The organism is Pectobacterium aroidearum (assembly GCF_041228105.1).
GTDB classification, from domain to species: domain Bacteria; phylum Pseudomonadota; class Gammaproteobacteria; order Enterobacterales; family Enterobacteriaceae; genus Pectobacterium; species Pectobacterium aroidearum.
Genome location: NZ_CP166097.1, coordinates 3688798 through 3919483, shown reverse-complemented (window position 1 = coordinate 3919483; position 230686 = coordinate 3688798). Strand labels below are relative to the sequence as shown.

At 52.3% G+C, this 230686-nt stretch carries 183 protein-coding genes, 1 other RNA gene and 1 pseudogene (2 of these 185 running past the window's edge); 101 read left to right on the top strand and 84 right to left on the bottom strand.

The window, feature by feature from the left end; all coding sequences use genetic code 11:
• Together AB8809_RS17710 and AB8809_RS17705 are read right to left on the bottom strand one after the other, a co-directional pair.
• Positions 1 to 1359, bottom strand: the 5' portion of a protein-coding gene (locus tag AB8809_RS17710) for a TolC family outer membrane protein (RefSeq protein ID WP_012773678.1). Its footprint begins 69 nt before the window's first position; 1359 of the gene's 1428 nt are visible here — the first part of the coding sequence; its start codon is at positions 1357 to 1359; its stop codon lies off the left edge, out of view.
• A gap of 135 nt (positions 1360 to 1494) precedes the next feature.
• Positions 1495 to 16119, bottom strand: coding sequence for an Ig-like domain-containing protein (locus AB8809_RS17705; RefSeq protein ID WP_349855136.1), 14625 nt, complete (start codon positions 16117 to 16119; stop codon positions 1495 to 1497).
• Between the two features lie 690 nt (positions 16120 to 16809).
• Between AB8809_RS17705 and AB8809_RS17700 the strand changes: the two genes are divergently transcribed.
• The 7 genes from AB8809_RS17700 to AB8809_RS17670 all read left to right on the top strand — a co-directional run bounded on the left by AB8809_RS17700 (position 16810) and on the right by AB8809_RS17670 (position 24641).
• The gene (locus tag AB8809_RS17700; RefSeq protein WP_349855135.1) at positions 16810 to 18456 is read left to right on the top strand and encodes a multidrug ABC transporter permease/ATP-binding protein; all 1647 of its coding nucleotides are present in this window, start codon (positions 16810 to 16812) and stop codon (positions 18454 to 18456) included.
• A gap of 206 nt (positions 18457 to 18662) precedes the next feature.
• Positions 18663 to 19712 carry a type II asparaginase gene (locus AB8809_RS17695; RefSeq protein WP_043881724.1) on the top strand — a complete coding sequence of 350 codons (1050 nt, stop codon included), beginning with the start codon at positions 18663 to 18665 and terminating at the stop codon, positions 19710 to 19712.
• Positions 19713 to 20187: 475 nt separating this feature from the next.
• Positions 20188 to 20709, top strand: coding sequence for a shikimate kinase AroL (gene aroL / locus AB8809_RS17690; protein ID WP_012773682.1), 522 nt, complete (start codon positions 20188 to 20190; stop codon positions 20707 to 20709).
• Between the two features lie 137 nt (positions 20710 to 20846).
• The gene (gene ppnP / locus AB8809_RS17685) at positions 20847 to 21131 is read left to right on the top strand and encodes a pyrimidine/purine nucleoside phosphorylase (RefSeq protein WP_012773683.1); all 285 of its coding nucleotides are present in this window, start codon (positions 20847 to 20849) and stop codon (positions 21129 to 21131) included.
• 257 nt (positions 21132 to 21388) lie between these two features.
• Positions 21389 to 22666 carry a nucleoside permease gene (locus AB8809_RS17680; protein ID WP_012773684.1) on the top strand — a complete coding sequence of 426 codons (1278 nt, stop codon included), beginning with the start codon at positions 21389 to 21391 and terminating at the stop codon, positions 22664 to 22666.
• Positions 22663 to 23664, top strand: coding sequence for an ADP-ribosylglycohydrolase family protein (locus tag AB8809_RS17675; RefSeq protein WP_012773685.1), 1002 nt, complete (start codon positions 22663 to 22665; stop codon positions 23662 to 23664). The genes AB8809_RS17680 and AB8809_RS17675 overlap by 4 nt, the downstream gene beginning before the upstream one ends.
• Positions 23664 to 24641 (top strand): PfkB family carbohydrate kinase, encoded by a 978-nt coding sequence (locus tag AB8809_RS17670; RefSeq protein WP_349855134.1) that lies wholly within the window; start codon positions 23664 to 23666, stop codon positions 24639 to 24641. Before AB8809_RS17675 ends, AB8809_RS17670 begins: the two co-directional genes overlap by 1 nt.
• On the opposite strand, the gene AB8809_RS17665 is transcribed toward AB8809_RS17670, so the two are convergent.
• Positions 24615 to 25361, bottom strand: a complete 747-nt coding sequence (locus AB8809_RS17665; RefSeq protein ID WP_180778264.1) for a GntR family transcriptional regulator — start codon at positions 25359 to 25361, stop codon at positions 24615 to 24617. The two genes, AB8809_RS17670 and AB8809_RS17665, sit on opposite strands and share 27 nt — an antisense overlap.
• Before the next feature lie 535 nt (positions 25362 to 25896).
• On the opposite strand from AB8809_RS17665, the gene AB8809_RS17660 reads away from it, so the two are divergent.
• On the top strand, positions 25897 to 27687 hold the full coding sequence (locus AB8809_RS17660; protein WP_349855133.1) for a methyl-accepting chemotaxis protein: 1791 nt from the start codon (positions 25897 to 25899) through the stop codon (positions 27685 to 27687).
• Between the two features lie 143 nt (positions 27688 to 27830).
• Here AB8809_RS17660 and rdgC read toward each other — a convergent pair whose 3' ends face one another.
• Positions 27831 to 28760: a recombination-associated protein RdgC gene (rdgC, locus tag AB8809_RS17655; RefSeq protein WP_012773689.1), complete on the bottom strand. Its 930-nt coding sequence runs from the start codon at positions 28758 to 28760 to the stop codon at positions 27831 to 27833.
• A 288-nt stretch (positions 28761 to 29048) separates the two neighbouring features.
• Between rdgC and mak the strand changes: the two genes are divergently transcribed.
• Positions 29049 to 29960, top strand: a complete 912-nt coding sequence (gene mak / locus AB8809_RS17650; protein WP_182099299.1) for a fructokinase — start codon at positions 29049 to 29051, stop codon at positions 29958 to 29960.
• 18 nt (positions 29961 to 29978) lie between these two features.
• On the opposite strand, the gene AB8809_RS17645 is transcribed toward mak, so the two are convergent.
• A complete protein-coding gene (locus tag AB8809_RS17645; protein WP_349855132.1) occupies positions 29979 to 33662 on the bottom strand; it encodes an AAA family ATPase in 3684 nt (1227 codons plus the stop codon).
• Positions 33659 to 34897 (bottom strand): exonuclease subunit SbcD, encoded by a 1239-nt coding sequence (gene sbcD / locus AB8809_RS17640; RefSeq protein WP_349855488.1) that lies wholly within the window; start codon positions 34895 to 34897, stop codon positions 33659 to 33661. The genes AB8809_RS17645 and sbcD overlap by 4 nt, the downstream gene beginning before the upstream one ends.
• Positions 34898 to 35168: 271 nt before the next feature.
• Between sbcD and phoB the strand changes: the two genes are divergently transcribed.
• From phoB to proY, 6 genes are all read left to right on the top strand, one after another.
• Entirely contained in the window at positions 35169 to 35858 is a 690-nt protein-coding gene (gene phoB / locus AB8809_RS17635; protein ID WP_005975981.1) for a phosphate response regulator transcription factor PhoB, read from the top strand.
• 27 nt (positions 35859 to 35885) lie between these two features.
• Positions 35886 to 37208, top strand: coding sequence for a phosphate regulon sensor histidine kinase PhoR (gene phoR / locus AB8809_RS17630; protein ID WP_349855130.1), 1323 nt, complete (start codon positions 35886 to 35888; stop codon positions 37206 to 37208).
• A 15-nt stretch (positions 37209 to 37223) separates the two neighbouring features.
• The gene (locus AB8809_RS17625; protein ID WP_349855129.1) at positions 37224 to 38162 is read left to right on the top strand and encodes a phosphate ABC transporter substrate-binding protein; all 939 of its coding nucleotides are present in this window, start codon (positions 37224 to 37226) and stop codon (positions 38160 to 38162) included.
• Between the two features lie 239 nt (positions 38163 to 38401).
• Entirely contained in the window at positions 38402 to 39508 is a 1107-nt protein-coding gene (locus AB8809_RS17620; protein ID WP_342411370.1) for a cobalamin-independent methionine synthase II family protein, read from the top strand.
• 476 nt (positions 39509 to 39984) lie between these two features.
• Positions 39985 to 41304: a branched-chain amino acid transport system II carrier protein gene (gene brnQ / locus AB8809_RS17615; RefSeq protein WP_012773696.1), complete on the top strand. Its 1320-nt coding sequence runs from the start codon at positions 39985 to 39987 to the stop codon at positions 41302 to 41304.
• Between the two features lie 141 nt (positions 41305 to 41445).
• Positions 41446 to 42822 (top strand): proline-specific permease ProY, encoded by a 1377-nt coding sequence (gene proY / locus AB8809_RS17610; RefSeq protein ID WP_012773697.1) that lies wholly within the window; start codon positions 41446 to 41448, stop codon positions 42820 to 42822.
• Between the two features lie 208 nt (positions 42823 to 43030).
• Here proY and AB8809_RS17605 read toward each other — a convergent pair whose 3' ends face one another.
• The 3 genes from AB8809_RS17605 to AB8809_RS17595 form a co-directional block, all read right to left on the bottom strand.
• Positions 43031 to 44305: a mechanosensitive ion channel family protein gene (locus tag AB8809_RS17605; protein ID WP_180778272.1), complete on the bottom strand. Its 1275-nt coding sequence runs from the start codon at positions 44303 to 44305 to the stop codon at positions 43031 to 43033.
• 226 nt (positions 44306 to 44531) lie between these two features.
• Complete coding sequence (locus AB8809_RS17600; protein ID WP_010299049.1) at positions 44532 to 45134, bottom strand: peroxiredoxin C; 603 nt, start codon at positions 45132 to 45134, stop codon at positions 44532 to 44534.
• A 411-nt stretch (positions 45135 to 45545) separates the two neighbouring features.
• Positions 45546 to 46127 carry an ACP phosphodiesterase gene (locus AB8809_RS17595; protein ID WP_012773700.1) on the bottom strand — a complete coding sequence of 194 codons (582 nt, stop codon included), beginning with the start codon at positions 46125 to 46127 and terminating at the stop codon, positions 45546 to 45548.
• Between the two features lie 191 nt (positions 46128 to 46318).
• On the opposite strand from AB8809_RS17595, the gene queA reads away from it, so the two are divergent.
• The 5 genes from queA (at position 46319) to secF (ending at position 51930) form a co-directional block, all read left to right on the top strand.
• A complete protein-coding gene (gene queA, locus AB8809_RS17590; protein WP_180778273.1) occupies positions 46319 to 47386 on the top strand; it encodes a tRNA preQ1(34) S-adenosylmethionine ribosyltransferase-isomerase QueA in 1068 nt (355 codons plus the stop codon).
• A gap of 97 nt (positions 47387 to 47483) precedes the next feature.
• Entirely contained in the window at positions 47484 to 48629 is a 1146-nt protein-coding gene (gene tgt, locus AB8809_RS17585) for a tRNA guanosine(34) transglycosylase Tgt (protein WP_256553713.1), read from the top strand.
• A 108-nt stretch (positions 48630 to 48737) separates the two neighbouring features.
• Entirely contained in the window at positions 48738 to 49070 is a 333-nt protein-coding gene (gene yajC / locus AB8809_RS17580) for a preprotein translocase subunit YajC (protein ID WP_012773703.1), read from the top strand.
• A 27-nt stretch (positions 49071 to 49097) separates the two neighbouring features.
• On the top strand, positions 49098 to 50945 hold the full coding sequence (gene secD, locus AB8809_RS17575; RefSeq protein WP_180778274.1) for a protein translocase subunit SecD: 1848 nt from the start codon (positions 49098 to 49100) through the stop codon (positions 50943 to 50945).
• Between the two features lie 73 nt (positions 50946 to 51018).
• A complete protein-coding gene (gene secF / locus AB8809_RS17570; RefSeq protein ID WP_349855486.1) occupies positions 51019 to 51930 on the top strand; it encodes a protein translocase subunit SecF in 912 nt (303 codons plus the stop codon).
• Positions 51931 to 52134: 204 nt separating this feature from the next.
• Here secF and AB8809_RS17565 read toward each other — a convergent pair whose 3' ends face one another.
• Positions 52135 to 52704, bottom strand: a complete 570-nt coding sequence (locus tag AB8809_RS17565; protein ID WP_181830012.1) for a DUF3251 domain-containing protein — start codon at positions 52702 to 52704, stop codon at positions 52135 to 52137.
• Positions 52705 to 52921: 217 nt separating this feature from the next.
• On the opposite strand from AB8809_RS17565, the gene nrdR reads away from it, so the two are divergent.
• The 6 genes from nrdR (at position 52922) to pgpA (ending at position 57134) form a co-directional block, all read left to right on the top strand.
• On the top strand, positions 52922 to 53371 hold the full coding sequence (nrdR, locus tag AB8809_RS17560; RefSeq protein ID WP_010282042.1) for a transcriptional regulator NrdR: 450 nt from the start codon (positions 52922 to 52924) through the stop codon (positions 53369 to 53371).
• Positions 53372 to 53406: 35 nt separating this feature from the next.
• Positions 53407 to 54543 (top strand): bifunctional diaminohydroxyphosphoribosylaminopyrimidine deaminase/5-amino-6-(5-phosphoribosylamino)uracil reductase RibD, encoded by a 1137-nt coding sequence (ribD, locus tag AB8809_RS17555; protein WP_349855128.1) that lies wholly within the window; start codon positions 53407 to 53409, stop codon positions 54541 to 54543.
• 110 nt (positions 54544 to 54653) lie between these two features.
• Entirely contained in the window at positions 54654 to 55130 is a 477-nt protein-coding gene (gene ribE, locus AB8809_RS17550; RefSeq protein ID WP_012773708.1) for a 6,7-dimethyl-8-ribityllumazine synthase, read from the top strand.
• 24 nt (positions 55131 to 55154) lie between these two features.
• Positions 55155 to 55574: a transcription antitermination factor NusB gene (gene nusB, locus AB8809_RS17545; RefSeq protein ID WP_012773709.1), complete on the top strand. Its 420-nt coding sequence runs from the start codon at positions 55155 to 55157 to the stop codon at positions 55572 to 55574.
• Positions 55575 to 55642: 68 nt separating this feature from the next.
• Positions 55643 to 56623 carry a thiamine-phosphate kinase gene (thiL, locus tag AB8809_RS17540; protein WP_180778278.1) on the top strand — a complete coding sequence of 327 codons (981 nt, stop codon included), beginning with the start codon at positions 55643 to 55645 and terminating at the stop codon, positions 56621 to 56623.
• Positions 56598 to 57134, top strand: coding sequence for a phosphatidylglycerophosphatase A (pgpA, locus tag AB8809_RS17535; protein WP_349855127.1), 537 nt, complete (start codon positions 56598 to 56600; stop codon positions 57132 to 57134). Before thiL ends, pgpA begins: the two co-directional genes overlap by 26 nt.
• 101 nt (positions 57135 to 57235) lie before the next feature.
• Here the strand turns inward: pgpA and dxs are convergent, their stop codons facing one another.
• Genes dxs through xseB form a run of 3 tightly spaced genes read right to left on the bottom strand, consistent with a single transcriptional unit; the run spans position 57236 to position 60275 of the window.
• Positions 57236 to 59101, bottom strand: a complete 1866-nt coding sequence (gene dxs / locus AB8809_RS17530) for a 1-deoxy-D-xylulose-5-phosphate synthase (protein WP_349855126.1) — start codon at positions 59099 to 59101, stop codon at positions 57236 to 57238.
• 17 nt (positions 59102 to 59118) lie between these two features.
• Entirely contained in the window at positions 59119 to 60030 is a 912-nt protein-coding gene (gene ispA / locus AB8809_RS17525; protein WP_349855125.1) for a (2E,6E)-farnesyl diphosphate synthase, read from the bottom strand.
• Positions 60027 to 60275 (bottom strand): exodeoxyribonuclease VII small subunit, encoded by a 249-nt coding sequence (xseB, locus tag AB8809_RS17520; protein ID WP_012773714.1) that lies wholly within the window; start codon positions 60273 to 60275, stop codon positions 60027 to 60029. Before xseB ends, ispA begins: the two co-directional genes overlap by 4 nt.
• Positions 60276 to 60527: 252 nt before the next feature.
• Between xseB and thiI the strand changes: the two genes are divergently transcribed.
• On the top strand, positions 60528 to 61976 hold the full coding sequence (gene thiI, locus AB8809_RS17515) for a tRNA uracil 4-sulfurtransferase ThiI (RefSeq protein ID WP_181838250.1): 1449 nt from the start codon (positions 60528 to 60530) through the stop codon (positions 61974 to 61976).
• 67 nt (positions 61977 to 62043) lie between these two features.
• Here thiI and yajL read toward each other — a convergent pair whose 3' ends face one another.
• A complete protein-coding gene (gene yajL, locus AB8809_RS17510; protein ID WP_349855124.1) occupies positions 62044 to 62634 on the bottom strand; it encodes a protein deglycase YajL in 591 nt (196 codons plus the stop codon).
• Positions 62597 to 63505 carry a 2-dehydropantoate 2-reductase gene (panE, locus tag AB8809_RS17505; RefSeq protein ID WP_015839335.1) on the bottom strand — a complete coding sequence of 303 codons (909 nt, stop codon included), beginning with the start codon at positions 63503 to 63505 and terminating at the stop codon, positions 62597 to 62599. Before panE ends, yajL begins: the two co-directional genes overlap by 38 nt.
• Before the next feature lie 188 nt (positions 63506 to 63693).
• On the opposite strand from panE, the gene AB8809_RS17500 reads away from it, so the two are divergent.
• Positions 63694 to 64185 carry a YajQ family cyclic di-GMP-binding protein gene (locus tag AB8809_RS17500; protein ID WP_015839336.1) on the top strand — a complete coding sequence of 164 codons (492 nt, stop codon included), beginning with the start codon at positions 63694 to 63696 and terminating at the stop codon, positions 64183 to 64185.
• A gap of 59 nt (positions 64186 to 64244) precedes the next feature.
• Here AB8809_RS17500 and AB8809_RS17495 read toward each other — a convergent pair whose 3' ends face one another.
• The 8 genes from AB8809_RS17495 to AB8809_RS17460 all read right to left on the bottom strand — a co-directional run bounded on the left by AB8809_RS17495 (position 64245) and on the right by AB8809_RS17460 (position 73188).
• Positions 64245 to 65609 carry an MFS transporter gene (locus AB8809_RS17495; RefSeq protein ID WP_349855123.1) on the bottom strand — a complete coding sequence of 455 codons (1365 nt, stop codon included), beginning with the start codon at positions 65607 to 65609 and terminating at the stop codon, positions 64245 to 64247.
• Positions 65610 to 65837: 228 nt separating this feature from the next.
• Positions 65838 to 66728, bottom strand: a complete 891-nt coding sequence (gene cyoE / locus AB8809_RS17490; protein ID WP_005976015.1) for a heme o synthase — start codon at positions 66726 to 66728, stop codon at positions 65838 to 65840.
• 14 nt (positions 66729 to 66742) lie between these two features.
• Positions 66743 to 67075, bottom strand: a complete 333-nt coding sequence (locus AB8809_RS17485) for a cytochrome o ubiquinol oxidase subunit IV (protein ID WP_015839339.1) — start codon at positions 67073 to 67075, stop codon at positions 66743 to 66745.
• Positions 67075 to 67689, bottom strand: coding sequence for a cytochrome o ubiquinol oxidase subunit III (locus AB8809_RS17480; protein ID WP_015839340.1), 615 nt, complete (start codon positions 67687 to 67689; stop codon positions 67075 to 67077). The genes AB8809_RS17485 and AB8809_RS17480 overlap by 1 nt, the downstream gene beginning before the upstream one ends.
• Complete coding sequence (cyoB, locus tag AB8809_RS17475) at positions 67679 to 69670, bottom strand: cytochrome o ubiquinol oxidase subunit I (RefSeq protein WP_015839341.1); 1992 nt, start codon at positions 69668 to 69670, stop codon at positions 67679 to 67681. The genes AB8809_RS17480 and cyoB overlap by 11 nt, the downstream gene beginning before the upstream one ends.
• Positions 69671 to 69674: 4 nt before the next feature.
• Positions 69675 to 70637 (bottom strand): cytochrome o ubiquinol oxidase subunit II, encoded by a 963-nt coding sequence (gene cyoA, locus AB8809_RS17470; protein ID WP_015839342.1) that lies wholly within the window; start codon positions 70635 to 70637, stop codon positions 69675 to 69677.
• 425 nt (positions 70638 to 71062) lie between these two features.
• Positions 71063 to 72550, bottom strand: a complete 1488-nt coding sequence (gene ampG, locus AB8809_RS17465; RefSeq protein ID WP_349855122.1) for a muropeptide MFS transporter AmpG — start codon at positions 72548 to 72550, stop codon at positions 71063 to 71065.
• Between the two features lie 59 nt (positions 72551 to 72609).
• Complete coding sequence (locus AB8809_RS17460; RefSeq protein WP_015839344.1) at positions 72610 to 73188, bottom strand: lipoprotein; 579 nt, start codon at positions 73186 to 73188, stop codon at positions 72610 to 72612.
• Positions 73189 to 73524: 336 nt separating this feature from the next.
• On the opposite strand from AB8809_RS17460, the gene bolA reads away from it, so the two are divergent.
• From bolA to AB8809_RS17415, 9 genes are all read left to right on the top strand, one after another.
• Entirely contained in the window at positions 73525 to 73839 is a 315-nt protein-coding gene (gene bolA / locus AB8809_RS17455; RefSeq protein ID WP_015839345.1) for a transcriptional regulator BolA, read from the top strand.
• Between the two features lie 316 nt (positions 73840 to 74155).
• A complete protein-coding gene (gene tig, locus AB8809_RS17450; RefSeq protein WP_015839346.1) occupies positions 74156 to 75460 on the top strand; it encodes a trigger factor in 1305 nt (434 codons plus the stop codon).
• A 504-nt stretch (positions 75461 to 75964) separates the two neighbouring features.
• A complete protein-coding gene (gene clpP / locus AB8809_RS17445) occupies positions 75965 to 76588 on the top strand; it encodes an ATP-dependent Clp endopeptidase proteolytic subunit ClpP (protein WP_010282141.1) in 624 nt (207 codons plus the stop codon).
• A gap of 162 nt (positions 76589 to 76750) precedes the next feature.
• Complete coding sequence (clpX, locus tag AB8809_RS17440) at positions 76751 to 78025, top strand: ATP-dependent protease ATP-binding subunit ClpX (protein WP_015839347.1); 1275 nt, start codon at positions 76751 to 76753, stop codon at positions 78023 to 78025.
• 191 nt (positions 78026 to 78216) lie between these two features.
• Complete coding sequence (gene lon / locus AB8809_RS17435) at positions 78217 to 80598, top strand: endopeptidase La (RefSeq protein WP_181848121.1); 2382 nt, start codon at positions 78217 to 78219, stop codon at positions 80596 to 80598.
• A gap of 197 nt (positions 80599 to 80795) precedes the next feature.
• Positions 80796 to 81068, top strand: a complete 273-nt coding sequence (hupB, locus tag AB8809_RS17430; RefSeq protein WP_005976031.1) for a nucleoid-associated protein HU-beta — start codon at positions 80796 to 80798, stop codon at positions 81066 to 81068.
• Positions 81069 to 81423: 355 nt separating this feature from the next.
• Positions 81424 to 83304, top strand: a complete 1881-nt coding sequence (gene ppiD, locus AB8809_RS17425; protein ID WP_349855121.1) for a peptidylprolyl isomerase — start codon at positions 81424 to 81426, stop codon at positions 83302 to 83304.
• A gap of 138 nt (positions 83305 to 83442) precedes the next feature.
• Complete coding sequence (locus AB8809_RS17420; protein ID WP_194429746.1) at positions 83443 to 83808, top strand: helix-hairpin-helix domain-containing protein; 366 nt, start codon at positions 83443 to 83445, stop codon at positions 83806 to 83808.
• A gap of 105 nt (positions 83809 to 83913) precedes the next feature.
• A complete protein-coding gene (locus tag AB8809_RS17415) occupies positions 83914 to 84312 on the top strand; it encodes a thioesterase family protein (RefSeq protein WP_015839351.1) in 399 nt (132 codons plus the stop codon).
• Between the two features lie 76 nt (positions 84313 to 84388).
• On the opposite strand, the gene queC is transcribed toward AB8809_RS17415, so the two are convergent.
• Both queC and AB8809_RS17405 read right to left on the bottom strand, forming a co-directional pair.
• The gene (gene queC / locus AB8809_RS17410) at positions 84389 to 85084 is read right to left on the bottom strand and encodes a 7-cyano-7-deazaguanine synthase QueC (RefSeq protein WP_349855120.1); all 696 of its coding nucleotides are present in this window, start codon (positions 85082 to 85084) and stop codon (positions 84389 to 84391) included.
• Positions 85085 to 85209: 125 nt separating this feature from the next.
• Complete coding sequence (locus tag AB8809_RS17405) at positions 85210 to 86286, bottom strand: PLP-dependent cysteine synthase family protein (protein ID WP_320703079.1); 1077 nt, start codon at positions 86284 to 86286, stop codon at positions 85210 to 85212.
• A gap of 368 nt (positions 86287 to 86654) precedes the next feature.
• Here AB8809_RS17405 and AB8809_RS17400 point away from each other — a divergent pair, with 368 nt between their 5' ends.
• The 5 genes from AB8809_RS17400 (at position 86655) to amtB (ending at position 92755) form a co-directional block, all read left to right on the top strand.
• Entirely contained in the window at positions 86655 to 87116 is a 462-nt protein-coding gene (locus AB8809_RS17400; protein WP_015839354.1) for an Lrp/AsnC family transcriptional regulator, read from the top strand.
• Between the two features lie 78 nt (positions 87117 to 87194).
• A complete protein-coding gene (locus AB8809_RS17395; RefSeq protein WP_182099323.1) occupies positions 87195 to 88961 on the top strand; it encodes a SmdA family multidrug ABC transporter permease/ATP-binding protein in 1767 nt (588 codons plus the stop codon).
• The gene (locus AB8809_RS17390) at positions 88958 to 90733 is read left to right on the top strand and encodes a SmdB family multidrug efflux ABC transporter permease/ATP-binding protein (protein ID WP_349855119.1); all 1776 of its coding nucleotides are present in this window, start codon (positions 88958 to 88960) and stop codon (positions 90731 to 90733) included. The genes AB8809_RS17395 and AB8809_RS17390 overlap by 4 nt, the downstream gene beginning before the upstream one ends.
• A 359-nt stretch (positions 90734 to 91092) precedes the next feature.
• Positions 91093 to 91431 carry a P-II family nitrogen regulator gene (glnK, locus tag AB8809_RS17385; protein ID WP_002208627.1) on the top strand — a complete coding sequence of 113 codons (339 nt, stop codon included), beginning with the start codon at positions 91093 to 91095 and terminating at the stop codon, positions 91429 to 91431.
• A gap of 37 nt (positions 91432 to 91468) precedes the next feature.
• On the top strand, positions 91469 to 92755 hold the full coding sequence (amtB, locus tag AB8809_RS17380; protein WP_015839357.1) for an ammonium transporter AmtB: 1287 nt from the start codon (positions 91469 to 91471) through the stop codon (positions 92753 to 92755).
• Positions 92756 to 92907: 152 nt separating this feature from the next.
• Here the strand turns inward: amtB and tesB are convergent, their stop codons facing one another.
• Complete coding sequence (gene tesB, locus AB8809_RS17375) at positions 92908 to 93771, bottom strand: acyl-CoA thioesterase II (protein WP_015839358.1); 864 nt, start codon at positions 93769 to 93771, stop codon at positions 92908 to 92910.
• Positions 93772 to 93983: 212 nt separating this feature from the next.
• On the opposite strand from tesB, the gene AB8809_RS17370 reads away from it, so the two are divergent.
• Complete coding sequence (locus tag AB8809_RS17370; protein ID WP_349855118.1) at positions 93984 to 94565, top strand: YbaY family lipoprotein; 582 nt, start codon at positions 93984 to 93986, stop codon at positions 94563 to 94565.
• 19 nt (positions 94566 to 94584) lie between these two features.
• Here the strand turns inward: AB8809_RS17370 and AB8809_RS17365 are convergent, their stop codons facing one another.
• Positions 94585 to 94905 (bottom strand): MGMT family protein, encoded by a 321-nt coding sequence (locus tag AB8809_RS17365; RefSeq protein ID WP_015839360.1) that lies wholly within the window; start codon positions 94903 to 94905, stop codon positions 94585 to 94587.
• Positions 94906 to 95091: 186 nt separating this feature from the next.
• Here AB8809_RS17365 and ffs point away from each other — a divergent pair.
• Positions 95092 to 95188: signal recognition particle sRNA small type (ffs, locus tag AB8809_RS17360), an RNA gene on the top strand.
• A 463-nt stretch (positions 95189 to 95651) separates the two neighbouring features.
• On the opposite strand, the gene AB8809_RS17355 is transcribed toward ffs, so the two are convergent.
• The 6 genes from AB8809_RS17355 to AB8809_RS17330 all read right to left on the bottom strand — a co-directional run bounded on the left by AB8809_RS17355 (position 95652) and on the right by AB8809_RS17330 (position 101868).
• Entirely contained in the window at positions 95652 to 95855 is a 204-nt protein-coding gene (locus tag AB8809_RS17355; RefSeq protein WP_005976087.1) for an HHA domain-containing protein, read from the bottom strand.
• A gap of 53 nt (positions 95856 to 95908) precedes the next feature.
• The gene (gene tomB / locus AB8809_RS17350; protein WP_005976089.1) at positions 95909 to 96277 is read right to left on the bottom strand and encodes an Hha toxicity modulator TomB; all 369 of its coding nucleotides are present in this window, start codon (positions 96275 to 96277) and stop codon (positions 95909 to 95911) included.
• Positions 96278 to 96873: 596 nt separating this feature from the next.
• Positions 96874 to 97017: a type B 50S ribosomal protein L36 gene (gene ykgO / locus AB8809_RS17345; RefSeq protein WP_005976091.1), complete on the bottom strand. Its 144-nt coding sequence runs from the start codon at positions 97015 to 97017 to the stop codon at positions 96874 to 96876.
• A gap of 17 nt (positions 97018 to 97034) precedes the next feature.
• Entirely contained in the window at positions 97035 to 97283 is a 249-nt protein-coding gene (locus tag AB8809_RS17340) for a type B 50S ribosomal protein L31 (protein ID WP_015839361.1), read from the bottom strand.
• A 234-nt stretch (positions 97284 to 97517) separates the two neighbouring features.
• Entirely contained in the window at positions 97518 to 100646 is a 3129-nt protein-coding gene (locus tag AB8809_RS17335) for an efflux RND transporter permease subunit (protein WP_015839362.1), read from the bottom strand.
• Between the two features lie 28 nt (positions 100647 to 100674).
• The gene (locus AB8809_RS17330; RefSeq protein ID WP_015839363.1) at positions 100675 to 101868 is read right to left on the bottom strand and encodes an efflux RND transporter periplasmic adaptor subunit; all 1194 of its coding nucleotides are present in this window, start codon (positions 101866 to 101868) and stop codon (positions 100675 to 100677) included.
• A 165-nt stretch (positions 101869 to 102033) separates the two neighbouring features.
• Between AB8809_RS17330 and acrR the strand changes: the two genes are divergently transcribed.
• Positions 102034 to 102675, top strand: a complete 642-nt coding sequence (gene acrR, locus AB8809_RS17325; protein ID WP_015839364.1) for a multidrug efflux transporter transcriptional repressor AcrR — start codon at positions 102034 to 102036, stop codon at positions 102673 to 102675.
• A gap of 37 nt (positions 102676 to 102712) precedes the next feature.
• On the opposite strand, the gene rsmS is transcribed toward acrR, so the two are convergent.
• Both rsmS and priC read right to left on the bottom strand, forming a co-directional pair.
• A complete protein-coding gene (gene rsmS, locus AB8809_RS17320; protein WP_182099326.1) occupies positions 102713 to 102901 on the bottom strand; it encodes a pleiotropic regulatory protein RsmS in 189 nt (62 codons plus the stop codon).
• A 36-nt stretch (positions 102902 to 102937) separates the two neighbouring features.
• Positions 102938 to 103474 carry a primosomal replication protein PriC gene (priC, locus tag AB8809_RS17315; protein ID WP_182099327.1) on the bottom strand — a complete coding sequence of 179 codons (537 nt, stop codon included), beginning with the start codon at positions 103472 to 103474 and terminating at the stop codon, positions 102938 to 102940.
• A 199-nt stretch (positions 103475 to 103673) separates the two neighbouring features.
• Between priC and AB8809_RS17310 the strand changes: the two genes are divergently transcribed.
• From AB8809_RS17310 to hemH, 8 genes are all read left to right on the top strand, one after another.
• Positions 103674 to 104069 carry a DUF454 family protein gene (locus AB8809_RS17310; protein WP_015839367.1) on the top strand — a complete coding sequence of 132 codons (396 nt, stop codon included), beginning with the start codon at positions 103674 to 103676 and terminating at the stop codon, positions 104067 to 104069.
• A 216-nt stretch (positions 104070 to 104285) separates the two neighbouring features.
• A complete protein-coding gene (apt, locus tag AB8809_RS17305; RefSeq protein ID WP_043881893.1) occupies positions 104286 to 104840 on the top strand; it encodes an adenine phosphoribosyltransferase in 555 nt (184 codons plus the stop codon).
• Positions 104841 to 104914: 74 nt separating this feature from the next.
• The gene (gene dnaX, locus AB8809_RS17300) at positions 104915 to 106972 is read left to right on the top strand and encodes a DNA polymerase III subunit gamma/tau (RefSeq protein WP_349855116.1); all 2058 of its coding nucleotides are present in this window, start codon (positions 104915 to 104917) and stop codon (positions 106970 to 106972) included.
• A 40-nt stretch (positions 106973 to 107012) separates the two neighbouring features.
• On the top strand, positions 107013 to 107342 hold the full coding sequence (locus tag AB8809_RS17295) for a YbaB/EbfC family nucleoid-associated protein (protein WP_010286242.1): 330 nt from the start codon (positions 107013 to 107015) through the stop codon (positions 107340 to 107342).
• The gene (gene recR, locus AB8809_RS17290) at positions 107342 to 107947 is read left to right on the top strand and encodes a recombination mediator RecR (RefSeq protein WP_014914551.1); all 606 of its coding nucleotides are present in this window, start codon (positions 107342 to 107344) and stop codon (positions 107945 to 107947) included. Before AB8809_RS17295 ends, recR begins: the two co-directional genes overlap by 1 nt.
• 179 nt (positions 107948 to 108126) lie before the next feature.
• Complete coding sequence (gene htpG / locus AB8809_RS17285; RefSeq protein WP_180778434.1) at positions 108127 to 110010, top strand: molecular chaperone HtpG; 1884 nt, start codon at positions 108127 to 108129, stop codon at positions 110008 to 110010.
• A gap of 263 nt (positions 110011 to 110273) precedes the next feature.
• The gene (gene adk, locus AB8809_RS17280) at positions 110274 to 110918 is read left to right on the top strand and encodes an adenylate kinase (protein WP_180778298.1); all 645 of its coding nucleotides are present in this window, start codon (positions 110274 to 110276) and stop codon (positions 110916 to 110918) included.
• A gap of 419 nt (positions 110919 to 111337) precedes the next feature.
• Entirely contained in the window at positions 111338 to 112300 is a 963-nt protein-coding gene (gene hemH / locus AB8809_RS17275; protein ID WP_349855114.1) for a ferrochelatase, read from the top strand.
• Between the two features lie 103 nt (positions 112301 to 112403).
• On the opposite strand, the gene ybaL is transcribed toward hemH, so the two are convergent.
• Positions 112404 to 114089 (bottom strand): YbaL family putative K(+) efflux transporter, encoded by a 1686-nt coding sequence (gene ybaL, locus AB8809_RS17270; protein WP_015839373.1) that lies wholly within the window; start codon positions 114087 to 114089, stop codon positions 112404 to 112406.
• Between the two features lie 667 nt (positions 114090 to 114756).
• Between ybaL and ushA the strand changes: the two genes are divergently transcribed.
• From ushA to AB8809_RS17225, 9 genes are all read left to right on the top strand, one after another.
• Entirely contained in the window at positions 114757 to 116406 is a 1650-nt protein-coding gene (gene ushA, locus AB8809_RS17265) for a bifunctional UDP-sugar hydrolase/5'-nucleotidase UshA (protein ID WP_180778301.1), read from the top strand.
• Positions 116407 to 116642: 236 nt separating this feature from the next.
• Positions 116643 to 118670, top strand: coding sequence for a discoidin domain-containing protein (locus AB8809_RS17260; RefSeq protein ID WP_320703091.1), 2028 nt, complete (start codon positions 116643 to 116645; stop codon positions 118668 to 118670).
• A gap of 163 nt (positions 118671 to 118833) precedes the next feature.
• Positions 118834 to 120828 carry a discoidin domain-containing protein gene (locus AB8809_RS17255; protein ID WP_349855110.1) on the top strand — a complete coding sequence of 665 codons (1995 nt, stop codon included), beginning with the start codon at positions 118834 to 118836 and terminating at the stop codon, positions 120826 to 120828.
• A gap of 163 nt (positions 120829 to 120991) precedes the next feature.
• Positions 120992 to 123028, top strand: a complete 2037-nt coding sequence (locus AB8809_RS17250) for a discoidin domain-containing protein (protein ID WP_349855108.1) — start codon at positions 120992 to 120994, stop codon at positions 123026 to 123028.
• Positions 123029 to 123191: 163 nt separating this feature from the next.
• Positions 123192 to 125225: a discoidin domain-containing protein gene (locus tag AB8809_RS17245; protein ID WP_349855106.1), complete on the top strand. Its 2034-nt coding sequence runs from the start codon at positions 123192 to 123194 to the stop codon at positions 125223 to 125225.
• Positions 125226 to 125517: 292 nt separating this feature from the next.
• Entirely contained in the window at positions 125518 to 127671 is a 2154-nt protein-coding gene (locus AB8809_RS17240; RefSeq protein ID WP_015839379.1) for a carbon starvation CstA family protein, read from the top strand.
• Positions 127672 to 127814: 143 nt separating this feature from the next.
• Entirely contained in the window at positions 127815 to 128018 is a 204-nt protein-coding gene (locus AB8809_RS17235; protein ID WP_005976130.1) for a YbdD/YjiX family protein, read from the top strand.
• A gap of 16 nt (positions 128019 to 128034) precedes the next feature.
• On the top strand, positions 128035 to 129021 hold the full coding sequence (gene yjiA / locus AB8809_RS17230) for a GTPase (protein WP_349855104.1): 987 nt from the start codon (positions 128035 to 128037) through the stop codon (positions 129019 to 129021).
• Positions 129022 to 129297: 276 nt separating this feature from the next.
• Positions 129298 to 130680 carry a glycoside hydrolase family 28 protein gene (locus AB8809_RS17225; RefSeq protein WP_015839381.1) on the top strand — a complete coding sequence of 461 codons (1383 nt, stop codon included), beginning with the start codon at positions 129298 to 129300 and terminating at the stop codon, positions 130678 to 130680.
• 107 nt (positions 130681 to 130787) lie between these two features.
• Here AB8809_RS17225 and ybaK read toward each other — a convergent pair whose 3' ends face one another.
• The 3 genes from ybaK to copA all read right to left on the bottom strand — a co-directional run bounded on the left by ybaK (position 130788) and on the right by copA (position 135053).
• Positions 130788 to 131267: a Cys-tRNA(Pro)/Cys-tRNA(Cys) deacylase YbaK gene (gene ybaK / locus AB8809_RS17220; protein WP_015839382.1), complete on the bottom strand. Its 480-nt coding sequence runs from the start codon at positions 131265 to 131267 to the stop codon at positions 130788 to 130790.
• Positions 131268 to 131337: 70 nt separating this feature from the next.
• The gene (locus AB8809_RS17215) at positions 131338 to 132156 is read right to left on the bottom strand and encodes a TraB/GumN family protein (protein ID WP_349855101.1); all 819 of its coding nucleotides are present in this window, start codon (positions 132154 to 132156) and stop codon (positions 131338 to 131340) included.
• A gap of 173 nt (positions 132157 to 132329) precedes the next feature.
• Positions 132330 to 135053, bottom strand: a complete 2724-nt coding sequence (gene copA / locus AB8809_RS17210) for a copper-exporting P-type ATPase CopA (RefSeq protein WP_349855099.1) — start codon at positions 135051 to 135053, stop codon at positions 132330 to 132332.
• 116 nt (positions 135054 to 135169) lie between these two features.
• Between copA and cueR the strand changes: the two genes are divergently transcribed.
• Positions 135170 to 135574 (top strand): Cu(I)-responsive transcriptional regulator, encoded by a 405-nt coding sequence (cueR, locus tag AB8809_RS17205; RefSeq protein WP_015839387.1) that lies wholly within the window; start codon positions 135170 to 135172, stop codon positions 135572 to 135574.
• Positions 135575 to 135659: 85 nt separating this feature from the next.
• Here cueR and AB8809_RS17200 read toward each other — a convergent pair whose 3' ends face one another.
• The 6 genes from AB8809_RS17200 to ubiG all read right to left on the bottom strand — a co-directional run bounded on the left by AB8809_RS17200 (position 135660) and on the right by ubiG (position 142055).
• Positions 135660 to 136115, bottom strand: a complete 456-nt coding sequence (locus tag AB8809_RS17200) for an NfeD family protein (protein ID WP_015839388.1) — start codon at positions 136113 to 136115, stop codon at positions 135660 to 135662.
• Positions 136115 to 137029 carry an SPFH domain-containing protein gene (locus AB8809_RS17195; RefSeq protein WP_015839389.1) on the bottom strand — a complete coding sequence of 305 codons (915 nt, stop codon included), beginning with the start codon at positions 137027 to 137029 and terminating at the stop codon, positions 136115 to 136117. Before AB8809_RS17195 ends, AB8809_RS17200 begins: the two co-directional genes overlap by 1 nt.
• Before the next feature lie 141 nt (positions 137030 to 137170).
• Positions 137171 to 137431, bottom strand: a complete 261-nt coding sequence (gene yfaE / locus AB8809_RS17190) for a class I ribonucleotide reductase maintenance protein YfaE (RefSeq protein WP_010284079.1) — start codon at positions 137429 to 137431, stop codon at positions 137171 to 137173.
• Positions 137432 to 137434: 3 nt separating this feature from the next.
• Positions 137435 to 138565 carry a class Ia ribonucleoside-diphosphate reductase subunit beta gene (gene nrdB / locus AB8809_RS17185; RefSeq protein ID WP_015839390.1) on the bottom strand — a complete coding sequence of 377 codons (1131 nt, stop codon included), beginning with the start codon at positions 138563 to 138565 and terminating at the stop codon, positions 137435 to 137437.
• A gap of 125 nt (positions 138566 to 138690) precedes the next feature.
• Positions 138691 to 140976 carry a class 1a ribonucleoside-diphosphate reductase subunit alpha gene (nrdA, locus tag AB8809_RS17180; protein ID WP_349855097.1) on the bottom strand — a complete coding sequence of 762 codons (2286 nt, stop codon included), beginning with the start codon at positions 140974 to 140976 and terminating at the stop codon, positions 138691 to 138693.
• A 359-nt stretch (positions 140977 to 141335) separates the two neighbouring features.
• Complete coding sequence (gene ubiG / locus AB8809_RS17175; protein WP_349855096.1) at positions 141336 to 142055, bottom strand: bifunctional 2-polyprenyl-6-hydroxyphenol methylase/3-demethylubiquinol 3-O-methyltransferase UbiG; 720 nt, start codon at positions 142053 to 142055, stop codon at positions 141336 to 141338.
• A gap of 265 nt (positions 142056 to 142320) precedes the next feature.
• On the opposite strand from ubiG, the gene gyrA reads away from it, so the two are divergent.
• Together gyrA and rcsC are read left to right on the top strand one after the other, a co-directional pair.
• The gene (gene gyrA, locus AB8809_RS17170) at positions 142321 to 144960 is read left to right on the top strand and encodes a DNA topoisomerase (ATP-hydrolyzing) subunit A (RefSeq protein ID WP_015839393.1); all 2640 of its coding nucleotides are present in this window, start codon (positions 142321 to 142323) and stop codon (positions 144958 to 144960) included.
• A 115-nt stretch (positions 144961 to 145075) separates the two neighbouring features.
• On the top strand, positions 145076 to 147931 hold the full coding sequence (gene rcsC, locus AB8809_RS17165) for a two-component system sensor histidine kinase RcsC (RefSeq protein WP_180778310.1): 2856 nt from the start codon (positions 145076 to 145078) through the stop codon (positions 147929 to 147931).
• Positions 147932 to 147968: 37 nt separating this feature from the next.
• On the opposite strand, the gene rcsB is transcribed toward rcsC, so the two are convergent.
• The 3 genes from rcsB to AB8809_RS17150 are packed head-to-tail and all read right to left on the bottom strand — an operon-like array spanning position 147969 to position 152501.
• On the bottom strand, positions 147969 to 148619 hold the full coding sequence (rcsB, locus tag AB8809_RS17160) for a response regulator transcription factor RcsB (RefSeq protein ID WP_015839395.1): 651 nt from the start codon (positions 148617 to 148619) through the stop codon (positions 147969 to 147971).
• 8 nt (positions 148620 to 148627) lie between these two features.
• The gene (gene rcsD, locus AB8809_RS17155; RefSeq protein ID WP_349855094.1) at positions 148628 to 151315 is read right to left on the bottom strand and encodes a phosphotransferase RcsD; all 2688 of its coding nucleotides are present in this window, start codon (positions 151313 to 151315) and stop codon (positions 148628 to 148630) included.
• 16 nt (positions 151316 to 151331) lie between these two features.
• Positions 151332 to 152501 (bottom strand): MFS transporter, encoded by a 1170-nt coding sequence (locus AB8809_RS17150; protein WP_349855093.1) that lies wholly within the window; start codon positions 152499 to 152501, stop codon positions 151332 to 151334.
• Positions 152502 to 152960: 459 nt separating this feature from the next.
• On the opposite strand from AB8809_RS17150, the gene menF reads away from it, so the two are divergent.
• From menF to menE, 6 genes and pseudogenes are all read left to right on the top strand, one after another.
• Positions 152961 to 154283: an isochorismate synthase MenF gene (gene menF, locus AB8809_RS17145; RefSeq protein ID WP_349855091.1), complete on the top strand. Its 1323-nt coding sequence runs from the start codon at positions 152961 to 152963 to the stop codon at positions 154281 to 154283.
• Between the two features lie 220 nt (positions 154284 to 154503).
• Positions 154504 to 156186, top strand: a complete 1683-nt coding sequence (menD, locus tag AB8809_RS17140; RefSeq protein ID WP_349855089.1) for a 2-succinyl-5-enolpyruvyl-6-hydroxy-3-cyclohexene-1-carboxylic-acid synthase — start codon at positions 154504 to 154506, stop codon at positions 156184 to 156186.
• 56 nt (positions 156187 to 156242) lie between these two features.
• Positions 156243 to 157005 (top strand): annotated as a pseudogene (gene menH / locus AB8809_RS17135) (2-succinyl-6-hydroxy-2,4-cyclohexadiene-1-carboxylate synthase).
• 5 nt (positions 157006 to 157010) lie between these two features.
• On the top strand, positions 157011 to 157868 hold the full coding sequence (gene menB, locus AB8809_RS17130; RefSeq protein WP_015839401.1) for a 1,4-dihydroxy-2-naphthoyl-CoA synthase: 858 nt from the start codon (positions 157011 to 157013) through the stop codon (positions 157866 to 157868).
• The gene (menC, locus tag AB8809_RS17125; protein ID WP_349855088.1) at positions 157868 to 158839 is read left to right on the top strand and encodes an o-succinylbenzoate synthase; all 972 of its coding nucleotides are present in this window, start codon (positions 157868 to 157870) and stop codon (positions 158837 to 158839) included. The genes menB and menC overlap by 1 nt, the downstream gene beginning before the upstream one ends.
• Complete coding sequence (gene menE, locus AB8809_RS17120; RefSeq protein ID WP_349855087.1) at positions 158827 to 160290, top strand: o-succinylbenzoate--CoA ligase; 1464 nt, start codon at positions 158827 to 158829, stop codon at positions 160288 to 160290. The genes menC and menE overlap by 13 nt, the downstream gene beginning before the upstream one ends.
• On the opposite strand, the gene AB8809_RS17115 is transcribed toward menE, so the two are convergent.
• Positions 160287 to 160508: a catalase gene (locus AB8809_RS17115; RefSeq protein WP_180778435.1), complete on the bottom strand. Its 222-nt coding sequence runs from the start codon at positions 160506 to 160508 to the stop codon at positions 160287 to 160289. The genes menE and AB8809_RS17115 overlap by 4 nt on opposite strands.
• Positions 160509 to 160759: 251 nt before the next feature.
• Here AB8809_RS17115 and AB8809_RS17110 point away from each other — a divergent pair, with 251 nt between their 5' ends.
• Positions 160760 to 161299, top strand: coding sequence for a YfaZ family outer membrane protein (locus tag AB8809_RS17110; protein ID WP_015839405.1), 540 nt, complete (start codon positions 160760 to 160762; stop codon positions 161297 to 161299).
• 201 nt (positions 161300 to 161500) lie between these two features.
• Here AB8809_RS17110 and tyrP read toward each other — a convergent pair whose 3' ends face one another.
• Positions 161501 to 162709: a tyrosine transporter TyrP gene (gene tyrP, locus AB8809_RS17105; RefSeq protein ID WP_369986531.1), complete on the bottom strand. Its 1209-nt coding sequence runs from the start codon at positions 162707 to 162709 to the stop codon at positions 161501 to 161503.
• A gap of 220 nt (positions 162710 to 162929) precedes the next feature.
• Here tyrP and AB8809_RS17100 point away from each other — a divergent pair, with 220 nt between their 5' ends.
• A complete protein-coding gene (locus tag AB8809_RS17100; RefSeq protein WP_349855085.1) occupies positions 162930 to 164123 on the top strand; it encodes a nicotinamide mononucleotide deamidase-related protein YfaY in 1194 nt (397 codons plus the stop codon).
• 415 nt (positions 164124 to 164538) lie between these two features.
• Here AB8809_RS17100 and AB8809_RS17095 read toward each other — a convergent pair whose 3' ends face one another.
• From AB8809_RS17095 to tesA, 3 genes are all read right to left on the bottom strand, one after another.
• Positions 164539 to 165399: a co-chaperone YbbN gene (locus tag AB8809_RS17095; RefSeq protein WP_181830045.1), complete on the bottom strand. Its 861-nt coding sequence runs from the start codon at positions 165397 to 165399 to the stop codon at positions 164539 to 164541.
• A 109-nt stretch (positions 165400 to 165508) separates the two neighbouring features.
• Positions 165509 to 166279, bottom strand: coding sequence for an SDR family oxidoreductase (locus tag AB8809_RS17090; protein WP_015839409.1), 771 nt, complete (start codon positions 166277 to 166279; stop codon positions 165509 to 165511).
• Between the two features lie 28 nt (positions 166280 to 166307).
• Complete coding sequence (tesA, locus tag AB8809_RS17085) at positions 166308 to 166991, bottom strand: multifunctional acyl-CoA thioesterase I/protease I/lysophospholipase L1 (RefSeq protein WP_180778321.1); 684 nt, start codon at positions 166989 to 166991, stop codon at positions 166308 to 166310.
• Here tesA and ybbA point away from each other — a divergent pair.
• Both ybbA and ybbP read left to right on the top strand, forming a co-directional pair.
• Positions 166914 to 167645, top strand: a complete 732-nt coding sequence (gene ybbA, locus AB8809_RS17080) for a putative ABC transporter ATP-binding protein YbbA (protein WP_113632269.1) — start codon at positions 166914 to 166916, stop codon at positions 167643 to 167645. The genes tesA and ybbA overlap by 78 nt on opposite strands.
• Positions 167642 to 170071 carry a putative ABC transporter permease subunit YbbP gene (gene ybbP / locus AB8809_RS17075; RefSeq protein ID WP_349855084.1) on the top strand — a complete coding sequence of 810 codons (2430 nt, stop codon included), beginning with the start codon at positions 167642 to 167644 and terminating at the stop codon, positions 170069 to 170071. The genes ybbA and ybbP overlap by 4 nt, the downstream gene beginning before the upstream one ends.
• Before the next feature lie 333 nt (positions 170072 to 170404).
• Here ybbP and speG read toward each other — a convergent pair whose 3' ends face one another.
• From speG to purM, 5 genes are all read right to left on the bottom strand, one after another.
• Positions 170405 to 170980: a spermidine N1-acetyltransferase gene (gene speG, locus AB8809_RS17070; RefSeq protein ID WP_010284156.1), complete on the bottom strand. Its 576-nt coding sequence runs from the start codon at positions 170978 to 170980 to the stop codon at positions 170405 to 170407.
• A 167-nt stretch (positions 170981 to 171147) separates the two neighbouring features.
• The gene (locus tag AB8809_RS17065) at positions 171148 to 173274 is read right to left on the bottom strand and encodes a TonB-dependent siderophore receptor (RefSeq protein WP_349855080.1); all 2127 of its coding nucleotides are present in this window, start codon (positions 173272 to 173274) and stop codon (positions 171148 to 171150) included.
• On the bottom strand, positions 173267 to 174373 hold the full coding sequence (locus AB8809_RS17060; RefSeq protein ID WP_180778325.1) for an ABC transporter substrate-binding protein: 1107 nt from the start codon (positions 174371 to 174373) through the stop codon (positions 173267 to 173269). The genes AB8809_RS17065 and AB8809_RS17060 overlap by 8 nt, the downstream gene beginning before the upstream one ends.
• 294 nt (positions 174374 to 174667) lie before the next feature.
• On the bottom strand, positions 174668 to 175306 hold the full coding sequence (gene purN / locus AB8809_RS17055; RefSeq protein WP_015839416.1) for a phosphoribosylglycinamide formyltransferase: 639 nt from the start codon (positions 175304 to 175306) through the stop codon (positions 174668 to 174670).
• Positions 175306 to 176343 (bottom strand): phosphoribosylformylglycinamidine cyclo-ligase, encoded by a 1038-nt coding sequence (gene purM / locus AB8809_RS17050; protein WP_015839417.1) that lies wholly within the window; start codon positions 176341 to 176343, stop codon positions 175306 to 175308. Before purM ends, purN begins: the two co-directional genes overlap by 1 nt.
• Positions 176344 to 176680: 337 nt before the next feature.
• Between purM and upp the strand changes: the two genes are divergently transcribed.
• The 3 genes from upp to hda all read left to right on the top strand — a co-directional run bounded on the left by upp (position 176681) and on the right by hda (position 179632).
• Complete coding sequence (upp, locus tag AB8809_RS17045) at positions 176681 to 177307, top strand: uracil phosphoribosyltransferase (RefSeq protein WP_014914591.1); 627 nt, start codon at positions 176681 to 176683, stop codon at positions 177305 to 177307.
• 228 nt (positions 177308 to 177535) lie between these two features.
• A complete protein-coding gene (gene uraA / locus AB8809_RS17040; protein ID WP_014914592.1) occupies positions 177536 to 178825 on the top strand; it encodes a uracil permease in 1290 nt (429 codons plus the stop codon).
• Between the two features lie 99 nt (positions 178826 to 178924).
• Positions 178925 to 179632, top strand: coding sequence for a DnaA inactivator Hda (hda, locus tag AB8809_RS17035; RefSeq protein ID WP_015839419.1), 708 nt, complete (start codon positions 178925 to 178927; stop codon positions 179630 to 179632).
• A 76-nt stretch (positions 179633 to 179708) separates the two neighbouring features.
• Here hda and arsC read toward each other — a convergent pair whose 3' ends face one another.
• The 4 genes from arsC to AB8809_RS17015 form a co-directional block, all read right to left on the bottom strand.
• Entirely contained in the window at positions 179709 to 180086 is a 378-nt protein-coding gene (gene arsC / locus AB8809_RS17030) for an arsenate reductase (glutaredoxin) (protein WP_332408602.1), read from the bottom strand.
• Between the two features lie 14 nt (positions 180087 to 180100).
• Positions 180101 to 181537 (bottom strand): M48 family metalloprotease, encoded by a 1437-nt coding sequence (locus AB8809_RS17025; protein WP_369987606.1) that lies wholly within the window; start codon positions 181535 to 181537, stop codon positions 180101 to 180103.
• A 196-nt stretch (positions 181538 to 181733) separates the two neighbouring features.
• Positions 181734 to 182201: a thioredoxin-dependent thiol peroxidase gene (gene bcp / locus AB8809_RS17020; RefSeq protein WP_015839422.1), complete on the bottom strand. Its 468-nt coding sequence runs from the start codon at positions 182199 to 182201 to the stop codon at positions 181734 to 181736.
• Between the two features lie 108 nt (positions 182202 to 182309).
• On the bottom strand, positions 182310 to 182861 hold the full coding sequence (locus tag AB8809_RS17015; RefSeq protein ID WP_180778436.1) for a glycine cleavage system transcriptional repressor: 552 nt from the start codon (positions 182859 to 182861) through the stop codon (positions 182310 to 182312).
• Between the two features lie 300 nt (positions 182862 to 183161).
• On the opposite strand from AB8809_RS17015, the gene AB8809_RS17010 reads away from it, so the two are divergent.
• The 7 genes from AB8809_RS17010 (at position 183162) to AB8809_RS16980 (ending at position 190183) form a co-directional block, all read left to right on the top strand.
• Positions 183162 to 183974 (top strand): AraC family transcriptional regulator, encoded by an 813-nt coding sequence (locus AB8809_RS17010; RefSeq protein ID WP_180778327.1) that lies wholly within the window; start codon positions 183162 to 183164, stop codon positions 183972 to 183974.
• Between the two features lie 76 nt (positions 183975 to 184050).
• Positions 184051 to 184413 carry a cupin domain-containing protein gene (locus AB8809_RS17005; protein ID WP_256599641.1) on the top strand — a complete coding sequence of 121 codons (363 nt, stop codon included), beginning with the start codon at positions 184051 to 184053 and terminating at the stop codon, positions 184411 to 184413.
• A 214-nt stretch (positions 184414 to 184627) separates the two neighbouring features.
• On the top strand, positions 184628 to 185506 hold the full coding sequence (gene dapA / locus AB8809_RS17000; RefSeq protein WP_015839426.1) for a 4-hydroxy-tetrahydrodipicolinate synthase: 879 nt from the start codon (positions 184628 to 184630) through the stop codon (positions 185504 to 185506).
• A gap of 16 nt (positions 185507 to 185522) precedes the next feature.
• Positions 185523 to 186560, top strand: coding sequence for an outer membrane protein assembly factor BamC (gene bamC / locus AB8809_RS16995; protein ID WP_349855074.1), 1038 nt, complete (start codon positions 185523 to 185525; stop codon positions 186558 to 186560).
• Between the two features lie 143 nt (positions 186561 to 186703).
• A complete protein-coding gene (gene purC / locus AB8809_RS16990; RefSeq protein WP_015839428.1) occupies positions 186704 to 187417 on the top strand; it encodes a phosphoribosylaminoimidazolesuccinocarboxamide synthase in 714 nt (237 codons plus the stop codon).
• A gap of 220 nt (positions 187418 to 187637) precedes the next feature.
• Positions 187638 to 188090, top strand: coding sequence for a DUF441 domain-containing protein (locus AB8809_RS16985; protein ID WP_129703474.1), 453 nt, complete (start codon positions 187638 to 187640; stop codon positions 188088 to 188090).
• 17 nt (positions 188091 to 188107) lie between these two features.
• Complete coding sequence (locus AB8809_RS16980) at positions 188108 to 190183, top strand: GNAT family N-acetyltransferase (RefSeq protein WP_349855071.1); 2076 nt, start codon at positions 188108 to 188110, stop codon at positions 190181 to 190183.
• A gap of 33 nt (positions 190184 to 190216) precedes the next feature.
• Here AB8809_RS16980 and trxA read toward each other — a convergent pair whose 3' ends face one another.
• The 8 genes from trxA to AB8809_RS16940 form a co-directional block, all read right to left on the bottom strand.
• Positions 190217 to 191482, bottom strand: coding sequence for a thioredoxin (gene trxA / locus AB8809_RS16975; RefSeq protein WP_349855069.1), 1266 nt, complete (start codon positions 191480 to 191482; stop codon positions 190217 to 190219).
• A 67-nt stretch (positions 191483 to 191549) separates the two neighbouring features.
• Positions 191550 to 192995, bottom strand: a complete 1446-nt coding sequence (gene tldD, locus AB8809_RS16970) for a metalloprotease TldD (protein WP_349855067.1) — start codon at positions 192993 to 192995, stop codon at positions 191550 to 191552.
• 34 nt (positions 192996 to 193029) lie between these two features.
• Positions 193030 to 194394, bottom strand: coding sequence for a metallopeptidase TldD-related protein (locus AB8809_RS16965; protein WP_349855065.1), 1365 nt, complete (start codon positions 194392 to 194394; stop codon positions 193030 to 193032).
• Between the two features lie 157 nt (positions 194395 to 194551).
• Complete coding sequence (locus AB8809_RS16960; RefSeq protein ID WP_180778334.1) at positions 194552 to 194974, bottom strand: biopolymer transporter ExbD; 423 nt, start codon at positions 194972 to 194974, stop codon at positions 194552 to 194554.
• A 14-nt stretch (positions 194975 to 194988) separates the two neighbouring features.
• On the bottom strand, positions 194989 to 195729 hold the full coding sequence (locus tag AB8809_RS16955) for a MotA/TolQ/ExbB proton channel family protein (protein WP_180778335.1): 741 nt from the start codon (positions 195727 to 195729) through the stop codon (positions 194989 to 194991).
• Positions 195730 to 195807: 78 nt separating this feature from the next.
• Positions 195808 to 196689, bottom strand: a complete 882-nt coding sequence (locus tag AB8809_RS16950; RefSeq protein WP_300997480.1) for an energy transducer TonB — start codon at positions 196687 to 196689, stop codon at positions 195808 to 195810.
• A 142-nt stretch (positions 196690 to 196831) separates the two neighbouring features.
• Positions 196832 to 197800, bottom strand: a complete 969-nt coding sequence (locus tag AB8809_RS16945) for a FecR family protein (protein WP_015839437.1) — start codon at positions 197798 to 197800, stop codon at positions 196832 to 196834.
• A gap of 9 nt (positions 197801 to 197809) precedes the next feature.
• Entirely contained in the window at positions 197810 to 198331 is a 522-nt protein-coding gene (locus AB8809_RS16940; protein ID WP_015839438.1) for a sigma-70 family RNA polymerase sigma factor, read from the bottom strand.
• Positions 198332 to 198739: 408 nt separating this feature from the next.
• Between AB8809_RS16940 and AB8809_RS16935 the strand changes: the two genes are divergently transcribed.
• Genes AB8809_RS16935 through AB8809_RS16925 form a run of 3 tightly spaced genes read left to right on the top strand, consistent with a single transcriptional unit; the run spans position 198740 to position 205208 of the window.
• The gene (locus tag AB8809_RS16935) at positions 198740 to 201112 is read left to right on the top strand and encodes a TonB-dependent receptor (RefSeq protein ID WP_349855061.1); all 2373 of its coding nucleotides are present in this window, start codon (positions 198740 to 198742) and stop codon (positions 201110 to 201112) included.
• A 60-nt stretch (positions 201113 to 201172) separates the two neighbouring features.
• Positions 201173 to 202975, top strand: a complete 1803-nt coding sequence (locus tag AB8809_RS16930) for an ABC transporter ATP-binding protein/permease (protein ID WP_225181298.1) — start codon at positions 201173 to 201175, stop codon at positions 202973 to 202975.
• Entirely contained in the window at positions 202881 to 205208 is a 2328-nt protein-coding gene (locus AB8809_RS16925; RefSeq protein ID WP_349855058.1) for a DPP IV N-terminal domain-containing protein, read from the top strand. The genes AB8809_RS16930 and AB8809_RS16925 overlap by 95 nt, the downstream gene beginning before the upstream one ends.
• A 2-nt stretch (positions 205209 to 205210) precedes the next feature.
• Here the strand turns inward: AB8809_RS16925 and AB8809_RS16920 are convergent, their stop codons facing one another.
• Positions 205211 to 205972, bottom strand: a complete 762-nt coding sequence (locus AB8809_RS16920; RefSeq protein ID WP_349855056.1) for an AAA family ATPase — start codon at positions 205970 to 205972, stop codon at positions 205211 to 205213.
• Positions 205973 to 206968: 996 nt separating this feature from the next.
• Here AB8809_RS16920 and AB8809_RS16915 point away from each other — a divergent pair.
• From AB8809_RS16915 to AB8809_RS16885, 7 genes are all read left to right on the top strand, one after another.
• The gene (locus tag AB8809_RS16915; protein WP_349855054.1) at positions 206969 to 207235 is read left to right on the top strand and encodes a hypothetical protein; all 267 of its coding nucleotides are present in this window, start codon (positions 206969 to 206971) and stop codon (positions 207233 to 207235) included.
• A gap of 2 nt (positions 207236 to 207237) precedes the next feature.
• Entirely contained in the window at positions 207238 to 207438 is a 201-nt protein-coding gene (locus tag AB8809_RS16910; protein WP_349855052.1) for a hypothetical protein, read from the top strand.
• 296 nt (positions 207439 to 207734) lie between these two features.
• A complete protein-coding gene (locus tag AB8809_RS16905; RefSeq protein WP_349855050.1) occupies positions 207735 to 208466 on the top strand; it encodes a Mor transcription activator family protein in 732 nt (243 codons plus the stop codon).
• A complete protein-coding gene (locus AB8809_RS16900; protein WP_349855048.1) occupies positions 208463 to 208876 on the top strand; it encodes a hypothetical protein in 414 nt (137 codons plus the stop codon). The genes AB8809_RS16905 and AB8809_RS16900 overlap by 4 nt, the downstream gene beginning before the upstream one ends.
• A 111-nt stretch (positions 208877 to 208987) precedes the next feature.
• Entirely contained in the window at positions 208988 to 209800 is an 813-nt protein-coding gene (locus AB8809_RS16895) for a phage protease (RefSeq protein WP_349855046.1), read from the top strand.
• Complete coding sequence (locus AB8809_RS16890; RefSeq protein ID WP_349855044.1) at positions 209797 to 210687, top strand: Mu-like prophage major head subunit gpT family protein; 891 nt, start codon at positions 209797 to 209799, stop codon at positions 210685 to 210687. Before AB8809_RS16895 ends, AB8809_RS16890 begins: the two co-directional genes overlap by 4 nt.
• Positions 210688 to 210736: 49 nt before the next feature.
• Complete coding sequence (locus AB8809_RS16885; protein ID WP_349855042.1) at positions 210737 to 212608, top strand: phage tail protein; 1872 nt, start codon at positions 210737 to 210739, stop codon at positions 212606 to 212608.
• A gap of 143 nt (positions 212609 to 212751) precedes the next feature.
• On the opposite strand, the gene AB8809_RS16880 is transcribed toward AB8809_RS16885, so the two are convergent.
• Positions 212752 to 215715: an autotransporter domain-containing protein gene (locus AB8809_RS16880; RefSeq protein ID WP_349855040.1), complete on the bottom strand. Its 2964-nt coding sequence runs from the start codon at positions 215713 to 215715 to the stop codon at positions 212752 to 212754.
• Between the two features lie 228 nt (positions 215716 to 215943).
• Between AB8809_RS16880 and AB8809_RS16875 the strand changes: the two genes are divergently transcribed.
• From AB8809_RS16875 to AB8809_RS16865, 3 genes are all read left to right on the top strand, one after another.
• Positions 215944 to 216171 (top strand): DUF1272 domain-containing protein, encoded by a 228-nt coding sequence (locus AB8809_RS16875; protein ID WP_349855038.1) that lies wholly within the window; start codon positions 215944 to 215946, stop codon positions 216169 to 216171.
• A 169-nt stretch (positions 216172 to 216340) separates the two neighbouring features.
• Positions 216341 to 216958 carry an esterase gene (ypfH, locus tag AB8809_RS16870; protein ID WP_180778342.1) on the top strand — a complete coding sequence of 206 codons (618 nt, stop codon included), beginning with the start codon at positions 216341 to 216343 and terminating at the stop codon, positions 216956 to 216958.
• Between the two features lie 363 nt (positions 216959 to 217321).
• A complete protein-coding gene (locus AB8809_RS16865; protein WP_256542173.1) occupies positions 217322 to 218992 on the top strand; it encodes a methyl-accepting chemotaxis protein in 1671 nt (556 codons plus the stop codon).
• A 235-nt stretch (positions 218993 to 219227) separates the two neighbouring features.
• Here the strand turns inward: AB8809_RS16865 and AB8809_RS16860 are convergent, their stop codons facing one another.
• The 6 genes from AB8809_RS16860 to AB8809_RS16835 form a co-directional block, all read right to left on the bottom strand.
• A complete protein-coding gene (locus AB8809_RS16860) occupies positions 219228 to 220406 on the bottom strand; it encodes an acetyl-CoA C-acetyltransferase (RefSeq protein WP_349855035.1) in 1179 nt (392 codons plus the stop codon).
• An 11-nt stretch (positions 220407 to 220417) separates the two neighbouring features.
• Positions 220418 to 221065, bottom strand: coding sequence for a 3-oxoacid CoA-transferase subunit B (locus AB8809_RS16855; protein ID WP_180778345.1), 648 nt, complete (start codon positions 221063 to 221065; stop codon positions 220418 to 220420).
• The gene (gene atoD, locus AB8809_RS16850) at positions 221065 to 221721 is read right to left on the bottom strand and encodes an acetate CoA-transferase subunit alpha (protein ID WP_014700757.1); all 657 of its coding nucleotides are present in this window, start codon (positions 221719 to 221721) and stop codon (positions 221065 to 221067) included. The genes AB8809_RS16855 and atoD overlap by 1 nt, the downstream gene beginning before the upstream one ends.
• A gap of 162 nt (positions 221722 to 221883) precedes the next feature.
• Entirely contained in the window at positions 221884 to 222183 is a 300-nt protein-coding gene (locus tag AB8809_RS16845; protein WP_015839450.1) for a hypothetical protein, read from the bottom strand.
• Entirely contained in the window at positions 222183 to 223523 is a 1341-nt protein-coding gene (locus tag AB8809_RS16840) for an acyclic terpene utilization AtuA family protein (RefSeq protein ID WP_015839451.1), read from the bottom strand. Before AB8809_RS16840 ends, AB8809_RS16845 begins: the two co-directional genes overlap by 1 nt.
• Before the next feature lie 61 nt (positions 223524 to 223584).
• Entirely contained in the window at positions 223585 to 224907 is a 1323-nt protein-coding gene (locus AB8809_RS16835; RefSeq protein ID WP_180778346.1) for a CitMHS family transporter, read from the bottom strand.
• 483 nt (positions 224908 to 225390) lie between these two features.
• Between AB8809_RS16835 and AB8809_RS16830 the strand changes: the two genes are divergently transcribed.
• Positions 225391 to 226290 carry a LysR family transcriptional regulator gene (locus AB8809_RS16830; RefSeq protein ID WP_180778347.1) on the top strand — a complete coding sequence of 300 codons (900 nt, stop codon included), beginning with the start codon at positions 225391 to 225393 and terminating at the stop codon, positions 226288 to 226290.
• Positions 226291 to 226353: 63 nt separating this feature from the next.
• Here the strand turns inward: AB8809_RS16830 and AB8809_RS16825 are convergent, their stop codons facing one another.
• From AB8809_RS16825 to AB8809_RS16810, 4 genes are read right to left on the bottom strand one after another with little or no spacing between them, the layout of a single operon-like run.
• Complete coding sequence (locus tag AB8809_RS16825) at positions 226354 to 226545, bottom strand: YpfN family protein (protein WP_015839454.1); 192 nt, start codon at positions 226543 to 226545, stop codon at positions 226354 to 226356.
• 2 nt (positions 226546 to 226547) lie between these two features.
• Positions 226548 to 227222: a M15 family metallopeptidase gene (locus tag AB8809_RS16820; RefSeq protein ID WP_349855030.1), complete on the bottom strand. Its 675-nt coding sequence runs from the start codon at positions 227220 to 227222 to the stop codon at positions 226548 to 226550.
• Positions 227219 to 228346: a succinyl-diaminopimelate desuccinylase gene (gene dapE, locus AB8809_RS16815; RefSeq protein ID WP_180742333.1), complete on the bottom strand. Its 1128-nt coding sequence runs from the start codon at positions 228344 to 228346 to the stop codon at positions 227219 to 227221. The genes AB8809_RS16820 and dapE overlap by 4 nt, the downstream gene beginning before the upstream one ends.
• A 1-nt stretch (position 228347) precedes the next feature.
• Entirely contained in the window at positions 228348 to 228725 is a 378-nt protein-coding gene (locus tag AB8809_RS16810; RefSeq protein ID WP_181848075.1) for an ArsC family reductase, read from the bottom strand.
• A gap of 233 nt (positions 228726 to 228958) precedes the next feature.
• On the opposite strand from AB8809_RS16810, the gene ypfM reads away from it, so the two are divergent.
• The gene (gene ypfM, locus AB8809_RS16805; RefSeq protein ID WP_137739554.1) at positions 228959 to 229018 is read left to right on the top strand and encodes a protein YpfM; all 60 of its coding nucleotides are present in this window, start codon (positions 228959 to 228961) and stop codon (positions 229016 to 229018) included.
• Positions 229019 to 229186: 168 nt separating this feature from the next.
• Here ypfM and AB8809_RS16800 read toward each other — a convergent pair whose 3' ends face one another.
• Positions 229187 to 229894: an aspartate/glutamate racemase family protein gene (locus tag AB8809_RS16800; RefSeq protein ID WP_349855027.1), complete on the bottom strand. Its 708-nt coding sequence runs from the start codon at positions 229892 to 229894 to the stop codon at positions 229187 to 229189.
• A 218-nt stretch (positions 229895 to 230112) separates the two neighbouring features.
• On the opposite strand from AB8809_RS16800, the gene cspE reads away from it, so the two are divergent.
• Positions 230113 to 230322, top strand: coding sequence for a transcription antiterminator/RNA stability regulator CspE (gene cspE / locus AB8809_RS16795; RefSeq protein ID WP_005976270.1), 210 nt, complete (start codon positions 230113 to 230115; stop codon positions 230320 to 230322).
• 64 nt (positions 230323 to 230386) lie between these two features.
• Here the strand turns inward: cspE and crcB are convergent, their stop codons facing one another.
• On the bottom strand, positions 230387 to 230686 hold the 3' portion of the coding sequence (gene crcB, locus AB8809_RS16790; protein WP_349855025.1) for a fluoride efflux transporter CrcB. The gene runs 84 nt beyond the window's last position; only the last 300 of its 384 coding nucleotides appear in the window; its start codon lies off the right edge, out of view; its stop codon occupies positions 230387 to 230389.

Here is a 230686-nt window from a genome sequence, read left to right as displayed (position 1 = left end):
GACGGCCGCGGCATAGTTAACCGCTGCCTCCCAGCCGTCGTATAGCGCGCCGATGCGTGAGGTTTCGGCCTGCAATACGTCTTGTTCAACGCTGAGCAGGTCATTCAGGCTGCGTTTGCTGAGTTTGTATTCATCCTGATAAACGTTGCGGGTGTAGGTTGCGCTGGTGATTTGTTGCTGGCTGGCTTTTTCACGCTGCTGCGCGCCGATGAGGTCGGCATAGGCCGTTGAGGCTTTCTGGTTCATATCCAGCTTTGCCGCTTCGACTTCAGCCTGTGCGGCTTCGCGCGTGCCTGATGCGGCATCAACGCGTGCGCTAACGGCACCGCCCTGATACAGCGGGGCTTCTACAACCAGCTGTAGCTGGTCATCCCAGTAATTACGCCGGTTGGTTTCATAGCGGGTACGGCCTGCCTGCACGGCAATGGTAGGCCAGTGCTGGGCTTCCGCCTGACGAATGCGGTGGCGCGAGGCTTCCTGCTTGGACTGTGCGCTTAATACCGAATTACTCTGCTGGTAAGGGAGCGTCTTGAGCGTAATCTTTTGTTGCAGCAGCGCGCGGGGCAGATCGGGCAGGGTGGTGGGGAGAACGCCAGTCAACACGCTGAGTTGCGCCAGCGAGGAGCGCTCCAGCGCACGATATTGCTCCAGCGTCGCCTTCATGCCCGCGATGCGGGTTTCCGCCTGTAGGATGTCGGATTGCGTACTTAAGCCTGCTTCGGAACGGAGCGTCGCGATGTCTTTGACCTGACTGAGCGACGCGATATTGCGATCTGCTGCCTGACCCAATTCCTGATAGCGTTTGACTTTCAGGTAGGTCAGTAAGGTTTGCTGACCTACCGTGGTCATGACGCCGTAGAGCTGATAGCGATAGGCATCTGAAAGGCTGTGCTGCTCATCAATGCTGCCGCCTGTCTTACCGAAATCATACAGCAGCTGTTTCAGCGTGATGCCAGCGGTGGAGTTGTTGCTCATCGTGCCGCCGGTATCGCTTTGATCGGACTGGCCGACGTTGCCGCTGAGGCCGATTTGTGGGAACCAGGCGCTTTGTGCGACCCGGAGATCGGCGTCGCCGACGCGAATTTGTGCCGAAGCCTGTGCGATTTGTGGGTTGCGTGCAAACGCGCGAAGAATGGCCTGTTTGAGATCCAGGCTATCGACCTGCTGTTCTGTTGGTGCGGCGGACCAGTCAAACGCGACGGTCTGAGCGAGCGTCGGCGGGCTGTAGAGGCTTGCGAAGCTACTGCAGGCGAGCCCGAGGGCCAGTACATAACGCGGTGTGTGATGGCGTAATGTGTGAGTCAAAAAAGCGCGATTGTGTGGAAAAAACATGCCCCTGATAAAAAATGGTGTGTGCATCAATGACCCCTGTTTTCATCACTCTTTGTTTTAGTTCCTTTAAAAGGATGTTCAGCCTGTTGGTAACATGGGCTGTTTTCCCTAACTGGCACCGGCTCCCCCTTTGTAGGGGGAGCCGGTGCACTTAAAACATGGTTACACCATATTGACGAGCAGGCCTTGCTGCACCAGTACATCTCCCAGGTTGTTGGCGCTATCCAGCGATGAGTGGTGGTAGACATCAAAGCGTTGGCCATCAATATCGCGCTGTCCTACCGTGCTCCAGGCTCCTTCGCCCGGAATCAGGTTCACCTGATTGCCTTCGCCCCCGACGATCAGCAGATCATCTTCTGGTCGGTCGGTAACATTCAGGGCACGGTCGAGATCCAGCGTGATGCTGTTGGTGCCGTTTTGGCCTAAATCGAAGATCTCTACGTTATCGATTTTCAGCCCCAACGCCGTGAGGTCCAGATTGAGCTCGGTGCCATCCAGAACCAGCGTATCAATGCCGTCGCCACCGTCGATCTGGGTAAAGTCGAGCGTTGAAAGCGTAATGATGTCGTCGCCTTCTCCGCCTTCGACATCCGTGCCCGTTTGCACAGTGCCGTCGGCCAGGTTGACAACGATGCCACCGATGGCATAAACGCTGTCTTCCACTTCGGTGCTGGCGCTATTGTCGATGGTATGTGTCTCACTGAGCGTGGCAGCCGCCATTTTCGAGCTGACTTGAAGAGGCTGCACTACGGCGCTTTCCTCGCCATCAAGCTGTTCACTGGACAGCGAAGACACCTGCGCAAGACTGCTGTCGTCAACATCCAGCGCCATCATGCTCATCAGCGGTAACCCGAGCGAGATACCGGAGGTTAATCCAGCGGATACACCAGTGAAGTTACCCGCCTGATCGGTGACGGAGGCTTCAACCGCCGTTCCCAATAGCGCTGTCAAAATCGCGCCCACGTTGAAAGCGTTGATGCCCAGTAGCGAACTGCTGAAGTGAGCGCTCCACTTGCCATCGGCGCCGACGGTACCCTGTAGTGTCTGGCCGAGCAGCGTGACGGTGACTTTAGCGCCTTGCTGAACATAGCGCGATGCTCCGCTGATGGTGACGCCGTTCGTCAGCAGACCAATGGTATTCCCGATCAGTGACCCCACGGCATCAATACCCAACTGCGGCAACTGGTGCGTTTTCACGATCACATTGCTGCTGGTGTTGTTAGTGTTGCCATAGCGATCGGCGACGGTGACGCCGACGGTCAAATTGCCATCGGCAATGTTGAGCAGATTGGCGCTCGGCACGCTGATGCTCCAGGTGCCGTTACTGGCGACCGCAGCGGTGAGCACCAGTCCGCCCACCGTCAGTGTGACGCTACCGCCAGCCGCATTGGTCGTGGTGCCGCTGATGAGCTGGTTGATGCCTGCTTCGGCCAGATTCAGGTAGCCGTCCCCGCCAAACAGAGAGCCGAGGCTGACCGTTGGCAATGTGTGAACGCCCACGCCGATCGAAGCCCCCACGCTGGCACTTTTTCCTGCTGCGTTGGTCAGAGAGGCGCTAAGGGACAGTGTGCCGTCAGTCAGATTGTTGAGATCGAGCGAAGGCAGACTGACGGACCAGGAACCATTGCTTTGCACCACGGCAGAGTAGGTTTTGGTGCCTAGCGAGATCTGGATAGTGGAACCTATCGCATTGGTACTGGTTCCGCTGATGATCTGACCCGCAGCAGCCTCGACCGCATTGAGCAGGCCATCGCCGCCAAAGAGTGGGTTGAGGGTCAGCGTCGGCTGGCCGTTGATCGCCACACTGACGGTACCGGCTTGCTGACCAACGTTACCCGCTGCATCAACCAGACGAACGCCAATATTGGTGATGCCATCTGTGAGAGCTTTCAGGTCGAGGTTAGGAACCGGCAGGCTCCAGCTACCGTTTGCGCCGACCGTTGTGGTGTAGGTTTTGCTGCCCAGCGTGACGTTGATCGCTGTACCGGCTGCCACATTGGTCGTCGTCCCGCTGATGGTTTGTGCACTCAACAAGCTGGTGAGATCCAGTACGCCGTTGTTGAACAGAGGATTGAGCGTAATAGTCGGCGGCAATATGGAAACGTTGAGACCTGCACTGATGCTATTACTGTTGCCTGCCGGGTCGGTCACCGTCGCGCTGACGGTGAGGTTACCGTTGGCCAATCCGGACAGTTGCAGCGGCGTGACGCTGGCGCTCCAGGTGCCGTCACTGCCGACCGTCGCGTTTAGCGTCAACGTGCCAATGCGTATGACGATGGATGAGCCCGCGATGGCGTTGGTGGTGGTGCCGCTAATCGTTTGTGTCAGTGCCGCTTCCGCAGCATTGAGGAAGCCATCGCCGCCAAACAGTGAACCCAGGCTAATCGTCGGCAGGTTTTTGGCAATAATATTGATGGCGTTGTTGATCGTGCCGGTATTGCCGGAGGTGTTTGTGATCGATACATTCAGCGTGGTGTTGCCATCGACCAACGCGCTGAGATCGGACGGTTGCAGCGTCAGGCTGAACGCGCCCCCCGCCCCAACCGTAGACAGGAAGGTTTTACCGCCAAGGGTAACCGCAACCTGAGATCCGGCGCTGGCATTGGTCACCACGCCACTGATCGTTTGCGCCACCAGCGCTTCTGCCGCGTTGATGAAGCCATCGCCGCCAAATACCGGGTTTAGCGTAATCACCGGTTGGGCAAAATCGAACTTGATGCCTGCGTTGCCGCTGGCGGTATTGCCTACGCTGTCTGTCGCGGTAGCGGCTACGGTGAAATCGCCGCTGCCCAGCCCCTGCAGGATCCCCAGTACGCTTGGGGTGACGGCAACGCTCCATTTACCATCAGCGCCGACGGCGGCCGTTGCGATTTGTGAACCCGCAATGCTCAGCGTAATAGTTCTGCCTGCCAGGCCGGTGGCTGTACCGCTGAGGGTTTGATTGACCAGCAGGTCGCCCAGATTCAGCAGGCTATCGCCAAAGACCGGATTCAACGTAATACTTGGCAGGTTTCTGATCACTGTTGGCACGTTCACGATCTGGCTGGCCGTGTTGCCTGCGTGATCGGTGACCGCGATGCCCAATGCCAGCGTTCCATCCTGCAGGGCCTGCAAGTCGAGGGCAGGAACAGACAGGCTCCAGGCCCCACCTGCACCGACGCTAATTCCAGTGTAAATCTTGTTGCCCAACGTTACGGCGACCGTTGCGCCAGCAGCGATGTCCACATTGCTGACCACGCCGCTGATAATCTGGCTGGTCGCGACGTCCGCCGCATTCAATGCGCCATCCGTGAAGGCCACAACCGAATTGATGACCGGCAGGGACTTCAACACGTCGATGTTGACCAGTTGATTCTTCACGTTACCGTGCGAATCGATGATGTCGACGTTAACCGCCAGTAAGCCATTGCTCAGGCCTGTGAATAGATTTGGAGCAAGGGCGACGCTCCAGGCGCCGTTGGCGCCCACGGTGCCTTCCACCGTATTTCCCAGCACGGTGACCTGGACTTTCGCACCCAGATAGTCACCGGTCGCGTTACCGCTGATGACCTGCGTCACCAGGGATTCGGCCAGATTGAGGATGCCGTCGTTACCGAAGATATCGGTAATGCCTGCGCCGAGCGTCTTATTCAGCGCGACATCCAACGTGACATCAAGGTGTGTGGTGTTGCCGGAGGTATCGGTCAGTGTTACGCCAATAACCTGTGGCCCATCGATCAGGTTTTGCAGATTGGCGGACAGCACCGGAATGCTCCAGTTGCCGTTCGGGCCGACAGTGGTTGTGCCTGTCAGTGGGCCTGCGGTTAGCGTAACGGTGGCGCCCACTTCGCCTGTCCCGGTAATCGCTCCTCCCGCCAGCGCCTCTGCCAACGTCAGAATATTGTCATCAAACAGCGTAACACTAAGCAGTGGGATGGCGGTATCGACGGCAACCGTCTGTGTCGTGGTGGTGCTATTGCCCGCTTTATCGGCGAGGGTCGCTGTGATGGTGTAGTTGCCATCGGTTAGCTGTGCCAGATCGGCGGCGGGAACGTTGACACTCCAGGCTCCTGTTGCGGAAACCTGCGCGCTGTAGGTTTTTCCATTCAGGCTAATCGAAACGATTTGTCCTGCTTCTGTAATGGATGCCGTACCGGTAATCGCCTGTGCCGTACTCATTTCCGTGGCGCTGAGCACGTTGTCCGAGGCAAAGGAGACAATATCCAGCGTAGGGGCAATGGTGTCCACGGTGACGATGGTTGTCAGGGTCGCGTCCAGCGACGTGGCGGTAATGAACACCTCACCCTGCGAGGAGAATGTCGGCAGAGCCGGGATGGTGATGCTCCAGTTGCCGTTGACATCGGTGATAGGACTAGGCTGAAGTAGCACTCCGTTGGCCGAAACTTGTACCGAGGTCATCGCTGACGCTGGCCCGATCGAACGCCCGGAAATCGTGATATTGCCGTTGATCTCGACGGCGTTGATGATGTTGTCGGTCGAGATAGGGTTAATGGTCATCACCGTCGGAGGCGGCGTCAGGTTGACGTTAAAGTTAACGCTGGATGGCTGCGTTGGATTCCCGGCCCGGTCCTCTGCACTGACAGAAAGTGAATAGGTCGTGTTGGCCAGCACCAGCAACGCAGAGGAAGGAATGTTAACGCTCCATAAGCCACCGTTGAGAATTTGGGTTTGATAATCCAGGCCATTCAGCCTGATAGTCACGTTCTGGCCGACTTCCAGCCCGGTCGAGGTACCGCTGACTGACTGCGTAGTCCGGCTTTCGGCATAGTCAAGGCCGTCCAGACCCGCGAAGGTGGTAATGGAGACGGTGGGGGCGGCTTTCACGGCGAGAATGGCCTGAGAATTCAGCGTGGTGCTGTTACCTACGGCATCTGTCGCCGTGATGACGATACTCTGTGTACCATCAGCAAGCTGGCTGAGCTGGGTTGTCGTCAGTTCAGCCGTCCAGACTCCTCCGTTAATTTGCGTAACAAGCGTTTGCCCTCCCAGCGTGACGGTCATGCTGGCTGCATCCCCCGCGTTGCCGCTTAAGGTTATGCCTGTAGGCGAAGCGGCCTCAGCGATATTCAGATAACCATCGTCAAACGGCGTATTCAGCGTAATGGCTGGTGGGGTGAAATCGCTGGTAAAAGCAATCGGTGCGGAGCCCACGTTGCCTGCTGCATCGATGGCGGTCACCGTGATGGTATGCTGGCCGTCGGTTAGTGAATTCAACGCATTTGGAGGCAGCGTCACTGACCAGTTGCCCGCGCTGTCTACCGTCGCGGCGTAGCGGATGCCGTTGAGATCGATCTCCAGTTTAACGCTTTGCCCGCTGCCACCAATCTGCGTGCGGCCAGAGAAGGTGAGTGCGGATGCGGCTTCGGCGCTGCTCAGGATATTATCGAGACCAAAGGGGACGACGTCGATAAGCGGGGCAGGCAGCGTCAGCGCTACGCTAACATCGCGCGGGGTGCTGGTATTGGCGTTGCCGACCCAGTCGGTGACCTTGACGCTAATGCTGTAATTGCCTTCGGTAAAGATCGCCAAATCGGCAGGGGACAGCTCTCTTGACCAGCCGCCCAACCCGTCAGCGACGGCGGTAAAGGTGGTGTCTATCAGCGTGGTTTTATTGGTCACCGTGACGGTGACTTCCTGACCCGCGCTGGTAATACCGGTTTTACCGGTTAATGTCTGAATGGCCTGAATTTCAGTGGCGTTAAGGATGCCGTCGCCAAAAGGCAGATCCAATGTTGCCACGGGCAGGGTGGTGGTCAGCACACTCGCTGTGGCCGTTGCAGTACTGGTGTTGCCCGCAGAATCGGTCACGATAACGGTGAAATTCACTGTGCCATCCGGCAGGTCGATCAGCGTCTGGCTAGCCAGCGACAGTGTCCAACTGCCGTCGGCATTCACCGTGGCTGGGAAATTCGTGCCGTTGATACTAACCGACACGGTTTGTCCCACGTTGCTGGTGAGCCCCGTTTGCCCGGACAGCATAGCACCCGGCTGCGCATCAGCCAGACTCAGTTTGCCATCGCCAAAAGGGGTATCCAGCGAGGCGACGGGAACCCCGACAATGACGCTGGAGAACGTTCCGCTTCCTGCTCCTGTATTGCCAGCATGATCCGTGACGGTGACGTTGATGGTGTGTGTGCCGTCACCAAATGCAACGAGATCGGCGGCGGGCAGCGTCACACTCCACTGGCCGTTTGCTGCTACGGTAGCGCTGTAGGTGGTAGTGATCGTGCCGTTGGTTACCGAAACCGACACGCTCTGGCCTGGGTCAAGCAGCCCCGTTGTGCCCGTCAGTAACTGGTCCACCGTGCTTTCCGCCTGATTTAGCACGCCGTCGACAAACGGTGTGGCGATAGTGATGGCGAAATTGGTGTGGATGACAACGTCCAGCGCGCCGCTTGCACTGCCGGTATTGCCTGCGCTGTCTGTTACTGTCGCACTGACCTGCACGTTGCCATCTGCCAGAATGCTCAGCGCATTGGCGGGAATGGTGGCGCTCCACAGGCCGCCCGCGAGCGTTACGCCGGTTACGGTGTAGGCCCCGATCGTGACCTGAATCGCTGTTCCTACAGGGAGATTGGTGTAACTGCCGCCAATGGTGGTTTCCGTCGCCAGTTCTGCACTAGTGAGAACATTGTTGCCATAGAGAGAATCTAGCGTCAGCGTTGGAAGCGACTGTGTTTTTAGCGTGATATCGATACTGGCGGCACTGGCATTCCCAGCGCCGTCGGTCACGCTGGCTGCCAGTGTTTTCACACCGTCGCCCAATGCCAGCAGGTCGTTCGCCGCAATGGCGATTTGCCAGATGCCGTTGCCATCGGCGACCGCACTATAAACGACCGTACCGACTTTGATTGTGACCAACAATCCCGCTTCGGCCTTGCCGCTTAACGGTAGCCCGGCCAGCGCGTCCGCCAGACCGATATCGCTGGTGTCCACCAACATATCGATAGACAGCAAGGGTGGAACGGTATCGACGGTAACCGGATGGGTTGCCGTGGCCGGGTTCTGTGCGATGTCGCTGACCGTTGCGGTTACATTCTGGCTGCCCTGCGGCAGATTTTGCACATCGCTGGCGGGAACGGTTGTGCTCCAGCTTCCGTCAGCGCCAACGGTCGCCAGATAGGTTTTATTATTCAGCGTGACGGTGACTCGCTGTCCTGTCTGAACATTTGTTGTAGAACCCGAGATGATCAGATCGGATTGCGTATCTTGTGCACTAATGACGTCGTTGCCAGATAGGGTCGTAATGGTGATGCCGGGCAGGTTGGCGGCATCGGTAATGACGGTAATCGAGTGTGTGGCTGAACCGGGGTTGCCGCTTACGTCCGTCACGCTGGCGCTCACGGTTTGCTTGCCATCAGGCACATTGCCGACATCCGTTGCCGGAACCTGTACGCTCCAACTGCCATCTGCGCCCACGGTAGCAAAGTAGGTTTGGTTATTGAGCGTGACGGTGACCTGCTGGCCTTGTTCCACATTCTGGCTGCTGCCGTTGATGGTTAATGGCAGGTTCGATTCGGCCAGATTGAGATAATCGTCGGTCGACAGCGTCGCGATCGTCAGGGTTGGTGCTTTCGCGGGGTCGGTATCCAGAACAATCGAGTGGCTGACGGTGCCGGTATTGCCGGCGGCATCGGTCAAGGTAGCGGTGATTGCCGTAACGCCGTTCGGCATGTTTTGCAAGTCGCCAGCAGGTACGGTGACGCTCCATGTGCCATCGGCCTGTGCCAGTCCCTGATAGATCTGACCGTTGATGGTGACGTTGACAATAATAGGGCGACCGCTGTCATTAACAGGCGACGTACCGCTGATGACCACTGGCTGCAGGCTTTCCGCGATGTTGATGATATCGTCGATGCCAATTGGGTTGATGGTCAGCACTGGTGGGGTCAAGTCAACAAATACGCTACCCTGAACGGTAGAGGTATTGCCTGCCGTATCCGTAACAGTAACGGAAATATTCTGCACGCCGTCTGCTAGCGCCCCCAGAATGGCTGGCGAGAGTTGAAGACTCCAGTTGCCATTGCTGTCAACCGTGCCGGTATAGCTGATACCGCCGATGGTAACGCTGACGGTTTGACCCACGGCGTGAATCCCCGTGGTGCCGGAAAGTGTCTGCCCGGCTTGCGCATCACTAACGTTTAGGTAGCCGTTACCAAATGGGGTATTCAGCGAGGCAACGGGTGGATTATGGATGCTCACGCCCAGTTGTTGTGTGCTCGACAGAGCGTTACCCGCCTGATCGACCGCCGTGACATGCACCGCGATGATGCCATCCCCCAGCGCTTGCAGATCGCCAGGTTGAATGTTTGCGCTCCAGGTGCCGTCTGACTGCACCAGCACGGTATAGGTTTTCCCGTTGAGTATGACGTTAATATTCGTGCCTTGCGCGACGTTAACGGTATTGCCGTTAATCGTAATGCCGTTTGTTGCTTCCAGCACATTTAGCTGGTTATCCCCGGTGATTGGCGCAATAGACAGCCCGCTCGCATTGGTGTTCACCGTGACGGTGCTGCTGGATGTCGCGATATTGCCGGAGACATCGCTCACGCTGACGGTAATGGTCTGGCTGCCGTTAGTCAGCAGTGCCATATCCGCATCTGAGATCGTGGTGCTCCAACTCCCGTTCGACAGAACCTGTGCGGTATAGGCTTTGCCATTGAAGCTAATCGTCACCGTCTGGCCTTGCTCAACGTTTTTGCTGGTGCCGCTGAGCACCTGACTGACCCGGACTTCCGCGCCATCAATAATGTTGTTGCCAGCGAAGGTGCCAATCGTGACGACTGGTGCGTTTAGCGCGCTGGCATCGACGACAATAGCCTGTGTGGCGGTAGTGGTATTGCCAGCGGTATCCGTCAGACGTGTCACAATGCTGTAGTTGCCATCGGACAAATTGCTGAGATCGGCTGATGGAATCGTGATGCTCCAGGTGCCATCACTGCCGACGGTGCCGCTGTAGGTTTTGCCGTTCAGCGTGGCAGTAACGGTTTGCCCCGCGCTGGATGGCGAAGCGGTGCCGGTTAGCAACTGACTGCTTTGCACCTCGGTGCTATTCAGAATGTTGTCGGTCGCAAAACTTGCCGTCGTCAACGTAGGCGGCGTGCGAGCCACTGTAATATTGCTGGTCAGGGTACTGCTGTTTCCGGCTGCGTCGCTGACGCTAACCTGCAATGCCGTGGTGCCGTTCGGCAGATTTTGCAGACCATTCACAGGCAGAGAAATCGTCCAGTTACCTGCTGCATCAACAATCCCGGTGTACGTCACGCCGCCAAGTATGGCGGTGACGGTTTGCCCTGGTGAGGCGATACCGGTTGTGCCGCTGAGCGTCTGGATAACACCAGCCTCTGCGGCATTGAGTATGCCATCGCCGAATGGTGTGTTCAGCGTCAGCGTTGGGCTGCTGTGGGTGAACACATCGATCGTACGGCTGCCGCTCAACGCGTTTCCTGCGCTGTCTACCGTTGTCACGGTGAGGGTTGACGTGCCGTCTGCCAGTGCGCTGACGTCAGCCGCCGATACGATGATGCTCCAGGAACCGTCCGGCTGTACCACGCCATCGTAGCTTTTCCCGTTCAGCATGATGGTGACGGTGGTGCCTGCCGCCACGTTCTGGCTGCTGCCGTTGACGGTCAGATCTTGCGCCACCTCTGCTTGATTCAGTTTGTCGTCGCCAGCGATGGTATCGATGGCGATGCCGCTCAGTGAGGTATTCACCGTAATCGTCTGGCTGAGCGTTGCCGGATTACCGCTGACGTCATTGACGCCAATCGTGACGGTATGTGCGCCTTGCGCCAGATGAAGGAGATCGACAGACGGTACACTGACACGCCATTGGCCGTTGCTGTCAACCGTTGTGGTGTAGGTATTGTCGCCGAGCGTGACGGTAACGCGTTGTCCTGCCTCAACATTCAGACTGCCGCCGCTGATGATTTGCGCGACGTTGATTTCACCCCCGTCGATGATGTTATTGAGCGCGATGGCATTGATGGTGAGCAGGGGCAGGTTGGCCGGGCTGGCATCCAGCGTTAATGACCCGGTACTGGTGGCGCTGTTGCCTGATGCGCCGGTCAAGGTTGCCGTCACGGTGTAATTACCGTCAGCTAGAGCCTGAAGGTCGGCAGCGGGGATCGTGGCATTCCAGCTACCGTCAGCCTGAATCTGAGCCTGATAATTTTTGTTGTTGATCGTGACGGTGACGGTGCGTCCGGCATCGGATTGCAGCGCATTACCGGAGATGACCTGATCGTTCAGACTCTCGGCGGCGTTGATGATGCCGTCGCCAGTCAGCGGCTTCAAGGTCAGAATGGGGCTGGTCAGGTCGACGGTAACATCGCGCGTGCTCTCTATGCTGTTGCCCGCCGTGTCAGTGGCTTCGACACGGATAGTCTGTACGCCGGACGGGAGGGATTGCAGGTCGGCGGCGGGAAGCGCGACATTCCAGTTGCCCTGATTATCGACGATTGCCGTATAGGTTTTCCCGTTCAACGTGACGAGGACGCTTTGACCTCCACCGGCGATTCCCGTTTTGCCCGTCAGGTTCTGCCCGCTGGCGGCCTCGGTAATGTTCAGTATGCCGTCACCAAAAGGCTGGTTAATCGTTGGCTGCGGCAGGTTATTAATATGGATATCGATAGTGCGGCTGGCGGTAACAGGAACATCGCCGGGGTTGGCCACGCTGGCGATGATGGTCGTTGTGCCATCCGGTAAGGCGAGCATGTCACTGCTGTCGATGATCACGCTCCAACTGCCGTTGGCGGCAATGGTACCCGTGTAGGTCTTGCCATTGAGCGTAACGGTAACGCTTTCTCCTGGCGCAACGTTGACCGTCGAGCCTGAAATCGTTAGCGGCTGTGAGGCTTCAAGTCGATTAATCTGGTTATCCAGTGCGACAATACTGATGGAGATGCTGTCATTGTTGGTGTCGATCGAGGACCAGATTTCATGGCTACCCTCGTTACCGGCCATATCGGTAATGCTGGCAGAGATCGATACCGTTCCCTCGCTGAGTTCAGCCATATGCTCAGCGGGAATTTCTACGCTCCAGTTGCCGCCGCTCTGGATCGTGGCAAAGTAGAATTTTTTGTTGAGGAGAATGGTGGCGACCTGACCCGTTTCTACATTCGAACTGGTGCCTGTCAGCCACTGGCTGACTTTGAGATCGGCCGCGGTGATAACGTTGTTCTCATCAACAAAAGCGTTAACGAAGATCGTGGGCTGGAACGCAGGGTCTGCACTAAGCGTAACGGATTTCTCGACGCTGGCGGTGTTCCCGACAGCATCGGTTAGCGACGCAGACAGTGTGTAGCTGCCATCGGCCATGCCGCGCAGGGCCGCTGTGGGTAAGTTGATGCTCCAGTTGCCATCATTGCCAACAACGCCAGTGTAGAACTGTCCATCGAAGGTGATAACGACAGTACGACCCGCTTCGCTGATTGAGGCGGTGCCGTTGACGGTCTGGTTGCTTTGCGATTCGACCATATTGATAGTGTCATCGCCAGCAATGGTGCCGATAGTCAGGGTCGGGGCGGTGAAGTCGGTATGGCTGACAAACGTCTTACCAGCCTGATTGCCTGCGGCATCTTGTGCCGTGACCAACAGCGTATTGTTTCCTTCCGGCAACAGCTGGAGATCGGCCGCAGGGACGGTGACTTTCCAGTTACCTGCCGTATCAACGGTTCCTGTGTAAGACTTCCCGCCGAGGGACAAGATGACCGTCTGCCCGGCACCGCTAATGCCGGTATGGCCGGTAATCGTCTGGCTGACCAGCGCCTCTGCGCCGTTCAGTGAACCGTTACCAAATGGGGTATCAATCGTCGGCTGCGGCAGCGTATGGATGTGAACACCCAGCGTCTGCGCATCCGTTACGGTTCCGCCCGCTACATTGACGCTAGCGCTGATGGTGGCATTGCCGTCTGACAGCTGCTGGAGGTCTGCGCTGGGGATTTGCAGCGTCCAACTGCCATCCGCAGCAACGGTGGTGGTGTAATTTTTCCCGTTCAGCGTCACGGTAACCGTTTGTCCTGCGGGAACATTGGCGGTATTACCGCTGATAGCCAGCGGCTGGAGTGACTCTGCCTGATTTAGCAGGTTGTCGCTGGCGATGATATTGATGGCGATGCTGTCGCCAGATTTATCCACGCTGATATCGCGGCTTCCGCTCGCGGCATTGCCCGCTTTGTTGCTCACGTTGACGCTAATGCTGTGCGCACCGTCCGCGAGCAAGGCGATATCTGCGGTTGAAACGTTGACGCTCCAGACGCCGCCAGACTGCACGGTCGCGAGATAGATTTTCCCATTCAGGCTAATGGTGACAACTTGTCCCGCTTCAACGTTAGTGGTCGTCCCGCTCAGTTGCAGGCTGACTTTGGCTTCTGCGCCATCAATGACGTTATCGTCCGCGACGTTATTGATGGTAATGGTTGGGGCGGTGGTCGTGCCGCTGTCAATGGTCAGCGGACGGGTAACCGTTGTGGTGTTGCCCGCGGTATCGGTCAGCGTGACGGTCAAATTATGGTTACCGTCCGCGATAGCCACCAGATCGGCCGTCGGCAGCGTGATGCTCCAGTTTCCGTCGCTGCCGACGGTGGTGGTATAGGTTTTGTCATTGAGCGCAACGGTGACTACGCGGCCTGCTTCACTGAGTGACGCCGTTCCGCTGACTACCTGATTGACGGCCAACTCTGCGCCGTTGAGGACATCGTCCTGAGCGATAGCGGAGACGTTGAGCGTCGGCGGCGTGGTATCCACGCTGATATTCTGTGTCACGGTCGTTTCGTTGCCTGCGATATCGCGGACGACAATCTCCAGCACGCTGACGTTATCCGATGGCAGGCTTTGCAGGATGTCTTTGGGGATCGTCACCGTCCAGTTCCCATTGACATCGACTGTTCCGGTAACGTAATTCCCGCCGATCGTCAGGCTAACCGTTTGCCCTCTGCCATTAATTCCGGTTTCCCCTCTGATGACCTGATCCTGCGCGGCTTCGGCTGCATTTAATATGCCGTCGGTGAACGGCGGTGTCAGCGTGATGGAGGGGAGAGTATTGATGTGTACATCCAGCGTGTGGTCGACGGTGACGGTATTACCGCTTATTCCCTGAACGCTGGCCGTGAGAGTGTGGCTGCCGTCTGGCAGCAGAAGCAGATCGGCGCTGGGGATGTCTACAGACCATTTGCCGTCCGCCCCCGTTGTTGTGGTGTAGGTTTTTACTGCCCCCGCGACGGTGAGGCTGACGGTAACCGTTTGGCCTGCGGCAACGTTGGCGGTGGTTCCGCTGACCGTCAGCGGCTGTCCCGCTTCTAAGGCATTCAGGCGGTCATCCGTCGAGACGATGCTGATGTTGACCGCTTCGGCGTTAGTATCCACCGTGATGGTTTGCGGAGGCAGTGTCGTGGTGTTACCTGCTTTATCCGTTAATGACGCCACCAGATTGTAAGTGCCATTAGTCAACGACTGCATATCACCGGAAGGAATGAAAACGCTCCACGAGCCATCACTTCCTACCGTCGTTGTGTAGGTCGTGCCGTTAAACGTTACGGTTACGGTCTGGCCGACATCTGATAGGGAAGCGGTGCCGGAGACAAACTGCGAAGACTGCAGTTCGTCGGCGGTGAGCAGGTTGTTTCCGGTAAACGGCGACAGGGTCAGTTCCGGCGGTGTGGTATCAACAATAATGGTGCGGTTGACCACGGTGACATTGCCGGCATTATCGCCGATCGTAAACGACATCGTGTGTTCGCCTTCGCTCAGTACTTGCAGGTCAGTTGCTGGCACCGTCAGGGTCCAGTTACCCTCGGCATTAATGGTCGTGGTATAGGTTTTCCCATTGAGCGTGATGGTGACGTTCTGACCTGCTTCACCGGTTCCGTTCAGGACTTGACCGTTTGCCAGTTCTCCTACGGTGAGGTAATTGTCGCCCGTAAATTTATCCACGGTTAAATGCGGAGGCAGGGTATCAATGGTGAGATCGAGGGTTTTCTCATAGATCACGCCGTTCGCACCCGGCACGCTGACTTTCAATGCGTAAATGCCGTCTTCCAGACCGGTAAACGCATCCGCTGGCAGGGTAAAACGCCAGGTTCCATCGGCGGCAACGGTGGTAGTGTAAACCACGCCGTTCAACGTGATGGTGACGGTTTGCCCCGCGCTGACGCCTGTTGTTTTCCCGCTGAGGATATGAGGCTGGCCGATTTCCGTACGGTTCAGTCCGTTATTTCCGGCAAAGGGATCAATGGTTAAGGGTTCTGGCTGTGCCGATGGCGTAGTGTGGTTGTCATCACTCGATGAGGCCACGGCGACCGCCACCCCTGCAACAGCGGCTCCGCCGAGAGCGACCGCCCCCAGAATGCTGCCCAATGAGGCTGCAGATAGCGTGCTGGTGGTGGTGCTACCAATTAGTAATGACGTCATGTCGCCCAGCGCAGAATATTCTGGCGTCAGGGCAACCGCTTCTGTCGCGAGTGCTGCCCCTTCAGCCGCTGCTGCACCAGAGAATTGCGCATGGATGAGACGCGTACCATCGTCAAAAACCAGCTCGCTGTGGTAACCCGCGGCATCCAGCGTGAAGAAGCTTTCATAGCGGACGGTTGTACCGTCTTTCATGTGCAAGATAAGATCGTTGCCGACGCGCTCATAGCGAGACACCATATCTGGTGTGCCATGAATTCGAACCGTGCTGCTTTCCAGTAGTTCAACGTTCCTTGTACCTTGTGGAATGTTTTCTATGAACTGGCCATTCTGGCGCGACAGGATATTCACATTTCCAGCAATAACATTCATATCTGACATGAAATAGCCTCTTACTTATCATCTGAAACCATTGTCTGGATACATCCCCGTCAGTTCGATGCGGCAACGGGAGTGTATAGGTATATGCGCAACCAAAATGGTGCACAAAAACAGGCCTGGTTTAGAAAAAAGTAAAGTCTGGCTAAATTGAATGCTGAGTAGGCCCCTTTCCATAGGGAATCTTCACAGTATAAGATTTGTCCGATTCTTGATATTTATAGGTGTGGCTTAACCAAAAATCCAACTTTTTTGAAATGTTTTGAAAATAAAAAATATGACAATATTCTTACGTATTAAATGGCTTAGCCGTTTTAATTTCCCGATCACATCATTACCCCACTAATTATCATGTTTAATTACCATCACTTAGCGTTCTTTATCGTATGGAAATAGGCTTTTTGCGCGTGATAGCCCAGAGAACTCACTAGCGGGAGGGGGTTTATATCTATATTGATTGTATCAATTTGTGTTTATTGTTATTAGCGATGGAAGGTGAATGCTAACGATGCATGTCGTCGGTTAAATGATAACTCAGCGTGATCATTCATCATTTTTTTTAATGCGTTGTATTAGCGATACTGGATGGGGGGAGAACGCTGGCGCGGCGTTGGATATGAGAATTATTCTTGATATCACGGCCATCGCCATTAAACTGCGGGCGATTGTTTTCATTATAGAGACCAGGTTGTTATGGAGTTGCTCCGCATCGTTTACCAACAATACCGTTGGCCCTTTCTTGCCGTTATCCTGTTAAGTTTGTTGAGTGCCGCATTGGGCATCGGACTGATTGCCTTTATCAACCTGCAATTGATTGAAACGGTCAATCAATCGTTGAGTGTGTTGCCGCAATTTTTGGGCTTGCTGCTGCTCCTGATGGGGGTGACGTTGGTGTCGCAACTGGCGTTGACCACGCTGGGGCACCATTTCGTTTATCGTCTGCGTGGGCAATTTATCAAGCGTATTCTGGACACCAATATTGCGCGTATCGAGCAGATCGGCAGTGCGCAGCTGCTTGCCAGCCTGTCCAGCGATATCCGCAATATCACGATTGCGTTTGTGCGTCTGCCGGAACTGATTCAGGGCATCGTGCTCACCATCGGTTCAGCGGCTTATCTGGCCTGGCTCTCCCCGAAAATGCTGGTGGTGACGTCCGTTTGGATTGCGATAACGCTCTGGGGCGGGTTTATGCTGGTTTCCCGCGTGTATAGCCACCTTACTCAGGTGCGGGAAGCGGAAGATCGTCTCCAGAAAGATTACGAAACTGTGATTAACGGGCGTAAGGAACTGACGCTTAATCGTGAACGGGCGCAGAAGCTGTATGAAGAGGTTTATCAGGCCAATGCGCAGGATTACCGACAGAACGTGATTCGTGCCGATACCTTTCACCTCAGTGCGGTGAACTGGTCGAATATTATGATGCTGGGCGTGATTGGCGCGGTCTTTTTCATGGCAAACAATCTTGGCTGGGCGGATACCAATGTTGCCGCGACATACTCATTGACGCTGCTTTTTTTACGCACGCCGATGCTACAGGCCGTTGGCGCGCTACCGACGTTACTGAGTGCGCAAGTCGCTTTCAATAAGTTGAAACGTTTCGATTTAGCGGATTATCAGGAACCGTTTTCCGCTGCCATTGCCCCTGCGGATTGGCAGACGCTGGAACTGCGTAATGTGATGTTTCGTTATGACGACTCTGGGTTTGAAGTTGGGCCGATCAATCTGGTGATAAAGCGTGGCGAACTGGTGTTTTTGATTGGCGGTAACGGAAGCGGAAAATCGACGCTGGCGATGCTGTTGACAGGGCTTTATACCCCGCTTTCCGGCTCGTTACTGCTGGATAATCGTCCCGTTACGGCGGAAACACGAGCGGATTACCAAAAGCTATTCTCTGCCATTTTTACCGATTTCCACCTGTTTGGGCAGATGATGGGCCCGCAGGGAACAGCACCGGATACGGTGCTGGTCGACAGCTGGCTGGATCGTCTGAACATGCGGCATAAGCTGACGCTGGAGCATCATCAGGTGATGAATTTACAGCTTTCTCAGGGACAGCGTAAGCGTGTTGCGCTGCTGCTGGCTGTCGCCGAACAGCGGGACATCCTGCTGCTGGATGAATGGGCTGCCGATCAGGATCCGCAATTCCGCCGTGTGTTCTATCTTGAGCTGTTACCGCAACTACGCGCACTGGGGAAAACGATTGTGGCGATCAGCCATGACGATCACTACTTTGAACATGCCGATCGCCTGCTTGAAATGCATCAGGGGACGCTGTCTGAACTGACAGGCGATGCGCGTGAACAGGCTTCGCAGGATGCGGTGGCGCAGATTAGCCGGTAGCGCAAATTCGCGCAGCTGAATGCTGCGCTGTGAGTCATGGCACACCGTTAGCGTGAAGTCTGACAGGCATATATTAATTCGTTGAATTCTGGGGCATTATAAGCGCCAATGTTGGCAGGCTGCCAACAGAGTTGAGGTTTTTCACTTACAGATCAGGCACCTGACGTATCTGGTCTGCCACTTAACTCAATAAGTTGGTATATGTTATGAAAAGGATGTTTAACGCATTATTCGTTGTTGTTTTTGTTTGTTTTTCGTCTCTGGCAAATGCGGCAGAAAATCTACCTAACATTGTCATTCTGGCAACGGGCGGTACGATTGCTGGTTCCGCAGCAGCTAACACGCAAACCACGGGGTATAAAGCGGGTGCGTTGGGCGTAGAGACGCTGATTCAAGCGGTGCCAGAGCTGAAAACGCTTGCCAATATCTCCGGTGAGCAGGTTGCCAGCATTGGTAGTGAGAATATGACCAGCGATGTCTTGCTGAAGCTGAGCAAGCGTGTGAACGAGCTGCTGGCACGCAGCGATGTTGATGGCGTGGTCATTACGCACGGTACGGATACGCTCGACGAATCGCCTTACTTTCTGAACCTGACGGTGAAGAGTGACAAACCTGTGGTCTTTGCCGCAGCGATGCGTCCGGCAACGGCAATCAGCGCCGACGGTCCAATGAACCTGTACGGTGCGGTCAAAGTGGCTGCGGATAAAAACTCACGTGGTCGCGGTGTGCTGGTTGTATTGAACGACCGTATCGGTTCTGCACGTTTCATCAGCAAAACCAACGCCTCTACGCTGGATACCTTTAAAGCGCCGGAAGAAGGTTATCTGGGCGTGATTATCGGTGACAAAGTTTACTACCAGACCCGTCTGGACAAAATCCACACCACACGTTCCGTATTTGACGTGACCAACGTCGATAAACTGCCCGCCGTTGACATTATTTATGGTTATCAGGACGATCCAGAATACATGTATGACGCGGCCATCAAACATGGCGTAAAAGGCATTGTGTATGCGGGGATGGGCGCAGGTAGCGTATCCAAACGCGGCGATGCAGGCATCCGTAAAGCGGAAAGCAAAGGCGTTGTTGTCGTTCGTTCCAGCCGTACTGGTAGTGGCATCGTACCACCGGATGCAGGCCAGCCTGGTCTGGTTGCCGATTCTCTGAGCCCGGCTAAATCACGCATTCTGCTGATGCTGGCGCTGACGAAAACGACGAATCCTGCGGTGATTCAGGATTACTTCCACACGTATTAATCGCCTGAGCGGTTTTTTGTGTCATAGCCCCGCCTTTAAATGCGGGGCTTTTTATATCCGTCATACTTCAAGCTGCATGTGCGTTGGCGTCGTTCAGTCACCCGAATCACTTACTTCAGTAAGCTCATCGGGATGCCCTCGCTCGCCGCATTACGAGACTCATAAATGAGCCTCGCCCTTGCGGGTCAACGCTTTGCGTTGTTCAAAACGCTAACGTTTTGTCCTGCAACTCGAATTATTTAGGGTATATTTCCTGTCATCCCATTTTGACTTTTCGTTATTCAACTTTTCATTCCCAAAGAGAAGTCACTTCCCTCTATGCTGATTTTATCGGTATGATTCAGCCCACGACAAAGCAGGTAAACACCCCCATTTATCTTTGATACCCGAAATAGTTCGAGCTGCGGGACGCGCCGACGCGCGTGCTGCTTGAGGTATGACGGAGCGGGTGAGTAAAAAAAGGATACGTCATTACATGACACACCCCATTTTTATGGTTGGTGCCAGAGGCTGTGGGAAGACCACCGTTGGGCATCAGCTGGCGCAGGCGTTGGGATATGACTTTGTCGATACCGACCTGTTTATGCAGCAGACGACGAATATGACGGTGGCTGATGTGGTCGCGCAGGAAGGATGGCATGGGTTCCGCCAGCGTGAAAGCCTGGCACTTCAGCAGGTGACATCTAACCGCTGCATCATCGCGACGGGCGGCGGTATGGTGCTGGCGGAAGCCAATCGGCGTTTTATGCATGATAAAGGCACCGTGATTTATCTCCATGCGGATGCAGAGCTGCTGGCTCAGCGGCTGGAAGAAAACCCGCAGGATAACCAGCGGCCGACGCTGACTGGTCGTCCTATCGCGGAGGAGATGGCCGATGTGCTGGCCGCGCGCGAGGCACTTTATCGCGGCGTCGCGCACCACGTTATCGATGCCTCGCAGGCACCGGAAGCGATTGTGGCAAGCGTGTTGAAAGCGCTGCGTTTGTCGGCAGCGTAGGACGGTAAGCGGACACTGGCAAAATAATCACCAGTCAGTGTTACCGAACACTAACTTTCAATGAATAGATCGTGACAGTGGCGCGACTCTCCTTTTAAGATGAATTTTCTGAATTTTTCGACGATAGGTGCCGCGCTATGCTGAATGTAAATGAGTATTTTGCAGGGAAGGTCAAATCAATCGGTTTTGAAGGCGACGGCATTGGCCGCGCGAGTGTCGGCGTCATGGATGCGGGTGAATATACGTTTGGAACCGGGCAGCCGGAAGAAATGACGGTCATCACCGGCGCATTGAAAGTGCTGTTGCCAGGCGCACCGGATTGGCAGGTTTTCACTCCGGGAGAAACGTTCTTCGTTCCGGGAAAAAGTGAATTCAATTTACAGGTGGTTGAGCCAACCTCTTATTTGTGTAAATACCTGTAATATATATTCTATTTTATAAACTCCACCATTCTCGCCGCGTCGTGTGCTACATGACGCGGCGTTTTTTATACCGGTTCTGTGCCATCCCCGCTTTTCATCTCGTCCTACTCACGCTTTTCTGCCACGCTTCTTCTAATGGTTATAAAGAATGCTACAAAAATGTTAAGTAGCTCAAATAACGAACTCAAAGGTATTTAAAAGGTATTATTAATTGGTATTTTAAAGGTGTACCTTACTCTGTCATGAAGGATGTAAATATGAAAACTACAGCAAAGCTGTCGTTCATGATGTTCGTTGAATGGTTTATCTGGGGCGCCTGGTTTGTTCCACTCTGGCTGTATCTGAGCAAAAGCGGGTTTACGGCGGGGGAAATCGGCTGGTCGTATGCCTGTACGGCTATTGCCGCTATCTTGTCGCCGATTCTTGTGGGGTCACTCACCGACCGCTTTTTTGCCGCGCAAAAGGTGCTGGCCGTACTGATGTTCGCTGGCGCGATACTGATGTACCTGGCGGCGCAGCAAACAGAATTCATGTATTTCTTCCCGCTGTTATTGGCGTATTCGCTGACCTATATGCCTACGATCGCCTTGACTAACAGCATCGCTTTCTCGCATGTTGCCGACGTAGAACGAGATTTCCCACGCATTCGCGTATTAGGTACGATCGGTTGGATCGCCTCTGGTATCGTCTGCGGATTTCTACCGACGTGGCTTGGATTTAGCGATATCTCTCCCACTAATATTCCGTTACTGATTACGGCCGCCAGTTCTGCGCTGCTCGGTTGCTTTGCGCTTTTCCTGCCCAATACGCCACCGAAAAGCACCGGCAAGCTGGATGTTAAAGTCATGCTGGGGCTGGACGCCGTGGTGTTGCTGAAAGACAAAAACTTTCTGGTGTTCTTTGTCTGCTCCTTCTTGTTCGCGATGCCACTGGCGTTTTATTACATTTTTGCCACCGGCTTCCTCACTGAAGTCGGCATGAAAAACGCGACGGGCTGGATGACGTTGGGCCAATTCTCAGAAATTTTCTTCATGCTGGCACTACCGTTTTTCACCAAGCGCTTTGGTATTAAAAAGGTATTGCTACTGGGGCTGATTACAGCAGCGATCCGCTATGTGTTCTTCGTCTACGGCGATGCTTACCACTACTTCACGTATGCGTTGCTATTCCTCGGCATTCTGTTGCACGGCGTGAGTTACGATTTTTACTATGTTACCGCCTATATCTACGTTGATAAAAAAGCGCCGGTGCATATGCGCACGGCGGCGCAGGGGCTGATTACGCTCTGTTGTCAGGGATTCGGCAGCCTGTTGGGATATCGTCTGGGTGGGGTGATGATGGAGAAACTTTTCGCCCATGGCGAGCCGGTTAACGGCCTGACCTTCAACTGGACTGGCATGTGGCTGTTTGGCGCGGTGATGATCGCGATTATTGCGCTGATCTTTATCCTGTTTTTCCGTGAATCGGATAAGACGATCTCGACAATTGATGTAGACGGTGCAAATCAGCATTTCAGTACAGAGGAAAACAAATGAAACAAGAACGTATTCTCGGTGCCTTATATGGCCAGGCTTTAGGGGATGCGATGGGTATGCCATCGGAACTGTGGCCTCGAACGCGCGTGAAAGCGCATTTTGGCTGGATCGATCGCTTTTTACCCGGCCCGGCGGAAAACAATGCGGCGTGCTATTTCGGTCGCGGCGAATTTACGGATGATACCTCGATGGCGCTGAGTCTGGCCGACGCGATCATTGAATGTGACGGTGAAATCAATGCCGATGCGATTGGTCGTCACATCCTTAAATGGGCGGAATCGTTCGATGCCTTTAATAAAAATGTGCTCGGTCCCACCTCTAAAATTGCGTTGAAAGCGATCCGCCAGGGCACGCCGGTCAGTGAACTGGAAAATAATGGCGTAACGAATGGCGCGGCAATGCGCGCCTCTCCGCTAGGCTGCCTGCTGCCAACCCATGATCTCGATGCGTTTATCGATCAGGTGGCGCTGGCATCCAGCCCCACGCATAAATCCGATCTGGCGATTGCGGGGGCGGTCGTGATTGCCTGGGCAATCTCCCGGGCGATTGACGGCGCCAACTGGCAGGCGATCGTTGATGCATTACCGTCTGTAGCACGCCACGCGCAGGAAAAACGTATCACGACGTTTAGCGCTTCCCTTGCCGCACGTCTGGAGTTGGCACTGAATATCGTGCGTAACGCAAACGGTACGGAAAGCGCCAGCGAGCAGCTTTATCAATTGATTGGCGCGGGAACAAGCACCATTGAATCCGTCGCGACCGCTATAGCGATGGTGGAACTGGCGCAAACGGATCCAAACCGCTGTGCGATTCTGTGTGCCAACCTCGGGGGAGACACCGATACGATCGGAGCGATGGCGACGGCGATATGCGGTGCGCTACACGGGGTAACGGCGATTAATGCTGCGCTGAAACAGGAATTGGATGATATTAACCAGCTTGATTTTGGTCGCTACGCCAGCCTTCTCTTGCAATATCGCTCAGCACGGGAGGCGTGATGAAGGCCAGCGAACTTGTCGCAAAACTGGATGGACTCACGGCACGTCAGCCGCTAACCATTATTGGCGCCGCGGTCATTGACGTGATTGCCGATGCGTATGCACTGCCGTATCGCGGATGTGATATCGAGCTCAAGCAGCAAAGCGTGAATATTGGCGGTTGCGCCTTGAATATTGCGATTGCGCTTAAACGTCTCGGCATCGACGCACAAAATGCCCTGCCTGTCGGACAAGGGGTATGGGCGGATATCATTCGCCATAGTCTGGAAAAGCAGAATCTGACCACGGTGGTACAAACCGACGCGGGAGACAACGGTTGGTGTCTGGCGTTGGTTGAACCGGACGGCGAGCGGACTTTTATGTCCTTCAGCGGTGTGGAGAACCAGTGGAGCGACAGTTGGCTGGCATCGTTATCTGTCCCATCAGGGAGTCTGGTCTATCTTTCGGGCTACCAACTGGCGGCACCGTGTGGCGGGCGCCTGATGAGCTGGCTGGAAACCTTGCATAACGTCACCCCATTTATCGATTTTGGCCCACGTATTGCCGATATTTCTCCCGATCTGATGGCGCGTATTATGGCGCTTCGCCCCATCGTTTCCCTTAATCGTCAGGAAGCGGAAGTGGCAGCGGAAATGCTCGGTGTGTCAGCGGATGTGCAAACGCTGGGGCGCGCCTGGACAGAGACGTACCGCGCACCGGTGATTATTCGTCAGGACAAAGCAGGGGCGTGGTATTTCGATGCCGCTTCTGAGGGCTGCATTTCTCCGTTTCCGGCAACGGTGGTTGATACCATCGGTGCGGGAGACAGTCACGCCGGAGGAACACTAGCGGGGTTGGCTGCTGGCTGGTCGCTGGCGGATGCCATCACGTTGGGGAATGCTGTTGCCGCATATGTCGTGAGCCACCGTGGCGGAGACTGCGCACCCACGCAGGCTGAACTTCGCGCCCGGTTACTCCTCGCAGACGAACACGTATAGATCGCTACGGCAATAGCTGATGCTGTACTCAATGGGCCGGTTCTGTGGGTCGAGCGCAACCTGCTTGATGACCAGAACCGGTACTTTATTATCAAGCTGAATGTGGGACTGAAACTCGGCGTCAGGCATGCGTGCGCTGACGCGGCTGCGTGTACGCTGCGGATTGATATTCTGACTGCGAAAATAGTCATACAGTGAAACGCCGATATCTTCAGCGTCAGCGATCAGATCAACAGGGACATACGACTCTTCAATTGAAACGGCATCCTCATCGACATAGCGAATACGTTTCAACATAAAAACGGGGGTGTCCGGCGCAATAGCCAATTGTTCAGCCACTTCCTTGCTGCTTTTCACAATTTGTTTGTTCACCCACAGCGTATTCGGTTTTTTACCCCGCAGTACAACCTGTTGTGAAAACCCGCGCGCCTCTTTCAACGAATACTCGAATATATTATTGATTTGCGTACCGTATCCGCGCACACGAGTGACCACACCTTCTTCTTCCAGCGTCTGCATGGCTTTACGCACGGTAATGCGCGATACGCCGGCCAACTGGCTCAGGTCGCGTTCGCCCGGCAAAATATTGCCATGTTCCAACATACCGCTGCGTACGGCATTTTTTACCGTTTCGGCAAATTTTAGGTAGAGCGGGGTATTGTCTACAGTCGCAAAGCGCTGAGTAAGCTGTGCTATTAATTGAGTATGCGCATGTTCCATTCTTCTCTGATCCTGCCAGCCTGCGTAGATTCTATAATACCACTGGTATTATTCAGTCTATACTGAAAATGCGTTGTCATCTTGCCACATAAAAAATAACCCATACCCATAATTTCCAGCATAATTCTCTGTTACGAAATCTATCGCTCTTTTTTGTAGCATGACCCATATATTCCATATATGAGCCATTTTATTTAATGGTATTGATTAATTAATCGTATAAAAGAATGAGGTAATTATTAGGAATAATCCCTAGATTGTTAAAATACAATAGATTAAAGGATTTACTGATAATTTTATCTTATGGTAAATGATAAGTTTTTTATTCTTTAATTTTTGTTTTTATAAGATTGTTATATTGGTTAATTGATTGCAACTCCATTTGGTGTCTTTTTTTATATCAGGATGTGGTTGAACGTATTAAGTGTTGTTCCGGGTTTTAAGATAAATGGCGGTGGTGGAATGTGATCGCATTCAAGTTTTATTTTGCTGTGCCGTTATGGATAGTATAACTATTCTATGCAAAGAGTATTTTATGCTGAAAACGACACGCTCCCGCATTCTTGCGGCCTGTTCGACCATTGTTGTACTTTCACTTGTTATCAATACTTTTCTAAATTACACCATCGCCAATAACGCGAATAAGGAATCGATCCAAAATACGCTGGATGCGGTAGCAACCAGTCATAGTATAGCCATCAGCGACTGGGTTGCTTCTAAAACGCAGATGATTTCAGCTCTGCACGATCGCGCCATAAAGGATGAAGATCCGATCCCGCTGTTTAAACAGATCGTGGCTTCCGGCGGGTTCCTGAACGTCTACATGGGCTACGCCAATGGCACGGCCAAGTTTGCCGATCCCGGTGGTATTCCTGCCGATTACAACCCTACCATCAGACCTTGGTATCAGCAGGCTGTGAAAGAAGGCAAGCCGTTAGCGACCGCGCCGTACGTGGATATGGTAACGAATACGCTGGTAGTGTCTTTCGTTGCGCCTGTAGTGGAAGGGGGAACCGTCAGAGGCGTCGTCGGTAGTGACGTCACCATGAAGAGCGTGATCGAAAACGTCAAAGCGATCAACCCGAGTCCGGGGAGTTTCGGCGTGCTGATTGACCGTAATGGTACGATTATTGCGCACCCGGATGAAAAGCTGACGCTGAAAAATATCACCGAGATTGCTCCTGCGATTAACCTGAACGACATTCTTTCTGCGGATAGCGCCCGCGATGTGGATTTTTCCGGCTCGACAAAACTGGTGTTGGCAAAACCGATTACCGGCACGAACTGGTTCATGCTGGTGGCGTTGGACAAAGCTGAAGCGACAGCGGGTATGCGTTCTCTGCTGTCTACCTCGGTCATCACGCTGGTTGCCATCGCGCTGTTGGGCACGTTAGTGATTGGTTTCATTATCACGTCAACGCTCAAGCGCCTGCTGCAAATCCGTGATGCGATGGATGATATCAGCAACGGTAATAACGATCTGACGCAGCGTCTGCCGGACGAAGGGCATGATGAAGTCGCGCAAATTGCCCGCTCGTTTAATATCTTTGTCGATAAGATCAGTCAGGTCATGGTCCAGATTCGGGATATCAGCGCATCGCTTCAAGTGGCGGCGGATGAAATCTCAGCGGGGAACAACGATCTTTCTGCACGCACCGAATCTGCGGCGTCGAGCATTCAGCAAACGGCGGCCTCGCTGGAGGAAATCTCTGCGGCGGTGACGCAGTCGGCGGGATCGGCGCAGCAGGTTAACGCTAAAGCGCTGCTGCTGTCGAAAGATGCGGGCACGGGCGGGAAAGTGGTTTCCGATGTGATTGTCACGATGGAAGAGATCGTGGTCGCGTCTGGGAAAATCGGCGATATCATCGGCGTGATTGATGGCATTGCATTCCAGACTAACATTCTGGCGCTTAACGCAGCGGTAGAAGCCGCGCGTGCGGGTGAACAGGGTCGTGGTTTCGCTGTGGTTGCCGGTGAGGTTCGCAGCCTGGCACAGCGCAGCGCGCAGGCCGCAAAAGAAATTAAAGAACTGATTGAATCGACGGTTTCCAGCGTGACGTCTGGCTCTGTGCAGGTTCGTCAGGCCAGCGACACGATGAATGAAATTGTCGGCGGCGTGTCTACGGTGAGCTCGGTGATGTCTGAAATTACGCATGCGGCGGATGAACAAATGCGCGGCATCAACGAGATCAACAAGGCGGTCGCACAGTTGGATTCGATGGTGCAACAAAACGCTGCGCTGGTGCAGGAATCTGCCGCTGCGTCAGGTGCGTTGCAATCACAGGCGGAAGAACTGAACGCCGTCGTCGGGGCATTCCGGGTCTAACGGATTTGTCACTGAGGAGATATTGCCCGCTGCCAGAACGGTGGCGGGCAATCACCGACTGTATTAATAATCGGTAGTATTCACGAACGATAGCATTAACGAGCGATAGCATTAACAATTGATCGTATTAACAATCGATCGTATTAACGTTGGGCTTCTCCGCCCAACGCTTCAATCAGATTCGCAATCAATGCAGCCAGTTCGCTGGTCATCAAAATGAAATCGGCATCAAACCGCTGCGCGAAATCTTCCCGATCGATATCGTCGTTTTGTTCCCGCAGCGTATCGGAGAACTTCAAGCGTTTTACCGAACCGTCCTCGGACAAGACCAACTGAATACGTTCCTGCCAGTCGAGTGCAAGCTTGGTGACCAGCTTGCCCGCTTCAATATGGACGGCGATTTCATCGCAGACCAAATCCTGTTTTTTACAGCGGATAACGCCGCCGTCTTCCAGAATCGCTTTTAGCTCTGCTTCATCCTGTAGCACAAAACCGGCTGCCGGTTCACCGGAGCGTACCCACTCGGTCAGCGTCAGCTCAATAGGATTCTCCATCGTCAGTGGCACAACGGGCAGTGACCCCAGCGTTTTGCGCAGCAGCGCCAGCGTATCTTCCGCTTTTTTAGCACTGGCGGCATCGACCATAATCAGGCCGTTAACCGTGTCGATCCACATCCAGACCTGACTGAAACGACTGAACGCACGCGGCAGCAAGCTATGCAGCACTTCATCTTTCAGCGAATCTTTTTCGGTTTTTTTCAGCTTGCGGTGCTGTTCCGCTTCCAGACGTTCGATTTTTGCCTGAAGGGTTTGCTTGATGACCGGAGAAGGCAGGATTTTTTCTTCTTTACGGACGCAGATAACGATTTGCCCATTAACGACATGCGTTAATGCATCGCTATGCGATCCCATCGGTGATACCCAACCCGTTTTCATCATATCCTGACTGCCGCACGGGGTGAACGCGAAAGCGCTGAGCCGTTTTTCCAGCTCATCTGCAGATAAAACGTTATCTTTAGACAGTGCACTATCCCGGCTTAGGCGGTAAATCATTAAGTTTTTAAACCACAACATGGTGTTATCCCTGACTGGGCGCGCAGGTTTGCACGCGGGTTTGTAATGTTGCGCGCATGATAACGAATTCGAGGCCGTAATGTGGAATAAAATACCGGGATTCAGAGGAATACCTATCACGCTTTGAGTGACAGCAGATTGCTTTCTCTGATTATCTCTATTAAGAACATTTTCAGGTCGGTAACAAACTGACTGTTGCGTAACAAGAACGATTACTGCTCGACCAACTTTGTCAGCACCTCATTTTTCGGGGAACGCCGACCTATTTACAACACGGGGGGAGACATCATGAGAATCGGTATCGATCTGGGCGGGACGAAAACGGAAGTTATCGCGCTGGATGATGAAGGGCTGGAACGTTTTCGGCAGCGTATGCCGACGCCAAGAAATGACTACCCGGAAACGCTACGGACGATTGTCACGCTGGTTGAGATGGCGGAGAAAGCGATTGGCTGTCGCGGCAGCGTCGGCGTAGGGATCCCCGGCACGCTATCGCCGTTTACCGGCAAAGTAAAAAATGCCAACTCCACCTGGCTCAACGGTCAGGCACTGGATCTTGACCTTGCCACGCTGCTGAATCGGCCGGTGCGGGTCGCCAATGACGCAAACTGTTTCGCTGTTTCAGAGGCGGTTGACGGTGCCGGGGCAGGGAAGCAAACCGTCTTCGCGGTCATTATCGGGACCGGCTGCGGATCGGGCATTGCGCTGAACGGTCAGGCTCACGTCGGCGGCAATGGTATTGCTGGCGAATGGGGACATAACCCGCTGCCCTGGATGGATGAGGACGAGCTGCGCTATCGGCAGACGGTTCCCTGCTATTGCGGCAAATCCGGCTGTATTGAAACGTTTATCTCCGGTACCGGATTTGCCGCGGATTACCAGCGTCTGAGCGGCCAGCCGCACAAGGGCGAAGCAATTATTGCCTTAGCGGAGCAAGGCGATCCCATCGCCGAGCTGGCGTTGCAGCGCTATGAACATCGGCTGGCGAAGTCACTGGCGCATGTGATTAACCTGCTCGATCCTGATGTAGTGGTGCTGGGGGGCGGAATGAGCAACGTTTCTCGCCTTTACCAGACTGTGCCAGCAAAGATTAAACAATGGATCTTTGGCGGCGAGTGCGAAACGCCCGTGCGTCAGGCGATACACGGCGACTCCAGCGGGGTACGCGGAGCCGCCTGGCTTTGGCCGAAGACGAAGTAATTGCAGATCGAATGATGGCTAAACGGCGTACTGCGGCGCCAGCCGACTGACGCCGAGCCCGTTAACTTTCTGCACTTTGATCTGTACCGGAATTCGCTCTTTCATGGCTTCAACATGGCTAATGACACCGATGGTTTTACCCGAGGCGTTCAGGTTATCCAGCGCATCCAGTGCGATATCCAACGTCTCGGCATCCAGTGTGCCGAAGCCTTCATCCAGAAACAGCGAGTCGATACTGGCTTTATGGCTGACCAGGTCGGACAGCGCCAGCGCCAACGACAGACTGACCAGAAAGCTTTCGCCGCCGGATAGCGTTTTTGTGTCGCGCTCGGCATCCGCCTGCCAGGTATCCATCACCAGAAGTTCCAGATCGCCACCGGGCTTACGTTTGAGCTGATAGCGATCGTGCAGGCGTGAAAGCTGGAGATTGGCGAGATAGACCAGATGATCCAAGGTCAGCCCCTGAGCAAATTTGCGGAATTTATCCCCTTTACTGGAGCCGATCAGCGAGTTTAACGTCTCCCAGTCGTCATTCCTTTGCTGGCTTTGGGCAATCTCATTAAGTAAATCCTGCTGGTTCTGGCGCTGTTGTTTGTCGTCAGATAACTGACGCTGGAATTCCCCCTGCTGCCGCAGGTTAGTTTTCAGCGTGTTATCTAGCGCGTCCAACTGCTGCTGTATCGCTTCTTGCGTAGCGTCTTCCGTCAGGGATGATGGCCGTTTTTGTTGATGTTCCTGTAATGTCTGTTCAGCCTGCTGGCGCAGTGTCGCCGCTTGCTGCAAGCGCTGATGCAGTGTTTCCTTGAATTCCTGCAACGTCTGACGTTCCTGCTCATCAAGCAGTGCATGGAGAAAGGCGGCTTCATCAACGAAGGTGCTCTGCTGCAACGCCAGAGTAAAGCGTTCGGTTGCACTCTCATGCTGGCGCGTGCTCTGTTCATATTGCTGCTGCGTGCTAGCCAACTCTCCCGTCAGACGGCTTAACGCCGTTTCGGTTTGCTGACGGGCTGATTGCGCGAGCCTGAGTGTATCATCACGCTGCTGGCTGGTTCGTTGTAGCTGTTCGCGCACATCGGTGATTTGCTTGTCCCCAAATAGCACCTGTCGCTCTTGTTGGCTTGTGTTGAGCTGCGCGAGGTGCTGTGCCAACTGCTGTTGCTGCGTTTGGATGTGCTGTGTTGCCTCGCTTACGCTGTGACGCAGATGTTGAAGATCGCTTTCCAACGTGGCTAACAGAGGGGTTAAGCGAGACTGCTCCTGCTCTTTGGCTTTCCAGTTTTGCCATTCGCTGTCACGCTGAGCCAGCCAGCCATCCTGTGTGTCAGCGTCTGGTAGAAGAAGCCCCACCGTTGTCAGCGTTTGCGTGATGTCCTGAGTATGTTGCGTGATCTGCTGGTGCACGTTTTGCAGCGACTGCGTTGTTTCTTCCTGCGTAACGCCTAGCGAAGTTTGTTGCTGGGCATTCAGCGCGATTTTCTGTTCGAGATCCCGTAATAATGCTTCTGCGGCAGTCAGTAAATCCTTACTTTCCTGCCACAGTTTTTGCGACTGCTCGCGCGCGGCAATCTGCTGTCGAATGGCCTGTTCTTCGGCTTCACGCTGTGTAAGCCAGACGGCTACCTCATCCTGCTGTTCCAGCGAGTAGGTAACTTGTAAGCGCTCACTGACACTTTGCCAGTGTTGCAGCAGAGCCTGATGTTCGCTATCACATTGAGCAAGTTCCGATTGCAGCTGTTCCCGCTGCTGTAAGCGTGCGTTCAGTTCAGCAGTGGTATTCGCCAGCGCGATGGTTAACTGGTTTACATCCTGCTGTAACGCCGTCAGACGCCGTTGGGTTTCAGACGGTTGTAGTGCCTGATAGCGCTCGATAGCGGGGTGCTCGGTTGAGCCACACAGCGGGCACGCCTCTCCGGCCTGTAGCCGCTGCCGTTCGGCTTCCAGCTTAACGATATGCACTTCCTGCCGATATATCGTTTCCAAATCGGCCAGACGCTCACTGCGCTGCTGATGTTCAGACTGCTGCTGTTTCTGCAATATTTCTGACTGCTCGATATGGCCTTGTGCCTCAACGAGTTTGGCGAGATGTTGCTGCTTGCGCACCTGAAGGCGCTGGTATTGGTCGCTGACAGTGGCGAGTTGTCGACATGTCGCCTGCTGATCCATGAGCTGATTAAAGCGCTGGTGCAGAGTGGAAAGTGGCTGATGCGTGTCCTGATGTTGCCGCGTTTCATCGTGTTGCGTGAACTGCTGGCGTACAGCATCAACGACTTTTTGTTGTTCACGCTGCTGTGCCGCCAGCTTGTCGGCTTCTTGCTGCCGTGCCGTCGACTCTGCCGTATGCTGTGCCTGTTTCTGGTTCAGCTTCTGTTGCTCGTCCTGTAACTGGCGCAACTGCCGAAACTGGGTGCGCCACAGAGGCAACAGTTCTCCCCACTGCTGATGATGTGCATGTTGCTGGCGGTAAGACTGGATCTGTTCAAGCTGCCGTTTAGCCTGCTGTTGTTCCGCTGCGACCTGTGTTTGTTTAGCTTCGTCGGCGTGCAGGCGAGCCTGCGTTTTTGCCAGTTCGTCCTGCTGCTGGTTTTTTTGCTGTTCCAGCGTAGCAATGCGATGGTCAAGCGGCACAACCTGCTCGTTGATCAGTTGCTCTTGCTGTTGTCGTATCTGCTTGTGCTCACTAACGTCCTGTTCCGCTTTTTCTTCTTGCTGACGTAACGTTCTTAACGCCAACTGTTCTGCGGCCAGCTTGCCGTTGAGTTGTTCAATCTGCTGGGCGAGGGTCAGGGACGCCTGCCGATAGCGCTCTTTTTCCTGATGTAGCGGCCTCAGTTTTTCTGCCGGTTCGCTATTGGCTAATTTGTCGAGCTGCGGCCTAGCCTGCTGAATGGCGGATTCGGCGCTAGTGTGTTGCGCCTGCGTATGAGTTACCTGCGTTTGCTGCTGCGTCAGTTGCTCAAACCAGCGTAGCGTAGTCAGTGCTTGCTCACGCTCAACGTTGCCCTGTTGTTCCTGCTGGATCAGTTCGGCAAGCTGTGCTTCCACCTGCTGACGCTGCTCATCGGTCAACAGCTGAATACCGGATGCACGCGCCTGTAGCGTGTTCAATGTGACATTTGCCTGCTTGTGCTTGTCATAGACGCGCTCAGATATCAGGCCATAGATATCCGTGCCGGTCAGCTCTTCCAGTAGCTCTGCGCGGTCATCTGGTTTTGCATTGAGGAAGGCGGCAAACTGGCCCTGCGATAGCATCATGGATCGCGTGAAACGGCCGAAATCCAGCCCGGTGATTTGTTCCACCATATCTTTTTTATCGGTGATTTTTTCACATAGAATTTTGCCATCTTCAATGAGCGCGAGTTCGGCCTTGGGAGACTGTAAGTTGCCGTCAGAGGCATTTCTTGCCCGACGTTGGCTCCAGAAGGCGCGGTATCCCACGCCTTTCACCTCGAATTCGACCTCGGCGAGACACTCCGCTGTGTTACGTGTCATCAGATCATTCTGGGTGCTGGAAATAACCTCCAGACGAGGTGTTCTGTGGTACAGCGCCAGACAGATGGCATCCAGCAGCGTGGTTTTTCCCGCGCCGGTGGGGCCGGTAATCGCAAATAAGCCGTTGCTGGAAAAGGGCTCCTGCGTGAAGTCGATCTTCCATTCGCCTTTCAGCGCGTTGAGGTTCTTTAAACGCAGACTGAGGATTTTCATTTGGCAGTCTCGCTATTTTCCAGTTCATCAATAACCTGATTAAACAGGGTGCGAACCCGCTGCTGGCGGCCTTCTTCCATGTCTGTCTCCGTTGCCAGACGACGTTCAAAAACGTCATACACGCTGAGCTCGTTCAGCGTTTCTTTATCTTGCCGGGTCATCGCCTGTAAACGTTGCTCACGCGTGCGGCGTAGCAGAAGCACCTCAACGGGCAGGTTCTCGGTCATCGCCTGAATGCGCTTCTGCATGTCGCTGAGATAATCCTGTGTGCTGATTTCGATATCCAGCCACACGGGCTTGTCACCCTGATAGTGCTGGAACGCGGACAGCTGTCGTTCAATGTCACTCAGACTGCCTTTAATCAGCTGCATCGGTTGGGTGATGGGAATAGGCAGCGTATTTATCTGCGGGGGAATTGGCGGTGACGCGTCTGGTGTAAAACTGACCAGACAAACAGATTTCTCACTGTTGAGTTCGTCAAAACTTAGCGGAATAGGCGAACCGCTGTAGCGGATATGCTCACTTTGAGTCACGCGCTGCGGGCGATGAATATGGCCGAGCGCGATATAATCCGCAGGGGGAAAAGCCTGAGCAGGGAACGCATCGAGCGTACCAATATAGATATCGCGCACGGATTCGGAGGCGGTGGCACCAATTGTCGTCAGGTGCCCGGTGGCAATAATCGGCAGCGGCAGGCCGAGTTCATCGCGCTTTTGGCAAGCCAGTTTGTAACACTGCTGGTAGTGCGCCGTAATGGCTTCCTGTAGCGCCAGCTGTTTTTCATCACCGGACTGTCCGGCTTTGCTGGTCAATACATCGCGCGGGCGTAAAAAGGGAATGGCACAGAGCAGGGCGCCGGGCTGCTGCTGGCGGTTTTCCAGCAGGAGCACCTGTTGGGCGGGATCGTCGCTGGCGCAGGCAATCACGCGCGTGTTCAGGCAGGCCAGCAAATCACGGGATTCATTTAACATCGCGACGGAATCATGGTTTCCACCGAGAATGATGAGCTGGCAGCCTGTACGCTGTAGTTCTACTACGAAGCTATAATACATTTCCCGGGCATAGCTCGGGGGAGAACCGTTATCAAAAATATCGCCTGCGACGATAATGGCATCGACCTGATGCTGCTCCACCTGAGCGATGAGCCAGTGAAGAAAAGCCTGATGTTCAGCCGCGCGGCTTTTGGTATAAAAATATTGTCCTAAATGCCAATCGGCGGTGTGGATAATGCGCATCGTGTTCTCTCGATATTCATGCCGCGTGGCGGTGGATGACGTTGTCATTATAGGGAAGGGTGCTCTGTCATCGTAATGCGATGATTATATATAGCCGGGATGTCGGCTGTCGCGTTGGAATCCTGAGTTTGGAAAGCGGCTCGAAAAATCGGATGTATGCGTTGTAACATTGCGCGCAGAGGGCCGTGTGTTTTTCATAAATCTGTCATAAAACTGACGCATAATGCCTTTCGCTTGCTAACAGCGACGATGATTAACGACAGGATTAACAATGGCAAAACGCATATTAGTCGTGGAAGATGAAGCACCAATTCGTGAAATGGTCTGCTTTGTACTGGAACAAAATGGTTATCAGCCAGTTGAAGCCGAAGATTATGACAGTGCGGTCACGCAACTGTCGGAGCCGTTCCCAGAACTGGTGTTATTGGACTGGATGCTGCCAGGAGGTTCGGGCCTGCAATTCATCAAGCATATGAAGCGTGAGGCACTGACGCGTGATATTCCGGTGATGATGTTGACCGCACGCGGTGAAGAAGAAGACCGTGTACGCGGCCTTGAAGTGGGCGCGGATGATTACATTACCAAGCCGTTTTCACCCAAAGAATTAGTGGCGCGAATCAAAGCCGTGATGCGCCGTATTTCACCGATGGCGGTGGAAGAAGTCATTGAAATGCGTGGCCTGAGCCTTGATCCTTCTTCCCATCGCGTGACGACGGAAGAACATGCGCTGGATATGGGGCCGACGGAATTTAAACTGCTGCATTTCTTTATGACGCATCCTGAACGTGTTTATAGCCGGGAACAGTTGCTGAATCACGTTTGGGGCACTAACGTTTATGTTGAGGATCGTACTGTCGACGTCCATATTCGTCGACTGCGTAAAGCGCTGGAAACCAGCGGACATGATAAAATGGTGCAAACCGTTCGGGGAACGGGCTACCGTTTTTCAACGCGTTACTGAGGTGATCGTAACCGGAGAAATATTAACGTGCTAGAACGTTTATCCTGGAAAAGGCTGGCATTGGAGCTGGCTTTTTTTTGTTTGCCCGCGTTGTTACTGGGGCTGATTTTTGGCTATCTGCCCTGGTTTCTGCTGGTCGCCGTATTAGGCTTACTCTGCTGGAATTTTTATAACCAGCTGAAACTTTCTTATTGGCTGTGGGTTGACCGCAGCATGACGCCACCGCCCGGTCGTTGGAGCTGGGAGCCGCTGTTTTACGGGCTTTACCAGATGCAACTGCGTAACCGGCGCCGACGCCGTGAACTGGCGCTCCTGATCAAACGCTTTCGCAGCGGGGCTGAATCCTTGCCGGATGCGGTGGTGATCACCACCGAAGAAGGAACCATCTTCTGGTGTAACCATCTTGCGCAGCACTTGCTCAATTTCCGCTGGCCGGAGGATAACGGTCAGAATATCCTCAACTTACTACGTTACCCCGAATTCACGAATTACATGAAAGGGCAAGATTTTAGCCGTCCTCTCACGTTGCAGCTGAATAATTCCCACCATGTTGAATTCCGCGTGATGCCTTATTCCGAAGGGCAGCTATTGATGGTCGTGCGTGATATTACGCAGATGCACCAGCTCGAAGGCGCCAGACGTAACTTCTTTGCCAATGTGAGCCATGAACTGCGTACGCCGCTGACGGTGTTGCAGGGCTATCTGGAAATGATGCAGGAAGAAACGTTGGATGCGGCGCTGCGCGGAAAAGCGCTGAATACCATGCAGGAACAGACCCGGCGTATGGACGGGCTGGTCAAACAACTGCTGACCTTGTCCCGTATTGAAGCGGCGACGGCGATCGATTTGAATGAAAAAGTCGATATTCCATTGATGCTGCGTGTGTTGCAGCGTGAAGCGCAGACCCTGAGTCAGGGGCGCCATGAGATCGTCTTTCGTGTGAACGAAAATCTTCGCGTGTTTGGTAATGAAGAACAGCTGCGCAGCGCGGTATCCAATCTGGTGTATAACGCGATCAACCATACGCCAGCGGGAACGCGTATCGAAGTCTGCTGGCAGAAGATCCCGCAGGGGGCGCAATTTCAGGTCAGCGATAACGGGCCGGGCATTGCGGCCGAGCATTTGCCGCGCCTGACTGAGCGCTTTTATCGGGTCGATAAGGCGCGTTCACGACAGACGGGCGGCAGTGGCCTGGGGCTGGCGATCGTTAAGCATGCGCTCAGCCACCACGATTCCCGTCTGGAAATCATGAGTGAAGATGGTTTGGGCTCGCGTTTTGTCTTTACGTTGCCGAATCGGTTGATTGTCCCTGGCTCTCTGGCTGAAAATACGGTGAAACCTTCGGCCTGACGGAAAACGCTACCCATGACATCCGCCACTCGTATTGCGGGCGCTTTTTTACTGCTGTTCAGCGCGTTTTGCGCTGCGCAGCCTCGCCAGATGCTGGCAGGCAACCTCTCCAGCGCGGGATCGGATACGCTGGCTAACCTGATGGCCTTTTGGGCGGCGGATTTCAACCAGCATTACCCGAACGTGAATTTACAGATTCAGGCCGCCGGCTCATCCTCTGCGCCGACGTCTCTGGCATCGGGCGCCGCGCAGCTTGGGCCGATGAGCAGGGCGATGAAGGCCAGCGAAATAGAGGCGTTCGTCCAGCACTACGGCTATCCGCCGCTGGCGGTGCCTGTCGCGATGGATGCGCTGGTCGTGCTGGTCAATCAGGATAACCCACTGCTTGGGCTGAACTTGTCGCAGTTGGACGCTATTTTTTCGATTACGCAGCGCTGCGGTAACCACCAGCCGATAAAACAGTGGGGCGATCTTGGCCTGCAGGGCAGTTGGGAAAAACGCACGCTACTGCGCTATGGGCGGAATTCTGCGTCAGGAACCTATGGGTTCTTTAAGCAAAAGGCGCTATGCCGGGGTGACTTCCTTCCTCAAGTCAATGAACTACCCGGTTCGGCATCCGTTGTACAGGCGGTTGCTGCGTCAACTGATGCCATAGGCTATGCCAGCGTAGGCTTTCGTACCAGCGGCGTGAGAATGCTGCCGCTAGCCGCGCAAGGGACCGACTACATTTACCCCTCGACTGAAAATATCCGCAGCGGTTTATACCCCTACACCCGTTACCTTTACATCTATGTGAACAAAGCGCCCAGCCAACCATTGGAAGCGCTGACGGCGGCATTTTTAGATCGTGTGCTGTCCGAAACGGGGCAGTCGCTGGTGAATCAGGATGGTTATTTACCGTTGCCGGAAGAAACGCGTCGTCAGGCGCGTCAGCTGATTGGCCTGCCAGAGTAATATTTCTTACCCACGAATTGGCGATGTTTCACGTTATATGAATTTTCTTCATGTAATGTGAAAATTCTTCCATTGCCCTGTGGATTGTCACGTGACAGGATAGTTTTAAATTTAGACGTCCAGATGGCTAAATAAGATTAAATGTAACTATCCCTCTGGGTAAATATTTCATATTGAAACTATCTGCCAGCTCGCTTCTTCTATGAGGAGCCACGCTGGCAACATGTCAGGAGCGACACATGGCGAACACCTTATCCCCTTTCCGTGCCGATATCGTCGGCAGTTTCTTGCGTCCCGATGCCATCAAACAGGCGCGTCTTCAACATCAAGCGGGCGAGATTGATGATATCGCGCTGCGCAACATTGAAGATCGTGAAATCCTGCGAGTGGTAGAAAAGCAGCGCGAAGCGGGTTTGCAGATTGTGACTGATGGTGAGCTGCGTCGTGCCTGGTGGCATTTCGACTTTTTTGCTGATTTGCACGGCGTAGAGCGCTACGAAGCCGATCACGGTATTCAATTCAACGGTATTCAGACGAAATCTCATGCGATTCGCGTCGTAGATAAAGTGAGTTTCAACCCTCAGCATCCGATGCTCGATCATTTCCGCTACCTGAACAGCATTTCTGGCGATGCGGTCGCTAAAATGACGATTCCTAGCCCCAGCGTGATGCATTTCCGCGGCGGACGTAAAGCGATTGATGCGACGGTTTATCCCGATCTGGCCGACTACTTCGACGATCTGGCGCAAACCTGGCGCGATGCGATTCATGCATTTTATGACGCAGGTTGCCGCTTCCTGCAACTGGATGACACCGTGTGGGCCTACCTGTGTTCTGACGATCAAAAACGCCAGATCCGTGAACGTGGTGAAGATCCGGCACAGCTGGCGCGGACATACGCCGACGTGTTGAACAAAGCGCTGGCAGATAAGCCTGCGGATCTGGTGATCGGTTTACACGTCTGCCGCGGTAACTTCCGTTCGACCTGGATTTCTGAAGGCGGCTATGAGCCTGTGGCAGAAATTCTGTTTGGCGAAGTCAATGTCGATGCCTTCTTCCTGGAATACGATACCGAGAGAGCGGGTGGATTCGAGCCACTGCGCTTTGTGAAGCCGGGCCACCAGCAGGTCGTTCTGGGGCTGATTACCACGAAGAACGGTGAGCTGGAAGATGCTGAGGTGGTGCAGGCGCGTATCGCGGAAGCGGCAAAATATGTCAATCTCAGCCAGATTTGCCTGAGCCCGCAGTGTGGTTTTGCTTCAACGGAAGAGGGCAATAGCCTGACGGAAGAGCAGCAGTGGAATAAGCTGAAGCTTGTCGTAGATATTGCCAATCGCGTGTGGTGACACTCAGTGAAATAACCGTATCACGGTAATGGATAAACAAAGGCCGGATCATTCGATCCGGCCTTTTTTGTGCTCATTCTTCTGCTCTCTACCCGCGGTGTTCTGTGAAATATGTTTTTTTTATGATCGAACAACGCATTTTATCCCGATTTTTGTCAGTTTTATTGCAATGAAATATCGATAAATGCGCAAATCATGTGTTATGCAAAACGAGATAAACCAATTTATATTCTTATTTTTTGGCATAGTTAGGCCAGATACTCTGGTTTTTGGATCTCTGCTTGTCTTTTTACGCTATAAACGTTTTACTTAGCACCCAATATGGCTGTGCAAAAAATAACTTCTATGACCGCCATTTTCGCGTCGCCGGAGTGTTGGCATCATGCTTCGAGCTAACTCTTGGTAAACGGCTTTTGGCGGCGATAAACGACACAGCTTTCTTTTTATCGATTTGATACAGGCAACACGACATAACTATGAGTCATCGTTTAACGTCCAAAGATATTGTGGCATTGGGTTTTATGACCTTTGCTTTATTCGTGGGGGCTGGAAATATTATTTTCCCGCCTATGGTGGGATTACAGTCGGGAGAGCACGTTTGGACGGCGGCGATCGGCTTCCTGCTGACCGCAGTTGGTCTACCGGTGTTGACCGTGATCGCACTGGCTCGGGTTGGCGGTGGCGTAGATGCGCTCAGCTCGCCGATTGGTAAAAAAGCGGGCGTGGTTCTGGCCACGGTCTGCTATCTGGCCGTTGGGCCACTGTTCGCTACGCCGCGTACGGCAACCGTGTCGTTTGAAGTCGGCTTGGCTCCTTTGGTCGGCAACGGAGCGTCTCCGCTGCTGATTTATAGCCTGATTTACTTTGCCATTGTTATCGCGATTTCTCTGTATCCGGGCAAACTGCTGGATACGGTTGGTCATGTGCTCGCGCCGCTGAAGATCATTGCGCTGGCGGTATTGGGTATTGCGGCGGTGCTGTGGCCTGCGGGTACGCCAATTCCCGCGACGGAAGCGTATGAGCAACTGCCGTTCTCCAATGGCTTCGTCAACGGCTATCTGACGATGGATACGCTGGGCGCGATGGTCTTTGGTATCGTGATCGTCAATGCGGCGCGCTCACGCGGGGTGTCAAGCCCTATGCTGTTGACGCGTTACACGATGTGGGCGGGCTTGATTGCCGGTATTGGCCTGACTCTCGTCTATTTGAGTTTGTTCCAGCTTGGTTCCGTCAGTGGCGAACTGGTGCCGCAGGCGCAGAACGGCGCTGAAATTCTCCATGCCTATGTACAACACTCGTTTGGCAATATGGGGAGCAGCTTCCTGGCGTTGTTAATCTTTATCGCCTGTCTGGTGACGGCGGTGGGGCTAACCTGTGCCTGCGCTGAATTCTTTGCGCAATACCTGCCGTTGTCTTACCGCACGCTGGTGTTTGTGCTGGGCATCTTCTCAATGGTGGTGTCTAACCTGGGTCTTAGCCATCTGATCCAACTTTCTATTCCTGTACTGACAGCGATTTATCCGCCATGTATCATTCTGGTTTTATTGAGCTTTACGCTGCGCTGGTGGAATAGCGCTTCACGTATTGTGGCGCCCGTCATGCTCGTCAGTCTGTTATTTGGCATGATTGATGGTATAAAATCGTCGGCTTTCAAATCGCTGTTGCCAGAGTGGAGCCTCAACCTGCCGCTGAGTGAGCAAGGGTTGGCATGGTTGCCACCGTCACTGCTGATTTTGCTGGTCGCGGTGATTTACGACAGAGTGTGTGGTCGTCAGGAAGTTACGGTACATCAATAATATCGTTAATGCCTGATAGCGCTGGAGCGGTAGGAATATCGTACTGCTCCGGCCCAACGTTGGGTTTCTGCACCACAGGTATTTGCCTGTGGTTTTTCTTTTTGTAATGTTTTTCTTTCTATAAGACAGGGTTGCTTATCAATGGAACAACCATCTTCCAAGCTCAAGCGTGGGTTAAGCACGCGGCATATTCGCTTTATCGCCCTTGGCTCAGCGATCGGAACCGGTCTTTTTTATGGTTCCGCGAGTGCGATCCAAATGGCTGGTCCCAGCGTGTTACTGGCTTATCTGATCGGTGGGGTTGTCGCGTATATCATCATGCGTGCTCTGGGTGAAATGTCGGTACATAACCCGCAGTCCAGTTCGTTTTCTCGCTATGCGCAAGATTACCTCGGGCCATTGGCGGGATATATCACTGGCTGGACCTACTGCTTTGAGATGCTGATTGTCGCCATCGCCGATGTGACTGCGTTTGGCATCTACATGGGCGTCTGGTTCCCCGCCGTGCCGCACTGGGTGTGGGTCTTGAGCGTGGTGCTTATCATTGGCGCCATCAACCTGATGAATGTGAAAGCCTTTGGTGAACTGGAGTTCTGGCTCTCTTTCTTCAAAGTTGCCACCATTATTATCATGATTGTTGCCGGGATCGGCATTATTGTCTGGGGGATTGGCAACGGCGGCGAACCGACCGGCATCCATAATCTCTGGAGCAATGGCGGGTTCTTCAGTAACGGTGTGATGGGGATGATCCTCTCGCTGCAACTGGTGATGTTTGCGTACGGTGGCGTGGAGATCATCGGGATTACCGCCGGTGAGGCCAAAGATCCGCAGAAATCTATCCCTCGCGCGATTAACTCTGTGCCGTGGCGTATTCTGGTGTTCTATGTCGGTACGCTGTTCGTGATTATGTCGATTTATCCGTGGAATCAGGTTGGTACTAACGGCAGCCCGTTTGTGCTGACGTTCCAACATATGGGCATTACGGCTGCGGCAGGTATCCTGAATTTTGTTGTGATTACTGCGTCGCTGTCGGCGATTAACAGCGATGTCTTCGGCGTAGGCCGTATGCTGCACGGGATGGCGGAGCAGGGGCACGCGCCGAAAGTATTTAGCCGCATTTCCAAACGCGGCATACCGTGGGTAACGGTCGTTGTGATGATGATGGCGCTGCTGGTCGCCGTGTACCTGAACTACATTATGCCCGGCAAAGTTTTCCTGGTGATTGCTTCACTGGCAACGTTTGCGACGGTGTGGGTGTGGATCATGATTCTGTTCTCTCAGATTGCGTTCCGCCGCCGTCTGAGCCCGGATGAAGTGAAGGCGCTGGCGTTCCCGCTGCGCGGCGGTATCGCGACCTCCGTGTTCGGCATTATCTTCCTGTTCTTCATCATCGGTCTGATTGGCTACTTCCCGGACACACGTGTGTCGCTGTATGTCGGTATTATCTGGATATTGCTGCTTTTAGTGGGCTATGTCTGGAAGAAGAAGCGTCAGAACGCGGTGGTTGCACAGAATTAAGCGCGTCGCTTGCATCAGAAAAAGCGAGGTTGCTGAAAAAGTCCGCAGAGCGGGAGTAACGGATAGATCGTAAAGACGCTGCAAGTACGTCCATGTAAGCTCGGCTTGCGCCATCCCTGGCGCAAACGCTTTACTCTTCTATTCCGTCACTCCCGTTTTCATTTGGTAAATAGGCTTGTCAGCCGCTTTTGTTCCTTTGCATGAGATATTACGCTTTCGGCGTCGTTATTTGCTGTGCCATGACCCGCATATCGTGACCGGTTGGCGTCTGGTGAACGCGGAGATCGAACTCCGGTAAGATCGCAAAGATATGATCGAAAATATCGGACTGAATGCTTTCATAATCGACCCAGGCGGTTGTGTTGGTAAACGCATAAATTTCCAGTGGCACCCCTTCTGACGTTGGCGCGAGCTGCCGTACCATCAGCGTCATCCCCTTGTGAATCCCCGGATGAGTGCGTAGATAAACCTGAAGGTAGGCGCGGAACGTGCCTAAATTCGTCAGGCGGCGGCCATTCAGCGGTGAGGTCAGATCGGACTCGGACTGTGCGTTGTGTTGCTCCAGTTCGCTCTTCTTGTTTTGAATATAAGGCGACAATAATTTGCTACGCAGCAAGCGTGCCTGTTCGTCTTCCGTCATGAAATGCACGCTGGTGGTATCGATGTTGATGCTACGCTTGATACGCCGTCCCCCTGACTCCGACATCGAACGCCAGTTTTTGAAAGAGTCGGACACCAGTGAGTAGGTGGGGATGGTGGTAACGGTATTGTCCCAGTTTTTCACTTTTACCGTTGTCAGCCCGATGTCGATAACGGCGCCATCAGCACCGTATTTTGGCATTTCTAGCCAGTCTCCCAGCGTTAGCATATCGTTGGCGGAGAGTTGGATGCCCGCGACCAGTCCCATAATCGGATCTTTGAACACCAACATCAGTACGGCGGCCATCGCGCCTAAACCGCTAATCAGAATCAGCGGGGATTTCCCGATAAGTAATGACACCACCATGATGCTGATAACGATGGTGGCAATCAGCTTCAGACTCTGAAAGATGCCGCGCAGCGGCAGTTGTGCAGCGACTTTGGTTCGTGCGGAAACGTTAAGCAAAACATCGAGTAGCGAAAACAGGGACAGCAGCGCAAAAATCATGATCCACACTTGGGAGCAGATGATGAGCGCTTCACGGGTTTCACTTTGCGAAGGCAGCCATACGAAGACCTGAATATTGAGGATCACCCCTTGTAGCAGGAAGGCCAGCCGATTAAACAGGTTGTGTTGCGTTAGCGCCTGTTTCCACCCATGCCCCTCGGTTTTCCCTGGCTTATTGAGTGAACGCAGCACCATTCTTTTCAGCACAACCTGATGCAAAATTAGATGAATGACGGCAGAAATGAGCAATATCAGCCCAAGAACAATCAGTAACGCAATGATGCTAGCGTGTTGTATTCCGGCTTCTCTCAGCCACAGCGCGAGATTTTGTTGCATGCGTTCTCCTTTATTCCAATGAATCTGTCGTGCATTAACACGATGTGGCTTTAAGGCTAAGGATTTAGCGCTCCCAGTCAACCTTTTGTATTCTCTGAGATCGTTGTGTTAGGAAGCGTTGAGCAATGCGGAGAAGCGGTGAGGGAAATATCGCAGGCAAAAAAAAAGCCAGTCGCATAGCAACTGGCTTGATTATCACATTACCCCTGAGGGCAGCGATGAGGGATTACAGCTTGTCTGCGTTTTCAGACAGGTACTTCGCTACGCCATCTGGTGACGCGCCCATACCGGATTTGCCTTTTTCCCACTGTGCTGGGCACACTTCGCCGTGCTCTTCGTGGAATTGCAGCGCGTCAACGGTACGCAGCATTTCATCGATGTTACGGCCCAGTGGCAGATCGTTCACCACCTGGTGGCGAACCACGCCGTTTTTGTCGATCAGGAAAGAACCACGCAGTGCAACACCGGCTTCAGGGTGCTCAATGCCGTATGCCTTCTGGATTTCACGCTTAATGTCAGCAACCATTGCGTATTGCACTTCGCCGATGCCGCCTTTGTCCACAGGGGTTTTACGCCATGCGTTGTGTACAAACTCGGAGTCGAAGGAAACGCCAACCACTTCTACGCCGCGTTTCTTGAACTCGGCATAGCGGTGATCGAAAGCAATCAGTTCTGACGGACAAACGAAGGTGAAGTCCATCGGCCAGAAGAAGATCACGGCAGCTTTACCGTTGATGTGCTTCTTCAGGTTGAAATTTTCGACGATTTCGCCACTGCCTAAAACGGCAGCTGCGGTGAAGTCTGGGGCTTGACGAGTTACCAGGACCATAATTACTCCTGTAGATAGCGGTTAATGATCGGATGATATAAAAAACAGCGATCAGTATAGGGATTCTGCCCGAGTGAATACAGGCAAAGAGACCAATCAATGAGATAGCTTTTGTCTATTGAACTCATCGCTATTTCCTTTCAAGGGGATAGATTAACCCTTTTAATTGAAAGGACAATACCCGTCATACTTCAAGCTGCTTGTGCGTTGGCTACTCTTACTCACCCCAGTCACTTACTTGTGTAAGCTCCTGGGGACTAATGAACCTCATAAATGAGGTTCCCCCTTCGGGCTAGCGCTAGCGCTATTCAAATCGGTTTAAACCGATTTGTCGTGCGCTTGCCGCCTTCACGCAACTCGAATTATTTAGGGTATACGTTGCGTAGAAAAATGGAAACGTTGCGATCTTTCTTACAGCTGTTGCGCTTTCGCTAATTGCATCATCCGTGGATAAAACTGCCAGAAGAGTATTTCAAATTGGTGATAGTGTTGCTCGATATCCTGAAAAGAACCGGACAGCGCCGCCAGTTTAGGACGGCGTACCGACATTCTGTGCAACACATCGGCGATAAACGGCAGCTCTGCATAGCGCGTCATCCAGCGCTCCGGCCACAGATAGCGATTCAGGTTCTGAAAACGTTCAGGCGTGTGCGCCAGATGTGGTTCGATTTGTGACTGTGCGCCATCGATAAAGGTTTGCAGTGGCGTATCCGGCACCAACTGTAACCAATGGCGCGCAAGGTAGTGATCCCACAGCACATCCAACGTAATGGGCGCAACGCGGCGAAATTCATCGCTGAAATACTGACGCGCCTGTTTGACTTCCGGCAGGCTGTCGGTCAGCGAATCAACGCGGCGATGCAAGCGGATACCGTCGACGATCTCGTCAGCATAGCTATCCTGCGGGTTGCCGCGCACGAAATCCGCCATCAGATTGCCTAATAGAGAACTGTCGGCCAGCGTGGCCAAATGGAGGTGAGCAAGAAAATTCATGACCTTAGTATATCCGTTTCTTCTTTTATTGTGCACGTCCTCTTATATGTCGGTGTGGGCATTCGCTGAGCGTGATGTAATGCGGATTGTGATGCGTTACGCCTGCCGCGTGCTTATTTCTTGCAGCCATGCGCTTGCGGCTCTAGACTAGGCCGCCCATTTTTAATGTATTAACAGCTAAGTGAATTGCCATGCGTGTTGCCGATTTTTCGTTTGAACTTCCTGAATCATTGATTGCCCATTATCCACAAGCGGAACGCAGTGGTTGCCGTCTGCTATCGCTGGACGGGCCGACGGGAGATCTGACGCACGGCGTGTTTACCGATCTGCTGGATAAACTGAATCCCGGCGATCTGCTGGTGTTCAACAATACGCGTGTGATTCCGGCTCGTCTCTTTGGCCGTAAAGTCAGTGGCGGCAAGCTGGAAGTGCTGGTGGAGCGCGTGCTGGATGATCATCGGGTGCTGGCGCACGTTCGGGCGTCAAAAGCGCCAAAACCGGGCACAGAGCTGCTGTTGGGCGATGATGAAAGCGTTAAAGCGACGATGGCGGCTCGCCACGATGCGCTGTTTGAACTGCATTTCGATGATTCCCGAGATGTCCTGTCGATCTTGAATGATATCGGCCACATGCCACTGCCGCCTTACATCGACAGGCCTGATGAAGACGCCGATCGTGAGCTGTATCAGACGGTATATAGCCAGCGTCCGGGTGCCGTAGCGGCGCCGACAGCGGGTTTACATTTTGATGAGCCGATGCTGGCTGCGCTGCGCGAGAAGGGCATCGAAATGGCGTTTGTAACGCTGCACGTGGGGGCGGGGACTTTCCAGCCTGTTCGCGTTGATACGATCGAAGATCACATCATGCACGCCGAATATGCCGAAGTGCCGCAGGACGTTGTTGATGCCGTGCTGGCGTGCAAGGCGCGTGGAAACCGTGTGATAGCCGTCGGCACCACCTCGGTACGCTCACTGGAAAGTGCCGCACAGGCCAGCCAGAACGCGCCAATCGAACCGTTTTTCGGCGATACCAAAATTTTCATCTATCCAGGTTATCACTACCGCATTATCGATGCGCTGGTGACCAACTTCCATTTACCCGAATCGACGTTAATCATGCTGGTGTCGGCCTTTGCTGGCTACCAGAACACGATGTCTGCCTACCGCCAAGCGGTGTCAGAGCAATATCGTTTTTTCAGCTACGGTGATGCGATGTTTATTACGCACAACCCGATGGCCGAACAGGAAAAAGTGGGATAAACCCTGCTTTCTGCATAATAGCGATGCCACAGACCACGCTCTGTCAGGCATTAATACATCATTACCATCAGACTGTTTTTCTGATGCTGGAGGCTAAGTGAAGTACGAATTACAAACAACGGACGGCCGTGCGCGACGCGGCAGATTGATTTTTGAACGTGGCGTGGTGGAAACCCCGGCTTTTATGCCCGTGGGGACTTACGGCACGGTGAAAGGCATGACGCCGGAAGAAGTAAAAGATACTGGCGCGCAGATTCTGCTCGGCAATACGTTCCATCTGTGGCTGCGTCCCGGTCAGGAAATCATGAAGCTGCACGGCGATCTGCACGATTTCATGCAGTGGCATGGCCCGATTCTGACGGACTCCGGTGGTTTTCAGGTGTTCAGCCTCGGCGATATTCGCAAGATTACTGAACAGGGCGTGCATTTCCGTAACCCGATCAATGGGGATTCGATTTTCCTTAGCCCGGAAAAATCAATGGAGATTCAGCACGATCTCGGTTCCGACATTGTAATGATCTTTGATGAGTGCACGCCGTATCCTGCCGACTGGGATTACGCCAAGCGCTCGATGGAGATGTCACTGCGCTGGGCAAAACGCAGCCGCCAGCGTTTCGATGAGCTGGAGAATAAAAACGCGCTGTTCGGCATTATTCAGGGAAGTGTTTACGAAGATTTACGTGATGTATCCGTAAAAGGGCTGGTAGACATTGGCTTTGATGGGTACGCTGTGGGCGGTTTAGCGGTGGGCGAACCGAAAGAAGACATGCACCGCATTCTGGAGCACGTTTGTCCGCAGATCCCAGAAGATAAACCGCGCTATTTGATGGGCGTTGGTAAGCCGGAAGACCTGGTCGAAGGCGTACGTCGCGGTGTCGATATGTTTGACTGCGTGATGCCAACGCGCAATGCACGTAACGGACACCTCTTCGTTACTGATGGCGTGGTGAAAATCCGTAATGCTAAGTATAAAGATGACGTGAGTCCGCTGGATGAACACTGTGATTGCTACACGTGTCGCAATTATAGCCGCGCCTACTTGCATCATCTTGACCGTTGCAACGAAATACTCGGAGCACGACTCAATACCATTCATAACTTGCGTTATTATCAGCGTTTAATGGCGGGTTTACGTCAGGCCATTGAAGAGGGTAAATTAGAGCACTTTGTGGTGGATTTCTACCAACGGATAGGTAAACCCATTCCGCCGCTGGCTGAAAAAGACGTTGCCGCAAGCAACTGAAGCCTGTTTGCTATGAATAGCATTTTGCTGTGAAGCGTTTTTACGATTGTAAGGTTGATAATTTATCTTTTTGATAGCTTATCTTTTGACAAAAAAGAGGATATTTAAATGAGTCTTTTCATCTCCGATGCTGTAGCTGCAACCGGCGCTCCGGCTCAGGGAAGCCCGTACTCTCTGGTTATTATGCTGGCCGTTTTTGGTCTGATTTTCTACTTTATGATCCTGCGTCCTCAGCAAAAACGCGCCAAGGAACACAAAAAGTTAATGGATTCTATCAGCAAGGGCGATGAAGTATTAACGACCGGTGGTCTGGTTGGTCGCGTGACTAAAGTGTCCGAAACTGGCTATATTGCGATTGCGTTGAACGAAACCAATGAAGTGGTTATCAAACGTGATTTCGTGGCTGCCGTGCTGCCGAAGGGCACGATTAAGGCCCTGTAATTTCCGATTTTCCCGAAGGGAACTGCCGTGTTAAATCGTTATCCTTTGTGGAAGTACCTGATGCTGGTCGTGGTGTTGTTCGTCGGCCTGCTCTACGCACTTCCTAACCTATATGGTGAGGATCCGGCGGTACAAGTTACTGGCGCGCGGGGAACCGCCGCCAGCGAAACGACGCTGATCCAAGTCCAGAATGTCTTAAAAGAACAAAACATTACCAGTAAGTCGATTGCATTGGAAAATGGTGCAATTCTGGCTCGCTTCTCTAACCCTGATGTTCAGCTCCGCGCGCGTGAAGCGCTCGTTAATGAGCTGGGCGAAAAATTCGTCGTTGCACTTAACCTGGCTCCTGCTACGCCAAATTGGCTGCGGTTGTTAGGCGCTGAACCGATGAAATTGGGGCTCGACCTGCGCGGCGGCGTTCACTTCCTGATGGAAGTGGATATGGATACGGCGCTGGGTAAACTGCAAGAACAAACCATGGACTCTTTGCGCAGCGATCTGCGTGAGAAGAACATCCCTTATGCCTCAGTACGTAAAATTGATAATTACGGCGTCGAAATTCGTTTCCGTGATGCTCAAACGCGTGATGACGGTATCAACTATCTGACGTCCCGTCATCGCAATCTGGTTCTCAGCAGCAGCGGCAGCAACCTGCTACGCGCGGTGATGTCTGACGAACGTCTGCGTGAAGCACGTGAATACGCCGTACAGCAGAACATCAATATCCTGCGTAACCGTGTAAACCAACTGGGCGTTGCCGAACCGCTGGTACAGCGTCAGGGTGCCGATCGTATCGTTGTTGAGTTACCGGGTATTCAGGACACGGCGCGCGCGAAAGAAATTCTTGGTGCCACCGCTACGCTGGAATTCCGTCTGGTCAACAGTAATGCTGATGCGACCGCAGCGGCGAACGGCCGTGTGCCGGGCGATTCCGAAGTGAAGAATATGCGTGACGGTTCACCCGTTGTGCTGTTCAAACGCGTCATTCTGACGGGCGACCACATCACTGACTCAACATCAAGCAATGACGAATACAACCGTCCTCAGGTGAATATTTCTCTGGACAGTGCTGGTGGTAACACCATGTCCAACTTCACTAAAGACAGTATCGGCAAGCTGATGGCGACGCTGTTCGTGGAATACAAAGACAGCGGTAAGAAAGATGCAACGGGCCGTTCGATACTGGAAAAACACGAAGAAGTGATCAACGTAGCGACGATTCAGTCGCGACTGGGTAACAGCTTCCGTATTACCGGTATTGATAACCCGAACGAAGCGCGCCAGCTTTCTCTGCTGCTGCGTGCAGGTGCCCTGATTGCGCCGATCCAGATCGTAGAAGAACGTACTATTGGGCCAACACTGGGGATGCAAAACATCACTCAGGGTCTGGAGGCCTGTTTGTGGGGCTTGATCGCATCGATCCTCTTCATGGTCTTCTTCTATAAGAAATTTGGCGTCATCGCGACCAGTGCATTGGTTGCTAACCTGGTATTGATTGTCGGCGTGATGTCGCTGCTGCCAGGCGCGACGCTAACCATGCCGGGTATCGCGGGTATCGTGCTTACACTGGCGGTCGCCGTGGATGCTAACGTACTCATTAACGAACGTATCAAGGAAGAGCTCAGTAATGGTCGCTCCGTGCAGCAGGCTATTCATGAGGGCTACAAAGGAGCATTCAGCTCCATTGTTGATGCGAACGTCACGACGTTGATTAAAGTCATCATCCTGTATGCGGTTGGTACCGGTTCTATCAAAGGGTTCGCTATCACGACCGCGATTGGGATTGCGACCTCAATGTTTACGGCGATCGTCGGTACTCGTGCCATCGTTAACCTGCTTTACGGCGGTAAACGCATCAACAAGCTGTCTATCTGAGGAGTGCGTTGTGGCACAGGAACAGGAATACAACATTGAACAACTAAACCATGGGCGTAAAGTCTATGATTTCATGCGCTGGGACACATTGGCATTTGTCATTTCCGGCCTGCTGATCATTGCTTCTATCGCGATTATGGGTGTTCGTGGTTTTAACTGGGGGCTTGACTTTACCGGTGGTACGGTCATTGAGATTAACCTTGAGAAACCGATCGATCTCGATGTCTTGCGTAGTTCGTTAGAGAACTCTGGGTTTTCAGAACCGCAGGTACAGAATTTCGGTAGCAGTCGTGATGTGATGGTACGTATGCCACCGGTTTCTGGCAGCGAGAACGAAGCGCTCGGTAACAAAGTGCTGAAGGTGGTGAATGATACCTTCCAGCAGCATGCAACGGTGAAACGTATTGAATTCGTCGGGCCGAGCGTGGGAAGCGATTTGGCACAGGCTGGCGCATTGGCGCTGCTGTCTGCGTTGATTGCTATCCTCATTTACATCGGTTTCCGTTTTGAATGGCGTCTGGCGTTGGGGTCTGTACTGGCTTTGGGGCACGATGTGATCATCACGATGGGTCTGCTGTCTCTGTTCTCTATTGAGATTGACCTAACGATCATTGCGTCGCTGATGTCGGTAATTGGTTATTCACTTAACGATAAGATCGTTGTGTCTGACCGTATTCGTGAGAATTTCCGCAAGGTTCGTCGTGGGACACCTTACGAAATCACCAACATTTCACTGACGCAGACGCTTCACCGTACCATTATCACATCAGCGACCACGTTGGCGATGATCGTGATCCTCATGGTCTTCGGTGGCGCCTTGTTGCATGGCTTCTCGTTGACGATGTTTATTGGTGTGATCATCGGTACGATCTCTTCCATCTATGTTTCTTCTGCTCTGGCGCTGAAACTAGGTATGAAGCGTGAAAACCTGATCGTTCAGAAAGTGGAAAAAGAAGGGGCGGACCAACCGTCTATCCTGCCTTAATCTGCTGACGGTAAGCATGAAAAACCCCGCGTCGCTGCGGGGTTTTTTGCATCTTAGCGTTGGGAAATGTGTTGATATCCTAAATAATTCGAGTTGCATGCATGCAGGCGGCGACACAGTGAATCCCCAGGAGCTTACATAAGTAAGTGACTGGGGTGAGCGAGGAAAGCCAACGCACATGCGGCTTGAAGTATGACGGATATATTAAGGGGACTCGGTGGCGGCAACGGGTGGCGGACTCTGTATCTCCTGAACCTGATGTAAGCGAACAAAACCGAGTTCTTCCGGTGGTAAACCGCTTAGGCGTAATTCAATAACCGCTTCGGCTTTGGGTAACAGCGTAGGGGAAACCACAAAGGACTGTGTTTGTGTGTCGCCCGCTAAAGGCTGACCACTCACCGGGTCGAGTCGCCCCCAGTCAAGCTGTGCGCCAAAGGCCGGTAACCCCTTCGCATCAAGCGTGCGAATATGCAGTAACGCGCTTGTTCCGTTCGCTTCCGTCTCGATATTGCGTAACGACACGCTGAGTCTGCCAATGCTGCTTTCCAGCATCGTGCTGGTTTGTGCTGCGGGCAGTAAATAAACGCCAGAAGTGGATTGGGAATTCAACGCATTTTGCCGCTCTAATGCCGTGGCCTGGTCGGTCAGTGTTTGTAGTTGCTGGTTTAACTGACCTATCTGATTTTGTAGCTTTGGCATCTGGCGCTGTTCGGCGCACCCAGCGAGCAAAAGCAGCGCTGGCAGGAAGGTCAGTACGCGATATCGGGTTCTCATATCTGTGGTTCCCCTTTCGATGTTTTATTCATTGATCCGTTGATCCCTGTTGCTGAGTTTAGCTGTGATTATGCCTAAGTCATAGGTGAGACAGCTTTTTTCATCCTATTACCGGAAGAGATGCGAAACCCTTCGCAACGTGGATCAGGAGTTTTGGTTAGTCCGTTAATTCAGGGTAAACTGTGTCTACGTTAAGGATTACTGGTCAGGACACATCATGCATTGCCCGTTTTGCTCCGCTGTTGATACCAAAGTCATTGATTCCCGTCTGGTCGGCGAAGGTTCTCAAGTACGCCGTCGTCGGCAGTGTCTGGTTTGTCATGAACGCTTCACCACGTTTGAAGTGGCTGAACTGGTGATGCCGCGAGTCATCAAAAGCAATGAAGTACGCGAGCCTTTTAATGAAGATAAATTGCGTAGCGGTATGCTGAAAGCGCTGGAAAAAAGGCCTGTCAGTTCTGATGACGTCGAAATGGCGCTTAATCACATTAAATCTCATCTTCGTGCTACCGGTGAACGTGAAGTTACCACCAAGATGGTCGGCAACCTGGTGATGGAAGCGTTGAGAAAGCTGGATAAAGTGGCTTATATCCGCTTTGCGTCGGTGTATCGCAGCTTTGAAGATATCCGAGAATTTGGCGAAGAGATTGCACGTTTGCAGGATTAAGTCGCGTTGATTTGAGAGAGATAAGAGGTTCGGGAATGAGCGTTTTTCAGGAAAACGGCCACTTGCCGCAGGATGAATTATACATGGCGCGTGCGTTAGAGTTGGCGCGTCGTGGCCGTTTTACGACGGCACCCAACCCCAATGTTGGCTGCGTGATCGTGCGCGATGGCGAAATTGTCGGTGAAGGCTATCATTTCCGCGCAGGCGAACCTCATGCTGAGGTTCATGCGTTGAGAATGGCAGGGGAGCGCGCACGTGGTGCGACGGCCTATGTCACGCTGGAGCCGTGCAGCCATCATGGCCGAACGCCGCCTTGTGCTGATGCGTTGGTTGCTGCTGGCGTCTCCCGAGTGGTTGCCGCGATGCAGGATCCCAATCCGCAGGTCGCGGGTCGTGGCTTACATCGTTTGCAGCAGGCAGGGATCGCTGTCAGCCATGGTTTCATGATGGCTGAAGCAGAGAAAGTCAATGTAGGTTTCCTGAAGCGCATGCGGACAGGCTTTCCTTACGTGCAGCTCAAAATGGCGGCATCTTTGGATGGGCGTACTGCGATGGCCTCGGGAGAAAGTCAGTGGATTACCTCACCGCAGGCGCGTCAGGATGTGCAGCGTTTTCGTGCGGAGAGCGCAGCGATTTTGAGCAGTAGTGCGACGGTGCTGGCTGACGATCCTTCTCTTACGGTGCGGTGGTCAGAGCTGGGTGCCGATGTGCAGACTCGTTATTCAGAGGCGGATCTCAGGCAGCCCGTACGAGTGATTGTGGACAGCCAGCGTCGTGTCACACCGCAGCATCGGATTGTTAGCCAACCGGGTGAGACTTGGTTGGCGCGGGTGCAGGCAGACGAACAGGCGTGGCCACAGGGCGTTGAGCAGGTCACCTTACCGCAGCACAATGGCGGCGTTGATCTGGTAGCGCTGATGATGGTGCTGGGGAGACGGCAGATTAACTCTGTCTGGGTTGAAGCCGGAGCCAGTCTGGCTGGTGCGCTGCTTAATGCGGGTGTCGTTGATGAACTTATCGTTTATCTTGCGCCAAAACTGCTGGGTGAAAACGCCCGTTCGCTGTGCCTCTTGCCAGGGCTGGATCAACTGTCTCAGGCACCGGAATTTGACATCGCGGAGGTTCGGCAGATTGGTCCGGATTTGCGATTACGCCTGAAACCTAAATTCTGATGTGTATGTAAATACGTGGCGCAGGTCCGACAAAACCGGATACGTGCCCACAAAAATTATGATAGAATCCGCCCCCCTGCGGGCTATAAAGACCAGATACAAGGAAAGCTATGAACGTTATCGAAGGTGTTGTTGCTACTCCTGATGCCCGTGTGGCGATTGCGATTGCGCGTTTTAACCATTTTATTAACGACAGCCTGCTGGAAGGTGCGATTGATGCATTGAAACGCATCGGTCAGGTAAAAGACGAAAATATCACTGTTGTTTGGGTGCCGGGTGCTTACGAACTGCCATTGACGGTTCGTGCGCTGACTAAAAGCGCGAAAAACGGCGGGTATGATGCCGTTATCGCTCTGGGAACGGTTATCCGTGGTGGAACAGCGCATTTTGAATTTGTTGCTGGCGAATGTAGCTCTGGCCTGTCCTCCGTTGCGATGGACAGCGAAATCCCTGTTGCTTTCGGCGTTCTGACGACGGAAAGCATTGAGCAGGCGATTGAGCGTGCTGGTACGAAAGCGGGTAACAAAGGTGCAGAAGCTGCCCTGACCGCGCTAGAAATGATTAATGTATTGAAAGCGATTAAGTAAGCCTGATTAAGTAAGGGGAATTCCGTGAAACCTGCTGCTCGTCGCCGCGCTCGTGAATGTGCGGTTCAAGCGCTTTACTCCTGGCAGTTATCTAAAAATGATATTGCCGATGTTGAACACCAATTCCTGAGCGAGCAGGATGTCAAAGATGTCGACATTACCTATTTCCGTGAATTGCTGGCGGGGGTTGCCACTCAGGCTGAGAAGCTTGATCAACTGATGGCACCTTTCCTGTCTCGTCAAATTGAGGAACTGGGACAGGTTGAGAAAGCGATTCTGCGTTTGGCGATGTTTGAGCTGAGCAAGCGCGAAGACGTTCCTTACAAGGTGGCGATTAACGAGGCCATCGAACTGGCTAAAGTCTTCGGCGCCGAAGATAGTCATAAGTTTGTGAATGGCGTGCTGGATAAAGCTGCTCCGAGTGTACGGAAAGGCAAGAAGTAAAATGAATCGAATCAGGGCCGGATATCCGGCCCTGATCGCTTTTGAATGATAGGCTGGCTGGAAAGGTTATGGTTGAAGGTGAGTTTGACCTTATTGCCCGCTATTTTAATCGGGTCCGAAGTTCACGTCGCGATGTTGAGTTAGGCATTGGTGATGACTGTGCGTTACTGACGGTGGCAGATAAGCAGATGCTGGCGGTGAGTACCGACACGCTGGTATCTGGCGTTCATTTCCTACCCGATATCGATCCCGCCGATCTGGGTTACAAATCTCTGGCGGTCAATTTAAGCGATCTGGCTGCAATGGGCGCCGATCCTGCCTGGCTTTCTCTGGCCATTACCCTACCGACAAGCAATAGCCAGTGGCTGTCCGCCTATAGCGACAGCTTGTTCGAGCTACTTGATTATTACGGTATGCAGTTGGTTGGCGGAGATACGACGCGCGGTCCACTGAGCCTGACGCTGACTATCCACGGCCTGGTGCCTGCTGGTCGGGCGTTGACGCGTCGCGGAGCCAGAGTTGGCGACTGGATTTATGTTACTGGTTCATTAGGCGACAGCGCTGCAGGGCTGGCTATTCTACAGAATACGCTGCACGTTGATGATGAAGAGGCTCGTCAGGGATTGATCCAGCGTCATCTCCGCCCTCAACCCCGAATCCTGCAAGGTCAGGCGCTGCGCGATCTGGCCAATTCGGCTATCGATCTTTCCGACGGCCTTATCTCCGATCTACAGCATATACTTAAAGCGAGCGAGTGCGGTGCGCGGATTAATCTGGACGCGATCCCGCAATCAGACTGGCTGCGAGGCTGCGTTGATGAAGAGCAGGCGTTGCGTTGGGCGCTATCTGGCGGCGAAGACTATGAACTGTGCTTTACCGTACCAGAGATTAACCGTGGTGCACTGGAGCTGGCTTTGGGGCATCTCGGTGCCAGCTACACCTGTATCGGGCAAATCGGGCCTGCATCTGAAGGGGTACGCTTTTTCAGGGATAATAAAGCGACCGAGCTGAACTGGAAGGGGTATGACCATTTTAGCGAGCAAAACTGATTCCGCGAGCAAGACGAAAGGCGCTGAGGTGGCGAAACGCCGCCTACGGATGAGCAACCCGTGGCACCTGCTGGCGACGGGGTTTGGCAGCGGCCTGTCTCCCTGGATGCCAGGCACGGTAGGATCGCTGGCGGCGATTCCCCTGTGGTATCTCATGTCCTTCCTGCCGCTTGAATTGTATTCGCTGCTGGTCATGCTGAGTATTTGTATCGGTGTTTACCTGTGTCACCAGACGGCGAAGGATATGGGTGTTCACGATCACGGCAGCATCGTCTGGGACGAATTTGTCGGTATGTGGATTACCCTGATGGCGATTCCGGTGGATGAATGGCAGTGGGTAGCGGCAGGGTTTGTTGTTTTTCGCTGCCTGGATATCTGGAAACCCTGGCCGATTCGCTGGTTTGATCGCAACGTGCATGGCGGTATGGGGATTATGGTCGATGATATCGTCGCGGGAGTGATTTCAGCGGGAATTATCTATTTTATCGGCTATCACTGGCCGATATTCTGACGATGTCGAATTATTGAACCACTGTATTATTGAACCACTGTATTACTGAACCATTGCATTAGTGAACCGGGGCCATGTGCCCCGGTTGTCGTTTAAATCGCTTATTCCATCCACTGCGTGATTTTTCGCTCGATGCCCGCGGCATCCAAACCCAGATCGGCACGGATTTCTTCCTGCGAACCTTGCGGAATGAATACGTCCGGCAGCCCGATGTTCAGCACCGAGACAGCAAGACGTTTTGCCATCAGGAATTCATTCACACCGCTCCCCGCACCGCCCATGATCGCATTCTCTTCCAGCGTCACAAACGTGCTGTGAGACTGTGCCAGTTCTTCAAGTAATGCTTCATCGAGTGGCTTCACAAAACGCATATCGACGAGGGTGGCGTTTAACTTCTCTGCCGCAATCTGTGCTTCTGGCAATAGCGTACCGAAGTTCAGAATTGCGATCGTTTCGCCTTGACGACGAACCACGCCTTTACCGATTGCCAGTTCTGATAGTGGCGTCAGTTCAGTACCTGTACCGTTTCCTCGTGGGTAACGCACCGCCGTAGGGCCTTTCTGGTAGTGATAGCCCGTGTGCAGCATCTGGCGGCACTCATTTTCATCGCTGGGCGTCATGATGATCATGTTCGGAATACAGCGTAAGAAAGAGAGATCGAATGCCCCCTGATGGGTTTGCCCATCCGCACCCACAATACCGCCTCGATCGATAGCAAACAGAACCGGGAGATTCTGGATCGCCACATCGTGGATAACCTGATCGTAGGCTCGCTGCAGGAACGTCGAATAAATGGCGACAACCGGATGATAGCCGCCAACCGCCAGACCGGCAGCGAACGTCACGGCATGCTGTTCGGCAATGGCCACATCAAAATATTGCTGCGGGTAGTCGCGGGAGAATTGCACCATACCGGAACCTTCACGCATCGCTGGCGTGATCGCCATGAGCTTGCTGTCTTTGGCTGCCGTTTCCTGTAGCCATTGACCGAAGATTTTTGAATAGGTGGGTTGAGCGCCTTCCTTGCTTTTCGGCAACGTACCGCTGGCTGGATCGAATTTTGGCACCGCGTGCCAACTGATCGGATCTTGTTCGGCAGGGGCGTAGCCTTTGCCTTTTTTCGTCATGATATGCAGAAGCTGCGGACCTTTCAGGCTGCGCATGTTTTTCAGCGTGTGCGCCAGCGCCTGAACGTCATGGCCGTCGACAGGGCCAATATAATTAAAACCCAGCTCCTCAAATAGCGTACCCGGCACGACCATGCCTTTAAGGTGTTCTTCGGTGCGTTTTACCAGCTCTTTGATTGGTGGCAGGCCGGATAACACCTTTTTGCCGCCTTCACGCAGGCTGGCGTAGAGCTTACCGGATAACAGTTGCGCCAGATGGTTGTTCAATGCGCCAACGTTTTCCGAAATCGACATTTCATTGTCGTTCAGCACAACCAGCAGGTCGGAGCGGATGTCGCCCGCGTGGTTCATCGCCTCAAAGGCCATACCCGCGGTAATCGCGCCATCACCAATGACACAAACCGTACGACGGCCTTTGCCTTCACGCTCGGCAGCAACGGCCATCCCCAGTCCAGCACTGATTGAGGTGGATGAATGCCCAACGCTTAATACGTCATACTCGCTTTCATCACGCCACGGAAAGGGATGCAAACCGCCTTTTTGGCGGATCGTTGAAATACGATCGCGGCGGCCCGTCAGGATCTTATGCGGGTAAGCCTGATGGCCGACATCCCACACCAGATGATCGAAAGGAGTGTTGTAGACATAATGCAGCGCAACCGTTAATTCAACCGTCCCTAATCCTGAAGCAAAATGGCCGCTCGAACGGCTGACGCTGTCCAGCAGATATTGGCGCAGCTCATCGCACAGCTTCGGCAGGCTATCTTTCGGCAACAGCCGAAGTTCATCCGGTGTTTCCACTAATGCCAATGTAGGGTACTTCGCGGTATCAAAACTCATAGAGACTCATTAGGTAATTACTTATCGCGTTCAACGATGAAATTCGCCAGCGCTTGTAGTGGGGCTATATTCAGAGGAATCGGGCTGGATGTGACGAGATCGTCCAGCGATGCCAGTGATTCCTGATAAAGCTCCTGTGCTTTTTTTCGTGCGTTATCTAACCCCAGAAGGCTGGGATAGGTGCTTTTACCTAACTGCTGGTCTGCACCCTGACGTTTGCCTGTTGTCGCGCTGTCGCCAACAACATCGAGAATATCGTCCTGAACCTGAAAAGCGAGTCCAATCGCGTTAGCGTAGCGATCCAGATGGGGCAAGGCTGCGCGTCCTGTTTCACCGGCGGCAAGTGTGCCCAGCCGGACAGCGGCGCGAATCAAGGCACCCGTTTTGTGGCGGTGAATCCGCTCTAACGCTGCCAGATCGACCTGATGTCCTTCCGCTTCCAGATCGAAAGCCTGCCCGCCGCACATGCCTGCAACACCACTGGCCTGAGCCAATTCTGAGATCATCGCCAGCCGATCGCGGTCAGAGACCTGCGGCATCGGCGCGTCGGCCAGAATGGAGAACGCCAGCGTTTGCAGGGCATCTCCCGCCAGAATGGCATTGGCTTCGCCAAATTTGATGTGACAGGTCGGCTGTCCGCGGCGCAAATCGTCGTCGTCCATCGCTGGCAGATCGTCATGAATCAGTGAATAAGCATGGATACATTCTACTGCCGCAGCAGGGGCATCCAGACTCTCTAACGGCATGCCAAACAGTTCACCAGTAGTATAAACCAGAAATGGGCGCAGGCGTTTGCCCCCTAAGAGTGAGCCATACTCCATTGCATTAACCAGTGGACTACTCTGAAAGGGGAGGGTGGCGATGAAATGCCCCAACATACGATTAGTGCGTTGGTAGTGTGCACTTAGTTGCGTGCTGAAATCGGTCATAGCGCGTCATTATCCGGCGTGAACGGTGACAGCGGCGCATCGGGATCGTCGCTCAGCAGGATTTGTACGCGCTGTTCCGCCTGCTGCAGTTTTTGCTGACCCTGACGAGCGAGCTGGATGCCATGCTCAAATTCATTTAGCGCATCGTCCAGCGGCAGTTCGCCTGATTCGAGACGGGTAACGATTTTTTCCAGTTCGTTCAGCGAGCTTTCAAAGCTGACTGGCTGCTCGGTTTTCTTAGGCATAGTGGTTTCAGAATCCTGGTGTTATACGCCGTTGGCTTGTGGCGGCAGAGCGTGGTGTTACGTGTGTTCATCCGTGGATGCATAACAATTATACGGTTAGGGTGCACAGTATAACTTCATATAATGATATACTCCGCGCCCTGGATGCTATTGGTAAAATCATCTCTGTGCCGGCTGATTTTACCGATAACGTGATTTTAGTACTCAGGGTAAATTTATTTACACCTTTCTGACCAAGTAACGACAGCCACCATGAAGTTTATCATTAAATTGTTCCCGGAAATCACCATCAAGAGCCAATCTGTGCGATTGCGCTTTATCAAGATTCTAACCGGAAACATTCGCAACGTATTAAAACACTATGATGAAACGCTGGCGGTTGTCCGTCACTGGGATCATATCGAAGTTCGGGCCAAAGACGAAAGCCAGCGTTCGGCGATTCGTGATGCGTTGACGAGAATTCCGGGTATCCATCATATTCTGGAAGTTGAAGATCACGCCTACACCGATGTGCACAATATCTTTGAGCAGTCGCTGGCGCTGTATCGTGAGCAACTGGAAGGCAAAACGTTTTGTGTACGAGTGAAACGCCGCGGTAAGCATGAGTTTAGTTCACAGGACGTCGAACGCTACGTCGGCGGCGGTCTGAACCAGCACATTGAAACGGCGCGAGTCAACCTTACAGCACCGCAGGTTACCGTGCATCTGGAAATCGAGCAGGACCGTTTGCTGCTGATTAAAGGACGTTATGAAGGGATCGGCGGCTTCCCGATCGGTACGCAGGAAGATGTGCTGTCGCTGATTTCCGGTGGTTTTGACTCCGGTGTATCCAGCTACATGCTGATGCGTCGTGGGTGTCGCGTGCATTACTGCTTCTTTAACCTTGGCGGTGCGGCGCACGAGATTGGTGTAAAACAGGTCGCACATTATCTGTGGAACCGTTTTGGTAGCTCACACCGGGTGCGTTTCATTGCTATCGACTTCGATCCTGTCGTAGGTGAAATTCTGGAGAAGGTTGACGACGGCCAGATGGGCGTCGTATTGAAGCGCATGATGGTGCGTGCGGCCTCCAAAATCGCTGAGCGTTACGGTGTTCAGGCACTGGTGACCGGTGAAGCGTTAGGGCAGGTTTCCAGCCAGACGTTGACCAATCTACGTTTGATCGATAATGCCTCTGATACGCTGATTCTACGTCCGCTGATTTCTCATGATAAAGAACACATTATCAAACAGGCTCGCGAACTGGGGACGGAAGATTTCGCCAAAACGATGCCGGAATACTGTGGTGTGATCTCGAAAAGCCCGACGGTGAAGGCGGTAAAAGCGAAGATTGAGGCTGAAGAAAGTCACTTTGATTTTGCCATTCTGGAGCGTGTGGTGAGCGAAGCGCGGAATATTGATATCCGTCAGATCGCCGAGCAGACCAAGCAAGAAGTGGTTGAAGTCGAAACGGTCGCGTCATTTGCCCCAACTGACGTACTGCTGGATATCCGCTCGCCGGATGAACAGGACGATAAGCCGCTTGAGCTTGATCAGATCGAAATCAAATCCTTACCGTTCTACAAGCTGGGTACGCAGTTTGGCGATTTGGATCAGAGCAAAACCTATTTGCTTTACTGCGAGCGTGGCGTAATGAGCCGCTTACAGGCGCTGTACCTGCGCGAGCAAGGCTTTAGCAATGTGAAGGTCTACCGACCGTAATAGGAATAAGGCGCGCAAGCGCCTTTTTCGTCAGTTTTCATCGCGGCGGTTATAAAGCACGTGAGTGCTAATCACGATAGTTATGAATTCCCGGCGGCAGGATGAGCTGTGCGGCGACTTCGGCGGCTTTTTCTTTCCCCTGCAGCAAATCAATGATCTTCAGGGCGAAATCCATGCTGGTGCCCGGCCCTTGTGTGGTTAACAGATTCACTCGGGGATCGTAGACGACACGTTTTTCCATCCATTTCTCTGGTGCGATGCGATCTTTGAAGGCCGGATAGCCCGTCATGTTTCCCACGGGGAATAGCTGATGATGTTCAAGCACCAGCGCAGGGGTTGCACACATTGCGGCGACAATTTTTCCTTCCAGATGCGCTTGTCTGATGCACTCCACCAGTATTGGGCTATCGCGGAAGCATTCCGCACCTTGCAACCCTCCCGGTAATACCAACACATCGAAAGGCCGATCGGCAACGGCAGCCAGCGGCGCATCCGCCAGCAGCCTTACGCCGCGTGAGCAGACGATTTCAAGATTGCCATCGCTGGCTACGCTGGCAAGCGTTACCTGAATGCCTGCCCGGACAAGCAAATCGATGGTTGTGACGGCTTCAGTTTCTTCACTACCAGGTGCCAGACACACCAGTGCCGATGCGGTCATAATCATTTTCCTTTTGCTTAATGTAGTCAAACAGGCGGGCATTTTCGGGGAGCGTCAGGCCGTGGAGGCGCGCACGGTGCAGTAAATACCCGGTAATGTAGTCAATTTCGGTATGTCGCTGAGCGATGATGTCCTGCAACATTGATGAGGTGTTTGCTGCGGTGTTCAGAATAATTTGATTAACGTAGAGCAGCAGACTGTCTCGCGATGTATGGAAACCCTCTCGTTCCATGACGCTGGCCACTTCCTGACAAAGCAACGCAATCAATTCCGGGTACGCAGAAAGCTCGCCATTGGTGCAGTGATATTTCACCGTGAGTGGGTTGATGACACAGTTAGCCGCCAGCTTCAGCCAGCAGGTGGCGCTAATATTGGTGTGCCAGGCGACATCAGGTAAGGCCTGATGCAGCACTTCGGCCAGATGACTTTGGCTGCTGTCGCCATTAAACGTGCCGATATGCGTTGTGCCTGCGGCAACATGCACAACGTTGTTTGCGTCGCGTCGGGCGGCATGAGTGGTGATACCCAGTACCAGTGGCTGCTGTAGCGACGGTAATTCTTCCCGCGTGCCCATCCCGTTGTGTAAAAGCAGAATTGTGCAGTGTGGGTTGAGCTGTGGCAGCAGCACGGTAACGGCATCGGAAACCTGCCAGGCTTTTAGCGTTACCAGCAGCAATTCGCTTTGGGCAAGGTGTTCGGGATCGTTAGCCGTCAGGTTGAGATTACAGTGCTGGCCGTCCAGCATCGTGACATTGACCGGACAATAAGGTTGCGGAATACGCAGCCATCCCTGGACATCATGCCCTTGCTGATGCAGCGCGGCGAGCCAAAGTTGGCCTAGCGCGCCACAGCCAAGAACGGTGATTTTCATGTGCGTCTCCCTTATTTGATGCGGGCGCTGTTGTTCTGCCATCATAGGCTATCATTCATGTCACGATCTTGTGCTATTCGGCCTGTTTACCCGATGTAGAGTAAAAATCGGGATCGTGTCTGGTATCTTGCTTATCGCAGAAGAGCGGTTATTATGCTCGCCAGCCACATTTGTCAGGAGAGCGAATTATGCCATCTTTCGATATTGTTTCGGAAATTGATATGCAGGAAGTCCGCAACGCGGTGGAAAATGCCACGCGTGAGCTGAGCACACGCTGGGATTTCCGCAATGTTCCGGCCAGCTTTGAACTGAATGAGAAATCGCAAAGCATTAAAGCGACCAGCGAGTCTGATTTTCAGGTCCAGCAACTGATTGATATTATGCGCGAGAAATTGCTGAAACGCGGGATTGAAGGCGGGGCGTTAGAGGTCCCAGAAGAGTTCGAGCACAGCGGTAAAACGTATAGCGTGGAAGCCAAATTGAAACAGGGCATCGAAACCACGCAGGCGAAGAAAATCGTCAAGCTGATTAAAGACAGCAAGCTGAAAGTACAGGCACAGATTCAGGGTGAGCAAGTTCGCGTTACTGGCAAATCACGTGATGATTTGCAGGGCGTGATGGCGTTGATTCGCGGTGGGAATCTGGGGCAGCCGTTCCAGTTTACCAACTTCCGGGATTGATGCTTCTTCATCATTTGTCGATGAACAGCAAGGCCAGCGAAAGCTGGCCTTTTGCTTAATCAGATCTGACCTGCGAGTTGTTCTAGCTGCTGCCGACTGGTCTTTTTGTTGTCGATCTTCACATAGGCGCTGTACTCATCCGGCACGATAACGACCTCGGCAACGCCGGGCTGTGTACGCATTTTCTGTTCCAGCTCACGATCCTGCAACGCTACATCGGACAGCGCGATTCTCAAACTGCTTAGATAAGGTGGTTCTTGCATGGTGAAGCTGACGAGTAGCCACATGGCCGCAATGGCAGCGCCACCCATAAACACGGCAGAAGCGCCATAAAGCTCAAACAGCCCGCCGCCGAGACTCCCTCCAATGGCTACACCGATAAATTGCGTGGTGGAGTAAACGCCCATCGCCGTGCCTTTATATCCCGCTGGTGATTCCTTGCTAATCAGCGATGGCAACAGTGCTTCCATCACGTTGAAAGCCAGGAAGAACAGCTGTATGCCGAGGATAATTTGCCAGAGATGGTGACCTGAACCCCATAAGACCACCTCTGCGGCGATCAGTACCACGATGCAGCCGATGAAGACCTGCTTCATCCGCCTTTTCACTTCGGCATAAATAATGAAAGGAACAACGCCTGCAAAGGAGATCAGCATGGTGACCAAATAGACTTTCCAGTGGTCCTGTGGTGCCAGTCCAGCGGACTCCATCGCGCGGGGCAGGGCGACGAAGCTCGACATCAATAAAATATGCAGGCACATGATGCCGATATTCAGTTTCAGCAGGCGACTATTGCCAAGCACTTTGCGAAAACTGCCGCGTACCATCGCGGATTCCCGATTCAGAACGTGTGCTGGTGCGGAAGGAATCAGGGTCAGAGTAATAATAATGCCAGCGAGTGATAAAAGGGCGATACCCCAGAAGAGCGCCTGTAAACCGAAGGCGTGGGTAACGATAGGGCCGACGACCATCGCGATAGCAAAAGTGACACCGAAGCTTACGCCGATAAATGCCATCGCTTTCGTGCGGTTCTGTTCACGCGTCAGGTCGGAAAGCAGCGCCATGACGGCAGCGGAGATGGCACCCGCACCCTGCAAAGCCCGACCAAGGATAATGCCCCAGATGGAGTCGCTGAGTGCGGCGATGACGCTGCCGGCCGCAAAAATCAGCAGTCCTCCAACTATCAGAGGCTTTCTGCCGATACGGTCGGAGACCAGGCCGAAGGGAATCTGGAAAATGGCCTGCATCAGGCCATAAATACCAATTGCAATCCCGATCAATGCTTCACTGGCGCCTTGTAATGCCATGCCGTAAGTCGTTAGCACAGGCAGCACCATGAACATGCCGAGCATGCGCAGTGAAAAAACGGCTCCCAAGCCCCATGTGGCGCGTAATTCGCCAGGGGTCATTTTATTATCGTTCATGCGTACCTCTGAAAACAATTGGCGCTATTTTAGTGCGTTATTGGCCAGACAGTAAACGATAGGTTTGTTACGTGATTTGGCGGAGGAGGGGAGAGGGAAATAAAAAGCGCAAAGCGCGTTTTTCAACGTCGCTTGCAGCGGCCCAAAGGGTAGCACGCAGGAAATAAGCCATAAAAAAACAGATGGACAAGCCACCTGTTTTTACTAACGCATAGAACGCGGTTGTGATTAACGCAGGTAGGTCAGCAGAACTTCATGCGCTGGCGCCATTGAATCCACAGACATCATCACGCTCAGTGAGGTAATCGCGACGATGGAGAAAACAAACAGTTTTCTTGCCCATACGCGGTCATCAATCGCGTTTTTATAGCCTGACAGCGCCATGCCCAACCACCACACGCTAACGGCTGCGGCAACGATCAGGTATTTGTAGCCTGCATAACCGCCGAGAGACAGCATCAATGTTGCGACCGCAAACGCCACGATATACAGGGTAATGTGGTTTTTCGCAACGGAGATACCTTTCACAACCGGCAGCACCGGAATGTTGGCGGCCTGATAATCCTTGAAGCGGAAAATCGCAATCGCGTATGAATGGGGCATTTGCCACAGGCTAAAGATCAGCAGCAGAATCAACGCGCCAGCATCAAACTGGTTGCTGACGGCACAGTAACCGATAACCGGTGGTGCTGCGCCTGATAGGCTGCCAATCAGCGTGCCATAAACAGAATGCCGCTTCATATACAGGCTATACACGCCGACATACACAACGAAGCCCATCACCGCCAGCCACATGGCCAGCGGGTTAGCCGCGATGTACAGCAGAGCAAAGCCCGCAATACCTAACAGCGATGCGTAAACCAGCGTTACCTTCAGTGAAATCAGCCCCTTTACCAGAACCCGATTTTTGGTTCTCTCCATTTTCTTGTCGATGTCGCGGTCAATGACGTTGTTAAATACGCAGCCAGACGCAACGACTAACGACACCCCCACAAGGGTGGCGAGAAACAGGGGATAATCAATGCGGCCTTGGGCCGCAAGGAGAAATCCACCGATAACGGAAATCAGATTTCCGAAAATAATTCCTGGTTTAGTAACTTGCAGGTATTGCTTAATCATCTTTTACGGCTCGGTTACTGGATCATCATATTGTGGTGTGCGCTCATCATAATCCAGATGGAGCCCACGACGACAATGGCGATAATCAGGACGGCAAACACAAGAGCCACCACGTTCCAGCGCTCTTCTGAGGACGTATTCAGGTGCAGGAAGTACACCAGATGCACCAGAATCTGAACCACTGCACATCCCACCACCGTGAAAAGAATGGCGTTATGTGAGGCAGTGCCGCTCATGACCATACTGAAAGGAATGACGGTCAAAATTACTGACAGTACAAAACCTATTACGTATGACTTAACACTACCGTGGCTAGCACCTGAATGATCGGTTGTTGAATGACTCATTAGATTGCCCCCAGTAGATAAACAACGGTGAAGACGCAAATCCACACCACGTCAAGGAAGTGCCAGAACAGGCTCAGGCACATCAGACGTGTTTTGTTGGTTGCCGTCAGGCCACGTTTGGACACCTGAATCATCATGATGACCAACCAGATCAGACCGCCCGTTACGTGGAGCCCGTGAGTGCCGACCAGTGCGAAGAAGGCAGACAGGAACGCACTGCGGTCCGGGCCATAGCCTTCAACAATCAGGTGATGGAATTCATAGATTTCCATCCCGATAAACACCAGACCGAACAAGAACGTTACGCCCAGCCAGGCATTAACCTGAGATTTGTTACCCTTGTTCATGGCGATCATTGCCATGCCGTAGGTAATACTACTGAACAGCAACGCGAACGTTTCTACCAGCACGAAGGGCAGTTGGAAAATGTCCTTCCCGCTTGGGCCGCCGGCAGTACCGTTAACCAGTACTGCATAGGTTGCGAACAGTGACCCGAAAATGATCAGGTCGCTCATCAGGTAGACCCAGAAGCCGAATACCTTGTTGGCTCCTGTGTCGTGGTGCCCATGCTCAGCATGGGCTGTATTGTGGTTAGTCAGAGTTTCAGTTGACATGTTTCACGCCTGCCTTACTGAGTTGATCAAAATTCTGATTCTCAATTTGCTCAATTTCTTTAACCGGCACGTAGTAATCCACGTCTTGATTAAAGCTGTGCACAATCCAGGTCACAATCATGCCAGCGAAGCCAGCAATGGCCAGCCACCAGATATGCCAGATCATGGCAAAACCGAATACCAGGCTGAATGCGGAGATAATCACACCAGCGCCGGTGTTCTTCGGCATGTGAATCTCTTCATAGCTGGCAGGGCGCTTGTAAGCTTCACCTTTCTCTTTCGCTTCCCAGAACGCATCACGCTCGTCAACATGCGGCACGACAGCGAAGTTGTAGAACGGCGCAGGAGAAGAGGTTGCCCACTCCAGCGTACGTCCACCCCACGGATCGCCCGTCAGGTCACGGTTTTGGTGACGGTCACGGATACTGACGTAGAACTGGATCACCTGACACAGCACACCGATACCGATCAGCACTGCACCGATGGATGCCACAACCAGTAAGGCGTGGAATTCAGGGTTGATTTGCTGGCTCAGACGACGCGTCATTCCCATAAAGCCGAGAATATACAGCGGCATAAAGGCAACGAAGAAGCCGATAATCCAGAACCAGAACGCGCGTTTACCCCAGGTTTCGTTCAGGGTGAAACCAAAGGCTTTCGGGAACCAGTAAGTAATACCTGCGAAGCAACCAAACACTACGCCGCCGATGATCACGTTATGGAAGTGAGCAATCAGGAACAGACTGTTGTGCAGGACAAAGTTTGCGCCTGGTACGGCCAGCAGTACCCCGGTCATCCCACCGATGGTAAAGGTGATGATGAAGCCCGTGGTCCACAGCATCGTGGAGTGAGACTGAATACGACCTTGATACATGGTGAACAGCCAGTTGAAGATTTTAACCCCGGTTGGGATTGAAATAATCATGGTGGCTATACCGAAGAAGGCGTTGACGTTCGCGCCGGACCCCATGGTAAAGAAGTGGTGCAACCAAACGATGAACGACAGAACCGTAATCGCGATAGTAGCCCATACCAGTGAGGTGTAGCCAAACAGACGTTTTTTACAGAAGGTGGCAACCACTTCGGAGTAAACGCCAAAGATCGGCAGTACCAGAATGTAAACCTCAGGATGACCCCATGCCCAAATCAGGTTGATGTACATCATCATGTTGCCACCCATATCGTTGGTAAAAAAATGGGTGCCGAGGTAACGGTCAAGCGTCAGCAGCGCAATGGTAACGGTCAAGATTGGGAATGCGGCAATGATCAGCACGTTGGTACACAGCGCTGTCCAGGTAAATACCGGCATTTTCATCAGTGTCATGCCTGGCGCACGCATCTTCAGAATCGTCGCGAAGAAGTTAACGCCAGTCAGCGTGGTACCAATACCGGATATTTGTAGACTCCATATCCAATAATCGACCCCGACGCCGGGACTGTACTCCTTTCCTGAAAGCGGCGGATACGCCACCCAGCCAGTCTGCGCGAATTCACCGACCCCGAGAGAGAGGTTGATCAAGATAACGCCGACGACAAACAGCCAGAAGCTGAGGGAGTTCAGGAATGGGAAAGCAACGTCACGCGCACCGATCTGCAAAGGAACCGCAAGGTTCATCAGACCAACAACGAACGGTGTCGCCACGAAGAAGATCATGATTACACCGTGCGCGGTGAAAATCTGATCGTAGTGGTGAGCGTTTAGGAAGCCTTCTTGCCCGGCAGAGGCCAGAACCTGCTGGCCGCGCATCATGATGGCATCGGCAAAGCCACGAATCATCATCACCAGACCAACGATGATGTACATGATACCGATTTTCTTATGGTCGACGGAGGTGAACCACTCGGCCCACAGCCATTTCCACTTGCCTAAATAGGTTATTGCCGCCAGCAGCGCAAGGCCGCCAACGATGATCGCCGCCACGGTGACCATAATAATGGGTTCGTGGTACGGAACCGCATCGAGTGTAAGTTTTCCGAACATCGTATTATCCCTCGGCTCCTTTGTGCGAGCTATGCTCGCCCATGTTCATACCCTCACCATGTTGCATGTTTTCGTCAGGCTTCATGCCTTCACCATGATGTTGCATGTTCATGTCGTTGCCTATGAATTTGCGAATAATATTATTGAACAAATCCGGCTGGACACTGGAGAAGTATTCGACAGGATGGAATTCACTTGGCTTAGCCAACGTGTTGAATTCATCCATAGTATTCAGTGTTTTGGAGGACGCACGAACGTTCGCAACCCACTGGTCGAACTCTTGTTGAGTTGGTGTGGCAATCGCGGTGAACTTCATTCCAGAGAAGCCTTTACCACTATAGCCGCCAGAGATACCGTCATACTTGCCCGGTTCGTTAGCGATTAAGTGGAGCTTCGTCTGCATTCCGGCCATTGCGTAAATCTGTCCACCAAGACGAGGAATGAAGAAGGAGTTCATCACAGAGTCGGATGTGATCTTGAATGCAACAGGCACGTTGGCAGGGAAAGCCAATTCGTTAACCGTAGCGATACCAAGGTCTGGGTAAACAAACAACCATTTCCAGTCAAGCGAAATGACTTCGACATTGATTGGTTTGACGTCTGATACCAGTGGCTTGTACGGGTCAAGCGAGTGGGTCGTCTTCCAGGTAATCGTGCCAAGAATAACGATAATGATAATTGGTACAGTCCAGACTACAGCTTCTATCTTGTTGGAATGTGACCAGTTCGGGGTATATTTTGCCTTTTCATTGGAAGCACGGAACTTCCAGGCAAAAGCTATCGTCATAACGATAACGGGAATCACAACGATCAACATCAGCCCGATGGCAGTCAGTATTAGCGATCTTTGTTCTAACCCGATCTCTCCTTTGGGGTTCATCAGCGCCATATCGCAACCGCTCAGTAGAACAGTGGCTGCAAATAAAGACAGCATCCCAAAAATTTTATTGTATTTCTTGAGTCTCATCTAGCGACCTCAATAACAAGGGCTCTATTGTCATTTCATGCGAGCGGGCATTTTACGGGAAGGTTACTGCACTGTAAACATGATTAAGGTTATGTCAGCCGATTGTTGCTGGTTTTTGCCCTTAATGTCACAAAGATAGCCAAAATAAAAATGGTATTGAAAAACAGCAAATTAAGTAGCTACCCCGATGAGAGTATGGATGGATAATAAAAAATTACAACTTACCATAACGCTTATTTTCTATTTTTAGTTTGGTGAAATTTTTTGCTCAACATGTGTTTTTGATAACGAATGAAATTAGTTCTGGAGAGATTCTACGAGGAAATAAAATTTCCTCTAGCAAGATAATTATGAAAAAAATAATTAAATAAAGGAATGGTGTAATTGGTTCAGGCAACCGATGAGAGCTACCTGAACGAATATCGTTAGTGCACAGACGGTCTGGACGCGCGTCTGAGTGACAGATAGTCCAGCAAGCTACCGAAGAAAATGCCCAGCAGCGCGAGCGTACCGCCTGCGATGAGCAGGTATTCTGCCAGTAAGGGCAATGAAGACCATTCCAACGCATTACTGATGAGCAGAATAAGCCACAGTGCCAGTAATACCACCCCTGACCCCAGTATATGTAAGGCCTTTCTGTAATAATTCTGGAAGTGTGTGCGTAACTGGAAGGTGTCCGTTTTCTGAGTAAATTCCAGCGTCTCACGGCAAATCATTAGAATTGCCAGACCCGGTAATGCAGCCAAAATCGAGAACAGATAGAACCATGCCCAGCCGTAGGATTCGACAAACCAACCTGCGATAGGACCGACGTACACCCGTCCGACGGCTGCAAGGGCGGAGAGCAGGGCAAACTGTGTGGCTGAGAATGATTTATTACATAGCGTCATCAAGAGCGCGACGAATGCTGCTGTCCCCATGCCGCCACAGAGATTTTCCAGAAAAACCGCGGTAGCCATTGTGAATAGGCTTTTGGCGGTAATAGCCAGTAGCCAGTACCCTGCATTGGACACGGCCTGAAGGATGCCAAACAGCATCAGCGCTCTGAATAATGAGAGTCGCTGCATCAATAATCCACCGTAAATTGCCCCCACGATGGTGGCGAAGAGTCCAAGCGTCTTGTTAACCAGCCCAACATCACCGGCATTGAAACCAACGCCGCGTATCAGGAAAGTGGTCGTCAAGCTGATCGCAAAGGCATCACCGAGTTTGTATAGCACGATCAACAGAAGAATGAGCCAGGCGTTGTTACGTTCGAAGAAATCACGCAGTGGGGCAACAATCGCTTGCTCCATGGTGCGCGGCGCAGGCTGACTATTTAGCGGTTCCGGTGCTAATAGGGTTGCGAACACACCGATCAGCATGAGTCCTGCCATGAGCCAATACGTTGCCTGCCAGCCGAGATAGCGATCCGCCATCCACAGAGCTAGTCCGCCTGAAACCAGCATGGCCAGACGGTAACCTAATACTGAGGTGGCCGCACCCGTACCGCGTTCCTCAGGGGGAAGTAAATCCGTCTTATAGGCATCAAAAACGATATCCTGAGAAGCAGAGCAGAATGCAACCATCACGGCCAGTGCCGCCAGCCACCAGAGATCGCGTGCTGGGTTCATAAATCCCATACCAATAATCGCAGCAATCAGCAGAAGTTGACTGAGAATCAGCCAGCCACGGCGCCTGCCAAGAAACGGTGGGGTATAGCGATCCATGAGGGGGGACCACAGAAACTTGAATACGTAGGCTTGACCAACCAAAGAGAAAAAACCGATGGTTTTCAGATCGACATTCTCGACAGTCATCCAGGCTTGCAATGTGCCGGATGTTAATGCCAGTGGTAAACCGGAAGCGAAGCCAAGCAACAGCATAAAAAGCGAATTACGTTGGCTGAATAAAGCAATGATGCGACTAAACATGAAGAGTCCTTTCCCTTGCTCCGAGAGCGTTCAGGAGCAAGGGAAGCGGCATACTGAAATTAACGGGCGTTTTCTTTGACGAAGCTACTTACACTGGTGTCTTGCGCCATGTCGTTGATAACATCGCCTAGCACCGTGTTAACCGCATCGGTAATTTTGTCGTTGCTGGCGGTGAAAGCGCCCTGAACATTATAGGTTGAGCGGTAGTTTTTCACCTGCTTGTTGCCATTTGCTGCCTGAGAAATGATGGAGATATCTGCTTTGGTCGTGATGTTGTAGCGCAGGTTTCCTTCAGAAACATCGGCGTACAGGTGGTTAACCACAATCTGTAAAGCGACTGGGCCGCCCGTGCCGATCATATAACCACGCGCGGTCATTTGTTTCTCCAGCGCTTCTTGCAACAGGAAGCGCAGATCGCGGGAAGGCGTCAGCGTAATCAGTTGGCCGTCGCGATTCACTTTTGCCAGAGCCTGGTCGGCGCGCTGGTCTGCACCGTTGATGCTAATCGTTACGCCCATCAGCGTCGGATCCTGAGAAGGCAGGCTAATTTTAGGCGTGATGTTCAGCGTGTTGCTTTTTGCTGCACAGCCTGCAAGCAGAATTACGGCCAGTAGAGGGAAAAATAATTTTTTTAACATTCGTATTTTCTCAATAATGATTAGTGTGGTGAGCCGATAAATATTGTTGATATCATATCATCGCCACAGGCAGGAAAAAGAGCCGATAGCAGGTAAATTGTTCTGAAATTCATCTTTTTCGTGCCATGAGCCAGAAAAACCGTTTTTATCACATCAAGACCGTCGATGATATATCAATGCGTTGAGAAAATTTTCTGCTTTGTCAGGCGGCTTTTACGCATAACTGGTTGAAAAAACGCTAAGGTTATAATGATTCGGACATCGGTGAGTTGCAGTTGAGTGGCCGTTATGTCGCGTTGATATCAAATTTCCCCCCAAGCCGAAAAGGGTAGTCGTATGATGCGTGAAACGATAGAAGAAAAGCTGCGTGTGGGCTTTGAGCCCATTCATTTAGAGGTGATCGATGAAAGCTATCGTCACAACGTGCCTGCGGGAGCGGAAAGTCATTTTAAAGTCGTGCTGGTCAGCGATAAATTCACGGGGGAACGCGTGATTGGTCGACACCGCGCCGTCTATGCCGTACTGGCTGAAGAGTTAGCGGGTTCAGTGCATGCGTTAGCATTACATACGTATTCGACAAAAGAGTGGGCCAGTTTGCAAAACGCCGTCCCTTCTTCACCACCTTGCGGCGGCGCTGGCATCCTTTCGTAGTCATTAATATGGCCCGTTCCAGACATATCGGGGCGGGTTACTGACCAAAAGTGTGAATCTGTTGCTGTAATAGTCGGCCCTCCGTTCTCGACTCATCCTCTCTATACCGCTATAATGCCGCGTCTATTTTTTCCTGAATGTATTCGGGACGCTTCTGACTACAGGGAACGGGGTTGGCAATTTCCCGGTTCTGCGAGGTTTATTTAAGTCTGTGTGCCTTGGTGCCAGTTCTGAATCAGCCTTGCTGTCGTGAGATTTTTCGTCGCGAGAATAGTTTTGGGGTTGACCGATCACTGTGATTTTTTGAGGTAACAAGATGCAAGTTTCAGTTGAAACCACTCAAGGTCTGGGACGTCGCGTAACGATTACCGTTGCTGCTGACATCATTGAGAGTGCGGTGAAGAGCGAGCTGGTCAACGCGGCCAAAAAAGTACGTATTGACGGTTTTCGTAAAGGCAAAGTGCCGATGAATGTTGTTGCTCAGCGTTATGGTGCCTCTGTGCGTCAGGACGTATTGGGCGACCTGATGCAGCGCAACTTTGTTGACGCTATCATCAAAGAAAAAATTAATCCGGTTGGCGCGCCTAACTACATCCCTGGCGAATACGCTGTAGGCGGCGACTTCACTTACTCTGTTGAGTTTGAAGTGTACCCGGAAGTTGAACTGAAAGGTCTGGATGCGATCGAAGTTGAAAAACCGGTTGTTGAAGTGACTGACGCTGATGTTGATACCATGCTGGAAACGCTGCGTAAGCAACAGGCGACCTGGAAAGAAACTGACCGTGCTGCGGCAGCGGAAGATCGTGTCACTATCGATTTCACTGGCTCTATCGACGGTGAAGTCTTTGAAGGCGGCAAAGCTTCTGACTTCGTTCTGGCAATGGGCCAGAATCGTATGATCCCAGGTTTTGAAGATGGCGTTGTTGGGCACAAAGCGGGTGAAGAATTCACTATCGATGTGAACTTCCCTGAAGACTACCACGCTGAAAACCTGAAAGGAAAAGCGGCTCAGTTCGCTATCGTCCTGAAGAAAGTTGAAGAGCGTGAACTGCCTGAACTGACTGAAGAATTCATCAAGCGTTTCGGCGTGGCTGATGGTTCTCAGGAAGGTCTGCGTGCTGAAGTCCGTAAAAATATGGAACGTGAGCTGAAAGGCGCGGTGCGTAACCGTGTGAAAACTCAGGTTCTGGACGGACTGATCAATGCAAACGAAATCGACGTGCCAGCGGCACTGATCGATGGCGAAATCGATGTTCTGCGTCGTCAGGCTGCACAGCGTTTTGGCGGCAACGAGAAGCAAGCGCAGGAATTACCGCGTGAGCTGTTCGAAGAGCAGGCTAAACGCCGCGTGGTTATCGGTCTGTTGCTGGGTGAAGTCATCAGCAGCAATGAGCTGAAAGCTGACGAAGCTCGCGTTAACGCACTGATCGAAGAGATGGCTTCTGCGTACGAAGATCCGCAGGAAGTTATCGAGTTCTACGGCAAAAACAAAGAGCTGTTGAACAACATGCGTAACGTCGCTCTGGAAGAGCAAGCGGTAGAAACCGTACTTGCTAAAGCGAAAGTTGTTGAGAAATCAGTAAGCTTCAACGAGCTGATGAATCAAACTGCTACAGCATAAACATTGTTGATTGCGTAGCAGGGAGCTTTCCCTATCAAAAGCCCGTGCCTTATGGCGCGGGCTTTTTGCTTATAGGTTTGTGCGATCTTGATGGTTATCGTTTCGATTGTACTTTATCTCTGGTGTTTACCCTCTCAGCCCCATTAGCGTATAGACGAGGAATGGCGGCCTGAAATTGCACTATTATTAAAGCAGACAAAGAATTTATGAGGTCAGGCAAGGGGTTAAACCTCAGGTTTGCCGTGCCGATAACGTGTTAATAATAAAATAATTGGTTCTTTAATAGAGAACGATTGATAGTGTAAGCTTGAAATACAATGCGTGTGCCCCCACTCACTGAAGAGGAAAAGTAGGCACAGCAGGTAAGGATTCTCGGCCGTATAGGTTGTTCAGCAGTGAAGGGATAGGGTTCCATAGTCATCCCCCCCTATCTCTAGTAGAATTGAATGCAATGCTTGAACAACGTAACAAGAGTGCCGGACGCATTTTATCTAGGAGACGTGAATGTCATACAGTGGCGAACAAGAAAGACAAGCACCTCATATGGCGTTAGTGCCGATGGTGGTTGAACAGACCTCGCGTGGGGAACGTTCTTACGATATCTATTCCCGTCTGCTAAAAGAACGGATAATCTTCCTGACTGGTCAGGTTGAAGATCATATGGCGAATCTGGTTGTGGCACAGATGCTGTTTCTGGAAGCCGAAAACCCAGAAAAAGACATTTATCTGTACATTAACTCTCCTGGTGGCGTCATCACTGCCGGTATGTCCATTTACGACACCATGCAGTTTATCAAGCCAGATGTCAGCACGATCTGTATGGGACAGGCTTGCTCAATGGGTGCGTTCCTGTTGACGGCGGGTGCCAAAGGCAAACGTATTTGCCTGCCTAACTCGCGCGTTATGATTCACCAGCCGTTGGGCGGTTTCCAGGGGCAGGCTACGGATATTGAAATCCATGCCAAAGAAATTTTGAAAGTGAAAGCCAAAATGAATGAGCTGATGGCGAAACATACGGGTCAGCCTCTTGAAGCGATAGAGAGAGACACCGAGCGCGATCGTTTCCTCTCTGCCAGTGAGGCAGTAGACTACGGTTTGGTAGACTCCGTATTCACTAACCGCGGGTAATCACTCGCCATAGTAGCGGTCTGGTGTAGCTAAAATCAGTGTTCGACCGATAGTCTGTTGTGCGGGGTTATTTTACGCGTATTGGCTATAAGTATCGGCGTTCGTTGTAGCGGTATCGCTGTGGTTGGCCTGCGGGCAAAAGACGAAAAAGAGGTTTAACTCATGACAGATAAGCGCAAAGACGGTTCAGGAAAGTTACTGTACTGCTCTTTTTGCGGCAAGAGCCAGCATGAAGTGCGTAAGCTGATTGCCGGGCCGTCGGTGTATATCTGCGATGAATGTGTTGACTTGTGTAACGACATTATTCGCGAAGAAATTAAAGAAGTGGCGCCCCATCGTGAGCGCAGTGCGTTGCCGACGCCACACGAAATTCGCCGCCACCTTGACGATTATGTTATTGGTCAAGAGCAGGCCAAGAAGGTGTTGGCCGTTGCGGTGTATAACCACTACAAACGCTTGCGTAATGGTGACAGCAGCAACGGGATCGAACTGGGTAAAAGTAACATCCTGCTGATTGGTCCTACCGGGAGCGGTAAAACGCTGCTGGCTGAAACGCTGGCGCGCTTCCTGGATGTACCATTCACCATGGCGGATGCCACAACGCTGACCGAAGCTGGTTACGTCGGTGAAGACGTTGAAAACATCATTCAGAAGCTGTTGCAGAAGTGTGATTACGACGTGCAGAAAGCACAGCGTGGTATTGTCTACATCGATGAAATCGACAAGATTTCTCGTAAGTCAGACAACCCGTCGATCACCCGCGATGTTTCAGGTGAAGGTGTACAGCAGGCGCTGCTGAAGCTTATCGAAGGGACGATTGCTGCTGTTCCGCCGCAGGGTGGGCGCAAGCATCCGCAACAGGAGTTCTTGCAGGTTGATACCTCTAAGATCCTCTTTATCTGCGGCGGCGCGTTTGCAGGGCTGGACAAAGTGATCGAGCAACGTACCGATACAGGTCGCGGCATTGGCTTTAATGCAACGGTTAAAGGATCGGCGGACAAAGCAACAGAAGGCGAACTGTTAAGCAATGTTGAACCGGGTGACTTGATTAAATTCGGTTTGATTCCTGAGTTTATCGGCCGTCTGCCAGTGGTTGCTACGCTGAGAGAGCTGAGCGAAGAAGCGTTGATTCAGATTCTGCGTGAGCCTAAAAATGCGCTGACCAAGCAGTATCAGGCATTGTTCAACCTGGAGGGCGTTGAACTGGAATTCCGCGATGAAGCGCTGACGGCGATTGCCAAGAAAGCGATGGCGCGTAAAACCGGTGCGCGTGGCCTGCGTTCTATCGTTGAAGCCGCTCTGCTGGATACCATGTATGACCTGCCATCGCTGGAAAGCGTGGACAAAGTCGTCATTGACGAATCTGTTATTGCGGGTCAATCCGAGCCATTGCTGATCTATGGCAAGCATGAAACCCAGCAAGCTTCTGGCGAATAAGTAATCAATTAAGCGTATCGAAAAATAAAAATGGGGGATTTTATCCCCCATTTGTTTTTTACACGCATGCTGGTCGTTGAATGTGAGATATTTATCCCCATATACTCAAATACCTATTTGATGAAACCCGCGAAAACCGCGTTTCACGATATTCCCATAACCTGGCGGAAACGAAACTAAGAGAGAGCTCTATGAACCCTGAGCGTTCCGAACGCATAGAAATCCCCGTATTGCCATTGCGCGATGTGGTGGTTTATCCGCACATGGTCATTCCGTTGTTTGTTGGTCGGGAGAAATCGATTCGGTGCCTTGAAGCCGCAATGGATCATGACAAAAAGATCATGCTGGTGGCACAGAAAGAAGCTTCAACGGATGAGCCAAGTATTAACGATCTTTTCTCGGTAGGGACGGTAGCCTCAATTCTTCAAATGCTGAAACTGCCTGACGGTACGGTAAAGGTACTGGTCGAGGGGTTGCAGCGTGCCCGTATTACGACGCTTTCTGACGGTGGCGAGCATTTCGCGGCAAAAGCCGAATATCTTGACTCTCCGGCGATTGATGAACGCGAGCAGGAAGTGCTCATGCGCACGGCAATCAATCAGTTTGAGGGTTACATCAAGCTGAACAAGAAGATCCCGCCGGAAGTACTGACATCACTGAACAGTATTGATGATGCCGCGCGTTTAGCCGACACCATTGCCGCACACATGCCGCTGAAATTGGCTGATAAGCAGTCGGTACTTGAAATGTTCGATATTACCGAACGTTTAGAGTATCTGATGGCAATGATGGAATCCGAAATCGACCTGCTGCAGGTAGAAAAACGGATCCGAGGCCGCGTTAAGAAGCAAATGGAAAAAAGCCAGCGTGAGTACTATCTGAATGAGCAAATGAAAGCCATTCAGAAAGAGCTGGGTGAGATGGACGACGCTCCGGATGAACACGAAGCGTTAAAGCGTAAGATTGAAGCGGCAAAAATGCCGAAAGACGCACGTGAGAAAGCCGAAGCTGAACTGCAAAAGCTGAAGATGATGTCGCCGATGTCGGCGGAAGCGACGGTAGTGCGCAGTTATATCGACTGGATGGTGCAGGTTCCGTGGAATGCGCGTAGCAAAGTGAAGAAAGACTTGCTGAAAGCGCAGGAAATGCTGGATACCGACCATTATGGTTTGGATCGTGTGAAAGAACGCATCCTCGAATATCTCGCAGTACAGAGTCGTGTCAGCAAGATCAGAGGGCCGATTTTGTGTCTGGTAGGGCCTCCTGGCGTCGGTAAAACCTCGCTCGGTCAGTCCATTGCCAAAGCGACCGGACGTCAGTATGTGCGTATGGCGCTGGGTGGCGTGCGTGACGAAGCGGAAATCCGCGGACACCGCCGTACCTATATTGGTTCTATGCCGGGCAAACTGATCCAGAAAATGGCGAAAGTTGGCGTGAAAAACCCGCTGTTCCTGCTGGATGAGATCGACAAGATGTCTTCCGACATGCGTGGCGATCCGGCTTCTGCATTGCTGGAAGTGCTCGATCCTGAGCAGAACGTGGCGTTTAACGATCATTATCTGGAAGTCGACTACGATCTGTCTGATGTGATGTTTGTGGCGACGTCTAACTCCATGAACATCCCGGCGCCATTGCTTGACCGTATGGAAGTTATTCGTCTTTCCGGCTATACCGAAGATGAAAAGCTGAACATCGCCAAACAGCACCTGTTGCCGAAACAGATCGAACGTAACGCGCTGAAGAATGGTGAGTTGTCGGTAGAAGACAGTGCGATTGTTGGCATTATCCGTTATTACACGCGTGAAGCTGGCGTACGTAGTTTGGAGCGTGAAATCTCCAAGCTGTGCCGTAAAGCAGTAAAAACGCTGTTGATGGATAAATCCACTAAGCATATTCAGGTTTCGGGCGATAACCTTAAGGATTTCCTTGGGGTACAGCGCTTTGACTATGGCCGCGCGGACGATGAAAATCGCGTAGGGCAGGTGACCGGTCTGGCCTGGACGGAAGTTGGCGGCGATCTGCTGACGATCGAAACCGCCTGTGTGCCGGGCAAGGGTAAATTGACCTATACTGGTTCGTTAGGCGAGGTGATGCAGGAGTCGATTCAGGCTGCGCTCACTGTAGTTCGTGCCCGTGCGGAAAAATTAGGCATCAATGCTGATTTTTACGAGAAGCGTGATATCCACGTTCACGTTCCTGAAGGTGCAACGCCGAAAGATGGGCCAAGTGCGGGTATCGCGATGTGTACCGCGCTGGTTTCTTGTTTGACCGGAAATCCGGTGCGTGCCGATGTGGCGATGACGGGGGAAATTACCCTGCGTGGTCTGGTACTGCCGATCGGCGGTCTGAAAGAGAAATTGCTGGCCGCACACCGTGGTGGAATCAAGACAGTATTGATTCCTGATGACAACAAACGCGATCTGGAGGATATCCCACAGAACGTGATTGCGGATCTGGAAATCCATCCGGTGAAACGTATCGAGGAAGTGTTGGCGTTAGCGTTGCAGAATTCGCCTTCTGGCATGCAAGTGGTCTCTGCGCCTAAAGCAAAGGCCAAAGCCAAGGCAAAATAGTGACCTGTCGCAAAAACCCTTGAGAAAATCAGGGCTGGTGAGTGAAATCGTGCTTGCCAGCTTTTTTTTGTACCGCTAAGTTAGAGCACTGTTAGTTTTAGCCGTAACTGGCTGAGCATGACAGTATTGATAATAAGTTACGTGTCGCGTCTTGGGACATTGAAGCGCGATAAGAGAATTCCAGAGGGGATGACAGAGTGAACAAGTCACAATTGATCGACAAAATTGCCGCAGATGCTGATATTTCCAAAGCGGCAGCAGGGCGTGTGTTAGATGCAATTATTGGTTCCGTTACCGAATCCCTGAAAGAAGGGGATGATGTTGCTTTGGTTGGTTTTGGTACTTTCTCAGTGCGTGAACGTGCTGCTCGTACCGGCCGTAACCCGCAAACTGGTAAGGAAATCAGTATCCCTGCAGCAAAAGTACCAGGATTCCGTGCTGGTAAGACGCTGAAAGACGCCGTTAACTGATTATTACGTCACAGGTTTGGCTGATAACTACTTTGGGTGCCAAACAATACCTGACGCAATGATATTGGTAGGGTAAGATACGAGGCGCATCATTTTATGATGTGCCTTTTATTTATATAGGACTATACCTACCCGACACACGGCAGAACGTGGCGAAGGCGACGTGAGAACGGCAAACTTTGTTTTTAACTAAACATCGATATTGCTTTCTAAACATCGCTGCTGGTCGTTTTGGTGGCGGGTAATAAGCTTAAGTGCGCCCTAGCCTTGTATTGGGCTATAGCAATCGCAAGGATGCATGGCTTCGGCCAGCGCAGGGAGTTTTATCCATTCTACAGCGGAGTGTTGTCACATTATGATGGACAATTTACGTACGGCCGCAAATAACGTCGTGCTCAAAATTATTCTTGCTTTGATCATCGCATCATTCGTTCTAACTGGCGTTGGTGATTATCTTATTGGTGGTTCAGGAGATTACGCTGCAAAGGTGAACGGGCAGGAAATTACCCGCGCACAGCTTGAGCAGGCGGTACAGAACGAACGCAGTCGTCAGCAGGAAGCCTTGGGTGAGAATTTCTCTCTTCTGGCGAGCAATGACGGTTACATGCAGCAATTGCGTAGGCAGGCACTCTCCCAACTCATTGATGAAACCTTGCTGGATCAGTATGCCAACAAGCTGGGGTTAAACATCAGTGATGAGCAAATCAAACAGGCGATCTTTGACGTTCCCGCGTTTCAGACAAACAACCGTTTTGATAATGAAAAGTATCTGGATCAGGTTCGCCGCCTTGGCGTAACGCCGGATATGTATGCTCAGATGCTGCGTAAGCAACTGACATCACAACAGCTGATTCGCGGTTTTGGCAATTCATCGTTCCTGCTGCCGCAGGAGATCGATAATCTGGTGAAACTGGCTGCACAAGATCGCGTTGTCCGTTTGGCAACCATTGATATTGCCGCCAAAGCGAAAGCCCAGACGGTGGCTGATGATGAAGTCCAGAGCTATTACGATCAAAACAAAGGCAATTTCATCGCACCGGAAGAATTCAAAGTCAGCTATATCACGTTGGATGCGGCGAGCATCATGGACGGCGTGAAAGTAGACGATGCTGCCATCAACGATTTTTACGAGCAGAACAAGAACGACTATTCCCAACCTGAGCGCAAAAAATTCAGCGTTATTCAGGTGAAGAATGAGGCCGATGCAACGTCTGTTCTGGACGCGCTGAAGCAAGGCGGTGATTTCGCTACGCTGGCGAAAGAAAAATCAACGGACATCATCTCGCGCCGTAACGGTGGCGATTTGGGATGGATGGACGAAAACAGCATGATTGATGAGCTGAAGCAGGCAAAACTGACAGAGAAAGGCCAGATTTCTGCAGCAATTAAATCTTCTGTTGGCTACCTGATTGTGCGTCTTGATGATGTTCAGCCACAGCAGATCAAACCGTTGAGCGAAGTGCGTGCCGAAATCGCTGAGAAAGTGAAGCATGAGAAAGCGCAGGATGGTTACTATGCGCTGCAGCAAAAAGTCAGCGAAGCGGCCAGCAATGACAACGAATCTCTGGCTTCAGCAGAAGAAGCGGCCGGTGTGAAAGCCACGCAGACCGACTGGTTTACGCGTGAGAAGGTTCCTGCCGCGCTGAATTTCCAACCAGTCACGCAGGCTATCTTTAGTGGCGCGCTGCTGGGGGAGAACGGTACTGCAGGCAACAACTCTGATGTGATTAACGTTGACGGTGACCGTGCTTTCGTTCTGCGTATCACTGAGCACAAACCTGAAAGCACTCGCCCTCTGGATCAGGTTCGTACCGAGATCGTAGAGACGTTGAAACGTCAGAAAGCTGAACAGCAGGCTCGTCTGGACGCTGAAAAAATTCTGGCTGAGCTGAAGCAAGGTAAAGACGACGCGATGAAAGCGGCAGGGTTGAGCTTTGGTGAAGCAAAAACGATGTCTTCTATCTCTCAGGGTGATGCAACGGCTGAAGCTATTTTTGCTATGCCGCATCCAGAGAAGGATAAGTCGTCTTATGCGATTGCTCAGGATCAAGCGGGCAATGTCGTGCTGGTGGCGCTGGATAGCGTGACGCCACATCAGCTAAACGATGAGCAGAAAACACAGTTTGCCAGCCAGGTTCAGCAAGGTTCTCTGGGCGCACTGTTTGATTCTCTGCTGTCCAGCTTGCGTAGTGAAGCGAAAATCAAGATGGGCAATGCGGCGCAGGAACAACAATAAGCCCCGCAAAAATTTGCAAATCGTTGCAACAACCAAAGGCCGCTTTCGCGGCCTTTTCCACATTTAAATTCTGCTGTTTGCGATGTTGACTGGCCTGCGGCAAGGTAGCCGTGCTGTCAAACACATGGAGGAAACAGCATGAAAAAATCAGGAATAAAAGCACTGTGCTTAATCATTGGGATGAGTTTATCTGGGTTGCCATTATTAGGGCAGGCTGCGCCTAAAGCCGCCGACGGTACGGCGACGGCGGTGAAGTCTGCATCAGCAGATCAGAAAGTGGAAAAAGCAACGCTTCCTGATGGCGATGAGGATAAGGTGAGCATCAATGCGGCAAGCGCTGCCGAGTTGGCCGAGATAATGAACGGCGTCGGGCTGAAAAAAGCGGAAGCGATAGTGCACTACCGTGAGCAAAATGGTCCTTTTACCCAGATCGAGCAATTAACTGAGGTATCAGGAATTGGGGCGGCGTTGGTTGAGCGCAATCTCTCTCGTTTGAAACTGTGATACCAGTCGCAGCTCGGTTGAGCATTTCCTCTGGGCTGCGAACCTCTGCTAGGCTAATTATCAGGTCATACCAGTTATTGGCTTTGTCACAGGAGTATTACGGCTATGCAGACTTTCATTACCGTTCGTGGTTATCACATTGATGTTTATCAGCACGTTAATAACGCGCGCTATCTGGAGTTTCTGGAAGAGGCGCGTTGGCAATGGCTGGAGACGTTGCCTGCTTTTGGCTGGATGCATAGCAACAATATTGCTTTCGTTGTGGTGAACATCAATATCAACTACCGCAGACCTGCCGTTCTCGGTGATGTGCTGCGTATTGATAGTGAATTACTGCAGATGAATACAAAAAGCGGTGTGATCAGCCAGAAAATAACCCGAGTGTCTGATGAAAGCGACGTGGCTGATGCCACGCTGACGTTTGTCTGCATCGATTTATTGACGCAAAAAGCACTGCCGCTGGAGGGAGAACTGCTGGAACACCTAAACGAGATTCGCCGTTAATTGAAGCAGCAGGTCACGGTTGTACGACGTAGCCTGCTATTTTTAGCGTTGCATGATGTCTCTGTGTTGTGACGTATCAGCGTAGCCCTGCTTTCTGCTTCAGTGATGCCATGACAGCCGCGGAATCGTTTTGATATTGTGCGAGCCCGTTTGCGCGTAAATGACAGGCGGCACACTGACCACATCCATCACCTTTGATGCCGTTATAGCAGGTTAGCGTGTGATAGCGCACCGTATCAAGTTGCTGGTAGTAATCCGCCAGCGCCCAGGTTTCCGCCTTATTGAGCCACATCAGCGGCGTTTCAAAACGAATATCGCGGGCAATACCTAATACAATAGCCTGATTTAGCGCCTTAACGAATTCGTCGCGACAATCAGGGTAGCCGGAAAAATCAGTCTCACACACGCCAGTAATGACGGCTTCGGCACCAACCTGATAGGCGTAGATTGAGGCGAGCGTCAGGAAAAGAATGTTTCTTCCCGGAACGAAGGTGTTGGGGATGCCTTGCGCATTGGCATCGTAATCAGGAACCGGGATGCTGTCGCGCGTCAGGCTGCTGGTGGCGAGCTCATTCAGTAAGCCTACGTCCAGAACCTTATGCGCCGTTGCATCCAGTTTCAGGCTGAGTCCCCGGGCAATGTCAATTTCTGCACGGTGGCGTTGTCCATAATCGAAGGTGATACAATGGACGTCATCATAGTGTTGCAGAGCCTGAATCAGACAGGTTGTGGAATCTTGTCCACCGCTAAAAACGACAACAGCACGCTTCATTCTTCATTCACCTTAACGCGACGTTAACCGCACTGCGTCTGTAACGCATTGCGGTGTAAAATCGCTATTTTACCTGAAAAATAGCCTATATTCAGCGCTGCGGCTGCGTGCTGGATATACCAACCTTACGCCAGACTGGGTTCAGGTATGAGATGGGACATCTCTGGGATGTTTAGCGCATCAAGGTACGGGCTAATGTCGCCGATATTTTTTTCTACCCAACTACTGTTGTAGTAGGTATCCAGATAGCGTTCTCCGCTGTCACACAGCAGAGTTACAATCGCTCCTTTTTGACCGCGGCTCATCATTTCTTTGGCTAATTGCAGCATACCCCAAACATTCGTACCGGTAGAGGCACCTGCTTTGCGGCCTAATACACTTTCCAACCAGTACAGCGTTGCGATGCTGGCGGCGTCAGGTACTTTGATCATGCTATCAATGACGTCAGGAATAAAAGAAGGTTCTGCACGCGGACGACCAATACCTTCTATCCGGCTACCGCACGGACCTGTGATTGAGCGATCCCGCTGCTGGTAGCAGTCGTAGAAGACTGAATTTTCTGGATCGACGACGACCAGTTGTGTATCCAGTCCCTGATAGCGAATGTAGCGCCCGAGTGTTGCCGATGTACCGCCCGTTCCGGCGCTCATCACGATATAGTCCGGTACAGGATACGGTTCTCGTGCCATTTGGCGGTAAATGCTGTCGGCAATGTTATTGTTGCCGCGCCAGTCGGTGGCGCGTTCTGCGTAGGTGAACTGATCCATATAATGGCCGTTCATCTCTTGTGCGAGCTGTTCTGATGCCGCATAGATTTGCCCCGCCTGTTCGACAAAATGGCATCGCCCACCATAGAACGCGATTTGCTCAATTTTTCTTTTTGCAGTGCAGGAGGGCATGACGGCGATAAACGGCAGGCCAAGCAGGCGGGCAAAATAGGCTTCTGATACGGCTGTGCTGCCGGATGACGCTTCGATAATCGGCGTGCCTTCTTTAATCCAACCGTTGCACAGCCCATAGAGAAACAAAGAACGCGCCAGACGATGTTTCAGGCTGCCGCTGGGGTGTGTGCTTTCATCTTTGAGGTAAAAATAAATACCGGGATAATCTGGAAGGGTCAAACGGATAAGATGCGTATCAGCTGAACGCTGAAAATCGGCTTCGATAGCGCTGATGGCATTTTTAACCCAGGCATTGGTCATGATGAAAACTCGGTTAGACAGTGATGCGAATAGAGTAACGAGTTTTTAGGATAAAAAAATTACCTTTTTATCTCTTCATGTGGGATTTAAGGGAATAATTTGCTCCTTAATTAATTTTATGGGGATGGTTTTGCTAGTCAAGGTGTGCGGTGAGTTGCTACCTCAAACATCACGGTAATGGCTGGACTTGTGCAACGAAGTCCATTGGGTCCCTCTCATGCCGAGGGTGCCAATAATGCTATTGCCGCGGCTTGAAGTGGTAAGAAGATTGCTTTTCTCTCTTAATGTTAGAAAGTAGGTAAGTTTTCTATCGAGTGGCACTATAGTGAGTAAAACTATATTAGGTAAAAACTAATTAGGTAAAAACTATGTTGGATAAAATTGATCGCACCCTGTTGAATATGTTGCAACAGGATTGCACGCTTTCGCTACAGACACTGGCCGATGCGGTTAACTTGACCTCTACGCCGTGTTGGAAACGCCTGAAGCGTCTGGAAGAAGAAGGGATTATCCGGGCTCGGGTGGCGCTGCTGGATAATGAGCGTCTGGGATTAGGGCTGACGGCGTTTGTCTTATTGAAGACGCAGCAGCACAACCGCGACTGGTATCAGACCTTCACCCGCGTGGTGTCCGACATGCCGGAAGTGTTGGCTTTTTATCGTATGGCCGGTGAATACGATTACCTGATGCAGGTTCAGGTCGCTGATATGAAAAGCTATGATAATTTCTATAAACGGTTGGTGAATGGTATTCCCGGGCTGGTCGATGTAACATCTAGCTTTGCTATGGAACGAATCAAACATACCACGGCATTGCCCTTATCCCTGTGATCTATCGTTCATCCGTCTTTTGTATAATCACTTGTCTGAGTCTGTCATGACCCGTCTGGCTATTGGAATGAAAACCGCGTGAGACTGTTTGCTCAACTGAGTTGGTATTTTCGCCGTGAATGGCGGCGCTATCTGGGCGCCATTGCGCTATTGATTGTGATTGCCATTCTGCAATTGCTTCCTCCTAAACTGGTTGGCGTGATCGTCGATGGCGTGACGCAACACGGCATGTCGATGGCCGAAATGATGAAGTGGATTGGCGTGATGCTGCTGACTGCCGTCATGGTTTATCTGCTGCGTTACGTGTGGCGAGTGTTCCTGTTTGGTGCCTCATACCAGTTAGCGGTTGAGTTACGCGAGGATTTTTACCGTCAACTGAGCCGCCAGCATCCGGCGTTTTACCAACGCCACCGTACTGGCGATCTGATGGCGCGTGCTACTAACGATGTCGATCGCGTGGTCTTTGCCGCCGGGGAAGGGGTGTTGACGTTGGTCGACTCGATGGTGATGGGCTGTGCTGTGCTGGTTGTCATGTGTACTCAAATCAGCTGGGAACTCACCCTGCTGGCGCTGCTTCCGATGCCAGTTATGGCGATTTTCATCAAACGCTACGGCACCCAGTTGCATAACCGTTTCAAATCCGCACAGGCGGCGTTTTCTTCGCTTAACGATCAGGCGCAAGAAAGCTTGACCAGCATTCGCATGATTAAAGCCTTTGGACTGGAAAACTATCAATCTGCGCGTTTTGCGCAGGTTGCGGCGGATGCTGGGGCCAAAAACATGCACGTTGCCCGAGTTGATGCCCGCTTCGATCCCACTATTTATATTGCCGTCGGGCTGTCGAATTTGCTGGCGATTGGCGGTGGCAGTTGGATGGTGATTAACGGTTCGCTGACGTTAGGCTCGTTGACCAGTTTTGTCATGTATCTGGGATTGATGATATGGCCGATGCTGGCGCTGGCCTGGATGTTTAATATTGTTGAGCGTGGTAGCGCGGCATATAGCCGTATTCGTCAGCTACTTGCGGAAGATCTTGTGGTGAAAGACGGTGAGGAATCATTGCCTGCCGAACGGGGCGTGTTGGCGGTGAATATTTCCACGTTTCGCTATCCGGATAATGCCCGCGATGCCTTACAGCATATTCAGTTTACGCTGGCTCCAGGCAATATGTTGGGATTATGTGGACCGACGGGGTCGGGGAAAAGTACGCTGCTGGCGCTGATTTTGCGTCATTTCGATACCCCATCGGGAGAGATTCGTTATCACGACCGCCCGTTGAATGCTATTCGGCTGGATGAACTACGGAGTCGTTTTGCCGTTGTCGGGCAAATGCCCTTTTTGTTTTCGGACACGGTAGCGCAAAACATCGCACTGGGTCGACCTGATGCGACGCAGCAAGAGATTGAACAGGCGGCACGGCTTGCCAGCGTTCATGACGATATTCTGCGTTTGCCTCAGGGCTATCAGACTGAGGTGGGTGAGCGTGGCGTGATGCTATCTGGCGGTCAAAAACAGCGGATCGCGATTGCCCGGGCGTTACTGCTGGATGCTGAAATTCTGGTGTTGGATGATGCGTTGTCTGCGGTGGATGGGCGAACGGAGCACCAGATTTTGCAAAATCTTAAAACATGGGGCGAAAAACGGACGCTGATCATCAGCGCACATCGCCTGTCGGCCCTCACTGAAGCGAATGAAATCGTGGTGTTGCAGCAAGGACAAACGGTGCAGCGTGGCACACACCGGACGCTGGCGGCAGAACCCGGCTGGTATCGGGATATGTACCGCTATCAACAGTTGGAGGCGGCGCTGGATGATGTGCCGCAGGCGGAAGGAAAGAGAGGATGAAGAGTTCTCAACAGTTTTGGCCAACGTTGAAACGCCTGTTGGCCTATGGTTCACCCTGGCGGAAACCGCTGATGTTAGGTGTGCTGATGTTGTGGGTTGCTGCTGCCGCAGAAGTGTCTGGCCCTATATTGGTGAGTTATTTTATTGATGATCTGGTGGCCAAAGGTGAATTCCCGCTGGCGATTGCGGCAGGTCTGGCGATGGCCTACATCCTGCTGCAAGTTCTGGCGGCACTGCTGCACTATTTTCAAACACTGTTGTTTAACCGCGTAGCGGTCGGTGTCGTTCAGCAACTGCGCATTGATGTAATGGATGCGGCTTTGCGCCAGCCACTGAGTACATTCGATACGCAACCCGTTGGGCAACTGATTTCACGCGTCACTAATGACACCGAGGTCGTTAAAGATCTTTACGTCATGGTGGTGTCAACGGTATTACGCAGTGCGGCGCTGGTTGGTGCGATGCTGGTGGCGATGTTCAGTCTCAGCTGGCAGATGGCGCTGATTGCGCTGATGATTTTCCCTGCGGTCGCAGTAGTCATGGGGCTGTACCATCGTTTCAGTACGCCGATTGTGCGCAAGGTGCGAAGCTATCTGGCTGACATTAATGATGGTTTCAACGAAGTGATTAATGGCATGGGCGTCATTCAGCAGTTTCGCCAGCAGGCTCGCTTTGGCAAGAAACTGGGGGCTTCCAGCCACGCGCATTATGAGGCGCGAATGAAGGCGTTGCGTCTGGAAGGTTTCCTGTTGCGACCGCTGCTGAGCTTATTTGCCGCGATGGTGCTGTGTGGTTTGTTGATGCAATTTGGTTTCAGCTCGGTAGGGTCGGTTGGCGTCGGGGTACTGTATGCGTTTATCAACTATCTTGGCCGTCTGAATGAACCGCTGATTGAGCTGACAACCCAGCAGTCCATGTTACAGCAGGCTGTCGTTGCCGGTGAGCGCATCTTTGAACTGATGGATGGTGCAAAGCAGGGCTATGGCGATGATGAACGTCCGCTGGCTACCGGGCGCGTCGATATTGACGATGTCTCTTTCTCGTATGGCACGGAAAAGCGGGTACTACAGCATATTTCTCTGACGATACCAGAGCGTGGGTTTGTCGCGCTGGTCGGGCATACTGGCAGCGGAAAAAGCACCCTGGCCAGTTTATTGATGGGGTATTACACGCCGGATGAGGGAGAAATTCGGCTTGATGACCGGCCACTATGGACGCTTTCTCATGCGGTGTTGCGCCAAAATGTGGCAATGGTGCAGCAGGATCCCGTTGTGCTGGCGGAGTCCATGTTTGTGAATGTGACGCTGGGGCGTGATATCAGCGAAGAGGCGGTCTGGCGCGTGCTGGAAGTGGTACAACTTGCTGAGCTGGTTCGAGATTTTCCGGAAGGATTGCATACGCGTATTGGCGAGCAAGGGAACAACTTGTCTACCGGGCAAAAACAGCTGTTAGCGATTGCACGAGTGCTGGTGCAAACGCCTAAAATCCTGATTCTCGATGAAGCGACGGCGAATATTGACTCGGGTACGGAGCAAGCGGTGCAAAAGGCACTGCGCATCATCAGGAAGCAGACAACCTTGATTATCATCGCGCATCGGCTTTCCACCATCGTTGAGGCCGACACGATAATGGTGCTCCATCATGGGCAAACTGTTGAGCGGGGAACGCATGAGCAACTGCTGCAACAGCAGGGGCGCTATTATCAGATGTATCAACTGCAACTGGCCGGAGAGGATCTTGCGGCCGCCAGCACTGAGCCTTGCACGGCATAATTCTATTATTTGTCATTCGATGGTCTGCACCGCCTTGAGTGGTGCAGACTGACAGTCTTCTTATGTCTTCGCACCATCAGCAAGCATTATGATTCTGGTTTTTACCCGCGCTGCACTGAAAACACTCCTTGCGCACTAAAATAGTGCAATTCTTGCCCAAATCTTCTTGTCTTTCTTTCCTGCTGTGTTTGCTTTTTGTCCTTTCTCATCTTTAAACACGTTCTCTTTCCTGATTTATGCCAGATAAATCATTTATGGCACACCCTTTGCTTTAGTTATGGCGTAGACCTACTTCATAGAGCACATAATCGAACAAGTGACGGGCGAAAGCCTGAACGTAATGGCTAGGGGGAAGACAAATGAAACTGGTTACTGTGGTGATAAAACCATTCAAGCTGGAAGATGTACGTGAAGCGTTATCTTCTGTCGGCATCCAGGGGCTCACCGTCACTGAGGTGAAAGGATTTGGTCGTCAGAAAGGGCACGCGGAACTCTACCGCGGCGCAGAATACAGCGTTAACTTTTTACCCAAGGTAAAAATTGATATCGCGATTGCAGATGACCAACTGGACGAAGTGATCGATGTTATCAGTAAAGCCGCGTACACCGGAAAAATTGGTGACGGCAAAATTTTTGTCGCCGAGCTGCAAAGAGTTATCCGTATTCGTACGGGTGAAACTGACGAAGCTGCACTTTAACAACACCTAACGTAGATACGTAAATAGGGATGGAAAAATGAAAAAATTACTCTCTTCATTAGGTCTCGGTGTGGCGGCATTACTCCCGTCCTGGGCAATGGCTGCAACACCGACGATTGATAAAGCGGATAACGCTTTTATTATGATTTGTACCGCACTGGTACTCTTTATGACTATACCGGGCATTGCACTGTTTTATGGCGGTCTGATCCGTTCTAAGAACGTTCTGTCCATGATGACGCAGGTGAGCGTAACGTTCGCGATGGTCTGTATCCTGTGGGTGGTTTACGGGTATAGCCTGGCCTTCAGCGAAGGTAACGCCTTCTTCGGTGGTTTCAGCACGTTTATGCTGAAAGGCATCGGAATTGAATCCATTAGCGGAACCTTCTATCAGTTCGTGCACGTGGCGTATCAGGCTTCCTTTGCTTGTATCACCGTTGCGCTGATTGTTGGTGCGATTGCTGAGCGTATCCGCTTCTCTGCTGTGCTGATTTTCGTTGCGCTGTGGCTGACGTTCTCCTACCTGCCGATGACGCACATGGTGTGGGGCGGCGGTTATCTGGCTGCGGATGGCGCGCTGGACTTCGCTGGTGGTACGGTGGTTCACATCAACGCCGCAGTGGCTGGGTTGGTTGGTGCTTACCTGCTGGGCAAACGTGCTGGTTTTGGCAAAGAAGCCTTCAAACCGCATAACCTGCCAATGGTATTTATCGGTACGGCGATTCTGTATATCGGCTGGTTTGGCTTCAACGCTGGTTCCGCCGGTGCCGCGAACGGTATTGCTGCTCTGGCTTTCCTGAACACGGTTGTCGCGACAGCTGCTGCGATTCTGGCATGGGTTGGCGGTGAGTGGATGGTTCGCGGTAAACCTTCTCTGCTGGGCGCATGCTCAGGCTGTATCGCGGGTCTGGTAGCTATCACGCCAGCGGCAGGTACGGTGGGCGTGGGTGGTGCTCTGATCATCGGTCTGGCTGGTGGCGTTGCAGGTCTGTGGGGCGTAACGGTACTGAAAAGATGGCTGCGTGTGGATGACCCTTGTGATGTGTTCGGTGTTCACGGCGTGTGCGGTATCGTTGGTTGTATCCTGACAGGTGTATTCACATCGGCTTCTCTGGGCGGTACTGGCTATGCTGAAGGCGTGACGATGGCGCATCAGGTTTGGGTTCAACTGTTCAGCGTCATTGTTTGTCTGGTGTGGTCCGGCGTGGTGGCATTCGTTGCCTTCAAAGTAGCGGATATGATTGTCGGCCTGCGTGTACCTGAAGATCAAGAGCGCGAAGGTCTGGATGTCAACAGCCATGGCGAGAGTGCTTACAACCAATAAGAACGCCTACATCAATCAGTAAGAGTGCTCAAATACAGTAAGCAGGCGTGGGGGAAACTCCATGCCTGTTTTCTTATCAGTCTTAAACTCTTGTGATTCTTAAGCCACCTCCTCAGGAGGTGGTTTTTTACTTTATGGCGTTACCGCAATGTTTACTGCTGGCGGCGACGCATGACGCCTTCCTGCACGCTGGACGCAACCAACACACCTTCACGGGTGTAGAATTGCCCACGTACGAAACCACGAGCGCCGGATGCAGAGGTACTTTCCACGGTGTATAACAGCCAGTCGTCTAACCGGAAATCACGGTGGAACCACATCGAGTGATCAATCGTGGCGACCTGCATACCCGGTTCCAAAAAGCCAACGCCATGAGGCTGTAAGGCTGTGAGTAGGAAGTTGCAGTCAGACGTATAGCCAAGCAGGTATTGGTGAATACGCTTATCGTCCGGCAGAGGGCCGCAGGCCTTGCACCAGACGTGTCGCACCGGCTCGTCCACTTCGCCTTTTAAAGGGTTATGGAATTTAACCGGACGCATCTCAATCGGGCTGGCCTGAATAAATTTGTCGCGAAAGCGGGGCGGTAGAAGATGCTGCATATCTTGCGCGATTTCCTGCTCGGATTTTAGCGCTTCTGGCGGCGCAACCTCCGGCATTACATTCTGGTGTTCAAATCCTTCTTCATGGCTTTGAAAAGAGGCCGTCATATAAAAAATAGGGCGGCCATTCTGGATGGCGCTGACGCGTCTGGCGCTGAAACTGTTGCCATCGCGCAGGTTTTCAACGTCATAAATAATCGGTTTCTGGCTGTCGCCGGGCAGCAAAAAGTAGCTGTGAAAAGAGTGAATGTTGCGCTCGACGGGAACGGTCTGTTTGGCGGCTGACATGGCCTGACCTACGACTTGCCCGCCAAAGACCTGGCGCAGCCCCAAATCATCGCTTTGTCCGCGAAATAGCCCTTCTTCGAGCTTCTCCAAATGCAGGAGGTCGAGAAGGTGTTGTAGTGGTTGACTCATGGTATCGGCCCCAATGGATGAGAATGGCTAGTTATCTGTTTGTTTTGTAAGGTGTAAAATATCTTCTTATTACTTCTTACTGCAATAAATATGCGGATTTCAGGAAAATATCAGAATTTTGCACCATCATTATTGTGTTGGGTGAATCATACTATTTATGAGTGCCGGTTTTCGATACCGGTAGTCTGACAATAATAAAGGAGACTGACCGAATGAAATTATGGCATATCTTAGGCGGTATCACGTTATCGATGACTCTGGCTGCATGTGCACAGAGGAGTGATTATGGCGTTTCTCCTCAAACTGGTGCACCTGTCACCAGTGCTTCTTCACAGCGCCCGGCTGTTGCGATGCCAGCGGTAACCGGTACGGTGAATATTCGTCAGCGTATTGCACTCCCTCACAACGCAATCTTAACCGTTACGGTGTCTGATGCATCGCTGGCAGATGCGCCTTCAAAAGTCATTACTCAGCGCGTGACGCGAACAGAAGGAAAGCAGGCACCTTTCCAATTTGAGTTACCGTATAATCCGGCTGATATTCAGCCCAACGCGCGTATCTTACTTAGTGCAGCCGTTGCAATTGATAATCGCGTCGTGATGGTGACGGAGAACGTCTTGCCGGTCATTAGCAACGGGGTCAATAATGCCGATTTGGTGCTGGTTCCTGTCGCCTCTGTTCCTCTACCGGCTAAAAATCAGGGATCGATGATATCCAACCCGGCGAATGAGACGCCTCATATGCTTCAGGGGCAACCTGCATCGTCATCAATGTCATCACAGACAACTTGGTAATTCATCTGGATACGCGCCACTATGGCGCGTATTGCCAGCGATATTTCGCAAGATCAATCTTTCCCTGACGATTAAAAATAATCCCTTCCGCTTGCAGCGCTGACTTTTGGCGCACATAGTCTCCACCTACCAGCGATATTTCACCTTTACGATTGATTACTCGATGCCAGGGGAGTTTGCTGTCTTTCGGCAGGCGCTTTAATACCCCTCCTACTTGTCTTGATGCTCTGGGGGAGTCGGCAAGCTGAGCGATGTCACCGTAAGTCGCTATTTTTCCGTAAGGAATCGCCGCGACGATTTGAAAAACACGCTGGCGGAAATTATCGTTTTCTTCTGACATCAGCGGATGTTCCTGCTGTTCCTAAATCGATTTACTATCATAGTGGCACAGTGGAGTGGGTAAGAAAACAACGGTTAGTCTGTGTTAGCTTGCAATTGCCTATCCCATCGCCGATAATGCCCACCGCTTTGTGACACGCTGCGGTTATCATGTGCAAACTGTTATTAAAGTCGTCAATGGAGGCCCTGTCGGTTCTCCCGCAACACTAACCTGTGGATTCGGTCAGGTCCGGAAGGAAGCAGCCGCAGCAGGAGACGTGTGTGCCGGGATGTAGCTGGCAGGGCCTCCACCATTTCTGCTCTTCTATCGCCGCTTCGTCGTCAGATCGATCTTCATCCACTGCTCGTAAACGCTGCTTTCTGCCACATACCCATTTTTGACCATGAACCCGCTCTCTGGAACACATAAGCTCCGAACCATCATTTCAGTTTTATTGTTCTTTGCTTCTCCGGAAGGATACTGAGCTTCTTTGCTCGGTGAGTAATAATTGTGCCAATTATTGCATCGTCTGTTTTTATCACTGGATATACTATTCGTAATGTTATAGATGCGGCTGTTATAAATGATAAACGGTGAGTAAATAAACGTGGAGGTCTGAAGGGCAATTCATTTTTGCTTAATATTCTAAATACAATTTGTTACAAGTCTTACCCAATTAATACGTTAAAAAGATAATAAAAACAAAGGCCGATAATATTATCGGCGCAGTGTATTAATGTCAGTTTTTGTATACGTTTCGTTTGGAATTAACGGACGTATCGCCATACTGCGGTAGGAACTTTGTCGTAAAGTTTGTTCATCGTCAGTTCTGCCAGACGATGATCGGCTGCGGAAAAGAACATCTCCAGTTCATCATTAGAGAGTTCATACTTGTTTTTTTCAATAACGCGTTCGAGAGTGTCAATGGTTGTGCATTTACGCAAACGCATCAAATAGTCGATTTTTTTCATAATGGCCTATGCAAACAGTACCTGGTGGTTAAAAAATATAAATAAATTATTGCTTAAGTTTTAGCAGGCGTACAGACGTTCTCCCCTGAGAACATTCCGAATAATTTTGCTTTGGACTTCTGCCAGCGCCGCAGTTCAGCATCATTAATCCCATAGTTGCTAAACAAGACGTAAGTATCATCCAAATACTTTTCAACCTGCTCTGAAAGCTCACTTTCGTTAGGGTATTTTATTTTAAATGTGAGAATAAACGTAGCGATATGCTCAATAAGTTCATTTAATTGGAGATTGATCGCAGATGTTGGATCATTGACCCAGCCGTGGCTGCTATCGCCTAACGTTGCTATGCTTTCGTCACACAGATTCTCACATAAGAATCTGAGTTGGGCAATATCATAATGTTTTGGTGTGTACTCATCCATATCAATCCCTCCGTTAAGCCGTTATTCAGTGTTACTTCGGTTAACACCTGGTAAACAGGTAGACTGATGAAACTTGCAAGATAAAACGTTAACGCTGTTTCGTATTCATGTTGTAACAGACAGAGCGTTGAGCGATTGTGATTTGTTCCGCAATGAATGAGACAACAGAGATGTTTATACCTCCTACTATCTACTATGTCGCGAAATAGGGTTGGCGTAAATACCAATCTATCATGACTTAACCTTAAGTATAGCTGTACCATCTTGGTTATGGTTACGTCATTCTATATATGACTATAGCAAAAGCGTTCGTAAAGTTCGCTGATAATAGGTAAGGTTTTTACCGCTATTTATTTTGATTAATCCTCATATTTTTTGTTGTAACAATGAGCATAGAATAAACTCGGCTGCTGATTATTTAATTATTTCTATCTGAAAATATGAGAAATGGCAGAAGGAATGCGAAGGAATTGTGCAGTGGATAAGCGAGATTGATGCGGGTTATCTTATTGTTTCAGAAGTTTTTTCATGCGCGCATCCCGTACAGTCTTGTTAACGCCATAACGCAGACTGTATCGGGATGGGGTCGAGAAAGATTAACCTTTTTTCTTTTTTCCGCCTTGCACGGCCTTAAAGCGCGGATTGGATTTGCATATAACGTAAACTCGCCCGCGACGGCGAACCACAATACAATCTTTGTGACGATTTTTTGCTGAACGCAGCGAACTAAGCACCTGCATTTAATAACCCTCTCTGATTACTTGAAGAAGTTCCCAAAGCGCTGCTGGAAGCGCGCTGTGCTGCCTTCTTTGGAATATTCTTTTTGCTTCCCGGTGTAATAGGGATGCGATGCCGAAGAAACGTCAATGGTGACGTAAGGGTAGCTGGTACCCTCCAGTTCAATGGTTCGATCGGTTTTAATTGTTGAGCCCGTCCTGTAATAGACATCTGCGCTGGTATCGTGAAATACCACCGTGCGGTAGTCAGGATGAATACCTGCTTTCATACTTGCCTCTTTTGTTATGTTATAACATATGCATTATGTTGCGCTTTTTTGGCATCGGGATCAACCATTATGTTGTTTTGAGAGCGCGGCATCCCCTAAGTCACTATAGATACGGATAAAGCTGTAAACAGCGCTGTCTGAGGTGGGTTAATCAATTTGAAAGGGGAGAAGGGATGGGAAATAAAAAAGGCCGCTAGGCGGCCTTTTAGAGTTGATATCAGTGTTTGTTCAGTCTTAGTGCGCTGTTGTGTCGTCTACTTTTTTGCCGAAGCGACGGCGGACAACCACAAAGAACACGGGAACGAAGAAGATAGCCAGCACGGTTGCGGTAATCATCCCGCCCATTACGCCAGTACCAACGGCGTTCTGTGCACCGGAACCTGCTCCACTACTGATTACCAGCGGCATTACGCCGAGGATAAAGGCCAGTGATGTCATCAGGATTGGGCGCAAACGCATACGAACGGCATCCAGCGTTGCTTCTATCAGTCCTTTCCCTTCTTTTTCCATCAGATCTTTAGCAAATTCGACGATCAATATGGCGTTCTTCGCGGATAGCCCTATGGTTGTCAGCAGGCCCACCTTAAAGTAAACGTCGTTTTCAAGACCTGTCATATTTGCCGCAATCAATGCGCCGATGATCCCCAGTGGAACAACCAGCATGACGGAGAACGGTATTGACCAGCTTTCATAAAGTGCTGCCAGACACAGGAACACAACAATCAGTGAAATCGCATAGATTGCCGGTGCCTGGTTGCCTGATAACCGCTCCTGATAGGACATACCCGTCCATTCGTAGCCGATACCTTGCGGTAACTGGGCCACGAAACTTTCCATCAATGCCATAGCCTCACCGGTACTCTTACCTGGCGCGGCTTGACCTTGGATCTGCATGGATGGTTGGCCGTTATAACGTTCCAGACGCGGTGAACCGTATTCCCAGTGGCTCTGCGTAAAGGCAGAGAATGGCACCATTTGTCCGTTGCTACCGCGGATGTACCAGTTTTTGATGTCATCCGGCAGCATACGGAAAGGCGCATCGGCCTGAACGTACACTTTCTTCACGCGACCGCGATCGATAAAGTCATTTACATAAGAACCACCCAGTGTGGTTGCCAATGTTGAACTGATATCCGACAGCGACACGCCAAGCGCCTGTGCTTTTTCCTGATCGATATCGAGACGGAACTGCGGTGTATCTTCCATCCCGTTAGGACGAACTTGTTCCAGGGTATCAGGGCGTTGTGCCGCCATGCCTAGTAGTTGGTTACGTGCTTCCGTCAGTTTTGCGTGCCCAAGGTTAGCCTGGTCAATCAGCTGGAAGTCGAAACCTGTTGCGGTACCCAGTTCGATAATCGCAGGAAGGTTGACTGCGAAAACCATAGCTTCTTTATACTGGCTAAAGGCTGCGTTTGCTCGTCCTGCAATCGCCATAACTTTATTTTCGGCGCCGCTTCGTTCACTCCAGTCATTCAGGCTGGCGAAAGCCAGACCGGCGTTTTGCCCACGACCAGAGAACCCAAAGCCCGTTACGGTAAACACAGACTTGACGTTGCCTTTCTCATTTTCGAGATAGTATTGCGTCATTCTGTCCATGATTTTCTGGGTATTTTCCTGCGTTGCCCCTGAAGGCAACTGAACGATGTTCAGGAGAACCCCCTGATCTTCATCTGGCAGGAAGGATGTCGGTAGACGTAAGAACAACAGCGCCAGACCCACAACAATCAGCAGATAGATGACCAGATAACGGCCTGTGCTACGCAGGATATTTGCCACGCTATCGGTGTAATGGTGCGTGCTTTTCTCAAACAGCCTGTTGAACCAGCCGAAGAAGCCTGTTTTCTCACTGTGGTCGCCTTTGGCAATCGGTTTTAGCAGCGTTGCACAAAGAGCAGGAGTCAGAATCAACGCGACCATCACCGACAGCACCATCGCAGAAACGATAGTGATGGAGAACTGGCGGTAGATTGCCCCTGTGGAACCACCGGTAAACGCCATTGGGACGAATACCGCGGACAGTACCAACGCAATACCAACCAACGCGCCCTGGATCTGCTCCATGGAACGTTTTGTCGCTTCTTTAGGCGGCAGGCCTTCTTCCGCCATGACACGTTCCACGTTTTCCACGACGACGATGGCATCATCCACCAGAAGCCCGATGGCGAGAACCATTGCGAACATCGTCAAGGTGTTAATGGAATAGCCAAACGCGGAGAGGATAGCAAACGTCCCCAGCAAGACGACAGGTACCGCGATGGTTGGGATCAGCGTGGCACGGAAGTTCTGCAGGAACAGATACATCACAAGGAATACCAGTACGATGGCTTCCACCAGCGTTTTCACTACTTCGTTGATCGAGATCTTAACGAAAGGTGTTGTATCGTACGGATAAACGACTTTCAGGCCAGCAGGGAAGAACTCTTCCGCTTTCGTCAGTGCCTCTTTTACCGCAGTTGCCGTATCCAGCGCGTTCGCGCCTGTTGCCAATTTGATACCGATACCGGCAGCAGGTTTACCATTGAAACGCGCTATAACGTCGTAGCCTTCTGCGCCCAACTCAACGCGTGCGACATCTTTAAGGCGAACCTGAGACCCATCAGCGTTGACTTTCAGCAGTATTTTAGAAAATTCCTCTGCTGAATTCAGACGGGTCTGCGCAATGATCGAGGCATTTAATTGCTGGCCGGGAACCGGTGGTGCGCCCCCTAACTGTCCTGCGGCGATCTGGTTGTTTTGAACACGAATTGCCGCAGTGACGTCACCTGCGGTTAACTGATAGTTGTTCAGTTTGTTCGGATCCAGCCAGATACGCATCGCGTACTGGGAGCCAAACAGCTGAGCGTCACCCACGCCGGATGTACGGCTGATAGGGTCTTTAACGTTAGCGGCCACATAGTCAGCGATATCTTCCTGTGACATTTTACCGTCTTCACTGATGAAGGCGGCAACCATGAGGAAGCTGCTACTGGATTTCTGGACGTTAACCCCTTGCTGCTGTACTTCCTGCGGCAGCAGCGGCATGGCAAGTTGCAGTTTGTTCTGCACCTGAACCTGCGCGATGTCCGGATCCGTACCTGCCTCAAACGTCAGCGTAATCTGAACTGTACCGGAAGAGTCACTGCTTGATGACATATACATCAGGTTATCGATACCGTTCATATTCTGTTCGATAACCTGCGTAACGGAATCTTGCAGCGTTGATGCATCGGCCCCTGGATAAGTTGCTGTTACGTCAATCGCGGGTGGTGCGATCGTCGGATACTGGGCAATCGGTAATTTAACAATTGCCAGCAACCCCGTCAGCATCACCATGATGGCGAGTACCCATGCAAAAATGGGTCGATCTATAAAAAACTTAGCCATGAATTGTACCGGCTCCTGTTAGAACGTCTTAAGACTTCGCGGGTTCTGCTGGCGCTTGCTGTGCCTGCTGATTTTCTTGAGCGACTTCTTGAGTTTTCACCTGCGCACCGGGTCTGATTTTTTGCAGACCCGTAACAATAACGCGATCGCCCGCTTTCAAGCCTTCGGTAACCAACCATTTGTCACCAACTGCTTTACTGGTTGTAAGCGTACGGGGTTCCACTTTATCGCCTTCCCCAACCACCATAGCGGTAGCCTGGCCACGCGGGTCGCGAGTAACACCCTGCTGCGGCACTAATAATGCTGTCGGGTTAACGCCGGAATCGAGACGTGCGCGTACAAACATACCGGGAAGAAGGTTGTGCTGCGGGTTAGGGAAGATGGCACGCAGTGTGATGGAGCCGGTGGTTTCATCTACCGTGACATCAGAGAATTCCAATGTACCTGCCTCGGTATATTCAGTACCGTTTTCCAGTAGCAGGCGGACATTAGCTTTGCCTGCGCTTTGTTTCAGCGTACCGTTTTCCAGCTCTCTTTTCAGTTGCAGGAAATCGTTGCTGGACTGTGTGACGTCAACATAAATCGGATCAAGCTGTTGCACGGTCGTTAATGCAGTCGCTTGCCCGGTTGCCACCAAGGCGCCTTCCGTTACCGTGGATTTACCCACGCGGCCTTCGATAGGTGAACTGACTTTGGTGTAAGCCAGATTGATTTGTGCGGTGTCCACTGCCGCTTTGGCAGCCTGAACGGCAGCATCTGCTTGACGTGACGTGGCGACAGCCTGGTCATAATCCTGCTTGCTGACGTAGTTGGTGCCCAGCAGTGGCTTATAACGGTTAACGGTCAGACGGGCAATTTCTGCCTGAGCCTGAGCCTGAGCGAGTGAACCTTTGGCGCTGTTGTAGCTTGCCTGATAGGTCGCAGGATCGATTTGATACAGCGATGCGCCCGCTTTAACGTCCGACCCTTCAACGAAGTTGCGTTTGAGGATAATCCCACCAACCTGTGGGCGAACCTCAGCAATGCGGTAAGCACTTGTACGGCCCGGCAGCTCGGTCATGACATTCAGTGCTTCCGTTTTTAACGTGACAATACCCACTTCAGGCATCTGCTGCTGTGCGCCGCCTTGCTGATTATTGCCGCCATCACATCCTGCGAGCATTAAGCCGCCAGAAAGCATCAGAACTGCCGCCAGAGGCGTTAGCCTTCTGTTTTTGTTCATAGATAAACCTCAAGTGTCCGATTTGAAATTGACCAATGGATCACAAGCCCAAAAACCCATTGCTGCTATAGTCTTATGTTCGTGCTATGTTACATACATACTTGAATGTATGTAAATCTCACTTTCCTTCAAATACAGCGTTATGGCACGAAAAACCAAATTATCATGGCACGAAAAACCAAAAAACAGGCTCAGGAAACCCGACAACAGATACTGGATACCGCGTTAAGAGTGTTCTCTGAGCATGGTGTGTCTGCGACTTCATTGTCCGACATTGCGACTGCTGCTGGTGTGACCCGCGGTGCTATTTATTGGCACTTTAAGAACAAGGCCGAAATTTTCGATGAGATCTGGGCGCTGGCAGAGTCGAAAATCAGTGAGTTTGAAATAGAGTATCAGACAAAATTCCCTGATAATCCACTCCGCGTGATGCGTGAATTATTGATTTATATGCTGCGTTTAACAGTTAGTGATACTCACTGGCGATCCATTATGGAGATCGCTTTTCACAAATGTGAGTTTGTCGGTGAAATGTTGCAATCGTATAATGCGCGCAAAGAGCTTTATCTTTCCTGCTATGTCGATATTGAAGAAAACCTGATTGAGTGCATTCGTCTGGGCATGTTGCCGACGGACATTCATTCCCGCCGTGCTGCGATTGCACTGCGTGCCTATTTTTCCGGCGTGATGGAAAACTGGCTATTTATGCCGGAAAGTTTCGATCTCGATCAGGAAGCCCCGGCGCTGGTGGATGCCTTTATCGATATGCTGCATTTTAGCCCGGCGCTACGTAAACCCGCTGAGTAAGCCGTCGCTTGACGGCGCTAACGTCTCTCACCTCTAATTACCTGGGAGATTTCCCTTTGATGATGAGGTCTGCGTCGCTTTCTTCTGGCGAGAGCTTTTTCTCAAAATCGGTACGTACAATCTCCAGAGCAGCCAGTGCGATATGTGGCTCGATCTGGTTTTCTTCCAGCAACATAATCAAATCGACCGCTAGCTTGATTTCGGGTGGAGCATTTTCAAGTGACATAACGTCATTCCTCTTTTTCCTCGGCGAGCCGCTGCGCTATAGCCCTTGCTCCCGGCGTTCGATTTGACGCTCCAGTCGCGATAGCGCCTGACGGCAGCGTGATAGTCGTCCTTCCAGCGCCGCCAGCTCTTTTTGTAACCGCTGTTGCTCGCTGAAAAGCGTCTGTGTGATGAGCAGGCTTTCTCTATCTTGAATCATGGAGAGCAAACGGCGTTCATAATCCTGATGTTCTGCCAGTTTGTGGTACACATCTTCCGGCTGCGGGGCGGCATGTTGCTCTTGCCTGCGTAATGATTGCGTCGCCAGTTCGCGCTGCAGTGCGGCTATTTGACTGACCAGCTTTTCTGCCAGAAATGCTACGCGTTCGGTGCGTTGCTCGGCAACCAGCTGTTTTATTGCATGCAGATTTTGCTCAACTTCAGCGCGATAATCCCGCAGTCGGGTGCCGTAACTGCTAAAGAGCTGGCGGTCAAAGCGCGATTGCGGCACGGCTTTATCCGCCAGCGGTTCAAGCTCTTTTGCCAGCGTGGTAATTTGTTGTTCAAGCGCTTGCAGCAATCGATGCGTGTTCACTTTTTTCCTTACCGTAAAGTTGATGATTCAGAGCGTCTGCGCGTGGTATACCAGCATGGTGAGTTTGAGCTGCCTTGCATGAGGATATCTTAACTAATCCATCGAGCAAGGTGGTGATAAAGTGTGATGGATATTGTCGTAGGCAAGAAATATTGAGTAGACAAAGCATATTGGTAGTGAACAAAGCGTAAAGGTGAATATGTATCGCGTGTTGTTGATTATATTGGGGTGGGTTTCCGTTGTGCTGGCAACGTTGGGCGTCGTGTTACCTTTATTGCCAACCACGCCTTTCTTGTTACTGGCCGCCTGGTGTTTTGCCCGCTCATCCCCGCGTTTCCATGACTGGCTACTGTACCGTTCGTGGTTTGGCAGCTACCTGCGCCATTGGCAGCAACATCGGGCACTGCCGCCGGGGGCAAAATGGAAGGCAGTCACCATGATTCTGTTAACGTTTGCGCTTTCGCTCTGGCTGGTTAAGCTGGTTTGGGTCAGGATCTTGCTATTGGTTATTTTGGCTATTTTGTTGACCTTTATGCTTCGTTTACCCGTGCTTGATCCAGAACAACAAACGCAGGGCGCGAATCCGAAAAGATAGCGTAAGCGGCGGTCCTGTGACGGAAATACAAAAAATACGCACCCAGAGTGCGGATAGTTGCATTTGTCCGTCACTTTGACTAGATTTGACCGTTTTCGTGCGCGGGTCGCCATTTTCCTCTTTGTCATAATGCCTCTTCATCACGCTATGAGATGATGAAAGCCTTGTGGTGACCGGCATTTGTATGTTCAGAACGTTTTATCAGGCACAACTATGATGACCGTAACAGCGCAGCAGCAGGCAGAATTAATTAAAAACAGTATCAAAAGCATCCCCGATTATCCGAAGCCGGGCATACTGTTCCGTGATGTCACCAGCCTGCTGGAAGATCCTGTGGCCTATGCGGCCAGTATTGAGATGCTGGCGAACCGTTACCGCAACAGCGGCGTGACGAAGGTTGTCGGTACGGAAGCGCGTGGTTTTCTGTTTGGCGCACCAGTTGCTTTAGCGCTGGGCGTGGGTTTTGTTCCCGTGCGTAAACCGGGCAAGCTGCCACGTCCGACGATCAGCGAAAGCTATGAACTCGAGTATGGTTCAGATACGCTGGAAATCCATTCAGATGCGATCTCTGCTGGCGATAATGTGCTGGTGATCGACGATCTGCTGGCAACGGGCGGCACGCTCGAAGCGACGGTGAAATTGATTCGTCGTCTGGGCGGTACGGTCAACGATGCCGCTTTTATCATTAACTTGTTCGATCTGGGCGGCGAGCAACGCCTGACCGGGATGGGCGTCACCTGCTATAGTCTGGTTGACTTCCCCGGACATTAATCATAACAGTCTCGCCGATAGCGGCGTGGCTGTGTTAGCATGATCGCCTCAATAACTCGACTGTTGCGGTATTGATGAGCTATCAGGTTCTTGCCCGTAAGTGGCGTCCCCAAACCTTTACCCAAGTTGTCGGTCAGGAACATGTCCTGACCGCGTTGGCTAACGGCCTTTCCTTAGGCAGAATCCATCACGCTTATTTGTTTTCTGGCACCCGTGGCGTCGGGAAGACGTCGATTGCCCGTTTGCTGGCAAAAGGGCTGAATTGCGAACAGGGCGTGACGGCGACGCCGTGTGGCCAGTGTGACAACTGCCGCGAAATCGAACAGGGCCGTTTTGTTGATTTGATCGAAATCGATGCTGCGTCTCGTACTAAAGTAGAAGATACACGCGATCTGCTGGATAACGTGCAGTACGCCCCCGCGCGCGGACGATTTAAGGTGTACCTGATTGACGAAGTACACATGCTATCGCGCCACAGCTTTAATGCGCTGCTGAAAACGCTGGAAGAACCGCCTCCGCACGTTAAATTCCTGCTGGCGACCACCGATCCGCAGAAACTGCCAGTGACCATTCTGTCACGCTGCCTGCAATTTCACCTCAAAGCGCTGGATGCTGAACAGATTCGCGCGCATCTGGAACAGGTATTACAGGCCGAAAACCTCGTCAGTGAACCCCGTGCGCTGCAACTCCTGGCACGCGCTGCCGATGGGAGCTTGCGTGATGCGTTGAGCCTGACCGATCAGGCCATTGCCATGGGGCAGGGGCAGGTCACGACGGCGTCAGTCAGCCAAATGCTGGGTACATTGGACGATGAGCAACCGCTGGCACTCATTGAGGCATTGGCAAAAGGCGATGGCGCGCAGGTCATGTCGCTGTTAGATCAGGTCGCGGCACGGGGTGTGGACTGGGAATCGCTGCTGGTAGAAACCCAGACGCTGTTACACCGTATTGCCATGGTTCAACTGCTGCCTGCGGCGTTGGGTGAGGATTACGCGGCCGTTGAAGCCCGTATGCGGGATTTGGCGCGTGCGCTGCCGCCAACGGACGTGCAGCTTTATTACCAGACGATGTTAATTGGTCGCAAAGAGCTGCCTTTCGCGCCAGATCGGCGGATGGGCGTTGAAATGACGCTACTGAGAGCGCTGGCGTTTCATCCCAGTCAGATTATCGATGAACCAGTAGCGCCCGTTCAGGTTGCACAAGCGCCAGCTATTCAACCCGCTGTGCCGCAGTCCGTTGCCATGGCATCGGCGAAGATTCGTACGCCAGCGCCGCAGCACAGTGAGCCTCAGGCTGACGTGCTGACGCCATCTTATTCTCCCGAACCACCGCTGGATGCATCCGCGTATGCACCGCCGTTAGGAGAACCGCCTGCTTCAGTCGGTTCTGCTGAGCAGCATGGTGAGAGTGAACTGCCTGATGCGACGTCCCAGCTGTTACAGGCGCGCAGTCAGCTACTGCGAAAACAGGGGAGTACGCCACCAAAAAAGGCTGAACCGGCAGCGTCTGACAACACGCGGCCGGCAACCTCAGCGCTGGAGCGGTTAGCTTCTGTGACTGAGCGCAGCATTCAACGGCAAAACGCGAAAACGTCCCCCTCCGAGCCTAAAAAGCCGGAAGCCTATCGTTGGCGGGCGCAAAACAAAGTCGATGAAGAGAAGGTCGATGTGGCGACACCAAAAGCGCTGCGTTCGGCATTAGAGCATGAAAAGACGCCTGAACTGGCGGCACGGCTGGCGGAAGAGTCACTGGAACGAGATGCCTGGGCGGCGGAAATCCATCGCCTGACGCTGCCAAAGCTGGTACAACAGCTGGCACTCAATGCATTTAAGGAGAGCGAGGAGGCAGGCAAGGTCCATCTGCATCTGCGTTCATCGCAACGGCATTTGAATTCGCCGGCGGCACAAAAGACGCTGGCGGATGCATTGACGGCTCACTACGGGCATCCTGTAGAATTACGGATTACGGAAGACGACAACCCAGCGGTGCGGACGCCGTTGGAGTGGCGTCAGGCTATCTATGAAGAGAAACTGGCGCAGGCGCGTCAGTCGATTCTGGCCGACACAACGATTCAAACGCTGCGGCGTTTCTTTGATGCGGAACTGGACGAAGAAAGTATCCGCCCTGTTTAACCGCTGCGAGTGCGCAGCCCGACGTGATAGAGAGAAAACTATGTTTGGTAAAGGTGGAATTGGCAACCTGATGAAGCAAGCCCAGCAGATGCAGGAAAAAATGCAGCAGATGCAGGAAGAAGTGGCAAATCTGGAAGTCACGGGCGAATCGGGCGCGGGTCTGGTGAAAATCACGATCAACGGTGCGCATAACTGCCGTCGTGTTGAGATCGATCCAAGCCTGATGGAAGACGATAAAGAGATGCTGGAAGATCTGATCGCTGCGGCGTTCAACGATGCTGCTCGCCGTATCGCGGAAACGCAGAAAGAGAAAATGGCAGCGGTTTCCAGCGGCATGCAATTGCCGCCAGGCTTCAAGATGCCGTTCTGATGCAGACCAGTCCGCTTCTTGAATCATTGATGGAAGCGCTGCGCTGCCTGCCGGGCGTTGGGCCCAAATCGGCACAGCGCATGGCGTTTCAACTGCTGCAACGTAACCGCAGTGGCGGTATGCGTTTGGCACAGGCGTTGACGCGGGCGATGTCCGAAATCGGCCACTGTAGCGATTGCCGGACATTCACTGAACAGGACGTTTGTGCGATTTGTTCGAATCCGCGCCGCCAGCAAAATGGGCAGATTTGCGTGGTGGAAAGCCCGGCTGATATTCATGCTATTGAACAGACGGGGCAGTTTGCCGGTCGTTACTTTGTGTTGATGGGGCATTTGTCGCCGCTGGATGGCATTGGCCCGGATGATATCGGTTTGGGGCGCCTGGAAGAGCGCCTGCAAGTGGAATCGATAAGCGAAGTGATTCTGGCAACTAACCCGACGGTAGAAGGCGATGCCACAGCGAACTATATTGCTGAGCTGTGCGCGCAACACGGCGTGATGGCCAGCCGCATTGCCCACGGTGTTCCCGTTGGCGGTGAGCTGGAAATGGTCGATGGCACCACGCTGTCCCATTCACTCGCAGGACGCCAGCCTTTCCGGTTTTAACCTGTCGGCGGCCAGCGCCATTCTCTGGCTGCCGCAGTCTGCTTTCCGTGCCCATCTCATCGTTTTCTTTTTTCACTAAAATTTACCCCTTGAAACCACCGCGGTTTATCCCCATCTGCTACTTATCGTCAGTTTAATCAGCCTGAATAATATTAGGATTGAGGTAAGCAACAATGAGTATGAAAGGCCAAGAAACTCGCGGGTTCCAGTCCGAAGTTAAGCAACTCCTGCATTTGATGATCCATTCGCTCTATTCCAATAAAGAAATTTTTCTGCGTGAATTGATCTCCAACGCCTCTGATGCGGCAGACAAGCTACGTTTCCGTGCGCTGTCCACGCCAGAATTGTATGCGGGCGATGGCGACCTGCGTGTACGCGTGTCCACGGATAAAGAAAAACGTACGCTGACGATTTCTGACAACGGCATCGGCATGAGCCGTGACGAAGTGATTGATAATCTGGGTACGATTGCGAAATCCGGCACCAAGGCGTTTCTGGAATCTATGGGTTCCGATCAGGTTAAAGATAGCCAACTGATTGGCCAGTTCGGTGTGGGTTTCTATTCCGCTTTCATCGTCGCGGATAAAGTGACTGTGCGTACCCGCGCAGCGGGTGCAAATGCCGATCAAGGCGTGTATTGGGAATCCGCCGGGGAAGGGGATTACACCATTGCCGACATCACCAAAGACGATCGTGGAACGGAAATCACTCTGCATCTGCGTGAAGGTGAAGACGAGTTTCTCGATGATTGGCGTGTGCGTTCCGTCATCAGCAAATACTCCGACCATATTGCGCTGCCGGTAGAAATCGAATCTCAGACAGAAAGTGAAGAAGAAGGCGGCGAGTCCACGGTTAGCTGGGAGAAGATTAACAAGGCTCAAGCCCTGTGGACACGCAGTAAATCTGAAGTCAGCGATGATGAGTACAACGAATTCTATAAGCACATCTCCCATGACTTTACCGATCCGCTGAGCTGGAGCCACAACCGTGTGGAAGGCAAGCAGGAATACACCAGCCTGCTTTATATCCCTGCTCGTGCACCGTGGGATATGTGGAACCGCGATCATAAACACGGCCTGAAATTGTACGTTCAGCGCGTCTTCATTATGGATGACGCCGAACAGTTCATGCCTAACTACCTGCGCTTTGTTCGTGGCCTGATTGATTCCAACGATCTGCCGCTGAACGTTTCCCGTGAGATTCTGCAGGACAGCCGTGTGACGCAAAATCTGCGTAATGCGCTGACTAAGCGTGTGCTGCAAATGCTGGATAAGCTGGCGAAAGACGACGCGGAAAAATACCAGACGTTCTGGCAACAATTTGGTCTGGTGCTGAAAGAAGGCCCGGCGGAAGATGGCAGCAACCGTGAAGCGATTGCGAAACTGCTGCGTTTTGCTACCACGCAATCTGACAGTTCCGCGCAGACGGTGTCACTGGAAGATTACGTTAGCCGGATGGTAGAAGGTCAGGACAAGATCTACTACATCACCGCAGATAGCTATGCGGCGGCGAAGAGCAGCCCACACCTGGAGCTGTTCCGTAAGAAAGGTATCGAGGTATTGCTGCTGTCCGAGCGCATTGACGAGTGGATGATGAGCTACCTGACCGAGTTCGACGGTAAATCCTTCCAGTCTGTCAGCAAAGCAGACGAGGCGCTGGATAAACTGGCCGACGAAGAAAACGAGGAACAGAAAGAAGCACAGAAAGCGCTGGAGCCGTTTGTTGACCGTGTGAAAACGTTGCTGGGTGAGCGTGTCAAAGACGTGCGCTTCACGTACCGTTTGACCGATACGCCTGCGATTGTCGTAACAGATGCAGACGAGATGAGTACGCAGATGGCGAAGCTGTTCGCCGCAGCGGGCCAACAAGCGCCGGAAGTGAAGTACATTTTTGAACTGAACCCGGAGCACGCGTTAATTAAACGCGCGGCTGACGTGTCTGATGAAGCGGAGTTTGGCGAATGGGTTGAGCTGCTGCTGGATCAGGCTCTGCTGGCCGAACGTGGGACATTGGACGATCCGAACCTGTTCATTCGTCGTATGAATCAGCTGCTAAGTGCCTGATAGTCATACTCTCCAGACCCCGGTGGTAACCGGGGTCTTCCCCCGATTTTTACGCTTCCTTCCGCTATTGAGCGTTTCTTCGTCTACACTGAATGGCAACATTGGGCAGACGGCAAACCGTATTTGTAGGCATCTGGCTTTTTTTCATCTGCTTGCGCGTTGCTGAAGCGAGCCCGTTCCTTGAGCATAAGCGTCTGGAATGGTATGGTTTAGCGTTTTTCAAATTTATTTTATAAATATTACATAGCAAGGGGATTTACGCGATGCGTATTATTCTGCTGGGCGCTCCAGGCGCAGGCAAAGGTACTCAGGCTCAATTCATCATGGAAAAATACGGTATTCCGCAGATTTCCACGGGTGACATGCTGCGTGCTGCGGTAAAAGCGGGTACTGAATTGGGCAAACAGGCTAAAGAAATCATGGACGCAGGTAAACTCGTCACTGATGAACTGGTCATTGCTCTGGTTAAAGAACGCATCGCCCAGGACGATTGCCGTAACGGTTTTCTACTGGATGGTTTCCCACGCACCATTCCACAAGCTGATGCTATGAAAGATGCTGGCATTAATGTGGATTACGTTATCGAATTCGCAGTTCCTGACGAACTGATCATCGATCGTATCGTTGGCCGTCGCGTGCATGCGGCGTCCGGTCGTGTCTATCACGTAAAATTCAATCCGCCTAAAGTTGAAGGCAAAGACGACGTGACAGGCGAAGATCTGACTATCCGTAAAGACGATCATGAAGATACCGTGCGTAAGCGTCTGGTTGAGTACCATCAGCAGACTGCGCCACTGGTTTCTTACTATCAGAAAGAAGCTGACGCGGGTAATACGCGCTATTTCAAAGTAGAAGGCACGCGTAAAGTGGAAGAAGTTCGCGCAGAACTGGAAACGATTCTGGGCTAATTTTTCTCTGCGAATATCACGTAGTCACAGAAATGCCAGACGACGGTCTGGCATTTTTTCGTTCTGAATTCCCCATTCGCCTGATTTCCTCTATTGGTAGCATCGGCGTTATCCCTAGTATCTACCCGTATTTGTTTAGCTTTTTTTCGCTACAATATACCCGTCATACTTCAAGCTGCATGTTCGTTGGCAATACTCGGCTCATCTCTGAGCCTCGCCCTGAAGGGCCGCCGCAAACGGCGTTCAAATCGGCTGTGTCGATTTGTCCTTGCTCACCCCAGTCACTTACTTGTGTAAGCTCCTGGGGATTCGTGCGGTTGCCGCCTGCCTGCAACTCGAATTATTTAGGGTATAGACACTTGATGTTATGCACGGGCGGGCTGAAAGAAAGCCTGCTTCTCCATAAAAGGAATACGGCGATGAAACAAGAGAAATACGGTGTGCTGATGGTGAACTTAGGGACACCTGATGCGCCGACGTCGCAGGCGGTGAAGCGCTATCTGGCTGAGTTTTTAAGCGACCGCCGTGTGGTGGATACGCCGCGTCTGCTATGGTGGCCGTTACTGCGCGGTATTATCCTGCCAACCCGCTCTCCGCGAGTGGCGAAACTCTATCAATCGGTGTGGATGGAGGGCGGGTCGCCGTTGTTGGTGATTAGCCGTCGACAGCAGCAGGCACTGGCTGCGCGAATGCCGGAAACGCCTGTCGAGCTAGGCATGAGCTATGGTTCGCCCAGCCTGCGTTCAGCGCTGGATAAATTACTGGCGCAGGGCGTAACGCAACTGGTGGTCTTGCCGATGTATCCGCAATATTCCTGTTCAACCACCGCGGCCGTGTGGGATGGGCTCGCGACACAGCTGCGTGATAACCGTCAGTTGCCTGCGATTCGCTTTATCCGTGATTATGCCGAACATCCTGCTTATATTGCGGCGCTGAAGCACCGTGTCGAGCAGTCTTTTGCTGAACATGGTGAACCAGACAGATTAGTCATCTCCTATCACGGCATCCCCGTGCGGTACGCCAATGAAGGCGATGACTATCCGCAACGCTGCCGGGCGACCACGGAGGCGCTGATTGCAGCGCTGGGGTTGCCGGAAGGGAAAATAATGATGACCTTCCAGTCGCGTTTTGGTCGTGAACCCTGGCTGACGCCGTACACGGATGAAACCATGCAGGGATTGCCCGCGCAGGGCGTGAAACATATTCAGATTATGTGCCCGGGTTTTGCGGCTGACTGTCTGGAGACGTTGGAAGAGATTCAGGAACAGAACCGTGAAATTTTCCTGCATGCGGGTGGCGAGGCTTTCCACTATATTCCTGCACTTAATGACGATCCGCTGCATATCGATTTGCTGGAACAGTTAGTGAGCAAGGTAGAGTAGAGGCGAGGTTGTCTTTGTCTGGCGGCGTTTAAAGACATATCGCACAGCACAAAAAAATGGCGGGCTTATGGGCCCGCCATTTTCGTATTCTGCATCTAGCCGTTTAGATAGGACACGCCTGAGGTGCAGGAGGGATCTCATCCAGCTTCAGCAGCGTGATCATGCTATTGGCGATTTCCCGCTCGCCCATGACCACCTCGTTGGCGCCGTGCTCGGTAATGTAGCTGACTTCATCGTCATAGTGCGCGCGGGCGATAATCTCCAGATCGGCACGTTTCTCACGGGCTGCTGCGACAATTTCTCCAGCTTCGTAGCCGTTCGGAATCGTCAGCAATAGCCAGCGGGCGCAGTCCAGACGCGCAATGTCCATGATTTCAGGCTTGGTGGCGTTACCCAATACCGCTTTAATACCCTGTTCACGCAAGGCATCAACGCGGGTACGTGAATTCTCAATGACCACGATAGGAATCCCTGCCTGATGCAATTTGGCGCCAATCAGGCTACCTACGCGACCATAGCCGACCAGCAGCGCATGGTTGCACATATCGACAGGAATCTGTTTCTCTTCCTCAATCGCTTCTTCCACGATCTGCTCTTCGATGGTTTCATGCTTCGCCAGATAGCGTTCAAGCAGCGTAAACAGCAGCGGGTTTATCATGATGGAGAGAATGGCGCCAGCCAGTACCAGATTCCGACCTTCTTCTGACAGTAGCCCCAACACAATGCCGAGCCCGGCCAAAATAAAGGCAAACTCTCCGATCTGCGCCAGACTAGCGGAAATCGTTAATGCCGTTCGTTTTGAGTGGCCAAAGAGTCGAACCAACACGAAAGCGGCGGCTGACTTACCGAACACGATAATGGCCAGAGTGATCAGCACGGAAATAGGGTCGTTCAGCAGGATCATCGGATCAAACAGCATACCGACAGAAACGAAGAACAGGACGGCGAAAGCATCGCGCAGCGGCAGCGTATCGTGCGCCGCACGCTGGCTGAGTTCTGATTCGTTTAGCACCACGCCGGCAAAGAATGCGCCCAGTGCAAAGGAGACATCAAACAGTTTCACTGCGCCGAAGGCGATACCCAGTGCCATGGCTAACACTGCCAGCGTGAAAAGCTCGCGTGAGCCGGTGCTGGCGCTTTTTGCCAACACCCACGGTACCAGACGGCGACCGACGACAATCATCAGGGTGATAAAGGCAATCACCTTGCCGATGGTCCAGGCTAAATCGGCCAGCAGCTTGCTGGTGTCGGCATGCTCAGCGCCGATCATGTCGCCGAAGGCTGGCAGCAGAACCAGCGTAAGCACCATCGCCAGATCTTCCACAATCAGCCAGCCGATGGCGATTTGGCCGCGCTGGCTATCAATAAGCTGTCGTTCTTCCAGCGCGCGTAGCAGAACCACGGTACTGGCGGTGGACAGACAGAGGCCGAAAACCAGACCGCTCGCCAGGCTCCAGCCCAGCATGGCGGATAATCCCATTCCAAGCAGCGTCGCCACGGCAATCTGGGCTATCGCTCCGGGAATGGCGATGGACTTTACCGCCATGAGGTCTTTCAGCGAGAAGTGCAGGCCAACGCCAAACATCAGCAGAATGACGCCAAGCTCAGCCAGCTCTGATGCCAGTGAGGTATCGGCGACAAAACCAGGGGTAAAAGGACCGACAAGGACACCTGCGGCAAGGTAACCAACAAGGGGGGAGATTCGCAGGCGATTTGCCAGAATGCCAAGGAGGAAGGCAAGAACCAGCCCTCCAGCGATAGTAGAAATTAGCGGTGTTGCAGCATGCATCCCAACTCCTTGTGCCATAGGTGAAACATAATTGAGCGGATTTACCCTTCTTGCCTTGAAGCTACAGCGTGGTTAGCGGCGCTACGTACCCTTATCACTCTTATATATGTACCGAAAAGCGTGTTGGATCCGTTCGTTTGCTGTCTGGCTGCAACGCCAATTATTCTGGGTATACACAAATTCTATTGCATATAGCGAAATGTTGCTTGGGTAAAAGTGGTATTTTATGAAAAATATCAGTTTCTCCAGCTAAAGGTAGTGTAACACAGATTTCGTGATGGTTTCTCGCGATAAGCATTGATAAACATGCGTAATTATTCTGATAGCGTGATGTTCTTGGTGCTAATGCCTTACTGCTTTTCTGTGTATTCAGCCGAATAATTTTATCCACTGGCGTAAAACACCGGAAAACAGAGGATAAACGGTGTGATGCCGGGTTATTCCGATGAAGCATTCATATTAGCAAGAGTTCGTGACGGCACGACGACAGCGTCAGGCCAGCGAGCTATGACTATAGCGGCTATACCTCATCTGATTTTGTCGGCTATCGCACATTGCTGATGTACGGCGCGAATGTGCTTCGCGCATTGTTCATCTTGCTGTGCTAATTTGTGTGGTGAATTTCTCAGTGGTTCCACTGGGTCTTTAAAATAAACGGAGATTTATCATGCGCTTTTCAATAAAAGCTCTGGGATGTGCGATGGCGGTATCGCTGGCGCTAACGCCTGTTATGTCAATGGCTTGGGAGAAAGATAAAACATACGCCATCACCATTTTGCATACGAATGACCACCACGGCCACTTCTGGCATAACGACTACGGTGAATATGGGCTGGCGGCGCAAAAAACGCTGGTCGATCAGATTCGTCAGGAAGTGGCGAGTAAAGGCGGCAGCGTGTTGCTGCTTTCCGGCGGTGATATTAATACTGGCGTGCCTGAGTCCGACTTGCAGGATGCGGAGCCCGATTTTCGTGGTATGAACATGGTTGGCTATGATGCGATGGCGCTCGGCAACCACGAATTTGATAATCCGCTGTCTGTCCTGCGCCAGCAGGAGAAATGGGCAAAATTCCCGCTGTTATCGGCCAATATCTACCAAAAAAGCACCAATGAGCGCTTATTTAAGCCTTATGCCCTGTTCGACAAGCAAGGTGTGAAAATCGCGGTTATCGGCCTGACAACGGACGATACGGCCAAATTAGGCAATCCTGAGTATTTTACTGATATCGAATTCCGTAATCCTTCTACGGAAGCGAAGCAGGTTGTTGAGCAATTACGGAAGAGTGAAAAGCCTGACGTGATTATTGCTGCGACGCACATGGGGCACTATGACGACGGTAATCATGGTTCCAATGCTCCGGGCGATGTAGAAATGGCGCGTAGCCTGCCAGCCGGCTATTTGGACATGATTGTCGGGGGGCACTCGCAAGATCCGGTCTGTATGGCGCAGGAGAATAAAAAACAGGTGGATTATGTTCCGGGCACGCCTTGTGCTCCCGATCGTCAGAACGGCACCTGGATTGTTCAGGCGCATGAGTGGGGGAAATATGTTGGCCGTGCTGATTTCACATTCCGCAATGGTGAATTGAAGCTTGAGCATTACCAGCTGATTCCAATCAACCTGAAGAAAAAGGTAGAAAAGGACGGCAAGACCGAACGTGTTTTCTATACGCAGGAAATCACGCAGGATGCTGACGTCATGAAAATGCTAACGCCGTTCCAGGAGAAAGGACAGGCGCAGTTGGGCATCAAGATCGGTAGTGTGAAAGGCAAACTGGAAGGCGACCGTAATCAGGTGCGTTTCCGTCAGACCAATCTGGCACACGTGCTGTTGTCGGCACAGCTTGAGCGTGCAGAGGCGGATTTTGCCATTATGAGCGGCGGTGGCGTACGTGACTCGATTGAATCAGGCGATATCACCTATAAAGATGTCCTTAAGGTGCAGCCGTTTGCCAATACGCTGGTTTATGTGGATATGAAAGGCAGCGATGTCGAGAAATACCTGGCCGTAGCAGCGAATAAAAAGGTGGATTCCGGTGCCTATGCGCAATTCCTCAACGTCAGCCTGACGGCGGACGGACAGGGCGTACAGAACGTGAAAATTAAAGGTGAGCCGTTGCAGGCAGATAAAGTCTACCGCATGGCAACGCTGAACTTTAATGCGATGGGCGGCGATGGCTACCCGCGTCTTGATAACCTGCCGGGCTATGTGAACACCGGTTTTGTCGATGCTGAAGTGCTGAAGCAGTACATCGAGAAGCATTCTCCGCTGGATGCAGAAGCCTACGCACCGAAAGGTGAGATCGTTTATAAATAACGGATAATGATGGCGGTTTTTGTCTCTATTGCTGATGACTTAAGCCGCCATTTTTTCTGGGACGAGTTCTTAGTGGCTGTGCGGCATTTAGCCCTTTCATTGCAAAAATGAAGTGAATCTAATTTGCTGATTTAATTGATTAAATAATCTTATGTTTAGTAAAGCGCTTTAAAATAACAGACATGCCAAATAAACGATACTCCTGATGCACCCTCACTAACGGAGTAGTCGGTACTATGAAAAGCGTAAATATTGAAATCAATGTCTGTGGCAGCGCAGAAAAATCAACGTGTGTTGTTAATCCCCCAATTCAGATCAATCCTCACACCTGTTGCCAGGTGGATACGGATAATCAGTGCGAACCGCAACCTGGCGTTTCCGGTGTTGCCTCCGTATTCGGACGGACTGGCGTTGTCACTGCACAATCAGGCGACTATACGGCCGATCAGATTACTGAAACGGCCACCAGAAAATTTGCCTCGCCGGATGAAAAAGCGGTCTGGAATGCAAAACAGGATGAGTTAATTTCCGGTACTACTATCCGCACGGTCTTTGGTCAGTCGCTGCTGGGCAGCGGTGATGTTTCACCTACGCCAGCGCAAATGGGTGTCGCGGCGGTTGGGCATACTCACACCACAGCGGACATCACCGACTACACATCAAAAACGAAGCAGCTCATTCATTCCTCGCTGGAGGCCGGGGCGGGCGTCACGCTGAGCTATAACCCGGTGAATGAGAAAACCATTATCAGCGCTGCAGGCGGTGGTACGGGTTCGGGTACGGGCGGTTCTGGTTATATCGTTGCCGATCGTCAGGGCGCAACGGCGGGGCAAAATCACGCGTTCAGCATTAGCCCACAAAGCACGTTTAATCTCGCGGCGTACGCGCTGAAAGAAGTCGCTGGCGCAGCGAATCAGACTTATGTTGTTGACGATTTCGGCGTGTCTAGCGAAGAGAACTACAACGTAACTCATGCTGCTGTTTTTGATAATACATTACGCCCCTATGTCGGAAAGCTATATAACCTGGTGCAATCCGGTAATTTTTATTCGTCACCAATTAAATCAGACGGTGAAAGCATTGAAATTGATGCTGTTAATAAAACGCTGATTCCTGTGATGACAGCAAATAATAGTGCAGTTGGCTACACGGTTGACGCATCGTCTGAGTATTCAGTGCAATACGCGGCGTGGACAGCATTCAACGGAACGTTAAATCGATACTGGGCATCCAAAACCGTACCAACAGTGGCTAACCCACATTGGCTGCGTATTACTATGGCGGCTCCTGCATTAATTGATACATACAGAATAACAAACGAAAACCTGAATGCTGGGCCACTCAGCCCGAAATCGTGGACGTTTCAGGGGAGTAATGATGGTACAACGTGGCATACATTACATACGGTATCTAATGATACTCGCGATGGGAAGGGGGCGGTTCGAGAATATACGTTCACCAATGACACGCCGTATTCATCATTCCGTATTTTAATAACCGAGCAAAATGCTGGTCCACACGTTCAAATTGGGGAGCTTGAAATATTCCGCAGAGAGCGACTGTTGATTAACGGCAGTGATGGTAAGTGGTATTCAGCGAATAATGGGGTATTAACATCGGTCCCAGCACCATCTGTGGCGGAAGATTTTTATAATAATGGTTTTTTGTCATCTGGCGTCATACCTGAATCATCATTGTCAGGAATACAGCCAGTAACGATTTTTTCATCAAAAAATATTGATGCAAAAGTGCTATATACACCGCCTCCTCAAATTGCAATACAGAAAGCCCTGTCGAGTGCGGCGTTATGGCCACAAATCAACTCCGCAGTGCTGACAGCTACGCAAACTGGCAACGGTAAAGTGCGTGTCGCTGTCACGCGGGACTTAGTGAACTGGCATGTGTGGCGGAGCGGGGCGTGGGTTGATGTGGGGGCGTTGTCAGTAGATACGACGAGCGCAACGAAACTGATTGCAGACGGCATGACGCCAGCTGAACTCGGCGCTATTACGGCGGCACAGTGGACACAGCTGTTTGCATCCAATAACGGTGTGCCGGACTCACTTGCCTTTGCGTTCGCGCTTGATATCACCGCTCCGGCGACTGATGTCGCGGCTATTGACCGACTGGTGCTGAACGTCAACGATGCGTCCAGTTGGAAACTGCAGTCCCCTGCGGAAGTGGAAATCCGCTGGCGCACGGACAGTGTGACATTCCGCACCGTAACGGCAGGCAATTACAAGCTGGCGTATCAGGTTCCGTAATTTTTCTTCCGATTATCTATTCCACTGGCCGCTATTTTGCGGCCATTTTTGCTTCTGTTTTTTATATAAAAGGAAACGATGGATTAGTAAAGTGCGTTGAAATAATACACTGGGAAAATAAGTGAGACTCCTTATTCCTTTTATTAATGGAGTCATCAATACCATGAAAGATATCAATATCGAAATTAATGTTTGTGATAGTACAGGTAAAGCAACATGTACCGTTCATCCCCCTGTTTGCTGCCATTCAGATAATGGCGGCGGGCAAGAGCCTGGCGTTACCGGCGTTGCCTCCGTATTCGGACGGACTGGCGTTGTCACTGCACAATCAGGCGACTATACGGCCGATCAAATTACTGAAACGGCCACCAGAAAATTTGCTACGCCGGATGAAAAAGCGGTCTGGAATGCAAAGCAGGATGCATTAATTTCCGGTACCACTATTCGCACGGTCTTTGGTCAATCGCTGTTGGGTAGCGGTGATGTTTCACCAACGCCAGCACAAATGGGTGCTGCTGCCATTGGACACACCCATACCACAGCGGACATCACCGACTACACACAAAAAACAAAACAGCTTATCCATTCCTCGCTGGAGGCTGGGGCGGGCGTCACGCTGAGTTATAACCCGGTGAATGAGAAAACAGTTATCAGCGCTGCAGGTGGTGGTTCCGGTAGCGGTGGCTCTGGCTATATCGTTGCCGATCGTCAGGGCGCAACGGCAGGGCAGAATCACGCGTTCAGCATTAGCCCACAAAGCACGTTTAATCTCGCGGCGTACGCGCTGAAAGAAGAAGCCGGTGCAGCAAACCAAACTTATGTCGTTGATGACTTTAATGCATCGAGTGAGCCTAATTATAACGCGACGAGTGCGGTTGTTTTTGATGGTACGATGCATCCAGATACTGGCGGAAGCGTAGAGCTTGTTAAAGACGGTGAGTTTTATTCATCAGAGATTAAAACAGGCAATCGTGCTGTCTCAGTTAGTATACCAAGCGGGTCAATTGTACCAGCAATGACTTCTGATTCAGATCGTGGTTATATTGCATCGGCATCCTCAATATATTCACCATCGTATCCTGCATATATTGCATTTGATAGAAATGACTCCAGCCCAAATAATGTGCGTGACTGTTGGGCATCAAATCAGAGGCCGACAGACAGTAATCCACAGTGGTTGTGCTTAAAATTCCCTAGTCATCAATTTATTACTGAGTATGCAATCACAAACCGTGTATATGCAGGGCTGTCAAATCCCAGATCGTGGCAATTACAGGGTAGCAATAACGATAACGATTGGAGCACTTTACATACTGTATCAAATGATGAAAATAACACTTCGGGTGCTGTCCGCCGATTTACAGTATCTGCTCCAGGGCGATACGTGTCGTATCGATTGTTGTTCACGGCATCAAATGGCGGTGATAATTTTGTTTGCATCAAAGAATTATCGCTGTTCACAGGCTCAAAGATGTTACTGAAAGCTGGTGAACAATGGTTTACCGTGAAAAATGGCATTTTGTCTAATGTTCCGGTTCCATCTAGCTCCAGTGATTTTATTCGTGATGGTTTTACAACATCAGGAAATATCCAACAATATCCATCTAGCAGTATATATTCAGGGGAAGGGATACATGTTGACGTTCTTTACACGCCACAATCCCAGATATCAATTCAGCGCTCTTTGCTTTCTGCTGGTTTTTGGTCACAGATTAATTCCGCCACGTTAACAGCAACACAGACGGGCAACGGCAAAGTCCGTGTTGCTGTGACGCGGGACTTGGTGAACTGGCATGTCTTGCGCAACGGGGCGTGGGTTGATGTTGGAGCGCTGTCAGCCGATACGGCAGGGGCTACGACGTTGATTGCAGACGGTATGACGCCAACTGAACTCGGCGCTATTACGACAGCACAGTGGACGCAACTGTTTGCATCCAGTAACGGTGTGCCGGATTCGCTTGCCTTTGCCTTCGGGCTTGATATCACCGATCCAACGGCCGATGTCGCGACCATTGACCGACTGGTGCTGAACGTCAACGATGCGTCCAGTTGGAAACTGCAGTCCCCTGCGGAAGTGGAAATCCGCTGGCGCACGGACAGCGTGACATTCCGCACCGTAACGGCAGGCAATTACAAACTGGCGTATCAGGTTCCGTAATTTGTCTTCCGATTAGCTATTCCACTGGCCGCGTATCTCGCGGCCTTTTTTATTCTGACTTTTATATAAAAGGACATAGCAGATTAGTAAAGTGCTTTAAAATAATGCCCCGGTTAAATAAGTGATACTCCTTATGCCTTTTATTAACGGAGTCATCAACACCATGAAAGACATCAATATTGAAATCAATGTTTGTGACAGCACAGGTAAAGCAACATGTACCGTTCATCCCCCTGTTTGCTGTCATTCAGATAACGGAAGCGGTCAAGAACCCGGTGTCTCGGGTGTTGCCTCCGTATTCGGGCGTACCGGTGTCGTAACCGCACAATCCGGTGACTACACGGCCGATCAGATCACCGAAACCGCCACCAGAAAATTTGCTACGCCGGATGAAAAAGCGGTCTGGAATGCAAAGCAGGATGCATTAATTTCTGGCACCACTATTCGCACGGTCTTTGGTCAATCGCTGCTGGGCAGCGGTGATGTTTCACTAACGCCAGCACAAATGGGTGTTGCTACTGTCGGACACACCCATACCACAGCGGACATCACCGACTACACACAAAAAACAAAACAGCTTATTCATTCCTCATTGGAAGCGGGGGCGGGCGTCACGCTGAGCTATAACCCTGCGAATGAGAAAACCATTATCAGCGCTGCGGGCGGTGGTTCCGGTAGCGGTGGCTCTGGCTATATTGTTGCCGATCGTCAGGGCGCAACGGCAGGACAAAACCACGCGTTCAGCATTCGTCCACAAAATACATTTAATCTCGCGGCGTATGCGCTGAAAGAAGTCGCTGGTGCAGCAAACCAAACTTATGTTGTTGATGACTTTAATGCCTCAAGTGAGCCCAATTACAACGCAACAAATGATGTTATTTTTGACGGTATAGCCAGCCTTTATACTGGTTCAAATTACCAGTTAACACCAGATGGAGAATTTTACTCTGCCGAAATAAAAGCGGATGGAGAGTTGATAAGCATTCTTCAGAAAACATCGACAACACCAGTTACAGCGGAAAGCATCATTCCTGTAATGACAGCGAATAACGCGCCATCGGGCTATGAAGCAATCGCAAGCTCAAACAGTAGAGACCCGCAGGCCGGATCTGCAATATATAAAGCGTTTAACCGATCTCAGGTTGGGGGGACTGATTCATGGACTAGCGATGGCGCACCTTCCGTGTCATCGCCACAATGGGTCGGCGTAAAGCTCCCTGCGTCCGTGCTTGCTAAAGGCTATTCCGTTGTGACCCGTAATCAGTCCGGGTATTCCAATTCGCCGCGTACCTGGACGTTTCAGGGGAGTCATGATGGGGTGACATGGACGGTATTACACTCTATTACAAATGATACCCAGAATATTCCTGGGCAGAAACGTACGTATGTCATTAATAACGATATCAGTTATCAATATTATCGTATTCATATCACGCTAGCGAACTATGGAGTATTATCATCATTCGTCGGTGTTGATGAATTGGAAATTTATGAATCCCTGGATAAGTTTGTAATTAATTACGGCGGTAAAAATTACGGTGTCAATAATGGATTATTGGAAGAGATTGTCGGTGAATTAACCGCGGAAAAAATTAGTTCACAGGGAATTGGCGGCGTTAATAACCTGCCATCATTATTCACTAGCCCTGTGAAAGTCATCTCCAATTCGGAAATGAATATTGAGACGAAATACACGCCATACTCACAGATTCTGACCCAGTCAGCTTTGACATCATTAGTCAGCTATAGCCAGATCAATGCTGCAACGTTAACAGCAACGCAGACGGGCAACGGTAAAGTGCGTGTTGCTGTGACGCGGGATTTGGTGAACTGGCATGTCTTGTGCAACGGGGCGTGGGTTGATATTGGAGCGCTGTCAGCCAATACGGCAGGGGCTACGGCGTTGATTGCAGACGGCATGACGCCAACTGAACTCGGCGCTATTACGGCGGCACAGTGGACACAGCTGTTCTCATCCAGTAACGGCGTGCCGGATTCGCTTGCCTTTGCCTTCGCGCTTGATATCACCGATCCAGCGGCCGATGTCGCGACCATTGACCGGTTGGTGCTGAACGTCAACGATGCATCCAACTGGAAAGTGCAGTCCCCCGCGGAAGTGGAAATCCGCTGGCGCACGGACAGCGTGACATTCCGTACCGTAACGGCAGGCAATTACAAACTGGCGTATCAGGCTCCGTAATTTGTCTTCCGATTAGCTATTCCACTGGCCGCGTATCTCGCGGCCTTTTTTATGCTGACTTTTATAGAAAAGGACATAGCAGATTAGTAAAGCGCTTTAAAATAATGCCCCGGTTAAATAAGTGATACTCCTCATGCCTTTTATTAACGGAGTCATCAACACCATGAAAGACATCAATATTGAAATCAATGTTTGTGACAGCACAGGCAAATCAACATGTATCGCTCATCCTCCTATTCAGGTTAATCCTCACTCTTGCTGTCATTCTGGTAATGGGCAAGAGCCAGGAGTTTCTGGCGTTGCTTCCGTATTCGGACGGATTGGTGTCGTCACTGCACAGCCTGGCGACTATACGGCCGATCAGATTACCGAAACGGCCACCAGAAAATTTGCCACGCCGGATGAAAAAGCGGTCTGGAATGCAAAGCAGGATGAGTTAATCTCCGGCACCACTATCCGCACGGTCTTTGGTCAATCGCTGCTGGGCAGCGGTGATCTTTCACTGACGCCAGCGCAAATGGGTGTTGCGGCTGTCGGACACACCCATACCACAGCGGAAATCACCGACTACACACAAAAAACAAAGCAGCTCATCCATTCCTCGCTGGAGGCTGGTGCGGGCGTGACGCTGAGCTATAACCCTGCGAGTGAGAAAACGGTAATCAGTGCTACTGGTGGTGGTTCCGGTAGCGATGGCTCTGGTTATATCGTTGCCGATCGTCAGGGCGCAACGGCGGGGCAAAACCACGCGTTCAGTATTAGCCCAAAACATAAATTTAATCTTGCAGCGTATGCGCTGAAAGAAGAAGCGGGTGCGGCGAATCAGACTTATGTTGTGGATGACTTCAATGCATCGAGTGAGCCCAATTACAACGCGACAAATGATGTTATTTTTGATGGTTCGGTAAATTTATATCGAGGCGAGACTTACTCACTAATCAGTGATAATGCGTTTTATTCATCACAGATCAGAACTGGTGGTGAGTCGATATTAATTAATGCAGTAAAAAAAACTGCAATACCTAAAATGACGTCAAATAGCCAAGATGGTTATACCCTATCTGCATCTACATCGATTCTGCCCAATTTCCCTCCGTACCTGGCATTTGATGGAATTACGCAAACAACGGCACCAGGGGATTGTTGGGCATCAGAAAACGTTCTGAATTCAGCTAATCCACAGTGGCTGCGAGTTGATTTTCCAGAGCCTGTGAACATTGGTTCATATATGATAAAGAATCGAGGTGCAAAAAACAGAACGATCGTAGATTTTACAACGCCGAGAACGTGGGAGTTACAGGCTAGTAATGATGGGAATTCATGGAAAACAATTCATACCGTAACTAATGATATAAATACTGCTGCTGCGGGTGAGCGGTTTTTTACTATCTCCAATTCTGAATATTTCTCGTCATATAGATTATTTGTCACTCTAACTAATGGAAATGGGCTGGGAGTGACAATCGGCGAATTCCAGCTATATCCACAAAATAAAATTTTGATTAAATCTCGTTCAAACGAATGGTATTCATCACGATCTGGAGTGCTATCTGTCGTATCTGAGCCTCACGATGCCAGTGATTTTTTAATGTTTGGATTTGACTCATCGGGAGACATTCAGAATTCGCAACTAAACGACCTTATGCCGATAAAAGTATTTTCAGCTAATGAAGTCGATGTGGACACGCTATATACACCGTATTCGCAAATTGTTATTCAAAAATCACTGACACCTGCTGCATGGCCACAAATCAATGCCGCAACGTTAACGGCAACGCAGACGGGCAACGGTAAAGTCCGTGTTGCTGTGACGCGGGATTTGGTGAACTGGCATGTCTTGCGCAACGGGGCATGGGTTGATATTGGCGCGCTGTCAGCCGATACGGCAGGGGCAACGGCGTTGATTGCAGACGGCATGACACCAACTGAACTCGGCGCTATTACGGCGGCACAGTGGACGCAACTGTTTGCATCCAGTAACGGCGTGCCGGATTCGCTTGCCTTTGCCTTCGCGCTTGATATCACCGATCCAGCGGCCGATGTCGCGACCATTGACCGGTTGGTGCTGAACGTTAACGATGCGTCCAACTGGAAAGTGCAGTCCCCTGCGGAAGTAGAAATCCGCTGGCGCACGGACAGTGTGACATTCCGCACCGTAACGGCAGGTAATTACAAGCTGGCGTATCAGGTTCCGTAATCGCTCACGATACTCAACATTTTACTGGCCGCGAATGTCGCGGCCTTTTCTTTTTGATGTAGCCCAATTTTTCCCCAGCCACTCACTGCGTCATTCTAACCGCTTAGCACGCTATTCTGCCGCCTACCCAAATACCCGCCCCACGCGCGTACGCGATAACGTACTGTGCCGCCACTATCTTCCTTATCTGAAATACGCGATGACTCACGTGATCGCACGACGCTTTACCAGGGTTTCTTTTTCCACAGCTAACAAAATCAAACGATTGTCATTTTTAATTGAAGGATGTCTTATGAAGAGCAGTTCCATTCTTAAACACATCCCCTGGATGATTCTTGGAATCATTGGGGCTGCCTGCCTCGGCGTAGTCGCACTACGTCGCGGTGAGCATGTCAGTGCATTATGGATTATTGTTGCTTCTGTCGCCGTTTACCTCGTGGCCTATCGATACTACAGCCTGTATATCGCACAAAAAGTCATGCAGTTGGATCCGACCAGAGCAACCCCTGCCGTTGTTAATAACGACGGCCTCAACTATGTGCCGACGAACCGTAACGTCCTGTTCGGACACCACTTTGCCGCTATCGCAGGTGCGGGCCCGCTGGTTGGACCGGTACTGGCCGCGCAGGTCGGCTACTTGCCGGGCACCTTATGGCTGCTGGCGGGGGTGGTTCTGGCAGGGGCAGTACAGGACTTCATGGTTCTGTTTATTTCAACCCGTCGTAACGGCACGTCGCTAGGCGAAATCGTCAAGAAAGAGTTGGGGCCTGTACCGGGTACGATTGCGCTGTTCGGCTGCTTCCTAATCATGATCATTATTCTTGCCGTACTGGCGCTGATCGTGGTGAAAGCACTGGCAGAAAGCCCATGGGGCGTCTTTACCGTTTGTTCGACGGTGCCGATCGCGCTGTTTATGGGCATCTACATGCGCTTTATCCGTCCGGGTAAAGTCGGCGAAGTCTCGGTGATGGGGATCGTGCTGCTGGTATTGGCGATCTGGTTCGGTGGCGTGGTTGCCCACGATCCGTACTGGGGCCCGGCGCTGACCTTCAAAGATACGACGATTACCTATACGCTGATTGGTTATGCTTTCGTGTCGGCACTGCTGCCAGTATGGTTGATTCTGGCTCCGCGTGACTATCTGGCAACCTTCCTGAAAATCGGCGTCATCGTCGGTCTGGCGATTGGTATCGTGATCCTGAACCCGGATCTGAAAATGCCAGCGGTCACGCAGTTTGTGGATGGCACCGGTCCGGTCTGGAAAGGTACGCTGTTCCCGTTCCTGTTTATTACTATCGCCTGTGGTGCCGTATCCGGCTTCCACGCGCTGATTGCATCCGGTACCACACCGAAACTACTGGCTAACGAAAACGATGCGCGTTTCATCGGTTACGGTGCCATGCTGATGGAATCTTTCGTTGCGGTGATGGCGCTGGTTGCGGCATCGATTATCGAACCCGGTCTGTACTTCGCGATGAACACGCCACCAGCGGCGCTGGGGATTACGATGCCAGACCTGCACCGACTGGGCACGGCGGATGCGCCGATGATTCTGGCGCAACTGCAGGATGTGTCCGCCCACGCGGCGGCGACCGTTAGCTCCTGGGGCTTCGTGATTTCGCCTGAGCAGATTCTGCAAACGGCGAAAGACATCGGTGAACCTTCCGTTCTGAACCGTGCAGGCGGTGCACCAACGCTGGCTGTTGGTATCGCACACGTGTTCCACCAGATCATTCCTGGTGCCGACATGGGCTTCTGGTATCACTTCGGTATTCTGTTTGAGGCGCTGTTCATTCTGACCGCACTGGATGCGGGTACGCGTGCGGGCCGCTTCATGTTGCAGGATCTGTTGGGTAACTTCGTGCCGTTCCTGAAGAAAACCGACTCGCTGATTGCTGGTATTATCGGTACGGCGGGCTGCGTCGGTCTTTGGGGCTACCTGCTGTATCAAGGCGTGGTCGATCCGCTGGGCGGCGTGAAGAGCCTATGGCCGCTGTTCGGTATCTCTAACCAGATGCTGGCTGCCGTCGCGCTGATTCTGGGTACAGTAATTCTGATTAAGATGAAACGTACACAGTACATCTGGGTCACGCTGCTTCCGGCGATTTGGCTGCTGATCTGTACGACTTGGGCGCTGGGGCTGAAATTGTTCAGCGACAACCCACAGTTGGAAGGCTTTTTCTACATGGCGAACATGTTCAAGGGCAAAATTGCAGAAGGCGGTGCCGATCTGAGCGCACAGCAGATTTCGAATATGAACCATATCGTGACAAACAACTATACCAACGCCGGTCTGAGCATTCTGTTCCTGATCGTGGTGTACAGCATTATCGCGTACGGTATCAAAGCGGCACTGGCTGCACGTAAAGTGGCTGAACGTACCGATCAGGAAACGCCGTATGTTCCGGTTCCTGAAGGTGGCGTGAAAGTCTCTTCCGGCCACTAAGCCACATGCCCGTCGGATTTTGCGAGACAGCTAGCAAGGTTGAACGCGAAAGATGACGGGTACAGATACCCTGTATAATGTATAACGTTATACAGGGTATTTTTTATCTAGCTGCTATTGCTGGTGATAGTCTGGAGGTAATGATGTTTGGCAATCTGGGAAAAGCAGGAAAATATTTGGGCCAGGCGGCGCGTATGCTGGTCGGTATGCCAGATTACGATACCTATGTGCAGCATATGCAGACCAATCACCCAGATAAACCTGCGATGACGTACGAAGAATTTTTCCGCGAACGCCAGCAGGCGCGTTACGGCGGAGATGGCAAAGGCGGGATGCGCTGCTGTTAACGACTTGGAACCTGTTATGACTCAACCTTTATCCTCTGATGTGGCTACCCCCGTGTATGTCACCATCCTGACCGGCTTTCTCGGCGCGGGAAAAACCACCTTATTACGCCATATCCTGAATGCAGACCACGGCTACAAAATTGCTGTGATTGAAAACGAATTTGGTGAAGTCCCGATTGATAATACGTTAATCGGCGAACGCGCTAGCCAGATTACGACGCTGAGCAACGGCTGCATCTGCTGCACGCAGTCCAATGAGCTGGCCGATGCGCTGCTCGATCTGATTGATGGCGTAGATAACGGTACGCTGGATTTTGATCACGTCATTATTGAATGTACCGGTATGGCCGATCCGGGGCCAGTGGCGCAGACTTTCTTCTCTCATGAGGTTATCTGCGAGCGTTTTGTTCTGGACGGTATTATCACGCTGGTGGATGCGGTGCATGCGCAACAGCAGCTCGATCAGTTTACTATCGCGCAGTCGCAGATTGGCTATGCCGACCGTATACTGTTAACCAAAACCGATGTGGCAAACGAAGACGAAACGCTGCTACCGCGTCTTCAGCGCATTAATGCGCGTGCACCGATCTATCCTGTCGTACACGGCGATATCGATCTGAGCGTGCTGTTCAACATTGATGGTTTTGTTCTCAGCGATGAACTGGATGTGAAAACGCCGGTGTTTCGCTTTATTGCCCCCGCGCAGAATAACGTGCAGTCGATCGTCGTCTATCTCAATAAGGCGGTTGAGCTTCAGGCCGTCTCTGATGTAATGGAAAATCTGCTGCTGCAATTCTCCGATAATTTGCTGCGTTATAAGGGCATTCTGGCCATTAACGGTGATGACCGGCGTCTGCTGTTTCAGGGCGTTCAGCGCTTGTACAGCGCCGACTGGGATAGAGAATGGCAGCCTGATGAAGAAAAGAAGAGCGTGCTGGTGTTTATTGGTGTGGACTTACCTGAACAGGAAATCCGTGACGCTTTCGCTCGCCTGACGGCATAGCGCTATTGATCTTATCTGTGCTGGTCGCTCAGGCCAGCACCATTCCTTAATCCTGCTTTCTTTTGCTTCCTTTCACGCTTGCGTTGCCCACGATCTGACAGAGCGATCTTCATCCTATGGCGATTGGCAAAATGTGAATAGGGCAATTGCACAGAAAAATTCATACCTTATTGTAATTATTACGAATACATCTAAAACGTGATCGTCCCTCGCTTTTTACTGGAATGTTGGTGGTATTTTATTAAAACGATATTTCATTATTTGGTGAGGTTAAGTATGCGTAGTGGTCTTGCTCTGTCATTAATGGCTTCCTGCATCACTCTGGGTATTCAAGCTGGCACGGCACAAGCGGCCAGTTCAGTGAAATTCCCCGATAAAATCTGTGACGTCACACAATACGGGGCCGAAGGTCACCGCCTACAGATCGCACTGAATACCGAGGCTTTCCAGAAAGCGATTGATGATTGCGCTGCGGCTGGTGGCGGAACGGTACACGTCCCTCGCGGTAACTATCTGGTCGATCCGCTGTTCCTGAAAAGTAACATCCGACTGGATTTGGCAAAAGATGCAACTATCGTCGCGTCGACCGAAATCGCGGCGTATCGCGCAACGGAAAAAACCAAATACGCTGAAGCGGAAAACGGCTGGCTTCCCTTTATCAGTATTGCCGACGCGCAGAACGTGGCTATCACCGGTCAGGGCACCATTGATGGACAGGGCGCCGTCTGGTGGGAACGCTGGCGTGAGAATATTCGTGCAACGGGCAAAAAGGGCGGAACCGATCGTCCTCGTCTGATTTATATCAAAAGTTCCAGCAACGTGCTGGTAGATGGCGTCACGCTCACGCATTCTCCAAGCTTTCACATTGTGATGCGTTATTCGCACGATGTGGATGTGAACGGCACGCGCATTCTGTCGCCGTGGCATGCGCCAAATACCGATGCTATCGACCCGATCGACAGTCAGAATATCCGTATCACCAACAACTATATCGACTGTAATGACGACCATATTGCGATAAAAGCCGAGAAGCCGGATAGCCGCTTCCCGAATGGTGTTGTGGATAACATTTATATTGCTAACAATATCCTGAAACAGGGGCGCGGTATTTCGATCGGCAGCGAAACCTCTGGTGGTGTGAATAACGTGCTGGTTGAAAACAACCAGTTTGAAGGTTCCATGTACGGTATCCGCATTAAAACCCTGCGTGGTAAAGGCGGCGAAGTGAAAAATATCACCTACCGTAATACCAAAATGGTGGATGTCGAAATCCCACTCGTCTTTGCCGCTTACTACAAAGCCGCGCCGATAGTGCAGGCTGAAGTCGATAAGATGCTGGCCGAAGGCGGCTTCACGATGGGTGAGCAGATTTACCCACCGGATACCGATCCAGCGCAGCCGTTTGATCAATACAAAACGCCGCATTTCAGCAATGTGACCATTGAGAATCTGGAGTCGACCGGTAAGACCAAGGCCGCGGCGTACATCATTGGCGTGCCGGAAGCCCCACTCAGTGGTTTCCACTTTGATAACGTGCGCATTGATGCGGATAAAGGTATTCGCGTCAGGAATGCGGAACTGCAAACTAAAGGCCTGACGCTGAATGTGAAAGAAGGTCCGGTGATGCAGTTGGATAAAGGGGCGAAAGTCGATCAGTAATCGATTATGAAGCGGTAGCGGGGGATACACTGGCCGTGGAGTTCCCTGCTACCTGCTTCACTTTGATGCACCTCGCCCGGAAGATGATGCCCGTTTAATGACGGGCATTAATCATGCTTGGCGATATCAGCAAAGGTGGCGCGTAGCAGTCGCGCCAGATCGTCTGCCGATAGCTCAATATCCAAACCGCGCTTACCGCCGGAAATGAAAATGGTCTCGAACTGGCGTGCCGGTTCATCAATCACGGTCGGCAGCAGCTTCTTTTGCCCAAGCGGGCTGATTCCTCCTACCAGATAACCTGTGACACGCTGAGCGATAATCGGATCGGCCATATCGGCTTTTTTGGCCGACAGCGCGCGAGCAACTTTCTTGAGATCAAGCATTCCTGAAACCGGCGTGACGGCCACGGCGAGATTCTTCGCATCACCATTCAGGGAAACGAGCAGCGTTTTATAAACCTGTTCTTTATTCAGTCCCAGTTTTCTGGCCGCTTCCTCGCCAAAGTTGGTTTCATCGCTGTCGTGGTGGTAGCTGTGTAACGTAAAAGCGACCTTATTCTTTTCGAGCAGATTGACTGCGGGTGTCATGATTTCACTATCCTTAACCCTTGAGCGGGTCTTATCTTGCAGACGCGGTTGCGCGCCCTAATGTGTTCTTTTACTGCGTTGCGGAATGACCGTTGTTGAGCAGAGTAGGTAAATTCTCATTGCCATACAGATGCAGTGCGCCGACGGCCACAACGTAGTTTCCGGGCGGTAGCGCCTGAAGTTGCTGTTGCCAGCGACGGTTACGTTGACCCATCAGCAGGTCGGTCATTTCATTGCTGAATGTCGCAGGGATATCCGGCTTATATTGGCCGGGCCTGCTGTCTAGCCACCAACCTACCATCGTTTGCAGCAAACGCGCGTTGGTGTGCCAGTGTTTAATTGTATCTTCCAGTAGCAGCAGGCCGCCCTGCGGCAGTTGCTGTAACAAATCAACCTGCGTCTGCTGCCCTTCCAGTTCGATGACCTGAATACCCTGAGATTTCGCTGCGTTGATCAACTGATAATCGATACCGTAGTCGGGGCGTAAGCCCAGCAGCTGTGCCTGTCTTGCTTGCAGCATCAGCGCGGCCTGCCAGGCTGGCAGCGTATCGATATTGCTCTCATCGAAAGAAAGCGATTCGCAGATTTTTTGCAATTGACGGTAGTTTTCCGGACTGAGGCGCTGTACGAGCGGCGACTCGGCATCATTATGGCCGAAGGGGGAGTGTGCATCAGAGATATCGGCTTCGACGATCAGTGCGGTCGCCTGACGGAGTTGTTGCAGCAGCGCATCGGGTAGCGGTGCCATATCCTGACTACCCATATGAATACTGCCGACCAGATGCAGTTGTCGCGCATTGGCAAGTTGGACGTCTATCGCCGGGTAGGCATAAGCCAGCGGTGAAATAAAACCAAGAAAAGTCGCGATTCTACGCAGCAATTGCCCCATGGGTTCCGTCTCCTGATGTGGAATAACTATGCTAAACGCTAGATGCGGCACAATACAAGGTATACCGATGCTGGTGTGAACCTGATGGAATCGCTCTGGCTACAGGCGATAAAAACGCGATGATTTTCGGAAAAGCCAAACGCGGCACGTTGTTGAGACGTGCCGCGTTTGCATTACTCACTTTTAGGTTTAAAGCGAAGCAGGCGGTTGGCGTTGCTGACAACCGTGATGGAGGAGAGCGCCATAGCGGCACCGGCGACCACCGGGCTGAGTAGCGCGCCGGTCAGCGGGTAAAGCACGCCTGCCGCGATCGGGATCCCCAGCGAGTTATAGATAAACGCGCCGAGCAGGTTCTGCTTCATGTTGCGCAGCGTGGCATTGGAGAGCGCCAGCGCATCGGCGACGCCATGCAGGCTGTGACGCATCAGCGTGATAGCGGCGGTTTCAATCGCAATATCGCTGCCTCCGCCCATCGCAATGCCGACATCAGCCTGCGCCAGTGCTGGCGCATCGTTGATGCCATCCCCAATCATTGCCACGCGTTTGCCTTGAGCCTGTAGCTTTTTGATCGCGTCCGCTTTGCCGTCTGGCAGCACCCCGGCAATCACCTGGTCGATACCCGCTTCTGTCGCGATGCTCTTCGCTGTGAGCTGGTTGTCCCCCGTCAGCATAACGAGCTGATAGCCCTGCCGGTGCAGACGCTGCAAGGCGCTGACGCTATCTGCGCGCAGCGGATCGTGGATAGATAACACCGCGATGATATGACCATTCGCCGCAAGCAACACCGGTGTGATGCCGCGCTGAGCCTGCTCGTTGATCAGCGCTTCACCTTCGGTGATCTCGACCTGATGCTGTTTGAGTAGAGCTGGATTCCCCAGTAGCAGGTTGGTGTCGCCGATCTTGCCGCTGACGCCGAGACCGCGTAGCGTACGGAACTGCTCGGCTGGGGTGAGCGGCAGATTCTCTGCGCGTTCAAGAATCGCTTTTGCCAGCGGGTGATTAGAGCCCAGTTCGAGAGAGGCCGCCCAGGCCAGCGCCTGTGTTTCCGTCACATCACCGAAGGTATGAACCGCCACGACGCGCGGCTGCCCTTCGGTTAGCGTACCGGTTTTGTCAAACACCAGCACATCCAGCTTGCTGGCCTGCTGTAAGGCATCGGCATCCCGTACCAGTACACCAAACTCTGCGGCACGTCCGACGCCGGAAATAATCGACATCGGCGTTGCCAGCCCAAGCGCACAAGGGCAGGCAATAATCAGGACAGTCGTGACGATAATGAGCGTATAGACCATCTGCGGCTGTGGCCCCACGAAGAACCAGATCGCGCCGCTGAGAAGCGCAATAGCCACGACAACGGGAACAAACACGGCAGAGATACGATCCGCTAACTGACCGATGGCGGGTTTGCTGCTTTGCGCCTGTCTGACCAGCCGGATGATTCGCGACAGGGTCGTTTGGTTGCCGATCGCGTCCGCCCGGAAGAGGACGCTGCCGTCGGAAACCAGCGTACCGGCGTGCACGTTGTCGCCAGTCGTTTTGGATTGTGGGATCGGTTCCCCGGTCAGCATGGCTTCATCCACCCACACTTCGCCTTGCAAAATCTCACCATCGACAGGAATACGATCGCCGGTTGTCAGGCGCAGCGTCATGCCGGACTGTACGTCGGATAACGGAATGGATTTTTCACCTTCTGCCGTCACGACGCGTGCGGTAGGGGGCGTCAAATCGAGTAGCCGTTCCAGCGCACGAGAAGATCGCTGGCGGGCGCGCTGCTCCAGCGCATGGCCCAGATTGATTAAACCGATGATCATCGCGCTGGCTTCGTAGTAAAGATGGCGCGCTGCCATTGGGAAAAGCTCTGGCCACAGGTTAACGGTAATGGAATAAAGCCATGCTGCGCCTGTTCCCAGTGCGACCAGCGTATCCATGGTGGCGGCACCGTTTTTCAGGCTACGCCAGGCGTTACGGTAAAAATGGCTGCCAGCCAACACCATCACCGCCAGCGTCAATATCCCGATGATGAGCCACGGTGTTTGGTTCTCTGGCGTCAGGCTCATACTGCCGCCCAATACGCCCCACAGCATCAGCGGTACACCAAGCAGTAAACCCAGCGCGGCCTGCCATTGGAAACGGCGGATAGCTTGCTGCGAGGTTTGCTGCTGGCGCGCGCGGCGTGCTTCTTCATCCTGAATAATTTCTGCCCCATAGCCTGCTTGCTCTACGGCGGCAATCAACGCTTCCGGTTCGGCGTGGCCGCTGACCAACGCACTGCGTTCGGCCAGATTCACCCGCGCCTGCGTGACGCCGTTGACGCTTTGCAGCGCCGTCTGTACGCGGCTTACGCAGCTGGCGCAGCTCATGCCCTGAAGCAGGAGCTGCACGCTGTCGTCATCGTTGGTGGCGAGTGTTGTCGTTACCGGAAGAGTGTTCTCGGCCGCTGGCAGCGCTTCCGGCGTTGTCGCTACCTGTGCCAGCGGCTCAGTTTTTGGGTGAGCGCTCTCCTGTACGCTGGCGTGATAGCCGGCTTCTTCAATCGCGCTAATCAGTACTGTGGCCTCAACGTTGCCATACACGGCGGCCTGCTCTGTGGTGACATCCGTTGCCACGACGCCGGGAATGGCTTCCAGCACTTTACGTGTCGCGGCGACGCAGTGATTGCAGCTCAGGCCGGAAAGCTGTAGGGACACATCCGGCGTAGTCGCAGGCTGTGCTTCGTAGCCAGCCTGCTCAATGGTGTCGATCAACGTCTGCGAATCAACATCGCCGCTGACGCTGGCGTACTGTTGTGTGACGGTGGTTTGTTCGACCGCAGGCAGCGCGTCCAGTGCTTTTTTAACGCGCTGAACACAGTGTCCGCAGGTCAGTCCCTGCAATGACAACACGATGGTTTGTGACATAATAATTTTCTCCCGTGATCACAGCCGGAGGTGAAAGACGTTGACCGGCTATCTGATTTCTACTAGTTATTGGATAAGATAAACCTTCTAGCAAGGGGAGGGTCAAGGGGGAAATCATGAATATCAGTGATGTTGCGAAAAAAACCGGTCTCAGCAGTAAAACCATTCGCTTCTATGAAGAAAAAGAACTTCTGACTACGCCGCTGCGTTCTGAAAATGGTTACCGTAGCTACGACGACCATCACGTCGAAGAGCTTACGCTGCTGCGTCAGGCACGTCAGGTTGGCTTTAATCTGGATGAATGCCGGGAACTGGTGACGCTATTTAACGATCCGCTGCGGCGAAGTGCGGATGTCAAAGCGCGTACTTTGCAGAAAGTGCAGGAAATCGAGATGCATATCGAAGAGTTGAAAGCGATGCGTGAACAGCTGCTGGCGCTGGCCGAACAGTGTCCAGGTGACGGCGGAGCGGACTGTCCAATAATCAATAATCTGGCGGGCTGTTGTCAGAAAAGTAAGTAGTCAGAAGAATAAACAGTCAGAAGCATAAATCGCCAAAAAAGTAAGCCGTCATAAAGGGGAGACGGGCTCCCCTGAATGTGTGCGGCTAGCGCTCTGTTGGGCGCACATGCAGCGTGATGCCATCAATGGCAATCACTTCAACATGCGTACCCGCAGGCAGATCCTGCTCTGATTTCACACGCCAACTGCTGTCACCAATGTTTACCCGGCCGAAACCGTTGGTCACCGGTTCGGTCAGCGTGGCGCGCAGGCCAAGCAGCTGTTGCCCGCGTTGGTTAAGCGTTGACTGTGGACGTGACAGCGTCCGTTTACGCAGCCAATACCACCAGAGCAGCGCCGTGACGATCGTCAGGATGGCAAAAATTGTTCCCTGCCATGGCCAGCCCAGCGGCATGACCCACGTTAACAGCCCAACCAATACCGCCGATAAGCCGCTCCACAGTAAATAGCCACTGGCGCCCAGCATTTCGGCGGCTAAAAGCAGGCCGCCGAGCGACAACCAGAACCAGTGCGCATTTTCCATCACCAGTTCAATGCCCATTATTTACCTCGGCTTTCTTTGCTGTCTTTAACCAGTTCTGCAATTCCGCCGATAGCGCCCATTAAATTGCTGGCTTCCAACGGCATCATGATGACTTTGCTGTTATTGGAAGAACCAATCTGTTGCAGCGCATCGGTATATTTCTGAGCGATGAAGTAATTCACTGCCTGAATGTCGCCCGCCGCGATAGCTTCGGACACCATTTTGGTAGCCTGAGCTTCAGCTTCTGCCGCACGCTCACGCGCTTCAGCCTCCAGGAATGCGGACTGACGCAGACCTTCCGCCTTCAGAATCTGCGACTGTTTTTCCCCTTCGGCTTTCAGGATCGCTGCCTGACGTACCCCTTCGGCTTCCAGAATATCGGCACGCTTGTTACGTTCTGCTTTCATCTGCGCGTTCATCGCGGCAATCAGCTCTGTTGGCGGACGGACGTCGCGGATCTCAATACGGGTGATTTTGATGCCCCATGGGTTGGTTGCTTCGTCCACGATGTGCAGCAGGCGGGTATTAATGCTATCGCGCTGAGACAGCATTTCGTCCAGCTCCATCGAACCTAGTACGGTACGGATGTTGGTCATCGTCAGGTTGACGATCGCCTGTTCCAGATTGCTGACTTCATAGGCGGCGCGCGCCGGATCGATAACCTGAATAAAACATACGGCGTCGATGGTCACATTGGCGTTATCTTTCGAAATGATTTCCTGTGAGGGAATATCCAGCACCTGTTCCATCATATTAATTTTGCGGCCGACGCGATCCATAAATGGCACCACCAGATTAAGCCCTGGCATCAGCGTTTTGGTATAGCGACCAAACCGTTCTACAGTCCATTGATATCCCTGAGGTACGATTTTGATGCCTGACCAGACGATGATGAGCGCAACAAAGATCAAAATAGGAATGACGGTAAGCATGTTTTAAAACCTCCAGGTTGTTTTATATCAGTCGAAAGACGATGTCAGCGGATAGTGTAACCCACTTGAGCATGAAAGCGGGCAGGAAATGCGCCTGCCAGCGCGAGTGATAGGAAGATTAGCCCGTGGGGAAGGTCGGGGCTAAATATCGAGCTCGATGTCGCCCTGCGGCATGCAGCAGCAGGGGAGGATTTCATCCTGTTGGATGCAGGCCAGTGGAGTTTGGCGATAGGCCACTCTGCCTTTTACCAGACGCAACCGACAGGAGCCGCAATAACCGGAGCGACATTGGTATTCAATGCTGACACGGTTGGACTCCAGCACATCCAGCAGGGAAGGGCCGTCGTCTGAGCAGGAAAACTGCGCACCGGATGTGCGCAGCGTGATCGTTGGGTTGCTCATCGATTACAGTTGGAAATCGCTCAGGTCGTCGTCGCTGATCTCTGAATCGATCTGACCAACCAGATAGGAGCTGACTTCCACTTCCTGTGGCGCGACCTGCACGTTATCGGATACCAGCCAGGCGTTGATCCACGGAATGGGGTTGGTACGCGTCTGGAACGGTAGCGGTAGGCCAACTGCCTGCATACGGATGTTGGTGATGTATTCCACGTACTGGCACAGAATATCTTTGTTCAGACCAATCATCGAGCCGTCGCGGAACAGGTATTCCGCCCACTCTTTTTCTTGCTGAGCGGCGAGCACGAACAGGTCATAACACTCCTGCTGACACTCTTCGGCAATCTGCGCCATTTCAGGGTCGTCATGACCGGAGCGCATCAGGTTCAGCATGTGTTGCGTGCCGGTCAGATGCAGTGCTTCATCACGGGCTATCAGCTTGATGATTTTGGCGTTGCCTTCCATCAGCTCACGTTCTGCAAAAGCAAACGAGCAGGCAAAGCTGACGTAGAAGCGAATCGCTTCCAGCGCATTTACGCTCATCAGGCAAATATACAGTTGTTTCTTCAGCGAGTGCAGATCTACGGTCACGCTTTTGCCGTTGACCTGATGTGTCCCTTCACCCAGCAGATGATAGTAGCCGGTCATCTCGATCAGCGAGTCGTAGTAGCCGGAGATATCTTTGGCACGCTTTAGAATCTCTTCGTTCGTCACGATATCGTCAAACACCAGCGACGGATCGTTCACGATATTACGAATGATATGCGTGTAAGAGCGTGAGTGAATGGTTTCCGAGAAAGCCCAGGTTTCTACCCAGGTTTCCAGCTCAGGGATAGAAATCAGCGGCAGCAGCGCCACGTTCGGGCTACGACCCTGAATCGAATCCAGCAGCGTTTGATATTTCAGGTTGCTGATGAAGATGTGTTTTTCGTGATCGGGCAGAGCCTGATAGTCGATGCGGTCGCGGGACACGTCGACTTCTTCCGGACGCCAGAAGAAGGACAGCTGTTTTTCGATCAGTTTTTCGAAAATTTCATATTTTTGCTGATCGAAACGGGCAACGTTAACGGACTGACCGAAGAACATCGGTTCTAGCAACTGGTCATTTTTATTCTGTGAAAAAGTGGTATAGGCCATGAGTCTCTCCAAAAAATGCGGTGAGCATTTTTTAATGCCGATTGCGGCAGCCCCGTAGGGGATGGGCAGGGACGCCCGCTATAAAAGGATGAAAGGCTGCATTGCAGCCTTTCATTATTATTGGCTTAAATCTTACACGCGCCGCCTTCGCAACCGTCGTCCTGCGGTTCTGCCAGCAGGTCGTCTTGTACGTCTTCAGCACCGTCACGGGTGTTTTGGTAATACAGCGTTTTCACGCCGAATTTGTAAGCCGTGACCAGATCTTTCAGCAGTTGCTTCATCGGCACTTTGCCGGATGGGAAACGCGACGGATCGTAGTTGGTGTTAGAAGAAATCGCCTGATCGACAAACTTCTGCATCAAACCAACCAGTTGCAGGTAGCCGTCATTGCTCGGCATTTCCCACAGCAGTTCGTAAGCGTCTTTCAGCGTTTCGTACTCCGGTACAACCTGACGCAGAATACCGTCTTTGGATGCTTTGACGCTGATGTGGCCGCGTGGTGGTTCAATACCGTTGGTTGCGTTGGAGATCTGAGACGAGGTTTCAGACGGCATCAGTGCCGACAGCGTGGAGTTACGCAGCCCGTATTCTTTGATGTCGTTACGCAGCGCTTCCCAGTCGAGATGCAGCGGTTCGTTACAGATTGCATCCAGATCGCGCTTATAGGTATCGATAGGCAGAATACCCTGCGAATAGGTGGTTTCATTGAACCACGGGCAGGCGCCTTGCTCGCGAGCCAGCACGTTAGAAGCTTTCAACAGGTAGTATTGGATCGCTTCAAACGTTCTGTGTGTCAGGTTATTGGCGCTGCCGTCAGAATAACGCACGCCGTTTTTCGCCAGATAGTAAGCGAAGTTGATCACGCCAATTCCCAGCGTACGGCGACCCATCGCACCACGTTCTGCTGCTGTGATCGGGTAATCCTGATAGTCCAGCAGGGCATCCAGCGCGCGTACCGCCAGCGTCGCCAGCTCTTCGAGATCGTCTAGACTGTTGATGGCGCCGAGGTTGAAAGCAGACAGCGTACACAGCGCGATTTCACCGTTTTCATCATTCACGTCGTCCAGCGGTTTGGTCGGCAGCGCGATTTCCAGACACAGGTTGGACTGGCGAACGGGCGCAATCTGCGGATCGAACGGGCTGTGCGTATTGCAGTGGTCAACGTTCTGAATATAGATACGACCGGTGGAAGCACGTTCCTGCATCATCAGAGAGAACAGCTCAACGGCTTTGATGCGCTGTTTGCGGATGCTGTCATCCTGCTCATATTGCACATACAGGCGCTCGAACTCATCCTGATCGGCGAAGAACGCGTCATACAGCCCCGGCACATCGGACGGGCTGAACAGCGTGATTTCTTCACCTTTTACCAGACGCTGATACATCAGTTTGTTCAGCTGTACGCCGTAATCGAGGTGACGAACGCGGTTGCCTTCTACACCACGGTTGTTTTTCAACACCAGCAGGCTTTCTACTTCCAGATGCCACAGCGGATAGAACAGTGTGGCAGCCCCGCCGCGTACGCCGCCCTGAGAGCAGGATTTCACCGCTGTTTGGAAGTGTTTGTAGAAAGGAATACAGCCGGTGTGGAATGCTTCACCGCCGCGAATCGGGCTACCGAGCGCACGGATACGGCCTGCGTTGATACCGATACCGGCACGCTGGGAAACGTATTTCACGATTGCGCTGGACGTCGCATTGATGGAATCCAGACTGTCGCCGCACTCGATCAGCACGCAGGAGCTGAACTGACGCGTTGGCGTGCGCACGCCCGCCATGATTGGCGTCGGCAGGGAGATTTTGAACGTGGAAATCGCGTCATAAAAACGTTTGACGTAATCCAGACGCGTCTCACGCGGGTAGCCCGAGAACAGGCAGGCCGCGACCAGAATGTACAGGAACTGGGCACTTTCGTAGATATCACCGGTGACGCGGTTTTGTACCAGATATTTCCCTTCCAGCTGTTTTACCGCGGCATAGGAGAAATTCATGTCGCGCCAGTGATCGATGAAAGCGTCCATCTGGGCAAATTCTTCCGGGCTATAGTCTTCCAGCAGGTGTTTGTCATACTTGCCCAGTTCTACCATCTTGGTGACGTGAGTCAGCAGGGCAGGCGGCTCAAACTGGCCGTAGGCTTTTTTACGCAGATGAAAGATAGCCAGACGCGCGGCCAGATATTGGTAATCCGGGCTTTCGCGGGAGATCAGATCGGCAGCGGCCTTGATGATGGTCTCATGGATATCAGAGGTTTTGATGCTGTCATAAAACTGAATGTGTGAACGCAGTTCCACCTGAGAAACGGAGACATTGTGTAAACCTTCTGCGGCCCAGGTAATGACGCGGTGGATTTTATCCAAATTGATTTTTTCTTTACTGCCATCGCGTTTGGTAACGAGCAAGCTCTGGTTCATGTTGGGATTTACCTATTGGTGAAAATAAAAAATATCCCCCGTTTATTCACAGAAACAACCCTGTGACTAACTCTGTGGATAAATACTAGATATAGATATTTTTTGATAAACGGCTACTACATGGTGAGTATTGTAGTGGGGATTCTTTGAAGAACAAGAGTTGATTTTTCGTTAATTTAAAGGTTTGAGAAAGGATATTTTGTTAAAAACCTCATCTGATAAGGCCTGTAGCGATGTCAATATTATTCTGGGTTCTGATAAGAAAAAGAAAACCTGAAGACTTTGCTGGTTTTGGCACCAGATGGATGAAGGCGCGCGGCAAAAAACCGCGCAGCTTTTAAGAATACTCCGAATCCGCTCTATTTATCGTGGCGCGTGTGCAGCATGTAGTTCACGTCCACGTTTGTACCGAGCTTAAAGTGGTCTGTCAGCGGGTTGTAGTGCAGCCCGGTGATATGCTTTTCGCGCAGCGGCGTACTGTCAACCCAGTGCATCAGCTCAGCCGGGCGGATGAATTTCTTAATGTCGTGCGTGCCGCGCGGCACCATTTTTAGCACATACTCGGCGCCGATAACGGCCATCATCCACGCTTTCGCGTTGCGGTTGATGGTGGAAAAAAAGACGTGTCCGCCGGGTTTGACCAATTTAGCGCAGGCCTGCACCACGGATTGCGGGTCGGGAACGTGTTCCAGCATTTCCATACAGGTGACGACATCGTAGAGGCCCGGATGCGCCTGTGCATGGGCTTCTACCGTTTCCTGCACGTAATTGACGGCGACACCGCTTTCCAGCGCATGCAGACGCGCGACCTGTAGCGGTTCTGCACCCATATCGAGTCCGGTAACATCCGCGCCTTCGCGCGCCATGCTCTCGGCTAGAATGCCGCCACCGCAGCCGACATCCAGCACTTTCTTGCCGAACAGGCCTTCCGCGCGCTGCGAAATATAGCCCAGACGCAGTGGATTAATGCGGTGTAACGGTTTGAATTCACCTTCTAAATCCCACCAGCGTGAAGCGATAGCCTCAAATTTGGCAATCTCCTGATGGTCAACGTTCGGAGTTTGATTTTCTACATTCATCTGTTATCGCTGCCTTTCGTCATCTTTTACTGCCGCGAGTATACTCCCTCGTGTCGCAACGTGCAGCGGTGTCGTTTTTCTCTGCGGGATACCTTTCTCTGCAAAATAAAGGCTCAGTGGCAAAACAGTCTGTTCAGGGTGGAAGGGAGTTTCCCCCGAAACGGCGCTTTGTGATATAATTTTTCACCTTTTGAACAGTTCACCTTACTGAACGGTTCACTTTTCTGAACACGGGTAGATGCCTAAATAGAGGGATAGCGGCTCCATGAGCGACCTTGCCAGAGAAATCACACCGGTCAACATTGAAGAAGAGCTGAAAAGCTCGTATCTGGATTATGCGATGTCCGTTATTGTCGGACGTGCATTACCAGATGTTCGTGATGGACTTAAACCGGTACACCGCCGCGTACTGTATGCGATGAGCGTACTGGGCAACGACTGGAACAAACCGTATAAAAAATCCGCCCGTGTCGTCGGGGATGTCATCGGTAAATACCACCCGCACGGCGACTCAGCCGTTTATGAAACCATCGTGCGTATGGCGCAACCTTTCTCACTGCGCTACATGCTGGTTGATGGTCAGGGTAACTTCGGTTCGATTGACGGCGACTCCGCGGCGGCGATGCGTTATACCGAAATTCGCATGTCGAAAATTGCTCATGAACTGCTGGCCGATCTCGAAAAAGAGACGGTCGATTTTGTGCCGAACTATGACGGCACCGAGCAGATTCCTGACGTCATGCCAACGCGTATTCCCAACCTGCTGGTTAACGGTTCTTCCGGTATCGCCGTCGGGATGGCAACAAACATTCCACCGCACAACCTGACGGAAGTCGTGAACGGCTGTCTGGCGTATATCGACGATGAAAACATCAGCCTTGAAGGATTGATGGAACACATCAAAGGCCCGGACTTTCCGACAGCGGCGATCATCAATGGCCGACGCGGTATTGAAGAAGCCTATCGCACCGGGCGTGGTAAAATTTACATCCGTGCGCGCGCCGAAGTGGAAGCCGACGCGAAAACCGGACGTGAAACTATCATCGTGCACGAAATTCCGTATCAGGTGAACAAAGCGCGCCTGATCGAGAAAATTGCCGAGCTGGTTAAAGACAAGCGTATCGAAGGCATCAGCGCACTGCGTGACGAATCCGATAAAGACGGTATGCGTATCGTCATCGAGATTAAGCGTGACGCCGTGGGTGAAGTGGTCCTGAATAATCTGTATTCCCAGACGCAGCTTCAGACCTCATTCGGCATCAACATGGTCGCTCTGCATCAGGGCCAGCCGAAGATTATGCCGCTGAAGGACATTCTGGTTGCGTTTGTGCGCCACCGCCGCGAAGTGGTGACGCGTCGTACCATTTTTGAACTGCGTAAAGCCCGTGACCGCGCCCATATCCTGGAAGGTCTGGCGATTGCGCTGGCGAACATCGATCCGATTATCGAACTGATTCGCCGTGCTCCATCACCTGCTGAAGCGAAAGCCTCGCTGATCGCACAAGCGTGGGAACTGGGCAGCGTGGCAGCGATGCTGGAACGTGCGGGCGATGATGCCGCGCGTCCAGAATGGCTGGAGCCGGAGTTCGGCATCCGTGACGGTCGTTACTACCTGACGGAACAGCAGGCGCAGGCGATTCTGGATCTGCGTTTGCAGAAACTGACCGGCATGGAGCACGAAAAGCTGCTGGATGAATATAAAGCGCTGCTGGCGGAAATCGCCGAGCTGCTTTATATCCTCAACAGCCCTGAGCGCCTGATGGAAGTTATCCGCGAAGAACTGGAAGCGATTAAAACCCAGTACAGCGATGAGCGTCGTACAGAAATCACGGCGAACAGCGCCGACATCAACATCGAAGATCTGATTAATCAGGAAGATGTTGTCGTTACGCTGTCTCATCAGGGTTACGTGAAGTATCAGCCGCTGAGCGATTACGAAGCACAGCGCCGTGGGGGCAAAGGTAAATCTGCCGCGCGTATAAAAGAAGAAGACTTTATCGATCGTCTGCTGGTGGCAAACACCCACGACACGATTCTGTGCTTCTCCAGCCGTGGTCGTCTGTACTGGATGAAGGTGTACCAACTGCCGGAAGCCAGCCGTGGCGCGCGCGGTCGCCCGATCGTCAACCTGCTGCCGCTTGAAGCGGATGAGCGTATCACCGCGATTCTGCCGGTACGTGAATACGAAGAAGGCCGCCACATCTTCATGGCAACCGCGAGCGGTACTGTGAAGAAAACGTCGCTGACGGAATTCAGCCGTCCGCGCAGCGCGGGGATCATCGCGGTTAACCTGAACGAAGGTGATGAGCTGATTGGCGTCGACCTGACCGATGGCAGCGACGAAGCGATGCTGTTCTCTGCTGAAGGTAAAGTGGTTCGCTTCTCCGAACAGGCGGTGCGTTCTATGGGCCGCACGGCAACGGGTGTTCGTGGTATTAATCTGCAAGGTGAAGATCGCGTTGTTTCGCTGATCATTCCTCGTGGCGAAGGCGATATCCTGACCGTTACGCAAAATGGTTTTGGTAAGCGTACTGCCGTGAACGAGTACCCAACCAAGTCGCGTGCGACGAAAGGGGTTATCTCTATCAAGGTCAGCGAACGTAACGGTAAAGTGGTTGGCGCGGTTCAGGTTGATGCCGCAGACCAGATCATGATGATCACCGATGCGGGAACGCTGGTGCGTACGCGCGTGTCTGAAGTCAGCATCGTTGGCCGTAACACGCAGGGCGTGACGCTGATTCGTACGGCGGAAGACGAAAATGTTGTTGGCCTGCAGCGTGTAGCCGAGCCGGTAGAAGATGAAGAGCTGGATGGCGTAGTAAAAGTTGAAGGCGAGATCGCCGAAGACGATGATGCTATCGACGACATTGATGGCGATGATGATATCGCAGAAGATGACGAATAAGCCTTTCCATTAAACCGGAATGAGTCGAGTAAGCCAGCGCGATGCGCTGGCTTTTTTTATCGACACTCGGTAGTGTATCAGCAAACGGGTCCTTCCATTATTCAACGGTATCCACTTGAAATATCTCGCCTCATTCCATACCACGTTAAAAGTTTCCCGCTATTTGTTTCGGGTTCTGGCGATCATGCTGTGGGTGCTGGGCGCGCTGATATCCGTTTTTTATGTCACTAAAGTATTGAATGGAAAAGAGTCAGAACTGCGGCAGGAGTATAACCTCAGCTTTGATCAGTCGCAGGGCTATATTCGACACGCATCGGATATTGTGCGAGAACTCCAGTATCTGGCGGCAAATCGGTTGGTGCTGGCGCGAGAAAAAGCAGAATCGCCAATGGAAGGAGGCCCTGGTGTCTCCGTTTATTCGCTTGCGCCTGGTGCAACCTGTTCCACGCAATATGGCGGGAATGCGGCACTGCTTTCATTAAGTCATTTCTTTAACGGCTGGCAGGATAATTTCTCTGCCGTCTACGATCTTAACCGGGTCTTTTTTGTCGGCGGCGATCGGCGCTGTATGGTTGATTTTGGCATCCGTAACCAGTCGCTCGACCGCGATAACTTGCTTAAAAACGTGCAGGATCGGTTTCAGGATCAGAAGAAGAATCGCACCCAAACCGGGCGCGATGAAACGCTCTATTGGATTACCCCCGCGTCTATCCCCGATGTCGGCTATTTATATGCGCTGACGCCGATTTATGTGGATAACAAGCTGGAAGTCATCATGGGGATTGAACAGACGATTCGTCTGGATGACTTCGTCACTATAGGTAAATTCCCGATTGGGGCGCGGTTGCTGGATCAATATAATCAGGTGGTTTTGCAGTTTTCCGATGATAAAGGGCGTTACGCTTCGTCGGTAGATGGCTATCCCTCCGATCATAACTATTTCGGCTATGTGAATGGTTATGATGAACTCATTTTGAAGAAGTCGCTGCCGCCGACGTCATTCAGTATCGTGTATTCGCTGCCGTTAAAGGTGTTGCTCTCCCATATCAGTGCCTTGATGATCAATATGCTGGTGCTGAATATGCTATCGGCTATCTTGCTGTTTGTGCTGGCGCTGGTGTTTGAGCGGAAAATGCTGCTGCCAGCAGAAGTGAATGCGTTCCAGTTGGAAGAGAACGAGCAATTCAACCGCAAAATTGTGGCTTCGGCACCGGTAGGGATTTGTATCCTGCGTATCAATGACGGTACGAACATCCTCAGTAACGAGCTGGCGCACAACTATCTCAACCTGCTGACCCACGAGGACAGGCTGCGCATTACCCGCATCATTTGCGAGCAGCAGTCCAAGTTTGTGGATGTCATGACCAGCCGCAATCATCACCTGCAAATCAGTTTTGTCCATTCGCGCTATCGTAATGAAAACGTGGCGATTTGTGTGCTGCTGGATGTCAGTGCGCGCGTCAAAATGGAAGAGTCGCTACAGGAAATGGCGAATGCCGCCGAGCAGGCAAGCCAGTCTAAATCGATGTTCCTGGCCACCGTCAGCCATGAGTTGCGTACGCCGCTGTACGGGATTATCGGTAACCTCGATTTGCTGCAAACCAAATCGCTGCCGCAGGACGCCAACCGTCTGGTGGCGGCGATGAACAATTCCTCCTCGCTACTGCTGAAGATCATCAGCGATATTCTCGATTTTTCCAAGATCGAGTCGGAGCAGTTGAAGATAGAACCTTGTGAGTTTGCGCCGCATGAGGTTATCAGCCATATCACCAGCAACTATCTTCCACTGGTGGTGAAAAAGCGCCTGACGCTGTACTGCTTTATCGATCCAAAAGTACCGGTCAGCCTGTTTGGCGATCCTGTACGTTTGCAGCAGGTATTGTCTAACCTGCTGAGTAATGCCATCAAGTTTACGGACACGGGCTGCATCATTTTTGAAGTTGGCTGCCGCGATGGCTATCTGGAATTTGTGGTGCGTGATACCGGTGTAGGGATTCAACCCCGCGAGGCGGTGAAGCTGTTTGATCCGTTCTTCCAGGCGGGGAGCGGCGTTCAGCGTCATTTTCAGGGGACGGGGCTAGGGCTGGCAATTTGTGAAAAGCTGGTCAATCTGATGGATGGAGACATTACCATCGAGTCGGAACCGGGGCTCGGCAGCCTGTTTGGCGTCAGAATTCCGCTGTATAAAGCACGTTATGCGCCTGCGGCGATCAATGCCAGCCTGCAAGGGAAGATGTGCTGGTTGAGAATACGTAATGCCCGACTGGAAGCTTATCTGCTGACGCTGTTGCAGGATCAGGGATTGCAGGTGGCGCGCTATCAGAATCAAACCGTGTCGTCTGATGATGTGATGATTAGCGATTATGTATCAGAAGAGGATGTCACTGTTCGGGCACATATTGTAATGAGCGGCGCCCATAATGGAGCAGCGCAGGAAGTGAGTGCAGGACACTGGGTACAAGGGACATCCACACCTCAACATCTGCCCGATTTGCTGGAGAAAATCTATCGTTCAGAAAACGAGGACAGAACGCACACCGAGATTTCACCGCCGCTGGCCAGCTATGTGCGGGATGAGAATGGCGACATTATGATTCTCGTGGTTGACGATCACCCCATCAACCGCCGACTGCTGGCGGATCAGCTGGGTTCTCTGGGATATCAGGCCATAACGGCAAATGATGGCGTCGATGCGCTGGGTGTATTGAGCAAAAACCATATCGATATCGTACTGACGGATGTCAATATGCCGAATATGGATGGTTATCTGTTTACACAACGCATGCGTGAGCAGGGGTTACGCTTCCCGGTTATCGGCGTGACGGCGAATGCATTGGCGGAAGAAAGGGAACGTTGCCTCGGCGCGGGGATGGATAACTGTTTGTCAAAACCGGTTACGCTGGATACCTTGCAGCAGGCGCTGGCGTATTACAGTAACGTGGTGCGTCAGGCGAGAACATCTGGAGAATAACCTGCACCAGCGGTTGCTGGCGCAGGTGAGGAAAGGCTTAGTCGACCTGCGTTGCGCCGCCGTTAACGGAAGACAGATAGTTCAACAGGGCGATATCGTTGTCGACGCCCAGCTTGGTCATCGCTGACTTCTTCTGGCTACTGATCGTTTTGATACTGCGGTTGAGTTTTTTGGCGATTTCGGTGACCAAAAAACCTTCGGCAAACAGGCGCAGCACTTCACTTTCTTTCGGTGACAGGCGTTTGTCACCGTAGCCGCTGGCGCTGATTTTCTCCAACACTTTGGATACGCTGTCCGGCGTGAACTTCTTCCCTTTTTGCAGGGCAGCCAGCGCTTTGGGTAAATCGGTCGGCGCGCCCTGTTTCAGAACGATACCTTCGATATCCAAATCCAGCACCGCGCTCAGAATCGCCGGATTATTATTCATGGTGAGAACAATAATAGAGAGATGAGGAAAATGGCGCTTAATGTATTTAATGAGGGTGATGCCATCGCCGTATTTATCGCCAGGCATGGATAAATCGGTAATTAAAACGTTAGCGTCCAGCTTAGGCAGGTTGTTGATCAGCGCTGTTGAGTCTTCAAATTCGCCAACCACATTGACCCATTCAATCTGCTCAAGCGATTTTTTGATGCCAAAAAGGACAATAGGGTGGTCGTCGGCAATAATTACGTTTAAGTTACTCATCGTTTTGGTTACTCATCTTGTTGGCTACCTTGCTGCCCTTTAGGTTCTTCTGGGGATAGTAGTGCACTGACAAACCTTTCAATCTTATGAAGGTTTGCGTCGATCTCTTCACTATCATGCGCGGTAATATGCTGTTCAAGCTGTTCACACAACAGTTTGCCAGGATGCAGATTCAGCATGGCAAACACGCCTTTCAGCCGGTGTGCCGTCTGCGAAAGTGACGGAAAATCGCCTGCTTCCGCTTCAGTATACAGCCTCTTTAAATCATCCGGTACTGTCTCCACGAACAGCGAATAATAGTCGCTTGATGCCAATTGTGCGGCGTAAAACTCGACATCATCCTGTTCCCCTTCCTGTAGCGCATCGGGTGATGTTTCCAGTTGTAGCTCAATCAGCTTCAGTAATGCCTCCAGCAGGAGGTGGCTGATATTATAATTCACCCGCAAACGGCGCGGGCCCAAAGGCGTTAATGTGTCATCGTCGTGACTCAACAGCAGCGTATAATCTGTCTTGTTCTCCGGGTCGTCAGTAATGCAGATATCTGCTTCCTGATTAATCTGGCGTTCATCGCTAACCAGATAATTTGCTCCCCAGCCCGTCAGCATATTGCCGACAATATGCTGTACTTCATCAGATGTCACATCCAGCAGAATGGTAATACCATCCAGCAGTTTTTCTTCCTCAACGGGAAGCGCTTCCGGCTCCAGTTTTAGCGTCAGAATATAGTGTGTACCTAACCCGGACTTACTGTTGATGGTTAACGCACCGCCCAGTTTATTACAGAGTTGATTACACAAAAATAAGGTCAATCCTGAATTTTGTCCGAAACGATCGGAAGTGGCGGGGTGCAGGAAAGGATGACGGATATTTTCCTGCTCTTTGCCTGAAACATGCGTTCCCGTATCGCTGACCTGAATAATCAACGTATCCGACTCATTATTTTTTCTGTCAACCGACACGGTAATCTTGCCGTAATCCGTATTGGTCACTGAATAATTCAGCAGCAGCGCCAGCGTCTTTTTCAACAGCTCGGCATCACCCACGTAAGTTTGATTACTATCCAGGTTGTAATGATGAAACAGAGCCAGACCTTTTTGGTTCAATCGCGGTAGTAGCTCAAGAAGAACATTGTCCATTAGGGCCAGCAGCGAAAAGCTGTTGTTGACCACGGTCCATTCCTGCGCTTCGAGCTTTTCGTGCAAGGCGATATTTTCCAGCAGTTCGATAGCACAGCGAGTATCTGCCGTTAGCTGATCTAGTGTTGGTGTCTGTATCGTTTCCGTACCGCTGTGGCGCAGCGTATGAATATGCTGTTGCAGTGAAATCAATGGCTGTTTGAATTCGCTGAGCAGGTTTTGGAATAAGCGTTTTCTGGCATGAATATTCTTCTCATATTCACGCTGAGCTAGCAGCAACTTCCGCTGTACCAGAATCTCTTTATCCTGTTCACGCAGCAGGAAGAGGCAATAATCAGGCGAATATTGGCTACGAATTTGGCGGATTTCATACATTTCATTATTGATCGTGACCTGAATAACGCCCTGATGTTCGTCCGCCATATTGGTGATTTTTTGCAGGCTCAGGTGCGGAAGTAAATGCTCGGCACGCTCATTTTGTATGATGATTTTATTGCTGCTGAAGTCATAAACCAGCACGCCCATCGGAATTCTGCTCGTGGTTTCACGGTAAATATCCAGCTTCTTTTCCAACTGATGCGATAAATCCTCTACGGGATGTGCATACTTCCGACGGAAAAGATAAAAGCCAGCGAGGGATAAAATCAGCAGAACCAGATTCAGCAGCAGAAGCCAGACGTTATTACGCAATGAATCAATAATCAGGGTTTTTACGGGAACCTGAAAAACGATTTTCAGCGGTGCATTAACGAGCGTAGCGGAGATTTCAATATTGGAGCCATGAAGCTGCACGTCAGCTGAACTTTCGCCATTACTGCTGCTGTCCATATTGCTGGCCGCGGGCGTATCCGGCTTCAGCATAAGGTGCTCACGCGGAATCGTGTCTGGGATTAAATCATTAATCGGCAGGTCGAAGGCAAGAATTGTCGCCAGATGGCCTGGCTGATTGAATGTGGTGCGCAGCGTAAAATAGTAGTCGTTATAGAAGCGTAATTTACGCAGCGGGGAAAAACTTTCGCGCTCGTCTAACACATTCGCCTGTTGCAGCATTTCTGTCCGGCGGGCTTCGGCGATGACCGTAATATAATTGCCGCGGAACTGCGAAGAGATATCTTTCAGGGTCTGCGTAGAAATCATCGTCAGGCTATTGTCGATACCATTCAGGTAATACATGGAATAGACGCTGTTCTCCGCTCCCCAGAGAATATCCAGATAGCGTGATATCCGACGAACCGACGTCAGCGTGCCTTTATCGTGTTGCCCAAAAATCAGGGCGTCCGTTTTCTGACCATTTTTTTCTACGTAGAAAACATTAGGCATTAAATTAATGGCGGTAATGTTGGTATCGCTCGCGGACGGTTCGCTGTTCAGGCTGCCGTATATTTGGTAGGTGAAGAAACGGTAGGTATCGACACGTTTTTGTATGCCCTGGGCAATGGTTGTCAGAGAGTGTTTTTTGTCCGCCAGCAAGTCGTTGATGTAGCTATAGCTGAACGTTCCGGTAATCAGGATCGATAACACCGTAAGGAGAGAAAAATAACGCAGAATCATGGCTGGCATCAATTAACGCTCCTGATTAGCGGATGACGGCACGCGCACTGGCGCTGACGCCCAGCAACAACAGTGCGACAAACCCGAATGCGGTAGCCAAATTGCTGAACTGTGCAATAAAGCCGAGAATGGTCGGGCCGATCAGAATACCAGCGTAGCCCACGGTTGTAATCGAGGCGATGGCCAGATTGGGCGGCATGATCTTTTGATTTCCCGCTGCGCTGAAAAGAATCGGTACCACATTGGATGCGCCGATGCCGACCATCACAAAGCCGAGAATCGCGGTGATCGCATTATCAATACTGATCGCTAACACCAGACCGAGTGCGGCACAGAGGCTACCGCCGGTAAGAATCGCGTAGCGTCCAAGCGCATTAACGATACGGTCGCCGTTCAGTCTGCCCAGCGTCATCGCGACGGAAAACGCGGCATAGCCCATGCCTGCCTGCGCGCCGCTCAGGTTGCGTTCAACCGTTAAAAAGAGGGCGCTCCAGTCCAATATGGAACCTTCGGCCAGAAACATGATGAAGCACAATGAACCAATGAACATCACCCAGCCGCGCGGGATGACAAACAGTGGGCCGCCGTCATCCTGATTCGTGGTGCGCAGCAGGTGTTTGTGCGCCACTGTCATAAATATCAGTACCAGCGCAACCATCGTCAGGATGGCCATTAGCGGGGAGAGTCCAAGCCACAGCAGGGCGCTGACGCCGCCTGCGCCGACAATCCCCCCGACGCTAAAGAAACCATGAAAACCGGACATCATCGCCCTGCCGCTGGCTCGTTCTACGATGACGGCCTGAATATTCATCGCAACATCGATCATGCCGATAGACGCGCCGAAAAAGAGCAGCGTCATCGCCATCACGGGTAATGTGCCTGCCTGCGTCAATGCGGGCAATACCAGACAAAGCAGTGCGCTTGCCAGCAAAATCACGCTGCGACACCCTAGCTTGCTGGTGAGGAAACCGGTGAGCGGCATAGCCAGCAGAGAACCAATACCAAGAGAAAGTAGCAACATCCCCAGAGAGGCATCACTGATAGCCAGCCGCGTTTTGACAAATGGCACCAGCGGTGCCCAGGAGGCCATGGCGAAACCCGCAACAAAGAAAACGATGCGCGTCGCTGTCTGTGCCTTTTTGCCCGGCAGAGGCTGATTGACGCATAACGGGTTGGAATTCAGTGTTGTACTCATCCTGACGAGACTATCCGGTCGACGTAACAAGGGCCTATTTTTACCATAATTAGCGGTCTGAATGGAAAGAATCCTGGCGTGCGGTTTGAGAGGGAAGGGGAACAGCATTTTCTGAGGCAGTATCGCGCGCAAAAAAATGCCGATTAGATAATCGGCAAAAGAATAGATCAATTGAAGCAATAATGATGATGGAGTGGGATTTTAAAGCGATACATACGCGCCGTTTTGCCGTTTGATGCGATTTTAGCCTGCTCGCATCGTTATGGTTATGCGGATAACCCTCATGAGGTAAAATTTCCGGGAGAAATTTTTAACGTTGCATCAGCAACGGCACGTCATAAAAAATGCGATGGAGCTTACCCTGCTGAGGGTAGCCTTTTACTCTTGCGTAACCTCTCACCCACGGCGTGTTTTTTTCCCGTATAATCCCCTACTTTGTGTTAGGTCTCCGGGGTGACGGTGAAACAACTTTCCGACTTGCTGCGGCATTTGCAGCAGGATTTGCGCGAGCCACAGCCTGAACGCGCAGGTTTCAGACAAATAACGCGTTCATTAACCCTCAGCGATACGTCTGAGCTATTGCCGTGGCTGGCGACTCAGCCAGTGTACCCGCAGTTCTATTGGCAACATCGTCAGGATCGTGAAGAAGCCGCCGTTTGCGGCAACGTGTGTGGGTTTCGTCATCTTCAGGATGCAGAAGCATTTCTTGCTCAGCAGCAGTGCGATCCCAACGTGCGTATCTGGGGGCTGAATGCGTTTAACCAGATAAAAGAAAGCGGCACGTCTTCACCTGGCTACCTGTTTTTGCCCCGGGCAGAATTGCGGCGTCAGGATGATACGCTCAGTCTAAGCATTAATCTGTTCAGCGATACCTCATTGCAACAGGATGCCGCCGAAGCCTCGGCGTTTCTTAATCTGCTTCTGCCGCCTGCGCCGTCGCCTCTTTTACATGCGGAGGTGCAGTCCGTCGGGCATCAGCCGGAGCGTCAGGGATGGATTAATTTGCTCCAGCGGGCGCTGCACGACATCAAAGCAGGGCTGATGGAAAAGGTCGTTCTGGCGCGCACGACGACGCTAACGTTGACGCAGCCGCTACAGGCGACCACCTTTATGGCCGCCAGCCGGGCGGCAAATCACCACTGCTTCCATTTCATGCTGGCGCACGACGCGCGTCATGCGTTTCTTGGTTCCAGCCCGGAGCGGCTTTATCGCCGTCGGGGGAGCGAACTGGAAACGGAAGCGCTGGCGGGAACGGTGGCAAGCGATCGCGATGCGCACAAAGCCGCTGAACTGGGCGACTGGCTGATGAATGACACCAAAAATCAGTGTGAGAACATGCTGGTGGTGGATGATATTTGCCAGCGGTTACAGCAGTCGGCGCTGTCGCTGGATGTGATGCCGCCGGAAATTGTGCGCCTGCGTAAAGTGCAGCACCTGCGCCGTACCATTCACGCCACTTTGCGAACTGCGTCCGATAGCGCGTGCCTGAATGCATTACAGCCCACGGCGGCGGTGGCGGGTTTACCGAGGCAAGAGGCGCGCCGTTTTATTGCCGAACATGAACCATTTGAACGCGGCTGGTACGCTGGGTCGGCGGGTTACCTGTCTCGTCAGCAGTCTGAATTTAGCGTGGCGTTACGTTCGGCTGAAGTGCGGGATCATATTTTGACGCTCTATGCCGGTGCCGGAATTGTGGCTGGTTCTGATCCAGAACAAGAATGGCAGGAGTTGGAAAACAAAGCCGCAGGGCTGAGATCCCTGTTAGACGGTGATATGTCATAGTTTTGTTTTATGGTTGTTGTGTCAGGTAATGGTTTATATCAAAGTCAGCGTGATAAAAAAAAATATAATAGTGCCGATCTTGATGTTTGCTGAAGGGCAACCAGGCCGCCAACAGTTTGATCATTCGTATTTTGTCTATATCCATCATTTTCTGTGAGCGTACAGCCAGTACACAGGAAGATGGCGGGAATAACCTGCAACCTGAGTTGTTGAGTACATCATGTCAACAAGTGTATTTAATCGCCGCTGGGCTACATTACTGCTGGAATCGCTGACCCGCCACGGCGTCCGGCATGTCTGCATCGCGCCTGGTTCTCGCTCCACCCCGCTGACCTTGTCTGCGGCGGACAATCACGCGCTGATTTGCCACACGCATTTTGACGAGCGAGGGCTCGGGCATCTGGCGCTGGGGCTGGCAAAAGCCTCGCGTGAACCGGTTGCGATTATCGTGACGTCAGGTACGGCTGCCGCGAATCTTTATCCGGCCATCATTGAAGCCGGACTGACCGGCGAACGGCTGGTGGTGCTGACGGCCGACCGCCCGCCGGAGCTGATTGACTGCGGGGCGAATCAGGCGATTCGTCAGCATGCACTGTATGCTTCACATCCTACGCAGGCGCTGGATTTGCCGCGTCCCACGCCTGACATCCCGGCTAGCTGGCTGGTTTCCTCTGTGGATAGCGCCATGGCGCGACTGGCGCACGGTGCGCTGCACATTAATTGCCCCTTTGCTGAACCGCTGTACGGTGCCGATGACGGCACGGCGTATCAGGATTGGCTGATGGCGCTGGGTGACTGGTGGGACAGCCGTGAACCCTGGCTGCGTGAAATGCGCCAGAGCACTCTGGCGGTACAGCCGGACTGGCCGCAGTGGCGGCAGAAGCGCGGCGTCGTTCTCGCTGGTCGCGTGAGTCCCGAACAGGGAGTGCGCCTCGCCGCGTGGGCGAACGAATTGGGCTGGCCGCTGATTGGTGATGTCCTGTCGCAAAGCGGGCAGCCGTTACCCTGCGCGGATATCTGGCTGGCGCATCCCGACGCGGCGGATCGCTTACGGCAGGCAGAGATTGTCTTGCAGTTCGGCGGTAGCCTGACAGGGAAACGTCTGCTGCAATGGCAGGAACAGTGCCAGCCGCAAGAATTTTGGTTAATTGACGATCTGCCGGGACGGCTGGATCCGGCCCACCATCGCGGACGCCGTCTGGTCGCCGATGTGGGCGAATGGCTTTCTGCGCACCCGGCGCATAAGCAGACGCCGTGGGCTGATATGTTGGTGGATATTGCCGATAAAACGCAGCGGCAGATTGATACCCATTTGGCTTCCCGCTTTGGGGAAGCGCAACTGGCGCAGCGTATCCCGGCGCTGTTGCCGCCGGATGGACAGCTGTTTGTCGGCAACAGCCTTGTGGTGAGGCTGATCGACGCGCTGGCGCAGCTCCCGCAGGGGTATCCGGTGTACGGTAATCGTGGTGCCAGCGGTATTGATGGTCTGATCTCCACGCTGGCAGGCGTGCAGCGTGCCACGGCAAAACCGACGCTGGGCATCGTCGGCGATCTTTCTGCGTTATACGATTTGAATGCGCTGGTGTTGCTGCGTCAGGCGCCCGCACCGCTGGTGTTGATTGTGGTGAACAATAATGGCGGCCAGATATTTTCCCTGCTGCCGACGCCGGTTGCACAGCGTGAAACGTTTTACTGCATGCCGCAAAATGTGGAGTTCGGCCACGCTGCCGCGATGTTTGGCCTCAATTACGTGCGTGCTGATAACTGGGAACAACTGGCAAATACGGTGACGGATTGCTGGGCACAAGGTGGCGTCACGCTGCTGGAAGTTGTGGTTGAACCGAAGGAAGGCGCAGCAACGCTTAACGAACTGGTCGCGCAGGTGGCGACATGGGCGCACTAGATTCTCAGAGACTAGTTCCTCAGAGTCTAGGCTTTCAAGAGCTAAGCTGCCGGAAGGTGACGCATGGCGCGGTGGCTTCTGGGCAGCCGTGGCTGGTGTGCCTGCATGGTTTATTAGGCAGCGGTGAGGACTGGCTGCCGGTCCTGCCATTTTGTCGTGACTGGCCTGTGCTGTTGGTGGATTTACCCGGGCACGGTGCGTCGCGAACGATTGCCACTGCCGATTTTGCCGATGTGAGTCTCCAGCTAAGCGCCACGCTGCTGGCGCAGGGCATTACGCGCTATTGGCTGCTGGGCTATTCGCTCGGTGGGCGTATCGCAATGTATCACGCCTGCACCGGACAGCATGACGGCATGCTGGGGCTATTGGTCGAAGGGGGACACCCCGGTCTGGCGACGCCCGAGCTGCGTACGGAGCGTACCCACCATGATGCACGCTGGGCGCAGCGCTTTCGTCAGGAACCTCTGCCAGCGGTCTTGCAGGACTGGTATCAGCAGGCGGTCTTTGCTGATGTGGATTCAGTACAGCGTGAACAGCTGATTACGCGTCGCAGCGATAATCATGGTGCATCTGTCGCGGCCATGTTGGAAGCCACCTCGCTGGGGCGACAGCCTTTTTTGGCAGAACGCCTTCGACATCTGTCGATACCTTTTGCTTACTTATGCGGTGCCAGCGACGTGAAATTTCAAACGCTGGCGGCGCACTACGGCCTGCCGTTACTGAGCGTCGCGCAGGCGGGCCATAATGCTCATCAGGCGAATCCAACGGCGTATGCCGAGCGGGTTCGCGATTTTCTTTTTGCATCCCGTTAAGGATTGATAACTATGCTTTATCCGAGTGAAGAACTGCTTTACGCACCGATTGAATGGCACGATTGCAGCGGCGATTTCGCCGATATCCTCTACCACAAATCCGCCGATGGCATTGCCAAAATCACCATTAACCGTCCTCAGGTACGCAATGCGTTCCGTCCGCAAACGGTAAAAGAGATGATTCAGGCGCTCGACAATGCGCGTCACGATGACGGGATTGGCACGATCATCCTGACCGGTGCGGGTGATAAAGCATTCTGTTCCGGCGGCGATCAGAAAGTACGTGGCGACTACGGCGGCTATCAGGACGACAGCGGTGTGCATCACCTGAACGTGCTGGATTTCCAGCGCCAGATCCGCACCTGTCCGAAGCCGGTTGTCGCGATGGTAGCTGGCTATTCCATCGGCGGTGGACACGTTCTGCACATGATGTGCGACCTGACCATTGCAGCAGAGAACGCCATCTTCGGTCAAACCGGTCCGCGTGTCGGCTCCTTTGACGGCGGCTGGGGCGCGTCTTACATGGCGCGCATCGTCGGCCAGAAGAAAGCGCGTGAAATCTGGTTCCTGTGCCGTCAGTACGATGCGGCGCAAGCGCTGGATATGGGACTGGTAAACACCGTGGTTCCGCTGGCCGATCTGGAAAAAGAGACCGTGCGCTGGTGCCGCGAAATGCTGCAAAACAGCCCGATGGCGCTGCGCTGCCTGAAAGCGGCACTGAACGCGGACTGCGACGGTCAGGCGGGTTTGCAGGAACTGGCGGGTAACGCCACCATGTTGTTCTACATGACGGACGAAGGGCAGGAAGGCCGTAACGCGTTTAATGAAAAACGCCAGCCTGACTTCAGCAAATTCAAACGGAATCCGTAATGCGTCGGGTCACTCTCTATCGTTACAGCGTGCCGATGGAAGCCGGGGTGGTGCTGCGCAATCAGCGCCTGAAAACCCGCGATGGTCTTATCGTTCGCCTGCAAGAAGGCGAACGGTTGGGCTGGGGCGAGATTGCACCGCTGCCAGAATTCAGCGTGGAAACGCTGGCGGAGGCGGAATCAGCTGCGCTTGAACAACTGCAATCGTGGGTAGCAGGGCAGACATTTTCTGACGATCTTCCACCATCTGTTGCCTTTGGCTTGAGCTGTGCACAGGCCGAACTGGATCAGTACCTGCCGCAGGCGGCGGACTATCGTAAAGCGCCATTGTGTAATGGCGACCCCGATGAGCTGTTCGAGATGCTACAGGCGATGCCGGGCGAGAAAGTGGCAAAGATCAAAGTCGGTCTTTACGAAGCGGTGCGTGACGGCATGATCGTTAACGTGCTGCTGGAAGCCTTGCCGGATCTGAAACTTCGTCTGGATGCCAACCGCAGTTGGACGCGCGCCAAAGCGGACGGTTTTGCCCGCTATGTCGCGCCGTCATTGCGTTCACGCATTGCCTTCCTCGAAGAACCTTGCAAAACCCGTGAAGAATCTCGCGAATTTGCGCGGGAAACGGGTATCAGCATTGCCTGGGATGAAAGCGTGCGCGAGGCGGATTTTCGGGTGGAAGCCGAGCCGGGCGTGAGTGCGATTGTCATTAAGCCGACGCTGGTCGGCAGCCTCGCACGCTGTCAGCAACTGGTGCAGGACACGCATCAGGCTGGGTTAACGGCGGTGATCAGTTCCAGTATTGAATCGAGTTTGGGATTAACGCAGTTGGCGCGTTTGGCGCAATGGCTGACGCCGGACACGATTCCCGGGCTGGATACGTTGGATCTGATGCAGGCGCAGGTGATTCAGTGCTGGCCGGAAAGCACGTTGCCGCTGCTGGCTGCTGAGCAACTGGACGTGGTATGGCAATCCTGACCGACTGGCCGTGGCGACACTGGGCTAGCCAGACGCCCCAGTCTGTTTCGTTGAATGAGCCTGTCGCGTTGATTGCAGACGAAACCCGCTGGAGCTGGCAGGCGCTTGCCCGGCAGGTGGATTGTCTGGTGCATCATTTCACACTGCAGGGTGTGACGGCCGACAGTACGGTTGCGCTACGTGGTAAGAATAGCGTCCAGATGCTGTTCAGCTATCTGGCGTTATTGCAGTGTGGTGCACGCGTGCTACCGCTGAACCCACAGTTGCCCGATGTGGTAACTGAGGCACTGCTGCCCTCGCTGAATGTGGCGTATGGCCTGTGCCTGAATGATAACCCCTGGCCGAATGCCGTACGCCCGCTTTCTTTAGCTCCCATTTCTTTACCATCAGGATCTTTGCTATCCGACGATATCGAAGAACGCTGCCTTGCTGATTTGCGCTGGCAGGCCGATCGGCTGGCGACGCTGACGCTGACATCCGGCTCCAGCGGGATGCCGAAAGCGGTGGCGCACACGTTCGCGGCTCATCTCTCCAGCGCGGAAGGGGTGGTACGGATGATGGCGTTTTCTGCCAGCGACAGTTGGCTGCTGTCACTTCCACTGTTCCACGTGTCTGGGCAGGGTATTGTCTGGCGCTGGCTTGCCACGGGAGCCACGATAGTGGTTCGTGCGCATCAGCCTCTAGACAGTGCGCTGCGCGATTGTACCCATGCTTCTCTGGTGCCAACGCAGCTGTGGCGACTGTTGTCGGAGGACATTCTCCCCACGGCACTGAAAGCCGTATTGCTTGGCGGCGCGATGATTCCGCAGGCGCTGACGCAGCAGGCGGAAGCCCGAGGTGTGAGCTGCTGGTGTGGTTATGGTCTGACGGAACTGGCGTCTACAGCCTGCGCAAAACGCGCCGATGGACGTTCGGGTGTCGGCCTGCCTCTACATGGGCGGGAGATCCGGCTGGTCGATGATGAAATTCTGCTGCGCGGCAGCACGCTGGCCGCTGGCTATTGGCGTGATGGAAAACTGATTCCACTGGTCGATGAGGATGGTTGGTTCCATACGCGGGATCGCGGGCGCTTTGCCGAGGGCGAATGGCACATTCTGGGGCGTCTGGATAACCAATTTTTCAGCGGTGGGGAAGGGATCCAGCCGGAGAACATTGAAGCCGTGCTGTTGACGCATCCCGATGTTCAACAGGCCTGTGTTGTGCCCGTTGAAGACGTGGAGTTCGGCCACCGTCCTGTCGCGGTGGTGGAGTTAGCGCACACCACGACACTTGATGCCGTACGTGATTGGCTACAGCCACAGCTTGCCGGATTTCAGCGTCCGGTCGCGTATTATGCGCTGCCGACTGAACTGAAAAATGGTGGGATTAAGCTCTCTCGTCAGCAGGTGAAAAGCTGGGTAAAAGCGATATACCCTTCGTCCAATAGGTCGCTCAGCGCGGCTGGTCGCTAGCTATCCGACGCGTTGGCACCGGGTTTCGTCACCTTTTTTTGCTGAATAGTTTGATGAGTCGTCTGATAACTGGCGTTGGTTTCCCGATCAAACAGCGCCAGCTTTTCCAGAAACCACATGTCCTGAAACCGCATCGGGGTGCGCATATCGGCATGCACCGTATGAGGGGTATCCATCGCTGCGGCACGCTTCCCTGTCGCTAATTTTCCTTCTCTCATCATCGTTTCCTTCTGCCTGTTTTGTCGTCATCCATGGTGAGTACTATTGTTCACTTTGTCTTCTTTGAGCAAATAGGCCGCGCTTATTGTTGCTATTGTCAGCAGCGCTGAATGAAAATTTTCATGATTATTAAAAGAATAAATCGCTGCTCAGGGCAATTTCGTGCTGGAGTGAGGGGGCGTTTCGGGTAGAATCGGCAACGATAACATCTTTACACGCGCGTTTAACGACGGTTTTAAGGATATTGAAAATGAAAAAGTTTGTGATTGCCTGTGCGGGAAGCCTGTTACTTGCAAGTGCTTCTGTACATGCCATTAGCCTTTCCGGGGAAGCAGGTCGCGATTACGCCGGTGCCAGTGCGGGCTTCGGTCTGGGCATTCCTGGGCTTGCGGGTAATGTGAGCTATGCCCACGGTGACAATAACAATGACGTCTACGGCTTCGGTCTGGGATACACCATCCCTGTTGGCCCACTTAAACTGACTCTGGGTGGTAAAGCGCTGTACCTGAATCAGGACCACGGCAATGATGGCTATGGCGTTGCTCTGGGCGGTGGCGTGCAGTGGCCGCTGAGCCGTCAGTTCTCGCTGTATGGTGAAGGCTACTATTCACCGGATGCTTTCTCCAGCCATGTCGATCACTACGTTGAAGGGAAAGCAGGCGTACGCTGGCAGGTCTTTGCACCGCTGAGCGTTGATGTGGGTTACCGCTACATCAATATGGCGCGCGAGAATGGGCCGGATAACAAACTGGCTGATTCTGCTTATGTCGGCGTTGGTCTGAGCTTCTGATATTCCCACGATTCTCCAGGCCGCAGGTGTGTTGGCTTTCCTCGCTCACCCCAGTCACTTACTGGTGTAAGCTCCTGGGGATTCACTGCGTCGCCGCCTGCCTGCAACTCGAATTATTTAGGGTATCGTGGTTCGAAAGAAAAAAGGGCGTGAATGTTGAGTTCACGCTCTTTTTTTATGCCTAGGCGTCGCTGAAAAAGATTAGCTGATTGACGGTAGCCAGCCTGCGACCATCGCCAGTTGGATCAGGATGATGCCTACGCCGCTGGCGAAAACCAGCGCCAGAACTGGAGCACCTCCGCGCGTCGCACGTATTTCAGGGCGCTGTTTGCGTACCTGCCAGCTCAGCAGGACGGGAATAAGCAGTGCCAGCACGGCCAGTGCGATCGCCGCATAACCCAGCGCCATCACGAACCCTTGCGGATAAAAGAGTGCAAACACCAGCGGTGGGATAAAGGTCAGCAAACCCGTTTGGGCACGTCCGGTGACGCTATTTTTACGCTTAAACAGATCGGCTAAATAATCGAATAGCCCAAGCGCCACGCCGAGGAAAGAGGTCGCCAGCGCCAGATCGGCAAACAGGTGGACGGCCAGTTCAACGTGCGGTGAAGCCACCAGCGTACGAATAGCCTGCATCAGTCCATTCAACCCCGCCTGATCGGCCAAAATCGCATTGAATGTTGAAGAACTGAGGCTGCCTAGCATCGCGAGCTGCCAGAAAATGTAGGCAATCAGCGGTATCACGCTACCGATAAGAAATATCCGGCGCAGCTTACGGCTGTCACCACCCATGTAATGCACAATACTGGGGATACTGCCGTGAAAGCCGAATGACGTCAGAATGACGGGTAATGCCGAGAGCGTCAGACCCTGTTGCAGCGGGAGCGTTAAGAGATTAACGCGCTGAATATGTGGAACCATGACGGCCAGCATAATGACGAGCATAAGCACTTTGCCGCTAAACAGAATGCGGTTAAACAAATCGACAGAGGAAGTCCCGATACAGACGACGCCGCCCGCAACCAGCGTGAAGAGTAGAATACCGGCGGATAGTGGAAGTGAGTAGCCACTCCATTGGCTAATGCTGGTGGCGAGCAGTTCGCCTGCGCCGCTGATATAGGCTGCCGTGAGCGCATACATCAGAAATAGCATACTGAAACCGGTAATCCATTGTCCCCAACGGCCGAGGTAGATTTTTGCCAACGTGCCTAATCCGGTGTGCGATGGCTGATGTTGATACACTTCAACCAGCAGCAGGGCGCTGTAACACATCAGTGCCCACAGACCGATTAATACTATCAATGTCGTGCCAAATCCGACGCCAGCCGTTGCCAACGGCATCGCCAACATTCCTGCTCCAATTGTAGTACCAGCAACGATAAAAATACTGCCAAGAGTACGATTTTTCACCTATTCCTCTATATATAGCGTGGCTATCCAGATATTTTTGGCAGCAGGGTAGAGTATTCAGTGATTTCTGTCAAAACGCCGTTACGAAGGGTGTAATTTTATATTTACACTGGATGCAGCTTAGCGGCTGCGTGGTGCTATCGAGCTGGCTGAAAGAAACATTGTGTTTGTTCATCCGACTTTTTAAAGTGGTTTCAGGATCGTCACGAGGAATAAAAAAATGCTTAGGGTCGAGATGTTGTGTACCGGCGATGAAGTGCTGCATGGTCAGATTATTGATACCAATGCGGCCTGGTTGGCGGATTATTTGTTTCAACAGGGATTACCGATGACCAGCCGGATGACGGTGGGGGACGATCTCGATGCGTTGGTGACGGCGATAACACAGCGTAGCCAGATCGCCGATATCCTGATTGTAAACGGTGGTTTGGGGCCGACCAGCGACGATCTCAGCGCGTTGGCGGCGGCCACTGCAGCAGGTGAAGGGTTGGTTGAGCACGCAGAATGGCTGGCGCGGATGGAGGCTTTTTTTGCCGAGCGCGGCAGAGTGATGGCGCCGAGTAACCGCAAACAGGCACAAATCCCCGCCAGCGCGGAAATGGTAGATAACCCGGTTGGCACCGCCTGTGGTTTTGCACTGCACTTGAATAAGTGCCTGATGTTTTTCACGCCGGGCGTCCCGTCTGAGTTTAAGGTCATGGTCGATCAGCAAATTATGCCGCGCTTGCGCGAGCGTTTTGCTGTTGCCGATGCCCCGCTGTGCCTGCGCCTGACCACCTTTGGTCGTTCCGAGAGCGATCTGGCAAGTCAGCTGGATGGTATGGCGTTACCGCCGGGCGTGGTGCTGGGTTACCGTTCTTCTATGCCGATTATCGAGCTGAAGCTGACAGGGCCAGCCGCTCAGCAGGAAAAGATGGTGCAACTGTGGGAAACGGTGCGCGCCGTAGCCGGGGAAAATACCCTCTTTGAAGGAACGGAAGGGCTGCCAGCGCAGCTTGCACGGCGTCTGGCTGAACGTGATATGACGCTGGCAGTGGGTGAACACTTCACGGCAGGATTGCTCAACTGGCAGCTCCAGTCGGCGAATACGCCGCTAGTGGGCGGGGAACTGCTGGCATGCATTGAGGATACCAGCCTGTCTGGGCTAGCGGATTATGCTCGTCATCTGGCGGAGCGTCAGGGGGCGTCGTTAGCGCTGGTTGTGGGAAGTCGGAATGATGCAGAACTGTCATTAGCGCTGCATACGCCGGAAGGATCGTTCGCCCAAACGATACAGTTCAACGTACAGCGCTACAGCCTGAAAACGCATCAGGAAGTCGTTGCAATGCTGGCGATGAACATGCTGCGCCGCTGGCTAAACGGCTGGTCAGTGTACGGCGGACACGGCTGGATCTCAGTATTGAGAACGTTATAGAGTAAAAACGTAACAATATTAGACATATAAAAAATTATGTATGTTCTCTGATTTTTTTGTTTTTCATTTTCTGGCGTCAAACGCTGTGCTGAGGTGGGCGTGACCGTCGGGTGAGCCGCATGGACGCGGCGAGAGTCAGTGCCGCGTCGGGAACGCGTCACTGACGGCCCGAATAACGGGCACGAACGCCGAAGATACCGCGAAGCGGCACAACGTCCGCCAAATAGCCAGAGGTCAAGGAGCTGCGGCGATTGAGCGCTCCTTGTCGGGCGAGTGATGAAATGACAGAAAAGCAGGGTGGTTAGCACGCCCGAAACCATCACATCAATCTAGCATAAGCCGATAAGCCGATGGCTAATGCTTACCAGCAAATAAAAAGGCCAGAATCAACGTTCTGGCCTTTTTCACAAGAGAATCAATATAGCAACGAGTAGAGCTGCCGACGGTAGCGGGCGGCGAGGGCGTCGCCGGTGCCGAGGGCGGCCATGATGTCCATCAGCGTTTTGCGTGCGCTGCCGTTAGCAACGGCCAGATCTTTCTTCAGGAATCCCATCAGCAGTTCAAGTGCTTCTTCATTACGACCGACCTGATGCAGTTGCAGCGCCAGCTGTACCGCCAGTTCCGCATTTTGCGGGTCAGCGTCCAACTTCTGCTGTAGATGCTGAATTTCCGGCGTATCTGCCGCCTGTTTCAGCAACTCAATCTGCGCGACGAGACTGTGATAGCGGGTATCTTGATCTTGCAAAGGAATGGTGGCTAATACCGCTTCGGCCTCTTCACTACGTTTAATCTGAATCTGCACTTCCGCCAGCATCAGACCGATATCGCTGCGCTGCTGGCTGAGTTGCCAGGCGTCTTTCAGCAACTGCATTGCTTCTGGCAGTTTGTCTTCCTGAATCAACAGCTGTGCCTGCGCGACTTTCAGTTCTTCTTCTTTCGGCAATGCGCGTTTCAGCAATTCACGAATGGCTTCTTCCGGCTGTGGCCCCTGAAAACCGTCCAGCGGCTGAGCATCTTTAACGAGATAAACGGTAGGGATTGAGCGCAGGCCAAACTGAGCCGCGACGCGCTGTTCGGCATCACAGTCAACCTTCGCCAGAACAAACTGTCCTGCATATTCCTGCGCCAGCCTGTCCAGCACCGGTTCCAGTTCCAGACAGTGCTGGCTACGCGCCGACCAGAAGTAAAACAGGACTGGCAGTGTCATGGAGTGGTCCAACACCTGACGCAGGTTGGATTCGTTGACGTCAATGATAGTCGCTTGTTGTTCTAACATGAGTAGTCTCTCTTACTTCCTGAATGCGTTTGACCCTTAGATGGGGCCTGTCGGTGTCACTTGCAAGCCTCGAACAGAGGCAGATGCGCAATACCTCACCTTCTGAGGTTTATCCTCGTAATACTTTATCCAGCAAACACCCCGGTAGCAGGCGGCGCAGCCAGGTTAAGGCGTGAGCGACCAGCGTGACGGGATAGCGTAATTTAGGCCGCGAACTTTCCAGCGCATGATGGAGCTTCGGCAATATCGCTTCCGGCGGTAGAGTGAAACGCTTAGCGATGCCGGGGTTGGTCACCGGCTTGTCCGTCTGCGTTTGTGCCACGTTATGAGTAAAGCGTGTGCTAATTGGGCCGGGCTCGATCAGGCTGACGTGCAGGCCGCTGCCGTGTAACTCCATGCGCAGCGCATCTGACCACGCTTCCAACGCATATTTGCTGGCGGCATACGCGCCGCGCCCCGGCGTTGACACTAGCCCTAACACCGAACTGGTCTGGATGATACGGCCTTCGCCGTGCGGCAGCATGGCGGGCAGCAGTAATTGCGTGAGCTGATGCGTGCCGAACAGGTTGCTGGAAAACTGCTGTTCGAGTTGCTGGCGCGAAATGGTATTCAGCGGGCCATACAGACCGTATCCGGCGTTATTAAATAACCCGTACAGGCGGTTATCGGTCAGTCTGATCACCTCTGCGGCGGCTTGTTCAACGCTGGCGCTGTCATCCAGATCGAGCGTAATCGCTTCCAGACCCAGCGCGTTCAGGCGCGCAACATCTTCTGCGCGGCGGCAGGCCGCAATCACGCGATAGCCGCGCTTTTGCAGATCCTGAGCGGCAATCAGGCCAATACCGCTGGAGCAACCCGTAATGAAGACCGTTTTTTGCATAACTTTACCTAATTCAAAAGCCTATTTATTAAGACTCATGGTTAACTAAGGGTTCCAGCTGCTTCGCCATCCATTCTGCGATAAACGGTTGGGCATCCCGGGTTGGATGGATGCCATCTTCCATCATCCACTCCGGTTTAAGATACACCTGCTCCATAAAGAAAGGCAGCAGCGGAAGTGCAAACTGCTCCGCCAATTTGGGGTAAATATTGCTGAATGACTCGGTGTAGCGACGGCCATAGTTGGTCGGCAAACGGATCTGCATAATCAGAGGCTGAGCGTTAGCCTGTTTGACCAGCGTGATGATTTTTGCCAGATCCTGCTCGATATTAGGGGCCGGAAATCCCCGTAGCCCGTCATTGCCGCCCAGTTCAATCAACACCCAACGTGGCTGATGCTGTTTTAACAAGGCAGGAAGTCGCGCCAGCCCTTGTGCGGTGGTGTCACCGCTAATGCTGGCGTTAACCACAGCGATGCCTTTTTTCTGCGTTTGCCACTGTGTGTTCAACAGCGTTGGCCACGCGTTAGCGGCCGGCATTTGGTAGCCCGCGCTAAGGCTATCGCCCAGAATTAATAATGTGTCAGCGGCGAAAGCGCGTACGCTGCATAATCCCAGAAGCAAAAGGACGAAAACATGTTTGCGAAGACCAGCCCAGCGAGTGCTACGCCAAGCAAAACTGCGCACGTAGAAAACATTCTTGAAGTTCATCATCTTAGTAAGCACGTTGGTCAGGGAGAAAATCGGCTTTCCATCCTTACCGGAGTTGAGCTTATTGTCAAACCTGCGCAGACAATTGCCCTGATTGGGGAATCCGGTTCGGGGAAATCGACCTTGCTGGGAATTTTGGCCGGGCTGGATGATGGCTCGGAAGGCGAGGTGAGTCTGATGGGCAAGTCGCTAAACGCGCTGGATGAGGAAGGCCGTGCGGCGCTGCGCGCTCAGCATGTCGGTTTTGTCTTTCAGTCTTTCATGCTGGTGCCGACGCTGAATGCATTGGAGAACGTGCAATTACCCGCGTTGCTGCGCGGTGAAAGCGACAGCCACAGCCGTGGACAGGCTGAGCAACTGTTACAACAGCTCGGGTTGGGTGAGCGCTTACATCATCTTCCTGCTCAGCTTTCTGGCGGTGAGCAGCAGCGTGTGGCGCTGGCGCGTGCGTTCAGCGGTCGTCCCAACGTCTTGTTTGCCGATGAGCCTACCGGGAATCTGGATCGTAAAACCGGGGAACGCATCGTTGATCTGCTGTTTTCCCTCAACCGCGATTATGCCACCACGCTGATTCTGGTAACGCACGATGAACAACTGGCGGCGCGCTGTGAACGACGCCTGCGTTTAGTCGACGGCAAGCTGCGGGAGGACGCATGATCTGGCGGTGGTTCTGGCGCGAATGGCGTTCTCCTTCCTTACTGATTGTCTGGCTGGCATTAACGCTGGCTGTCGCTTGTGTGCTGGCGCTGGGCACGATCAGCGATCGCATGGAAAAAGGGCTCAGTCAGCAGAGCCGTGATTTTCTGGCTGGCGACCGCGTGCTGCGTGCTTCACGGCCTGTCGCGGAAGCCTGGCTTCAGGACGCGCAGCAGCGCGGGCTGACGCTCAGTCGACAGATTTCTTTCATGACCATGACGTTCGCGGGCGATACGCCACAGCTGGCACAGGTTAAAGCCACTGACCAGCGCTATCCGCTGTATGGCAATTTGCAGACGCGTCCTGAAGGGCTGCATGCGGAAGCGGGAACGGTGCTGGTAGCGCCGCGCCTGCTGGCGCTACTTGGGCTGAAAGTCGGCGATATGCTGGACGTCGGTGATACTGCACTGCGCATCAGCGGCGAGCTGATTCAGGAGCCGGATGCCGGCTTCAATCCGTTTGAGACCGCGCCGCGTATTCTGATGAATCTGGACGATGTCGAAAAAACCGGTGCGATTCAGCCGGGGGGACGCATTACCTGGCGCTACATGTTTTCCGGCAATGAGAAGCAAATTAGTGAATTCAGCAACTTCATCAAACCACAGCTTAAGCCCGATCAACGCTGGTATGGCATGGAGGATTCTGAAGGCGCGCTGAGCCAGTCGTTAAAGCGGTCGCAGCAGTTCCTGTTGTTGTCGGCGCTGCTGACGCTGCTGTTGTCTATTGCCGCAGTGGCGGTGGCGATGGGGCACTATTGCCGCAGCCGTTATGATTTGGTCGCTATCCTGAAAACGCTGGGTGCAGGCAGACAAGCGCTGAGGCGCTTAATCATCGGGCAGTGGCTTTCCGTGCTCGGGCTGGCGGCGGTGTGCGGCAGCGTGCTCGGTCTGGGATTTGAGGCGCTGTTGATGAAAATGCTGGCACCGGTGCTGCCCGCCACACTGCCAGCTTCTGGGCTGTGGCCGTGGGTATGGGCGCTGGGATCGCTTGTTCTAATCTCGCTGCTGGTTGGGCTGCGCCCGTATCGACTGCTGCTAGCGACACAACCGCTGCGCGTGTTACGTCAGGATGTGGTGGCGAACGTGTGGCCGCTGCGCTACTACCTGCCGATTGTCCTGCTTATTGTCGTCGGCCTGCTGGCCGTGTTGTCCGGTGGCGGCGTGCTGCTGTGGTCGCTGCTCGGCGGTATGGCGGTGCTGTCGTTACTGTTGGGCGTTATCGGTTGGGGCGGGTTGCTGTTATTACGACGCTTGACGGTTAAACGACTGGCATTGCGTCTAGCCATTAATCGCCTGTTGCGCCAGCCGTGGTCGACGCTCAGCCAACTGGCCGCCTTTTCGCTGTCCTTTATGCTCTTGGCACTCCTGCTGGTGATGCGCGGTGACTTGCTGGATCGCTGGCAGCAGCAATTGCCGCCGGGCAGCCCGAACTATTTCCTGCTGAATATCACGAAGGAGCAGGTGCCACAGGTGGAGGATTTCCTCTCTCAGCATGACGTGACGCCGGAGCAATTCTTCCCGATTATTCGTGCGCGTCTGACGGAAATTAATCAGCAGATTGCGACGGAAGTGATCCACGAGGACGATCCGGGCGGCAACACGGTGAACCGTGAGCTGAACCTGACCTGGATGAATGGGATTCCGCCGCACAACGTACTGGTGGAAGGCGAAGCGCCGAAGCCGGGTGAAGTCTCTATGGAAGCGAAAGAAGCCAAAGAGATGGGGATCAAGATTGGCGATACGCTGACCTTTACCGGTGATACGCAGCCGTTTAGCGCCACGGTGACCAGCTTCCGTCAGGTCGATTGGGAAAGCCTGCGTCCGAATTTCTTCTTCATTTTCCCTGTTGGAGCGTTGGATAACCAGCCGCAGTCCTGGCTGACCAGCTTCCGCTATGATGGCGATGAGAAGATGATTACGCAACTGAATCGCCAGTTCCCGACGGTGAGCGTGCTGGATATCGGCAGTATTCTGCGTCAGGTGGGGCAGGTCTTACAGCAGGTAAGCCGGGCGCTGGAGATTATGGTCATTCTGGTACTGTTCTGCGGCGTGCTGCTGTTGTTGGCACAAATTCAGGTCGGGATGCGTCAACGGCGTCAGGAACTGATGGTATATCGCACGCTGGGAGCTGGGTTACGCCTGCTGCGCACCACGCTGTGGTGTGAATTCGCGGTACTGGGACTGGTAGCAGGAACGGCAGCGGCGATTGGCGCAGAATCTGCCCTGTGGCTGTTGCAGCGTAAAGTCTTTAACTTTGCCTGGGAACCGAATATCACGATGTGGATAACGCTCCCGTTAATCGCTGCATTCCTGCTGTCGCTCTGCGGCGGCTGGCTGGGGCTACGGCTCTTACGCGGTAAAGCCCTGTTCCGGCAGTTTGCGGGGTAATATTGCGTATAAGAATACGCCATTTTCTCTGAGACGAATTGCTATGCAAACACAGAGAAAGTTTCGTGCGCAGTACCGCCGCCACGTTTATGCAAAACCTTACTAAGCGCCCGACGCAGGGCGCTCAAGCGCCGCAGCCCTGCGAACCCTGGCTTCTGGCTAAATTATGCCGCTACGCGGTTCCATCGGTGTTCATGACCGCTAACCGAGCCGCCAGTGACGCGTTCCCTACGCGGCACTGGCTTTCGCGACGTCCTGTCGCTCACTCGGCGGTCAAGCTCACCGCTGCATAATTTTTGATGCCGGATAACAGAGAGAATCTATCTTTTTACCTTACTGGCTTATAGAACTTCCCGGTGCTTCGCCGCCGGTTCCCGTCACGGTTTTGTGTTTCGCCAGATATTGATGCTGGAAAATACACATGCGGATCGTGTTGCGATATTCACCGTTGATGAAGAACTCATGGATCAGTTCGCCTTCTACCTCAAAGCCTAATTTGCTGTAGATGTGGATCGCTTTCTGGTTTTCCTTATCCACAATTAAATACAGCTTGTAGAGGTTCAATACCGAGAAGCCGTAATCCATGGCCAGTTTGGCCGCTGTGCTGGCGTAGCCGCGGCCTTGATAGGCCGGATCGATGATGATCTGAAATTCCGCGCGACGGTGGATATGGTTAATTTCCACCAGTTCAACCAGACCAACTTTGGTCTGTTCGTGTTCAATAATGAAGCGCCGCTCGCTCTGGTCATGAATATGCTTGTCGTACAGATCGCTGAGTTCGACAAAGGCCTCGTAAGGCTCTTCAAACCAATAACGCATCACACTGGCATTGTTATCCAACTGATGAACAAAAGTGAGATCGTCCCGCTCCAGCGGTCGTAGCCGAACGGAATTGCTCGTACCGGACATAATGAATCCTTAATTGATAAAAAGGACGTGAACCGAGGTTTCCAGAGTCACGCTGGCATGGGTATGCCAACGCTAGTATAGCGGCGGATAGGCTGGCGCTGAACGCGTAATGTGGAATGAAACATCGCAAGAGACCCCGCATCGTTGAGATGCGGGGCAAAAGCGGATTAGAAATCGACGCTGGCGCGCAGCACCACCTGACGCGGCTCGCCGATGGCGACACGCAGGTTGTTACCGCTGGAGGGGTAATAGGTCTGGTCGAACAGATTCTTCACGTTCAACTGCCATTTCACCTTGTAACCGTTGAGCGGCAGGCTATAGGCAATAAACGCATCGGCGACAGTGTAATCATCCAGATAGAAGGTGTTTGCTGCATCGCCCGCGCGGCGGCTGACGTAGCGCGCGCCCGCACCCGCGCGCAGATCGTCACCAGCGGCCAGGCCAATATTGCCGAAGTCCTGCGTCAGGAACAGCGAGGCTGTATGACGTGCGGCATTCGGCATACGTTTACCTGTGTTTTCCGGGTCTGCGGTGACGCGAGCATCGGTATAGGCATAAGAACCGATCAAGCTTAAGGCATCGGTGAGGCTACCTGCCAGATCCAGTTCAACGCCCTGCGAACGCACTTTCCCTGCTGTACGGTAAAGATTGTCATCAACCTTGACCATTACGTTTTGTTTTTCAATATCGAACAAAGCTACGTTACCGGTAATACGGTTGGGCAGATCCAGTTTGGCGCCGATTTCGTAAGACTTGCCGATTTCGGGCGGAAGGGCGCCGATGTTATTGGCAATATTGCTGTTGGGCTTAAATGAACCGCTGTAGCTGGCATAGAGCGATGAATACGATGTCAGGCTGTAAATGACGCCTGCACGCGGTACGACGCGGTGGTATGAGCTGTCTGTATTGGTGATGAAAGGGCGTCCTTTACCCGCCATCACATCGAACGTGTCATAACGCAAACCACCCAGCAACTGCCAGCGATCGTTAAGACGGATAGCGTCCTGCATAAATAAAGCTTTGCTGTCGATATTCTCGCGCTGGTCACTGTCTTTCGCGTTGACGGCAGTAGAGGCTGGTTGCTGGCCGTACACCGGGTTATAGATGTTGAATCCTGAAGCCGCTGTACCGCGGATCATATCGCCACGGAATGTTCTATCCGCTTCATAGTCAAACCCAAACAGCAACTGGTGATTGATGCGACCCCAGTCAACGTCGCCATTCAGCGTAAGCTGGACAATTTGCGCCTGGCTATGCGCATAGCTTGTAGCGTCTGGCTGACGTGTCAGGACTCCCGTATTGGCATTGTATTTTGTAGCACGCGCCTGATTATCACTGTAGCGGTTGCGGTTATACGAATAGGTCAGGCTGCTTTTCCAGCGGTCATTCAGATTGCGGTCAACCTGCATGGTGACGCTGTCCTGATCGCCGCGTGTTGCATTGTAGCTTTCATCAAAGCGGCGATCGCGCGGTGTATTAACTGGCTTGCCTGTCTTCGGATCGATAAGGGTGCCGCGATCGAAAGGCGTCAGGTATTCCATATGTTCGTAGGAAACACGTACCGTGGTGTCTTCGCCGTACCACATGAGGGATGGCGCAACCGTCGTCTGGCGGTTACGCCCGAAGTTGCGCCAGTAATCAGTTTCATCGTGATCGACCACCATACGGTAAGCCAGACCAGACGTACCTAACGGACCGGTGACATCCAACTGGCCGCCGCCGCCCTTGAAGCTGCTTCCCCAGCCTTCAATGTGCGTTTTCTGTACCAGTTCAGGCTTTTTGCTGATGATATTGATCACGCCGCCGGGTTCACCCATGCCGTAGAGCATGGAGGCCGGGCCTTTCAGCACTTCGACGCGCTCGCTGCTGGGCGTAAAGTTGCGTGCCTGAATGGAGCGTACGCCGTCGCGGAAAATCGAACCGTCGCGGTTATCGCCGAAGCCGCGTTTGATGATGGCATCCTGTGTGCCGCCCAGCGTATTCGACTGGGTGATACCGCTGACGTTATACAGCGCTTCATCGATGTTGCGTACCGCACGATCGTCAAGTACCTGAGTCGGAACGACGTTGACGGCCTGTGGCACATCCAGCAGGCGGCTTTCGGTTCGGGTGCCGGTCACGGTTTTATGCGGCTGATAACCCGTCTCTTTTCCCGTCTGCTCGCCAGGTTTTGCGCTCACCACCATGGTGTCTTCTTTGCCATCAACAATGGCGGCCTGAATGCTAAACGGCAACAGCGCCAGCAGCGGCCAGCCGTGGCGGAACGTGGTCTTTCTTATAGCAAACTTATTCATGCGAAATCTGACTCCAATAAATCCCTGAAAATTCAATAGGTAAAAACTGCTGGTAGAGTTGTTGTAGTGTTTGTTGCGGATCGATATCGGCAAACCGATCCGGGTAAAGCGCCTTGGCAAACATTTCGACCATCACGACGTGGTACGGGCTGAGGTAGAAGTTGTGCCACATGCTCCAGGCCCGGCCTGTTTGTACGGCTTGCAGGTGAGACAAAATAGGTTCCTGACGGATAAGCGTGTCGAAGCTCTCTTTCGCCTGCGCGGCGTTCACCAGCGGTCCGAGCATCAGACTGGAGAAACGTTTGCCTTCCGGCCCGGCCATGCCGGTGGCGATGTAGACATCAGGATTGGCAGCCAGCACGCGCTCTGGGCTCAACTCCCCGTAGACGCTGTTGATGGTGCCGTTGGCAATATTCTCGCCGCCAGCGAAAGTCAGCAGGTCGCCAAGGCTGCCGCCGACCGCCGTGGTGCAGCAGGTATCACGTCTACCCAGATGCAAATGCAGCATGACCGTCGGTTTTTTACCGTGGTATTGCGCGATACGCTGGCGAACCACGTCCATATGCTGCTGATAGAAATTGCTGAAGGCGGCAGCGCGCTGGGGCTGATTCAGCACCTCGCCGAGCAGGCGAATACTGGGTAACGTGTTGTTAAGCAGGTCGATACGCAGGTCGACGTAAATAAACGGGATCCCGGCACGAGTCAGCGTTTGTTGCAGCAGGTCTTCATTGGCCGCGTTTTTTGCCAACCGGGGAAGAATGACCAGATCGGGTTTTAGCGGCAGCAGCATCTCCGCGTTCATAGCTTGCAGGCTGCCGTTACCTAACTGTGGGATCTGGTTAAGCTGTGGGAATTTTTCGGTATAGCGTGACCAGCTTTGCGCATCGTAGCGCGCCATATCTCCCGGCCAGCCGACAACATGCTTTGCCGGGTTATCAGGCTGAAGCAGTGCCAGCGTATATAGCATGCGGCTCTCACCCAGAATGATGCGTTGGGGATTGTCTGGTATTTCCACCTGTCGGCCCAACATATCGGTGACCGTTTTTGCTTGTAGGAATGGGCTGAGGAAAAGCAGACAGAGTAGTAAGACAGTACGCATGGGGGAGTTCACAGAATTTAGGATGGGGAAAGATAATCATTGTCATTTTCGTTTTCAACCGATGAAAAGTGGGTGTAATTCCGGTTGATAGAAATGTTCTTTTTTATCTGAGTCTTAGTGTTCGCTTAGTAAAGATTAGTAAATATTTAAAGCGCGGATAGGGCTGAAAATAGCGATGTGTCGCGTGTGTGTAGGGAGGAAATATGCGGAGAAGGGGAGCTAAGAAAAAAGCAGGAAGAGGAAGTGAGTAAGGCTCCGTAGTGGGAGCCTTACTAAGATGATGAAGAGACAGAATTACTCAGCAGCGTAGCCCTGTGGCGGAATACGCACGCTGTCCAGCCAGGCTTCATTATCCCGCATCACCAGTCTGCCGTTCAGGAACCAGTTAATGACCATCGGATAAATCGTGTGCTCGTGCGTTTTCACGCGTTCGCTCAGGCTTTCTTCGGTGTCGTCACTAAATACAGGCACCTTCGCTTGCAGAATCAGTGGGCCACCATCCAGCTCATCCGTGACAAAATGCACGGAAGTCCCATGTTCCCGATCGCCATTTTCCAGCGCCTTGCGGTGTGTATGCAGGCCGGGATATTTGGGCAGCAGAGAAGGGTGAATGTTCAGCATTTTGCCGGCAAATTGGGCAACAAATTCCGGGCTAAGAATCCGCATGTAACCTGCCAGAACCACCAGCGCCGGCTCATATTGCTCAATTTCATTTGCCAGTGCGGCATCAAATGCGGCGCGATCGGCAAAATCTTCAGGGTTCAGGACGCACGTAGGAATATCCGCATTCTGCGCGCGTTCCAGCCCGTAGGCCTCCGCATTATTACTGAATACGGCGACGATCTTTCCTTTGAGACGTCCGTTCTTACAGGCGTCAATCAACGCCTGCAAGTTGCTTCCATGACCTGAAATCAGCACAACGATGTTTTTCATCAGTTAATAACCACTGCGTCTCCGGCATCGGTTTGAGTAATGACGCCGATTTTCCATGCGTTTTCACCGCTGCTGTTGAGTAATGCAACGGCCTCGTCTGCCTGTTCGGCTGGCAGTGCGATGATCATACCAACACCGCAGTTAAAAGTACGATACATTTCGTGACGGCTGACATTCCCGGCCTGTTGCAGCCAGTTGAACACCGCAGGCCATTGCCAGCTGGATTCATCGATAGTCGCCTGCATACCTTCTGGCAGAACGCGTGGGATATTTTCCCAGAAGCCGCCGCCGGTCAGGTGAGAAATCGCATGGACGTCCACTTTCTCAATCAGGGACAGGATGGATTTCACGTAGATTTTGGTCGGTGCCAGCAGGTGATCGGCCAGCGGTTTGCCTTCCAGCTCGAACTGCTCTGGATCGGTTTTGCTGACTTCAAGCACTTTGCGTACCAGAGAATAACCGTTTGAGTGCGGCCCGCTGGACGCGAGGGCAACCAGAACATCGCCGTTCTGGACTTTGCTGCCGTCAATGATTTCTGATTTTTCTACGACACCGACGCAGAAGCCGGCAACGTCGTAGTCTTCGCCGTGGTACATGCCCGGCATTTCGGCGGTTTCGCCACCGACCAGCGCACAGCCTGATTGCTTACAGCCTTCCGCGATACCGGTAATCACACTGGCAGCCGTATCGACATCCAGTTTGCCTGTAGCGTAATAGTCGAGGAAGAACAGCGGCTCAGCACCCTGAACCACCAGATCGTTCACGCACATCGCAACCAGATCGATACCAATGGTATCGTGGCGCTTCAGGTCCATCGCCAGGCGCAGTTTGGTGCCGACTCCGTCAGTGCCGGAAACCAGAATCGGTTCGCGGTATTTTTGCGGTAAGGCGCACAAGGCACCGAAACCACCCAATCCACCCATAACTTCCGGGCGACGGGTCTGTTTCACTACACCTTTAATACGGTCTACCAATGCATTACCCGCATCGATATCCACGCCTGCGTCTTTATAGCTGAGAGAGGTTTTGTCGGTCACTGCTGAGTCCCCACGAAGGTTACGGGTCGTATTCAGAAAACACGGTATTTAGAAAACATACTGTGGTAAAAATAATGCGCGCTAATTCTAACAGTGTAGGCAATCGTTTGCGAGCGATGAGTCATCGGCTGGCTATTTTTCGCTAACGGCGACAATTTCTCTCCTCGGTTGATCTGGATCAGGCTTAATCATATGGCGCTAAGTAAAAAAGGCGGTATAATCCCGCGATTTTTTTTACGACGGGCTCTCGTGCCCGCCGCCCTGCGGGCCGCCGCAAGCGGTGTTTAAAAACGCGTTTGGCGTTTTTGTCCGTCCACTAGCCGATGGGGAGATAATGATGAAGATCGTCGAGGTGAAACACCCGCTCGTCAAACACAAACTGGGTTTGATGCGAGAGAACGATATTAGTACGAAGCGTTTTCGTGAACTGGCTTCCGAAGTGGGAAGTTTGCTGACTTACGAAGCGACGGCTGACCTGGCAACCGAAAAAGTCACCATTGATGGCTGGTGCGGTCCAGTTGAAGTCGATCAGATCAAAGGCAAGAAAATTACCGTCGTACCGATTCTCCGTGCAGGATTAGGGATGATGGAAGGCGTGCTGGAAAATGTCCCTAGCGCGCGTATCAGCGTTGTCGGTATCTACCGTGATGAAGAGACGCTAGAGCCTGTTCCTTATTTCCAAAAGCTGGTTTCCAATATCGAAGAGCGCATGGCGCTGGTGGTTGACCCTATGTTGGCAACCGGCGGTTCAATGATTGCGACGATCGATCTGCTGAAAAAAGCGGGTTGTCACAGCATTAAGGTGTTGGTGTTGGTCGCGGCGCCAGAAGGGATTGCCGCACTGGAAAAAGCTCACCCGGATATCGAGCTTTACACAGCATCCATCGATAAAGGCCTCAACGAGCAGGGTTACATCATGCCGGGCCTGGGCGATGCGGGCGATAAAATATTTGGTACGAAATAACAGGTAAGCCGACTTATAGTCGGCTTTTTTTTGGCGCCAACCTAAGTATTGCCTATGGTGCGCCACGGCCTGTGTTACGTCACACGCGGTTCTTTTATACATCAGCAGTCACCATTCTCCTGCTTCGCTACGGCGGGGCGGGGTGAGTCTGGCTGTGATAATAAGTGCGGGTCTACCTGCACACACAAATAGCAACACTCGATAACAACATTACAGAGGATATTGAAGATGACTCGTCGCGCCATCGGGGTAAGTGAACGACCACCCTTGTTACAAACCATCCCGTTGAGTTTCCAGCATCTGTTTGCGATGTTTGGCGCTACCGTTCTGGTACCCATTCTGTTCAAGATCAATCCGGCAACCGTACTGTTATTCAACGGTGTCGGTACGCTGCTTTATTTATTCATTTGTAAGGGGAAAATCCCGGCGTATCTGGGGTCGAGTTTCGCGTTCATTTCTCCGGTTTTACTGCTGTTGCCGCTGGGATACGAGGTCGCACTAGGTGGTTTCATCATGTGCGGCGTGTTGTTCTGTCTGGTGGCGCTGATTGTTAAGAAAGCGGGGACTGGCTGGCTGAATGTGCTGTTCCCCCCTGCGGCGATGGGGGCGATTGTTGCGGTTATCGGCCTTGAACTGGCCGGTGTGGCGGCGGGAATGGCCGGATTGTTGCCTGCCGATGGCGCTTCTGTCGATTCTACCGCGGTGACGATTTCACTGGCGACGCTAGCAATCACCATTCTGGGATCGGTACTGTTTCGCGGTTTTCTGGCGATCATCCCGATTCTGATCGGGGTACTGGCAGGCTATGCGCTGTCGTTCGCGCTGGGCGTGGTGGATTTGACCCCGATTCGTGAAGCGCACTGGTTTGCGATGCCAACATTCTACACGCCGCGCTTTGAATGGTTTGCCATTCTGGCGATTCTGCCTGCGGCACTGGTGGTGATTGCAGAACACGTTGGCCATCTGGTTGTGACGGCGAATATCGTGAAGAAAGATCTGATGCGTGAACCGGGGCTGCATCGCTCCATGTTCGCCAACGGCATTTCTACCGTGCTGTCCGGCTTCTTTGGTTCTACGCCGAACACAACCTACGGTGAAAACATCGGCGTGCTGGCGATTACCAAAGTGTACAGCACCTGGGTTATCGGCGGTGCAGCGATCCTCGCGATTCTGCTCTCCTGCGTGGGCAAACTGGCGGCGGCGATTCAGGCTGTACCGGTTCCTGTCATGGGCGGTGTATCGCTGTTGCTGTACGGCGTGATTGGGGCGTCTGGTATTCGCGTACTGATTGAATCCAAAGTGGATTACAACAAAGCGCAAAACCTGATCCTGACCTCCGTGATCCTGATCATTGGCGTCAGCGGCGCAAAAGTGCATCTGGGCGCGACTGAGCTGAAAGGCATGGCGCTGGCGACGGTTGTCGGTATCGGGATGAGCCTGGTGTTTAAGGTCATCAGCCTGTTCCGCAAAGAGGAAGAGATCCTCGATGCGCCGGAAGAGAACGACGCACGTTCATAACCGCATTAGTTCCCCTGTTGAGGCCGTCACTATCGCGTCCTCAACAGGGCACGGTTTCTGTGATAAACTCGATCCGATTTCCTGCCCGTTTTGCTTGAGGTGATTCTGAACACGCCGGCACAGCTTTCATTGCCACTCTACTTACCCGATGACGAAACCTTTGCCAGTTTCTATCCGGGTGAAAACGCGTCTCTTCTTGCCGCTATTAATAATGCTTTGCATCAGGAGCATGGTAGCTACATCTATTTCTGGTCACGCGAAGGGGGCGGGCGCAGCCATCTGCTGCATGCTGCCTGCGCTGAACTGTCGCGTCAGGAACGCGCGGTGGGCTACGTGCCGTTAGATAAGCGCGCCTATTTTGTGCCGGATGTGTTGGAAGGTATGGAGCAACTGGCGCTGGTGTGTATCGATAACATCGAATCGATTGCGGGTGATGAAGAGTGGGAAATGGCAGTGTTTAACTTGTATAACCGCATTCAGGAAACAGGACGTGCTCGGCTGTTGATTACCGGCGATCGTCCGCCGCGTCAGCTGAATTTACACCTGCCCGATCTGGCTTCTCGTCTCGACTGGGGACAAATCTACAAGCTGCAACCGCTGTCGGATGATGAGAAAGGGGAAGCGCTACAGCTGCGCGCCAGACTGCGCGGGTTCGAATTGCCGGAAGACGTGAGCCGTTTTCTGCTTAAACGTCTGGATCGGGAAATGCGGACGTTATTTATGACGCTCGATCAGCTTGACCACGCTTCCATCACCGCACAGCGCAAGCTGACCATTCCTTTTGTGAAAGAGATCCTCGGACTGTAGTTAACGATCGTTGTTAAAAGATCGTCGTTGAGGATCGTTCACGTCTCTCGTTTACAACTATTTTTACCGCCATTTTTTACAACGACAGTATTTCCAGCACCTGTTCCGGCGGGCGGCCAATACGTGCCTGGCCGTGCGCCACGACGATAGGGCGCTCGATGAGTTTCGGGTTATCGACCATTGCCTGAATCAGCTGCGTTTCTGTCAGCGCGGTATCGGACAGCCCCAACTGCTGATAACGCTCTTCTTTGGTTCTCATTAACTCACGTGCGCTGTTAAAGCCCAATTGTTGAATAAGCTGAGCCAGCGTCGCGGCATCGGGCGGCGTGTCGAGATAGAGCACGACGTCGGGCGTGACATTGTGTTCCTGCAACAGCGCCAGCGTTTCACGGCTTTTGGAGCAGCGCGGGTTGTGGTAAATCGTCACGGATGTTTGGGTTGAAGATTGTGTCATCGTCATGCTCCTTATCAGGATTTCTGGTACTGGCGGAAACGCTGCTGCAATTGGCGCAGCTGGTCGATGCGGGCGTCGTAGCGCGCCTGTTCCAGACTCCCCAATTTAACCAGTGAGCTCGCGTTGCTCAGTAGCCGAATAGCCTGGTCGAGCTGGCCGCTGAGCGCCAGACTCTCTGCGCGTGCTGCCAGTTCTTCCGCGCGCTGTCCTTGTGCTGCTGCGGCTTGTGCCAGCAGATCCCAGCCGTTCGAGTCGTCAAGGTGAGCGTAGGTGTAGCGATAGAGTATTTTGCTGGCGGCTGCAGGCTGCTTCCCTTCCACATAGGCATTTGCCAGATTAAGCTGAAGTACCGGATTAGCCTGTGCTCCGGGAGCGTTTTGTAAGCGGCTGATAGCCTGAGCCGCGCGGTTTTGTCCCAGATCGATATCGGTCATCATATCCAGAAACCACGGGTTTTCAGGCGCGCTGCTTAGCAGCGGTTGCAGTACATTGCGCGCCTCATCGTACTTTTTCGCCTGATAAAACTGAATCGCTCGGCCATACTTTGCGGCCAACTGTTCCCGCACGTTGCCTTTTTCCCATTGCTCCAGCAGATCGTTGCTCAGCGGACGATCCGGTGAGCCATACATGCCAAAGGTTCGTATTTTGGCGAACAGGAAATCCTGAGAAGATTGCACTGGCGTTGAACGCATCTGGTTGGCGCGGTTGCGGGCGTCGGACAGGCGACTTTCCGGCAAGGGGTGAGTCAACAGCATTTCCGGCGGTCTGGAAGCGTAACGCGACTGATCCGCCAGTTTTTGCAGGAAATTTGGCATGGCTTGCGGATCGAACCCCGCACGCTGCAAGACCTGAATCCCGATGCGGTCTGCCTCTTGTTCATTCGCCTGCGTGAACGTAATCATGCCCTGCTGCGCACCCGCCAGCGTACCGCTAAGTGCCGCCATCCCCAACTGTGGATTAGCCATCGCCAACAGTATGGAACCGAGCGCGCCAACCCACGTAAGCGGGGCGCTACGCTGCTGTGATTCCATGCTACGCGCCAGATGACGTTGGGTAACGTGAGAGATTTCATGTGCCAGCACGGAGGCCAGTTCGCTTTCGCTATCGGCATAGCGGAACAGCGCAGAATGCAGCACCACGTTGCCGCCAAAGAAGGCAAAGGCGTTAATGTCATCATTACGGATCAGGTAAAAATGAAACGGCGTACGCACGGAATCGGCCTGTTTGACCAATCTGTTACCGAGTTGATTAATGTAATTCGACAGCAGCGGATCGTTGATAAGCGGTGCGCCGGCACGCAGTTGGCGGACGTAAAAATCCCCCATTGCCAGTTCCTGATTGATACTGAGCGTACCGCCTGCGGTGGTGCCGATATCCGGCAGCCGATCCTGCGTGTCGGCCTGAGCAGGAAGCAGGTTGCCAGCCAGTAGTGCCCCAAACAGCACGGACATGACCGTTTTTCTTAACCGAATAGACATAACGGAAGATAACCTTATCAACAGCTAACGTGAAAGCATTCTGCCAACTATCTTAGCCAGCGATGGCAGACAAAGAAATGCCCGAGCGGGAAAAACGTAGTGAAGAGGAAGAATAACAGGAAAAACCGGCACGTATGACGGTGCCGGTGGAGGATTTAAAAACCGCGAATCAGGCGTTTTTCAAATAATCGAGAACGATGTCGTGGTGGTTGCTGGTTTTGAAGTCGTCAAAAACCTTCTCGACCTTGCCGTTTTCATCGATCAGGAAACTGATACGATGAATACCATCATAGGTTTTCCCCATGAAGGTTTTTTCTCCCCAAACGCCAAATCCTTCTGAAACCTGATGGTCTTCATCAGAAAGCAGCGTGAAATTTAAGACTTCTTTCTCGACAAAGCGGGACAGTTTTTCTGATTTGTCCGTGCTGATACCGAGAACTTCAACGCCATATTTTTTCAGATCGTCCATGTTGTCGCGCAGGCCGCAGGCTTGAACGGTGCATCCTGGCGTCATCGCTTTAGGGTAGAAATACACCAACACTTTCTGTCCCTGGAAGTCGGTTAAATTTACTTGTTCGCCATCTTGGTCGGGCAAGCTAAATTTCGGTGCAATATCACCGGCTTTCAGTGTGTTCATCACGACTCTCCGTCTTGTTTCTCTTCATGCTGTGGATATACCCATGCTATTCGCAATAATAATGGCAGCGTTATGCTATTGGGCACAAATACTATTGGGTGCCAAATACTACTGGGCATAGTTAACGACGCTAATACTGCCTTGTGCGTTCAATTCTGTACATAGCTGATGAAAGGCTGGCTCAATAATTGAGCTATCCAGCGTGGCAGAACTGTGTGCGGCAATCTGAATATACAACTGCGGCGGTTTGCCACCCTCGGCGGGCTGTGTTTTTGACACCAGCTCAGCAATGTTTAACTGATGAGAATCGAATAAATCGGTAAAACGCTCGATGATGTGAGGGGAGTCGGCAACGTCAACCTTCACCCAGACGGTAGAGGGCGTCGGCTGGCTGGCCTGTGACTCCGTCCGCTTCATCACGATCAGCAGATCCATCTCTGCGCCTTTCAGCGGCAGGGTTGATTCGATCAGCGTTATCGCGTTCCAGCTACCGGACAGCAACATAATGAAGGTGAATTCTTTGCCCAGCATGGCAAGACGGCTATCTTCGATATTGCAGCCACAGCTACTGACGTGGCGGGTAATCGCATTGACAATACCAGGGCGATCAACCCCCAGTGCGGTAATAACCAGATAGTATTCTTGTGAGCTTGGCAACATCATGCTTCCTGTCTTTTTTCCCATTAATCACATGGTAAACATAAAAAATTGCTTGGAGCAATTTTTAACGCCGCTTGCGGCGGCCCGAAGGGCGGCGGGCAGGGATAGCCCGCCGTAAAAAACTGGAGCAATTTTTAACGCCGCTTGCGGCGGCCCGAAGGGCGGCGGGCAGGGATAGCCCGCCGTAAAAACCTGGAGCAATTTTTAACGCCGCTTGCCGTCGCTTAGACAATATTTCGTGATTGTGGGCATTCCGCGTTAAGGTGAATTCTGGTCACCAGAGATAAAGCGCCTTTCATCATGCGACGGCATCAAATAAATAACGACTGGGTAAAGCAGGCCCAGCATCCCGCCTCGTTCGAACGAATTGAGGCTTTCTTCCGTGGGCACGGTTACGATCCCCATCGGCACGACACCTATGCGATTGGGCGGACGTTATCCGGCGTGCAGCGTTTTCACTATCGTGGCAGCCTGTGCAATAGCGTGCCGGGGGGAACGCTGGTACTTCATCCGGATGAGATTCATGATGGCGAAGCGGGTTCTGCCGACGGCTTTCAGTACCGCATGATTTACGTTGAGCCGGCGCTGATTCAAAAAATACTCGGTGGTAAACCTCTGCCCTTCGTTAACGGCGGCATATCTAACGATCCGCGTCTGTTTGCGGCAACGGAACCGTTGCTCAGAGCGATGGAGGAGGGATTCGATGAACTGGAAGAAGATGATGTGCTCTACGATCTGGCGCAGGCTCTATCGGCTGTGGGTGGACAGCGGCATCCGCGGCGTTTGTTCGACTACCACGCTGCCGAACGGGCACGTGAATATATTCATGATGCCTTTGATAAGGCCATTACGCTTGATGAGCTGGCACTGGTGAGCGGTCGGGACCGCTGGAGCCTGACGCGCGATTTCCGCGCACTTTTCGGCACGACGCCGTACCGCTACGTCACCATGCGCCGTCTCGAACACTGTCGGCGAGGTATGCTGGCCGGTGACAGCCTCGTCGATATCGCCGCTCGGGCGGGTTTCGCGGACCAAAGCCATATGACGCGTCATTTCGTGAAGGCATTTGGCCTTTCACCGGGTCACTGGCAGCGAATGTTCACTACGTTTTAATCTACTTGCACAATCGTTCAATACAGTCGGTACTCTGCTTCGCTAGTCTGAGGGCGTCATCATAAGGAGAGACGGTATGTATAAATCCATTAATTTTGCCCAAAAGTTAGCGTTATTCGACGATCGCTGGCAGCCGAAAGTGATCGCGGAGATGAATGACTATCAGTTTAAAATCGTGAAAATTCAGGGCGATTTCATCTGGCATTCCCATCCCGAAACGGACGAAACATTCATCGTGCTGGCAGGCCAACTGAGAATCGATTTTCGTGACGGCGATGTGCACATCAATGCTGGGGAAATGTACGTTGTCCCACGCGGCGTTGAACATAAGCCTTATGCAGAACACGAAGTAAAAATGCTGCTCATTGAACCAAAAGGCGTGCTGAATACGGGTCATGAAGGCGGTGAGCGGACGGCTGAAAATGATATTTGGATTTGATCGGTTGGGTGAAAAATAACCTGAAACATCCCGCGAGTGACGGATAAGTCGCAGTAAACGGGCTGCTTTTGGCGCAAAACGTCAGAAGCATTTTTAATTTCGTTTACTGCGTCATAAAAAAACCTGCGTCAGACGCCGACAACGCCCTTGTCCGCTTGCTTTTGCATAGAAGTCAAAAGTACCATGAAGCACTTGTTTGTGGAGGGGATGGCCAATGTTTACGGGAAGTATTGTTGCGCTGGTTACGCCGATGGACGCCAAAGGCGCCGTCGATCGGGCGAGCTTGAAAAAACTGATTGATTATCATGTCGCTAGCGGTACATCGGCGATTGTCTCTGTCGGCACGACGGGTGAATCCGCCACGCTGAGCCATGACGAACATGGCGATGTCGTGATGCTGACGCTGGAGCTGAGCGACGGACGTATTCCTGTCATCGCGGGTACCGGTGCTAACGCGACCGCCGAAGGCGTTTCACTGACTAAACGTTTTCACGGCACTGGCGTTGTGGGCTGCCTGACGGTCACGCCGTACTACAATAAACCGACGCAGGAAGGCCTGTACCAGCACTTCAAAGCGATTGCCGAGCATACCGATCTGCCGCAAATCCTGTATAACGTACCTTCCCGTACTGGCTGTGACATGCTGCCGGAAACCGTTGCCCGTTTGTCCGAAGTGAAAAATATTGTCGCAATTAAAGAAGCGACGGGGAACTTAAGTCGGGTAAGCCAGATCCAAGAGCTGGTTAGTGAAGACTTCATTTTGCTGAGCGGCGATGACGCCAGCGGTCTGGACTTTATGCAACTCGGCGGTAAAGGTGTGATTTCCGTAACGGCGAACATTGCTGCGCGTGAAATGGCGGAACTTTGCAAGCTGGCGGCGCAGGGCAATTTTGTCGAAGCGCGCCGTTTAAATCAGCGCCTGATGCCATTGCATCAGAAATTATTTGTTGAACCCAATCCTATTCCGGTGAAGTGGGCCTGTAAGGAATTGGGACTCATGGCGACCGATACGCTGCGCCTGCCGATGACACCGCTGACCGATTCCGGTCGTACGGTAATGGGGCAAGCACTTAAGCAAGCGGGTTTGCTGTAATCGTTAGGGAGATTTAATGAGTTATTCATTACAAAAGTCGATGGTGGCGAAAGTCGTTGGCATATCACTCGTGATGTTGCTGGCGGCTTGTTCCTCCGATCAGCGCTATAAGCGTCAGGTGAGTGGCGATGAATCCTATCTGAAGGCACCGGCGCAGCACGCGCTGAATACGCCAGCCGGGATGATTTTACCGGTGCAGAACGGGGATTATGATATACCGCCCGTTACCCTGAATGGCGCGGTCGGCAAGGAACTGGATATTCGTCCTCCAGTGCAACCATTGGCCTTGTTGAATGGTTCCCGCACCCAGATCTCTGGAGATACGGCAACGCTGCTGTTAGAAAACAGTTCGCAAAACAGTCAGCTCTGGCCTCAGGTTATCCGCGTGTTGCAAGACAAAGCGTACACCATTGCCAGTCGTCAGGACGCCAGCCAAACGCTGACGACCGACTGGATCTCATGGCCGCGTGAAGATGAAAACGTACCGTATCAGGGACGTTATCAGATTTCCGTGCAGCAGCAGGGTTATCAGGTCGCACTGATCGTGAAACTGCTGGGACTACAGCTGAACGGCCAGCCAGTGACGACGAGCGATCAGAATCAGCGCTACGCTGGTCTGATGCTGAATGCGCTCAGTAATGGTCTGGATGCTCAGGCAACCGCGCGCGAAAACGCACTGGCAAACCGCACCATTGGTTCGCTGGATGTGCAGAGCGGGGCGGATGACACAGGTCTGCCACTGCTGATTGTACGCGGTCCGTACACGGTGGTGTGGGATCGTCTGCCAACCGCGCTGAGTAAAATCGGAATGGAAGTTAGCGATCGCAGCCGTCCGCAGGGCTCGGTTTCCGTCAAGTATAGAGCGCCGAGCGGCGGAACCTGGGATGATCTGGGCGCGAAAAATCCTGAACTGCCTAACGGCGATTACAAATTGCAGGTCGGCGATTTAGATAACCGCAGCAGTCTGCAATTTATCGATTCTAAAGGGCATACGCTAACCCAGTCTCAGAACGATGCGCTGGTGGCCGTATTCCAGGCGGCGTTCAGTAAATAACGCATAAACCAAGGGTCGGATTATCCGGCCCTTCTTCATTCAACAATCTCTACCCGAATTGACGGTCGCTATCGGCAACCGTTCGGGGAAGCGTTAAATATCGGGTCGTACTTGTTGACCCTCACTGTGTGGAGTAATTAAAGATGCAAAAGCTAGCTGAGCTGTATCGTGGAAAGGCGAAAACCGTCTACACCACCGAAGATCCCGATCTACTGGTGCTGGAGTTCCGCAATGATACATCAGCAGGAGACGGTGCGCGCATTGAGCAGTTTGACCGTAAAGGAATGGTGAATAACAAGTTCAACCATTTCATCATGAGCAAACTGGAAGAAGCCGGAATCCCAACGCAAATGGTGAGCCTGCTGTCTGACAATGAAGTGCTGGTGAAAAAGCTGGAGATGGTGCCGGTCGAGTGCGTCGTACGCAACCGTGCGGCGGGATCGCTGGTAAAACGTCTGGGAATCGAAGAAGGTATCGAGCTGAATCCGCCATTGTTCGATCTGTTCCTGAAAAACGATGCGATGCATGACCCGATGGTGAACGAGTCTTACTGCAAGACGTTTGGCTGGGTGAACGAAGAGAATCTGGCTCGCATGAAAGAGCTGAGCTACAAGGCGAATGACGTGCTGAGCAAACTGTTTGGCGACGCCGGGCTGATTCTGGTCGATTTCAAGCTGGAGTTTGGTCTGTTCAAAGGCGAAGTTGTGCTGGGTGATGAGTTCTCACCAGACGGTAGCCGCCTGTGGGACAAAGAAACGCTGAACAAAATGGATAAAGACCGTTTCCGTCAGAGCCTCGGTGGTTTGATTGAAGCGTATGAAGAAGTTGCGCACCGTATCGGCGTAAAATTAGACTAACTGCGCAATCGTTTACGTTCAGGTCGCTGGTCGACAATAGGCTGACGGCCTGAATGTTTTAACTATTTTCCGCTCGAAAGCAACCTTCTTATTCCTCGTCTCCGCCTGAAGAATTTACCGATCTCTCTCTTACTTCGATTCCTGCCCCTGACGCCGATTAATGCTATCATCGCGGTTTGCTTAACGCGCAACCTGACTACTTTTCGACAGACTCGCATCCATGGCCTACTTCGATCCAACATTGTTAATTCTGCTCGTCCTGGCGGGGCTGGGTATTATCAGCCATAACATGACCGTCACGCTGGCGATTCTGGTTCTGCTGGCGATACGCATCACACCGTTGAACAGCTATTTTCCGTGGGTAGAAAAATACGGTCTTAGCATCGGTATCGTTATTCTGACGATTGGTGTGATGGCACCGATTGCCAGCGGAAAAATTACCGCCAGTGAAGTCATGCATTCCTTCCTGCATTGGAAATCCCTGTTGGCGATCCTCATTGGTGTCGCCGTATCCTGGCTCGGTGGACGCGGCGTGTCGCTGATGAGCAATCAACCCTCCGTTGTGGCAGGGCTGCTGGTGGGTACGGTCATGGGCGTGGCGCTGTTTCGCGGTGTTCCCGTCGGGCCACTGATCGCCGCTGGGCTGCTTTCTCTGCTGATCGGCAAGACCTGATTCATCCGGCGCGTGTGATGATGCTGCGTGATTTTCTCCACAGCCAACTCCAGCAGCAGCGCTATGGCGTCCGACGCCTGCTGGTGCTGAGCGGTGAAGCGAACTGGTGTGAAGAGCAGGCGTTGGCGCTTAGCAACTCATTGCCCGGTGACTGGCTGTGGATCGGCGAATCCGCGTCAGCTTCCGTTACCTCACTGCCAGCCAGCCGAGTGCGGACGCTGCTGGGACGGGAGTTTCTCCATGCGGTGTTTGATGCACGCAAAGGCGTGGACGTCGAGGCGCTGGCGATGCTGTCAGGCACCCTACAGGCCGGTAGCTGGCTGATTATGCTGGTGCCGCCGTGGCAGTCATGGCCGACCTTGCCGGATGAAGACAGCCTGCGCTGGAGCGAACAAGACCAGCCGATTGCCACCCCGCATTTTATCCATCATTTCCAGCGCCAGCTGTCAGCCGATGAGGACGTGGTGCTCTGGCAACAGGGTCAGGATAGTGTCATCCGGCCATTGGCCGGACGCGCTGACTGGCAGCCTGCGAACGGTGAACCGACCACGCGACAGCAGCATATCCTGGATGCGCTGAGCGTCGCAGAATCTGGCATATTTGTCATTACTGCACCGCGCGGGCGGGGAAAATCGGCGCTGGCGGGTATGCTGACACAGCGGAGTCGCGGAGCATGCTGGATCACCGCCCCTTCTCGCGTGGCGGCGGATATTCTGCAACAGCACGCACGCACCGATGCGTCATTCTGGGCACCGGATGCGCTGCTGGCGCACTGCCGGCTTCATGGCTCGCCCGATATCGACTGGTTATTAATTGATGAAGCGGCGGCGATTCCGTCCTCCGTTCTCTCCGCGCTGTTACCCTATTTTTCCCGCATTCTGATGACCACGACGGTACAGGGATATGAAGGTACCGGACGGGGGTTTCTACTGAAATTTTGTGCGACGCTGCCGCAGTGGAAAGCGTTTACGCTCGATGATCCTCTACGCTGGGCCGCTAACGATCCGCTGGAGCGGGTGTTGGATCAAGCATTGCTATTCAATGAGCCTGAAGCGTTTTATTCCACACCGCAGGCTGCCCTACCTATTTCCCCTTCGACGCTGGAAAGTCGCACCGAGCGTACCGACGATTGGCTAACGTACCCTGAGCGACTGGCGTGGTGCTACGCGCTATTGTGCAGCGCGCATTACCGTACTTCGCCGTTGGATTTGCGCCGTCTGATGGATGCACCGGGCATGCAGGTTGCCAGCGTACAGGTGGCTGGCAACCTATGTGGCGTACTGTGGCTGGTGGAAGAAGGCGGGTTGTCAGACTCACTGGCTCATGAGGTATGGGCAGGACGGCGACGGCCGCGTGGCAATCTGGTGGCGCAGTCGCTGGCGGCACACGCCGGGTTGTGGCATGCACCGACGCTGCGCGCGCGCCGCGTAAGCCGAATTGCGGTGGCATCGGCATACCGCCGACAGGGAATTGGGCGAGCGTTAATCGCAGAGCAGACGCGCGAAGCGCAACGACAAGGGCTGGATTACCTGTCGGTTAGCTTCGGCTATCAGCCAGATCTGTGGGCGTTCTGGCAGTCGTGTGGATTTCAGCTGGTGCGTATCGGCAGCCATCTTGAGGCCAGCAGCGGCTGTTACAGCGCGATGGCGATATTGCCGCTGAGCGACGCGGGGCATCAACTGGCGCAGCAGGGATGCCAGCAATTGGCACGCGACTGGCGCTGTTTACAGCGTCTGATTCCGCTGAACCTTGCGCTGCCGCAGACAGACAGTAATGCATTGAATGAAGACGACTGGCGTGAACTGGCGGGGTTTGCGTTTGCACATCGACCGATGGAGGCCAGTTTCGCGGCGATCTGTCGTCTGCTCATCCACACCTCATTGCCGCTGCCAGCGCTACGCTTGCTGGTGGAAACGCCGGGAGAAGGCGAACAGATTGCGGCTACATTGGGGCTGACTGGCAAGAAAGCGCTCCTGAAACGTTGGCGCGAAGAAGCAGCCAATGCGTTGTTCGATCTTGACGCGCAACGCGTTGAGCGCTGGAGAGCGTGGGTGATTTCTACTCGTTTGACGGGGAATGCGCCTCATCCCTGAGACGCCATATTACGCAGAGTCAGACTGATGGCATCAGTCCAGCTGTGATTTGAAGGGGGGCGCACGGTGCAGTAATGCCCACAGCGTTTCCTGTAAGGGGACTTTCTGCGCTTCTAACAGTTGTGGATAGCGCTGATAAAAAGCATCCTCTTTCGCAGAAAAAACCGGATTCTCCTGAAGCCATTGTTCACGTAGCGCGGTAATTTGCTCGTCCATTAGCTTTTTGCTCGGCGTGGCGTCTTCCTGTGCCTGAAACCAGCGGAAGCGCTTATCCGGCGTTGCGCGTTCTTCTCTGCTCCAGCCGTCTTTAATTTGCAGAGTCTGCGCCAGCGCGAAGCCGAGCGTGATACTGATGCTCCGCCAGCTATCGGCATCAGACGCAGCAGGCGGCGGCGATAGGCTGGCGAGTATTGTCGCAATATTCTTTTCCAGACCGAGCTCACCGGAAGCTTTCTCTTCCCAGCTTATCGCCTGCTGATGCAGTGCCGTCCATTCGCTTTCCGCTACCACTTCACTCGCTAACAGCCGCGAAATCGCATGAGTCCACTGCTGGCGTAGGCTGTCGACGGTTTTATCTGCCAGCCAGTCAGACCACGGATTTTCTTCGTGACTTAACCAGTGGTGCAGCCATTGCAGCGCGACGCCGTCTACGGCTTTTCCCGGCGTGAGCGCGGTGAAGAGTGCGTCAACTTGTTCTGGCGTGGTGCTCGGCAGTTTTTCCAGCAGCAGCCCGAGTGCGGCAGGCAGCCCGGTAACCCGCTCGAAGATGCGAATGTCTGCATTGTGCGCCAGTACGGCAGAAACCGAGCCTTTGTTGTCCTGCCAGTAGGGAGCGAACGCGTGTTTAATATCGTCGTCTGCCGCATGCTGGCGTAGCCGCTGGTGGAGAAAAGCATGCAGAGAAGCATCGCCATAGAACGAGCCCCACGTTACGCGGCTGTCTGCCAGCGGCTGGACGGTATTCTGTATCGCAATCTGGTGTGACTCCAGCCAGCCACGTAGCTGTGCCAGCGTTTTCACGCCGATCTGTCGGGAGATTTCCTGTCCGTTTTTAAATAGCAGTAGCGTAGGAATACCGCGTACCCCAAAACGCTGCATGAACGCCGGATATTGCTCTACATCCAGCTTGGCGACGGTCAGGTTATCTGGCGTGTTGTCGGCAATCGTGTTCAGCAGAGGAGCCAGCGTTTTACACGGCTGGCACCAGGGCGCCCACAGGTCGAGCAGAATGGGTTTGTCGCTAGTCGTGAGCAACGCATCCAGCGAGGTGTCGCTGGCGGTGATAATGGTGTCTGACATGGTGTCTCCGTTCAGAGAAAATCGTGAGTAATTGGGGTAGGGGAACAATGAACCGTGACAATACGGCTTACTGCGAGCCGCCTACGGTCATGTTGTCGATGCGAAGCGTTGGCTGGCCGACGCTGACGGGCAATGACTGTCCTTCTTTGGTGCACGCGATATTGCCGTCATCCAGAGCCAGATCGTTGCCCACCATCGCGACGTGTAGCAGCGCTTCCGGTCCGTGACCAATCAACGTGGCGCCTTTAACCGGCCGAGTGACGCGGCCATTCTCGATCAGGTAGGCTTCCGTGGTAGAAAAGACATACTTCCCGCTGCTGATATCAACCTGCCCGCCGCCGAAGCCGACGGCATAGAGACCGTTTTTAACGGAGGCGATCACTTCTTCGGCTGGGTACTGTCCAGCCAACATGTAAGTGTTGGTCATACGCGGCAGCGGTAATGTGGAATAGGACGCCCGACGCGCGTTGCCAGTTAGCGCGGTATTCATCAGTCTGGCGTTGAGGCTGTCCTGTAAATAACCGCGCAGGATGCCGTCTTCAATTAGCGTCGTGCACTGCGACGGCGTGCCTTCATCATCCACATGCAGCGATCCCCGCCGGTTCGCGAGCGTGCCGTCATCCACGACGGTAATACCCGGCGCGGCGACGCGTTCTCCTAACAAGCTGGAAAAAGCGGAGCTGCCTTTGCGGTTAAAATCGCCTTCCAGACCGTGTCCTATGGCTTCATGCAGCAGAATTCCGGGTGATCCTGCACCAAGGATCACGCTGTAGGTGCCTGCTGGCACTGGGCTGGCGTCCAGATTATTTAGCGCCTGATCGACGGCTTGATTAACCCAGTGGCTGACCGTTTCTTCGGTAAAAAATCCATAATCGAGCCGCCGTCCGCCACCGCTGGAGCCATTCTCGCGGCGACCCTGTTGCTCGACCACCACGTTGATGACCAAATTCACCAGCGGACGAACGTCGGCGGCGAGTCGACCGTCATGCCGGGCGATGAGAATAGTTTCATGTGAGGCGTTCAGGTAGGCCGTTACCTGCGTCACTCGGGGATCGCGGGCACGCGCCTGACGATCGATCGAAAACAGCAACTGGCGTTTATGTTCTTCCGTGATCGCGAGCAAGGGATTGTCTGACGGGTAGAGCGTGGTGGCACCGTGCGGCAATGATGCCAGTAAGGCCACGCTGGCGGTTTGCCCCTGACGGCTGATTTCTCTTACGGTGCTGGCGGCCTGAAGAATGGCCTGCGGACGAAGATCGTTAGTGTAGGAGAATGCGGTTTTCTCTCCGCTGACGGCGCGGACTCCAACGCCCTGATCGCGGCTAAATCCTGTTGGGCGCACAATACCGTTTTCTACCTGCCAGCCTTCCTGCTGGCGGCGTTGAAAATAGAGATCGGCATAGTCCACCTGACGCTGCATGATGTGGTTCAGCGCGTGCGTTATCTCTGTCGTTTCCAGCGAAAATGCCGACAGCGCAGGTGAGACGGATGTCGTGGTGGCGTGTATGGCCATGATGGTGATCCTGTTTCTGTGACGCGATGTGGGATTACTGCCCGGCGATCTGCATCTCTTCAATCAATAGAGAACCGCAGGAGAGATTGCCCTGCGTGTGGATATCCGCGCCGAGCGCGACGCATTGCAGCAGTAGCGTTTTCAGGTTGCCTGCAATAGTGATTTCTTCGACCGGATACTGAATGTCGCCGTTTTCGACCCAAAAGCCTGCTACCCCCTGTGAATAATCGCCCGTCATAGGGTTAAGCCCGTGCCCCAGCAGCGTGGTCACCAGCAGCCCTGTGTGCATACGGCGCAGTAGCGTCGGTAAATCATCGGCGGGGTGGTTCTGGCTGCTGCTAACGGTGAGGTTATAGGCTCCGCCAGCGTGTCCGGTTGTCGTTAATCCCAGCCGCCTGGCGCTATAGCTGGAGAGAAAATAGCCCTGCGCGATACCGTCGCGGATGACGTGACGCGGAACGGCGGCGACGCCTTCGGTATCAAAGCAGGAACTGGCTAGCGCGCCGGGAATTAACGGGTTTTCATACAAGCTCAGATGCGGAGCGGTGATGGCCTCGCCGAGGCACTGACCCAGAAACGATGTGGAACGGTAGAGCGATGCGCCGCTCAGCGCACCGAGCAGATGATGAATTAAGCTATGTGCTGCAGGCGCTTCAAACAGTACCGGACAGCGGCGGGTGGACAGTTTTCGTGCCCCTAGCTGCGCCACTGCGCGTCGGGCTGCGGTATGACCAATAGCCTCCGGTTCGGCGAGCAGCGAAGGTGCCCGGCCGACGGTGTGCCAAAAGCCTTGCTGGCGTTGCGTCTCGTTACGGGCAATCGCATGGCTCCACAGCGTGTGCAGCGACGTCGGGTAGCCTGCGGAAAAGCCGGCGGAGTTCGCCAGAATAAAGTCACCCTGCTGTGAGGTGATTTCCGTACTTTCGCTGTAACCATGTTCGTGCGTGCTATTGGCGGCCTGCTCGGCACGTAGTGCCAGCGATAGCGCTTGCTCAACCGTCAGCGTGTCGGTGCTGTGCAGCGCAAGATCGTAAATATCACGAGCGAAATGCTGTGATTCCGGCAGTCCGCTACAGGGATCTTCATCGGCATATTTAGCCAGCGTGCTGGCGGCGTCAACCGCATCCCGCAAGGCTTCGCGGCTAAATAAGGTGGAGGACACACTCCCTGCCCGTTGGCCGAAGTAGACCGTGACGGACAGAAAGCGACTTTGGTTTTGCGTCAGCGTATCAATATCGCCGTTCCTGACGCGGATCGTTCGGCGGTTTCCCTGCGAGACACTCACGACTGCCTGGCTGGCGCCTTTAGCAGCCGCGAAATCCAGCACGTCACCGGCCAGCGACTGAAGGGTGTCGGTGTGTGGCGTAGCAAGAACGGGGGATTCATCAAGAGAAGGCATTATTGGTATCCATGCGTTGCGGTGTTCTACTGATGATGTGCAACAAGAAAAGAAAAGCGTCACCGCGTTGCGAAACTTTTTTACGCTGGGGAGTGAAGTGAGGAGTCTTGGCGCACTGATGCCAGAGAAACGGTCAGCATCAGTGCGGAAGACGTGATCAGGGGGCTTTGACCGGTTGCAGGACGAAATCGATTTTGTTCAGGCCACGCTGCTGGGCGCTGGTCATGACATACGCCACCCGACCATACTCGACGGCCTGATCGGCAAACAGCCGTATATTGGGGTGAGCGCCTTCGGCTGATGCGGCATCCAGTTTGGCGATCAGTTGCGCATCATCGACCGCTTCTTTATTCCAGTTAATCTGTCCCGTCGCGGTAATCGCGATATCTACCGCTTGTGGATCCTTTTTGATTTTCTCCACGCTGGCCCGTGGCAGTTCCACTTTCACGGCGTGGTTGATGACTGGCAGGGTAATCATAAACACGATCAGCAACACCAGCATGACATCGATAAACGGCGTCATGTTGATGTCGTTAAGCAGCGCATCTTCCTGGCTTTCAAACGGTGATGACATACTCATGGCGGTGTTCCTCTTCAGGCGGAGCGTTCAACGGGATGAACGGGTTCATACCGCGCTGTGCTATTCAGGTCGGTAATATTGGTTTCCACGCGTGCGCCAGTCAGCAGATAAGCGTGAAGATCGTGCGCAAAGCGATTCATGGCATGCAGCACGATGCGGTTGCGGCGATTGATGGCGTTGAACCCTAAGACGGCGGGAATCGCCACGAACAGGCCAAACGCCGTCATGATTAACGCTTCGCCGACGGGACCCGCTACCTGTGCCAGATCGGGCTGGCCGATGGTGCTGATGGTTTGTAGCGCGTGAAAAATGCCCCACACGGTGCCCAGCAGGCCGATAAACGGCGCAGTGCTGCCGATGGAGGCCAACGTTCCGAGGCCGGATTGCAGTTTCCCTGAGTTGGTGTCCAGCGTGTTGCTCAGGCCGCGCACTAGCCAGTCGCTGAGATCGACATGTCCGCCTAGCGTGGAAGAGAATTTATGTGGGTGTTTCAGCAGCGCATGTCCTTCGATCACCAGATCGCGGAACGGGTTGAAACGCTGCTTACCGAATTTTTCGACGCTCTCTTGCAGGCTGGTGGCCTGCCAAAAGGTATGGCGGCTGTATTGCACGCTCTTGTTCAATGCGAGTAGCTGGCGCGCTTTAAGCAGCATGACTGTCCATGACAGCAGCGACATGATCAGCAGAATGATGGCTACCGAGTGGGTGACCACATCGCCCTGCTGCCAGAAATGGTGGATATCTAACGTGTTCATGTGTGACCTCTTATGTAATAACCTGATTCGGGCGCGTCTGCAAAATGGCGGCAGTGCCATTACAGCGCCGGTGTTTTCTTAGCGAGCCAGCCGGAAATTGACGGGCTGGATCGTCATGACGGTAATGGCCTGTCCATTTTCGCGGTAAGGCGTACAGCGTGCCTGCGCTACGGCCTCAACTGCGGCCTGATCGAGCGCGTCATAGCCGCTGCTGCGGGCAATGTCATGCCGAATCAAACGTCCTTCCGGGTTAATCACCAGCCGTACCAGTACGTCGCCTTCCTGCTGAAGACGTTTAGCGCGGCGAGGGTAATCAGGCTGCGGGACGACGCAACCGACGGAGGCGACCTGTTTAGGCTGTGCGCCTGGATTGTTCTGCATCAGGTTGCCCTTGCTGGCGAGCGTCAACTGGCCTGGCGTCGCTTCCGGTGCCGCGGGAGAGGGCTCCGGCGCTGGACGTACCGCAGGCTGACGTTCGGCGGTCGTTTTTGGGCGGACAGGCTGTGGTTTTACCACGGGCTTCACAGGCGGCTGGTGAACTTCCTTTTTGACCGGCGGTGGCGGTGTTTGCTGTTCCTCAGCGATCGCTTTTTCGGGAACCGATGCAATCTCGCGTTCTCCCTGTTCTGACGTCAGCACAGGTGGCTCCGGCGACGGTTCGGGAATAGGCTCAGGTTCTGGCGCTTCCACCATCGTGGCCTGAATGCTCACGCTGGCAGCCGGATTAAGCAAATTGATCGGGGTGTATTCGGTCGTACGAGTGATGAGCAGGGCGGCGACACCCGCATGGATGAGTGCGACGGTCAGAAAGCTGAGCGCTATCTTCCCCATTTCTCCCCGAACAGGTGCTGCCGCCACCATGTTGCGCGGCGACTGGGCGGGGGAGACGTCATGCCGTGCGGCGGGAGCCGCATCAACGCGCGCGTTTAACGAAAAGTGTTGCACGGATGCCTGTTGCACGTTTTCCTCTGCTGCTCTTGCTTGGGGTATCGAATACTTCATTCAGCCCCGAGCATCGGGGTGGTGATGACTTCTATTAATGATGTGCAACGAGGCGGAAAAAGTGTCACCACGCGCGTGAAATTTTTTGATGACTTACCGTTTATGCCGGTTTGGCCGCGCGAATATGTATCCAGTAATCGGTGGTATGCACGATGGCGATAGGCATGGTTTGCGCCAGCGAATCCAGCGTGTAATTCAGGTTATCTAGCGGGAAATTGCCGCTGACGCGCAGATCGGCGATAGCGGGATCCAAGCGGATGATCCCGGGAGTGTAATCACGCAGTGCGCTGATGACTGAAGCCAGAGAACGATCGCGCACTTCCAGACGGCCCTGCATCCAGGCGATTTCTGTTTCCGGCGTCACGGCAACCTGATAGAGCGTTGAACGATCGAACCACACGCCCTGACCGGCATGAAGGCGCAGGCTTTGCCCCGCGTGATTCGTCACTTTGGCAATATTGTCCAGCACCCCGACGTGTACGCCACCGCTTTCATAGCGCACGTTTACATTGGCCTGAAGGGCGACGATATTGCCCATCTGGGTATCAATAATAAAAGGGCGTTGTGCATCCGGTTTAATTTTCGCGAAGATACCGCCGTTGAGAACGCCGACCTGACGGATGCTATTCTTTGGTTCAACATTGATGTCGACGGCGGTACGTGCGTTCAACATGAGCGTACTGCCATCGCTGAGCGGAACTTGCTGGCGCTGCGCTGTAGCGGTTTTCACATCGGACAACAGCGGCGACAGAGGATAGTGCTGATTAAGTAACAGGCTGCTTAGCGAGGCAACAGCGACCATCCCCAACCCGTATTGCAGGACTTTGCGCCGGCCTGATGGTGCCAATAGCGCCTGTCGAATCGGCTCATGGGGGAGTGCAGCAAGCAGCGGCTGAAATTTCCCCAGCGTTTGCTCGATGCGTTGGCAGGCGCGCTCATGCAGCGGGTTCTCATATCGCCAGCGGCGATACTCGTCATAATCGGTCTGTGTCGCTTCACCGGAACGCAGCAGCACCATCCATTCAATCGCCTGCTCGGCAATCGGGTCATCCATGTGTCGTCGTGCCATGCGGTTCACCTATAAATCACTGCTGTCCTGCGTGGCCAAATAGCAATTGGTCAGCGCTTTGGCGATGTATTTTCTGACCATACTGACGGAGACATCGAGCTGTACGGCAATATCCGCATAGGTCATGCCATCAAGCTGGCTGAACAGAAAGGCCTGTCGTGCTTTGATGGAGAGTCCATCCAGCGCCTGATCGATAGTAAGCAGCGCCTCCATCAACAGCTGTTGCTCTTCCGGTGACGGATGGTGAAACTCCGGTTTGCTCGCCAGCGCGGTGAGGTAGGCTTTTTCCAGATCGCGCCGACGCCAGTTTTCATACAGCACGCGTTTGGCGAGTGTCGTTAACATCGCGCGCGGTTCTTGTACGTTGGCGAGATTCGGCAGAGAGGCTAAACGCAGAAAGGCCTCGGAAGCGACATCTTCCGCTTCACAGCCATAGGCAATGCGGCGGCGTAATTTTTCCGTTAGCCAGCGATAATCGCTGCGAAATATCAGCGACAGCAAGTCGGGTTTTTTAACAGCCTCTGTGTACATGGGCATCCTTAAATAGCGTAAATCACAACAATGCTTGAGCCGGGATACCCCAGGGCCGCAGAAAAAAGGAACGATGCGTCCTGTGCTGTTTTTAAGTCAAAATTTGCAGGAGTCAAACCACGTTTTTTTTCTATGGTTAGTTAGAAATGTTCTGTTACTGCCTGAAATGGAGAAATCGCTATTTCCAGAGGCTTTTGCAATATGAAATAAAAAGAAGGTGTAGAAGAGAGACGTATTGCCTGTATTAAAAACACAAAGAAAAAGTATTTTCCGAATCAATAGGTTCGTTATCGTGAAAAAATAATTGTCGTAAAAATCGACTTCCCGCTGTCACTTTTTCATCGTCATTGCACAACTCATACGAAGACCAATAAAAACTGATTTGTTGAAGCAATTGACGAGGGAAAAATGAAAAAACGTAATACTGTCTCTCCCGCTCTGGGGCTGAGTTTTAAGAAACGCTTATTTTTTACTAACATGTTGGCGCTTAATTCTGCGCTATTCATCGGTGCGACGACTGCTCCTGTGAGCGTCTACGCGGCGGGTGAAAATGACACCGTGGCATTTTCTATTCCGGCTGGCGATCTGCAAAAAGGCTTATTGGCTATCGCTAATCAAAGCAAACAGACGCTTTCTTTTAATCCTGCGCTGGTGGCGAATTATCAGAGTCCCGCGCTGAATGGCAATTATTCAACGCGTCAGGCTATTTTACGCTTACTGCAAGGTACGCCGTTATTATTGACGACGACGGATAATGGCACGCTGACCATTGTGTCTTCCCGCGCCAATGATGCAGAAGTGGCGCGGGCGAGTGACAAAACGCTGCCAGCGATTACGGTCAGTGCCAGTAGCGAAGACGAAACGGTATTAAACCCCGGCACCTCCTCTTCGGCATTACGCACCAATACCTCGCTGCAACAAACGGCGCAGTCGGTGCAGGTGATCAGTAATAAGCTGATCAATGAGCGTCAGGCAACGTCGCTGGAGGATGTGCTGAAAAACTCCGGTAGTGTGGTGACAGTGCAGTCTAACCGGGGTACTCCCACCTATTGGATTCGCGGTTTTAACGTGACATCGGGCGCGACGGACGGTCTTGCCGGATCCAGCAACGCCGGTATTGGTCAGGGAACGGCTATCGATGGTATCGAACGTGTTGAGGTACTGAAAGGGCCGCAATCGGTATTGGCGGGGAGCAGCTCTGCCGCAGGGACGATTAACATCGTGCGTAAAAAGCCTGTGGCGGAGACGATCCGGCGCGTCAAGGTTGAGGCCGCGCGTTACGGTGAATTCAAAACTGCCATTGACCTCGGCGGTGCGCTCACGGATGACAAGGCTTTCAGCTACCGTTTAAATGCGTCTACCATGAAGTCCAGTCAGTCTTATCCTGACTTCAACGGCAACCACAACGATTATTTGGCCCCGGCTTTCTCATGGAAAGGGGATTCCACACGGCTGACGGTGGGGGCGGAAGTGAATCAGCTCCGTGATTCCGGCCCGGCAGGGACGTTCTACAATAACGGGGCTGTACAGAAACTCCCTGTTTACCGGCTGGGCGATAAGGACGATCACAACAAGCTGAAAACGACCAATGCCTATTACGAGTTTGAGCAGGATCTGCTGCATGGCTGGACGTTTAACAGTAAAGCGGGTTTCCAAAGCGCCTCTATGCAGGCCAAAATGAATGAAACGCTGCAAATCAATAATGATGGCAGCAAATTCAGTCATCCATTGGCCTATAAATCCACCAACCAGAACTGGAGTCTGCAAAACGATTTCCGTGGCAAAGTGGAGTTAGGACCGATTACCCAAACATTATTGGTTGGGCATGATTACCAATATGGGCGTTTCACCAGCTACGATGGCGACTTTACGTTGCTGACTAACGGCAATGTTTACAATCCCGACTCGCTGGTTTATCCCGGTATCGGTGAACCCACCAGTCGTACTTATAGCTCGAAACTGATCCAGAGTGGTTTTCTGTTGCAGGATCAAATTGATCTATGGGAAAGATGGCACGCTCAACTTGCTCTGAAGCGCTCCAGTTGGAATAACTCTTATCTGGTGGGAACGCGTCCTTCTAATTATTCCTCCAGTAAATGGATTCCAAATTACGGTCTGAGCTTTGATATTACGCCCGATATTACGATTTATGCCAACCTGCTGAACAGCTTCAGCGGTAATGCGCAGGTTAGCCGCACGGGGGAAACGATGCCGCCGACGACGGGTAAATCCAAAGAAGCAGGGCTGAAATTCAATTTGCTGGATGACGACCTGACATTAACGACCGCTTTTTTCAGCTTGAAACAGCAAAATCTGGTGGTGTTCCAGAATGGGATTGCGGTCGGTACGGAAGGGCGTGAAACACAAGGATTTGATGTCGATCTGAATGGCACCGTGCTGCCTGGATGGGATGTAACGGCCAGTTATACCTATTCGGATAACAAAGACCCGTCTGCGGTTCAGTCACAGGGATCGCCACGTCATGCCAGCAATTTCTGGACATCCTATGAAATTCAGTCGGGGAGTCTACAGGGCGCAGGTGCCTCTGTTGGGGTGAGTGGCACATCACGAGCCAGCAGTGGTCGTGGTACGCAATCCTTTGATATCGGTAGCCAATACTCTACAGATGCGTCCGTCTTCTATCGTCAACCGTCGTGGTCGCTGACGCTGGGCGTCAATAACGTTTTCGATCGCGATATCTACTATCCATCATCCACGCGTTCATGGGTGGGGGTAAAAGATGGTCGAGTATGGCGTCTCACCGGGACGTATTCGTTCTGATAATCCGTTTGGCGAAGACGAAAACGGGCATTCACACGAATCAGCAGGTAGATACGGCGCATGAACGCAAGAGAGACAAGTACTGCAAGACCGGGCATCAGCCAGATTCTGATGCCCTATTGGCAGACGCCAGAGAAATATCTGGCGCTGCTTATTCTGGCGATGATTATTAGCATCAATCTGGGTACGGCCTACATCAGCGTGGAAGCGAACCGGATAGCGGGGAAATTTACCGATGCGCTGATTGGGCTGGATTGGGAGCAAATAAAACCGCTATTTATCTTCAGCTTTGTGCTCGGTTTGGGAGCCATGATGCTGAGGTGGGTAAACGTACTGAGTCAAGGCTATCTGGCGCTGCGCTGGCGTACCTGGATGACGCTCCACTATATTCGGCGGTGGACGGGAACATCGGCTTATTACCAAATAGAAAGGGATGGTGCGCTGTCGAATATCGATCAGCGCATCGCCGATGACGTTAACGAGCTGGTGTCGGCCTCGCTGAATTTTTTTCTCAGCATTATCTCGGTCATCATCAGCACCGTCACGTACACGGCGCTGCTGTGGTCGGTGTCCGGGGTGCTGCGTTTTTCGTTTATGGGCAGCGACTGGGCGATTCCTGGCTACATGGTCTATGCCCTTTACATCGAGTACGTGCTTCAGGTCGCGCTGTCACACTGGCTCGGTAAGGCCCTGATCAGATTGAATATGAATCAGCAGAACGCGGAGGGAGACTTCCGCTTTCTGGGCGTTCAGCTACGTGAAAATGCTGAACAGATTGCCTTCTATCAAGGCGGGGCGCGAGAAGGAGAGCGCCTTGCTCAGCGCTTTGCCCGCGTGCGTGATAACGCGCTGTCTGTGCTGCTGCGCGGTTTCAAAGTGTCGTTTGGCCAGAGTCTGTTTAGCCATTTCCTTTCGCCCTTACCGACGCTGTTGGCTTTACCGCTGTTATTAAGCGGTGAGATTACCTTTGGCGATATGACACGGATTCAGATGGCCTACGGCTCTCTCGGTGCGACGCTGAGTTATTTTATGCAGGCGTATCAGTCCTTCACGCGCTGGCTGGCGCTGACGAAGCGTTTGCAGGATATGGAGGAAGCGCTGAATAAAAGCGAGCAGTCGCCATCGCCCATTCGGATTACGGATCATGATGGCTCTGATTTTTCCTGTCAGAACCTGCGGTTGTTTACGCCTGCGGGGCGGGCGCTGACGGCGTTAGATAACTGGCAGGTGTCGCCGGGCGAGCGCTGGATGATTAACGGGGCGTCCGGTGTAGGGAAGAGCACGCTACTGCGCGCCTGTGCCGGCCTGTGGCAGCACGGTAGCGGGGCGATTGCGCGGCCTCGCCGCTGTCGCACGCTGTTTTTACCGCAAAAAAGCTACCTTCCAACAGGCACGCTGAAAGCCGCGTTGTGTTACCCCGGTCAGGCGCGTGATTTTAGCGATGAGGCGTGTCGGCAGGCGCTGATAGACAGCGCATTACCGAACATGGCCGAACAGCTGAATGATGAAGATCGCTGGCAGCAGCGGTTATCCGGCGGTGAGCAGCAGCGAGTGGCAATAGCCCGCACATTGCTGCATCGTCCCGACTTTATTTTTCTGGATGAGGCCACCAGTGCGCTCGACCCTGAAACGGAACAGCGGATTTATCAGGCGCTGATTAACGGTTTGCCTGACAGCGCCATTATCAGCGTGGCACATCGGGAAACGCTGGCTGCTTTTCATACTCATCATTTACATCTGACACCGCTAACCGGAAGTGATAACCATCATGATAGGGAAAACCAGACTGGCGATGACGCGCCACGGTATCAACGTACTGATAGTGCTTTTAGCGAGCGTGGCCTTGCCTGGCGTGGCGAGTGAGCCGCCCGATCTGAACCGCGAGGATTATCGCCGGGTGCGGGAACTGGGACAGTATTACCGGACGCTGGTTGACCATTATCCGGGGCGGATGATATGGCAGTCGGATGGCCAGTCATTTGTTTATCGTCGCTCGGTTGTTGCCACAGCCGATAGACCCAGTGGCTATGAATTTATGCGGGTGGAGGTCGCCAGCCAGACTCAGAGGCCTGCTTTTGATCACGAGCGTCTGGCACAGGCGCTTAACCCATTACTCACCAAGCCAGTGACGGCGACGACACTGCCGTTTGAACAGGTTGATTATAACGAACAGGCAAAACTGTTATTTATCCCTCAAGGGGCACGACTGCTTGGTTGTGATATTCATCTCTACCAATGTCGTGTTGTGTCCGATCTCTCTCAGTCAGCAGAACAAAAGCAAGAGGTTCCCGCGTATCAGAGCCGGATATCGCCCGATGGGAAATGGGAGGCGATCGTTGATAATCACAATCTGGTGCTGATTGGTAAGCAGGATGGTAAACGGACCACCATCACGCAGGACGGAACAGCAGAGAATGAGTACGAGATCGAACGATTGAGCTGGTCTCCAGATAGCGCAAGATTAGTACTGTTTCGTACTCAGCGGGGTGAGAAACGTTATGTTCACTATATTGAATCCTCCCCCACAGACCAGTTACAGCCGAAACACCGTCAGATTGCCTACCCTAAACCGGGCGATGTATTGGATAGACCTCAGCCCGTCGTGATTGAGGTGGCTTCACGGCGTATTACGGCTATCGACCCGGCGCTGTTTCCAAATCCCTATTCGCTCTCTTACCCCGTTTGGCAGAAAGGGGGACGTGTTTTCACATTTGAATATAATCAGCGTGGCCATCAGGTATATCGGGTTATTGAAGTGGATAGTGAAACGGGCAGGGCACGCACGCTGATTAACGAAACGGCGGACACGTTTATCGATTATATGCCGCTGACAGGGGTGTTGACCGGCAGCGGTAAATATTACCGCCACGATCTGGCTAACGGTACAGAGATCGTTTGGGCTTCAGAGCGCAGTGGGTGGCAACATCTGTACCTGTATGATGCTGTGACCGGAGCAGTGAAAAACCCCATTACCCAAGGTGATTGGGTGGTGCGCGCCGTTAACTGGGTTGATGAAAAGAATCGGGTAATTTACTTCAGTGCATCAGGTATCAATCAAGGTGAAGATCCCTATTACACACACGGCTATAAAATCGGCTTTGACGGTAGCGACCTGACGGCATTAACACCGGAACCCGCCAACCACACGCTGAATTTTTCACCCAACGGCGATTACTATATCGATACCTACTCGCGCTACGATCTACCGCCGATCACCACGCTCTATCGTACGGCCGATAATCAAGCCGTTATGCGCGTCAATACCACCGATATCAGTCGTTTGCGTGCCGCTGGCTGGCGTCCTCCGGTTCCGTTCATGGCGCCGGGTAGAGACGGTAAAACCGAAATTTGGGGGCTTATTTATCCGCCACGTAATGTTAATGAAGGGGAAAAATATCCCGTTGTGGAGGGGATCTATGCCGGGCCGCATGGTTCTTTTGTGCCGAAAGATTTTTCCTTTTGGCCCGAACCCTTGGCCGAATTAGGCTTTGCTGTGGCAAAGATTGACGGTATGGGCACCAATAACCGCTCGCGTGCGTTTCACGATATGGCATGGCGTAACCTCAAGGATGCGGGTTTCCCCGATAGGGTTCTGTGGCATCAGGCAGTAGCAAGACAGTATCCCTGGTATGACATTGCTCGTGGCGTCGGTATTACCGGTGTTTCTGCGGGTGGGCAGAGCGCGATGGCAGCACTGCTCTTTCATCCTGAATTTTATACTGTCGCGGTGGCGGATTCCGGCAGTCACGATAACCGTATGGATAAAATCTGGTGGAATGAGCAGTGGATGGGGTGGCCAATAGGCAAGGAGTATACGGAGTCTTCCAATGCAGAAAATGCCTGGCGTTTACAGGGTAAACTGTTGCTGATGGTGGGGGAGTTGGATGAAAACGTTGATCCATCCACAACGATGCAGGTTGTCGATCGGTTGATTAAAGCCAATAAGGATTTTGACCTGTTCTACATGCCCGGTGGAGGCCATGGTGTAAGCGGCAGTGCGTACGGTCAGCGGCTGATGTGGGACTTTTTTATTCGTCATCTCGCCGGGCGAAAAACACCCGACTGGAATAGCCCGGTGGCAGAGCAATCACCCTGACGCTAAAAGGATTCGCCGATGTCATCATCGGCGAATAAGACATCCATCATACCCTGTGGGTTATTTAAAAACTGCCGCGTGATTTGATAGTGATCCGTCTCCTGCCAGGCAACCTGCTGAATACCCCTTTCATCGAACTGATAAATCACCGCGCTAGGGTAAGCCAGAATAATAGGCGAGTGGGTGGCAATGATGAATTGACATCCCGTATTCACTAGCTGATGGATACGCGCTAATGCTGCAAGCTGTCGGGTTGGAGACAGTGCGGCTTCCGGTTCGTCCAGCAGATAAAACCCGTTGGGGCCAAAGCGATGGTTTAACAGCGCCATAAACGATTCGCCGTGCGACTGCTGGTGGAGCGAAACACCACCGTAAGCCAGTTGAATCAGACCGGGATCGATATTTTCTATTTCTGTTGCGACATTGAAAAAACTTTCTGCCCGTAAAAAATAGCCGGTGCGTGGGCGCGTTATGCCTTTGACGATGCGGATGTAGTCGCTCAGGTTGGAATGGGAGTCGCGTGTGCTGAAATTGAAGTTACGCGATCCGCCTTCTGGGTTGAACCCCATCGCGATCGCCACAGCTTCTAGCAACGTCGATTTCCCAGAGCCGTTCTCGCCGACCAAAAAGGTGACATCAGGATGGAAATGGATCTTTTCGAGATCGCTGATTGCCGGAATGCTAAAGGGATAATGTTGGGGATCACGTATTTTCTTTGGATGAAAATAGACACGTTGCAGATAGGGTTTGTCACGTTGTTCCACCTTATTTACCTTTTGATATTGAAGGCATCTTATTTTTTCCTAATAAAGTGCCTGTTATGGGTCAGTAAGAATGAGAAAAGGATATACGGGATTACGTTGAATTATCCGAAAACAAATGGGTGTTGAATCCCTTGTCCTGTCTGGTCTCGCAATTTGTCAACCCTACTTGCTTACAAATTGTTACGTTTCGCGTCAAAATGAGAAAAGGATGAGGGGAACGGGAAATTGACCATATATTTTGATAAATAAACATCGGCGTTTAAATCTGTTTAAATGTCGTTTAAATCTCCTAATGAAATCCCACTAATTCCCAATTAATGATAAATAAGGATTGTGTAAGTTATTGAGTAAGATCGTTTTATTTGACTTATTATGATAAAGCATTATGATAAGTCATAATTAGCGTTGCAGGTAAGCGGTGCGGCTAATTTTTTTGTTCTTTCGGTTTATTTAAAAAGGAAGAATACGCCGATTCGGTTTATGAAAATTCTTATTGGTTTATGTTTATGATTTAAAAGAAGAATAAGTAAAAAAATCGATGATAGTAAGGTAAATCAAAAAGGACGCAGGAAAAAATACAGATTGCATTTTAATTCACCGTAAATGAATTTTAATTCACAAAATCAATTTTATTGCCTGCCTTCACCTCCCCATGTATAGTGCGCCTCGGTTTTGGGGGCTGTTCTGTGATCCGTACCCCAATCAGCCAGAAAAAAAGCAGTTGCCTTATGGTTTGTTTGCGTGTACGTTTAAATCTCACCAGCAAAATCTGGTGGCGGGATTCGAACCCCGAGCAAACTACAAGGCGACATACACGCGCCAGCGTGTTTTTTATTGTCGCAAGTCTGGCCTTTACCTGTTCAATGGTGGCTCAGGCGGGGCAACCTTCGGGTTGGCCGGTACCCTTGTAGGCCGGTAGTTCGAACCCCGTCTGGGCTACCACCCAAGAGATTCGAACCTCTGTGGTAGCGATAACCGACTACAAGGGGCATCGCCATGACTAACCATTCACAACCCACCTTTGATCCTGTCGCTCTTGCTGTGGCTAAAACTGCAATTGAAGCTATTTTTTCTTATCCATCCGTTGACGATTTATTAACGGTGTCCCGAAATTGTACTGATGCAATCAGTACGGTTAGTGCTGAATTATCTGAGAAACTTACGTCTGAAGAGTTGGAAGTTATTATTTACTCTTTGCTATCAGTTAAAGATATTGCTATTTCAAAGGCTGTAGCTCTTGCCCTTGAAGAAGGGAGGGCGTAACTATGGCTAAGTTTCAGGATAATACTCTTATTAATGAAGCTAACAATGTTGCTACCACTCTTGAATGGTGCCGTAGTATGATGGAAATTCTCATAGAGAAAGAAAGTAACGGTGATATTGGCAACGCTATGACGGGCGTATTAAGCTTGATTGTAAAGAGTCAGGATCACGCTGAGAACATTATTAAAAATATTAACGCATAATCTTGAATTATTGATAAATGGGGAGCTTAGGCTCCCCTTTTTTATGGATTGAACAGGGTTACTCCGGCGTTCCACCTTTTCCCGATTAATATCACTTTATCCCATGAGGTATGAGGAAGAGAGCTTGAAGAAGCTGATGTTTATCACGCTGGGGGATAAGCAAAAACTGGACAACCATATACGCAACAATCGTTATCGAAACATAAAGGATAACATCGAGTTCGCAAAAAAAATCGGTTATCAAGTTTCCCAGTCATCTATGCATCGTTATATGGTAAAGTTAAGAGATTATCGAAATGAATAAGGGTTCATTTAAAAGGTTACTAAACCTACCTCCTCATAGAGACATAAGTAATGCAAATCGATTTGTAATCGAAAGAGCTTTTACATTATCTGGTGATGAACTGGTCAGAGAAGTTAATCGTCTTGGTTATGACTTTTCAGCCGAACATGCAAGAGAGCACATAAAATTATTAAAAAAGCAAATCGAAATAGCAGTAAGTAAATTTGGTGAAAACTTTGACCTTGAATGCTTTTGTGATGTCGGTGCTACTAATTTATTTGATGAATATTTATCAATGCATGATGACAGTGATTTTTATAAGAAAGCGCTAATATTCAATCCTGACTATAATATAAAAGGTGAGCTTTCTTCTCTGAAAAGGAGTGCTTTAATTGCTGTTCGTCACCAGAGATTTTCTAAATCACACTCTGGAATAGATTATTTTTATGGCGCTTGTGAAAATGCTTTAAAAAAGATAGGGGTTAATCCTAATGATGAAATATCAGGAGTAAGCAAATCTTTAATCTTGACGATGGAAGTTATGGCCGTTATTGGCGGGATGCAGTTTTACCTACCTAAAGCAATTGAATTACATAAAGCTATATCTGATGTTGATATGTATATTGACTCTATTAGCATGTCTTTAAGTGAAGTTGCTTTAAAATATGGTGTTTCTTATAAAACAATTTCTATCGCAGCTAAAAGAGTAAGGTTAGCAATGAAAGAATACGAGGAAGGGAAATGAAATTAAGTAAAGATATTTTCTATGCTGGTGTCAGTCTTGGAATTGAAACCATGCGTCAGAATTTACCCGAACCGTTAAAAGTTGTTGAGCAAGGCGTTGTTCATGCCTGCCGTGAAATCGGATTAGATCCAGAGCATGAAATCAACGGCATTCCTTTTGTCGGTCGGGTAATTGTTCGGGTAATGGAATATCAGTTTAATGAAAAGCTGATGCCGGAAGATGTTGAAGAGTGTTCACATCTTATTGTGTGCTCCAAAGTTGCGGCTTATGCCGATGCGTTCGGCGCGGATAAAGCCGGGGAAAAATACAGTCTGACTGCTAAAGAGGTACTAAAAATTTGTGATGCCGTCCAAACTTTCCGTGACAGTGTCGGAAGTAGTGGGAAAAGTGAAACTGGAATATCGCACTGATTGAGGTTATAGGCGTTTTTCTCTGGCTTGGTATGTCGCTGTATATCTTGGAGTGGTTTAAACGAATCTCAGGCGATTTAAACGGTTTTTAAACATGGTAATGTGGTGATTATGAATATTGTAGCATTGTGTACGGAAATAAAAGCAGGTAAAAAAGCCCCTGAGTGGATAGAATTACTCCCTGCTGGCCCCGATATTAAAGGGCGTGATGGTCGAGCATGGCGCTTAACCAATCCGGCAACTGTTGCCGAGGTGTTTAAGCAACAAGGGATTTCGCTGGTCATTGACTATGAACACTCAACGGAAGTTGCCGCGCCAAATGGCGTTGAGTCTCCGGCTGCTGGCTGGGTTGAAGATGTTCAGGTAAGAGATGATGGCTCCGTCTGGGGTAAGGTTGACTGGACGATTAAAGCCAATAACTCTATCGTCGATAAAGAATATCGATTTATTTCACCAGCGTTCCTCCATACTCCAGATGGCGATATTATTCGTCTTAGCAGTGTAGCATTAACGAACAAACCAAATTTAACGCTTACCGCGTTAAATTCAAAACAAGAATGGGATGATGTGGCGATTGCGTTAGGTGTGGACGGCATATCATCCCCTCAGGATGTTTTAAATGCGTTGAACCGAATGAACGCGGCTGGAAATGAAAAGATTGTTGATGAATACATTTCACAAGCTGTATTTATTCCTGCGCAACGTGATTCACTTCTCGCTATGTGCTCTAGAATTGGGGTGGAGAAATTCGAAGAATTTGCAGAATTGCAATCTACATCATCGAATTTTAAAAAATTATCCGAAAGAACAACAACCGGAAAATATCGACCTCAACAACAATTAACCGATTCGCAAATTGCTGTATGTCGTCAAACCGGTGTTAGCGAAGCTGATTATTTAACTGCATTAGGAAAACAGAAATGATTAATATTGATGGCGTTATTGCCGATGCACAAGTGGCTTTTAACGTAAAGTTTGAAGAAGGGGCTAAATCCTATTCGCCCATTCATGTAAAACTTGCAAGTGAGGTTCCCTCTTCATCTGGCGCTAATGCTTATGGTTTTTTGGAAGATTTCCCAGAAATTAAAGAATGGTTGAATGACCGCCAATTAAAAGAGCTTTCAACGCGGGACTATATTCTCAAAAATAAAACGTTTGAAAGCAGCATTGCAATTAAACGTGAAGATTTTGAAGATAACGATTACGGTAAATACTCAATGGTTTTCGCGCAGTATGGCCGCAAAGCCGCCGAATTCCCGGATAAGCTTATGATGGCTGCAATGAAAGACGGCCACATGGGATTAGGGATTGATGGACAGGCGTTCTTTGATACGGATCATCCCGTCGCCGATGGCGTTTACTCAAATCTATACGGTACAGCGCCAGAAGTTGCCCCTAAACCTAAATGGTATTTGTTCGATGGAAATCAAGGATTGAAACCTTTTATCTATCAGAACCGTCGCCCTATTGTGGTTACATCCGTTACAGATATTGAAGATGCAGAAGTATTTTTGAAAAACAAATATTTCTTTGGCGTCGATGGCCGTTTAAATGTCGGTTATGGCATGTGGCAATGCGCGGCCGCATCATATGATGATCTAACGGCGGAAAACTTTGCAACTGTCTATGATGGTATGTTGTCCATTAAAGGCGGTAGTGGCGAACCACTTGGAATTGTGCCTTCCGTTATCGTTGTGCCCGTTGCTTTGCGAGTGGCAGCAGAAAAAATTCTATTGCGCCAACAATTAGAAAATGGTGAGGACAACCCTAATTACAAACGTGTTGAAATTATCGTTTCTCCGTATCTGTAATTAATTATAAAGGCTGGTTAAACCAGCCTTTAACTATTTGGTGAATCGCATGAGTAAAAAGCTTGAAACTGAAATATTGATTAACCTGACAGGTAATTTAACTGCCAAAGCTCGCCAGTATGGTGCCAGTATGTCAGAGTTCGCCCGTCGTAATGAACGCGCAATGTCCGTTGTTAAGGCCACCAGTGCGGCGGCTGGACGTGGACTGGATATGTTGGGAAACCGCTATACCGGAATGATTGCGGGATTCGCGGGCGGTTCGATGTTACGTAATTATACTCAATTAGATCGTCGGCTAACTCGGATGGGAATCACTGCTGGTAAGACACGCGAAGAAATCTCAACGATATTCGATAAAGCTCAAGACGCGGCAATTAAATTTAAAGTTGATACAAGTGAGATTCAGGGAGCCTTTGAAATGGTTAATGCCCGTTCTGGTGATCTAGATCTCGCAATTATAAATACTGATAATATAGCTCAGGCAATAGCAGCATCGGGAGCGGCAGGTGCTGATATAGGCGGTCTTATTTCTGAATTTAAAAAACTACAAATTGAAGATGGAAAAAAAGCTCTTCTTTCTTTAGATGGGATGAATAAATTAGGTAAAGAGGGTGCGTTTGAACTAAAAGATGCCGCGGAGAAACTTCCAACATCATTATCAATGTATGCAGCCGCAGGGGGAAGGGGTGTCAAAGGTGTTATGGATGTTATGGTAGTTGCTGAGTCAGCAATGGATGTTATGGCTAATAAGGATAAAGCCTCAACAGCCGTTGAGAATTTTATTACAGACATCCAAAACCCTAAAGTATTAAAAGCATTGAAAGCGAATGGAATTGATGTATTTGGCAAAGACGGGAGAATGCGAGCACTCCCAGATATTTTAAAAGAAACAGCAGTTCGTTCTGCCAAGAACGGTGCTGAAAAACAAAGTGGATATCTCACTGGTGCTGGTTTTAATCAAGACAGTACACGTCTAATTTTGGGTGTCTCTGGCGAAGCTGGTGCTCAGAAACTCAAAACATATATGGGCGTAGTCGCTGATGGTAGCAGCATCATTGATGATGCTAAATATGCCGCCCAGGATTTCACTTCTGCCCTGCAAAGTATGACCACAACGTGGGAAAAGTTTGCTAATTCTAATCTTGCAAAACCTGTTCAGGAACTCGCTGATGCTTTGAACTCAGTAGATCAAGATACGGTTCAGGACTGGATGGAAATTGGTAAAAACGTTGCCATTGCAACAGGTGGGCTTTTAGCTGCCCGTAAGACATTTCAAATCGGCAAGGGCGCGTATGACTTTCTGAGGCCTAAAAACAAAGGTATTCCCAAGGATGTTACTGAATCATTTGGTTCTGGTGTGACACCTGTCTATGTCGTCAATATGGGGACAAACGGTATGGGGGGCGCAGTTGCTGGAGGTCAAGGTATTCCGGGGGCGGTTGATGGTGCAGCATCGAAGACTGGATACTGGGCGCTGGCTGGTCGTGCTATCGGCGGAGCGTTTACGGTTTACCTACAAACCGAGGGTGCAAAATGGGCGGCACAATCTATATATAACAACACGGGGCTGAGTGATTGGGCTAAAGATTCCGATATCCATAAATGGACTAAGGATAATTTTGACCCATCCATTATGCCGGAGAAGCCAAAGTTTAGTTCTGTTTGGAAAGAAGTTACTGACTGGCTGACGTCTGCGCCGCCATTGCCGCCGTCATCCCCCCAATGGGATGCATTGCACCCCAATCTAATGAGTACATATCCGCGCTTTAGCGGGCCAGGCTTTGATAGCCCTATGAAAGTTGAGGTTGAGGTCGGCGTTTCTGATGACAGAGTTCATGTAAAAAGCATTAAACGGCCGTGGTTTCCTGATGTGAAACCAATGTCGCCCCAAACTGGGATTCACAACGTTGAACAAGATTGATCTTCTTGAATATTTATGGGTGTCGTGATTTTTCCAAAATAAGTGGATTTTTTTTTCATTTTCTTTGGCGCGCTACAGTGCCTTTATTTGGATGATGGAAATATTATATTGACGCCGACGGTTTACCGTCGGCGTCATGGCTATCAGAAGGAAACGTCAACGCCGCCGCGCAGTACTTCTTCGTTACCGCGATCGGCAAAGTGTTTGTCAGCACGCAGGAAGAAACGGGCATCGGCGGCTTTACCCACGTCCAGCCTCACGCCTGCCCACTGCGAGTCTTTGTCCAGTCGAATGCCCGGAATATCGAGGCGCTCTCCTTCACGGCCCAGCCCGCTCCAGCGTGCAGAAACGTCTAGCGACGGGTTGGTAAACGCGTGTTGATATTCTCCGCTAAGGCCGACGCTGCTCCACCATCCCTGATTCCATTGCAACAGCGCTCGCAGGTTCACCCCCGTCAGGCCAACGGTACGGGAATAGTCGTTGCCTTCTCCCGTCAGGCCGAACGCGCTGCCTGTGTCCGTAAAGCTGCCGGTGGACAGGTAGCTGTATTTGAGCCCGGCATAGGGCTGCACGCTAAAGATATCGTTGAGCGCCAGATCGTAGCCCGTTTTGAGCAGACCCTGCCAGCTATCGCTTGAGGTGCTGCTGGAAACGGCCTCGACATTGCCTAGCAGGATAGAACGCTTCAGCTTATCGCGGCCGTGCTGATAGCTCAGATTACCCTGAACGTACCATTCTGGCGTGAGATTATAACGGGCGTAGCTCATCACCCCGTGCAGCTCATTCTCACTGCTGCCGCCACTACCGTCGTAGTCGGCTTTGATCTGACTGTTGGTATAGGCAATCCCGGCGCGTAATCCCGGCGTGTCGAAGTCGGTATCCGTGCCGATGGCGGTCAGCGTGATGTCGTAATGGCTGCCCAGATAGCCGGACTGTTTCAGGTCACCGCGCAGCTTGCCCGTCTCAATCCACAGGCCGTAGCTTTTCTCTATTCCCAATAAATCCAGACGGTTGTTCAGCAACTGATTCTGATAATCCAGGCTGTTAAACAGGATTGCGTTGCTGGACGCGTGCGCCTGACCAGACAATGAATCCAGCGCAACGGCAGCGGCGCTCGCGCTGCCTAACAGTTGAAACGCAGCGGCCTTCGCCAGTAAACCAGATTGCTGTGCGGACGTTGACGATTGGGCAGACCAACGGTCTGCGACCTGCAATGCTGACTCGATATTGGCCGCCGTTTGCAACTGTGCAGCACTGCTTAAGCCGCTGGCGGTTACCGCATCAACAGTATTCAGACGGCTGAAAGCGCCGATCACATCGTTACTGCCGTAGGTTAGGTTGCCGGTCAGGAACAGACCTAGGTCGAGATTGCTGAACGTGCCGCTAATGCCCTGATTACTGTGCAAGAGCGTCTCTTGTGCCTGAACGACATAGGTATTATTGGGTAAACCAACGCGCAGCCCTCCATCCAGCGCCGCGCGGCCTTCAACGGTGAACGGATTGGCTAACGTTACGCTCAGCAGGCCGGTACTGCCCTGCGTGTAATTGCCTGCGACGGTCAGCCCGCCTTCCGCGGTGGTAGCAACGCTACCGGTGTTACTTACATTGCCGCCAATACGTCCTTTGCCTGCCAGCGTGCCGGAGCCGGATACGCTGGCGTTACCCGCGATTGAGCCATCAACGAACAGGCTGTTGGCGGTAATCAGCGTGTCACCTCTATAGGTGTTACTGCCGGTTAAATGCAGAACGCCTCCCGCATTGTTGGCGCCGTTGACAATCAGGCCGTAATCACCGCTGATATCGTTAGCAAACGTGTAGTCACCCGCCGTTAAGCGAGCGGTGAAGTTATCGGCATAAAACATCGCCGGGCCTTTCACCGCTTTATCGACGTTCAGATCGCCCCAGCCAAAGGTGTCGTTATAAGGACGGCCGTTGGCGGTGTCAGCGACGGTGATATAGGCCGGACGGAAAATAACGGCGGTAACATTCCCTTCGCTGTCCCTGATGGTTTCATAGTAAGAATTATCCGCGTCGTATCGTCGATAGCCATCGGTGTGATAGGTCGCGGTAGTGAGCAAGGTCTGTTGCAGGTTGTAGCCCGTCATCCATGGGTAAGTCGCCTTGACAAGCGAGGCGCCTCCAGCGACGCGCGGAGCCGCAAACGAGGTGCCATGACTGCGTTCTATGGTGCTGCTGTTAGCCAGCGGATAATCGACGTAGCCCGGTGCGCTCATGCAATAGGCCGCGACATTACCACAGGCATCAAAGAGATAGAGTTCTGAAGGGCGTGTTGTGCCATCATTGCCTACCCACTCGGGAACATAGCCGGTAACGGCCAAAATCCCTTTCTGCAGCGAGGCATCGTCAAAGATCAGTGGAATTTGTGTGTTGGGGGACGGTGTGGAGGTTGCATTGTTCCCGGTAGCGACGATACTCAGCGCTTCTGCGTTAACAATGTTTCGTAGGTCACTGCGAACGAGTTGGTAGTCAAAGCTATTGCGGGCAGCCGTCAGTTCGGCGGTGCTGGTGAGTCGTTCCTCCGAAGCATAGGACATATTGATAATTTTTACGCCTGAATTGAGCAGCCAGCTCACCGCATTCGTGGTGTTTTGATAATTAAATCGGTTATCTGCCGAGGATTGTGCGATGTAGAGTTCGCTGTCTGGCGCAACGCCTCCCAAATAACGTTCCGTTGCTATTCCTGCAAGCGTCAGCGCCACGAGCGTACCGTGCCCGTTCACGCCTTGATTATCATTAACTTGCGGGTTACCACCGACAAACGTTGAAAAGTGCAGGTTGCTGTAATTAAATTCCGGGCGAGCCGCTTCCAGACCGGAGTCAATAATGCCTACCTTCACGGCAGATGACGTCGGCGTTTCCGGCGTGGTGGGTGTGGTTGGCGTCGTCGGCGTAGTGGGAGAGGGAGACGTTGGCGCGATGCTGGCGGTTTCACCACCGCCTCCGCTACTGCCGCAGCCAGCCAATACCAGTAAAGCGAGACTGATATGGGCAGCCATGATTGACTGTCTGAATACGTTCTTTTTTAACGAAACGTTCCTTTTTAATGAATCGGTTCTTTTTAATGAGAATAGTTGCGCTGCTGTCATTATATTTCCCTGTATTTTTAGAACATGGAACCGCCTCCCAGAAAACAGGGATTTGGAAAGCCAATTGCCGCTAATGAGAGGCGTTATTCTGGTGAATAAACCTTATTTGCACGAAGGACGGTTTCTGGTAGAAAAGAATCTCATTCCCCTTCACCGATCTTTGTGCAATAACCACAGGAAAGTGACAGCGCGAACCCCATTATTTTTTTGCTGAGTCAGGATAAGCCGATGCTGGAATTACGCCCCAACTGTGAACACTGCGATTGTGATTTGCCGCCGGACGCCGAAACGTATATCTGCTCCTATGAATGTACGTTCTGTCCCGACTGCGCGGATATCGTGTTTCACCACGCCTGTCCGAACTGCGGCGGTGGATTGGTCAAACGGCCTGTGCGTCCGGCACGCTGTCTGGTGAACGATCCGGCTTCAACGATCCGTATCGTTAAACCGCACTGACAGGGCGAGGAAGGCGGCATATCCCCGCTGTCGTTGCAAAAAATGGAACATCTCGTTCAGTAATTCCCGATTTCTCCTTTCAGCACGCGGCGTATAGTGAGAATTAACCGTACTTTATGACGAATGCTGGCAGATGATGGCGTTCGGCGCAGGCTCTCAGGAGAGAAACGTGAATCAAGATTATGTTGTTGTTCAGCAGCCTTCGGCGGCGAATCGGTTAATCCTGTTGTTTCATGGCGTGGGCGATACCGCCGCAGGCATGGCTCAGATTGGGCGCTATTTTGCCGCTGCTTTGCCGCAGGCGATGGTGATCAGTATTGCCGGGCCGTTCGGCACTGGCTATGGCGACGGTCGGCAGTGGTTCTCTGTGCAGGGGATCACGGAAGAGAATCGTTTATCTCGTATTGAAGCGAACCTGCCGCGCTTTGTGGATACCGTACGCCACTGGCAGGAACAAAGCGGCATTAGCGCGGAACAAACTGTGCTGGTGGGCTTTTCTCAGGGCAGCATTATGTCGCTGGAGGCGTTGAAGTCAGCGTCCTCGCTGGCCGGGCATATTATCGCGTTCAGCGGCCGCTTTGCCGTATTGCCAGAAAAAGCCTTTGCTGATGTCGCGGTGCATCTGATTCACGGTGAAGCGGACGGTGTGATTGTGGTTGGACACGCTCATGCTGCCGCTGAGCGTTTTCAGAAACTGGGGACCGCGTTTACGTTGGATATCGTGCCTGCTGTTGGGCACGGCATTGATGAACGGATGTTGAAACAGGCGTTGGCCTACCTCAAATAACCGGCTATTTCCGCCATACTTTAATCTACTTGCTCGTTGGTTTCCTTTACAGGCCGGTCCGTTACAGGGCTGGCTTTACAGGAACTCGGCCTTGTGTCGCGCAATACGCGAAGGTGTTATCACGCCACTCGAATTATTTAGCGTTTATTCCATCAGATTATCTTATTGTTTGTTTATGCGATTTTCTATTCAAATTAGAGTATATATTTTTAGAAATGAGATTTTATCCATATTAAAAATAAAATAATCCATATTTGGATGTTAAATAATATAGGCAATGTTTTTATTTGTGTTGAGTGTTCAATATTTATCTTCTTTTTTCCGATATAAAGATTACGTCCTTATGGAAAAAGAGGGTGTGCCATGTTTAAACGCATAAAAGTCATTACCATCCTTGTTATCTTATTGTTCGTCTTGGGGATATCTCAATTCTTAACCGGTGCGCTATCCGTTCGGGCACTGATTAATGACAGAGAGGGATTCCTTGTTTCCCAACGCTCTAACCAGAATGTGGCCGCCTTTACCGATGCATGGATTATGATGAATCAGACGCGCATCGCTATCGGTTCTATTATACAAAACATGATGATGGGGAATGCGGATAAAGAAGCTATGCAGGCGCTCTTACAGCAGGCAAAAACGCAATTGGCTGCTTCCGAGAGTAGTTATAAACACTATTTATCTTTGCCTAATACACCCGGATTGGATGACGCGTTATCCAAAAAACTTGAGGCGAGCTATACCGCTTACGACAAGTTGCTGAATGATATTGTTGATTCGCTTTCCGGCGGGTTGGCGGGGGCGGCGATGAAGTTGAGTAGTGGGGCTACGCCGCTTAACGTGGCCATGCAGGACGCCTACATTACGTGGCGTGCGGCGCAAAACCAGCTCTCGGATGACGGCCTCAAGGAAAACCACGCGGCGTTTGAAACGATGCTGTGGTTGCTGGGCGCACTGTCCGTCGTCGTCGTGCTGGTGATTATCCTCAGTTGGATCGGGTTGCAGCGTATTCTTTTGCACCCGCTGCGTACACTCATGCAGCACATTAGTGCTATCGCCGAGGGTAATCTGACGCATCCTATTGATACTACAGGCCGCAATGAGATGAGCCAGCTCGCGGCAGGGCTGCACCATATGCAGCAGTCATTAATCCGCACCGTGAGTCTGGTGCGCGACAGTTCCCACTCCATCCACTCTGGGGCGAGTGAAATCTCGGTCGGCAGCAACGATCTGTCTTCGCGTACGGAGCAACAGGCCGCCTCGCTACAGGAAACAGCCGCCAGCATGGAACAGCTAACATCGACGGTGAAACAAAACTCAGACAATGCGCGTCAGGCTACGCAGCTGGCAAAAAATGCGTCAGATACGGCGAATAAAGGTGGCACTGTCGTCGATAATGTCGTGAAAACGATGAATGAGATCGCCGACAGCTCACAAAAAATCGCCCACATTACCAGCGTGATTGATGGTATCGCTTTCCAGACCAATATTCTGGCACTGAATGCAGCGGTAGAAGCCGCGCGTGCCGGTGAGCAAGGACGAGGTTTTGCCGTGGTGGCAGGGGAGGTGCGAACGCTGGCGCAGCGCAGCGCTCAGGCCGCCAAAGAGATCAAAACGCTGATTGATGATTCGGTTAGCCGCACCAATACCGGCTCTGTGCAGGTAAAAGACGCGGGCGATACGATGAAAGAAATCGTCAGCGCCGTGAGTCGGGTAACGGATATCATGGGGGAAATCGCGTCGGCGTCCGATGAGCAAAGTCGGGGGATCGAGCAGGTCGGGCAGGCGGTCAATGAAATGGATCGCGTCACCCAGCAAAACGCCTCGCTGGTGGAGGAATCGGCTTCTGCCGCGGCGGCATTGGAAGAGCAGGCCAGATATTTACAGAACGCGGTGGCGGTGTTCAAAATTAATCAATCGGCAGCACAGGAACATCGCGCCGAGAGTGCGCCGTCTCTTGCTGCATTACCGACATCACTGTTGCCCAAACCCGCATCCTCTGGCTCGGCAAATGCGAACTGGGAAACGTTTTAGCCGAGGAATCGTGCTGCTGTTCCCCAGTTAAAACAATAAAAACCGTCCGTAGAGCGGTAGTAACGGATAGATCGTAAAGACGCTGTAAACACATCCCTGTGCGCTCGGCTTGCGCCATCCCTGGCGCAAACGCTTTACTCTTCTATTCCGTTACTGCCGTTTTCGTTCTGCAAATAGGTTTGTCGATGGTCGGATTACTTTATTCTCTGACACATGTTTCGACCAACAACCCGTTTTAAATGCGCTCAACGATCATCGCGATACCTTGCCCACCGCCGATGCACAGCGTCGCTAATCCCAACGTTTTGTTGTAGCTGTGCAGCGCGTGTACCAGCGTGACAAGAATGCGCGCGCCGCTTGCCCCGATAGGGTGGCCCAGCGCAATTGCACCACCGTTGACGTTCACTTTTTCTGGATCGAGCTGGAGATCGCGCTGTACGGCTAGAAACTGCGCGGCAAAGGCTTCGTTGGCTTCAATCAGGTCGATATCGCCGATTGTCAGCCCGGCTTTGAGTAGCGCTTTCTGCGTCGCGGGAATTGGTCCCAGTCCCATGACCTCACTCGGTACACCGGCTGATGCCCAACTGCGGATACGCGCTAGCGGGGTAATCCCCTGTTTTTTCGCTTCGGATTCACGCATTAACACCAGCGTCGCAGCCGCATCGTTAATGCCGGACGCATTGCCTGCGGTGACGGTGCCGTTTGCGGAGAATGCCGGACGTAGCGCTGCCAGCGACGCTAGCGTGGTATCCGCACGAGGGAATTCGTCCCGATCGAAGATCCGCGTCTCTTTCTTGTTACGCAGTGACAGTGGAGTAATTTCCGCCTTGAAGCGGCCAGCCTCAATCGCGGCGACGGCTTTCTGCTGGGATGCCAGCGCCACCCGATCTTGTTCTTCACGCGTAAGCTGGTAGCGCTCGGCGATGTTTTCCGCCGTGGTGCCCATGTGGTAATCGTTAAACGCACACCACAGGCCATCGTTAATCATGATGTCAACGAGCTTGCCATTCCCCATGCGGTAACCGTGGCGCGCTTTTTCCAGCAGGTAAGGCGCGGCGCTCATGTTTTCCATCCCGCCCGTTACGCAGACCTGATTATCGCCGGACAGAATAGACTGTGCGCCGAGCACGACGGCCTTCAGGCCGGAACCACAGACTTTGCTGACGGTCAGCGAGGGAGTCTCAAAAGAGAGACCGGCAGCCTGACTCGCTTGATGTGCCGGGTTTTGTCCCAGACCAGCTTGCAGTACATTGCCGAGAATCACTTCATCGATCGCCAGCGTGTCCGGCAGCGTCGACAGACAGTCACGAATGGTGGCTGACGCCATCTCGATAGAGGATGTGTTGGCCAGACTGCCTGCGAATTTACCGATTGCGGTGCGCTTGGCATTAACAATAACAACGGAGTCGTTCATGGTCGCCTCGATTAATGGATGCTGAAGGGTTTTAAATCGGCGGACACAATGAAGTTCGCCTCGGTTTTTTGGCGCAGTTCGTCCACGGTGATGTCAGGGCTGATTTCGGTCAGCACCATTTGTTGGTCGATAAACTGGAAGACCGCCAGTTCTGTGACGACCATGCTGACTTTATTGGCTGCGGTCAGCGGGTAGGTGCACTGGTGCAATAGCTTCGCATCGCCATTCTTGGCGCAGTGTTCCAGGGCGATAATGACCTTCTTCGCGCCGACAACCAGATCCATTGCGCCGCCCATGCCGGGCACCATTTTCCCCGGCACCATCCAGTTGGCGAGGCTACCGTGCTCGTCCACCTGCAAGCCGCCCAGAACGCAGACATCGACATGGCCGCCGCGAATCAGCGCAAAGGAAAACGCGCTGTCGAACATGGCTGCGCCAGGCACCATGCCGCATGCCTGACCACCGGCATTCACCAGATTGCTGTCCGGTTCGGTGATTGCCCCCAACCCTAAAAAGCCGTTCTCCGACTGGAAGGTGACTTCAATGCCGTGTGGTACGTAATTCGCGACTTTGGTGGGTAAACCAATACCCAAATTCACCACGTCGCCGTTTTTCAGCTCCAGTGCGACGCGGCGGGCGATTAATTCTTTCGCATCCATTATTTTTCTCCCAAATAAAGGTGATCGACCAGCGCCGCTGGGGTGACAATACATTCCGGTGCTAATTGACCAACCGGAATAACCTGCTCGCATTGCGCCACGACTTTCTTCGCGGCGAGCGCAATGAGCGGGTTAAAATTACGGGCGGTGAGATGGTAAATAAGGTTTCCGCTGGTGTCGGCAATACTGGCCTGTAATATGGCGAGATCGGCCTTAATGGGCAGTTCTAATAAATAGGTAATGTCGTTAATGGTTATTTTTTGTTTATTCTCTTCGACAATGGTGCCAACGCCCGTTGGCGTCAGAAAGCCGCCTAAGCCTGCGCCGCCGCTGCGAATACGCTCTGCCAGCGTTCCTTGCGGCACCAGCTCTACGTCCAGTTCACCAGCGAGCATACGGCGCCCGGTTTCCGGGTTCGTACCAATATGTGAGGTAATCAGTTTTTTTACCTGACCGCTGACAATTAACGGTCCAACGCCGGTATCGACAAAACCGGTATCATTTCCGATCAGGGTTAAATCAGAGACGCCGGATTTAATGATCTCATCTACCAATAATTTCGGTGTTCCGACGCCCATAAAACCACCGAACATAATTGTCATTCCGTCAAATAAATAAGAACGGAAATGGCTGGCATCAATGACTTTATTATTCATTGCATGTTTACTCTTAAATGATGGCTCTGAAAGCGATGACTCTGAAAAATGGTCGCACGAATCCCCACAGGTAAATAAATACCTGTTAATTATTGCGGCACATGTCAGTTATTTAGCGGGAGCAGGGGGGTAAATAACCGCCACCTGCTCTCTGTTATCGGATTAAATATCGATATCCAATATGGCCGAGCTTAATCCTTTGCCGTGCATATCCAGCGCCAGTGAGCGCGTAACGCCACCGCCCAGTGCACCGTACATAACGAAGTTCAGTGCACCGATCGCGGGTAGCTCATAGCGAACGACATCACCTGTCACGATATCGGCAAACCAGGCCTTTACTTTCTCGGCCGTGATCTTCTCTTTCAGCACGTCATAGTCTTCTGCCCGGTAGGCAATCAGCGAAATATTGGAGGTATTTCCTTTATCGCCGGTACGAGAATGAGCAATTTCACGCAGTTTCATTATTTAATCTCCAGATAATCAACGGCTGGTGTGACGCAGGCGCGAGACAGCAGGGTAGAATCCATCGCCAGTATTTCTTTCACCGCTTTGTTAACGCCGCCGCCGCCTGCCGGGCCGTTGGTATAGAGCGTTTCAACTTCGTTACCCACTTTGACCGCCTGTGCTCTGGAGGTGCAGCGTGCTGCGACGCGCGCGCGCACTTCATACGGTTCGCTGCTTTGCGACCGTTGCGCACCGTGCAGGGCATCGACACCGATCAGGTCATAGCGCACTTCCTGAAAATCGATCTGGCACACAGCAAAGCGCCCTTTGACGATATCCAGCGCTAAACGGCCTCGCGCGACGGCACCGGGACCGGCGTAAGAAATTTCGCCTTCGCCGATGAACCCGTCCTGATAGCCGACGGAGACTTTCAGCGTGTCGGTTTTCGCGCGTCCGGTGGCACCCTGTACGCGTACGCGGTTTTCACCGTCTTGGGTAAACGTGACGTGGCTAAAGTCGGCAATCACGTCTGGAGTGATATAGCTATCCGGGCGGTGGATTTCGTACAGCAGCTGTTCTTTGCAGGTATCCACACAGACGCGGCCGCCGGAACCTTCAACTTTGGTAATCACGGCGCTGCCATCTTCGCTAATTTCCGCGATTGGGAAGCCCAAACGATCAAGATGAGGGATGTCTTTAACACCAGGATCGGCATAGTAGCCGCCAGTGATTTGACCTGCACATTCCAACAGGTGACCGAGGCAGGTACCTTTGCCCAGATGATCCCAGTCATCGGCTGCCCAGTTGAATTCATACATCATGGCGGACAGGAACAGCGACGGGTCGGAAACGCGTCCGGCAATAATCACGTCTGCCCCCTGACGCAGAGCCTCTACCAGCGCATCCGCGCCCAGATAGGCATTGGCGGAAATAATGTCTTTGCCACAGCGTGAAACCGGCTGACCCATCTCATCCAGCTTGGAATCCTGTGCAATCAGCACTGAGTGCACATCATCACCAGTCACGACGGCGATTTTCAGCTTGTCTGCACCAATCTCTTTGGCGATTTCCAATACGCGCTGACCCGCTGCGACAGGGTTAGCCGAGCCCATGTTGGTGATGATCTTGATGCCTTTTTCCAGACAGAGCGGCAGCACGGCGTGCATGCGGTCAGCCAGCAGTTCGTTGTAGCCCTTTTCCGGGTTCTGCTGCTTCTGCTTTTGGCCGATAGCGATAGTGCGTTCCGCCAGACATTCAAATACCAGATACTGAATGTCGCCTTTTTGAGCCAGTTCTACGGCCGGTTCGATGCGATCGCCAGCATAGCCAGCGCCGGAACCAATACGAATTGTCTTCATAAACTTACCTTTATCAATGAAATGTGTCTGTTGGCGTAATCAATGGGGAACCGTACGTTCCCTATAAGGGGAAGACCCCGAAGATGACGCAGGCGAACGTCATGATGACGCTGGCGGCCCAGAGCACAGGGATAGAGAACTTCTGGTGATCGGCGAGATCGACACCCGCCAGACTGACCAGTAGGAAGGTGGCTGGCGTCAGCGGGCTAACCGGGAAGCCAGTGGTCATCTGTCCTAATACGGAAGCCTGCGCGACCTGAATCGGTGGTACGCCCAGCATGTCCACGGTGTGGGCAATGACTGGCATGATGCCGAAGTAGTACGAATCAGGGTCAAACACCAGGCTCAGCGGCATGGAGATCAGACCGACGATAAACGGAATGTGGGAGGCAAAAGATTCCGGCACAAAGCTGACCGCCGAGAGCGACATGGCTTTCAGCATACCGGTGCCGCTCATGATGCCGGTGAACGCACCCGCTGCAAACAGGATGCTGGCCATCATCAGCGCCGCTTTGGCATGGGCATTAATGCGCTCTTTCTGCATTTCAACGTTGGGGTAGTTGAACATCAGTGCCAGCGTCAGCGCGATCATGAAGGCGACCGTAGGTGAAATTTTGGTAAACACCATCGTGCCGATAACGGCAAGCACCAGCGCGATGTTGACCCAGAACATCTTAGGACGACGCAATACTTTTTCCGCATCGGTCAGTTCTTTTACATGCGCTTCGGCCGCAATGGACGGCGAGCTGCCAGCCAGCGGATTGCCCGACGCTAATCCCAGACGCTTCTCTTCTTTCTTGCCCCAGTAATAGCCCATGAGCACCATGAAGGTCAGACCGCAAAGTTGTGCTGGGATAAGCGGAATAAACAGGTCGTGTGTGGTGGTGTTTAACGCGGCGGCGGCGCGGATCATCGGCCCGGTCCACGGCAGGAAGTTAACACCCGCGCTGAGCGCGGTAATACCGACCAGAATGCGCTTGTCCATGCCGAGCTTATTAAACAGCGGCAGCATCGCAGGAATGGTGATTAGGAAGGTGACGGCACCGTTACCGTCCAGGTGCGCGATCAGTGCTAATACGCCCGTGCCGATAATGATTTTTACCGGGCTGGTGCCGACCATGCGTAAGATCCCTTTGATGATAGGATCAAACATGCCTGCATCGGTGACGACACCGAAAAAGGCGATGGCAAACACAAACATCGCCGCCATCGGGGCTAGTTTGGTGATGCCGTCCACCACGTATTTCGCGGTATCGGTGCCGCTGCCTGCCGCGAGCGCGCCAAGAACGGGTATCACGATAAGCGCCACCAGAGGCGACATTCGTTTGGTCATGATGAAAAAGAGCAGGGTGGCTATGGTTAGCACCCCGATGAGAGCTAGCATAAAAGATCCTCTTTAATAATATATTTGTATGTTGCCTATTTGTTTTATTTACAATAAATTAAACAACTCAATAACAATCCTTGTCATAATTAACAAAACAAATGAGTGCTTACCCCAGAGTCATTTGATTTTTTGTCTGCACTATTTTTATCACCCTCAACCCTCTTTATACTAACTCGTAATCGAAATGATTTTATTCGTAAATCTGATGGGTTTATTTTATTTGTTAATGATATGAATCGTTTCGATTTTCTTATTAATGGCTAATTGATTGATTTGGTTTGCATAGTTAAGTCTTTTTACTTAATTGTTTTTTATGATTTGTGATATTTATCGAGAATGTCCATTTTTATGAATAGTGGACGTTGTTTGAATGGAATTAAATAAATGCGGGAAGGATCATAAAAATGGTAGTTGCCGATTTTTTTTATTGAATTTGTTCCTTTCTTACCGGAGACTTCATTTTATTTATATAAAAACACTATGAACTTATCGATAAAACAATTACGAGCCTTTATCGCGTTGACAGAAACCGATAATTTCACGCGCGCTGCTCAGAAAATAAATCTCTCTCAGCCAGCATTTAGTTCATTAATCGCCGGGTTGGAGGAAGAGGTCGGCTATCGGCTATTTGATCGCGATACACGTAAAGTGCAACTCAACGCCGATGGCCTTCATTTCATTGATATTGCCCGTCGGCTGGTGCAAACCCATGATGATGCAGTCGGTGAGATCAAGTCGTATGCCACGGGGTACAAGGGGAAGATTGTGCTGGCGGTATTGCCGTCAATGGCGGTGGAATGGTTGCCTCAGGTGCTGGCGCAATATCACCGTGCTTATCCCAAGATTAAGGTTGAACTGCTGGATACGCAGTGGGATCGCTGCCTGAAAGCGGTGCTGGATGGGCGCGCCGATCTGGCGCTGACAGCAGGGCAGCCGTCGCCGGGAACGTTCAGCTCTCGCATGCTGTTTGCCGACAGTTTTTACCTGATCTGCCAAAACTCACACCCGCTGGCGCAGCGCGATAGTGTTGATGTGGCCGATGTGGCGCAATACCCGTTTGTCGGGTTTTGCAAAGGCACCAGCATTCGGCAGTACACCGATCAGCTTATCGAACCGGAAGGTTTTAACTACGTGCTGGAAGTGCGTCAGTTGACCACCATGATGGGGCTGGTGGCGGCAAATTATGGTGTGAGTATTGTGACGGGGCTGACGCTGTTCCAGTTTCAGCACAAAGACATTGCGATTATCCCGTTTCGGGATTTATCGCTGCAACGCGGTATCTATCTGGTGACGGATAGGGAGCGTCAGCTTTCAGTGTGTGCGAAAGAGTTTTATGATTTTCTTCTGGAGCGGGCGGAAAGTTTTGTTCCCGCCGCGTGAGAATCCAAACTGCCCGCAGCGCGGGGGGTAGCTCGCGTGCAGGCGGTTTGGTGATGACTGAGATCAGGGTTTTTTCTTCGGCCAGTCGTCGTCTTCATCGTCCCATTTGTCGTTGTTGTCACGATGTGGGGGCAATTTGGGTTTGTTGAGCAGAAAACGCGTATGGTCAACATTACGCAATTCTTTGATGCCGTTAATCAGCATGCCTATCAGGATAATCAGAATTATCCACCAGTAATCAGCCAGCCATGCCATGGTTACGCCTCATCAACATTATGAATATAACGGGTAAACAGCTGCGGCAAGTGCTGGCAAAGCCAGTGGTAGCCTGCAATATCTTCATCTTGCCAGGCGGCAAGGATGAGATCGGGTGTAAGCTGTTCTTCCGCATACTGTGCTAATGGATAATAGCTGATATGCCAGGGTTCGACTGCGACACCGCCGAGATCGTGCGCATAAGGTCGATAAAAACCGTATTCATGCATGTGCGTGCTCAGCCACGCGTTCAATGCGGCAAAATAACCGCCTTCTTCATATTCCCACGGCTCCAACTGGAGCGAGCTGCCTGCGGGTAATAAATCGGGATCGTAGATATCGAGATCGCTGCCCCAATGGTGACGGCTGGAGCCCGGCATGGCTGACCAGCGTAGAATCGCTTCACAGCGATCGCCTTCGTCCAAAGACGACACATCCAGCGGCTGGCTGTTGGCATCCATGACGGGACGCTCGCCGCGGAACTTGCCATTCCAGATCTGACGCTGGCGCTCGAAATCACGGAACGTACTGGCTGGTTGCAGGTTAAATCCCGCCGTCTTTGCTGCCAGCTGTAGCGCCAGAAACGCGGTTACCGCTTCTGGCTGAAGGCGATGGCGACCGTCTAAAGCAACCAGATGATGGTCGCTTTTACCGGTTAACATGGCTGACGTCATCATGCGATGAGCTGCTCCATAATGCGCTGGTACATGCGGCTTAGCAGTTGCAGATCTGCGGCGCTGACGCATTCGTCCACTTTATGGATCGTGGCATTAACGGGGCCCAGTTCAACCACCTGCGCGCCCATACGTGCGATGAAGCGGCCATCGGAAGTGCCACCATTCGTCAGTAGCTCTGGGGTAACCTCATTGTAGTGCTTGACGGCATTCACTACGGCATCGACCAGTTCGCCGCGTGCGGTCAGGAATGGCTGGCCGGAAAGCTTCCAGTCAATGGTGTAATTGAGCTGGTGGCGATCCAGCAGTTCCGCTACGCGCTGTTGAATCAGCGTATCCGTTAATTCGGTGCTGAAACGGAAATTAAACTGCACAAACAGTTCTCCGGGGATGACGTTATTGCTGCCGGTGCCTGCCTGAATATTGGCAATCTGCATGGTGGTTGGTGGGAAGAAATCGTTGCCCCGATCCCATTCGGTGGCGATGAGCTCGTTCAGCGCTGGTGCTGCTCGGTGAACAGGGTTGTCCGCCAGATGAGGGTAGGCAACGTGCCCCTGTACGCCGTGTACGCGCAGGTTCGCTGTGATGGAGCCACGTCGGCCATTTTTTACCACATCGCCCACGACGTGCGTACTGGACGGCTCACCGACCAGACAGTAGTCCAATCGCTCGTTGCGTGCCATCAGCGCCTCAACCACTTTTACCGTGCCGTTAACGGCGCTGGCTTCTTCGTCCGAGGTAATCAGAAACGCAAGACGCCCTTGATGATTCGGGTGGGCGGCGACAAAGCGCTCGGCGGCAATCACCATCGCGGCCAGTGAACCTTTCATGTCCGCCGCGCCACGACCGTACAGCATGCCGTCGCGAATGATCGGCTCAAACGGTGGATGCTGCCACTGGCTTTCATCTCCGCTGGGGACTACGTCAGTATGTCCGGCGAAGGCCAGCGTTTTTCCTGTGCCGCGCCATGCCCAGAAATTTTGGGTATCGCCAAAATCCATTGCTTCGACGGTAAAGCCCATCGCCGTCAGGCGTTCAATCATGAGCGCCTGGCAGCCCTCGTCGTTCGGGCTGAGGGAAGGGCGTTTAATTAACTGTTGAGCGAGCTCTATGACTGGGCAAGACACGTTATTTTTTCTCCGCAATAAATTTCTGGTAGCTGTCGATACTGAACCCCAGCAGCGCGTTACCATCATCGGCAATCAGCAACGGCCGTTTAATGACCGCCGGTTGCTCCAGCATCAGGTTTTTGGCGGCCTCTGCGCTGTCGTGGTTATCGCTGTTGATGCGTTCACGCAGCTCTTCACTGAGCTTACGCCAGGTTGTTCCACGTGTGTTGAGTAAGGCCTGAAACCCCAGTTGGTCGATAAAGCGCTGGAGCAACTGTTCATCCAGACCGTCGGCACGGTAATCATGGAAGCGATACGCCACCTGTTGATCTTCCAGCCAGCGGCGCGCTTTCTTTATGGTGTCACAGTTTTTGATGCCGTACATGGTCAGCGCCATAGGGGTAAAATCCTTTCTGCTTATTGGGTTGCATGACGATTGCTGTACTCGACAGCACGGCCCGACGGGGCCTGATCGTGCGATAGCCCAGCATGCCGAAAAAAGGCGGGGAGATCTACTGTGAACTGTGTAGCAGAAATAAGGCGTAGTACACTTTTTATACTTTCATAACACTTTTACCTGATTAAAAAGTGTGCGTATAATACGTCGCCGTTAATCACCAAGAGGTTCGCATGGTAGAAGTAGAAGTGAGTACTTGGAAAGATTTTATTGAAGCAATGTTACGTAAATAATAACGAGAAGTACTGTTAGTCATTGCATACCAGGAATAAAATCATACGAATAAGCAGTATTGAGTCTCTCAATACTGCTTTTTTTCTATGCAAAAAGGGGAAACCTGAGTGAATAAAAGAGGGTATTATTAAGTTCGCGGGTGATTTCCCTTTTATTCAATTAATTCATCATGATGATTGGTTAAGCGCAAATTTTGCTGCGGCAATTGCGTGAAGCTTGCTGGTGTCAAAAAGAGGAACTGTCGCATCCTGGTCACCGATCAGTAACGGAATTTCTGTACAACCCAAGATGATGCCTTCTGCGCCTTGCTGTTCAAGCTGCTGGATAATGTCCCGATAGGCCTGCCGTGAGACGTCGTTAATGTTCCCCAGACAAAGTTCGTCGTAAATGATGCGGTTAACGATCTCTTTCCCCTCATGGCCGGGAACCACTACCTCCACGCCAAATCGTTCCTGAATGCGCTGGCGATAAAAGTCTTGCTCCATGGTATAGCGGGTTCCAAGCAGGCCGACTTTCTTCAGCCCGTGTTGTTTCAGGCTGGCGCCGGTGGCATCGGCAATATGTAAAAGAGGAAGCTGGCAGGCGCGTTCAACGTCATCGGCCACTTTATGCATGGTGTTGGTACAGATGACGATAGCATCCGCGCCTGCCTGACGTAATCCCACCGCGATATTGCCGAGTACGGCGGCTGACTGCTCCCAATCACCTTGTGCCTGCAATCGTTCTATCTCGTGGAAATCGACGCTGTGCAGGATTATTTTGGCGGAGTGCAGGCCACCAAGTTGGCTTTTCACATACTCGTTGATGATTCGGTAATACGGGATGGTGGATTCCCAACTCATTCCCCCGATCAGACCCAGCGTTTTGCTTACCATACTACCTTCCTTCGATATCATAAAAAGTGATGAATCAGCCCGAACCGAGCGCTCTGCGTTCTGCATCGAGTTAAAATAGGGCAGCGAGGTCGTCCGGTATATCTTTTTAGCGATTTTTATCACTTTTTATCCAACTTCAACTGGACAAAAGGCCAATCTATTGTTGTACTGTACCTGACACAGATTTTGTGTCTTTCATTCATGTAAAGGTAAGTTTGATGTCTAAGATTAAAGGTAGTGTTAAGTGGTTTAATGAGTCCAAAGGCTTCGGTTTCATTACTCCTGAAGATGGTAGCAAAGACGTGTTCGTACACTTCTCTGCCATCCAGAGCAATGGTTTCAAAACTCTGGCTGAAGGTCAGCGTGTAGAGTTCGAAATCACTGACGGTGCCAAAGGTCCTTCTGCTGCTAACGTTAACGCTATTTAATTATACCGATTTCGTGAAAAACCCGCCAATGGCGGGTTTTTTTTGCTTCATTTTCCACATCATATCAGTGTGTTGTTACCCACGTGACCAGGGCAAACGCCAGTGCGGCCATCAGTAACGAACCTGCCAGATTCAACAGCACATGTAACCCCGCTGCTGCCAACTGCCCGCTTTGCAGGAACATGATGACCTCTGCGGAAAAGGTTGAAAACGTTGTTAAGCCGCCGCATAGCCCGGTGGTAATCAATATCTTCCAGTCCTGATCGAGATGAGGATGGCGCAGGAAGAAAGCGAGTGCGCCGCCAATAACAAAGGCACCGATTAGGTTGGCAAGTAGGGTGCCCAACGGCAGCGTTGGATACAG

Excerpts from the sequence above, each read along its gene's own strand:
- AB8809_RS16980 (WP_349855071.1), top strand. The coding sequence starts at position 188,108 with ATGATGCTGCGTGATTTTCTCCACAGCCAACTCCAGCAGCAGCGCTAT.
- AB8809_RS16860 (WP_349855035.1), bottom strand. The coding sequence starts at position 220,406 with ATGAACGACTCCGTTGTTATTGTTAATGCCAAGCGCACCGCAATCGGT.
- AB8809_RS17025 (WP_369987606.1), bottom strand. The coding sequence starts at position 181,537 with ATGTCCGTGCTGTTTGGGGCACTACTGGCTGGCAACCTGCTTCCTGCT.
- AB8809_RS16915 (WP_349855054.1), top strand. The coding sequence starts at position 206,969 with ATGACTAACCATTCACAACCCACCTTTGATCCTGTCGCTCTTGCTGTG.
- AB8809_RS16865 (WP_256542173.1), top strand. The coding sequence starts at position 217,322 with ATGTTTAAACGCATAAAAGTCATTACCATCCTTGTTATCTTATTGTTC.
- AB8809_RS16905 (WP_349855050.1), top strand. The coding sequence starts at position 207,735 with ATGAATAAGGGTTCATTTAAAAGGTTACTAAACCTACCTCCTCATAGA.
- yajC (WP_012773703.1), top strand. The coding sequence starts at position 48,738 with ATGAGTCTTTTCATCTCCGATGCTGTAGCTGCAACCGGCGCTCCGGCT.
- cueR (WP_015839387.1), top strand. The coding sequence starts at position 135,170 with ATGAATATCAGTGATGTTGCGAAAAAAACCGGTCTCAGCAGTAAAACC.
- cyoA (WP_015839342.1), bottom strand. The coding sequence starts at position 70,637 with ATGAGACTCAAGAAATACAATAAAATTTTTGGGATGCTGTCTTTATTT.
- ybaL (WP_015839373.1), bottom strand. The coding sequence starts at position 114,089 with ATGCATGCTGCAACACCGCTAATTTCTACTATCGCTGGAGGGCTGGTT.
- AB8809_RS16890 (WP_349855044.1), top strand. The coding sequence starts at position 209,797 with ATGATTAATATTGATGGCGTTATTGCCGATGCACAAGTGGCTTTTAAC.
- AB8809_RS17605 (WP_180778272.1), bottom strand. The coding sequence starts at position 44,305 with ATGCAACAAAATCTCGCGCTGTGGCTGAGAGAAGCCGGAATACAACAC.
- AB8809_RS17015 (WP_180778436.1), bottom strand. The coding sequence starts at position 182,861 with ATGTTGCCAAGCTCACAAGAATACTATCTGGTTATTACCGCACTGGGG.
- ppiD (WP_349855121.1), top strand. The coding sequence starts at position 81,424 with ATGATGGACAATTTACGTACGGCCGCAAATAACGTCGTGCTCAAAATT.
- AB8809_RS17705 (WP_349855136.1), bottom strand. The coding sequence starts at position 16,119 with ATGTCAGATATGAATGTTATTGCTGGAAATGTGAATATCCTGTCGCGC.
- tesA (WP_180778321.1), bottom strand. The coding sequence starts at position 166,991 with ATGATGAACTTCAAGAATGTTTTCTACGTGCGCAGTTTTGCTTGGCGT.
- AB8809_RS17215 (WP_349855101.1), bottom strand. The coding sequence starts at position 132,156 with ATGGGGCAATTGCTGCGTAGAATCGCGACTTTTCTTGGTTTTATTTCA.
- ybbA (WP_113632269.1), top strand. The coding sequence starts at position 166,914 with ATGTTTGCGAAGACCAGCCCAGCGAGTGCTACGCCAAGCAAAACTGCG.
- thiI (WP_181838250.1), top strand. The coding sequence starts at position 60,528 with ATGAAGTTTATCATTAAATTGTTCCCGGAAATCACCATCAAGAGCCAA.
- AB8809_RS16845 (WP_015839450.1), bottom strand. The coding sequence starts at position 222,183 with ATGAAACTGCGTGAAATTGCTCATTCTCGTACCGGCGATAAAGGAAAT.
- AB8809_RS17240 (WP_015839379.1), top strand. The coding sequence starts at position 125,518 with ATGAAGAGCAGTTCCATTCTTAAACACATCCCCTGGATGATTCTTGGA.
- clpX (WP_015839347.1), top strand. The coding sequence starts at position 76,751 with ATGACAGATAAGCGCAAAGACGGTTCAGGAAAGTTACTGTACTGCTCT.
- AB8809_RS16880 (WP_349855040.1), bottom strand. The coding sequence starts at position 215,715 with ATGACAGCAGCGCAACTATTCTCATTAAAAAGAACCGATTCATTAAAA.
- AB8809_RS17645 (WP_349855132.1), bottom strand. The coding sequence starts at position 33,662 with ATGAAAATCCTCAGTCTGCGTTTAAAGAACCTCAACGCGCTGAAAGGC.
- htpG (WP_180778434.1), top strand. The coding sequence starts at position 108,127 with ATGAAAGGCCAAGAAACTCGCGGGTTCCAGTCCGAAGTTAAGCAACTC.
- AB8809_RS17090 (WP_015839409.1), bottom strand. The coding sequence starts at position 166,279 with ATGCAAAAAACGGTCTTCATTACGGGTTGCTCCAGCGGTATTGGCCTG.
- AB8809_RS17260 (WP_320703091.1), top strand. The coding sequence starts at position 116,643 with ATGAAAAGCGTAAATATTGAAATCAATGTCTGTGGCAGCGCAGAAAAA.
- AB8809_RS16820 (WP_349855030.1), bottom strand. The coding sequence starts at position 227,222 with ATGATGACGTCAGCCATGTTAACCGGTAAAAGCGACCATCATCTGGTT.
- AB8809_RS16955 (WP_180778335.1), bottom strand. The coding sequence starts at position 195,729 with ATGAACACGTTAGATATCCACCATTTCTGGCAGCAGGGCGATGTGGTC.
- ribD (WP_349855128.1), top strand. The coding sequence starts at position 53,407 with ATGAGCGTTTTTCAGGAAAACGGCCACTTGCCGCAGGATGAATTATAC.
- menC (WP_349855088.1), top strand. The coding sequence starts at position 157,868 with ATGCGTCGGGTCACTCTCTATCGTTACAGCGTGCCGATGGAAGCCGGG.
- AB8809_RS17005 (WP_256599641.1), top strand. The coding sequence starts at position 184,051 with ATGTATAAATCCATTAATTTTGCCCAAAAGTTAGCGTTATTCGACGAT.
- yjiA (WP_349855104.1), top strand. The coding sequence starts at position 128,035 with ATGACTCAACCTTTATCCTCTGATGTGGCTACCCCCGTGTATGTCACC.
- AB8809_RS17010 (WP_180778327.1), top strand. The coding sequence starts at position 183,162 with ATGCGACGGCATCAAATAAATAACGACTGGGTAAAGCAGGCCCAGCAT.
- rsmS (WP_182099326.1), bottom strand. The coding sequence starts at position 102,901 with ATGTCACTTGAAAATGCTCCACCCGAAATCAAGCTAGCGGTCGATTTG.
- yajL (WP_349855124.1), bottom strand. The coding sequence starts at position 62,634 with ATGACCGCATCGGCACTGGTGTGTCTGGCACCTGGTAGTGAAGAAACT.
- AB8809_RS17680 (WP_012773684.1), top strand. The coding sequence starts at position 21,389 with ATGAAAACTACAGCAAAGCTGTCGTTCATGATGTTCGTTGAATGGTTT.
- AB8809_RS17700 (WP_349855135.1), top strand. The coding sequence starts at position 16,810 with ATGGAGTTGCTCCGCATCGTTTACCAACAATACCGTTGGCCCTTTCTT.
- AB8809_RS17485 (WP_015839339.1), bottom strand. The coding sequence starts at position 67,075 with ATGAGTCATTCAACAACCGATCATTCAGGTGCTAGCCACGGTAGTGTT.
- tomB (WP_005976089.1), bottom strand. The coding sequence starts at position 96,277 with ATGGATGAGTACACACCAAAACATTATGATATTGCCCAACTCAGATTC.
- queC (WP_349855120.1), bottom strand. The coding sequence starts at position 85,084 with ATGAAGCGTGCTGTTGTCGTTTTTAGCGGTGGACAAGATTCCACAACC.
- AB8809_RS17235 (WP_005976130.1), top strand. The coding sequence starts at position 127,815 with ATGTTTGGCAATCTGGGAAAAGCAGGAAAATATTTGGGCCAGGCGGCG.
- ampG (WP_349855122.1), bottom strand. The coding sequence starts at position 72,550 with ATGTTTAGTCGCATCATTGCTTTATTCAGCCAACGTAATTCGCTTTTT.
- AB8809_RS17340 (WP_015839361.1), bottom strand. The coding sequence starts at position 97,283 with ATGAAAGCAGGTATTCATCCTGACTACCGCACGGTGGTATTTCACGAT.
- AB8809_RS16885 (WP_349855042.1), top strand. The coding sequence starts at position 210,737 with ATGAGTAAAAAGCTTGAAACTGAAATATTGATTAACCTGACAGGTAAT.
- AB8809_RS16930 (WP_225181298.1), top strand. The coding sequence starts at position 201,173 with ATGAACGCAAGAGAGACAAGTACTGCAAGACCGGGCATCAGCCAGATT.
- lon (WP_181848121.1), top strand. The coding sequence starts at position 78,217 with ATGAACCCTGAGCGTTCCGAACGCATAGAAATCCCCGTATTGCCATTG.
- rcsB (WP_015839395.1), bottom strand. The coding sequence starts at position 148,619 with ATGAGTAACTTAAACGTAATTATTGCCGACGACCACCCTATTGTCCTT.
- AB8809_RS17495 (WP_349855123.1), bottom strand. The coding sequence starts at position 65,609 with ATGAACGATAATAAAATGACCCCTGGCGAATTACGCGCCACATGGGGC.
- nrdA (WP_349855097.1), bottom strand. The coding sequence starts at position 140,976 with ATGAACCAGAGCTTGCTCGTTACCAAACGCGATGGCAGTAAAGAAAAA.
- tesB (WP_015839358.1), bottom strand. The coding sequence starts at position 93,771 with ATGAGTCAACCACTACAACACCTTCTCGACCTCCTGCATTTGGAGAAG.
- speG (WP_010284156.1), bottom strand. The coding sequence starts at position 170,980 with ATGTCCGGTACGAGCAATTCCGTTCGGCTACGACCGCTGGAGCGGGAC.
- AB8809_RS17245 (WP_349855106.1), top strand. The coding sequence starts at position 123,192 with ATGAAAGACATCAATATTGAAATCAATGTTTGTGACAGCACAGGCAAA.
- tldD (WP_349855067.1), bottom strand. The coding sequence starts at position 192,995 with ATGGCCATACACGCCACCACGACATCCGTCTCACCTGCGCTGTCGGCA.
- AB8809_RS16900 (WP_349855048.1), top strand. The coding sequence starts at position 208,463 with ATGAAATTAAGTAAAGATATTTTCTATGCTGGTGTCAGTCTTGGAATT.
- bamC (WP_349855074.1), top strand. The coding sequence starts at position 185,523 with ATGAGTTATTCATTACAAAAGTCGATGGTGGCGAAAGTCGTTGGCATA.
- ykgO (WP_005976091.1), bottom strand. The coding sequence starts at position 97,017 with ATGCAGGTGCTTAGTTCGCTGCGTTCAGCAAAAAATCGTCACAAAGAT.
- AB8809_RS17225 (WP_015839381.1), top strand. The coding sequence starts at position 129,298 with ATGCGTAGTGGTCTTGCTCTGTCATTAATGGCTTCCTGCATCACTCTG.
- AB8809_RS16840 (WP_015839451.1), bottom strand. The coding sequence starts at position 223,523 with ATGAAGACAATTCGTATTGGTTCCGGCGCTGGCTATGCTGGCGATCGC.
- AB8809_RS17250 (WP_349855108.1), top strand. The coding sequence starts at position 120,992 with ATGAAAGACATCAATATTGAAATCAATGTTTGTGACAGCACAGGTAAA.
- AB8809_RS17095 (WP_181830045.1), bottom strand. The coding sequence starts at position 165,399 with ATGTTAGAACAACAAGCGACTATCATTGACGTCAACGAATCCAACCTG.
- nrdB (WP_015839390.1), bottom strand. The coding sequence starts at position 138,565 with ATGGCCTATACCACTTTTTCACAGAATAAAAATGACCAGTTGCTAGAA.
- bolA (WP_015839345.1), top strand. The coding sequence starts at position 73,525 with ATGATGCGTGAAACGATAGAAGAAAAGCTGCGTGTGGGCTTTGAGCCC.
- AB8809_RS16855 (WP_180778345.1), bottom strand. The coding sequence starts at position 221,065 with ATGGATGCGAAAGAATTAATCGCCCGCCGCGTCGCACTGGAGCTGAAA.
- AB8809_RS16835 (WP_180778346.1), bottom strand. The coding sequence starts at position 224,907 with ATGCTAGCTCTCATCGGGGTGCTAACCATAGCCACCCTGCTCTTTTTC.
- AB8809_RS16875 (WP_349855038.1), top strand. The coding sequence starts at position 215,944 with ATGCTGGAATTACGCCCCAACTGTGAACACTGCGATTGTGATTTGCCG.
- ushA (WP_180778301.1), top strand. The coding sequence starts at position 114,757 with ATGCGCTTTTCAATAAAAGCTCTGGGATGTGCGATGGCGGTATCGCTG.
- AB8809_RS16895 (WP_349855046.1), top strand. The coding sequence starts at position 208,988 with ATGAATATTGTAGCATTGTGTACGGAAATAAAAGCAGGTAAAAAAGCC.
- hemH (WP_349855114.1), top strand. The coding sequence starts at position 111,338 with ATGAAACAAGAGAAATACGGTGTGCTGATGGTGAACTTAGGGACACCT.
- AB8809_RS17310 (WP_015839367.1), top strand. The coding sequence starts at position 103,674 with ATGTATCGCGTGTTGTTGATTATATTGGGGTGGGTTTCCGTTGTGCTG.
- AB8809_RS17620 (WP_342411370.1), top strand. The coding sequence starts at position 38,402 with ATGGCGAACACCTTATCCCCTTTCCGTGCCGATATCGTCGGCAGTTTC.
- gyrA (WP_015839393.1), top strand. The coding sequence starts at position 142,321 with ATGAGCGACCTTGCCAGAGAAATCACACCGGTCAACATTGAAGAAGAG.
- AB8809_RS16985 (WP_129703474.1), top strand. The coding sequence starts at position 187,638 with ATGGCCTACTTCGATCCAACATTGTTAATTCTGCTCGTCCTGGCGGGG.
- AB8809_RS17295 (WP_010286242.1), top strand. The coding sequence starts at position 107,013 with ATGTTTGGTAAAGGTGGAATTGGCAACCTGATGAAGCAAGCCCAGCAG.
- apt (WP_043881893.1), top strand. The coding sequence starts at position 104,286 with ATGACCGTAACAGCGCAGCAGCAGGCAGAATTAATTAAAAACAGTATC.
- AB8809_RS17695 (WP_043881724.1), top strand. The coding sequence starts at position 18,663 with ATGAAAAGGATGTTTAACGCATTATTCGTTGTTGTTTTTGTTTGTTTT.
- purN (WP_015839416.1), bottom strand. The coding sequence starts at position 175,306 with ATGAAAAACATCGTTGTGCTGATTTCAGGTCATGGAAGCAACTTGCAG.
- AB8809_RS17390 (WP_349855119.1), top strand. The coding sequence starts at position 88,958 with ATGAAGAGTTCTCAACAGTTTTGGCCAACGTTGAAACGCCTGTTGGCC.
- nrdR (WP_010282042.1), top strand. The coding sequence starts at position 52,922 with ATGCATTGCCCGTTTTGCTCCGCTGTTGATACCAAAGTCATTGATTCC.
- xseB (WP_012773714.1), bottom strand. The coding sequence starts at position 60,275 with ATGCCTAAGAAAACCGAGCAGCCAGTCAGCTTTGAAAGCTCGCTGAAC.
- AB8809_RS16910 (WP_349855052.1), top strand. The coding sequence starts at position 207,238 with ATGGCTAAGTTTCAGGATAATACTCTTATTAATGAAGCTAACAATGTT.
- uraA (WP_014914592.1), top strand. The coding sequence starts at position 177,536 with ATGACTCGTCGCGCCATCGGGGTAAGTGAACGACCACCCTTGTTACAA.
- AB8809_RS17420 (WP_194429746.1), top strand. The coding sequence starts at position 83,443 with ATGAAAAAATCAGGAATAAAAGCACTGTGCTTAATCATTGGGATGAGT.
- yfaE (WP_010284079.1), bottom strand. The coding sequence starts at position 137,431 with ATGAGCAACCCAACGATCACGCTGCGCACATCCGGTGCGCAGTTTTCC.
- upp (WP_014914591.1), top strand. The coding sequence starts at position 176,681 with ATGAAGATCGTCGAGGTGAAACACCCGCTCGTCAAACACAAACTGGGT.
- clpP (WP_010282141.1), top strand. The coding sequence starts at position 75,965 with ATGTCATACAGTGGCGAACAAGAAAGACAAGCACCTCATATGGCGTTA.
- brnQ (WP_012773696.1), top strand. The coding sequence starts at position 39,985 with ATGAGTCATCGTTTAACGTCCAAAGATATTGTGGCATTGGGTTTTATG.
- AB8809_RS16945 (WP_015839437.1), bottom strand. The coding sequence starts at position 197,800 with ATGGCACGACGACACATGGATGACCCGATTGCCGAGCAGGCGATTGAA.
- dxs (WP_349855126.1), bottom strand. The coding sequence starts at position 59,101 with ATGAGTTTTGATACCGCGAAGTACCCTACATTGGCATTAGTGGAAACA.
- menD (WP_349855089.1), top strand. The coding sequence starts at position 154,504 with ATGTCAACAAGTGTATTTAATCGCCGCTGGGCTACATTACTGCTGGAA.
- recR (WP_014914551.1), top strand. The coding sequence starts at position 107,342 with ATGCAGACCAGTCCGCTTCTTGAATCATTGATGGAAGCGCTGCGCTGC.
- ribE (WP_012773708.1), top strand. The coding sequence starts at position 54,654 with ATGAACGTTATCGAAGGTGTTGTTGCTACTCCTGATGCCCGTGTGGCG.
- amtB (WP_015839357.1), top strand. The coding sequence starts at position 91,469 with ATGAAAAAATTACTCTCTTCATTAGGTCTCGGTGTGGCGGCATTACTC.
- ybaK (WP_015839382.1), bottom strand. The coding sequence starts at position 131,267 with ATGACACCCGCAGTCAATCTGCTCGAAAAGAATAAGGTCGCTTTTACG.
- purC (WP_015839428.1), top strand. The coding sequence starts at position 186,704 with ATGCAAAAGCTAGCTGAGCTGTATCGTGGAAAGGCGAAAACCGTCTAC.
- AB8809_RS17665 (WP_180778264.1), bottom strand. The coding sequence starts at position 25,361 with ATGGAACATGCGCATACTCAATTAATAGCACAGCTTACTCAGCGCTTT.
- AB8809_RS16940 (WP_015839438.1), bottom strand. The coding sequence starts at position 198,331 with ATGTACACAGAGGCTGTTAAAAAACCCGACTTGCTGTCGCTGATATTT.
- AB8809_RS17065 (WP_349855080.1), bottom strand. The coding sequence starts at position 173,274 with ATGAATAAGTTTGCTATAAGAAAGACCACGTTCCGCCACGGCTGGCCG.
- acrR (WP_015839364.1), top strand. The coding sequence starts at position 102,034 with ATGGCACGAAAAACCAAAAAACAGGCTCAGGAAACCCGACAACAGATA.
- AB8809_RS17335 (WP_015839362.1), bottom strand. The coding sequence starts at position 100,646 with ATGGCTAAGTTTTTTATAGATCGACCCATTTTTGCATGGGTACTCGCC.
- adk (WP_180778298.1), top strand. The coding sequence starts at position 110,274 with ATGCGTATTATTCTGCTGGGCGCTCCAGGCGCAGGCAAAGGTACTCAG.
- copA (WP_349855099.1), bottom strand. The coding sequence starts at position 135,053 with ATGTCACAAACCATCGTGTTGTCATTGCAGGGACTGACCTGCGGACAC.
- AB8809_RS17595 (WP_012773700.1), bottom strand. The coding sequence starts at position 46,127 with ATGAATTTTCTTGCTCACCTCCATTTGGCCACGCTGGCCGACAGTTCT.
- AB8809_RS17330 (WP_015839363.1), bottom strand. The coding sequence starts at position 101,868 with ATGAACAAAAACAGAAGGCTAACGCCTCTGGCGGCAGTTCTGATGCTT.
- ubiG (WP_349855096.1), bottom strand. The coding sequence starts at position 142,055 with ATGAATGTAGAAAATCAAACTCCGAACGTTGACCATCAGGAGATTGCC.
- thiL (WP_180778278.1), top strand. The coding sequence starts at position 55,643 with ATGGTTGAAGGTGAGTTTGACCTTATTGCCCGCTATTTTAATCGGGTC.
- AB8809_RS17600 (WP_010299049.1), bottom strand. The coding sequence starts at position 45,134 with ATGGTCCTGGTAACTCGTCAAGCCCCAGACTTCACCGCAGCTGCCGTT.
- secF (WP_349855486.1), top strand. The coding sequence starts at position 51,019 with ATGCGCTGGGACACATTGGCATTTGTCATTTCCGGCCTGCTGATCATT.
- AB8809_RS17365 (WP_015839360.1), bottom strand. The coding sequence starts at position 94,905 with ATGTCAGAAGAAAACGATAATTTCCGCCAGCGTGTTTTTCAAATCGTC.
- AB8809_RS17100 (WP_349855085.1), top strand. The coding sequence starts at position 162,930 with ATGCTTAGGGTCGAGATGTTGTGTACCGGCGATGAAGTGCTGCATGGT.
- AB8809_RS17660 (WP_349855133.1), top strand. The coding sequence starts at position 25,897 with ATGCTGAAAACGACACGCTCCCGCATTCTTGCGGCCTGTTCGACCATT.
- proY (WP_012773697.1), top strand. The coding sequence starts at position 41,446 with ATGGAACAACCATCTTCCAAGCTCAAGCGTGGGTTAAGCACGCGGCAT.
- AB8809_RS17500 (WP_015839336.1), top strand. The coding sequence starts at position 63,694 with ATGCCATCTTTCGATATTGTTTCGGAAATTGATATGCAGGAAGTCCGC.
- cyoE (WP_005976015.1), bottom strand. The coding sequence starts at position 66,728 with ATGATTAAGCAATACCTGCAAGTTACTAAACCAGGAATTATTTTCGGA.
- AB8809_RS16825 (WP_015839454.1), bottom strand. The coding sequence starts at position 226,545 with ATGGCATGGCTGGCTGATTACTGGTGGATAATTCTGATTATCCTGATA.
- AB8809_RS17060 (WP_180778325.1), bottom strand. The coding sequence starts at position 174,373 with ATGCGTACTGTCTTACTACTCTGTCTGCTTTTCCTCAGCCCATTCCTA.
- trxA (WP_349855069.1), bottom strand. The coding sequence starts at position 191,482 with ATGTCAGACACCATTATCACCGCCAGCGACACCTCGCTGGATGCGTTG.
- atoD (WP_014700757.1), bottom strand. The coding sequence starts at position 221,721 with ATGAATAATAAAGTCATTGATGCCAGCCATTTCCGTTCTTATTTATTT.
- AB8809_RS17625 (WP_349855129.1), top strand. The coding sequence starts at position 37,224 with ATGACATCCGCCACTCGTATTGCGGGCGCTTTTTTACTGCTGTTCAGC.
- AB8809_RS17150 (WP_349855093.1), bottom strand. The coding sequence starts at position 152,501 with ATGAGTACAACACTGAATTCCAACCCGTTATGCGTCAATCAGCCTCTG.
- ybbP (WP_349855084.1), top strand. The coding sequence starts at position 167,642 with ATGATCTGGCGGTGGTTCTGGCGCGAATGGCGTTCTCCTTCCTTACTG.
- panE (WP_015839335.1), bottom strand. The coding sequence starts at position 63,505 with ATGAAAATCACCGTTCTTGGCTGTGGCGCGCTAGGCCAACTTTGGCTC.
- sbcD (WP_349855488.1), bottom strand. The coding sequence starts at position 34,897 with ATGCGCATTATCCACACCGCCGATTGGCATTTAGGACAATATTTTTAT.
- arsC (WP_332408602.1), bottom strand. The coding sequence starts at position 180,086 with ATGACACAATCTTCAACCCAAACATCCGTGACGATTTACCACAACCCG.
- phoB (WP_005975981.1), top strand. The coding sequence starts at position 35,169 with ATGGCAAAACGCATATTAGTCGTGGAAGATGAAGCACCAATTCGTGAA.
- AB8809_RS17355 (WP_005976087.1), bottom strand. The coding sequence starts at position 95,855 with ATGAAAAAAATCGACTATTTGATGCGTTTGCGTAAATGCACAACCATT.
- AB8809_RS16800 (WP_349855027.1), bottom strand. The coding sequence starts at position 229,894 with ATGGTAAGCAAAACGCTGGGTCTGATCGGGGGAATGAGTTGGGAATCC.
- AB8809_RS17370 (WP_349855118.1), top strand. The coding sequence starts at position 93,984 with ATGAAATTATGGCATATCTTAGGCGGTATCACGTTATCGATGACTCTG.
- AB8809_RS17460 (WP_015839344.1), bottom strand. The coding sequence starts at position 73,188 with ATGTTAAAAAAATTATTTTTCCCTCTACTGGCCGTAATTCTGCTTGCA.
- ispA (WP_349855125.1), bottom strand. The coding sequence starts at position 60,030 with ATGACCGATTTCAGCACGCAACTAAGTGCACACTACCAACGCACTAAT.
- AB8809_RS17255 (WP_349855110.1), top strand. The coding sequence starts at position 118,834 with ATGAAAGATATCAATATCGAAATTAATGTTTGTGATAGTACAGGTAAA.
- AB8809_RS17200 (WP_015839388.1), bottom strand. The coding sequence starts at position 136,115 with ATGGGCATTGAACTGGTGATGGAAAATGCGCACTGGTTCTGGTTGTCG.
- rdgC (WP_012773689.1), bottom strand. The coding sequence starts at position 28,760 with ATGTTGTGGTTTAAAAACTTAATGATTTACCGCCTAAGCCGGGATAGT.
- AB8809_RS16935 (WP_349855061.1), top strand. The coding sequence starts at position 198,740 with ATGAAAAAACGTAATACTGTCTCTCCCGCTCTGGGGCTGAGTTTTAAG.
- AB8809_RS16960 (WP_180778334.1), bottom strand. The coding sequence starts at position 194,974 with ATGAGTATGTCATCACCGTTTGAAAGCCAGGAAGATGCGCTGCTTAAC.
- AB8809_RS17480 (WP_015839340.1), bottom strand. The coding sequence starts at position 67,689 with ATGTCAACTGAAACTCTGACTAACCACAATACAGCCCATGCTGAGCAT.
- AB8809_RS17675 (WP_012773685.1), top strand. The coding sequence starts at position 22,663 with ATGAAACAAGAACGTATTCTCGGTGCCTTATATGGCCAGGCTTTAGGG.
- menB (WP_015839401.1), top strand. The coding sequence starts at position 157,011 with ATGCTTTATCCGAGTGAAGAACTGCTTTACGCACCGATTGAATGGCAC.
- ppnP (WP_012773683.1), top strand. The coding sequence starts at position 20,847 with ATGCTGAATGTAAATGAGTATTTTGCAGGGAAGGTCAAATCAATCGGT.
- aroL (WP_012773682.1), top strand. The coding sequence starts at position 20,188 with ATGACACACCCCATTTTTATGGTTGGTGCCAGAGGCTGTGGGAAGACC.
- AB8809_RS16810 (WP_181848075.1), bottom strand. The coding sequence starts at position 228,725 with ATGGCGCTGACCATGTACGGCATCAAAAACTGTGACACCATAAAGAAA.
- tig (WP_015839346.1), top strand. The coding sequence starts at position 74,156 with ATGCAAGTTTCAGTTGAAACCACTCAAGGTCTGGGACGTCGCGTAACG.
- AB8809_RS17405 (WP_320703079.1), bottom strand. The coding sequence starts at position 86,286 with ATGACCAATGCCTGGGTTAAAAATGCCATCAGCGCTATCGAAGCCGAT.
- cspE (WP_005976270.1), top strand. The coding sequence starts at position 230,113 with ATGTCTAAGATTAAAGGTAGTGTTAAGTGGTTTAATGAGTCCAAAGGC.
- AB8809_RS16830 (WP_180778347.1), top strand. The coding sequence starts at position 225,391 with ATGAACTTATCGATAAAACAATTACGAGCCTTTATCGCGTTGACAGAA.
- queA (WP_180778273.1), top strand. The coding sequence starts at position 46,319 with ATGCGTGTTGCCGATTTTTCGTTTGAACTTCCTGAATCATTGATTGCC.
- AB8809_RS17115 (WP_180778435.1), bottom strand. The coding sequence starts at position 160,508 with ATGAGAGAAGGAAAATTAGCGACAGGGAAGCGTGCCGCAGCGATGGAT.
- cyoB (WP_015839341.1), bottom strand. The coding sequence starts at position 69,670 with ATGTTCGGAAAACTTACACTCGATGCGGTTCCGTACCACGAACCCATT.
- rcsD (WP_349855094.1), bottom strand. The coding sequence starts at position 151,315 with ATGCCAGCCATGATTCTGCGTTATTTTTCTCTCCTTACGGTGTTATCG.
- AB8809_RS17110 (WP_015839405.1), top strand. The coding sequence starts at position 160,760 with ATGAAAAAGTTTGTGATTGCCTGTGCGGGAAGCCTGTTACTTGCAAGT.
- mak (WP_182099299.1), top strand. The coding sequence starts at position 29,049 with ATGAGAATCGGTATCGATCTGGGCGGGACGAAAACGGAAGTTATCGCG.
- pgpA (WP_349855127.1), top strand. The coding sequence starts at position 56,598 with ATGACCATTTTAGCGAGCAAAACTGATTCCGCGAGCAAGACGAAAGGC.
- AB8809_RS17565 (WP_181830012.1), bottom strand. The coding sequence starts at position 52,704 with ATGAGAACCCGATATCGCGTACTGACCTTCCTGCCAGCGCTGCTTTTG.
- dapA (WP_015839426.1), top strand. The coding sequence starts at position 184,628 with ATGTTTACGGGAAGTATTGTTGCGCTGGTTACGCCGATGGACGCCAAA.
- menE (WP_349855087.1), top strand. The coding sequence starts at position 158,827 with ATGGCAATCCTGACCGACTGGCCGTGGCGACACTGGGCTAGCCAGACG.
- bcp (WP_015839422.1), bottom strand. The coding sequence starts at position 182,201 with ATGAACACACTGAAAGCCGGTGATATTGCACCGAAATTTAGCTTGCCC.
- AB8809_RS16925 (WP_349855058.1), top strand. The coding sequence starts at position 202,881 with ATGATAGGGAAAACCAGACTGGCGATGACGCGCCACGGTATCAACGTA.
- glnK (WP_002208627.1), top strand. The coding sequence starts at position 91,093 with ATGAAACTGGTTACTGTGGTGATAAAACCATTCAAGCTGGAAGATGTA.
- AB8809_RS17400 (WP_015839354.1), top strand. The coding sequence starts at position 86,655 with ATGTTGGATAAAATTGATCGCACCCTGTTGAATATGTTGCAACAGGAT.
- AB8809_RS17195 (WP_015839389.1), bottom strand. The coding sequence starts at position 137,029 with ATGCTTACCGTCATTCCTATTTTGATCTTTGTTGCGCTCATCATCGTC.
- AB8809_RS16965 (WP_349855065.1), bottom strand. The coding sequence starts at position 194,394 with ATGCCTTCTCTTGATGAATCCCCCGTTCTTGCTACGCCACACACCGAC.
- AB8809_RS17670 (WP_349855134.1), top strand. The coding sequence starts at position 23,664 with ATGAAGGCCAGCGAACTTGTCGCAAAACTGGATGGACTCACGGCACGT.
- dnaX (WP_349855116.1), top strand. The coding sequence starts at position 104,915 with ATGAGCTATCAGGTTCTTGCCCGTAAGTGGCGTCCCCAAACCTTTACC.
- AB8809_RS17415 (WP_015839351.1), top strand. The coding sequence starts at position 83,914 with ATGCAGACTTTCATTACCGTTCGTGGTTATCACATTGATGTTTATCAG.